The 230,686-nt window shown below is 58.3% G+C and carries 212 protein-coding genes, 3 tRNA genes, 2 pseudogenes, 1 CRISPR repeat array and 1 riboswitch (2 of these 219 cut by a window edge); of the genes and pseudogenes, 86 read left to right on the top strand and 131 right to left on the bottom strand.

What is annotated here, in order from left to right; translation table 11 throughout:
- Together norV and norW are read left to right on the top strand one after the other, a co-directional pair.
- Positions 1–543, top strand: partial view of an anaerobic nitric oxide reductase flavorubredoxin gene (norV, locus tag F8562_RS24780; RefSeq protein ID WP_014839305.1) — the end only. 903 nt of this gene lie to the left of the window's left edge; the window shows 543 of its 1,446 coding nt (coding positions 904–1,446); the start codon falls outside the window, past its left edge; the stop codon is at positions 541–543.
- The gene (gene norW / locus F8562_RS24775; RefSeq protein WP_014839306.1) at positions 540–1,673 is read left to right on the top strand and encodes an NADH:flavorubredoxin reductase NorW; all 1,134 of its coding nucleotides are present in this window, start codon (positions 540–542) and stop codon (positions 1,671–1,673) included. The genes norV and norW overlap by 4 nt, the downstream gene beginning before the upstream one ends.
- A gap of 231 nt (positions 1,674–1,904) precedes the next feature.
- Here the strand turns inward: norW and F8562_RS24770 are convergent, their stop codons facing one another.
- The 4 genes from F8562_RS24770 to F8562_RS24755 all read right to left on the bottom strand — a co-directional run bounded on the left by F8562_RS24770 (position 1,905) and on the right by F8562_RS24755 (position 6,837).
- Positions 1,905–2,918 carry a HoxN/HupN/NixA family nickel/cobalt transporter gene (locus F8562_RS24770; protein ID WP_014839307.1) on the bottom strand — a complete coding sequence of 338 codons (1,014 nt, stop codon included), beginning with the start codon at positions 2,916–2,918 and terminating at the stop codon, positions 1,905–1,907.
- An 11-nt stretch (positions 2,919–2,929) separates the two neighbouring features.
- On the bottom strand, positions 2,930–5,149 hold the full coding sequence (gene hypF / locus F8562_RS24765; protein WP_032720430.1) for a carbamoyltransferase HypF: 2,220 nt from the start codon (positions 5,147–5,149) through the stop codon (positions 2,930–2,932).
- Positions 5,150–5,161: 12 nt separating this feature from the next.
- Entirely contained in the window at positions 5,162–5,689 is a 528-nt protein-coding gene (hydN, locus tag F8562_RS24760) for an electron transport protein HydN (RefSeq protein WP_014226525.1), read from the bottom strand.
- Positions 5,690–5,823: 134 nt separating this feature from the next.
- Complete coding sequence (locus F8562_RS24755) at positions 5,824–6,837, bottom strand: LacI family DNA-binding transcriptional regulator (protein ID WP_014839310.1); 1,014 nt, start codon at positions 6,835–6,837, stop codon at positions 5,824–5,826.
- Positions 6,838–7,093: 256 nt separating this feature from the next.
- On the opposite strand from F8562_RS24755, the pseudogene ascF reads away from it, so the two are divergent.
- Positions 7,094–8,536 (top strand): annotated as a pseudogene (gene ascF, locus F8562_RS24745) (PTS cellobiose/arbutin/salicin transporter subunit IIBC).
- Between the two features lie 26 nt (positions 8,537–8,562).
- A complete protein-coding gene (locus tag F8562_RS24740; RefSeq protein WP_014839312.1) occupies positions 8,563–9,987 on the top strand; it encodes a 6-phospho-beta-glucosidase in 1,425 nt (474 codons plus the stop codon).
- A gap of 394 nt (positions 9,988–10,381) precedes the next feature.
- Here F8562_RS24740 and hycI read toward each other — a convergent pair whose 3' ends face one another.
- From hycI to hycA, 9 genes are all read right to left on the bottom strand, one after another.
- Complete coding sequence (hycI, locus tag F8562_RS24735) at positions 10,382–10,867, bottom strand: hydrogenase maturation peptidase HycI (protein WP_032694626.1); 486 nt, start codon at positions 10,865–10,867, stop codon at positions 10,382–10,384.
- Positions 10,860–11,270 (bottom strand): formate hydrogenlyase maturation HycH family protein, encoded by a 411-nt coding sequence (locus tag F8562_RS24730; protein WP_014839314.1) that lies wholly within the window; start codon positions 11,268–11,270, stop codon positions 10,860–10,862. The genes hycI and F8562_RS24730 overlap by 8 nt, the downstream gene beginning before the upstream one ends.
- Entirely contained in the window at positions 11,267–12,034 is a 768-nt protein-coding gene (locus F8562_RS24725) for an NADH-quinone oxidoreductase subunit B family protein (RefSeq protein WP_032750980.1), read from the bottom strand. The genes F8562_RS24730 and F8562_RS24725 overlap by 4 nt, the downstream gene beginning before the upstream one ends.
- Positions 12,034–12,576, bottom strand: a complete 543-nt coding sequence (locus tag F8562_RS24720) for a formate hydrogenlyase complex iron-sulfur subunit (protein WP_009651597.1) — start codon at positions 12,574–12,576, stop codon at positions 12,034–12,036. The genes F8562_RS24725 and F8562_RS24720 overlap by 1 nt, the downstream gene beginning before the upstream one ends.
- A gap of 9 nt (positions 12,577–12,585) precedes the next feature.
- Positions 12,586–14,295: a formate hydrogenlyase subunit HycE gene (gene hycE / locus F8562_RS24715; protein WP_094909263.1), complete on the bottom strand. Its 1,710-nt coding sequence runs from the start codon at positions 14,293–14,295 to the stop codon at positions 12,586–12,588.
- Between the two features lie 17 nt (positions 14,296–14,312).
- A complete protein-coding gene (locus F8562_RS24710; RefSeq protein WP_004104852.1) occupies positions 14,313–15,236 on the bottom strand; it encodes a respiratory chain complex I subunit 1 family protein in 924 nt (307 codons plus the stop codon).
- A gap of 2 nt (positions 15,237–15,238) precedes the next feature.
- Positions 15,239–17,065 carry a formate hydrogenlyase subunit 3 gene (gene hycC, locus F8562_RS24705; RefSeq protein ID WP_042934150.1) on the bottom strand — a complete coding sequence of 609 codons (1,827 nt, stop codon included), beginning with the start codon at positions 17,063–17,065 and terminating at the stop codon, positions 15,239–15,241.
- Positions 17,062–17,670 carry a 4Fe-4S dicluster domain-containing protein gene (locus tag F8562_RS24700; protein WP_014839318.1) on the bottom strand — a complete coding sequence of 203 codons (609 nt, stop codon included), beginning with the start codon at positions 17,668–17,670 and terminating at the stop codon, positions 17,062–17,064. Before F8562_RS24700 ends, hycC begins: the two co-directional genes overlap by 4 nt.
- An 82-nt stretch (positions 17,671–17,752) precedes the next feature.
- Entirely contained in the window at positions 17,753–18,202 is a 450-nt protein-coding gene (gene hycA / locus F8562_RS24695; RefSeq protein WP_014839319.1) for a formate hydrogenlyase regulator HycA, read from the bottom strand.
- A 208-nt stretch (positions 18,203–18,410) separates the two neighbouring features.
- On the opposite strand from hycA, the gene hypA reads away from it, so the two are divergent.
- From hypA to F8562_RS24660, 7 genes are all read left to right on the top strand, one after another.
- Positions 18,411–18,755, top strand: a complete 345-nt coding sequence (gene hypA / locus F8562_RS24690) for a hydrogenase maturation nickel metallochaperone HypA (RefSeq protein WP_004114752.1) — start codon at positions 18,411–18,413, stop codon at positions 18,753–18,755.
- Between the two features lie 7 nt (positions 18,756–18,762).
- On the top strand, positions 18,763–19,635 hold the full coding sequence (gene hypB / locus F8562_RS24685; RefSeq protein ID WP_014226534.1) for a hydrogenase nickel incorporation protein HypB: 873 nt from the start codon (positions 18,763–18,765) through the stop codon (positions 19,633–19,635).
- On the top strand, positions 19,626–19,898 hold the full coding sequence (locus tag F8562_RS24680; protein WP_014839320.1) for a HypC/HybG/HupF family hydrogenase formation chaperone: 273 nt from the start codon (positions 19,626–19,628) through the stop codon (positions 19,896–19,898). Before hypB ends, F8562_RS24680 begins: the two co-directional genes overlap by 10 nt.
- A complete protein-coding gene (hypD, locus tag F8562_RS24675) occupies positions 19,899–21,020 on the top strand; it encodes a hydrogenase formation protein HypD (protein ID WP_014839321.1) in 1,122 nt (373 codons plus the stop codon).
- Positions 21,017–22,027 carry a hydrogenase expression/formation protein HypE gene (gene hypE, locus F8562_RS24670; RefSeq protein WP_014839322.1) on the top strand — a complete coding sequence of 337 codons (1,011 nt, stop codon included), beginning with the start codon at positions 21,017–21,019 and terminating at the stop codon, positions 22,025–22,027. The genes hypD and hypE overlap by 4 nt, the downstream gene beginning before the upstream one ends.
- Positions 22,028–22,257: 230 nt before the next feature.
- Positions 22,258–24,330 carry a formate hydrogenlyase transcriptional activator FlhA gene (flhA, locus tag F8562_RS24665; protein WP_032720425.1) on the top strand — a complete coding sequence of 691 codons (2,073 nt, stop codon included), beginning with the start codon at positions 22,258–22,260 and terminating at the stop codon, positions 24,328–24,330.
- Between the two features lie 117 nt (positions 24,331–24,447).
- A complete protein-coding gene (locus tag F8562_RS24660) occupies positions 24,448–25,395 on the top strand; it encodes an alpha/beta hydrolase (protein WP_014839324.1) in 948 nt (315 codons plus the stop codon).
- 189 nt (positions 25,396–25,584) lie between these two features.
- On the opposite strand, the gene F8562_RS24655 is transcribed toward F8562_RS24660, so the two are convergent.
- The 4 genes from F8562_RS24655 to F8562_RS24640 form a co-directional block, all read right to left on the bottom strand.
- Positions 25,585–26,985, bottom strand: coding sequence for a glycoside hydrolase family 1 protein (locus tag F8562_RS24655; RefSeq protein ID WP_014839325.1), 1,401 nt, complete (start codon positions 26,983–26,985; stop codon positions 25,585–25,587).
- A gap of 54 nt (positions 26,986–27,039) precedes the next feature.
- Positions 27,040–29,232 (bottom strand): CBM35 domain-containing protein, encoded by a 2,193-nt coding sequence (locus F8562_RS24650; protein WP_162140817.1) that lies wholly within the window; start codon positions 29,230–29,232, stop codon positions 27,040–27,042.
- A gap of 15 nt (positions 29,233–29,247) precedes the next feature.
- Positions 29,248–30,585 (bottom strand): maltoporin, encoded by a 1,338-nt coding sequence (locus tag F8562_RS24645; protein WP_004853540.1) that lies wholly within the window; start codon positions 30,583–30,585, stop codon positions 29,248–29,250.
- A gap of 223 nt (positions 30,586–30,808) precedes the next feature.
- Complete coding sequence (locus F8562_RS24640) at positions 30,809–32,080, bottom strand: PTS sugar transporter subunit IIC (RefSeq protein ID WP_025106460.1); 1,272 nt, start codon at positions 32,078–32,080, stop codon at positions 30,809–30,811.
- Positions 32,081–32,254: 174 nt separating this feature from the next.
- Here F8562_RS24640 and F8562_RS24635 point away from each other — a divergent pair, with 174 nt between their 5' ends.
- From F8562_RS24635 to sitD, 9 genes are all read left to right on the top strand, one after another.
- Positions 32,255–32,569: a PTS sugar transporter subunit IIB gene (locus F8562_RS24635; protein ID WP_004104871.1), complete on the top strand. Its 315-nt coding sequence runs from the start codon at positions 32,255–32,257 to the stop codon at positions 32,567–32,569.
- Positions 32,570–32,578: 9 nt separating this feature from the next.
- The gene (locus tag F8562_RS24630; protein ID WP_004134311.1) at positions 32,579–33,901 is read left to right on the top strand and encodes a PTS cellobiose transporter subunit IIC; all 1,323 of its coding nucleotides are present in this window, start codon (positions 32,579–32,581) and stop codon (positions 33,899–33,901) included.
- Positions 33,902–33,924: 23 nt separating this feature from the next.
- Positions 33,925–34,239 carry a PTS lactose/cellobiose transporter subunit IIA gene (locus tag F8562_RS24625; RefSeq protein WP_014839328.1) on the top strand — a complete coding sequence of 105 codons (315 nt, stop codon included), beginning with the start codon at positions 33,925–33,927 and terminating at the stop codon, positions 34,237–34,239.
- Between the two features lie 188 nt (positions 34,240–34,427).
- Positions 34,428–35,342 (top strand): ROK family protein, encoded by a 915-nt coding sequence (locus F8562_RS24620; protein ID WP_151891950.1) that lies wholly within the window; start codon positions 34,428–34,430, stop codon positions 35,340–35,342.
- A 56-nt stretch (positions 35,343–35,398) separates the two neighbouring features.
- On the top strand, positions 35,399–36,361 hold the full coding sequence (locus F8562_RS24615) for a LacI family DNA-binding transcriptional regulator (RefSeq protein WP_004124158.1): 963 nt from the start codon (positions 35,399–35,401) through the stop codon (positions 36,359–36,361).
- A gap of 178 nt (positions 36,362–36,539) precedes the next feature.
- Entirely contained in the window at positions 36,540–37,457 is a 918-nt protein-coding gene (locus F8562_RS24610) for a metal ABC transporter substrate-binding protein (RefSeq protein WP_014226544.1), read from the top strand.
- On the top strand, positions 37,454–38,275 hold the full coding sequence (locus F8562_RS24605) for a manganese/iron ABC transporter ATP-binding protein (RefSeq protein ID WP_014226545.1): 822 nt from the start codon (positions 37,454–37,456) through the stop codon (positions 38,273–38,275). Before F8562_RS24610 ends, F8562_RS24605 begins: the two co-directional genes overlap by 4 nt.
- Complete coding sequence (sitC, locus tag F8562_RS24600) at positions 38,272–39,120, top strand: iron/manganese ABC transporter permease subunit SitC (RefSeq protein WP_014226546.1); 849 nt, start codon at positions 38,272–38,274, stop codon at positions 39,118–39,120. Before F8562_RS24605 ends, sitC begins: the two co-directional genes overlap by 4 nt.
- The gene (gene sitD / locus F8562_RS24595) at positions 39,114–39,968 is read left to right on the top strand and encodes an iron/manganese ABC transporter permease subunit SitD (RefSeq protein ID WP_014839330.1); all 855 of its coding nucleotides are present in this window, start codon (positions 39,114–39,116) and stop codon (positions 39,966–39,968) included. Before sitC ends, sitD begins: the two co-directional genes overlap by 7 nt.
- A gap of 65 nt (positions 39,969–40,033) precedes the next feature.
- On the opposite strand, the gene F8562_RS24590 is transcribed toward sitD, so the two are convergent.
- Positions 40,034–40,384 carry a nitrous oxide-stimulated promoter family protein gene (locus F8562_RS24590; RefSeq protein ID WP_014226548.1) on the bottom strand — a complete coding sequence of 117 codons (351 nt, stop codon included), beginning with the start codon at positions 40,382–40,384 and terminating at the stop codon, positions 40,034–40,036.
- A gap of 75 nt (positions 40,385–40,459) precedes the next feature.
- Positions 40,460–40,744 (bottom strand): SelT/SelW/SelH family protein, encoded by a 285-nt coding sequence (locus tag F8562_RS24585; protein WP_004853555.1) that lies wholly within the window; start codon positions 40,742–40,744, stop codon positions 40,460–40,462.
- Between the two features lie 215 nt (positions 40,745–40,959).
- Between F8562_RS24585 and F8562_RS24580 the strand changes: the two genes are divergently transcribed.
- The 5 genes from F8562_RS24580 to F8562_RS24560 all read left to right on the top strand — a co-directional run bounded on the left by F8562_RS24580 (position 40,960) and on the right by F8562_RS24560 (position 47,023).
- Entirely contained in the window at positions 40,960–43,329 is a 2,370-nt protein-coding gene (locus F8562_RS24580; RefSeq protein WP_014839332.1) for a TonB-dependent receptor domain-containing protein, read from the top strand.
- Positions 43,330–43,400: 71 nt separating this feature from the next.
- Entirely contained in the window at positions 43,401–44,441 is a 1,041-nt protein-coding gene (locus F8562_RS24575) for a hemin-degrading factor (RefSeq protein WP_014839333.1), read from the top strand.
- Positions 44,438–45,256: a heme/hemin ABC transporter substrate-binding protein gene (locus F8562_RS24570; protein WP_014839334.1), complete on the top strand. Its 819-nt coding sequence runs from the start codon at positions 44,438–44,440 to the stop codon at positions 45,254–45,256. The genes F8562_RS24575 and F8562_RS24570 overlap by 4 nt, the downstream gene beginning before the upstream one ends.
- Positions 45,256–46,251 carry a FecCD family ABC transporter permease gene (locus tag F8562_RS24565; protein ID WP_085520485.1) on the top strand — a complete coding sequence of 332 codons (996 nt, stop codon included), beginning with the start codon at positions 45,256–45,258 and terminating at the stop codon, positions 46,249–46,251. Before F8562_RS24570 ends, F8562_RS24565 begins: the two co-directional genes overlap by 1 nt.
- Positions 46,244–47,023, top strand: a complete 780-nt coding sequence (locus F8562_RS24560; protein WP_014839336.1) for a heme ABC transporter ATP-binding protein — start codon at positions 46,244–46,246, stop codon at positions 47,021–47,023. Before F8562_RS24565 ends, F8562_RS24560 begins: the two co-directional genes overlap by 8 nt.
- Positions 47,024–47,214: 191 nt before the next feature.
- Here the strand turns inward: F8562_RS24560 and F8562_RS24555 are convergent, their stop codons facing one another.
- Positions 47,215–48,468, bottom strand: coding sequence for an enolase C-terminal domain-like protein (locus F8562_RS24555; protein WP_014839337.1), 1,254 nt, complete (start codon positions 48,466–48,468; stop codon positions 47,215–47,217).
- A 338-nt stretch (positions 48,469–48,806) separates the two neighbouring features.
- Here F8562_RS24555 and F8562_RS24550 point away from each other — a divergent pair, with 338 nt between their 5' ends.
- From F8562_RS24550 to F8562_RS24535, 4 genes are all read left to right on the top strand, one after another.
- Positions 48,807–49,574, top strand: coding sequence for an SDR family oxidoreductase (locus F8562_RS24550; RefSeq protein WP_014226555.1), 768 nt, complete (start codon positions 48,807–48,809; stop codon positions 49,572–49,574).
- 92 nt (positions 49,575–49,666) lie between these two features.
- On the top strand, positions 49,667–51,031 hold the full coding sequence (locus F8562_RS24545) for an MFS transporter (RefSeq protein WP_042934152.1): 1,365 nt from the start codon (positions 49,667–49,669) through the stop codon (positions 51,029–51,031).
- Between the two features lie 7 nt (positions 51,032–51,038).
- Positions 51,039–52,088, top strand: a complete 1,050-nt coding sequence (idnD, locus tag F8562_RS24540; RefSeq protein WP_014839339.1) for an L-idonate 5-dehydrogenase — start codon at positions 51,039–51,041, stop codon at positions 52,086–52,088.
- Between the two features lie 88 nt (positions 52,089–52,176).
- On the top strand, positions 52,177–52,893 hold the full coding sequence (locus F8562_RS24535) for a FadR/GntR family transcriptional regulator (protein ID WP_014226558.1): 717 nt from the start codon (positions 52,177–52,179) through the stop codon (positions 52,891–52,893).
- 73 nt (positions 52,894–52,966) lie between these two features.
- On the opposite strand, the gene fucO is transcribed toward F8562_RS24535, so the two are convergent.
- On the bottom strand, positions 52,967–54,118 hold the full coding sequence (gene fucO / locus F8562_RS24530; protein WP_014226559.1) for a lactaldehyde reductase: 1,152 nt from the start codon (positions 54,116–54,118) through the stop codon (positions 52,967–52,969).
- A 439-nt stretch (positions 54,119–54,557) separates the two neighbouring features.
- On the opposite strand from fucO, the gene F8562_RS24525 reads away from it, so the two are divergent.
- Positions 54,558–54,794, top strand: a complete 237-nt coding sequence (locus F8562_RS24525; RefSeq protein WP_124235043.1) for a hypothetical protein — start codon at positions 54,558–54,560, stop codon at positions 54,792–54,794.
- A gap of 291 nt (positions 54,795–55,085) precedes the next feature.
- Here the strand turns inward: F8562_RS24525 and F8562_RS24520 are convergent, their stop codons facing one another.
- The gene (locus F8562_RS24520; RefSeq protein ID WP_014226560.1) at positions 55,086–55,397 is read right to left on the bottom strand and encodes a FaeA/PapI family transcriptional regulator; all 312 of its coding nucleotides are present in this window, start codon (positions 55,395–55,397) and stop codon (positions 55,086–55,088) included.
- A 171-nt stretch (positions 55,398–55,568) separates the two neighbouring features.
- On the opposite strand from F8562_RS24520, the gene F8562_RS24515 reads away from it, so the two are divergent.
- From F8562_RS24515 to F8562_RS24505, 3 genes are read left to right on the top strand one after another with little or no spacing between them, the layout of a single operon-like run.
- Positions 55,569–56,309: a winged helix-turn-helix domain-containing protein gene (locus tag F8562_RS24515; protein WP_014226561.1), complete on the top strand. Its 741-nt coding sequence runs from the start codon at positions 55,569–55,571 to the stop codon at positions 56,307–56,309.
- A complete protein-coding gene (locus tag F8562_RS24510) occupies positions 56,302–56,787 on the top strand; it encodes a hypothetical protein (RefSeq protein WP_014839344.1) in 486 nt (161 codons plus the stop codon). Before F8562_RS24515 ends, F8562_RS24510 begins: the two co-directional genes overlap by 8 nt.
- A gap of 38 nt (positions 56,788–56,825) precedes the next feature.
- Complete coding sequence (locus F8562_RS24505) at positions 56,826–58,022, top strand: HD domain-containing protein (protein ID WP_223239320.1); 1,197 nt, start codon at positions 56,826–56,828, stop codon at positions 58,020–58,022.
- A 25-nt stretch (positions 58,023–58,047) separates the two neighbouring features.
- Here the strand turns inward: F8562_RS24505 and F8562_RS24500 are convergent, their stop codons facing one another.
- From F8562_RS24500 to F8562_RS24410, 19 genes are all read right to left on the bottom strand, one after another.
- On the bottom strand, positions 58,048–58,779 hold the full coding sequence (locus tag F8562_RS24500) for an SDR family NAD(P)-dependent oxidoreductase (protein ID WP_014839345.1): 732 nt from the start codon (positions 58,777–58,779) through the stop codon (positions 58,048–58,050).
- Position 58,780: 1 nt separating this feature from the next.
- Positions 58,781–59,032, bottom strand: a complete 252-nt coding sequence (locus tag F8562_RS24495) for an acyl carrier protein (RefSeq protein ID WP_004853570.1) — start codon at positions 59,030–59,032, stop codon at positions 58,781–58,783.
- A 16-nt stretch (positions 59,033–59,048) separates the two neighbouring features.
- On the bottom strand, positions 59,049–59,843 hold the full coding sequence (locus tag F8562_RS24490) for a MaoC/PaaZ C-terminal domain-containing protein (RefSeq protein ID WP_014226565.1): 795 nt from the start codon (positions 59,841–59,843) through the stop codon (positions 59,049–59,051).
- Entirely contained in the window at positions 59,840–61,093 is a 1,254-nt protein-coding gene (locus F8562_RS24485; protein WP_014839346.1) for a beta-ketoacyl-[acyl-carrier-protein] synthase family protein, read from the bottom strand. Before F8562_RS24485 ends, F8562_RS24490 begins: the two co-directional genes overlap by 4 nt.
- The gene (locus F8562_RS24480) at positions 61,080–62,477 is read right to left on the bottom strand and encodes a TolC family protein (protein ID WP_014839347.1); all 1,398 of its coding nucleotides are present in this window, start codon (positions 62,475–62,477) and stop codon (positions 61,080–61,082) included. Before F8562_RS24480 ends, F8562_RS24485 begins: the two co-directional genes overlap by 14 nt.
- On the bottom strand, positions 62,474–64,417 hold the full coding sequence (locus F8562_RS24475) for an ABC transporter permease (RefSeq protein ID WP_014226568.1): 1,944 nt from the start codon (positions 64,415–64,417) through the stop codon (positions 62,474–62,476). The genes F8562_RS24480 and F8562_RS24475 overlap by 4 nt, the downstream gene beginning before the upstream one ends.
- Positions 64,417–65,577: an efflux RND transporter periplasmic adaptor subunit gene (locus F8562_RS24470; RefSeq protein ID WP_014226569.1), complete on the bottom strand. Its 1,161-nt coding sequence runs from the start codon at positions 65,575–65,577 to the stop codon at positions 64,417–64,419. Before F8562_RS24470 ends, F8562_RS24475 begins: the two co-directional genes overlap by 1 nt.
- Positions 65,574–67,685: a peptidase domain-containing ABC transporter gene (locus F8562_RS24465; protein ID WP_094909265.1), complete on the bottom strand. Its 2,112-nt coding sequence runs from the start codon at positions 67,683–67,685 to the stop codon at positions 65,574–65,576. The genes F8562_RS24470 and F8562_RS24465 overlap by 4 nt, the downstream gene beginning before the upstream one ends.
- Positions 67,686–67,694: 9 nt before the next feature.
- Positions 67,695–68,645 carry an ABC transporter gene (locus F8562_RS24460; RefSeq protein ID WP_014839350.1) on the bottom strand — a complete coding sequence of 317 codons (951 nt, stop codon included), beginning with the start codon at positions 68,643–68,645 and terminating at the stop codon, positions 67,695–67,697.
- Between the two features lie 2 nt (positions 68,646–68,647).
- Entirely contained in the window at positions 68,648–69,316 is a 669-nt protein-coding gene (locus tag F8562_RS24455; protein WP_014839351.1) for a DsbA family protein, read from the bottom strand.
- Between the two features lie 70 nt (positions 69,317–69,386).
- A complete protein-coding gene (locus tag F8562_RS24450; RefSeq protein ID WP_014226573.1) occupies positions 69,387–69,593 on the bottom strand; it encodes a DUF4762 family protein in 207 nt (68 codons plus the stop codon).
- Positions 69,594–69,697: 104 nt separating this feature from the next.
- A complete protein-coding gene (locus F8562_RS24445) occupies positions 69,698–70,369 on the bottom strand; it encodes a transcriptional regulator (RefSeq protein ID WP_014226574.1) in 672 nt (223 codons plus the stop codon).
- A gap of 22 nt (positions 70,370–70,391) precedes the next feature.
- Positions 70,392–70,940, bottom strand: a complete 549-nt coding sequence (locus tag F8562_RS24440) for a fimbrial protein (protein WP_014226575.1) — start codon at positions 70,938–70,940, stop codon at positions 70,392–70,394.
- A 9-nt stretch (positions 70,941–70,949) separates the two neighbouring features.
- Positions 70,950–72,002: a fimbrial protein gene (locus tag F8562_RS24435; RefSeq protein WP_014839354.1), complete on the bottom strand. Its 1,053-nt coding sequence runs from the start codon at positions 72,000–72,002 to the stop codon at positions 70,950–70,952.
- Positions 72,002–72,631, bottom strand: coding sequence for a fimbrial protein (locus tag F8562_RS24430; RefSeq protein WP_049824831.1), 630 nt, complete (start codon positions 72,629–72,631; stop codon positions 72,002–72,004). The genes F8562_RS24435 and F8562_RS24430 overlap by 1 nt, the downstream gene beginning before the upstream one ends.
- Before the next feature lie 18 nt (positions 72,632–72,649).
- Entirely contained in the window at positions 72,650–73,393 is a 744-nt protein-coding gene (locus F8562_RS24425) for a molecular chaperone (protein ID WP_032720410.1), read from the bottom strand.
- A 25-nt stretch (positions 73,394–73,418) separates the two neighbouring features.
- Entirely contained in the window at positions 73,419–75,887 is a 2,469-nt protein-coding gene (locus F8562_RS24420; protein ID WP_014839357.1) for a fimbria/pilus outer membrane usher protein, read from the bottom strand.
- Between the two features lie 75 nt (positions 75,888–75,962).
- Positions 75,963–76,517: a fimbrial protein gene (locus F8562_RS24415; protein WP_014226579.1), complete on the bottom strand. Its 555-nt coding sequence runs from the start codon at positions 76,515–76,517 to the stop codon at positions 75,963–75,965.
- Between the two features lie 79 nt (positions 76,518–76,596).
- Positions 76,597–77,136: a fimbrial protein gene (locus F8562_RS24410; RefSeq protein ID WP_004124241.1), complete on the bottom strand. Its 540-nt coding sequence runs from the start codon at positions 77,134–77,136 to the stop codon at positions 76,597–76,599.
- A 716-nt stretch (positions 77,137–77,852) separates the two neighbouring features.
- On the opposite strand from F8562_RS24410, the gene mutS reads away from it, so the two are divergent.
- The gene (mutS, locus tag F8562_RS24405) at positions 77,853–80,414 is read left to right on the top strand and encodes a DNA mismatch repair protein MutS (RefSeq protein ID WP_042934154.1); all 2,562 of its coding nucleotides are present in this window, start codon (positions 77,853–77,855) and stop codon (positions 80,412–80,414) included.
- 119 nt (positions 80,415–80,533) lie between these two features.
- On the opposite strand, the gene F8562_RS24400 is transcribed toward mutS, so the two are convergent.
- From F8562_RS24400 to F8562_RS24380, 4 genes are all read right to left on the bottom strand, one after another.
- Positions 80,534–80,686 carry a Hok/Gef family protein gene (locus F8562_RS24400; RefSeq protein ID WP_009651623.1) on the bottom strand — a complete coding sequence of 51 codons (153 nt, stop codon included), beginning with the start codon at positions 80,684–80,686 and terminating at the stop codon, positions 80,534–80,536.
- Positions 80,687–81,024: 338 nt separating this feature from the next.
- A complete protein-coding gene (locus tag F8562_RS24390) occupies positions 81,025–81,261 on the bottom strand; it encodes a non-oxidative hydroxyarylic acid decarboxylases subunit D (protein ID WP_004853596.1) in 237 nt (78 codons plus the stop codon).
- A 10-nt stretch (positions 81,262–81,271) separates the two neighbouring features.
- Positions 81,272–82,699, bottom strand: a complete 1,428-nt coding sequence (locus tag F8562_RS24385; RefSeq protein WP_004853598.1) for a non-oxidative hydroxyarylic acid decarboxylases subunit C — start codon at positions 82,697–82,699, stop codon at positions 81,272–81,274.
- Entirely contained in the window at positions 82,699–83,292 is a 594-nt protein-coding gene (locus tag F8562_RS24380; RefSeq protein ID WP_032694662.1) for a non-oxidative hydroxyarylic acid decarboxylases subunit B, read from the bottom strand. Before F8562_RS24380 ends, F8562_RS24385 begins: the two co-directional genes overlap by 1 nt.
- A gap of 169 nt (positions 83,293–83,461) precedes the next feature.
- On the opposite strand from F8562_RS24380, the gene F8562_RS24375 reads away from it, so the two are divergent.
- Complete coding sequence (locus F8562_RS24375) at positions 83,462–83,878, top strand: MarR family winged helix-turn-helix transcriptional regulator (protein ID WP_004853601.1); 417 nt, start codon at positions 83,462–83,464, stop codon at positions 83,876–83,878.
- Here the strand turns inward: F8562_RS24375 and F8562_RS24370 are convergent.
- The gene (locus tag F8562_RS24370) at positions 83,875–84,762 is read right to left on the bottom strand and encodes a LysR family transcriptional regulator (protein WP_014839360.1); all 888 of its coding nucleotides are present in this window, start codon (positions 84,760–84,762) and stop codon (positions 83,875–83,877) included. The genes F8562_RS24375 and F8562_RS24370 overlap by 4 nt on opposite strands.
- Before the next feature lie 107 nt (positions 84,763–84,869).
- On the opposite strand from F8562_RS24370, the gene F8562_RS24365 reads away from it, so the two are divergent.
- Together F8562_RS24365 and F8562_RS24360 are read left to right on the top strand one after the other, a co-directional pair.
- On the top strand, positions 84,870–86,084 hold the full coding sequence (locus F8562_RS24365; protein WP_014226583.1) for an MFS transporter: 1,215 nt from the start codon (positions 84,870–84,872) through the stop codon (positions 86,082–86,084).
- Positions 86,081–86,458, top strand: coding sequence for a hypothetical protein (locus F8562_RS24360; RefSeq protein WP_014839361.1), 378 nt, complete (start codon positions 86,081–86,083; stop codon positions 86,456–86,458). Before F8562_RS24365 ends, F8562_RS24360 begins: the two co-directional genes overlap by 4 nt.
- A 65-nt stretch (positions 86,459–86,523) precedes the next feature.
- Here the strand turns inward: F8562_RS24360 and rpoS are convergent, their stop codons facing one another.
- The 13 genes from rpoS to cysG form a co-directional block, all read right to left on the bottom strand.
- On the bottom strand, positions 86,524–87,516 hold the full coding sequence (rpoS, locus tag F8562_RS24355; protein WP_004104962.1) for an RNA polymerase sigma factor RpoS: 993 nt from the start codon (positions 87,514–87,516) through the stop codon (positions 86,524–86,526).
- Positions 87,517–87,675: 159 nt separating this feature from the next.
- A complete protein-coding gene (nlpD, locus tag F8562_RS24350) occupies positions 87,676–88,734 on the bottom strand; it encodes a murein hydrolase activator NlpD (RefSeq protein WP_223226746.1) in 1,059 nt (352 codons plus the stop codon).
- A gap of 182 nt (positions 88,735–88,916) precedes the next feature.
- Positions 88,917–89,543: a protein-L-isoaspartate(D-aspartate) O-methyltransferase gene (locus F8562_RS24345; RefSeq protein ID WP_009651549.1), complete on the bottom strand. Its 627-nt coding sequence runs from the start codon at positions 89,541–89,543 to the stop codon at positions 88,917–88,919.
- Positions 89,537–90,298: a 5'/3'-nucleotidase SurE gene (surE, locus tag F8562_RS24340; protein ID WP_042934156.1), complete on the bottom strand. Its 762-nt coding sequence runs from the start codon at positions 90,296–90,298 to the stop codon at positions 89,537–89,539. The genes F8562_RS24345 and surE overlap by 7 nt, the downstream gene beginning before the upstream one ends.
- Positions 90,279–91,328: a tRNA pseudouridine(13) synthase TruD gene (gene truD / locus F8562_RS24335; protein WP_014226586.1), complete on the bottom strand. Its 1,050-nt coding sequence runs from the start codon at positions 91,326–91,328 to the stop codon at positions 90,279–90,281. Before truD ends, surE begins: the two co-directional genes overlap by 20 nt.
- Positions 91,325–91,804 (bottom strand): 2-C-methyl-D-erythritol 2,4-cyclodiphosphate synthase, encoded by a 480-nt coding sequence (gene ispF / locus F8562_RS24330; RefSeq protein ID WP_004853615.1) that lies wholly within the window; start codon positions 91,802–91,804, stop codon positions 91,325–91,327. The genes truD and ispF overlap by 4 nt, the downstream gene beginning before the upstream one ends.
- Positions 91,804–92,514 carry a 2-C-methyl-D-erythritol 4-phosphate cytidylyltransferase gene (gene ispD / locus F8562_RS24325; protein ID WP_004853617.1) on the bottom strand — a complete coding sequence of 237 codons (711 nt, stop codon included), beginning with the start codon at positions 92,512–92,514 and terminating at the stop codon, positions 91,804–91,806. Before ispD ends, ispF begins: the two co-directional genes overlap by 1 nt.
- A 19-nt stretch (positions 92,515–92,533) precedes the next feature.
- The gene (gene ftsB / locus F8562_RS24320; RefSeq protein WP_004104977.1) at positions 92,534–92,851 is read right to left on the bottom strand and encodes a cell division protein FtsB; all 318 of its coding nucleotides are present in this window, start codon (positions 92,849–92,851) and stop codon (positions 92,534–92,536) included.
- Between the two features lie 140 nt (positions 92,852–92,991).
- On the bottom strand, positions 92,992–93,318 hold the full coding sequence (locus F8562_RS24315) for a DUF3561 family protein (protein ID WP_014839365.1): 327 nt from the start codon (positions 93,316–93,318) through the stop codon (positions 92,992–92,994).
- 53 nt (positions 93,319–93,371) lie between these two features.
- Complete coding sequence (gene cysC / locus F8562_RS24310) at positions 93,372–93,977, bottom strand: adenylyl-sulfate kinase (RefSeq protein ID WP_004853621.1); 606 nt, start codon at positions 93,975–93,977, stop codon at positions 93,372–93,374.
- Positions 93,977–95,404: a sulfate adenylyltransferase subunit CysN gene (gene cysN, locus F8562_RS24305; RefSeq protein WP_014226587.1), complete on the bottom strand. Its 1,428-nt coding sequence runs from the start codon at positions 95,402–95,404 to the stop codon at positions 93,977–93,979. The genes cysC and cysN overlap by 1 nt, the downstream gene beginning before the upstream one ends.
- Positions 95,405–95,413: 9 nt before the next feature.
- Complete coding sequence (gene cysD, locus F8562_RS24300; RefSeq protein ID WP_004104981.1) at positions 95,414–96,322, bottom strand: sulfate adenylyltransferase subunit CysD; 909 nt, start codon at positions 96,320–96,322, stop codon at positions 95,414–95,416.
- Positions 96,323–96,331: 9 nt separating this feature from the next.
- Positions 96,332–97,738, bottom strand: a complete 1,407-nt coding sequence (cysG, locus tag F8562_RS24295) for a siroheme synthase CysG (RefSeq protein ID WP_014839366.1) — start codon at positions 97,736–97,738, stop codon at positions 96,332–96,334.
- Positions 97,739–97,985: 247 nt separating this feature from the next.
- On the opposite strand from cysG, the gene F8562_RS24290 reads away from it, so the two are divergent.
- Positions 97,986–99,041 (top strand): aminopeptidase, encoded by a 1,056-nt coding sequence (locus F8562_RS24290; RefSeq protein WP_151891949.1) that lies wholly within the window; start codon positions 97,986–97,988, stop codon positions 99,039–99,041.
- Positions 99,042–99,076: 35 nt separating this feature from the next.
- Positions 99,077–99,226: a hypothetical protein gene (locus F8562_RS29375; protein ID WP_014226590.1), complete on the top strand. Its 150-nt coding sequence runs from the start codon at positions 99,077–99,079 to the stop codon at positions 99,224–99,226.
- A gap of 169 nt (positions 99,227–99,395) precedes the next feature.
- Positions 99,396–100,766: direct repeats of the CRISPR family, unit length 29 nt; unit sequence CGGTTTATCCCCGCTGGCGCGGGGAACAC.
- A gap of 94 nt (positions 100,767–100,860) precedes the next feature.
- Here the strand turns inward: F8562_RS29375 and cas2e are convergent.
- From cas2e to cysJ, 11 genes are all read right to left on the bottom strand, one after another.
- Entirely contained in the window at positions 100,861–101,154 is a 294-nt protein-coding gene (gene cas2e, locus F8562_RS24285; protein ID WP_014839372.1) for a type I-E CRISPR-associated endoribonuclease Cas2e, read from the bottom strand.
- Positions 101,154–102,074, bottom strand: coding sequence for a type I-E CRISPR-associated endonuclease Cas1e (cas1e, locus tag F8562_RS24280; RefSeq protein WP_042934158.1), 921 nt, complete (start codon positions 102,072–102,074; stop codon positions 101,154–101,156). The genes cas2e and cas1e overlap by 1 nt, the downstream gene beginning before the upstream one ends.
- A gap of 2 nt (positions 102,075–102,076) precedes the next feature.
- Positions 102,077–102,721, bottom strand: coding sequence for a type I-E CRISPR-associated protein Cas6/Cse3/CasE (gene cas6e, locus F8562_RS24275; protein WP_014839374.1), 645 nt, complete (start codon positions 102,719–102,721; stop codon positions 102,077–102,079).
- Positions 102,703–103,449 carry a type I-E CRISPR-associated protein Cas5/CasD gene (gene cas5e, locus F8562_RS24270; protein WP_014839375.1) on the bottom strand — a complete coding sequence of 249 codons (747 nt, stop codon included), beginning with the start codon at positions 103,447–103,449 and terminating at the stop codon, positions 102,703–102,705. The genes cas6e and cas5e overlap by 19 nt, the downstream gene beginning before the upstream one ends.
- 9 nt (positions 103,450–103,458) lie before the next feature.
- The gene (cas7e, locus tag F8562_RS24265) at positions 103,459–104,517 is read right to left on the bottom strand and encodes a type I-E CRISPR-associated protein Cas7/Cse4/CasC (protein ID WP_014839376.1); all 1,059 of its coding nucleotides are present in this window, start codon (positions 104,515–104,517) and stop codon (positions 103,459–103,461) included.
- Between the two features lie 11 nt (positions 104,518–104,528).
- Positions 104,529–105,083, bottom strand: coding sequence for a type I-E CRISPR-associated protein Cse2/CasB (casB, locus tag F8562_RS24260; RefSeq protein WP_014839377.1), 555 nt, complete (start codon positions 105,081–105,083; stop codon positions 104,529–104,531).
- Complete coding sequence (gene casA, locus F8562_RS24255; protein WP_042934159.1) at positions 105,080–106,636, bottom strand: type I-E CRISPR-associated protein Cse1/CasA; 1,557 nt, start codon at positions 106,634–106,636, stop codon at positions 105,080–105,082. The genes casB and casA overlap by 4 nt, the downstream gene beginning before the upstream one ends.
- Before the next feature lie 11 nt (positions 106,637–106,647).
- A complete protein-coding gene (locus F8562_RS24250) occupies positions 106,648–109,308 on the bottom strand; it encodes a CRISPR-associated helicase/endonuclease Cas3 (RefSeq protein ID WP_014839379.1) in 2,661 nt (886 codons plus the stop codon).
- 195 nt (positions 109,309–109,503) lie between these two features.
- Positions 109,504–110,238 (bottom strand): phosphoadenosine phosphosulfate reductase, encoded by a 735-nt coding sequence (cysH, locus tag F8562_RS24245; RefSeq protein ID WP_014226592.1) that lies wholly within the window; start codon positions 110,236–110,238, stop codon positions 109,504–109,506.
- 98 nt (positions 110,239–110,336) lie between these two features.
- Positions 110,337–112,049, bottom strand: a complete 1,713-nt coding sequence (cysI, locus tag F8562_RS24235; protein ID WP_014226593.1) for an assimilatory sulfite reductase (NADPH) hemoprotein subunit — start codon at positions 112,047–112,049, stop codon at positions 110,337–110,339.
- Positions 112,049–113,848 carry an NADPH-dependent assimilatory sulfite reductase flavoprotein subunit gene (cysJ, locus tag F8562_RS24230; RefSeq protein WP_042934161.1) on the bottom strand — a complete coding sequence of 600 codons (1,800 nt, stop codon included), beginning with the start codon at positions 113,846–113,848 and terminating at the stop codon, positions 112,049–112,051. The genes cysI and cysJ overlap by 1 nt, the downstream gene beginning before the upstream one ends.
- Positions 113,849–114,278: 430 nt before the next feature.
- On the opposite strand from cysJ, the gene queD reads away from it, so the two are divergent.
- The gene (gene queD, locus F8562_RS24225) at positions 114,279–114,641 is read left to right on the top strand and encodes a 6-carboxytetrahydropterin synthase QueD (RefSeq protein WP_004853637.1); all 363 of its coding nucleotides are present in this window, start codon (positions 114,279–114,281) and stop codon (positions 114,639–114,641) included.
- Positions 114,642–114,699: 58 nt separating this feature from the next.
- Here the strand turns inward: queD and queE are convergent, their stop codons facing one another.
- Positions 114,700–115,371 (bottom strand): 7-carboxy-7-deazaguanine synthase QueE, encoded by a 672-nt coding sequence (gene queE, locus F8562_RS24220; protein WP_004124321.1) that lies wholly within the window; start codon positions 115,369–115,371, stop codon positions 114,700–114,702.
- Between the two features lie 460 nt (positions 115,372–115,831).
- Here queE and F8562_RS24215 point away from each other — a divergent pair, with 460 nt between their 5' ends.
- Positions 115,832–116,941: an SDR family oxidoreductase gene (locus F8562_RS24215; protein WP_014839382.1), complete on the top strand. Its 1,110-nt coding sequence runs from the start codon at positions 115,832–115,834 to the stop codon at positions 116,939–116,941.
- Between the two features lie 66 nt (positions 116,942–117,007).
- Here F8562_RS24215 and eno read toward each other — a convergent pair whose 3' ends face one another.
- From eno to rlmD, 5 genes are all read right to left on the bottom strand, one after another.
- Positions 117,008–118,306 carry a phosphopyruvate hydratase gene (gene eno / locus F8562_RS24210; protein ID WP_004105008.1) on the bottom strand — a complete coding sequence of 433 codons (1,299 nt, stop codon included), beginning with the start codon at positions 118,304–118,306 and terminating at the stop codon, positions 117,008–117,010.
- A gap of 80 nt (positions 118,307–118,386) precedes the next feature.
- Positions 118,387–120,024, bottom strand: coding sequence for a glutamine hydrolyzing CTP synthase (gene pyrG, locus F8562_RS24205; protein WP_004105009.1), 1,638 nt, complete (start codon positions 120,022–120,024; stop codon positions 118,387–118,389).
- Positions 120,025–120,251: 227 nt separating this feature from the next.
- Positions 120,252–121,043, bottom strand: a complete 792-nt coding sequence (gene mazG / locus F8562_RS24200; RefSeq protein ID WP_014226596.1) for a nucleoside triphosphate pyrophosphohydrolase — start codon at positions 121,041–121,043, stop codon at positions 120,252–120,254.
- A gap of 68 nt (positions 121,044–121,111) precedes the next feature.
- On the bottom strand, positions 121,112–123,349 hold the full coding sequence (relA, locus tag F8562_RS24195; protein ID WP_004853643.1) for a GTP diphosphokinase: 2,238 nt from the start codon (positions 123,347–123,349) through the stop codon (positions 121,112–121,114).
- Positions 123,350–123,446: 97 nt separating this feature from the next.
- The gene (gene rlmD, locus F8562_RS24190) at positions 123,447–124,790 is read right to left on the bottom strand and encodes a 23S rRNA (uracil(1939)-C(5))-methyltransferase RlmD (RefSeq protein WP_042934162.1); all 1,344 of its coding nucleotides are present in this window, start codon (positions 124,788–124,790) and stop codon (positions 123,447–123,449) included.
- A 122-nt stretch (positions 124,791–124,912) separates the two neighbouring features.
- Between rlmD and barA the strand changes: the two genes are divergently transcribed.
- Positions 124,913–127,666: a two-component sensor histidine kinase BarA gene (barA, locus tag F8562_RS24185; protein ID WP_014226598.1), complete on the top strand. Its 2,754-nt coding sequence runs from the start codon at positions 124,913–124,915 to the stop codon at positions 127,664–127,666.
- 49 nt (positions 127,667–127,715) lie between these two features.
- Here the strand turns inward: barA and F8562_RS24180 are convergent, their stop codons facing one another.
- From F8562_RS24180 to syd, 8 genes are all read right to left on the bottom strand, one after another.
- Positions 127,716–128,855: a glycerate kinase gene (locus F8562_RS24180; RefSeq protein WP_014226599.1), complete on the bottom strand. Its 1,140-nt coding sequence runs from the start codon at positions 128,853–128,855 to the stop codon at positions 127,716–127,718.
- Between the two features lie 71 nt (positions 128,856–128,926).
- The gene (gene gudD / locus F8562_RS24175) at positions 128,927–130,267 is read right to left on the bottom strand and encodes a glucarate dehydratase (RefSeq protein ID WP_014226600.1); all 1,341 of its coding nucleotides are present in this window, start codon (positions 130,265–130,267) and stop codon (positions 128,927–128,929) included.
- A 19-nt stretch (positions 130,268–130,286) separates the two neighbouring features.
- On the bottom strand, positions 130,287–131,627 hold the full coding sequence (locus F8562_RS24170; protein WP_014226601.1) for an enolase C-terminal domain-like protein: 1,341 nt from the start codon (positions 131,625–131,627) through the stop codon (positions 130,287–130,289).
- Positions 131,624–132,982: a galactarate/glucarate/glycerate transporter GudP gene (gene gudP, locus F8562_RS24165; protein ID WP_004124361.1), complete on the bottom strand. Its 1,359-nt coding sequence runs from the start codon at positions 132,980–132,982 to the stop codon at positions 131,624–131,626. The genes F8562_RS24170 and gudP overlap by 4 nt, the downstream gene beginning before the upstream one ends.
- Before the next feature lie 484 nt (positions 132,983–133,466).
- A complete protein-coding gene (locus F8562_RS24155) occupies positions 133,467–133,910 on the bottom strand; it encodes a flavodoxin (protein WP_014226602.1) in 444 nt (147 codons plus the stop codon).
- Positions 133,911–133,912: 2 nt separating this feature from the next.
- The gene (truC, locus tag F8562_RS24150; protein ID WP_014226603.1) at positions 133,913–134,707 is read right to left on the bottom strand and encodes a tRNA pseudouridine(65) synthase TruC; all 795 of its coding nucleotides are present in this window, start codon (positions 134,705–134,707) and stop codon (positions 133,913–133,915) included.
- Positions 134,707–135,036, bottom strand: a complete 330-nt coding sequence (locus tag F8562_RS24145; protein ID WP_014226604.1) for a YqcC family protein — start codon at positions 135,034–135,036, stop codon at positions 134,707–134,709. Before F8562_RS24145 ends, truC begins: the two co-directional genes overlap by 1 nt.
- 633 nt (positions 135,037–135,669) lie before the next feature.
- Positions 135,670–136,227: a SecY-interacting protein gene (syd, locus tag F8562_RS24140; protein ID WP_014839385.1), complete on the bottom strand. Its 558-nt coding sequence runs from the start codon at positions 136,225–136,227 to the stop codon at positions 135,670–135,672.
- Between the two features lie 69 nt (positions 136,228–136,296).
- Between syd and queF the strand changes: the two genes are divergently transcribed.
- From queF to F8562_RS24115, 5 genes are all read left to right on the top strand, one after another.
- Positions 136,297–137,142, top strand: a complete 846-nt coding sequence (gene queF, locus F8562_RS24135; RefSeq protein ID WP_004853651.1) for an NADPH-dependent 7-cyano-7-deazaguanine reductase QueF — start codon at positions 136,297–136,299, stop codon at positions 137,140–137,142.
- Positions 137,143–137,253: 111 nt separating this feature from the next.
- Positions 137,254–138,621 carry a nucleotide 5'-monophosphate nucleosidase PpnN gene (gene ppnN / locus F8562_RS24130; RefSeq protein ID WP_094909266.1) on the top strand — a complete coding sequence of 456 codons (1,368 nt, stop codon included), beginning with the start codon at positions 137,254–137,256 and terminating at the stop codon, positions 138,619–138,621.
- 544 nt (positions 138,622–139,165) lie between these two features.
- Positions 139,166–140,455, top strand: a complete 1,290-nt coding sequence (locus F8562_RS24125) for an HAAAP family serine/threonine permease (RefSeq protein ID WP_004124376.1) — start codon at positions 139,166–139,168, stop codon at positions 140,453–140,455.
- Between the two features lie 50 nt (positions 140,456–140,505).
- Positions 140,506–141,873, top strand: coding sequence for an L-serine ammonia-lyase (locus tag F8562_RS24120; RefSeq protein WP_014226607.1), 1,368 nt, complete (start codon positions 140,506–140,508; stop codon positions 141,871–141,873).
- A 148-nt stretch (positions 141,874–142,021) separates the two neighbouring features.
- Positions 142,022–142,963, top strand: a complete 942-nt coding sequence (locus F8562_RS24115; protein WP_014226608.1) for an aliphatic sulfonate ABC transporter substrate-binding protein — start codon at positions 142,022–142,024, stop codon at positions 142,961–142,963.
- A 165-nt stretch (positions 142,964–143,128) separates the two neighbouring features.
- Here the strand turns inward: F8562_RS24115 and F8562_RS24110 are convergent, their stop codons facing one another.
- The 3 genes from F8562_RS24110 to ssuD form a co-directional block, all read right to left on the bottom strand.
- A complete protein-coding gene (locus F8562_RS24110; protein ID WP_094909267.1) occupies positions 143,129–144,535 on the bottom strand; it encodes an LLM class flavin-dependent oxidoreductase in 1,407 nt (468 codons plus the stop codon).
- Positions 144,536–144,608: 73 nt separating this feature from the next.
- On the bottom strand, positions 144,609–146,006 hold the full coding sequence (locus F8562_RS24105) for an FAD/NAD(P)-binding protein (RefSeq protein ID WP_014839387.1): 1,398 nt from the start codon (positions 146,004–146,006) through the stop codon (positions 144,609–144,611).
- A gap of 41 nt (positions 146,007–146,047) precedes the next feature.
- Positions 146,048–147,220 carry an FMNH2-dependent alkanesulfonate monooxygenase gene (gene ssuD, locus F8562_RS24100; protein WP_014226611.1) on the bottom strand — a complete coding sequence of 391 codons (1,173 nt, stop codon included), beginning with the start codon at positions 147,218–147,220 and terminating at the stop codon, positions 146,048–146,050.
- 270 nt (positions 147,221–147,490) lie between these two features.
- Here ssuD and F8562_RS24095 point away from each other — a divergent pair, with 270 nt between their 5' ends.
- Positions 147,491–149,434 carry a sigma-54-dependent Fis family transcriptional regulator gene (locus F8562_RS24095; protein WP_014226612.1) on the top strand — a complete coding sequence of 648 codons (1,944 nt, stop codon included), beginning with the start codon at positions 147,491–147,493 and terminating at the stop codon, positions 149,432–149,434.
- A gap of 109 nt (positions 149,435–149,543) precedes the next feature.
- The gene (gene xni / locus F8562_RS24090) at positions 149,544–150,299 is read left to right on the top strand and encodes a flap endonuclease Xni (protein ID WP_025108014.1); all 756 of its coding nucleotides are present in this window, start codon (positions 149,544–149,546) and stop codon (positions 150,297–150,299) included.
- 326 nt (positions 150,300–150,625) lie between these two features.
- Here xni and fucA read toward each other — a convergent pair whose 3' ends face one another.
- Positions 150,626–151,273 carry an L-fuculose-phosphate aldolase gene (fucA, locus tag F8562_RS24085; RefSeq protein WP_004853673.1) on the bottom strand — a complete coding sequence of 216 codons (648 nt, stop codon included), beginning with the start codon at positions 151,271–151,273 and terminating at the stop codon, positions 150,626–150,628.
- A gap of 560 nt (positions 151,274–151,833) precedes the next feature.
- Between fucA and fucP the strand changes: the two genes are divergently transcribed.
- From fucP to fucR, 5 genes are all read left to right on the top strand, one after another.
- A complete protein-coding gene (fucP, locus tag F8562_RS24080) occupies positions 151,834–153,144 on the top strand; it encodes an L-fucose:H+ symporter permease (RefSeq protein ID WP_004853675.1) in 1,311 nt (436 codons plus the stop codon).
- A 31-nt stretch (positions 153,145–153,175) separates the two neighbouring features.
- A complete protein-coding gene (gene fucI / locus F8562_RS24075; protein WP_014839389.1) occupies positions 153,176–154,951 on the top strand; it encodes an L-fucose isomerase in 1,776 nt (591 codons plus the stop codon).
- Positions 154,952–155,053: 102 nt separating this feature from the next.
- On the top strand, positions 155,054–156,472 hold the full coding sequence (gene fucK, locus F8562_RS24070) for an L-fuculokinase (protein ID WP_014839390.1): 1,419 nt from the start codon (positions 155,054–155,056) through the stop codon (positions 156,470–156,472).
- A 1-nt stretch (position 156,473) separates the two neighbouring features.
- A complete protein-coding gene (gene fucU, locus F8562_RS24065; RefSeq protein WP_014839391.1) occupies positions 156,474–156,896 on the top strand; it encodes an L-fucose mutarotase in 423 nt (140 codons plus the stop codon).
- Positions 156,897–156,953: 57 nt separating this feature from the next.
- Positions 156,954–157,664, top strand: a complete 711-nt coding sequence (gene fucR, locus F8562_RS24060; protein ID WP_014226618.1) for an L-fucose operon activator — start codon at positions 156,954–156,956, stop codon at positions 157,662–157,664.
- Positions 157,665–157,719: 55 nt separating this feature from the next.
- Here fucR and rlmM read toward each other — a convergent pair whose 3' ends face one another.
- From rlmM to F8562_RS24040, 4 genes are all read right to left on the bottom strand, one after another.
- A complete protein-coding gene (rlmM, locus tag F8562_RS24055; protein ID WP_014226619.1) occupies positions 157,720–158,820 on the bottom strand; it encodes a 23S rRNA (cytidine(2498)-2'-O)-methyltransferase RlmM in 1,101 nt (366 codons plus the stop codon).
- The gene (locus F8562_RS24050) at positions 158,813–159,208 is read right to left on the bottom strand and encodes a DUF423 domain-containing protein (protein ID WP_004853688.1); all 396 of its coding nucleotides are present in this window, start codon (positions 159,206–159,208) and stop codon (positions 158,813–158,815) included. Before F8562_RS24050 ends, rlmM begins: the two co-directional genes overlap by 8 nt.
- Positions 159,209–159,227: 19 nt before the next feature.
- Positions 159,228–160,145: a glycine cleavage system transcriptional regulator GcvA gene (gcvA, locus tag F8562_RS24045; RefSeq protein ID WP_004114967.1), complete on the bottom strand. Its 918-nt coding sequence runs from the start codon at positions 160,143–160,145 to the stop codon at positions 159,228–159,230.
- A 353-nt stretch (positions 160,146–160,498) separates the two neighbouring features.
- Positions 160,499–160,723 carry a YgdI/YgdR family lipoprotein gene (locus F8562_RS24040; protein WP_014226620.1) on the bottom strand — a complete coding sequence of 75 codons (225 nt, stop codon included), beginning with the start codon at positions 160,721–160,723 and terminating at the stop codon, positions 160,499–160,501.
- Positions 160,724–160,921: 198 nt separating this feature from the next.
- Here F8562_RS24040 and csdA point away from each other — a divergent pair, with 198 nt between their 5' ends.
- Positions 160,922–162,127 carry a cysteine desulfurase CsdA gene (gene csdA, locus F8562_RS24035; protein ID WP_014226621.1) on the top strand — a complete coding sequence of 402 codons (1,206 nt, stop codon included), beginning with the start codon at positions 160,922–160,924 and terminating at the stop codon, positions 162,125–162,127.
- Entirely contained in the window at positions 162,127–162,564 is a 438-nt protein-coding gene (gene csdE, locus F8562_RS24030; RefSeq protein WP_014839393.1) for a cysteine desulfurase sulfur acceptor subunit CsdE, read from the top strand. The genes csdA and csdE overlap by 1 nt, the downstream gene beginning before the upstream one ends.
- A 122-nt stretch (positions 162,565–162,686) precedes the next feature.
- Here csdE and tcdA read toward each other — a convergent pair whose 3' ends face one another.
- Positions 162,687–163,496, bottom strand: a complete 810-nt coding sequence (tcdA, locus tag F8562_RS24025) for a tRNA cyclic N6-threonylcarbamoyladenosine(37) synthase TcdA (RefSeq protein ID WP_009651598.1) — start codon at positions 163,494–163,496, stop codon at positions 162,687–162,689.
- Between the two features lie 114 nt (positions 163,497–163,610).
- On the bottom strand, positions 163,611–164,708 hold the full coding sequence (gene mltA / locus F8562_RS24020) for a murein transglycosylase A (RefSeq protein ID WP_004124438.1): 1,098 nt from the start codon (positions 164,706–164,708) through the stop codon (positions 163,611–163,613).
- A gap of 211 nt (positions 164,709–164,919) precedes the next feature.
- Here mltA and F8562_RS24015 point away from each other — a divergent pair.
- From F8562_RS24015 to F8562_RS24005, 3 genes are all read left to right on the top strand, one after another.
- A tRNA-Met gene (locus tag F8562_RS24015) sits at positions 164,920–164,996 on the top strand.
- A 47-nt stretch (positions 164,997–165,043) separates the two neighbouring features.
- Positions 165,044–165,120: transfer RNA gene (locus tag F8562_RS24010), tRNA-Met, on the top strand.
- Positions 165,121–165,164: 44 nt separating this feature from the next.
- Positions 165,165–165,241, top strand: a tRNA-Met gene (locus F8562_RS24005).
- A gap of 99 nt (positions 165,242–165,340) precedes the next feature.
- On the opposite strand, the gene cobT is transcribed toward F8562_RS24005, so the two are convergent.
- From cobT to pduF, 21 genes are all read right to left on the bottom strand, one after another.
- Entirely contained in the window at positions 165,341–166,396 is a 1,056-nt protein-coding gene (cobT, locus tag F8562_RS24000) for a nicotinate-nucleotide--dimethylbenzimidazole phosphoribosyltransferase (protein WP_014839394.1), read from the bottom strand.
- Positions 166,397–166,470: 74 nt separating this feature from the next.
- Positions 166,471–167,016, bottom strand: coding sequence for a bifunctional adenosylcobinamide kinase/adenosylcobinamide-phosphate guanylyltransferase (gene cobU, locus F8562_RS23995; RefSeq protein WP_004853703.1), 546 nt, complete (start codon positions 167,014–167,016; stop codon positions 166,471–166,473).
- Complete coding sequence (locus tag F8562_RS23990; RefSeq protein WP_049103275.1) at positions 167,010–168,533, bottom strand: cobyric acid synthase; 1,524 nt, start codon at positions 168,531–168,533, stop codon at positions 167,010–167,012. Before F8562_RS23990 ends, cobU begins: the two co-directional genes overlap by 7 nt.
- A complete protein-coding gene (locus F8562_RS23985; protein WP_014226625.1) occupies positions 168,530–169,345 on the bottom strand; it encodes an energy-coupling factor ABC transporter ATP-binding protein in 816 nt (271 codons plus the stop codon). Before F8562_RS23985 ends, F8562_RS23990 begins: the two co-directional genes overlap by 4 nt.
- An 8-nt stretch (positions 169,346–169,353) precedes the next feature.
- The gene (locus F8562_RS23980; RefSeq protein ID WP_014839396.1) at positions 169,354–170,031 is read right to left on the bottom strand and encodes an energy-coupling factor ABC transporter transmembrane protein; all 678 of its coding nucleotides are present in this window, start codon (positions 170,029–170,031) and stop codon (positions 169,354–169,356) included.
- Entirely contained in the window at positions 170,018–170,299 is a 282-nt protein-coding gene (locus F8562_RS23975) for an energy-coupling factor ABC transporter substrate-binding protein (protein WP_004133685.1), read from the bottom strand. The genes F8562_RS23980 and F8562_RS23975 overlap by 14 nt, the downstream gene beginning before the upstream one ends.
- A gap of 1 nt (position 170,300) precedes the next feature.
- On the bottom strand, positions 170,301–171,038 hold the full coding sequence (gene cbiM, locus F8562_RS23970; RefSeq protein WP_014839397.1) for a cobalt ECF transporter S component CbiM: 738 nt from the start codon (positions 171,036–171,038) through the stop codon (positions 170,301–170,303).
- Positions 171,035–171,748 carry a cobalt-factor II C(20)-methyltransferase gene (locus tag F8562_RS23965; protein WP_014839398.1) on the bottom strand — a complete coding sequence of 238 codons (714 nt, stop codon included), beginning with the start codon at positions 171,746–171,748 and terminating at the stop codon, positions 171,035–171,037. Before F8562_RS23965 ends, cbiM begins: the two co-directional genes overlap by 4 nt.
- Complete coding sequence (gene cbiK / locus F8562_RS23960) at positions 171,745–172,539, bottom strand: sirohydrochlorin cobaltochelatase (protein WP_014226628.1); 795 nt, start codon at positions 172,537–172,539, stop codon at positions 171,745–171,747. The genes F8562_RS23965 and cbiK overlap by 4 nt, the downstream gene beginning before the upstream one ends.
- Before the next feature lie 10 nt (positions 172,540–172,549).
- Positions 172,550–173,335: a cobalt-precorrin-6A reductase gene (locus F8562_RS23955; protein ID WP_014839399.1), complete on the bottom strand. Its 786-nt coding sequence runs from the start codon at positions 173,333–173,335 to the stop codon at positions 172,550–172,552.
- Complete coding sequence (locus tag F8562_RS23950; protein WP_004105101.1) at positions 173,332–174,057, bottom strand: precorrin-3B C(17)-methyltransferase; 726 nt, start codon at positions 174,055–174,057, stop codon at positions 173,332–173,334. Before F8562_RS23950 ends, F8562_RS23955 begins: the two co-directional genes overlap by 4 nt.
- A complete protein-coding gene (cbiG, locus tag F8562_RS23945) occupies positions 174,057–175,112 on the bottom strand; it encodes a cobalt-precorrin 5A hydrolase (protein ID WP_014226630.1) in 1,056 nt (351 codons plus the stop codon). Before cbiG ends, F8562_RS23950 begins: the two co-directional genes overlap by 1 nt.
- A complete protein-coding gene (locus tag F8562_RS23940; RefSeq protein WP_014226631.1) occupies positions 175,093–175,866 on the bottom strand; it encodes a cobalt-precorrin-4 methyltransferase in 774 nt (257 codons plus the stop codon). The genes cbiG and F8562_RS23940 overlap by 20 nt, the downstream gene beginning before the upstream one ends.
- A complete protein-coding gene (locus tag F8562_RS23935) occupies positions 175,859–176,428 on the bottom strand; it encodes a decarboxylating cobalt-precorrin-6B (C(15))-methyltransferase (RefSeq protein ID WP_014839401.1) in 570 nt (189 codons plus the stop codon). Before F8562_RS23935 ends, F8562_RS23940 begins: the two co-directional genes overlap by 8 nt.
- Positions 176,418–177,023, bottom strand: a complete 606-nt coding sequence (locus F8562_RS23930) for a cobalt-precorrin-7 (C(5))-methyltransferase (protein ID WP_014839402.1) — start codon at positions 177,021–177,023, stop codon at positions 176,418–176,420. Before F8562_RS23930 ends, F8562_RS23935 begins: the two co-directional genes overlap by 11 nt.
- A complete protein-coding gene (gene cbiD, locus F8562_RS23925; RefSeq protein ID WP_014839403.1) occupies positions 177,017–178,156 on the bottom strand; it encodes a cobalt-precorrin-5B (C(1))-methyltransferase CbiD in 1,140 nt (379 codons plus the stop codon). Before cbiD ends, F8562_RS23930 begins: the two co-directional genes overlap by 7 nt.
- Positions 178,153–178,785: a cobalt-precorrin-8 methylmutase gene (locus tag F8562_RS23920; RefSeq protein ID WP_004133657.1), complete on the bottom strand. Its 633-nt coding sequence runs from the start codon at positions 178,783–178,785 to the stop codon at positions 178,153–178,155. The genes cbiD and F8562_RS23920 overlap by 4 nt, the downstream gene beginning before the upstream one ends.
- Before the next feature lie 10 nt (positions 178,786–178,795).
- Positions 178,796–179,755, bottom strand: coding sequence for an adenosylcobinamide-phosphate synthase CbiB (gene cbiB, locus F8562_RS23915; RefSeq protein WP_014839404.1), 960 nt, complete (start codon positions 179,753–179,755; stop codon positions 178,796–178,798).
- Positions 179,752–181,131 (bottom strand): cobyrinate a,c-diamide synthase, encoded by a 1,380-nt coding sequence (locus F8562_RS23910; protein ID WP_014839405.1) that lies wholly within the window; start codon positions 181,129–181,131, stop codon positions 179,752–179,754. The genes cbiB and F8562_RS23910 overlap by 4 nt, the downstream gene beginning before the upstream one ends.
- An 87-nt stretch (positions 181,132–181,218) precedes the next feature.
- A riboswitch (cobalamin riboswitch) is annotated at positions 181,219–181,510 on the bottom strand.
- Between the two features lie 300 nt (positions 181,511–181,810).
- Positions 181,811–182,722 carry a transcriptional regulator PocR gene (gene pocR / locus F8562_RS23905; protein ID WP_014226637.1) on the bottom strand — a complete coding sequence of 304 codons (912 nt, stop codon included), beginning with the start codon at positions 182,720–182,722 and terminating at the stop codon, positions 181,811–181,813.
- 188 nt (positions 182,723–182,910) lie between these two features.
- Positions 182,911–183,711 (bottom strand): propanediol diffusion facilitator PduF, encoded by an 801-nt coding sequence (pduF, locus tag F8562_RS23900; protein ID WP_004105118.1) that lies wholly within the window; start codon positions 183,709–183,711, stop codon positions 182,911–182,913.
- Positions 183,712–184,235: 524 nt separating this feature from the next.
- On the opposite strand from pduF, the gene pduA reads away from it, so the two are divergent.
- From pduA to F8562_RS23795, 21 genes are all read left to right on the top strand, one after another.
- Positions 184,236–184,520, top strand: coding sequence for a propanediol utilization microcompartment protein PduA (gene pduA / locus F8562_RS23895; protein ID WP_001183618.1), 285 nt, complete (start codon positions 184,236–184,238; stop codon positions 184,518–184,520).
- Entirely contained in the window at positions 184,517–185,329 is an 813-nt protein-coding gene (gene pduB, locus F8562_RS23890; RefSeq protein ID WP_004205485.1) for a propanediol utilization microcompartment protein PduB, read from the top strand. The genes pduA and pduB overlap by 4 nt, the downstream gene beginning before the upstream one ends.
- A gap of 18 nt (positions 185,330–185,347) precedes the next feature.
- Positions 185,348–187,012, top strand: a complete 1,665-nt coding sequence (gene pduC / locus F8562_RS23885; protein WP_004105132.1) for a propanediol dehydratase large subunit PduC — start codon at positions 185,348–185,350, stop codon at positions 187,010–187,012.
- A gap of 10 nt (positions 187,013–187,022) precedes the next feature.
- Positions 187,023–187,697, top strand: a complete 675-nt coding sequence (pduD, locus tag F8562_RS23880) for a propanediol dehydratase medium subunit PduD (protein ID WP_004853784.1) — start codon at positions 187,023–187,025, stop codon at positions 187,695–187,697.
- A 14-nt stretch (positions 187,698–187,711) separates the two neighbouring features.
- Complete coding sequence (gene pduE / locus F8562_RS23875; RefSeq protein WP_004133648.1) at positions 187,712–188,233, top strand: propanediol dehydratase small subunit PduE; 522 nt, start codon at positions 187,712–187,714, stop codon at positions 188,231–188,233.
- A gap of 205 nt (positions 188,234–188,438) precedes the next feature.
- Entirely contained in the window at positions 188,439–190,271 is a 1,833-nt protein-coding gene (gene pduG / locus F8562_RS23870) for a propanediol dehydratase reactivase alpha subunit PduG (protein WP_014226638.1), read from the top strand.
- Positions 190,261–190,638, top strand: a complete 378-nt coding sequence (gene pduH / locus F8562_RS23865) for a propanediol dehydratase reactivase beta subunit PduH (RefSeq protein ID WP_014839408.1) — start codon at positions 190,261–190,263, stop codon at positions 190,636–190,638. Before pduG ends, pduH begins: the two co-directional genes overlap by 11 nt.
- Entirely contained in the window at positions 190,631–190,906 is a 276-nt protein-coding gene (gene pduJ, locus F8562_RS23860) for a propanediol utilization microcompartment protein PduJ (RefSeq protein WP_004853788.1), read from the top strand. Before pduH ends, pduJ begins: the two co-directional genes overlap by 8 nt.
- 3 nt (positions 190,907–190,909) lie before the next feature.
- The gene (locus F8562_RS23855) at positions 190,910–191,392 is read left to right on the top strand and encodes a BMC domain-containing protein (RefSeq protein ID WP_088167888.1); all 483 of its coding nucleotides are present in this window, start codon (positions 190,910–190,912) and stop codon (positions 191,390–191,392) included.
- Positions 191,392–192,024, top strand: coding sequence for a phosphate propanoyltransferase (locus F8562_RS23850; protein ID WP_014226641.1), 633 nt, complete (start codon positions 191,392–191,394; stop codon positions 192,022–192,024). The genes F8562_RS23855 and F8562_RS23850 overlap by 1 nt, the downstream gene beginning before the upstream one ends.
- Positions 192,021–192,512, top strand: a complete 492-nt coding sequence (gene pduM, locus F8562_RS23845) for a microcompartment protein PduM (RefSeq protein WP_014839409.1) — start codon at positions 192,021–192,023, stop codon at positions 192,510–192,512. Before F8562_RS23850 ends, pduM begins: the two co-directional genes overlap by 4 nt.
- Positions 192,513–192,515: 3 nt before the next feature.
- Positions 192,516–192,791, top strand: coding sequence for a propanediol utilization microcompartment protein PduN (gene pduN / locus F8562_RS23840; protein WP_014839410.1), 276 nt, complete (start codon positions 192,516–192,518; stop codon positions 192,789–192,791).
- A 9-nt stretch (positions 192,792–192,800) separates the two neighbouring features.
- Entirely contained in the window at positions 192,801–193,811 is a 1,011-nt protein-coding gene (gene pduO, locus F8562_RS23835; protein WP_014839411.1) for a two-domain cob(I)yrinic acid a,c-diamide adenosyltransferase PduO, read from the top strand.
- Positions 193,808–195,199 carry a CoA-acylating propionaldehyde dehydrogenase PduP gene (gene pduP, locus F8562_RS23830; protein WP_014226644.1) on the top strand — a complete coding sequence of 464 codons (1,392 nt, stop codon included), beginning with the start codon at positions 193,808–193,810 and terminating at the stop codon, positions 195,197–195,199. The genes pduO and pduP overlap by 4 nt, the downstream gene beginning before the upstream one ends.
- A gap of 11 nt (positions 195,200–195,210) precedes the next feature.
- Positions 195,211–196,323 carry a 1-propanol dehydrogenase PduQ gene (gene pduQ, locus F8562_RS23825; RefSeq protein ID WP_014839412.1) on the top strand — a complete coding sequence of 371 codons (1,113 nt, stop codon included), beginning with the start codon at positions 195,211–195,213 and terminating at the stop codon, positions 196,321–196,323.
- Complete coding sequence (gene pduS / locus F8562_RS23820) at positions 196,320–197,675, top strand: cobalamin reductase PduS (RefSeq protein WP_014839413.1); 1,356 nt, start codon at positions 196,320–196,322, stop codon at positions 197,673–197,675. The genes pduQ and pduS overlap by 4 nt, the downstream gene beginning before the upstream one ends.
- A gap of 2 nt (positions 197,676–197,677) precedes the next feature.
- Positions 197,678–198,232, top strand: coding sequence for a propanediol utilization microcompartment protein PduT (pduT, locus tag F8562_RS23815; RefSeq protein WP_014839414.1), 555 nt, complete (start codon positions 197,678–197,680; stop codon positions 198,230–198,232).
- Positions 198,232–198,582, top strand: coding sequence for a propanediol utilization microcompartment protein PduU (gene pduU, locus F8562_RS23810; RefSeq protein ID WP_000441103.1), 351 nt, complete (start codon positions 198,232–198,234; stop codon positions 198,580–198,582). Before pduT ends, pduU begins: the two co-directional genes overlap by 1 nt.
- Positions 198,583–198,586: 4 nt before the next feature.
- Positions 198,587–199,039 (top strand): propanediol utilization protein PduV, encoded by a 453-nt coding sequence (gene pduV, locus F8562_RS23805; protein WP_042946004.1) that lies wholly within the window; start codon positions 198,587–198,589, stop codon positions 199,037–199,039.
- Positions 199,024–200,238, top strand: coding sequence for an acetate/propionate family kinase (locus F8562_RS23800; RefSeq protein WP_014839416.1), 1,215 nt, complete (start codon positions 199,024–199,026; stop codon positions 200,236–200,238). The genes pduV and F8562_RS23800 overlap by 16 nt, the downstream gene beginning before the upstream one ends.
- Positions 200,239–200,519: 281 nt before the next feature.
- Positions 200,520–201,386 carry an L-threonine kinase gene (locus tag F8562_RS23795; protein ID WP_014839417.1) on the top strand — a complete coding sequence of 289 codons (867 nt, stop codon included), beginning with the start codon at positions 200,520–200,522 and terminating at the stop codon, positions 201,384–201,386.
- Positions 201,387–201,880: 494 nt separating this feature from the next.
- Here F8562_RS23795 and cobD read toward each other — a convergent pair whose 3' ends face one another.
- The gene (cobD, locus tag F8562_RS23790) at positions 201,881–202,960 is read right to left on the bottom strand and encodes a threonine-phosphate decarboxylase CobD (RefSeq protein WP_014839418.1); all 1,080 of its coding nucleotides are present in this window, start codon (positions 202,958–202,960) and stop codon (positions 201,881–201,883) included.
- 17 nt (positions 202,961–202,977) lie between these two features.
- The gene (gene amiC, locus F8562_RS23785) at positions 202,978–204,231 is read right to left on the bottom strand and encodes an N-acetylmuramoyl-L-alanine amidase AmiC (RefSeq protein ID WP_014226651.1); all 1,254 of its coding nucleotides are present in this window, start codon (positions 204,229–204,231) and stop codon (positions 202,978–202,980) included.
- A gap of 227 nt (positions 204,232–204,458) precedes the next feature.
- Between amiC and argA the strand changes: the two genes are divergently transcribed.
- Positions 204,459–205,790 carry an amino-acid N-acetyltransferase gene (argA, locus tag F8562_RS23780; RefSeq protein WP_004853841.1) on the top strand — a complete coding sequence of 444 codons (1,332 nt, stop codon included), beginning with the start codon at positions 204,459–204,461 and terminating at the stop codon, positions 205,788–205,790.
- Between the two features lie 41 nt (positions 205,791–205,831).
- Here the strand turns inward: argA and recD are convergent, their stop codons facing one another.
- The 12 genes from recD to rppH all read right to left on the bottom strand — a co-directional run bounded on the left by recD (position 205,832) and on the right by rppH (position 224,327).
- Positions 205,832–207,667, bottom strand: a complete 1,836-nt coding sequence (gene recD, locus F8562_RS23775) for an exodeoxyribonuclease V subunit alpha (RefSeq protein ID WP_014839419.1) — start codon at positions 207,665–207,667, stop codon at positions 205,832–205,834.
- Positions 207,664–211,209, bottom strand: coding sequence for an exodeoxyribonuclease V subunit beta (gene recB / locus F8562_RS23770; RefSeq protein WP_089046389.1), 3,546 nt, complete (start codon positions 211,207–211,209; stop codon positions 207,664–207,666). The genes recD and recB overlap by 4 nt, the downstream gene beginning before the upstream one ends.
- The gene (gene ptrA / locus F8562_RS23765; protein WP_014839421.1) at positions 211,206–214,091 is read right to left on the bottom strand and encodes a pitrilysin; all 2,886 of its coding nucleotides are present in this window, start codon (positions 214,089–214,091) and stop codon (positions 211,206–211,208) included. Before ptrA ends, recB begins: the two co-directional genes overlap by 4 nt.
- Positions 214,092–214,218: 127 nt before the next feature.
- Positions 214,219–217,593 (bottom strand): exodeoxyribonuclease V subunit gamma, encoded by a 3,375-nt coding sequence (recC, locus tag F8562_RS23760; RefSeq protein WP_014839422.1) that lies wholly within the window; start codon positions 217,591–217,593, stop codon positions 214,219–214,221.
- Between the two features lie 12 nt (positions 217,594–217,605).
- Positions 217,606–217,929, bottom strand: a complete 324-nt coding sequence (locus F8562_RS23755) for a prepilin-type N-terminal cleavage/methylation domain-containing protein (protein WP_014226656.1) — start codon at positions 217,927–217,929, stop codon at positions 217,606–217,608.
- Positions 217,914–218,327 (bottom strand): DUF2509 family protein, encoded by a 414-nt coding sequence (locus tag F8562_RS23750; RefSeq protein ID WP_014839423.1) that lies wholly within the window; start codon positions 218,325–218,327, stop codon positions 217,914–217,916. Before F8562_RS23750 ends, F8562_RS23755 begins: the two co-directional genes overlap by 16 nt.
- Positions 218,324–218,887, bottom strand: coding sequence for a prepilin peptidase-dependent protein (locus F8562_RS23745; RefSeq protein WP_014839424.1), 564 nt, complete (start codon positions 218,885–218,887; stop codon positions 218,324–218,326). The genes F8562_RS23750 and F8562_RS23745 overlap by 4 nt, the downstream gene beginning before the upstream one ends.
- Positions 218,878–219,345, bottom strand: coding sequence for a prepilin peptidase-dependent protein (locus F8562_RS23740; RefSeq protein ID WP_014839425.1), 468 nt, complete (start codon positions 219,343–219,345; stop codon positions 218,878–218,880). Before F8562_RS23740 ends, F8562_RS23745 begins: the two co-directional genes overlap by 10 nt.
- A gap of 220 nt (positions 219,346–219,565) precedes the next feature.
- Positions 219,566–220,360, bottom strand: a complete 795-nt coding sequence (gene thyA, locus F8562_RS23730) for a thymidylate synthase (protein WP_004124584.1) — start codon at positions 220,358–220,360, stop codon at positions 219,566–219,568.
- A gap of 6 nt (positions 220,361–220,366) precedes the next feature.
- Entirely contained in the window at positions 220,367–221,242 is an 876-nt protein-coding gene (gene lgt, locus F8562_RS23725) for a prolipoprotein diacylglyceryl transferase (RefSeq protein ID WP_014226659.1), read from the bottom strand.
- A 295-nt stretch (positions 221,243–221,537) separates the two neighbouring features.
- Positions 221,538–223,784: a phosphoenolpyruvate--protein phosphotransferase gene (ptsP, locus tag F8562_RS23720; protein WP_014226660.1), complete on the bottom strand. Its 2,247-nt coding sequence runs from the start codon at positions 223,782–223,784 to the stop codon at positions 221,538–221,540.
- A gap of 12 nt (positions 223,785–223,796) precedes the next feature.
- Entirely contained in the window at positions 223,797–224,327 is a 531-nt protein-coding gene (gene rppH, locus F8562_RS23715; protein ID WP_004124593.1) for an RNA pyrophosphohydrolase, read from the bottom strand.
- A gap of 453 nt (positions 224,328–224,780) precedes the next feature.
- Between rppH and F8562_RS29710 the strand changes: the two are divergent.
- The 5 genes and pseudogenes from F8562_RS29710 to F8562_RS23685 form a co-directional block, all read left to right on the top strand.
- Positions 224,781–224,921: pseudogene (locus tag F8562_RS29710) on the top strand (hypothetical protein); the annotation flags it as partial.
- 88 nt (positions 224,922–225,009) lie between these two features.
- Positions 225,010–225,705 (top strand): DNA mismatch repair endonuclease MutH, encoded by a 696-nt coding sequence (gene mutH / locus F8562_RS23700; RefSeq protein WP_014839430.1) that lies wholly within the window; start codon positions 225,010–225,012, stop codon positions 225,703–225,705.
- A gap of 81 nt (positions 225,706–225,786) precedes the next feature.
- On the top strand, positions 225,787–226,500 hold the full coding sequence (locus F8562_RS23695; RefSeq protein WP_004105253.1) for a TerC family protein: 714 nt from the start codon (positions 225,787–225,789) through the stop codon (positions 226,498–226,500).
- Between the two features lie 124 nt (positions 226,501–226,624).
- Positions 226,625–226,843 carry a YgdI/YgdR family lipoprotein gene (locus tag F8562_RS23690; protein ID WP_004105255.1) on the top strand — a complete coding sequence of 73 codons (219 nt, stop codon included), beginning with the start codon at positions 226,625–226,627 and terminating at the stop codon, positions 226,841–226,843.
- Between the two features lie 237 nt (positions 226,844–227,080).
- A complete protein-coding gene (locus tag F8562_RS23685) occupies positions 227,081–228,121 on the top strand; it encodes an NADP(H)-dependent aldo-keto reductase (RefSeq protein WP_014226662.1) in 1,041 nt (346 codons plus the stop codon).
- A 99-nt stretch (positions 228,122–228,220) separates the two neighbouring features.
- Here the strand turns inward: F8562_RS23685 and lplT are convergent, their stop codons facing one another.
- Positions 228,221–229,414: a lysophospholipid transporter LplT gene (lplT, locus tag F8562_RS23680; RefSeq protein WP_042934164.1), complete on the bottom strand. Its 1,194-nt coding sequence runs from the start codon at positions 229,412–229,414 to the stop codon at positions 228,221–228,223.
- Positions 229,407–230,686, bottom strand: the 3' portion of a protein-coding gene (gene aas, locus F8562_RS23675; protein ID WP_014839433.1) for a bifunctional acyl-ACP--phospholipid O-acyltransferase/long-chain-fatty-acid--ACP ligase. Its footprint extends 880 nt past the window's final position; only the last 1,280 of its 2,160 coding nucleotides appear in the window; its start codon lies beyond the right edge, outside the window; its stop codon occupies positions 229,407–229,409. Before aas ends, lplT begins: the two co-directional genes overlap by 8 nt.

The raw sequence follows: 230,686 nt of genomic DNA, 5'->3' as shown, positions 1-230,686 counted from the left end.
GTGTTCCGCTCGAAGGGCGTGCTGGTCGGCACCTCAACCATGAATAACGTGATGATGCCGAAAATCGCCGGGCTGGTGGAGGAGATGACCGGCCTGCGTTTCCGTAACAAGCGCGCCAGCGCCTTCGGCTCCCACGGCTGGAGCGGCGGCGCGGTTGACCGCCTGTCCACGCGTTTACAGGATGCGGGCTTTGAAATGTCCCTGAGCCTGAAGGCCAAATGGCGCCCGGATCTCGACGCGCTGGAAGTGTGCCGCGAGCACGGCCGCGAAATCGCCCGCCAGTGGGCCCTCTCCCCGCTGCCGGCGAGCCAGGCCAAACACGCCGCGCCTGAGGCAACGCCCTGCGCAGCGCCAGCGGCAGCCGATCTCGGCCCGAAAATGCAGTGCAGCGTTTGCCAGTGGATTTACGACCCCGAACAGGGCGAACCGAACCAGGACGTCCAGCCGGGTACGCCGTGGAGCGAAGTCCCGGATAACTTCCTCTGCCCTGAGTGTTCGCTGGGTAAAGATGTGTTTGACGTTCTGGCATCGGAGGCAAAATGAGTGATGGCATCGTCATCATCGGCTCGGGCTTCGCGGCCCGTCAGCTGGTGAAAAATATTCGCAAGCAGGACCCGAATATCCCGCTGACCCTGATCGCCGCCGACAGCATGGATGAGTACAACAAACCGGATCTCAGCCATGTGGTCAGCCGCGGGCAGAACGCCGACGACCTGACCCTGCAAACGGCGGGCGAGTTTGCCGAGCAGTACAATCTGCGCCTGTTTCCGCATACCTGGGTCAGCGATATCGACGCCGAGCAGCACCTGGTGAAGAGCCAGGACCGCGAGTGGCGCTATGACAAACTGGTGCTGGCCACCGGCGCGACGCCGTTTATCCCACCGGTGCCGGGCCGCGAGCTGATGCTGACCCTGAACAGCCAGCGGGAATACGGTGCGGCGCAAAGCCATCTGCGCGATGCAAAAAGGGTGCTGATCGTCGGCGGCGGGCTGATTGGCTGCGAGCTGGCGATGGATTTCTGCCGCGCCGGCAAAGCGGTGACGGTGGTGGATAACTCCGCCAGCGTACTGTCGGCCCTGATGCCGCCCGAGGCCAGCAGCCGACTGCAGCATCGTCTGACCGACATGGGCGTGCATCTAATGCTGAAGTCCCAGCTGGAAAGCCTGACGCAGAGCGCCGACGGGATTCGCGTCACCCTGGACCGCCAGCGTACGGTGACGGTGGATGCGGTGGTGGCCGCCGCCGGTTTACGCCCGGAAACGGCGCTGGCGCGGCATGCGGGGTTGAAAACTCACCGCGGCGTGGTGGTGAACAGCCAGCTGCAAACCAGCCATCCGGCGATTTACGCCCTCGGCGACTGCGCGGAAATCAACGGCATGGTCCTGCCTTTTCTGCAGCCGATTCTGCTAAGCGCCATGTGCCTGAGTAAAAATCTGCTGGCCCAGCAGGGAGAACTGAAGCTGCCGCCGATGCTGGTGAAGGTCAAAACGCCGGATTTACCGCTGCACCTGGCGGGCGATACCCGGCGCGAGGATCTGACGTGGAATATCGTTGCCGCCAAAGACGGCCTGGTCGCGAAAGGCGTTGACGCCGAGAACCAGCTGCGCGCTTTTGTGGTCAGCGAGGATCGCATGAAAGATGCTTTTGCCCTGCTCAAGCAGCTGGTGAGTTAACCTCGATGAAATGAGGTTATTCCCGGGTCGCGGCGTAAACGCCTTACCCGGGCTACCGGATCTCAGACGGCAGTAGCCCGGGCAGGCGCCTTGCGCCGCCCCCGGGAGCAGCGCGCAGAGTGGCATAATTTCCCGGAGGCGATGCTTGCGCATCTGTCCGGGCTACCGCCAGCAGACGGCCATTAACCTGTAGCCCGGCTAAGCGCAGCGCGAGCCGGGGAAATGCCCAACCTACCGCGCCAGATTATCGTACCCGCGCCAGCGGTAGTTGAGCACCGACAGCACCCAGCAGGCCACGAACAGCCCGACCACCACAAAACCGGCGTCGCCGAGATGGTCGTTCATTGCGCCAACCCAGCGCCAGAGGCCGCCGCTCAGAGAGAACTTATCCATCAACAGCCCCAGCGCTTCCAGACCGCCGATAAACAGCGCCACCACCACCGAGGTGCCGGTAATGGTCATATTGTAATAGAGCTTGCGCTGCGGCTTGCTGAACGCCCAGCCGTAGGCGCCGACCATCAGCACGTTATCGAGCGTATCCACCAGCGCCATCCCGCTGGCAAACAGCGCCGGAAAAACCATAATCGACCAAATCGACACCCCGCTCGAGGCGCTGGCGGCGGAGATCCCCAGCACGCCGATTTCCGTCGCCGTATCAAAGCCGAGGCCAAACAGAAAGCCCACCAGATACATCTGCCAGCTGCGGCTAATCAGGCGGAAGGTTTTACCGAACAACCAGCTCATCATGCCGCCGCCGGTCATGACCTCATCGCTTACCTTTTCGCCCTGCTTCCACGCCCGAAAGCTGCGCCAGACGCTGCGCAAAATGACCAGGTTGATAAAGGCCATCACCAGCAGGAACAGCGCCGACACGGCGGTGCCGATAACGCTGCCGGTCTCGTGAAACCAGCTCATCTGCTGGCCAAACGCGGTGGCGGTCGCGGCAATCGCCGCCGAAGCCAGCACCACAATCGACGAATGCCCCAGCGAGAACCACGCGCCAACGGCAAAAGGCCGCTTCCCCTGCTGCATCATTTTGCGGGTCACGTTGTCGATGGCCGCGATATGGTCGGCGTCCACCGCGTGGCGCAGACCATAACCCCAGGCCAGCAGGCTGGCGGCCATCAGCGCGCCGCTGCCGCCGAACGCCGTAAACGCCCAGCCCCAGGTCAGCAAATTGGCGGCAATCAATGCCAGCACCAGCGCCGCTGCGCGCGGCTGCTGACGCAAAATCGTCACTATCATATCGGTGTCCTTTAAGCCTGCAGGCGGGCCGCAGCGATAACCGCCTGGCCGAGGGCAATCGCGCCATCGCCTGCGGGCAGCTGCTGCGGAAAGAGCAGAGTAAAATCGGCCAGATAAAAGGTCAATCGCGCCGTCAGCAGGCGGTTGTGCAGTACCCCGCCGCCGAAGGCCAGCGTGTGAATATTCCGCGCGTTCGCGCAATCGCGCATCATCGCCGCCAGCCCGCGGGCCAGCGCATCATGAAAGGCCCACGCTTTTTGCGCCGGGCTCGCCTGCCAGCTCAGCCACTGCTGCCAGAACGTCGCCAGATCCAGTTTTCCATCGCGCCACGGCAGCGTCGCCGGATGATCAACTCCTTCGCAGGTCGCCGCCAGCGCCTCCAGACGGCACGCCGCTTCCCCCTCATAGCTCAGAGTTAGCGGCGCGCACTCCAGCGCGCAGGCGACGGCGTCAAACAGACGGCCGCACGACGATGCCTGCGGCGCATTAATACCGCGCTCGATTGCCCGCGCCAGCAGCGGCCAGCTTTGCTGGCGCAGCGCGGCGGTGTCGGCATAATTCTGCCACTCGGGGACGAAGGCCAGGCAGTGGGCGAGCAGATTGCGCCACGGCTGACGCGCCGCGAGGTCGCCGCCGGGCAGCGCCACCGCCGGCAGACCGCCGAGATGCTCGCACTCGCGATAGTTGACCCGCAGGCACTCGCCGCCCCACAGCGCGCCGTTTTCCCCCATCCCGATACCGTCGAGGATAAGGGCAATCACGTCGCCGCCCTCCCGCGGCCAGCGGTGCTCGGCCAGGCAGGCGGCGGCGTGGGCATGATGATGCAACACGCGGTCCACCGGCAGCATAAGCGACGCCGCCCACCGCGAAGCGCGGTAGCCGGGATGGGCGTCGGCAATCACCCGCTGCGGGGTAAAAGCGTAAATCTCCTGCATCAGACGCAGCGCCTGCCGCCACTGCGCCTCGACGCCCTCCTCATCGAGATCGCCAAAATGCTGGCTGAGCACCGCTTCATCGCCGCGCAGCAGGCAGAACGTATTTTTCATATCCGCGCCGAGAGCCAGCAGCGGCGGTACGTCGTGGAAACCCGGCGGCAGCGCCAGCGCGTCCGGCACGTAGCCGCGGGCACGGCGCAGCATCTCGCCGCTTTGCCGCACCACGGAATCATCCATCCGCTGCACAATCTCGCGATTATGCAGCAGAAATCCGTCGGCAATTCCGGCTAAATCCGCCAGCGCCTCGGCGTTGGTTAACGCCGGCGGGCGACCGCTAAGGTTGCCGGAGGTCATCACTAATGGGCGCGCCAGCGCCTGCGAAAGTAAATGCTGCAGTGGATTAGACGGCAGCATCCCCCCTACTTCCGCAAGCCCTGGCGCAATCTGGTCGCACAGGCCGGCCACCTGCGTTTTCTCCAGCAGCACGATCGGCGCGGCGGGAGAGGTCAGCAGCGTCAGCGCCGGTTCATCGAGTCCCGCCGTTGTCGCCAGCATCACCGCCAGCGGTTTCGCCGGGCGATGCTTACGCGCCCGCAGCTTCGCCACGGCCTCGCGGTTTCCGGCGTCGCACAGCAGATGGAAACCGCCCAGCCCCTTCACCGCCACAATATCGCCCGCCAGCAGGTGAGCAATCGTCGCATCTAAGGCGGCCTCGCCAAATAAATGCTCCTGCGGGCCGCGCCACTCCAGCTGCGGGCCGCACTCGGCGCAGGCTACCGGCTGCGCGTGAAAGCGGCGATCGGCGGGATCGCCATATTCCGCCGCGCAGGCGGGGCAAAGAGGAAACGGCGACATAGAGGTCAGCGGGCGGTCGTAGGGCATAGCGCGAATAATGGTAAAGCGTGGCCCGCAGTGGGTGCAGTTGATAAACGGATAGCGGTAGCGGCGCTCCCGCGGGTTGTTCATCTCCGCCAGGCATGCCGGGCAGGTAGCGGCATCGGGCACAATCTGCGTGCGCATGCTTCCGGCCCCGCTTTGGCGGATGGTAAAGCCCGGCGGCGGCGCGGCCCAGACAAAAGGCGCCGCTGCCGCGCTGTCGATACGCGCCAGCGGCGGGCAGCGCCGGGTTAACGCGGCGAGAAATGGCGCATCATCGCCGACAAGGCGCACCAGCACGCCGTCGCCGTCGTTGCACACGTCGCCGCGCAGCTCCAGCTGCTGCGCCAGCTGCCAGACGAAGGGGCGGAATCCCACCCCCTGCACTTTACCGCGAATGCGGATTTGCACCCCGTTCATTGCGCGACCGGCTTACCAGGCCAGCGCGGTGCGGCGGCGTTTTTCGATATTCATCTGTTCGAGCTTATTGCGGTCGACGCAAATCAGCGCGTGGGTCGGACAGGCATCCATACAGGCCGGGCCTTCCTCACGGTGGTGGCAAAGGTCGCATTTGTTGGCTTCGGCTTTTTCCGCCATCACGTTCAGCCCCGCGCCGCTGTGGCGGATAACCGGGCGCACCACCACTTCCATGGCGCCGTAGGGACAGGCCACCACGCAGGTTTTGCAGCCGATGCAGCGCTCCTGCATCACGTGGACGAAGCCCCGATCGCGGCTGATCGCGCCGTTCGGACAGACGTTGGCGCACGGGGCGTCCTCGCACTGACGGCAGGCGGTGGCCGTCGACACGTTGACGCCTTTGATCACGTGAATACGCGGTAAAAAGCTTTTTGGCGTCAGCGCGGCGCAGTCCTGATTTTCCTGATGAGAGACCACGCAGGCCACTTCACAGGTGCGGCAGCCGATGCATTTGCTCGCGTCGGCGATAATGAAACGGTTCATCCATTTCTCCAGCTGTAAGAAGGTTACGCGCCGGAGTATGCATAATGCGTTCCAACTTTTATCTAACTGATATTAAAGAAGATAAATACGGGAGATGCTGTCATCGTCAGTTGTGACGATGACAGCTGACGACGTCAGGCGTGCGGGCCGGGAACCATCGAGTCGCGTTCAATCAGCTCGCCGGAAAAGGTTTGCTGAAATTTAAAATCGCCGCCGTCGAGCATAAAGATCAGCCGGTTGATGCTCTCTTTGATCATCTCCGTCACCGGGACTTTGACGCTGGAGAGCGCCGGCACCATAAACGGCGCCAGCGCGATATCGTCAAAGCCCACCACCGAAACCTGCTCCGGGACCTTGACGCCGAGCTGGTGCAGCTGCTTCATCGCGCCAACCGCCATATCGTCGTTGCTCGCCACCAGCGCGCTGTAGCCGACGCGGCGCTGGCGCAGCGTCTCGACTCCCGCCGCGCCGGTTTCCGGCGTCCAGCGGCCTTCGACGACCAGATCGTTATTCAGGGCAATGCCGCCGCGGGCCAGCGCGTCTTTATAGCCCGAGAGGCGCTCTACGCCGGTTGGCGAATCCAGCGAACCGGTAATAAACGCGATTTCCCGATGGCCCAGCGCGATAAGCTTTTCCACCGCCATCATCGCCGAGGCCTTTTGATCGGACCAGACGCAGTGGCTGGCGTTGCGGCGCAGGCGGCGGTTGAGCACCATGATCGGCCGCTCATGATTTTCGATAATCTCATCCATCTCATCAACGCTGAGAAAGCGCGGATAGATAATAATCGCATCGCAGCGCAGATCGAGCAGATACTGAATCGCCTCGCGCTCCTCCTCGGCGCTGTGCTTGCCGTCGGCGAGGATCAGCTGCCGCCCTTTGTCTTCGGTCATCCGCGCCACGTGGTAAAGCAGTTCGCTGAAATAGACGCCGTGATAAAGGGTGTTGGTCACCACCAGCCCGAGGGTCTGGGTCTTTTTCGTCGCCAGGTTGCGCGCCAGCAGATTCGGCCGGTAACCGCTTTCGGCCACCGCCTGGAAGACGCGATCTTTGGTCTCCTGGCTGACATAGCCGTTCCCCGACAGCACCCGCGAAACGGTGGCCTTTGACACCCCCGCGCGCTTCGCTACCTCCAGCATCGTTGCCATGTGGTTATTCCTGTTGCCAATGTTGCCCGCAGTGTACTGCACGCGCAGCGCTTTTTCAGCATTTGCGCGTCGCCCGCGCTGATGCGCACACAGCGATCAAAATCACAAAATCGAGATCTTATTTTTTTATTTCTTGTATGCATTCATGAAACTAATCATGATTTTGTGGAACCGGTTTCCTATGTATGCATGATGCCGCTCCGCTTTCCGGCGCGGCGACAAGCCAGTACCCCATTGATAAACAGGATAAAATCCGATGTCTAAAAATTATGCAGCTCTGGCGCAGCAGATTATCGCGGCAATTGGCGGCGCAGATAACGTTGCCGCCGTCACCCACTGCATGACCCGCCTGCGTTTCGTGGTCAAAGACAACGAGCGGGTCGACAGCGCCACCCTCAAAGGGCTGAAAGGCGTGCTCGGCGTCGTGCGTAGCGATAACCAGTGCCAGGTGATCGTGGGCAATACCGTCTCCCAGGCGTATCGCGAAGTGGTCGCGCTGCTGCCGGGAGATATGCGACCCGCCGAACCGCAGGGGAAACCGCCCATTACCCTGAAACGCATCGGCGCCGGGATCCTCGACGCGCTGATCGGCACCATGTCGCCGCTGATCCCGGCGATTATCGGCGGATCGATGGTTAAGCTGCTGGCGATGATCCTCGAGATGACCGGCGCGCTGCCCAAAGGCGCGCCAACGCTGACTATTTTGACGGTTATCGGCGACGGCGCGTTCTTCTTCCTGCCGCTGATGGTTGCGGCTTCCGCGGCGGTGAAGTTCAAAACCAATATGTCGCTGGCGATTGCGATTGCCGGGGTGCTGGTACACCCGAGCTTTATCGAACTGATGGCCAAAGCCGCCCAGGGCGAGCACGTGGAGTTTGCCTTTATTCCGGTGACGGCGGTGAAATACACCTATACCGTGATCCCGGCGCTGGTGATGACCTAGTGCCTCTCCTATATCGAACGCTGGGTCGACCGTATCACCCCGGCGGTGACAAAAAACTTCCTTAAACCGATGCTGATCGTGCTGATCGCCGCTCCGCTGTCGATTCTGCTGATTGGCCCGCTCGGCATCTGGATCGGTAGCGCCATTTCCGCGCTGGTCTATACGATCCACAGCTATCTCGGCTGGCTGTCGGTGGCGATTATGGGCGCCCTGTGGCCGCTGCTGGTGATGACCGGGATGCACCGGGTCTTTACCCCGACTATCATTCAGACCATCGCCGAAACCGGCAAAGAGGGCATGGTAATGCCGTCGGAAATCGGCGCTAATCTGTCGCTGGGCGGTTCGTCGCTGGCGGTGGCGTGGAAAACCAAAAACCCGGAGCTGCGCCAGACGGCGCTGGCGGCCGCGGCTTCCGCGATTCTGGCGGGGATTTCCGAACCGGCGCTGTACGGCGTGGCGGTGCGGCTGAAGCGACCGCTGATCGCCAGCCTGATCAGCGGCTTTATCTGCGGCGCGGTGGCCGGTATTGCCGGGCTCGCCAGCCACTCAATGGCGGCGCCGGGGTTGTTTACCAGCGTCCAGTTTTTCGACCCGGCTAATCCGATGACCATCGTCTGGGTCTTCGGCGTCATGGCGCTGGCGGTAGTGCTGTCGTTTGTCCTGACGCTAATGCTTGGCTTTGAAGATATTCCGCAAGAAGAAGCCGCCGCCGACGCCAGACAGCGCCAGGCCGGCACCCAGGCTTCTCACGCCTGAACACCATTTTGTTAACGAGGTAACGCATGGCGACTTTTCCACAGGGATTTTTATGGGGCGGCGCACTGGCCGCCAACCAGTCCGAAGGGGCATATCTGGAGGGCGGCAAAGGGCTGACCACCGTCGATATGATTCCCCACGGCGCGCACCGCCTGGCGGTCAAGCTGGGGCAGGAGAAACGCTTCGCGCTGCGCGACGATGAGTTCTACCCGAGCCACGAGGCGATCGATTTTTATCATCGTTATAAAGAAGATATCGCCCTGATGGCGGAGATGGGCTTTAGCGTCTTCCGCACCTCTATCGCCTGGAGCCGTCTGTTTCCTGAGGGCGATGAGCTGGAACCGAACCCGGAAGGGATCGCCTTTTATCGCTCGCTGTTCGAGGAGTGCAAAAAGCACCGCATCGAGCCGCTGGTGACGCTGTGCCATTTCGACGTGCCGATGCACCTGGTCACCGAGTACGGCTCCTGGCGCAATCGAAAAATGGTGGAGTTCTTCACCCGCTACGCCCGCACCTGCTTTGAAGCCTTTGATGGCTTGGTGAAATACTGGCTTACCTTCAATGAAATCAACATCATGCTGCACAGCCCGTTCTCCGGCGCCGGTCTGGTGTTTGAAGAGGGGGAAAATCAGGAGCAGGTGAAATACCAGGCCGCCCATCATGAACTGGTCGCCAGCGCCTTAGCGACCAAAATCGCCCACGAGGTGAATCCGCAAAATCAGGTCGGCTGTATGCTGGCGGGCGGCAACTTCTACCCTTACTCCTGTAAGCCGGAAGACGTGTGGATGGCGCTGGAGAAAGATCGCGAGAACCTGTTCTTTATCGATGTCCAGGCGCGCGGCGCGTATCCGGTCTGGGCGGCGCGGGTATTTCGCGAGAAAGGCGTGACCATCGCCAAAGAAGCGGGCGATGATGAAATCCTGCGCCATACCGTCGATTTCGTCTCCTTCAGCTACTACGCTTCACGCTGCGCGTCGGCGGAGATGAACGCCGGCAACACCAGCGCCGCCAATATCGTTAAATCGCTGAAGAACCCGCATATTCAGGCCAGCGAATGGGGCTGGGGCATCGACCCGCTCGGCCTGCGCATCACCATGAATATGATGTATGACCGCTACCAGAAACCGCTGTTCCTCGTGGAAAACGGTCTCGGCGCGCGGGATGAGATTGACGCTAACGGCGAGATTAACGACGACTACCGCATCAGCTATCTGCGCGAGCATATTAAAGCGATGGGTGACGCCATCGAGGACGGCATTCCGGTGATGGGCTATACCAGCTGGGGCTGTATCGATCTGGTGTCCGCCTCTACCGGCGAGATGAGCAAGCGCTACGGCTTTATCTACGTCGACCGCGACGATGCCGGACACGGCACGCTGGCGCGAAAACGCAAAAAGTCGTTCTGGTGGTATAAGAAGGTGATTGCCAGCAATGGGGAAGATTTGGCGTAGTGTGCCCCGCGGACTGAGGGAGCCTCAGCTTAACAAACACCTGCAACACGGAAATTTTCCCGGCTTGCGCTACGCTTAGCCGGGCTACAGGTTCATCAACGCCCGCGGACCGGTAGCCCGGGTAAGGCGTTTACGCCGCGACCCGGGAAAAAGTACACTTGCTCCCCCTGGCCGAACTTCCGGCTACAGGTTCATCAACGCCCGCGGACCGGTAGCCCGGGTAAGGCGTTTACGCCGCGACCCGGGAAAAAGTCCACTTGCTCCCCCTGACCTAACTTCCGGCTACAGGTTCATCAACGCTCGCGGACCGGTAGCCCGGGTAAGGCGTTTACGCCGCGACCCGGGAAAAAAGTACGCTTGCTCCCCCAGGCCGAACTTCCGGCTCGCGCTGCGCTTAGCCGGGGAACGCCGGCTCCTCTGCGGCTTCAAGTGCCGCAAAACCGCCATTCCCCTGCCAGCCATCAAGCCGCGCGTACACCACCTCGACCGCGTCCTTAATCGGCTGGGTCATCGGGTAATAAAAGCCGACGATATCCGGCTGAATACCCAAGAAAATCACCTCGCCGATATCCTCTTTTAGCTGATCGATCAGATAGTTGAGCGGCATATTGTGGGTGGTCATCATAAACATCTCGGCGATATCGTCCGGATCGACGATGCGGATCTCGCCGGGATTCAGGCCCATATCGGTGGCATCGACGATCAGCAGGCGCTCGGGGCGCAGCTCGCGAATGGCGACGATATCGTTCTCCGGCGCGCTGCCGCCGTCAATCACCACCCATTCGCCGACGGGATTAGCCGCGCACATCTCCGCCAGCAGCGGACCTGCGCCGTCGTCGCCCATCATACTATTGCCGACACAGAGTAAAACGTCAGTCACGGAGTCTCCTCACCATCAGGTAGATGGCGCTTTCCTGGTGAATATCATGCAGCATGCTGAGCAGCGTTTTGCTCCACGCCTGCTGCTCGGGGGTCTGACGGGCCTGCGCTTCATCAAAAGCGTTGGCCAGCATCGTCACATGATTGCTGTCGATAACAATCTCGCCGTACTTCGGCACGCCTTCCATTTTGCGCCGCGCGGTGCTGCCCTCTTCGAGGGTCGCAATCCACGCCAGATACGCCTGCCACGGGCAGCTCAGCGCCGCCTCAAGGCAGTCGATCACGCCGAGGTGGTGGCCAATCGCCAGGCTGTAATAGACCACCTGCTGCGCCTGATCGGGCGTCGCATCGTTCTCATCAATAAATTTACGGCTCAGCTGACTGAACACCACCGTCTCGCTCATCGGATACGCGCTCCCTCGACCACCTGGTTCAGATGGGTGACGATCTCGGTCAGGCGCGGATCTTTTTCCGCCTCCAGCCAGCGCACCACCTGGCTATCGCCCTGCCCCAGCAGGCGCATATAGTCGTCGGCTATCTGGCGACCGTAGCGATAGCCCGCCAGCCGGCGCGCTTCGCGGTCGATGCGCACCCGCAGCGGCTGTACCATATCCGGGTGCAGAAGCTCGGTCGGCCGTTCGTCCTGTTCGCCCGGCAGACGGGCGTGGATTTTCTGTTCCAGCAGGCCCAGCGCCATCGCGAAGCCGTACAGCGTCGCGGCGGGGGTCGGCGGGCAGCCGGGAATATAGACATCCACCGGCACGATTTTATCGGTGCCGCCCCATACGCAGTAGAGGTCGTGGAAGATGCCGCCGCTGTTGCCGCAGGCACCGTAGGAGATACAGATTTTCGGGTCCGGCGCGGACTGCCACGCGCGCAGCGCGGGAGAACGCATCGCCCGGGTTACCGCCCCGGTAAACAGCAGAATATCGGCGTGACGCGGCGACGGCACCACTTTGATCCCAAAGCGCTCGGCGTCGAACAGCGGCGAAAGGGTAGCGAAAATCTCGATCTCGCAGCCGTTGCAGCCGCCGCAGTCCACCCGGTAGACGTAGGCGGAGCGCTTAATTTTCTTCAGCAGCGATGCCTTCATGCTGGCGATGGACTCATCCACCGTCATCGGCACCGGAATGCCGTTTTCATCGCGCGGGCCTAATAAGTTGCTCATCAGCTGGCCTCTCTCATATGGCGAGTCAGTTCAATACGGTCGGACGGCACCAGGCACTTCTGGCGTTTACACTCCGGGCAGGTCTCAAAGCTTTCGCGATGCAGCTCGGCGCGGCTGTCGCCGTTGTGTTTGAGCAGCGCGATGGCGTAGTCGATCTCTTTCTGTACGGCGAACGGCCGTTCGCATACCCGACAGTGGCAGATGGCAAAACGCGACTGCTGGAGGAAATCCTCTTTTTTCCACACCGCCAGCTCGTACTCCTGAGAGAGCCTAATCGCCGCCGTCGGGCAAACCTCTTCGCAGCGTCCGCAGAAAATGCAGCGTCCGAGGTTGAACTGCCACGCCAGCTGGTTGGTGGCCAGATCGGTCTCCACCGTCAGGGCGTTCGACGGACAGGCGTTAACGCAGGCGGCGCAGCCGATGCACTGCTGCGGGTTATGCTCCGGTTTGCCGCGGAAGTTTTTATCCACCGGCATCGGCTCCAGCGGGTATGAGTGCGTCGCGGTGCCGGTTTTGATGACTTTTTTAATAAAGGTAAACATGGCGATTCCTTATTTCAGCGGCGAGTTCTTACGCTCGATGCTGTAGCGCTCCAGCTCTTTGTACGGCACCACTTTGCTTTTCTTCTTGCGCACGTCGACTACGGTCATGCGGTCGGTGCAGGAGTAGCACGGGTCGAGGCTGCCGATAATCAGCGGCGCGTCGGAGACGGTATTGCCGCGCAGCATATAGCGCAGGGTCGGCCAGTTGGCGTAGGTCGCCGCCCGGCAGCGCCAGCGGTACAGCTTCTGGTTGTCGCCGGTCATGCTCCAGTGGATATCATCTCCGCGCGGCGCTTCCGAGAAGCCCAGCGCGAAGCGGTGCGGAATATAGGTGAACTCTTCGACCATCAGCGGGCCGCCCGGCAGGTTATCGAGGCCGAAGTCGATCATGTTCAGCGCGGTGTAGACCTCGTTGATGCGCACCTTCAGGCGCGAGATGACGTCGCAGCCCTGCTCGCTGTGCACTTCCATCGGCAGCAGGCCGTAGCCGACAAACGGGTGATCGGCGCGGGTATCGCGGGCGTGGCCGCTGGCGCGCACCATCGGGCCAACGTTGCTGAAGTCGCGGGCGATTTGCGGGTCGAGACGGCCAATACCCACGGTACGCTGCTCCATATTCGGCGTGCTGAGCAGCATATCTACCAGCTCCTGCACGTCGCGGCGCATCTGCTGCGCCAGCTGGCGGGTCTGGATCATGTCCTCTTTCAGCAGATCGCGACGAATGCCGCCAATCAGGTTCAGACCGTAGGTTTTACGCGCCCCGGTAAGAATTTCCGCCATCTTCATCGAGGTTTCGCGCACGCGGAAGAACTGCATAAACCCGGAGTCGAAGCCGGTAAAGTGGCAGGCGAGGCCGAGGTTCAGCAGGTGCGAGTGCAGGCGCTCCACCTCCAGCAGAATGGCGCGGATCATCTGCGCGCGCTCCGGCACCACGATGCCCATCGCGTTCTCCACCGAAGTGGTGTAGGCGGTGCTGTGGGCGAAACCGCAGATACCGCACACGCGGTCCGACAGGAAGGTGACTTCGTTGTAGCCCATCCGGGTTTCCGCCAGCTTTTCCATCCCGCGATGGACGTAGAACAGGCGGTAGTCGGCGTCGATAATATTCTCGCCGTCAACGAACAGGCGGAAGTGGCCCGGTTCGTCGGAGGTGACGTGCAGCGGGCCAATCGGCACCACGTTGTTTTTCTTGCTGCCCAGCTCGTTGATAAACTCGTAGGTTTCGGCGTCGGTGGTCGGCGCCGGACGCTGGCGGTAGTCCATGCTGTCTTTACGCAGCGGATAGAGTTCATCCGGCCAGTCGTCCGGCAGCACCAGCCGGCGCTCGTCCGGCAGCCCCACCGGCACCAGGCCGTACATGTCGCGCACTTCGCGCTCGCCCCATACCGCCGCCGGCACCCGCGGCGTCACCGACGGATACTCGGGTTTATTGGCGTCCACTTCCACGCGCACGGTGATCCAGCACTTCGTGCCCTGCTCCATCGACAGCACGTAGTAGACGGCGTAGTGGCCGTTCAGCTTGCGTTCATCGTTGCCGAACAGCACCGACAGCCAGCCGCCCTGCTTGTAGTACAGAAACTCGACCACTTCCGGCAGATAGTTGACCTTCACCGTGACCGTCAACTGGTCTTTGGTCTGCCAGGCTTCATCCAGCACCACGCCCGGAAAGGCCTGATGCAGCGCGGCGAGATAGTGTTGACCGATTTTTTCTTCAGACATGCTCAAACTCTCTTAAATCACGCCACCAGCAAGGAGACGAAGGCTAAAAAGGCAAAACCAAACCCGGCCCAGGTGACGCGGGAGGTGGCGCAAAAGCGCAGACGCGCCATGCTGTTTTCGAACAGCGCAATCACCAGCACGCCGAGCACCAGCTTGACGACGGCAACCACCAGCGCCAGCAGCAGACCGCCGACGCTAAAGCTGGTCATCTGTCCCCACGGGATAAATACGCCGACGAACATCTGCAGGACCACCAGCTGCTTGAGGCTGATGCCCCACTTCAGCACGCCGAAGCCGCTGCCGCTGTATTCCGAGAGCGGGCCTTCCTGAAGCTCCTGCTCCGCTTCCGCCAGGTCGAACGGCAGCTTGCCCATTTCGATAAAGGTGGCGAAGGCGCAGGCGCACAGCGCCAGAATCAGCGGAAGAGTGCGGGCGACAGGCCAGTGATAAATGGTGTCGGTGATGCTGCTGATATGGGTGGACCCCGCGACCTGCGCCGCGACCCACAGGCCGAGCAGCAGGATGGGCTCCACCAGCACGCCAAGCATCGCTTCGCGGCTGGCCCCAATAGCGGTAAACGGGCTGCCGGTATCAAGGCCGGAAATAGCAAAGAAGAAGCGGGCGATAGCGAACAGGTAGATCAGGGTGATCAGGTCGCCCAGCCCCGCCATCGGCGAATCAACGGTCACCACCGGCAGCGCGGTGGCGATGGTTAGCATCACGCCGACCATCACGTACGGCGTCAGGCGGAAGACCCAGCCGGAGGCATCCGGGCCAACGCTCTGGCGGCCCAGCAGTTTCAGAATGTCCCGATACTCCTGCAGCACGCCCGGACCGCGGCGATTATGCAGACGCGCGCGGGCGACGCGGGTCACCCCGGACAACAGCGGCGCGACGGCGAACAGCACCAGCGCCTGCAACAATGCAATTAATACGCTCATTCTCAGGCTCCTCGGGAAATAACAATCACCACCAGTACCGCCAGCTCCACCAGCGCCACGCCGCGAAACAGCGCGGGCGCGGAAGCGTTCTGCCAGCCGGGCACCAGGCGCACCGGGTTCAGCCAGTGGCGCAGTTTCAGAATCGGCGCAAAGGCTTCTTTCACCGGCATGGCGAAACCGTGGGCGGTCACCACCATGGATTTTTCATGGTCGTAGCCGCAGACCCAGGCCGCCCCGCGGGAGCGCGCCGGCAGGCGATCGCCCTTGAAGAAGATCATCAGCAGCAGCGGCAGCAGCGGGCAGGCAATCAGCAGAATGGCGATCATCGGCTGGGACACCGCGCTGGAGACCTCCGCCTGCACCGGAAACGCCCCGCTCACCAGCGGCAGCAGCCACGGCGCGGCAACCCCGCCAATCACGCAGCAGACGGCGGCCAGCACCACGCTAAAGGTCATCAGCCCCGGCGCGCAGGTGGCGTTTTCCGCCTCTTTGCTTCGCGGCGCGCCGAGGAAGGTGACGCCGTAGACTTTCGCCATACACATCACCGCCAGCGCGCCGGTAATCGCCAGGCCTACCGCCAGCAGCGGCGCGAGCAGGCGGCCAACAAACGCGTCGCCAGTGCTCAGCTTAAAGAAGGACTGATAGATAACCCACTCCCCGGCGAAGCCGTTCAGCGGCGGCAGCGCGGCCATCGCCATCAGGCCCACCAGCATCGAAAGGGAAATCAGCGGCATTTTCTTACCGATCCCGCCAAGCTTTTCGATATCGCGATGGCCGGTGCGGAACCACACCGCCCCCGCGCCGAGGAACAGGGTGGTTTTAAACAGGCTATGGTTGATCAGGTGATACATGCCGCCAATAAAGCCCAGCACCATCAGGGTCGGGTTATGGGTCGCCACGCCGGTGACGAACGCCCCGAGGCCGAGCAGGATAATGCCGATGTTTTCCAGGGTGTGGTACGCCAGCAGGCGCTGAATATTGTGCTCCATCAGGGCGTACAGCCCGCCGACGAAGGCGGTGATCATCCCCAGCACCAGCAGCATCACGCCCCACCACAGCGGCGGTACGCTGCCGGCCAGCGAGACCGTCAGGATGCCGTAGAGACCGACCTTCATCACCACCGTGGAAAACAGCGCGGCGGCCGGTGCGCTGGCGCCGGCGTGGGCCTGCGGCGCCCAGCCGTGCAGCGGAATAACTCCGGCCAGCAGCGCAAAGCCGACCAGGCCCGGCAGCCACAGCAGCGCGTTCTGCGGCGCCGCCAGCGCCAGCTGGGTAATCTGCGCCAGCTCAAGGGTGCCGTAGGACGACCAGACCAGCCAGCAGCTCCACGCCATCAGCAGCGTACCGAGGCGACCCAGCGCAAACCACAGCTTGCCGGACTGCGCGCAGCCGGTAAGAAACGCGGCGCAAAGGGCCATAATCTCCGCCATCACCACCAGCGCGCCGAAGTTTGTCACCACCACGGCGCAGACGGCGGCGGCCAGCAGCAGATTCACCAGCAGGCCGTTGGCTTTCACCTGCGGATGACGATGCCAGGCAATATTGAACAGCGAAATCGGCAGCGCCGACAGGCCGATCGCCAGCAGCCACAGCGCGTTGACGCCGCCCACGCGCAGGGTCAAATGCAGCATCTGCAGCATGCCGCCGCTAACGCGCTCCGGCATCAGCAGCGCCGTTCCGCCCGCCAGCACCAGCATCGCGCTGGCGACCGCGCCGCCAATCCCGGCGATCGCCCCGCTCAGCGGTTTGCGCAGGGCGAACAGAAACGCCAGCACCGCGCTGGCGGCGTACCAGGCCACCGCCTGATTCACTAAGGAAATCACACTCATTTCACGTCCCCTTGTTGCGCCTGGAACAGCGACAGATCGCCGAGATCGGTATTAAAAGTCAGCTGCCGCTTACGCTTGCTGGCCTGGGCGATATCGCGGATATCCACCAGCAGCAGCGCTTTGGTCGGACAGGTGCGTACGCACGCCGGGCCCTGCTCATCGAAGTGGCACAGGTCGCATTTGACGGCGATGGCGCGCACGCCCGGCACCCAGTCGAGCAGCGAGCTGACGCGGGCCGGCGCCGGCGGCGCGGCGGGGGCCAGGGGCGTATTGGCGTTAGCCGGCATATCCAGCGGACGGCTGCCGGAAAACTCAATGGCGCCGAACGGACAGGCGATGCCGCACAGCTTGCAGCTTACGCACAGGCTCTCATTGAGCTGCACCGCGCCATCGACGCGATTAATGGCGTTAACCGGGCAGACGGCGGCGCAGGGCGCATCTTCACAGTGGTGGCACATCTGCGGCGCGGATTCTTTTTCATTGCGCATTAAATGCAGCCGGGGCATGGCCTGCAGGCCCTGCTGGCGGTGAGTCTCAGCGCAGGCGGCTTCGCAGGTGCGACAGCCGATACAGACGGTGGAGTCAGCAATTACAAAACGGTTCACCGGGTCATCCTCAGGTGAAAGTCATTTTTGACGAAAACAGGTTGCGCAGGTGTCAGCTTCGACACTTGTCGACACCTGACGATTAACGGGCCAGCGTCAGGTGGCTTAAATCCACCGGCTGGTCTTGTTCGATAGCCTCGTAGAGACGGTCGTAAACGCTGGCGATAGTCGCCAGATAGTGCTCCAGAACCTGCTCGCGATCGCGGTTGCTGATCCGGCCATCAATGATGCCGTCTGAACCCAGCGTGGCCTGGGCAATCAGGCGTCTGTCGTCGCTGTTTTTGGTTTCGACGTAGTACTCGATGGTGTGGCTGTTAAAGCCCTCCGCCAGCGCCACGTAGACCTGAAAGTGGCCAAAAAGTACGAAGCACAGCTCTTTATCCGGCGCGCAGCTCATGGCGTGATGCAGACGCGCTTTCGACAGGGTTATTCCCTGTACCAGCGAGTTGCAATAGGTGTGCCACTGCTCCTGATGCTGGCGGTGACGATCGGCGATGTAATCCGCCTTTTCACTTAATTCCCAAATAGTCATCCCGGATCCCCCGTTGTATGAGATGCACCGGTTAAGCACTTTTCATGCCAAAACTTAATTAATTGATTTTAAACAGATTTATAAAATTCCGGGGGGCGGAAAGACATGTCGATGACGACGTCTGCAGCGTGTCATCGACATTTTCGTGACATTACCTATGACCTGGCATCGTTATTGCATTAAAGGGCCATCGCGATACGGAGGCACCATGCACGAAATCACTCTTAGCCAGCGGGCGCTGGAAATTATCGAACAGCAGGCGCTGCAGGCCGGCGCGCGTCGGGTGACCGGCGTGTGGCTGAAGGTCGGGGCGTTTTCCTGCGTGGAGGCCAGCGCGCTGACCTTCTGCTTTGAGCTGGTGTGCCGCGGCACGCTGGCGGAGGGCTGCGAGCTGCATATCGCCGAACAACAGGCTGAATGCTGGTGTGAATCCTGCCAGCAGTACGTGCATCTCATCTCCCAGCACGTGCGCCGCTGCCCGCAGTGTCAGAGCGACCGGCTGCAAATCGTGGCGGATGACGGCTTACAGATTCAGCGACTAGAAGTGGAGTAATAAGATTATGTGTACAACCTGCGGCTGCGGTGAAGGCAACCTTTATATAGAAGGCGACGAGCATAACCCGCATTCGGCGTTTCGCAGCGCCCCCTTCGCGCCCGCCCCGCGCCAGATGATGAACATTACCGGCGTGAAAACCGATAACTTTTCCCCCACCCGCTCGGAGGCTGGCGACCTGCACTACGGTCACGGCGAGGCGGGTACCCATGCGCCGGGCCAGAGCCAGCGGCGGATGCTGGAAGTGGAAATCGACGTGCTGGATAAAAACAACCGTCTGGCCGCCCGCAACCGCGCGCGCTTCGCCGCTAAAAACCAGCTGGTGCTGAATCTGGTCTCCAGCCCCGGCTCCGGCAAAACCACCCTGCTGACGGAAACCCTGCTGCGGCTGAAAGAGAAAACCGCCTGCGCGGTGATTGAAGGCGATCAGCAAACGGTGAACGACGCCGCGCGCATCCGCGCCACCGGCACCCCGGCGATTCAGGTCAACACCGGCAAAGGCTGCCATCTCGACGCGCAGATGATCGCCGACGCCGCGCCGCGCCTGCCGCTGGATGACCACGGCATTCTGTTTATCGAAAACGTCGGTAACCTGGTGTGTCCGGCGAGCTTTGACCTCGGCGAACGTCATAAAGTGGCGGTGCTGTCGGTAACCGAAGGCGAAGACAAGCCGCTGAAGTATCCGCATATGTTCGCCGCCGCCAGCCTGATGCTGCTTAACAAGGTCGACCTGCTGCCGTATCTCAACTTTGACGTGGAGAAGTGTCTGGCCTGCGCCCGCGAGGTGAACCCGGATATTGACATCATCCTGCTTTCCGCCACCAGCGGCGAAGGCATGGACCAGTGGCTTAGCTGGCTGGAGACGCAACAATGTGCATAGGCATTCCCGGACAAATCTGCGCCATTGACGGCAGTCTGGCGAAGGTCGAAGTGTGCGGCATTCAGCGCGAAGTCGACCTGACCCTGGTGGGCGCGGTTGACGATCGCGGCCAGCCGCGTCTCGGCCAGTGGGTGCTGGTCCACGTGGGTTTCGCCATGAGCGTGATTAACGAAGCCGAAGCCCGCGATACCCTCGAGGCGCTGCAAAATATGTTTGAAGTCGAGCCGGACGTCGGCGCGCTGCTGTACGGCGAGGAGCGGTAAATGCGCTATGTCGATGAATACCGCGCCCCGGAACAGGTGATGCAGCTGGTGGAACACCTCCGGCAGCGCGCGCGCCTGCTGCCGCATACCGCCGAACGTCCGCTGCGCATTATGGAAGTGTGCGGCGGTCATACCCACGCCATTTTTAAATTTGGTCTCGACCAGCTGCTGCCGGAAAATATCGAGTTTATTCACGGCCCCGGCTGCCCGGTGTGCGTGCTGCCGATGGGGCGCATCGACGCCTGTATCGATATCGCCAGCCGTCCGGGGGTGATTTTCTGCACCTTTGGCGACGCCATGCGCGTGCCGGGAAAAAACGGCTCGCTGCTGCAGGCTAAATCGCGCGGCGCCGACGTCCGCATCGTCTATTCGCCGATGGACGCCCTGAAGCTGGCGCAGCAGCACCCCGAGCGTGAAGTGGTGTTCTTCGGCCTTGGTTTTGAAACGACGATGCCCGCCACCGCCCTGACCCTGCGCCAGGCCCGCGAGCGCGGCGTCGCCAACTTCTATTTTTTCTGCCAGCACATCACCCTGCTGCCGACCCTGCGCAGCCTGCTCGACCAGCCGGATAACGGTATCGACGCGTTTCTCGCCCCCGGTCACGTCAGCATGGTGATTGGCACCGACGCCTACGGATTTATCGCCAGCGACTATCATCGTCCTTTAGTGGTGGCAGGATTCGAACCGCTTGATCTACTGCAAGGCGCGGTGATGCTGGTTGAGCAGACAATAGCGCGGCACAGCGACGTGGAGAACCAGTATCGCCGGGTGGTGCCCGATGCGGGCAACCCGCTGGCGCAGTCGGCCATCGCCGAGGTGTTTTGCCTTAGCGGCGATAGCGAGTGGCGCGGTCTGGGGGTGATTAACGACTCCGGCGTGCATCTGACGGCCGCGTATCAGCGTTTCGACGCCGAAGCGCATTTCCGCCCGGCGCCGCAGCGGGTCTGCGACGACCCGCGCGCCCGCTGCGGCGAGGTGCTGACCGGCCGCTGCAAACCGCACCAGTGCCCGCTATTCGGCAATACCTGCAACCCGCAGAGCGCGTTCGGCGCGCTGATGGTCTCATCGGAAGGCGCCTGCGCCGCCTGGTATCAATATCGCAGTCAGGAAATCGAAGCATGAAAAGCGTTCAGTTAGCCCACGGTAGCGGCGGTCAGGCGATGCAGCAGCTGATCGGCGACCTGTTTATGCAGGCTTTCGCCAACCCCTGGCTGGCGGAGCAGGAAGATCAGGCGCGTCTCGATCTCGCCCAGCTTAGCGCGCAGGGCGACAGGCTCGCCTTCTCCACCGACAGCTACGTCATCGATCCGCTGTTTTTCCCAGGCGGCAACATCGGCAAGCTGGCGGTCTGCGGCACGGCCAACGATGTGGCGGTGAGCGGCGCGCTGCCGCGCTATCTCTCGTGCGGGTTTATTCTCGAAGAGGGGCTGGAGATGGCCACCCTCGAAGCGGTGGTGAACAGCATGGCGCAGACCGCGCGGGAGGCCGGCATCGCCATTGTCACCGGCGATACCAAAGTGGTGCCGCGCGGGGCGGCGGATAAGCTGTTTATCAATACCGCCGGGATCGGCGTCATCCCTACCGGTATTCGCTGGGGGGCGCAGCAGATTAGCGCGGGAGACGTGCTGCTGGTCAGCGGCACGCTTGGCGATCACGGGGCAACGATCCTCAACCTGCGCGAACAGATGGGGCTTGACGGCGCGCTGTCCAGCGACTGCGCGGTGCTGACGCCCTTGATTCAGACGCTGCGCGACGTTGCTGGCGTGAAAGCCCTGCGCGATGCCACCCGCGGCGGCGTTAACGCGGTGGCCCATGAGTTTGCCGCCGCCAGCGGCTGCGGGATTGAACTGCACGAGAATAAGCTGCCGGTGAACGATACCGTACGCGGCGTGTGCGAGCTGCTGGGACTGGACGCGCTTAATTTCGCCAACGAGGGCAAGCTGCTGATCGCCGTTGCCCGCGAGGCGGCGGAAAGCGTACTTGCGCATTTACGGTCTCATCCATTAGGCCGCGATGCGGCGATAATCGGCGAGGTTGTGCCGCGCGCGGGCGTGCGCTCTGTTGGTCTGTACGGCGTGAAGCGCACGCTGGATCTTCCTCACGCCGAGCCGCTGCCGAGAATTTGTTAACGGTGCGGGCCCCGGATTGCGGCTAACGCCTTATCCGGGCTACAACACTGCGCCCACCTGTAGCCCGGCTAAGCGCAGCGCGAGCCGGGAAAAGCCAGCATGATTACCCAGCCCAAACCAGCGGGCACCCACGGATGGGTTAATGGCGGTCACAACCGCTTTATTAACAGACTATTATTTGTGTCATCACTTTCTTCTGCGCCGCTTTGCGGCGCTTTTGGACTTAAGCAATGTCGTATACACCGATGGGCGATCTTGGGCAGCAGGGTCTGTTTGATATCACCCGCATTTTATTACAGCAGCCGGACCTGGCCGCGCTGAGCGAGACGCTGACCGGCCTGGTGCAGCAGTCCGCGCTCGCCGACCGGGCGGCGATTATTCTGTGGCATTCCGGCAACCATCGCGCGGTCCGGCACGCCTGCGACGACGCGGGGCAGCCGGTGAGCTACGAGGATGAAACCGTCCTCGCCAACGGCCCGGTTCGACGCCTGCTCTCGCGCCCGGATGCGCTGCATTGCGATAGCGCCACCTTTGCCGAAACCTGGCCGCAGCTCGCCGGCAGCGGACTCTATCCCAGCTTTGGCTATTACTGTCTGCTGCCGCTGGCGGCGGAAGGGCGTATTTTCGGCGGCTGCGAATTTATTCGCGACGACAACCGGCCGTGGACCGAAAAAGAGTACCAGCGGCTGCACACCTTTACGCAAATCGTTGCCGTGGTGACCGAACAGATCCAAAGCCGGGTCAGCAACAACGTTGATTACGACCTGCTGTGCCGGGAACGCGATAACTTCCGCATCCTGGTGGCGATCACCAACGCGGTGCTCTCGCGGCTGGATATCGATGAGCTGGTCAGCGAAGTGGCCAAAGAGATCCACCGCTACTTCCGCATCGACGCCATCAGCGTGGTACTGCGCAGCAACCGCAAAGGCAAGCTCAATATCTACTCCACCCACTACCTCGACGCCAGCCATCCGGTGCACGACCAGAGCGAAGTGGACGAAGCCGGTACCCTGACCGAGCGGGTATTCAAAAGCAAAGAGATGCTGCTGCTCAACCTGCATCAGCACGACCCGCTGGCGCCGTACGAAAAAATGCTTTTCGAGATGTGGGATAACAAAATTCAGACCCTGTGCCTGCTGCCGTTGATGTCCGGCAATACCCTGCTTGGGGTGCTGAAGCTGGCGCAGTGCGATGAGAAAGTCTTCACCACCACCAACCTCAAGCTGCTGCGGCAAATCGCCGAGCGCGTCTCGATCGCCATCGACAACGCCCTCGCCTACCGCGAGATTCAGCGGCTGAAAGAGCGGCTGGTCGATGAGAACCTCGCCCTGACCGAACAGCTTAACAACGTCGAGAGCGAGTTTGGCGAAATCATCGGCCGCAGCGAGGCCATGAACAGCGTGCTCAAGCAGGTGGAGATGGTGGCGCAGAGCGACAGCACGGTGCTGATCCTCGGCGAAACCGGCACCGGTAAGGAGCTGATTGCCCGCGCTATTCATAATCTGAGCGGCCGCAATAGCCGCCGGATGGTCAAAATGAACTGCGCGGCGATGCCCGCCGGGCTGCTGGAAAGCGACCTGTTTGGCCACGAGCGCGGCGCCTTCACTGGCGCCAGCGCCCAGCGTATCGGCCGTTTCGAACTGGCGGACAAGAGCTCGCTTTTCCTCGATGAAGTGGGCGATATGCCGGTGGAGCTGCAGCCGAAGCTGCTGCGCGTGTTGCAGGAGCAGGAGTTCGAGCGTCTCGGCAGCAATAAGCTGATTCACACCGACGTGCGCCTGATCGCCGCCACCAACCGCGATCTTAAGCAAATGGTCGCCGATCGCGAGTTTCGCAGCGATCTCTACTATCGGCTGAACGTCTTCCCGATCCACCTGCCTCCCCTGCGCGAGCGGCCGGAGGATATTCCCCTGCTGGTGAAGGCCTTCACCTTTAAAATTGCCCGCCGTCTCGGGCGCAACATTGACAGCATTCCGGCGGAAACGCTGCGCCTGCTCAGCCGCATGGAGTGGCCGGGTAACGTGCGCGAACTGGAGAACGTCATTGAGCGCGCGGTGCTGCTGACCCGCGGCAGCGTACTGCAGCTCTCCTTACCGGAAATGAGTATCGAGACGGAGCCGCTGGCGGCGGAAGTGCTGCCGGAGGAAGGGGAAGACGAATACCAGCTGATTGTCCGGGTGCTGAAAGAGAGCAACGGCGTGGTCGCCGGACCAAAGGGCGCGGCCCAGCGTCTGGGATTAAAGCGCACGACGCTGCTTTCGCGCATGAAACGGTTGGGTATTAATAAAGACCAGCTGCAGTAGGCACATCTTCAGAACGCTGTTTCATTTTGATTTTAATGAAACAGCGTTCTGTGAGACAACTCGCTTTACCCGTTCCTGATGAATGATAAATAAGCCTTTTCCTTAATGGAGATGCTTATGACGCGTTTACCTCTGGCCGCCGCCATCGCTTTGCTTTTGGCTTCTCAGGCTGCATTTTCCTCTCTTCCCACCTTTTCCGTCTGGCCCGGCGGTGAAGCGCCCGGCGCGAAAAACAGCCCGGCGAGCGAATCGCTGGTGGAGCGCAGCAAAGATCCCTCGCTGCCCGATCGCGCGGTCACCGGCGTTCGCGCTCCGACAATTACCGTTTACGCGCCGGAGAAGCCCAACGGTATCGCGCTGCTGGTGACGCCGGGCGGCTCTTACCAGCGAGTGGTATTGGATAAAGAGGGCAGCGATCTCGCCCCGGTATTTAACGCCCGGGGCTATACCCTGTTTGTGATGACCTACCGGATGCCGGCGGACGGTCACGCGGAAGGCAGCGAGGCGCCGTTGGCCGATGCGCAGCGCGCGCTGCGTACCCTGCGGGCGCGGGCCGCCGAGTGGCATATCGACCCGCAAAAAATCGGCATTATGGGCTTTTCCGCCGGGGGACACGTGGCGGCAAGCCTGGAGACCCGCTATAGCGAACCGGCTTACGCCGCCGTGGACGCGGTTGACCAGCAGAGCGCGCGGCCGGACTTCGCGGTGCTCGGCTATCCGGTTATTTCCATGGATCCGGCGATTGCCCATCCCGGATCGCGCAAGGCATTGATTGGCGAAACGCCGACGGCAGAGCGGCAGCACCGCTATTCACCGGAGCAGAACGTCACGCCGCAAACGCCGCCGACCTTTATTTTTCACGCGGTGGACGATCCTTCCGTGCCGGTGGATAACGCGCTGGTGATGTTTAACGCCCTGCGCGCGCAGCAGGTGCCGACCGAGCTGCATCTGTTCGCCGAGGGGAAACACGGATTTGGCATTCGCGGGACCCGGGGCCTGCCCGCCGCCGAGTGGCCGCAGCTGGCGATGAACTGGATAGGCTCGCTGGCGGAAATGAAAAAATAGCGCCGGTAATCCCCGGCTCGCGGCTGACGCCTTAGCCGGGCTACCTGTCCGCAGACGGCGGGGACCTCGAAGCCCCGGTAGGTACGGTTTCCCGGAGGCGATGCTGCGCATCTGTCCGGGCTACAAGTTCGTGCGGTTTGGTAGCCCGGACAGGCGCGTCAAGCGCCGCCTCCGGGGGATTTTGCCGAGCTATTTATCAGAACTGAAGCCGTTGCTGGTCGCCAGTTCGGCAAACCACAGCGCGTTGCGCTTTATCTGCCGCTCTCCGGTTTGCAGGTTGAGCCGCCAGAAACCGTAGCGGCGCTTGAACGAGTTAATCCACGACCAGTTATCGATAAAGGTCCACTGATGCACGCCAAAGCAGTTCGCGCCGTCGGCTATCGCGCGATGCAGCTGCACCAGATGCTCTTCCATCAGGCCGATGCGGAACGAATCGTCAATCACCCCGTCTGCGCCGGGTTCGCCTTCCGACTCAATATCCATCGCAATACCAATTTCCGCGAGGAACCACTTTATATTGCCGTAGTTATCGCGAATATTGGCGGCAATGTCATAAATCGCCTGCGGCAGAATCTCATTATTATCGCGATAAGGATTAAAGCGCCCTTGCGGATTCACGTAGTTTTCGAAATAGACCTCCGGGGTGAAATAGTCCAGCGTATAGTCGCTTTCGCGCGCCTTCACCCGGCGCGGAACGTAATAGTTAACGCCGAGAAAATCGACGCGCGATCCGGTAATCAGCTCCACGTCGGCTTTTGTCACCTCCGGCAGGCAGTCGTGCGCGGCCAGAATTTCGCACAGCGCTTTCGGGAACTGATGCTTCACCAGCGGATCGAGGAAGCTGCGGTTGAAGAACAGATCCGCATACCACGCCGCTTTTTGGTCTTCCGCGCTGTCGTTGCGGGTATAGGACGGCGTCAGATTCAGCACCACGCCAATCTCGCTTTCCAGCGCCAGCGCGCGAAACTCGCGCACCGCTTTGGCGTGGGCCAGCATAATGTTAAACGCCACCTGCGCCGCCAGCCTGCCGTCTTTCTTGCAGGGATAGTGGAAGTCGTACAGGTAGCCGCCCTCAACCGGCACAATCGGCTCGTTGAAGGTAATCCAGTATTTCACCTTGTGACCGAATAGCTCAAAAGCGGTACGGGCAAAACGCGCGAAGAGATCGGTCACGTGCGCCGACTCAAAGCCGCCGTACTGCTTTTGCAGCGCTTCCGGCATGTCAAAATGATAGAGGTTGATCATCGGCTCGATGCCGTTTTCAATCATCTCATCAAGGTAGGCATGATAGAAACGCACCGCGTCCGCATTGGGCGCGCCGGTTTCGAAGTCGTCAATCAGCCGCGACCACTGAATCGACGTGCGGAAGGAGTTGAACCCGGTCCGCTTCATCAACGCCACGTCCTGGGGATACTGATGATAGGTGTCGCAAACGGTTTGCGGCCCAATCTGCTGATAAAAACGTTCCGGCTGTTCGGCAAACCAGCTATCCCAAATAGAACGGTGCGGCTTGTTGCTTATCCCTTCCGTTTGCGGACCGGATGCCGCCGCGCCCCATAAAAAGCCTTCCGGAAACTGATACCGGGTCATAACGCCTCCTGTAAGTTAAAAAAGGCCGCACCCAACGGGCGCAGCCAATAAGCACTACTCTGCAACCACTTCAATCGATTTGATAAACATGTAGCCCCAGTCGCCGGCGAATTTACCGAAGTCGATGCGGTTATCGCCGGCCTTCAGCTCAACCGGCACCAGCAGCTGCTGGCCCTGCTCATCGGTCTGCGGGAATTCAACCGCGATTGGCGCGCCGTCGTTGACGATAAACGAGTTTTTCTTGCCGCCCCATTTGCCGCTGAACGTCACCCGCAGCTGATACTTGCCGGCCCACGGCGCGGAAACCTGCCAGCTGACCTTATCCCCGTCGTTGGCGAACGGCCCGAGGAAGCCGTCGTCGCCAATCGCCAGCGCGTCTTTTTCGCTTTTCGCCGCCGCAATCTTGCCATCGGTCACGTTCAATACCCCGCCGCCAAAACGGCAGTAGTCGGCGGGGACTTTACCGACGGCTTCCGTCACCGTGACCTTAACGGTTTTGCTGCTTTTGAGCAGGCCGTCATCGGCGCTAAAAGTCAGCGCGTATTCACCGGGGGCGCTGAACCAGGCGCGGGTTTCGGCTTTATCCGTCGCGCAGAAGTGGGCCTGCGCGCTGCCGCCGTTGCTCCAGCTCACCGTCACGTTGCGGTCCGGGAGGGCGTCATCGCGCCAGCTCGCGCTGAGCTGCACGCCCTGGTCCTGGCTGGTGGTGAGCGTCTCCGCCAGCGCCACTACTGGCGCCTGATTCGCCTGAGTATGCTTCACGCTAATCACGTTCGAAGGCGATGAACTGCCGCTCTCGTTTTTAGCGATGACGCGGTAATAGTACGTATTCCCCAGCCGCAGACTGCGATAGTCATCGCGGAACAGATCCATCGTCTGCGGGTTCCACTCGTTAACGCCGTCGGAAATGTCGCGCCCCACGACCTTCCACGGCCCGGATGGCGAATCAGCGCGCTCAACATCATAGGCGCGCCCTACCGCCGCCCCCAGCCAGTTGATCGCAAACGGTGAATCCGTCGGCCGCAGCGTCGGCGCGTCAGGTTTCGGCAGCGGCGGCGCTTTCTCCTGCCCGTTCATCTGCGCGGCGGCGGTGCGCACCAGGTCGACCACCTCCATCTCCTGGTTGGCCTTACCTTCGACCGGGAAGCCCGGCAGATGGTAGCTGTAGTGGCCGGTGGACTCTTTGTGCCAGTAGAAGCCGCCATCGTGACGATGACCGCGGAAGCCCCAGATTAAACCGCCCGCCGCCTGCGCGCCGTTGACTTCGCTATGGACGATCGACTGCATAATGGCGTTAAGCTGCTGCGCGTCCAGCAGGCCAAATTCGCCCACCATGTAGACTTTCTTACCCGCTGCCGCCGTCAGGTCTTTTTTCACCTGTTCGGGATGGTTGTTATCGGCATTGGTGTAGTAATGGTTGCTGACGATATCGACATGGGGATCGTTAAGCGCAAACGCATTAATTTTCTTATAGGTGCCATCCACCACCAGCTGGTGCGGCGCCCACTTTTTGATCCACGCCGCGGTCTGCTGAAGGAACGCCGCGTTGGTGTCCTCCAGCTCGTTGCCGGTCTCCCAGGCCATAATCGCTTTTTCGTCGTAATAGGGGCGCCCGGTCACGCTGTTGGTACGGGTGATAACCTGACGAATCACGTCCAGATAGGCCTTGAAGGTTTTACTGTCGGTACGGTAAAAATCCTCCGGCTTTTCGTGGTAGAACGCCGCCAGCTGCTCGCGACCGCCCCACCACCACCAGTGATCGATAAACGGCAGAATCAGGCGCAGTCCCTGTTTGTCCGCCTCGGCGATCATGTTGTCGTACACCCGCATCGCCTTTTCGTTCAGGCGCGGCATGCCGTCGGCGGTTTCCGGGGCCAGAATATGGGTTTCGCGACCGCAGGCCTCGTCAAACGTCTGCTGCACCGAGAGTACGTATACCCGCTGCGCCCTGGCGCCGGTTTGCACGAGCGCTTTAATCCAGTTTTCCTGTTCCTCCGCCGTCGGCCAGCGGAAGTATTGCCCCCAGCCGCGCGAGTCGGCCTTGCAGGTACCGCGCGCATCGTCCTCGATACGGTGTAGTTCCGGCGCATGAATGCCCGCAAAGCGGAACACCTTGTCGCCATCTTTTAACGTTGCGCCGTCGCGGGTAATAAAGTGTTCAAAGTGCGACTGCTCCGCGGCCATCGCGCCTGCGCTTCCCAGCGCCGAAAGCAGCGCGACGAGCATCAGTTTTTTCACCGGCTTAATCATCGTTATCTCTCCTTAGAACCAGACTTCGGCCTGCACGCCGAAGTTCAGCGTATCGGTGTCGCCGCTGCGCGAGTAGCTACCGGCGGAAAGGGTATTGGTGCTCCAGTCGTAGTTGCCGTCCAGCGCGTCGGACACCCCTTTATCCCACTTCGCGTAAGTCACGAAGAAGCGCAGCTGCGGGCGAGTCCAGAAGCCGGAATCAAAGGTCAGGGTCGGCGCGATGGTCACTTTAGTCAGGCCGCCTTTGCCTTTGCCGTCCACGCCTTTGTAGTTTTTATCGTCGAGATATTCGTAGCCCAGCTCGTACTGCATGGCGAAGTTTTTGGTGATCTGCTGGTACGGGCGAATCCCCGCCACCCAGCTGGTGCGCCCCCAGCCTTCGGCGTCTTCCGTCCACCAGCGGTAGTTTTTGTCTTTCTGATAGTAGGCGAACGTGGAGATTTCCCAGTCGCCGAGCGAGGCCATGTTATCCAGCACCACGCGCCAGGACTGGGTATCGTCGAGGTTTGCCCAGCCCCAGCCGTTTTTACCCAGCGAGTCCCCCGCCGCCAGGCCGCGCCCGTACTGGAAGACCACGCGAGAGTAGCCGCCGGTCAGGCCGTAAAAGCCGTCAAAGTTGTAAACGCCGGTCACGCCGTAGCCCTTCTCCGCCGAGGTCGGGTGCTTCTCGTTGCGGTTCATGTGGTGGCCAATCAGCTCAAGATCGAAGCCGGTGCCGCCGATCTTTTTCAGCCACAGGTTGAGCGAGTAGTCATCCGGATAGCCCTGATCGCCTTTATCGACCGGGTAGGCTTTGGTTTCATCCGTCGGCGAGAAGGCGTAAACCCCGGCATCGAAGCGCGCGAAGCCGAGATCCATGTTGTCGAAGCCGCCGCCGGTACCGTTGTACTGAATGTACTCCCAGTCGAACTGGTGGCTGGAGGTGTTGGAGCTGCTGTAGCGCTTACCGGCCCAGAAGGTCATTTCCGGGGCGAAGTCGAGGTTTGACAGTTCGGCAAAACCTTCACGGAACTGCACATCATGCCCGTCGTCATCCTGACAGTTCCAGTCTGAGGTGCATTTCGACTGATGGGTAATGTTGGCCTGGACTTTAGCCACCACGCCGCTGTCCGAGGTTAATGTCACCGTCGGGATCAGTTCGATCTTGGTGTCCTCTTCGTTGCCCAGACGCCACTTGCCGTCCGGCATCAGGCCAACGGAGTCGGCGCGGTTACCGTCGGCGTTGGCGAGGATCCCCGAACGGATATAGCCGTGGAGCATAAAATCGTACTTCGGATCGGCGATGGCGCAGTCGCTCATCACCGCGAGGGCGAGTAAAGACAGAGGTATTGAATGATTTAGCCTGATCATTTTTTATCCTTGGTTATTTTTTTATTAACACTGCCTGAGAACGGGAGGAAATTTACGGATCAAAACTGGAAATGTACATCCGTTAATGGAAAGCGCTTTCCGTAATTGCCGGATGAGTTCACAAATTTAACGATAGCGGGCAAATATTCGTGATTTAGATCACGTCTTTAAGCGGAAATAAAAAAGCCCGCGCGCGGCGGGCTGTGGCAGGCAGGCGAAAAGCTTAGCGTTCGGCATCGGCGAGCTGCCGTTCATAGACCTTGAAGAACGGACGATAGAGCATCCAGGCATTAAAAATGGCGAACAGGCACATGCAGAGGTTTTTCCAGCTGCCGTTGGCTGACCACGCCGCGCCGAGCGGCGCCGGCATCGACCACGGCAGCATCGCCACCGCCCGATCGAGAACCCCAAGATGGGTTAAATACCAGGCGATACAGGCGTTTATCAGCGGTACAAAAAGAAACGGCAGCAGGAAAACCGGGTTCATGATAATCGGAAAGCCGAACAATATCGGCTCATTGATGTTAAACAGCGAGGGCAGCAGGCCAATTTTCCCCACGCTTTTCAGCTGCCGCGAACGGCTGCGCATCGCCATAAAAACCAGCGGCAGCGTCGAGCCGATGCCGCCGATCAGCAGGTAGAAATCCCAGAATCCCTGCAGATAGATATGCGGCAGCGTAGCGGAACCGGCGGCCAGCGCCTGCTGGTTTTCAAACAGATAGGTCATCCAGAACGGGTTCATAATCCCGGTGATAATCAGCGCACCGTGAATGCCGACAAACCAAAGCAGGTTGCAGATAAATAAAGAAATTAATACCGCAGTTAGGGTATCGGACGCCACCACCAGCGGCCGCACCGCTTCGCTAATCAGCTCCGGTAAAATGCGCCCGGTGCTCTGCAGCAGCAGCGCGTTGATGACGCTAATAGAGAGCATCACCACCAGCAGCGGGATCAGCAGCTGAAAGCCGTTGCGGGTCATCACCGGCACCTCTTCCGGCAGGCGGATGCACCAGCCTTTCTTATAGAAAAAGCGCACGATTTCAATAGAGTAAGTGCTTGAAATCAGCGCGGTAAAAATCCCCATTCCGCCGAGGAAAATATTGGTCGCGCCGTTGTCGCGAAAGCCGATAAACAGCAAAAACGCCAGGCAGCCGGTCAGCCCGCAGAGCCGCTCCGGCAGCCGGTACTGCTTGGCAAGGCTGGCGCTGGCGCCGAAGGCCACAATCAGCGCCACCAGCCCGATAGTCAATTCAAAGGTTGGCAGCAGAATGGGCCGCAGCTGGAAATAGAACTGGCCGAAAGCCGATGCGCCGTTAATGGAAACGGGCGGAAACAAAATCGGCACCAGCAAACTTCCCACAATCACAAACGGCATCGCCAGCGCAAAGCTGTCGCGCATCGCCGTAATGTGGTTATTGCGCGTCAGAACGTTGGCCAGCGGCGCCAGCCGCTGCTCGATAATATCGACGGCAACATTCATCAACTGAATGTTCATAATCCTGCCTTTAAGAATAGAGGTGTCGCCAGGATGATCGCGCACTCCCGGGTAAAGTAAAAGCCCGCCATAGGTGATCGTGGTCACAATAAATAAATCCACAAATGGAAAGCGCTTTCCGTTTTATATCCGTTATGACTATAGTCGGCGCATCCATCTCATCAGGAGCGATATATGAAAAAGATAATGTTGTGCTGTTCCGCGGGCATGTCCACCAGCCTGCTGGTGAAAAAAATGATCGCCGAAGCCGAGCAGCGCGGTCTGCCGGTGGAGATCAACGCCTTTGGCGTCGCGGAATTCGATCAACAGGTCGGCCATTACCAGGTGGTCCTGCTGGGGCCGCAGGTGAAATACATGCAGAAAGATCTGCAAAAGCAGGCTGATAAATACGGTATCCGCGTGGAACCCATCAACATGATGGATTACGGCATGCAGAAAGGCGGCGCCGTACTGGATTTCGCGCTTTCCCTTATCGATAACAAAAACTAAGGAAAGATCATGAGCTCTCTGTACGCGAAGCTGATCGCCGTGATTGAACAGAAGATCACGCCTATGGCGGGGGCGATCGGCCAACAAAAATACGTCACCTCCATCCGCGACGGTTTTATTACCGCCCTGCCCTTTATGATCGTCGGCTCGTTTTTGCTGGTCTTTATCTTCCCGCCGTTTTCCCCGGATACGACGTGGGGCTTTGCCCGCGCCTGGCTGCAATTTTCGCTCGATCATCGCGATGCGCTGATGCTGCCGTTTAACTTCAGCATGGGGGTGATGACGCTGTTTATCGCCGTCGGGATCGCCGCCAGCCTGGCGAAGCACCACAATCTGGACTCGCTGACCGCCGGGATGCTGTCCCTGATGTCGTTCCTGCTGGTGGCCGCGCCGCTGAAAGATGGCCAGATCTCCACCGCCTACTTCTCCGGCCAGGGGATCTTCACCGCAATTCTGGTGGCGATTTACTCTACCGAGCTGTACGCCTTCCTCAAGCGCCACAATATTACGATCCGTCTGCCGCCTGAAGTGCCGGCGGGCGTGGCGCGCTCGTTTGAGATCCTGATCCCGGTGCTGGCGATCGTGCTGACGCTGCATCCGCTGAATCTGTTTATCGAAGCGCAGCTGGGCATGATCATCCCGGAAGCGATCATGTCGCTGGTGAAACCGCTAGTGGCGGCGTCCGATACCCTACCGGCGATTCTGCTGTCGGTGCTGGTGTGCCAGGTGCTGTGGTTCGCCGGCATTCACGGGGCGCTGATCGTCACCGGGATTATGAATCCGTTCTGGATGGCGAACCTGTCGATCAACCAGGCGGCGATGGCCGCAGGCACCGCGATCCCGCATATCTATGTCCAGGGCTTCTGGGATCACTATCTGCTGATCGGCGGCGTCGGCTCCACCCTGCCGCTGGCTTTGATGCTGCTGCGCAGTAAGGCGGTGCATCTGCGGACGATTGGCCGGATGGGCGTGGTGCCGGGCGTATTTAACATCAACGAACCGATTCTGTTCGGCGCGCCGATCATTATGAATCCGCTGTTCTTCCTGCCGTTCGTGCTGGTGCCGATGATCAACGCAACCCTGGCCTACTTTGCGCTGAAGCTGGACCTGGTGAGCCGCGTGGTGTCGATGACGCCGTGGACGACGCCGGCCCCTATCGGCGCCTCGTGGGCGGCGAACTGGAGCTTTAGCCCGGTGATCATGTGCCTGATTTGCATGGCGACGGCGATGGTGATGTATCTGCCGTTCCTCAAAGCCTACGAAAAACAGCTGCTGGAGCAGGAGCACGCTAACGCGGCGGCCCAGGCCGAAAGCGCGCCGCAGTCCGCATAATTCATACTATTCAGAGGTTTGTCATGGAATTAGAAGAACAGGTAATGGGTATCATCATCAACGCCGGGCAGTCGCGTAGTCTCTGTTACGAAGCGCTGAGCTGCGCTAAAGCGGGTGATTTCGCCGCCGCCGACGAAAAAATGAAAGAAGCGGCGCATTTTGCCCGCGAGGCGCATTTGGTACAGACCCAGCTGATTGAGGCCGACGAAGGCGAGGGTAAAACCAAAATGACTCTGGTGATGGTTCACGCTCAGGATCATCTGATGACCTCAATTCTGGCGAAAGAGCTGATCGGCGAACTGATCTCCATTTACCGCTCGCGACCGCTGCACGCGTAGAGTTCCCCCTCCCCGGGGGAGAGGAGATGACGTAGCCCGGGTAAGGCGTTGACGCCGCGACCCGGGAAAACGGTAAATGCTCATGTCACCTGGCTGACTGACCTCCCGGCTCGCGCTGCGCTTAGCCGGGCTACCTGGACTGCACGCGTAGCGCCCCGGGAAACCGTCGACCACAATTAAGGACAACCATGCTACATCTGGGTTTAGACATTGGCGGCACCAAAATGGAAGCCGTCCTGCTCAACGCGGCGGGCGAGTGCGTCTATCGCCAGCGCCGTCCGACGCATAAAGAGAGCTATCAGGCGTTTATGCAGCAGCTGCTCGGACTGATTGCGACCGTCCGCGACTGGAGCGAACGGCCGTTTACTCTCGGTATCGGCCTGCCGGGGGCTATCGACCCGCAAAGCGGCCTGATTAAAAACTGTAACTGTCTGGTGCTCAACGGCCACGACCTGCGTCATGACCTGATGCGGGAGCTCGGTCAACCGGTATGGATGGCGAACGATGCCGACTGCTTCACCCTCTCTGAGGCGGTAGACGGCGCGGGCGCGGGGGCAACGACCGTATTCGGCGTTATCATCGGTACCGGCTGCGGCGGCGGCGTCGCGGTGAACCAACGGCTGCTCAGCGGGCCTAACGCCATCGCTGGCGAATGGGGACACAATCCTCTGCCGGGCTATTGCCCCGAGCGCGACGGCCCGGCGCAGCCCTGCTACTGCGGCAAAGAGAACTGCATCGAAAGCTTTATCTCCGGTACCGGCTTTGCCCGCCGCTACGGCGAGCAGGCGCCTGCGGAAGCGATTATCGCCGCCGCGCAAAACGGCGAACCGCAGGCGCTGGCCCACTGGCGGCATTTTATTGACGCTTTCGGCCGTAGCCTGGCGTCGGTAATCAATATCCTCTATCCGCAGGTGATTGTACTGGGCGGCGGGCTCTCCAACGTCGGGCAAATCTATGAGCAGCTGCCGTCGGCGATTGTCCCGTATCTCTTTTCCGACAGCTGCCGAACGCAGATCAAACAGGCCCGCTTCGGCGACGCCAGCGGCGTGCGCGGCGCGGCCTGGCTGCCGGTTCTGGCCGACGCTGAAGCCGGTCGGCGGTAGACACTTTTTTCAGCAGGTATGCTAAGCTAGGCGAAAATATTCAGACAGAAAATGCCATGCCAACCATTGATGATGTTTCAAGATTAGCGAATGTCTCCCGAGCGACGGTATCCCGCGTGCTGACCGGCACGCGGGGCGTGCGCGAAGAGAGCCGGGAAGCGGTGCTGCGCGCGGTAGAGGAACTTAACTACCGCCCGAGCTTTGCCGCGCAAAACCTCGCCAGTCAGACATCCAATCACGTGGGGCTGGTGATCCCGGCGAACGATGATAGCAGCGGCGCGCGCCTGCTGCCGATGCTCTCGCTAGCGCTGAAGGGGCTGAATAAAAACCTGATTGTTCAGTACGTCACGGATGCGGCGGAACAGGCGGCGGTCGTCGACGATTTACAGCGCCAGTGCGTGGCGGTGGTGGTGCTCGGCGCCGTCCCGGCGGATGCGCCGCGCAACGTGATCTCCTTTGACCGCTTCAGCATTGCCGGGGTCAATAATCAGGGCTACGACTACGCTTTTGCCACCGAAAGCGCCTGCCGCTACGTGATCGGCAAGGGCCATCGCAATATCGCGCTGCTCGTTGATAACGACAGCGATGACGCCAGCCGCCAGATGCTCGAAGGCTATCGCAACGTCCTGCAAAACTACTCCATCCCTTTTAACCGGCAGCTGATGCTGGCGGCCAACGATAACGTTGAACAGGCGCTGCTGACGCTGATTAACAGCTTCAGCAAATACTCGGTGATTATCGTGAAACGGGACCGCTACGCCGCCGAAGCGATGCGCCTGCTGCGCGAGTTCAACGTTGCCGTACCGCAGGAGGTCTCGCTGCTGAGCCTGGAAGATTCTCCCCTCGCCTCGCTGCTCAATCCGCCGCTGACCTGTATCTCCTGGCCGCTGGAGCAGCTGATGGAAAACTGCCTGCAGCGTATCCGCAACCTGATAGACGAGCGCCCCACCTTCTCTCCTGAAGGGCGCACGCTGGCGGGCCGCCTGATCCCCCGCCAGTCGGTGGCCGATCTCTCCTGATTTCAGCGTCCGGCCTTCCGCGTGGCCGGGCCTTTTCCTCTCCCGCCGCGGGTTCGCACGCTAATCATTCGCCTCACATCTAAATAAGAATTATTTTCATTTATAAATAGCTTGTGCTATATAACATAGCAATGGCTATAAATGATGATTAATTAACCGCAACGTTGTGAGGGACCTTATGCTGCACCTGCCCCCCCTGAAGCATCTGATGTTTGCCGCCACGCTGGCGCTGCTGGCCGTCGCCCCCGTCCAGGCAAAAGAGAAATTTAAAGTGATTACCACCTTCACGGTGATCGCCGATATGGCGCAAAACGTCGCGGGCGACGCCGCCGACGTCAGCTCCATCACCAAACCGGGGGCCGAGATCCATGAATATCAGCCGACCCCCGGGGATATCAAACGCGCGCAGGGCGCGCAGCTGATCCTCGCCAACGGCCTGAACCTTGAACTGTGGTTCGCCCGCTTTTATCAGCACTTAAACGGCGTACCGGAAGTGGTGGTCAGCAACGGCATTCAGCCGATGGGCATCAGCGAAGGGCCGTATAACGGCAAACCTAACCCGCACGCGTGGATGTCGGCGGACAATGCGCTGATCTACGTCGATAATATTCGCGACGCGCTGGTGAAATACGATCCTGCGAACGCCGATGCCTATCGCCACAACGCCGAAGCCTACAAAGAGAAGATCCGCCAGACCATGGCGCCGCTGAAGGCGGAACTGGCGAAGCTGCCGCAGGATAAGCGCTGGCTGGTGACCAGCGAGGGCGCGTTCTCCTATCTGGCCCGCGATAACGGCCTCCAGGAGCGCTATCTGTGGCCGATAAACGCCGACCAGCAGGGCACCCCGCAGCAGGTGCGCAAAACCATCGACACCATGAAGAAAGAGCGGATCCCGACTATCTTTAGCGAAAGCACCATCTCTGATAAACCGGCGCGTCAGGTGGCCCGGGAGGCCGGCGCCCACTACGGCGGCGTCCTGTACGTCGACTCTCTGAGCGCCGCCGATGGCCCGGTGCCGACCTATCTCGACCTGCTGCGCGTCACCACCCAAACCATCGTCCAGGGCATCAACGACGGACTAAGGAAACAGGCATGAGTCACGAGCTGCCGGGCCTCGCGGTCAACAACGTCAGCGTCACCTACCGCAACGGTCATACCGCGCTGCGCGATGCTTCGTTTAGCGTCCCACGCAGCGCCATCGCGGCGCTGGTCGGGGTGAACGGCTCGGGAAAATCGACGCTGTTTAAAGCGCTGATGGGCTTTGTGCGCGTCGGAAAAGGCGATATTGCGATTCTCGGTCAGCCGGTTAATCGCGCCCTGCGGCAGAACCTCGTCGCCTACGTTCCGCAGGCGGAAGAGGTGGACTGGTCCTTCCCGGTGCTGGTGGAAGATGTGGTGATGATGGGGCGCTATGGCCATATGGGCTGGCTACGGCGGGCCAAACCGCGCGACCATGAGATTGTCGACGCCGCCCTGGCGCGGGTCGGCATGAGCGAGTACCGCCACCGCCAGATCGGCGAACTCTCCGGCGGGCAGAAAAAGCGCGTGTTTCTGGCCCGCGCTATCGCTCAGCAGGGAAAAGTCATTCTGCTGGATGAACCCTTTACCGGCGTCGACGTGCAGACCGAAGCGCGCATCATCGAGCTGCTGCGGGAACTGCGCGACGAAGGCTGCACCATGCTGGTTTCCACCCATAACCTCGGCTCGGTAAGCGAGTTCTGCGACTACACGGTGATGGTCAAAGGCACCGTGCTGGCCAGCGGCCCGACGGAAAGCACCTTTACCGCCGAAAACCTCGAACTGGCGTTTAGCGGCGTGCTGCGCCACGTGGTGCTGAGCGGCGCGGAAGAGCGGATTATCACCGACGATGAGCGGCCGTTTATCAGCCGTCGGGCGGCGGGAGGCGAAAGATGAGCTGGCTACTGGAGCCGTTTGGTTATCACTATATGCTGAACGCGATGTGGGTCTCGGCGCTGGTGGGCGGGGTGTGCGCGTTTCTCTCCTGCTACCTGATGCTTAAAGGCTGGTCGCTGATTGGCGACGCCCTCTCCCACTCCATCGTGCCCGGCGTGGCGGGCGCTTATATGCTCGGTCTGCCCTTCGCGCTGGGGGCGTTTCTTTCCGGCGGCCTGGCGGCGGGCAGCATGCTGTTTCTTAACCAGCGTTCGAAGCTGAAGGAAGACGCGATTATCGGCCTGATCTTCTCCTCTTTTTTCGGTATTGGCCTGTTTATGGTGTCGCTGAACCCCACTTCGGTGAATATCCAGACCATTATTCTCGGCAATATTCTGGCCATCGCCCCGGAGGATATTATCCAGCTGGCGGCGATTGGCTCTATTTCGATGGCGATTCTGCTGCTGAAGTGGAAAGACCTGATGGTGACCTTTTTCGATGAGAACCACGCTCGTTCCATTGGCCTGAATACCACCGCGCTGAAGCTGCTGTTCTTTACCCTGCTGGCGGCCTGTACCGTGGCGGCGCTGCAGACCGTCGGCGCGTTTCTGGTGATTTGCCTGGTGGTGACGCCCGGGGCCACCGCCTGGCTGTTGACCGACCGCTTCCCGCGCCTGCTGGCGATTGCCGTCGCGATTGGCAGCCTGACCAGCTTTTTCGGCGCGTGGCTGAGCTACTATCTGGACGGGGCGACCGGCGGGATTATCGTCGTCGCCCAGACGCTGCTGTTTTTAGCCGCTTTTGTTTTCGCGCCGAAGCACGGCCTGCTCGCCAGCCGTCGCCGCGCCAGGGAGGCCTCATGCTGAGCGCGCTGATTGAACCTTTCCAGTTCTCCTTTATGGTCAACGCCATGCTGGTGGCGGCGATCGTTGCCGTCCCCTGCGCGCTGCTGTCGGTGTTTTTGGTGCTCAAGGGCTGGGCGCTGATGGGCGATGCCATGAGCCACGCGGTTTTTCCGGGCGTGGTGGTGGCGTATATCCTCGGTATCCCCTTCGCCATCGGCGCGTTTATCGCCGGGTTGTTCTGCGCCATCGCCACCGGTTATCTCGACGATAACAGCCGCATTAAGCGCGATACGATCATGGGCATCGTCTTTTCCGGGATGTTTGGCGCGGGCCTGGTGCTGTACGTGTCGATTCAGTCGGAGGTCCATCTCGATCATATTCTGTTTGGCGACATGCTGGGTATTTCCGCCAGCGATATTGCGCAAACGTCGCTGATCGCGCTGGCGATTGCGCTGATAATCGGGCTTAAGTGGCGTGATTTTCTGCTGCACGCCTTTGATCCGCAGCAGGCGAAGGCCAGCGGATTGCGCTGCGGGCTGCTGCATTATGGGCTGCTGTGCATGATTGCGCTGACCATCGTGGCGACGCTGAAAGCGGTGGGGATCATTTTGTCGATTTCGCTGCTGATAGCGCCGGGGGCGATCGCTCTGCTGCTGACGCGACGTTTTGTCAGCGCCCTGCTGCTGGCGGTGGCGATAGCGTTAAGCTGTTCGCTGGGCGGCGTGTGGCTGTCGTTTTATCTCGACAGCGCCCCGGCGCCGACCATTGTGGTGCTGTTTACCGTCCTGTTCGTTATCACGTTTGTCTGGACGTCGGTTCGCGATAGTCAGACCACGGCTCGTTCCGGCGAAGCCCCGGGTCGCGGCTGACGCCTTACCCGGGCTACAGACCGCACGAATTGTAGCCCGGCTAAGCGCAGCGCGAGCCGGGGAGTTTATTGCGGCTTTTTGGGCCGATACTTTTCCGGTAACTCCGGCACCGGGCGTTTGTCATCGATCAGGTGGCGAATCGTCAGGATCGGGTGCCGCCAGAGCATCCGCGGCCCCGCCCAGCGCATAATCTGCTTCATCTCTTCGCGTTTCGCGGGCTGATAGCAGTGCACCGGGCACTGCTTGCAGGCGGGCTTTTCTTCGCCAAATACGCACTTATCCAGCCGCTTGTCGGCATAGCCGTTGAGCGCCTGATAGTGTTCGGCGTCGTCGCGGGCATCCGGGCAGCGGCGCTGGTAGAGCGCAATCATGCTGCTAATGGTCTTTTTTTCCCGCGCAATACGTTTGCCCGCCATCACCTGTTCCCCCGATAAAGATGCATTCATAATACACATTCAGAGAGGACGATGCAGCCCCATACTCCCTGAGGATTATGCCGGTTTATCCACGTGCCCCAGCGGTTTTTCCGGGAAGCACACATCGCGCACCCGGCGCTTGAGCTCCGCCGCGTCGGGGAAACCGCCATCCTGCTTGCGCTCCCAGATTTGCACATCATCAACGGCCACCACGAAGATCCCGCCGGTTCCCGGAACCAGCGTGACCGAAGCGATATCGGTGCTAAAGCTGTGCAGCAGTTCCTGTGCCATCCAGCTGGCGCGCAGCATCCAGTTGCACTGCGAACAGTAGGTGATGGTAATCGCGGCTTTATGGCTCATCGGCTTCTCGCTGTCGGTAAAAGGGCAAATTGTAAACAACTTGCAGATTAATTGAAGAATACATGATTATTTTGTTGCAAACGATAATACCTATCATTACCATTCGCAATCAACAAGCATGGAGAAAAAACGTCCAGTAACGGAATAACGGGACACACCTGCACTCTGGAAGTAACGCGTGAGCCAATACTAATAATGATTAAGGCGTGGCTACTATGTATAACTCCACTCAATCAACAGCATGGTTCAAGAAAAGCCTGCTGGTGACTTCTTTGCTTACAGCAATTTATCAGACTTCCGCCGGGGCGGCTGATACCACCTCGAAAACCACCAGCAGCGCATCGACTGATGACAGCTCGGAACGGATGACCGTTACCGCGCCGGCGCCGTTGCTGAAAGCGGGCAGCGAACATTCGATCGGCGCTCAGGAGCTGCAGGATAAAGGGGCCAACGACTTTGGCTCGATCATGCGCTACGAGCCGCTCATTAGCGCCACCGGCGCCAGCGGCGGTTCCGGCAACGGCAAAAGCGGCTTCGACCGCGGCGGCTATACCGGCTACAACATACGCGGCATGGAGAGCAACCGCGTCGGGATCGATGTCGACGGCATCGCCCAGCCGAACGCCACCGGGCGCAGCTACGCCAGCCGCGCGGGCCTTAATACCTTCGGTATGGGCCGCGACTATATTGACCCCTATATGTACGGCAGCATCGATATTCAGTCCGGGGCGACATCAACGGAAACCGCTAACAGCGCCATCGGCGGCAACGTCTCTTTCCGCCCGAAATCCGCGGATGACTACCTGCATCCGGGCAAAACCAGCGCCTTCGGCTACCGCAGCGGCTACGACTCGTCCGATCGCAGCTGGCACAACGGCGTCACCATTGCCGGCGGCGACGAGACCCTGCGCGGGATCTTCGTCTACAGCCGTCGCGACGGTCAGGAGACGGAAAATAACAGCGGGACCGTTGATTCCTATCCAGCAAACTGGCACTCGGACGCCTTTATGGCCTCCGGGATCTGGCAGCCGAATGACGAACATAAGTTCACCAGCACCTTCGATTATTACCATAAAACGAACCACACGCATTACGACGCCTGGGACTCCAGCGGCAACAGCGTTATCGGTACGTCAAACCAGACCAGCCAGACCCGCCGCTGGGGCCTGAGCCTGAAAGACGACTGGACGCCGATGAACGACTATATCGACAGCGTATCGACCAAAGTCTACTACCAGCATACCGAGGCCCATGACTGGACATATATGCCGGACAGCGTCACCCGCGCGATGCAAACGGTGAGCTCCGACTACGATACCGACACCTGGGGGATTCAGAGCGCGCTGGCGAAATCGATAGGCCGCCACGATCTGAGCGCCGGTTTTAATGCCAGCACGACGAAAACCCAGCGGCCGTTAACCCAGTCGCCAACCCCGAGCGCCTATAGCCAGATTATGCAGCCGGACGCCGACAGCCGCGGCTATATCGTCGCCGGCTTCCTGCAGGACAAAATTAACTTCGACCTCGACGGCCATAACTTTGCGGTTATCCCGGGCATTCGCGTGATGCATCAGTCGACCAAACCGGAAAACGTCTCCGATTTGGCCAACAACAGCAGCGTGCTGACCGGTTCCGACGTGTCAAATCTGTACGGTAAGAACGCTGATACCCAGGCGCTGCCGTCGCTGGTCTTGCAGTACGATATCACCCCGCGCCTGATGACTTATCTGCAGTATCAGCGCGGCGCGCAGTTCCCGAACGCCAGCCAGCTGTACGGTTCGTGGAACCTCGGCTCCAGCTACGCCGGACGCGCCCAGTATGCGCTGATCGGCAACACCGATCTGAAAACCGAAACCAGCGATAACGTTGAGTGGGGGATGAAGGGCGAAGTGGCGGAAGGCATCACCATGCGCACCGCGCTGTTCTACAACACCTATAAGAACTTTATCGCCTATACCCGCTACACCCGCGCCAATAATCCGACGCAGTTCACTAACGTACCGTCGAACATCTACACCATTTACCAGGCGGAAAACCGCGATAAAGCGTACATCTACGGCGGCGAAATCAGCGCTAAATTCAACTTTGGCACCTGGTTTGAAGAGGTTAACGGCCTGAGCGCCACCCTCGCTTACGGCTATAGTGAAGGGCAATCGAAATCCAGCTACAGCGGCGATAAGTACGTCGACCTCGATAGTGTCGCACCAATGAAGGCCATCGTCGGCGTGGCGTGGGACGATCCGGCAAAAGTGTACGGCACCGCGCTGACCGCCACCTTTGTTAAGGGCAAGCGCGCCACCGCCACCAACCGCGAAAGCTATACCAACTCCGGCTCCGCGATTACCGATTCGACCAGCGAATATATGCGCGTTCCGGGCTACGGCATGCTGGACTGGACCGCGTACTGGCAGGTCGCGAAGAATGTGCGCGTGAACGGCGGCGTATACAACATTACCGATCGTAAATACTGGGATTATCTGAGCAGCCGCAATATCGAAACGGCGACGAACCAGGAAGCCAACGACAGAGCGCTGGCGGTGATGCCTGGCCGCACCTGGCAGCTGGGCGTGAACGTCGATTTCTGACCGGCCAATAATAAGAAACCTGCTCCCCGGCCGCGCGCCGGGGAAACTCATCGTAGAGAAGGATGTGAATTATGCAAAACACCCAACCGCAACATACCCCGCTGTGGCAGCGCTATCTGACCACGAAAGCGCAATCCTCCGCGAAATACGCCCGCGATATCGCCGCCGAAATGGGGATTAGCGAAGCCGAGCTGACCGAAGCCCGCCTGGGCTACGATGCCGTACGTCTGCAGGACGACGCCCGCGCCATTCTGACGGCGCTGGAAACCGTGGGGGAAACCAAATGCATCTGCCGCAACGAATACGCGGTGCATGAGCAGGTCGGCGAATTTACCCATCAGCATCTGAGCGGCCACGCCGGGCTGGTGCTTAATCCGCGCGCCCTCGATCTGCGCCTGTTTCTCAGCCAGTGGGCCAGCGCTTTTCGCCTGAACGACAACGGCCGCCAGAGCATCCAGTTCTTCGATCCGCACGGCGACGCGTTGCTCAAGGTTTACACCACCGGCAATACCGACATGGCGGCCTGGGATGCGCTGATTGCCGGGCATACGCAGCAATCGCCTGCCCCGCTGGCGATTCGCCCGGCCGAACCGCTGAAATATGCCGACTCCGCCGACGCGGCGGCGCTGGAAAATGAATGGCGGGCCATGACCGACGTTCACCAGTTCTTCGGCCTGCTGAGAAAATATAGCCTGTCGCGCCAGCAGGCTTTCCGTCTGGTCAGCGACGACCTCGCCTGCCGGATTGACACCCAGACGCTGCCGGGCCTGCTGGAAACCATCCGCCAGGATGGCAACGAGATCATGATTTTTGTCGGCAACCGCGGCTGCGTGCAGATCTTCACCGGCGCGCTGGAGAAGGTCGCCCCGATGCGCGGCTGGCTGAATATCTTCAACCCCACGTTTACCCTGCATCTGCGCGAGGAGAGCGTGGATGAGATCTGGGTGACCCGCAAACCGACCTCTGACGGCCACGTCACCAGCGTCGAGCTGTTTGCCAAAGACGGCACGCAGATCGCACAGCTGTTCGGTCAACGCAGCGAAGGCCACCCGGAGCAGGCGCAGTGGCGTGCGCAGGTCGATCGTTTGACCACCGAAGGTCTACTCGCATGAAGCGCTGGCTGATATTACTTGCGGCGTTTCCGCTGTTGGCCAGCGCCGCCGCCGAGCGGATTGTGTCACTCGGCGGCGACGTCACGGAGGTAGTTTACGCCCTCGATGCCCAGCGGCAGCTGGTGGCAAAAGACAGTACCAGCACCTGGCCTGCCGCCGCGCAGAGCCTGCCGGATGTGGGCTATATCCGCCAGCTGAACGCCGAGGGGATCCTCTCCCTGCGGCCGACGCTGGTGCTGGCCAGCGCCCAGGCGCAGCCCTCGCTGGTGCTGAAAAAGGTTGAAGAGAATAAGGTTAAGGTGATCAACGTCCCGGGCGGCTACGACCTGCCGGCAATCGAGGCAAAAATTGGCGTGATTGCCGACGCCCTTGGTAAGCAGAGCGAAGGTAACGCCCTGCGCCAGAAGATTCATCAGCAGATCGCGCAAATTCCGTCGCAGCCCGTGAACAAGCGGGTGCTGTTTATTCTCAGCCACGGCGGCATGAATACCATGGTGGCCGGGAAACAAACCGCGGCGGATGGCGCAATCAGGGCGGCCGGGCTGCAAAATGCCATGCAGAACTTCGACCATTATCGCAGCATGTCGCAGGAGGGCGTTATCGCCAGTAAACCGGACCTGGTGGTGATCTCCGCCGATGGGCTGAAAGGCATGGGCGGCGAAGCCGGGCTCTGGAAGCTACCGGGGCTGGCGCAGACGCCTGCGGGACGCCATAAGCAGGTACTGGTGATAGATGATATGGCCCTGCTCGGCTTTGGTCCGCGCACCCCGCAGGCGGTGCTCGCGCTGCGGCAAAAAGCGGAGCAGCTGCCCTGATGCGCTCCCACCCTGCCCGTCATCTGTGGTTAATGACGCTGCTGCTGATTGTCCTGACGCTGCTCGCCACGACCCTGGGCGCCATGCGTCTGCCGTTGGCCAGCCTGCTGCCCTCCGGCGATGAGATCCTGAGAAACATCTGGCTGACCATTCGTTTGCCGCGAGTGCTGCTGGCGCTGCTGGTCGGCGCCGCGCTGGCGCTCTCCGGCTGCGTGATGCAGGGGCTGTTTCGCAACCCCCTCGCCGATCCGGGGCTGTTAGGGATCAGCGGCGGCGCGGCGCTGGCGGTCGCCTGCTGGCTGGTGCTGCCTCTGTCGGTGCCGCTGCTCGTGGCGCTGTACGCCCCGATGCTGGCGGCGTTTATCGGCAGCATGGCGGTGATGGTGGTGATTTTTATCCTCAGCCGGGCGGGAGACGCCTCGCTTTCGCGCCTGCTGCTGGTCGGCATCGCCATTAACGCCCTGTGCGGCGCGCTGGTCGGGGTACTGGCGTGGATCAGCAACGATACCCAGCTGCGCCAGCTTTCGCTTTGGGGGATGGGCAGCCTCGGGCAGGCGGAATGGTCGACGCTGCTGGTGGCGGCCACGCTGATGATCCCGGCCTCTCTCGTGGTGTGGGCGATGGCTTCACGGCTTAACCTGCTGCAGCTGGGCGATGAAGAGGCGCACTACCTCGGCGTCAACGTTCGCGCCCTGCAGCGGCTACTGCTGCTGTGCAGCGCATTGCTGGTGGCGTCGGCGGTGGCTATCAGCGGCATTATCGGCTTTATCGGTCTGGTCGTGCCGCATTTGATGCGGATGTGGCTGGGGCCGGACCATCGCGGCCTGGTCCCCGGTTCGCTGCTGTGCGGCGCGATGTTACTGCTGCTGGCCGACACGCTGGCGCGTACCGTTGCCGCCCCCGCCGAGATGCCGGTCGGGCTGTTGACCAGCGTACTCGGCGCGCCGTGGTTTCTGTGGCTGATTTTTCGTCGGGAGAAAGAGCCCCATGGATAACCGCTATAGCGCGCGTTCGCTGTCGCTGCGTCTGGGTAACCGGCAGATTATTCATGATGTTTCGCTCCAGCTCTGCGGCGGTGGGATGACGGCATTGATTGGCCCCAACGGCGCCGGTAAATCAACCCTGCTGCGCCTGTTGACCGGTTATTTAACGCCCGACGGTGGCGAACGGGTGGTGGAAGGCCGTCCGCTGGAGAGCTGGTCGGCAGAAACGCTTTCCCGCCGGCGGGCGGTGATGCTGCAGCGTACCCAGCTTCACGCCGACTGGCCGGTTGAGACGGTTATCGCCATGGGCCGTTCGCCGTGGGGCGGCGTAGCAAATGAGGAGATGATCCGCCGGGTGATGGAAGAGACCGGCTGCGATCATCTGGCCGGGAGACGCTACCCTTCCCTCTCCGGCGGCGAACAGCAGCGGGTGCAGCTGGCCCGCTGTCTGGCACAGCTGTGGCGCGATGGCGCCCCCGAGGGCTGGCTGTTTCTCGATGAGCCCACTTCGGCGCTGGATCTCTATTACCAGCAGCACCTGCTGCGCCTGCTCAAACGCCTGACCCGCAGCAGCCGGCTGCACGTCTGCATAGTGCTGCACGACCTGAACCTCGCGGCGCTGTGGGCCGACCGGATTCTGCTGCTGTATCAGGGGAAGCTGGTAGCCGAGGGCACGCCGCAGGAGGTGATCCAGCAGCCGATTATCAGCCGCTGGTACGGCGCGGAGGTCAGCATGGGTGAACATCCCGATGCGGCCGTTCCACAGGTCTATCTGGCGCCGTGAACTGATAGCAGTGTTGCGCCAGAATAGCCCGATGCCAGCCAATAATCCTTTCCCGGCTCGCGCTGCGCTTAGTCGGGCTATAATTCGTGCGGTATGTAGCCCGGCGAAGGCGTCAGCCGCGCCCGGAGGACTCCATAAGGGCGCACGTTGTCAGTAAGGCATTGACGTCCGTTCCGTTCGTGATTAGCCGGTTACGGTCTTGAAGCCGTGCCATCCGGCGTCCGCGCCATCGTCCATGACGGAATGCCACCTTCGCACGGATACTTCGCCGCTTTGGCCTCATCAAGGTCAATTCCCAGACCCGGTTTATTATTTAGGTAGGCATAACCGTGGTCTATCTCCGGGCATCCCGGGAAGACATCGCGCAAGGCATCATTCATCGGCGTGTACTCCTGAATACCGAAGTTGGGCGAGCTAAGATCAAGGTGCATGTTCGCGCAAACCCCAACCGGTGAGATATCACCAGGCCCATGCCATGCGGTGCGCACACCGTTAAACTCGCTATACACCGCCAGTTTCTTAGCTGGCGTAATCCCGCCGATAGTGCTGACGTGGCAGCGGATATAATCGATCAGCTTATTGTCGATTAAGGGTTTCCACTCATTCACATTCACAAACAGCTCCCCCATAGAGATCGGCGTGGAGGCCTGCTGGCGGAGCATTTTAAGCCAGTCGATATTTTCCGGGGCGACAGGATCTTCAAGGTAGAAGAGCTGATATTGTTCAAGCGTTTTGGCGAGATGAATTGCGGTTACCGGCGTCACGCGCTCATGCACGTCATGAATGAACTCAATACCGAATCCCAGCTTGTTGCGCAGATGGTCAAACAGGCGAGGAACGCTTTTAGCATAAGCGTCCGGGTCAAAATAGATTCCCGGCGTTTTGCTGCGCGGGGAACGCTTCGGTTGGATATTTTTCGCCCGCGCCAGCTGGGTCGCAATAAGCTTAAGATCGTCGGTACCCGCGCCGCCGTACATCCCCATCTGACAGCGTACGTACTGGTATCCCTCTTCCATTCTGGCGCGGATATTGTCCTCGACTTCAACTTCGTCCCCGCCATCGGTATGGCAATACAGCGGAATGCCGTCGCGGCATTTACCACCTAACAAATCATACACCGGCATGCCCGCCAGCTTACCTTTAATATCCCACAGCGCCATATCCACACCGGATAGCGCGTTGTTCATAATCGGTCCGCTGCGCCAGTAGCCGCTGACCGCGCCAGACTGCCAGATATCTTCAATTCGCGTGGGATCTTTGCCAATGAGAAAAGGCGCCATGTATTCATCTATAGCGCTTTTCACGGCGAAGATTCGCTGGGTAAACGTCGCACAGCCCAAGCCATACAGGCCTGGCTCGTTGGTTTCGACCTTCACAACCGCCAGATCAATGCCGCCGGGCGCCGTCAGAATCGTTTTCACGTTGGTGATTTTCAGGTTACTCACTTTAACTCCTCAGTTCACAGAATTAACTGCCTGCCATGCTGTAAGCGAATATCATCGCCACATTTGTAAGTTGTCCTACAACTTTGCGTTGTTATAACACGACGATTAGCGGCTCGTAACCTCAATCTTTATTTCTGTGATCGCGATCATGCCAGCAAACAAAAAAGATTAAAAAAACAATATATACAATAAGTTATATAAAACACCTCATTTAAACAGGAGTTGTGTTTGTGATCTATATTGCAAATTTATTTTTAGCTTATTGCTTTTGCCTCACCAAAAAATCAAGCTTAAATAAGACAGTCGTCATACAAGTAAAATTAAGCGAGGAAATAAAAATGAGCGCATTATTCGATTTAACGGGAAAAACGGCTCTGGTCACCGGTTCGGCGCGCGGTCTGGGGTTTGCCTATGCGGAAGGCCTCGCCGTGGCAGGCGCCAGAGTGATACTGAACGATATTCGCGAAACGCTGCTGGCAGAGTCGGTCGATGTGTTGGCAAGTAAAGGCTACAGCGCGCACGGCGCGGCGTTCGACGTCACCAGCGAAGATGCGATTGAGAAAGCCTTTAGCAAACTGGATGCACAGGGCATTCACGTGGATATTTTGATAAACAACGCTGGGATTCAATACCGCAAGCCGATGGTAGAGCTGGAGCTGGAAAACTGGCAAAAAGTGATTGATACCAACCTGACCAGCGCATTTCTGGTCTCGCGCGCCGCGGCAAAACGAATGATCGCCCGCCGGTCCGGCGGTAAAATTGTCAATATTGGTTCGCTAACCAGCCAGGCTGCACGGCCTACCGTCGCTCCCTACACGGCGGCAAAAGGGGGGATCAAAATGCTCACCTGCTCCATGGCGGCGGAGTGGGCACAGTTCAATATACAGAGCAACGCCATTGGTCCAGGGTATATTTTGACCGATATGAATACCGCCCTTATCGAAGATAAGCAGTTTGATAGCTGGGTGAAAAACAGCAACCCATCGCAGCGCTGGGGCCGCCCGGAAGAATTGATTGGTACTGCGGTTTTCTTGTCCTCGAAAGCCTCAGATTATATCAACGGACAGATTATTTACGTCGACGGCGGCTGGTTGGCGGTTCTGTAATATCGCGGTGCATTCAGCATTTTTGCCTTTAAAATTTTCGGCGTGCCTGAATATTTACTATACGGGTCTGCCGATATCACACAGGTATAATTATGAAGGCTTCAAGATCACGACTCTTTATTCTCACATTGTTATTTATTGTCACCGCTATTAACTATATGGATCGCGCCAATCTTGCAGTCGCAGGCTCAAATATCCAGGATGACTTTAGTTTAACACCGACGCAGCTCGGTTTACTTTTTTCTATGTTCACCTGGGCATATGCAGCTAGCCAGATCCCCGTAGGCTATATTCTTGACAGAATAGGCTCCCGCATTCTGTACGGTGGCGCTATTATTTTATGGAGCGTATTTACTTTTATGATGGGCTTTTCATCCCACCATCTTTTCTCGACAGCGACGGCATCCTTCGTCATGCTATTAGCTTGCCGGGCGTTAATTGGTGTCGCCGAAGCACCGTCATTCCCCTCTAATACAAAAATTATTGCTACCTGGTTTCCGGATCATGAACGAGCAAGAGCTACCGCCATATACTCCAGCGCACAATATATTGGTCTGGCTCTACTGACTCCAGCGTTGTCTTTTATCGTCGCCAATTATGGTTGGGAAATGTCATTCTATTTATCCGGCGGCGCGGGAATACTGTTTGGCATATACTGGCTGATATATTATCGCGACCCGCAGCACAGCACTACGGTGAATCAGGCAGAGCTTGATTACATCAAGGCTGGAGGCGGCTATGGCTCAGAGAACCAATCCGCCGTCAGTACAAAAATTGGCTGGCAGGATATTAAATTCTTCCTCTGCCGGAAGACCGTCTGGGGCCTGTTCATTACGCAGTTTGCCTGTTCCTCAACGCTCTATTTTTTTCTCACCTGGTTTATTGTTTATCTGGAAAAAGGGCTGCACCTTTCCATATCAAAAGCAGGGGTTGGCGCCATGCTACCTTATATTATGGCAATGTTTGGAGTGCTATGCGGTGGCACACTCAGTGATTTACTGCTGAAAAAAGGAAAATCCAGAACTTTTGCCCGTAAATTACCAGTAATGGCTGGTTTATTAGTTACAATGATTATTGCTTTAGTTAACTTTTTTGAAGACCAGCCGATTATTGCTATTGTGATACTTTCCATTGCTTTTTTCGCCAATGCCTTTTCAAATTTAGGCTGGGTAGTGTGGAGCGATGTCATTCCGCGAAATTTCCTCGGAACCATGGGCGGTTTTTTAAATATATGCGGAAATCTTTCCGGGATCGTCAGCCCGATTGTTATCGGGATCATTCTTGAGCGCACTCAAAATTTCCAATATGCCATGTGGTATATCGCCGCCGTCGCCGGACTGGGTCTGCTGGCCTATATCTTTCTGGTAGGTAAAATAGAAGTTATTTTACCCGGAGAGGATAATCCAGATAGCCGCGATAATAACGCATTGCACCCGGCAACAAATAATAAATCCTGAGGTAATTATGAACACTGAGAAAATAACCTGTAACGCCTGTCTGGCACATGCTGAAAAAGACGTGCGGTTTGCAACACGCGATATTGAATACGGCAAGCATGATGTGTTGGTTAAAGTGGCCTACGGCGGGATCTGCGGTTCAGACATTCACTATTATCAACATGGTCGCGCGGGTATGTCGATTTTGAAACACCCCATGGTCATCGGCCATGAATTTGTTGGCGTGGTGGAAAAATGTCCGGCAGAGAGCGGGTTAAAGGTTGGTCAAACCGTTGCTATCAACCCCTCTTGCCCGTGTAACCAATGTGAGATGTGTCTTTCGGGCAAACAAAACATGTGTAGCTCAATGCGCTTTATGGGAAGCGCGCAGTTTAACCCGCACGTGAATGGCGGCTTTTCTGAATACGTAGCGGTTAAGCCGGAACAATGTATTGCATACGATAGTCGGGTGCCGGCCAACGTCATGGCTTTTTCCGAACCTCTGGCCGTTGCCATTCACGCGGTGAAAATGGCAGGCCAGTTGGCTGGAAAACGTGTACTGGTGATTGGGGCAGGCCCTATCGGCTGCCTGATTCTGGCAGCGGCCAAAAGCGCAGGCGCCTCTGATGTGGTGGCCTGCGATTTAAGCCCGCGGTGTCTGGAACTGGCGCATCAGATGGGCGCCACTGCAGTGATGGATCCTCGGGATGAAAAGCGCAGCGCGTATTATCAGCAAAACAGAGGCTACTTCGACATAGTCTTCGAAGCCTCCGGCGCACCTGCGGCGATAGCATCAACGGTGGATTTCACCCGCCCAACCGGAACGATTGTACAAGTGGGTATAGGCGTAAGCCCGATAACCTGGCCGGTCTCTGCCATGCTGGTCAAAGAAATTAATCTGGTAGGCTCGTTCCGGTTTATTGACGAATTTACTACCGCAGTGCGCTGGCTCGAAGATGGCCGCATTAATCCGCGCCCGCTAATTAGCGCCGAATTCTCCCCTGACAGCATTGAACAGGCATTGATAACCGCGGCGGACAAAAATATCTCAGCTAAGGTCCTCATTCGCTTTGAATAACCGCGATAAGCGCCCGGTCGGGCGCTTTGTTCTTAAAAGTGAATGTTATACAATGCTGCAATTCTCAGCACTCTACCGGACAGCGATCTTGAGCATAAAATCCATTCAAAAACAGAACGTTGTAAATGAAATTTATGATCAGATCAGCGCAAAGCTGCTGGATGGGAGCTGGCCGCCGGGTAGCCGCCTTCCGTCTGAAGCGGAGCTGACCGCTTCCTTTAACGTTAGCAGGGTCAGCGTGCGCAGCGCTGTCCAGCGCTTTCGCGATCTCGGCATCGTCGTCACTCGTCAGGGGAGCGGTAGCTACGTAAGCGATCACTTTACGCCGCAGATGCTGAGCAACGATCCTCGTCCCATCATGCATCTTAGCCGCGAAGAGTTTCACGATATGATGATCTTCCGCCAGACCGTGGAGTTCAAATGCGTGGAGCTGGCCGTTACTCATGCCACGGAAGAGGACATTCTTGAGCTCGAACAGGCGCTCAACAATATGCTGATTAACAAAGGCGACTACAAAAAGTATTCGGAGGCAGACTACGCTTTCCATCTGGCTATCGTCAGGGCCTCACACAACAGCGTCTTTTATAACGTAATGAATTCAATAAAAGATATTTATTACTATTATCTTGAGGAGCTGAATCGCGCGCTCGGTATCACCCTTGAGAGCGTAGAAGCCCATATCAAAGTCTACATGTCGATAAAAAATCGCGATGCCAGTACAGCAGTGAAAGTACTTAACGAAGCCATGTCGGAGAACGTTACCGCCATTGATAAAATTAAGTCTTCAACCAGCAGCAACAATTGATTAATCGCCCTCCCCTCTTATTACAACTTTCCGTTGCCGGTATCGCTACCGACAACGGCGGTTTTATAGTGCGTTAGAAAATTGCCCGATACAGCGCTTTAATCTCTTCCAGATTAGTGTCACGCGGGTTGCCGCCGGTGCACACATCCGCCAGAGCCGCCGCCGCAAGGGCATCAATATCCTCTTCTTTCATACCGACATCGCGCAGGCGCGCCGGGATATTGACGTCGCGATTCAGCTGCGCCACCGCCTCAATGGCTGCCTGACGCGCTTCGGCAATCGGCAGAGTTGACGCCTGCTTGTTGCCGAGGGCCACCGCGATGTCGCGATATTTTTCGCCAGTATATTCGGCGTTGTAGGCCATGATATGCGGCAGCAGCACCGCGTTAGCCACGCCGTGCGGCGTACCGTAGAACGCGCCCAGCGGGTGGGCCATACCGTGGACCAGCCCCAGACCAACGTTTGAGAAGCCCATTCCGGCAATATACTGCCCCAGCGCCATCCCTTCCGCGCCCTGCGCCTCGCCCTGAACGGAAGCACGCAGCGAGCGGCCAATCACCTCGATAGCCTTCAGATGCAGCATGTCGGTGAGTTCCCATGCGCCTTTGGTGATGTAGCCTTCAATCGCATGGGTTAGCGCGTCGACGCCGGTCGCCGCCTTCAGGCTGGCCGGCATGCTGCTCATCATGTCGGCATCGATGATCGCCACTACCGGGATATCGTGCGGGTCGTAGCAAACAAATTTGCGCCGATTCTGTACATCGGTAATCACGTAGTTGATGGTGACTTCGGCTGCCGTACCGGCGGTGGTTGGGATGGCAATCATCGGCACGGCGGCGTTTTTCGTCTCCGCCCCGCCTTCAAGACTGCGGACGTCGGCGAACTCAGGGTTATTAATGATGATGCCTATCGCCTTACAGGTATCCTGCGGTGAGCCGCCGCCGATAGCGATCAGGTAGTCGGCGCCCGACTGTTTAAACGTCTCTACGCCCTGCTGCACAACCTCAATCGTGGGATTCGGGACCACTTCATCAAAAATGCTGTAAGGCAGCCCGGCTTCGTCGAGAATAGCAAAAACTTTTGTGGCGACGTTAAAACGAATCAGATCCTTATCCGTGACCACCAACGCTTTTTTGAAGCCGCGTTTTTTAACTTCATCAACGATACAGCGAATCGAACCTGGGCCAAAATACGAGGTTTCGTTTAAAATCATTCTGTAAGCCATTTGTGCTCCCTCAATTCGAGTGTTTGATAACCATAATATTTAGCCCTACAGTAACGTGACTGGCGCGGCCATTTTATTATTTCATATCAAATAACACCCTAATTGCCCGGCACGCTATTGCAGTTAATTAACCCATCGCACATTAGCCATGAGATTTGTCCAGCATACTGGACATCAGCGAGCATCAACTTTAATGACGCCCAGGGACACCAACAGTAATATATACCCGTCATACTTCAAGTTGCTTATGTGCTGGCTACGCTCATTCCCCCCAGTCACATAGTTATCTATGCTCCTGGGGACTAATGAGAGGCTCCTGCCTCTCACCGGAGGCCAGCCTTCGGCTGGTCAAATTCGTTCCCGACGAATTTGTCACTCCCTTGCCGCCTTTAAGCAACTCGAATTATTTTGGGTATAGACCTGAGAAAGATATTATCTCATGATGGATATTATTGAACTGGATCACATTATTTTATCATTTACTGCCGATACGCATTCGTATAGCCAAAAAGATATCTCTGCAGAAGCACAACAGAAACAGGAGGGACTCATGACGCTTAAGCCGGCGCACGTTAGAAACTGCCTTCGATTATTCTCTATACCTCTTTCTTATCCGTCTCCTTATCTCGCCGCCCGCCAACATCAAGTGCATCAGATGGTCATATCGTCGACTTAACACTTTAGAAACAAAAGCATCATTTCCTCAACAAAGCGGCCATCCCAGGCCGTTGGCTATCGATTAAAAACCTCTAATAAGAATTATCTGTCATTATTCATAATTGCTTATCGGCCTGTCGATAGCAAAACATCTTTTTCTTAAGAGTCGCGAGCTCTCATTATTAAGAATATTCTCTATCATTTGCGAGATATTAATTGTTAAAAATCTAAAAACATAAAAAAAACAGTCAAGATCTCTATCTTTATTGCAAACAACATTACCTCTTGTTAATATGGCCCTTGACATATATTATTTATTATAAAAATACCATTTATGATGCTTATTAATTTTTATTCTAATCACCTGACCATACTTCTCCAACGGCAGCAGTAAATGTCTGACTTTATAAATTGACATTTCGCACTTGTCCGCTAACTCACGAGTAAGTAACCCTTCAGGTTCATGTTCTTTTAATACATAAAGAATATACTCCTGCTCTGGTACGATTACCCCGGCGAATTTATTGATGCCCATTGAATTCATCAATACTCGTAAATTCTCAACTGCGGTTACAGAATTTTGATGCGAATGCGGTGTACAGGACGAAAATGAAATCTTCATGAGTCAGCTCCTTCTGTCATTAAGTACACGGCAGTATGGATTGACCCTACGAAAACGGCAACATTAGCTTTAAATTTCAACTTAAACAGTACATTTATCTGAAATTCACTTTTTTTTATGATAAAAACCCTGATATAAAGAGTGAATTTTTAATTCCGTGCGGAGATAAAAATGCGGTTCGATATAGAGGGATTTATTACATTTGATACTGAGGAAGCATCCCTGGTCAATCTGTTGACCGGTGATTGTATTGAACTCTCTGCTACTTCCACTCGCCTCCTGACCAATCTGTTACAATACCGTGGGGATATTATCTCTCGCGTTGACATTTTTCAGTCGGTGTTTGAAAAATATGGCGCCAGACCTTCTAATAGCAACCTGAATCAATACATCTCAACGCTGCGTCGCAGCCTTGCGGATCTGGGCGTTGAGAAAAATGTGATTATTACGGTACCGCGAATTGGCTTTAAAATTTCTGAGGAAGTCATTATCACCAGCGACAATGATTACTCCTCCTCTTTCACTCTCCCGACGCTGGCCCCAGAACTTCCCAGACGTAGTTTGCTGTGGCAACACCGCAAAGTCGCCATTTTATTTATCCCGTTGGTGATAGCTTTGATGCTGCTTTCACAGTTTTTTACCCATCAAAAACAGTCCCCTACAGCGATTTTTACTCAGGATAAATGTATTTTTTATGGCGCAGGAGCGCTACGCGCGGGGGAAATACTCAGAAATAAAAAGCTGTTCCCCTCGGGGCTCGATTGTTCTACACCCAAGAAAATTTATCTTTTCAACCGACAATTAAATCAGGAACAGGACTTAGGTATTTATATGGATATATTCATACTCAAATGCGATATGAAGTACCAGCAGTGCCACAGTTACTACTATAAGGAAATAAAAAATGCGTAAATACGCTTTTATCGCGCTGGCCTGTACGCTAACGCTGGCATTAGCTACCATCCTGTACATTTGTTTCAACAGCCATGACGCTTTCTCCTGTAAATCACAATACGATCTTACAGAGGAAATAAATGAGAATGTTCTCCGCTCCCAGGGCTTGCTATCCGCTGAGTTTTCCAACCATCATCTTATAATCAACCTTGAGGGATTGCTCACCAGCGCGGGAGATAAATACATTGTCTCGCGCACCCTCTCCATCACATTAAAAAAAAGCGCCGCTGCGGGTCATCTTTTTTATATTTCTGATTCGCAAACCACTCGCCACAACGGTGATAATACGCCTGATAACATCGCGCAAAAAATCCTCTTTGGCAACCAAACAAATGATAGAATCATCTATATCAATCGCGTTAATGATGATACTATTTTATTCGGTAACCAAACGTTCCCACAATATGGTTGCCAGCGTCAAAAAAACAATCATTGATTGAGATTCATCTCATTAATTTTAATTATAAAGATATCATGACGATACATTTACTACCGACGTTAGCCAGCATCGCTAATATCATTGATATGATTAACCCACGGCTAAATCTGCACCATGTCAGAACGGCGTTTATCGCATCGCATCTGGCAAATTTAGTCAATTTTTCTGCGGCCCAGCGGCGTAAAACCATTCTCGCCGCTCTTATTCATGATGTCGGCGGATTAAATGAAAAGTCGCGCCTTGAGCCGCTCAACTACATCGATAATGAACATAATAATCACGCGCTAATCGGCAGCGAGTTGCTTAGCCGAATTCCGCTGTTTCGCCCGCTCAACAGAATCGTTCGCTATCATCACACCCGCTGGCGTAACGGTCTGGGGCGTTATATTGAAGGTGAGCGGGTACCCGAAGAGAGCCATCTGCTCTTCTTCGCTGACCGGCTGGATGTACTTTATTGCGAGCACCGTACCGACCATAGCGCCTTTTTAAGCAACAAGCTGGTCGACATCGTTGCTGCCGGAGCTAATATTTTTTATAAACAGGAGTATATTCAGGCCTTCAGAACGCTCTCCGCCGATGACCATTTCTGGTCTGTCATGGCATCCACCGACTATCGCGATTACATTAACGCGATCTCCGGCGTTCATAACGACACCCTCTCTTTACACAACCTCCGCGATATTGCTGAGCTGGTCTCTTTTATTATCGATCAATTCAGTCAGCAGACGCCCTGGCACTCCGCCGCCGTCGGGCACATTGCCGGTTATCTGGCGACAAAAATAGAAATGAGCGCGACGCAAGCGCTGAAAGTAGAAATTGGCGGGTTACTGCATAATATTTCCTGTCTGGATCATAGCCCGCCGTCAAAACGCGTTGGTGCGTCAGACAACGCCCGGCACACGCTTTATCCTATTGAAGGTATTGATGATATTTCTGAGTGGATGGCCATGCAAAATGGCCCCGCGCCGCTTCAATTACCCGAGGAAATCCTTACGCCAGAAGCCGTGCTTATCGCGGTGAGCCGACGGGTGGTCCATGCGCTAAATAGACCGAAAGCGGAAGAGAAGTCGCTGGCGCAGTTAATAAAAAATAACCCGGGAGAGGAAATTCCCCCGTTTATGTTATCCCTGATTGCCCAATATTCCCCACAAATTATCCAGGTCTATCGTGCAACCGCTGGCGAAATACAGGCGTTAATGAATCGCATTGCGCAACTCACGCATTCCCTTTAGAGGCTAACCCGGCCTAATCACAGACTCAGGCGCTCAATCCGCCGTCCAGAACCAGGGTTTGCCCGGTCATATACTGGCTCCCCTCACCGATTAAAAACGCCACCGCCTGCAGCACATCATCCGTTTCGCCCAATCGGCGTAGCGGTATCGCCTGGCGCATCTCTTTTAATTTTTGCGCGGGTATCTCTTCCAGCATCTCCGTACGGATCAGGCCCGGCGCCAGGCAGTTAACCCGAATGCCGAAACGCCCGACCTCCAGCGCCAGCGAGCGCGCAATACCGCTCATCGCCGCTTTACTCGCGGCGTACGCCGTCTGCCCCACGTTGCCCTTTAACGCGCTGACCGACGACATCATCACGATGGAGCCCCGCCGCTGCGTGAGCATCGCCGGCAGCAGCACCCGGTTCCAGTTCATCATCGCGATCACATTGGTGTCCAACACTTCGCGCCAGAGCGCGGCGTCCTGATGAATATGCAGGCCATCGCGAGCTATCCCGGCATTGTGAATAATCGCTTCCGGCGCCCCCCGCTCGGCCAGTAGCGCCTGCGCAAGCTGTTCAACCCGCGACGCGTCGTTGCCGTCGCAGACGTATCCCTGCACCCGGTGGGCGGAGTTTTCGCTCGCCGCCCGGGTGGCGTTAATCGCAGCCTCATCGCGGCCGGTAAAGACCACGTTCCGGCTTTGCGCCAGGCCGGTGACCAGCGCCCGGCCGATACCGCGGCTGCCGCCGGTCACTAATATCCATTGTTGCGTCATATCAGTTACCTGACTCTTTGCTGATGTGCTGACACAGTTCGCCCAGGGTGATCCCCGGATTGTGAATAAACCAGTCCGCCTCCAGGGTGATATTGAATTCACGTTTTGCCAGCACCATGAGCTCGACGTAGTCCAGGCTATCTAATTTCAGTCGAACCAGCGGCGTATTCTCATCAATCTCATCCGGTTCCAGGTCTTTCGCATCGCAAATCATTTCACATACTTTTTGCAGAACTTCATCATAGGCAGTCATAAATTATCCTTAATTATCAATTAGGCACGGGGCCAACTTTTAGCGTGACCACGTTGGTTATTATCAGGTTATCCAGCTGCGCCGCCGCGGCGATGCGCACCAGCGCCCCCTGTTCGACCTGGCCCACCACCAGCGAGGGCAGCAGCCAGAGCGCCAGAGATTCGGGCCAAATCGGCGTCGCTTTGCCCGCGAGACGAGCATCAAACACCACCTCCTGGTGGGTTTGCAGCACCGGATAGCGGGTAAATATTTGCTGCAACGAGGTTTCCCCCGGCCCGAGCAGGGAGGCGATGTTCTCCTGGCGCAGCAGCGCGGGATCGCCAATCAGCTGGCGGAACAGCAAGGCGTCAAGAAACTGCCACTGCGCCAGGTCGGGCCAGGCGGCATGGAAGCACGACTGCAGCTCGCGCAGCGTCTTTGGCGCAATCGTGCAGGGCTGTTTACCCACCAGCGATTCCGGCCCGGCCGCCGTGCTCATCTGGCAGGAGAGGCAGAGTTCGCCATTGTGCGGATTGCTGACCGAAGTGGCGGACAAAAGGCGATTTTTGGCTACCCCGGGCGTTAACAGCCAGTCGGTATCGCACCATATTGGCCTGCGCAGGCGAACCTGGCATTTTACGTAACGCTCAGGGCGGTACAGCCGGGAGTGGGCATCGCGCTTCACGTCGAGCAGCGCGCGCATTCCGTGGACGCTCAGCTGTCCCGCGCCCATCTCGCGCGCTGCCGCGAGGTCGAAGTGAATCGGGTTTTCGTCGCCGGAAAACGCCGCCCACTGCCGCGCGTCGGCAAGGGTGTAGTGCAGCAGCGTCACGCGTGTTTCTCCAGCACCAGCGCGGCGTTCGCGCCGCCGAAACCAAAGCTCAGATTCAGCGCCCGATGTATCTCCCCCTGACGGTGCCCTTCGGCGATATAGTCAAGATCGCACTGCGGGTCAGGCTGGGTTAAATGGGCCGTCGCGGGCAGGATCCCCGCCGCCATCGCCTGCAGGCAAACAATGGTCTCGAAGCTCCCTGCGGCGGCAATCAGATGCCCGGAGTAGGCTTTGGTGCTGGAAATCGGGATGCGGTACGCCTCGTCGCCCAGCGCCTTTTTCAGCGACTGCGTTTCGTTGAGATCGTTGAGCGGCGTGGAGGTGCCGTGGGCGTTGATGTAATCGAGGTCGGCAGGCTGGAGATCTGCGCCGCGCAGCGCCCAACGGATGGTCTGCTCGCGGGCTACGCAGTCCTCCGCCGGGGAGGTAAAATCCACCGCGTCGGAGAAATTAGCATAGCCGGTGACCTCCGCCAGGATCGTCGCCCCGCGCGCGAGGGCGCTCTCGCGCTCCTCCAGGCACAGCACCGCCCCGCCTTCCGAAAGCACGAACCCGCTGCGCTGCAGGCTGAACGGACAGCTGGCCCGCTCCGGCGACTCCGTTTCCCGGCTCAGCGCGCCGAGCACATCGATATTCCAGATCGCGCAAACGCTGTTTAGCGATTCCCCGGCGCCGGCGAGCAGCATGCTGGCGCGGCCAAAGCGAATCGCATCATAGGCCTCGCCAACAGCGATAGTGCCGGTGGCGCAGGCCGCGACCGGGGTATTTTGATAGCCGCGCAAATTCCACAGCTGGCTACAGGCGGCGGTGCTCACGTTGGGCATGGAAAAAAAACAGCTAAAGGGCGAGGAGACGCCGGTTTTCTCAAACTCGGGTACCGCCAGATAGCTTTCATCCAGCCCTGCCCAGCCGGAGCCGATGATGGCGCCGCACATTAGCGGGTCATAAAACGCCGTGGGAGCTTCGCCCGCAAAGGCCATCACCACCGCTTCCCGCGCGGCGGCCAGCGCCAGGCGCGCGTGACGCGGCAGACGCCGACGAATCGCGGCGGGAACCCCCTTAAGGCTGGGTTCATTCGCCACCTGACCGATAAAATGCGTGTGAATACCGTTCGCGGAGAGATCCACATAGCGGTAGCCGCGTCGATAATCCATGATGGCCTGCCAGCTTTCGGCGGCGCTATCGCCGAGGGGAGTCACCGCGCCATAGCCGGTTATCACCACGCGATAAGGGGAGTTACTGTGACTCATTCTGGGAAGTCCTCTGTTGCGGGTTAATGCCTCCCTGCGCCAGCCAAAGCTGCAAAGTGGCATAAAGATAGTCGTACTGGTTCTGCGCCAGGCTGTTCTGCACATCAAGCAGCGCGTCCTGGGCGTTCAGCAGAGTCTGATAATCCACCGCTCCTGAGCGGTAGCGGCTCCCGGTGAGCGCCAGACGCTGCTCGCCCAGCTGTAGCGATTGCAGCAGACGATCGCGCTGCTCGTCGGCGTTAAGCCGCTTCTCCATCGCGTTGTCCACCTCCGACAGCGCGGTATAGGCGGTGCGGCGAAAGTTCACCGCCTCCTGCTGTACCTTCACGCTGGCCTGCTCCACGGTGAGCTGTACCGTGTTCCACTGGATAAAGGGCGCGGAAACGCTGCTGCCCACGGTGCGCAGCGGGTCGTTAAACCACTGGTGAAAGAGCTGGCTTCCGGCGCTCAGCGTTCCCTGCAGCGAGAGCGTGGGATAGAAGCTCAGCCGCGCGGCGTCTGAGCCCGCCAGCGCCGCCCGCAGGCGGGATTCCGCCGCCTGCAGGTCCGGCCGGCTGGCGAGCGCGGCCAGCGGCGTGGCGTTGGCAATGGCGATATGCTGACGCACATCCAGCGCGGAGGACTCATCGGTGTGCTGGGCCGGCGGTCTGTTGAGCAGCAGCGCCAGCGCGTTACGGGAAATCGCCCGCTGCTGCTTCAGGCTCAGCAGCTGATTCTGCCGGCTGATGACCGTCTGTCGCGCCTGCAGCACATCAAGCAGTCCCACTTTCCCCGCTCGCTGCCAGGACTCAATCTGCGCCAGCGTCTGCCTGGCGATATCCAGACTCGCCGCCTGATACATCATTTGCTGGTTCAGCAGAGCGATGTTCCAGTACAGCTGCGCGGTGGTGTCAATCGTCGACAGGATCGTCGCCCGGTAGTCCTGCTCGCTGGCTATCGCCTCCCATTCGCTCTGCTCCCGGATCCGCGCCAGCTTGCCCCACAGATCCAGCTCATAGCTCAGGGACAGTGAGGCGCTGTAGCTCTCCTGCGAACCGCCGCTGTTGAGCGGTTTTGAGTTACTGCCGGAGCCGTTGAGGCTCGCGTCGGGGCTGATATTGGTCCGGGTGAGCCCAGCGGAAATACGCGCCTGCTTAAGGGTTAAGGCGGCAGCGGCGAGATCGTTATTGCTTTCCAGCACCTGCCCCACCACCCGCGACAGACGTTCGTCGCCGAAACGGTCCCACCAGCGCTGCGTTTTCTCCTGCGAGCGCGCGATGCTGTCTCCCTCCGTCCGCTGCCAGTTCTCCGGCACCGACAGCAGCGGGCGCTGATAATCGCTGCGGGTTAAATTCCCGCAGCCCGTCAGCAATACAATTAACGGTAATAAAGTCAGCGGTCTCATTCGCGGGCCAGCGCCTCCGTCGGGTTCAGTCGCGCCGCGCGGCGCGCTGGAAAATAGCCAAACGTCAGGCCAATCAGGGCGGAAAAACCGCAGGCCATCGCTACCGGCAGCCAGGTGAAGACCATGGAAAACTCCTGCGTCAGCAGGGCAAACAGGTTACCGGCGGCCCAGGAGCCCAATACCCCCGTCAGCCCGCCGAGCGCGCAGATCATCACCGCCTCAATTAAGAATTGATGCATGATGTCGCTGGGGCGAGCGCCGACCGAAAGCCGGATGCCAATCTCATGGGTGCGTTCGGTAACGGAAACCAGCATGATATTCATGACGCCAACGCCGCCAACCAGCAGCGAGATGGCGGCAATCGCGGTGATCAGCAGCGACATGGAGTCAGAGGTTTTTTGCAGCGCGTTGGCGAGCTGTTCGTCGGTCTGGACAAAGAAATCTTTTTTGCCATGCTCGCGGATAAGATGCCTTTCCGCCCGTCGCGCCGCGTCCTGCGGCGACAGCGTTTCCTGAAAGCGCAGCGTGAGCGCCTCCAGCGGTTTGTCCCCGGAAATCCGCTGCAACAAAGAGGTATAGGGGATCCAGGCCGACATAAACCCGCTGACCACCTTCGGTCCCGGCTTGCTGGCGATGCCGATCACCCGCCACGGCGCGCCGGCGATTTGCACAATTTTACCCAGCGGATCTTCATTACCGGGAAACAGCGTCTCTTTGCTGGTTTCATCCAGCACCAGCACCGGTTCACGATCGTCGACATCGCGGTGGGTAAAACCGTTGCCGTGAAGAAAACGAATGCCCTGCAGCGAGAAATAGTCGGCGGAAACCCCGGAAAGAATAATCGAGGAATCAAACCCCTGGCGCACCGCGGTCGTCATGCTGGAGACGATCGGCGACACCCCAAGCACCCACGACTGTTTGCCGAGGCTGGCGATATCATCCAGCGACAGCGCCCGCTCCATATCCGGACGCTTGCTGCCCCAGCCGGTGCCGGGGCGGATTTCGAGCGTGGTATTACCCAGCTTGCCAATCTCGTTCATGATGCTCTGCCGGGCGCCTTCTCCCACCGCCATGGAGGAAACCACGGACGAAATGCCGATGATAATCCCCAGCATCGACAAAAAGGCGCGCATACGATGCCCCAGCAGCGACCGCCATGCCATCCGTACCGACTCTCCGATACTGCGCGACAGCGAGGCCCGGCCGTTATCCTGTACCGCGGGCAGCCGCGGAATGCCGCGATTATCACGCGCGCCGTGGGTGCTGTCGGCGACCACCTGCCCATCGCTGATCTCGACGATCCTCTGGGCCTGCTGCGCTACCTCGCGATCGTGGGTCACGATAATCACCGTATGCCCGTCAGCGTTCAGCTGGTGCAGAACATCCATCAGCGCCCGGCCGCTGACGCTATCCAGCGCCCCGGTGGGTTCATCGGCGAGAATAATCTGCGCGCCGTTGATCAGCGCCCGACAGACGCTGACCCGCTGCTGCTGGCCGCCGGAAAGCTGCGCGGGTTTATGCGCCAGGCGCGCGTCAATGCCCAGCTTTTCCGCCAGCAGCGCAATGCGCGCCTGGCGCTCAGCGGCGGGCATCGCGGTATAGAGCGCAGGGATGGCAATATTCTCTTCCGCCGTCAAATAAGGCATCAGGTGATAGCGCTGAAAAATAAATCCCAGCCAGCGGCTGCGCAGCTCCGCCAGCGCCGCGCTGTCGGCCTGATGGGTGGCGATGCCGTTGATATACACTTCACCGCTGCTGGGTTTATCCAGACAACCGATAATATTCATCAGCGTCGATTTACCCGAGCCGGAAGCGCCCATAATCGCCACCATCTCGCCAGGCATAATGGTCAGAGAGATGGATTTCAGCACCGGAATCAGTTGCGTCCCGGCAACAAAATGACGCGTGACGTTGTTTAGCAAAATTAACGGCTCAGCCATCAGACGGACCCCGCATCCTGCGGGATCACCACCCGCTCACCGGGCTGTAATCCTTCAAGAACCTGCGCATACTGGCGGTCGTTAATCCCGATGCGGATGGTGCGCTCCTCGCTGCCGTTCTCCTTTTGCACCACGACCAGGTAGCGCTCATCGCCGAGCGAACGCCCCAGCGCGGCAACCGGCACGCGCAGCGCATCTTTCACCTGCGCGATGCGGATAAACACCTGGGCGGTCATCGAGGTTTTCAGCAATCGCTGGCGATTATCCACCTCGAAGGTGCCGTTATAGTAAATGGCGCTGCTCTGCTGGTTACCGGCAGACGCGCCGGCGTTTTGTTCCTCCAGCGCCTCCTGCGGCGCGGGCTGGACATAGCCAAGCTCCCCTTCATAACGGGTTTGCGGGTCGGCAATGACGTAAAACCATAGCGGCTGTCCCGGATGGATTTTCTGGATATCGGCTTCGGAAATGCGGGTTTGGACCTGGACTTTATCGAGATCGGCGAGCACCAGAATCGTAGGCGCAATTTGCGAGGAGACGATGGTTTGCCCTTCACGGGTCACGATGCCCAGCACTTCGCCATCCATAGGCGCGAGAATGCGGGTATAGCCGAGGTTGGCGTTAGCGGTCTGCACGCTCATTTCCGCCTGCACAATCTGCGCCTCATTCACCGCTATCTGCTGAACCTGCGCGGCATACTGCGCCTGCGCCTGTTCGAGGTCGCTGCTCACGCCGGAGCCGTCGCGGCTCATGGCCTGCTCGCGCGCCAGCGCTTTACGGTACTGCACCAGCGTGGCCTCAGAGGCCTGCTTTTGCGCTCTGGCGCTGGCCAGCTGCGCGGTAGCGTTGCGTAAGTCGGAAAGCTGCAGCGTCGGGTCGATTTCGGCTAACAGCTGCCCTTTGCGCACCCGCTCGCCCTGGCGCACGTACAGCTTACGCAGCTGGCCGCTGACCTGCGCGCCGACGCTCACCTGGACGGCAGGTTTGATAATCCCGCTCGCCAGCACGACCTTTTCGATATCCCCGCGATCGAGCGTAACGGTATCAATCGACTCGGCCTGTGCCGGAAATGAGCGCTGATAATAGACGGCGGCAACAATGGCCAGCATAGCGACCAGCGCAAACAGCCACGTTTTACGGCGGCGTAAAAATGCTCTTCTCATTGCTCCACCTCTCCCTGTGTGATATCGCGCAGCTTGCCTTCCTTCAGGCGATAAAGCCGCGTGAAGTGATGCAGGATCTGCTCGCTGTGGGTCACGACGATCAGCGTCTTGCCCTGTTCGCGGCAGTACTGGCACAGCGCGAGGATCGCCGTTTCCGCGGTTTCATCATCAAGATTGGCGGTCGGTTCGTCGAACAGCAGTATGGGCCGGGTGCTGTAGAGCGCCCGCGCCAGCATCAGCCGCTGACGCTGGCCTAAAGAGAGCGCCGAGTGGCTCTCGCGGATCAGCGCTTCCATTCCTCCCGGCAGCGCCTGAACCACCGGCCCCAGCGCCATTTTTTCGACCAGCGCCTCCACTCGCCCGCGATCGCTGTCGCTGTACCACGGGTCAAACAGGGTGATGTTTTGCAGCACCGAGGCGTTGAACAGGATGTCTTCCTGACTCTGTAGCCATACCTGCGACGCCAGCTGCTGCGCGCTCACCTCGTCGTTGTTCAGCAAAATTCGCCCATGCTGCGCGGAAAAAAGCCCTGCCATCAGCCGCAGCAGGGTGCTTTTTCCGGCGCCGGAATCACCCACGATCGCCAGCCGATCGCCGGGCTCCAGGATGAGATCAACGGCATTGAGTACCGGACGCTGCGGGTTGTAATGAAAGCTCACCTGCTCGAACGTCAGCCGCGGAACCGCTTCACCGCTGAGCGGAGCAAACTGGGGCGCAGCAGGCTCATGGCGGGTGAACAGGCCCTGCGCGCGGGTATCGATCACGTGCAGCTGTGATTTACGGATCACGGCATAAAATATCCGCGTGACGTAGGAGGTAAAAATCTGTCGTAAAAAGCTGTAGGCAAAAAAGTCGCCCAGCGAGATAAGCTTTGCGTGCACCAGCGGCAGCACCACCAGCATAAAAACCACCATCTCAAGGCTGCCGGTCAGCTGGTACAGTCCCTCTTTGACCTGCTGATAAACTTTCTGCCGCTGGAGGCAGGTGAAAAGGTCATGAGACAGACGGGCAAACTGCGCTTTACGCTGCGTTTCCAGCCCGGCGGTCTTGATGGTTAACACGCCCTGAAGCGTTTCCATAAAAAAGTCATTCAGCGTCGCGCTTTTCAGCTGCAGCTGCTGCGTATACCAGCGGTCGCGAAAAATGGCCCAGACGCTAATCAGCCCCATCGCCACAATACCCACGGCGGAAATCAGCGCCAGCACCGGGGAGATCCAGAACATAATGCCGATCGCGATAACGCAGATGATCCAGTCCGAGCGGAGCCCGTTATCCAGTTCGATTTTTTGCAGCATCCCGCCCTGCCAGGCGATAAAACGGCTGAAAACGTCCCCCGGCGCGCGTTTTTCAAAAAAACGCAGCGGATTATTCAGCAGGCGGGAAAAACCGATATCGCTTTTAAGCAGGACAAAGCGGCGAATAAATCGCTCGCTAATCACCCTGACGCCCAGCGCCAGCAGCGTGGATACAACAAAGGCGAGGATGAACCATAAATAAGGAAACTGCGTATTCTGAACGTCAGAGAAGGCCTGGTTGATCGCCCGGCTGACCATCGTCGGCATTAAAAACAGGGTGAGCGACACCAGGAAGGTCAAGAGCATCAGCTTATAAATGCCCGGAACCGCCGCGGTCTCCTTCAGGCTCATCGTCCGCGGCATCTCCTGCTGCGCGCCGGTAATAACCGGGTCCGGGCCGGCAATCGCGCCGGGCGACTCTTCAAGGATCAGCGCATAGCCGCTAATCTCTTTTTTTAATGCCGAGAAAGGCAGCCACTGCTGGCCAATCGCCGGATTCATGACGCAGACGTAATCCCCTTTTCGCCAGGCCAGCAGAACATAGTGGCTGGCGCCGTAGTGCAAAATGGACGGGAACGGCAGCGCATGAAGCTCAGCGTGATCGAACAATACCGGCGCGGTGGCAATGCCGAGCTGCTGCAGAATAACGGATAAATCGCTCAACGATGTCCCATGATCGGATGCCGGGAAAATTTCCCGCAAAGCCGGCAGCGAGCACGGAATATTCTGGGTTTGCGCCAGCATCGCAATACAGGAGAGGCCGCATTCATTGGTCTCTTCCTGGAAAACCATATCAGGAATAATCTTTTTCATGATGATGCATCAGTGATTAATAAAATAGAGCGAATGGCTGTGCCACAAAAGCCAATCCTGCGGATAGTCACGCAGGGTGTTTTCAATCATCGTCGGTAGCTTTGCCGCGACCTCTTTTGGCCTCAGCGGAGAATAGATCTTTATTTTTATCCCGTGCTGATAATAGAGGTGATAAAAAACCACCTGCGCCGATACGATGCGAGAAAACCGCTGTACCCCGCTATGTAATTTCGCCGGGCGGCCAAATATCCGGCAGCTTATTTTCCCGGACTGCGCTTCCGGGGTCTGCACCGTGTAATCGGCAGGAATGTCGGGGAAAATAATCATATTTTCCCGCCCTGCCGATACATTAGTCATTAACGCCATAAGCTCGCTAGCCAGCGATGTATTATCCTGGTGGATTGAGCAATAAGAGAGCGCGACGCCGCCCATTTTACGGCTGGCGACGGTGTAGCTTTCCGCGCTGGAAGAGACCACTACGCTGGCTTTGCCCGGCGTCACGCCAGCCCCGACCATCGCTGCTAAGATATCGGAAACGCAGTGCAGCGGCGCAAGGACGACCGGCGTCTTTTGCGCCGCCAGGGGAGCGACAACGGCGTCAAGCTCTCGTGTGCATGCCTGCATCTGGGCCAGGGTGGCCGGGTGCTGTCCCCAGGTCGCCCCTATCTCCAGCAGCTGGCGACGCATGGCTATCCATCCGGCATCAATTCGGCCCTCGACGCCCGTCAGGCAGCGGTAGTTTTGCGTCGCCACGGCGCTGCGGCCACGGTACTGTCTCCCCAGCAGCCGCAGCCGACACAGCGCGCGAACCGCCAGCAGCAGCAGCGGCATCGGGGTAAAACGCATGACTCTACGCACCGCTTTTTGGCCGTAGCCGGTAAGAGGCCGGTAGCGCCAGCTCAGCTGCGCGGACCATTTTCTTACGCTGAAGACGCTCCAGACGATGAGAAAGCGCGCCACGCTTACTCCTTATCCTGGGTTAACAGCTGGCGCAAATAGTCGGCAAATTCAGGAAACTGACGATCCTTCGCCACTACGTATTTTTTATTGACAATAAACAGCGGCGTCGCGTTAATGTCATAAAGTTCGGTGATTTTCGCCATATATTCCAGACGCTCGGCGACGGCCTGACTTTGGCGTAGCTGATGGTATTTATCGACATCAATACTATTCTTTTTCAGCCAGCCATTAAGCGTTTCCTCATCGGCTAAATTAATCCCACGGGTCATTACCGCGTTAAATGCCTGGTCGCGCGTCTGGCGCTCAATACCCATGACTTCAAGGGTCGCAAAAACCGGCGCAAAGACCGCCAGGCCGTTATTCTCGCCAGTAATATGGATAACTTCAAAGGTGCTATCCGCGGGTAGCGTGGCGGCGAATTTTTCGATCTCTTCCTCGTTCGATGCGCAGTAGTGACAGCCATAGGACATCACTTCAATAATGCTTTTCTCATTTTTTATTGGGCTACTGGCAACGGTTGCGCTGTCAATTTCCCGCAGGGCGGAAGGCTGACTGCTATCCAGTGAAAATGTATTAAACACAAAAATGTGATAGCACAGCACGGTAATTAGTGACGAAGTTATCGCCACCAGAAACGTATAGCCAACGGCGGTAATAGGTTTTATCTTCATTTGATACCAGGCTCGCGAAAATAGCGGAGAAATACATGGAGGGTTCCCCCTCCATGTATCACATCAGTGATTAATAACGGGCGCTATTTGGCACGACGCACATGCTGTCCGGCGCATCTTTCATGCTAACGGTTGAACCGTGCTTATCCGTACAGGTGGTCACTTGTTTACAGGTAGAAACACCGCCAACGACCACTGTCTCGTAAGAGCTTGTGCAAGTTTCCTTGCAGCAGCCGCCAATAATAGTTGACGCTTCAATCATACTTAATTTTTGCATTTGTTAGATCCTTAACTATTTATATTGAAATGTATTTTTCTTACACTTACCTACTGGCTTAGCTATCTGCCAGTAATTCTGTCGATGTTAGACTTTGTATGCTGTTATACGCAGGGGGTGGCGACGATACATTTGAAAATATTAAACAGCTCTACGTTATTTTTAGCGTTTAACTTTTTCATCAGGCCCCGTTTGCAGCGGCTCAGTCGACGAACATCAATTTTTTGCTCAGAGGAAATTTGCGACAATGACTTCCCTTTGAATATTTCTTCCATTAACCACCAGTCATCGCTGGAGATACTGTTATTAAAATCCCGGGCTAACCACTTCTGTCGGGTATAATTAATTAGCGAGCGGCTATAAAATATTTTCTTTGCCACCATCGAATCAGCGCCTTCAATGAATTTGAAAAAATTCTCCAGCGACTCATTTTTTAATAACCAGCTCGCCTCCGGGAGCAGCGAATGCAGCGCAAAAAACAGAGAAATATTATTTTCTCCTAATAAAATCACCAGCTGCTGATTTTCCCGGCAGTAGTACTCTTTAATGGTGTATAGCGCATTAAAGCGTTCGTCCGGCAAACTGTCGACATCGCAGAGCACCCAGCGCAGCTCCTCTTTCTGCTTCGGCAGACGCAGCGTATTAATCAGCTGAGAGAACTGGTCCAGCCTTGAGAAAGCGCAGTCGCCGTCATGCGCGGCAAGATCGTCAACCAAAGAACGTACGCCTTCTGAGAAAAAGATATTTTTATCGTAGAGAAAGAAACGGCGGCTCATTTATCATCATCCTTGATCTATTCTACTGGTAATTAAGGGTGTAATACGCTGTTGCCTGGAAGGCACCGGTCTGCAAGGTTTTGTTACTCAAGGCGTCCGGTTCCCCTTCAACAAAAGCTTTAAAATTTAACTGCATGGTGGCATCGGAAATGGCGACCGCGGTTGTTGGCGTATTGAGTGAAATCGCCGTGCCGTTACTCTCTTCAAAACCAATGCCAATACCGCTGGCGGAATTTGGCGCTACCGGCGTAATCGCCAGACGGTCGCTCATATTGGCATTTTCCGTCCCGCTAAAGGTTACGGTAACGGAATTAAAAACATCGGTACTGCAATCCTTAAGCTCAATCACAAACGCTTTGGGCTGTGATTTGCTCTCCGCATAGAGCGTACGGGTTGAAATCTGGCCAAAATCCACGGCGATATTTTTGGATGAAGGAACGATACTGCAGCCATGGGCCGCGACGGTGCCTTTGAAGGTTAAGTCGCCGCCGATCAGTTCCCCACTGGCGTACGCCGGCGTGGCCGCCGACAGTAAGCCCAGAAGTACCATAGATGCGATAAATTGACGCATGCTGCCCCCTTACTGAAACTCAGCGACCACGGTGGCCGATGCCTGGAAATCCCCTTCGAGAACGTTGGTCCCGGCATTGGCAATCGGCGCGGCGGTGAGATTCCAGGTTCCCTGATTATTATTAAAACCCGGCACGTCATAAAATCTATTCGCGGCCACTAAACTGCCGCCTGAATCTTTCAGAATAATGCCAAGATTGGATCGATCGACGGCGCCGGTGGTCCCTAAATAATCGCTATTAAAACTGGCGGTATTGGCCTGCTGAATACCCAGGCGAATATTTAAATTACCGTTCGCGAAACTTCCCCCTTCGCATTTCACCTGAATAGGCACGGACCGGCTGTAATTATTGCCATTTAGCAGCGAACCCGAACTGGGGATGGTATCAAAATCGACGACGATCGGTGAGCCTGAGTTAACAATACATTTATCCGGAACGGTAATGACCCCGGAATTAATCGAGACAATCGACATTGGAGTGCTGCCCATTCCTGAGCTATAGTTCCCCAGGCGGCCGTAAAGCTTGGCGATTTCTGTACCCAACAGGTTAACGCCGTTGACAATAGGCTTAGTAATCATAAACGTTACCCGCCCCTTGGCGCCGGACTCAAAGTTATTAAATTGGGTGGTTGGCGGAACGCATTTATTCTGAAAAGCGTTATTCGATTCATTATAAAAAGGCACCGCAAAATAATCCATGCGCTTACCACGGATATAAATTTCAATTTTTACATCCATATAATCATTGAGCTTTAAATAGCCCGGCGCGCTTCCCTGCTGCATCAGCGAGGCGGTCGCAGAGTAATAAATCGCCTGATTTTCCATGGGAATGGTACAGCTGGCTATACCAGAATATTGCCCGCCCAATGAAAATTCATAAGGAATCGTTGCCCCTATGCTGTTATTGGTAATATCCTGATTGACCACGTCAATATTATACATTTTAGGTCCGCCGACCGGCGTAATTTCCCCTTCAATCGCCGCGCTGACGTCAAGGGATAATAAGCCGCCGCAGAGTAAAAGCGTGACGCAAGATTTTCGTCCGATAACCATCGTCGTCATCAGAGATACTCCATTTTTAAACGCAGCAGTCCGCTAAAGTTGCCCGCGGTCACGTTTCGTCCGGTTGACTCCAGCACGGCAATAAACGTCAGGCTGCTATCGCCGGTTTTCACAATAAACGGCGGCTGCGTTTGATTAATATCCAGCGCCCGTTCTTTGACATCCAGCAGGCGAATACCGGCTCCTGAGATGCTGCCGGTCAGGCGCAGCAGCTGGCGATTATGTTCATCCGATTCGCCGATAAAAGTGAGCTGAACCGCCTGCTCGCCGGTGGTGTAGAGATGCTTGCTGCTGCCCGTCGTCCGTGAGGCGATGCTGTCGCGCGCCTGCGAGGCGCCTTTCAGGCAATCTTTGAGTTCGACGCGAACCAGCACCGGCTGGCTCCGGTCGCCGGCCTGATGAAAACGGCGGGCGCTGATTTCACCCATCTCAATAATCTGCAGGCGGCTCTGCGGCGCCAGCACGCAAGGCGAGGCATAAACGGAGCCATTGAATATCACGTTACCGCCATCTTCCCCCTGATGATCCCGGTTATAGTGCTGTGGCTGTAGCGGAATATCAGCGTCGGCCAGCGCTGGCATACTGATACCGAATACAAACAGTGCTAATAGCGATAGACGCGTTTTCATCATCAGGTTCCTCTTTAATTACCCTTGCTGCGATGGCGGCAGCGCTTTACAGGTATTTCCTTCACAGCGATATTTCAGCTCCGGATGACCGCCATAATCGTTCACATACATCATGGCGAAATCTCGCACGCCGCCGTCGGTTACGCTGAACTCCATGCTGGACTTCGGCGCAATCATAATCCCCGGAAACTTAGTGATTTTTTCACCCTTAACGCGGGACAAGCTAATAATGGTGATGTAATAGGGCGTCGGGTTTTGCGCGGTCATCTTATTGCCGCTCTTTTGAAAGACGACCTGGTCCTGCCAAATCTCGCTTTTGCTTTTGGGAATAATGGCCGTCGGGCGGTAAAATAATTTAATCCGCGACTGCATGGCTAACTGCAGGACATTCGCTTTATCCGGCTTGGGCGGGATTTCGCGCACGCTTAAATAAAACAGGCTTTCCCGATCCTGCGGCAGCTGGTTAATACCATCAGTTTTGGTGACCCGCGCCACCCCTTTTTGCCCGCCGTTAATCCGCTGTAAAGGCGGCAGCACCACCAGCGGAGAGGTAATCTTGTTGCCCTTGCTGTCCTCAACCCACGATTGCGCGAGGAAAGGAATATCCGGGCTGGTGTTGGTTAAATTCGCGCTCGCCGAGCTGTCTTTACCGGTGATGATAAGACGCGTGCGATCCAGCGAAACCCCTGCCTGAGCGGTACCGCTTACCGCCGCCAGCATCACAACGCCCATCCAGCAGAATTTGTTGCTTGTTATGCTCATTTTTGGCCTTTTATTACTGTCACTGTCATTTACACGGCAATAGCGCGGCTGTCGAACGACGCACGATGGTCGGCGGGATGGCAATCTGGCACTGCTTTTTCCCGCTCCACACTACGCTTAGCAGCTCCTGAGGATTAACCCCCGCCAGCCATCCCTGGCCACCTTCCATAATCATGGAGACGCTCACGCCATCGCCGTTGATAACCTCCGCGCCGAACGGTGGATAGGTACCGTCAGCCAGGCGAATAATCCCCATCATTTTTTCGCCCTTGGCCATGCCAAAGGTCTGATAGCCAATGGCGCCTTCGGTCAGCGTGGCAGTGCTGATGGCCTTTGCCGGTTCGATGGATTCCGACATCGCATCGACATCAACACGGGTATCAAAGCTGTTGTAGCTCACGATGTCCGGAATAACGGCAATACCGAAATTGTTGGTTCTTGATTTACCGTCATTGAGCGGAACGTCGCCGATACCGTTGGTATTCACCATCACGCGCGCCGTGTTAAGCGTCGCGCCGCTGTTGTGGATCGCCGCCCCGTGCCGGGTAGCGGTAAAGCCGCCGCGCAGGGTGCTGCTTAGGGAAACGTAGTGATCCTGCTGATAGCTGGCGTTGCTGTTGATTTCGGCATACTGCGAGCGGCGCTGATAGTAGCCGTCGACGTTGGCATAGCCGCTCTGGCTCGCCCCGGCACGCAGTCGCCACAGGTTGTTGTAGTCGCTGCTGTCGGTGTACGAGAGCATCGGGCTGGTTTTGCCGTTATTGGTCTGTACGTCGAGACCGCTCCATTTGCTATCGCCAACGGGAATGGAAAGCGAGAAAGCAATAGAGTCGTCTTTACGCCCTTCGTAATCGGAACGGTAGGCCGAAATATTGGTGGTGATCCCGCGAATATTACCGACGTTAAACGAGCGCCCTAACGAGATGCCGTAGCGATCCTGGCTGCTTCGATTCCAGTAATTCTGGTGGGTATAGGTCAGAAAGACGGTGGTCGCTTTGCCTGGCTCATCGGCCCAGAACGTTTTATTCCCGGTGATGGTATAGACTTCTTTTTCACGGCCAAGGCTGTCGTAACCCTCGTAACGCTCGTTGAGATATTGCGAGAAAGAGCGGAAATCTTCCTGAGAGAAGCGATAGCCGGCGAAGGTAATTGAACTGTTATATTCGTCGAACGTTTTCGCATAGCTCAGCTTAAACGAGGTGCCTTTAAGCCGCTTCTGGTTTGACTGCTGGCTGTAGGATTCGGTGGCGTCCAGCGAGAGCGCGCCCAGTACGCTGAGATCGCGGCCAATACCGGCGGAGACCGCGGTATATTCCGCCCCTGCGCTTTGTAAACCACCGTACAGCGACCAGGCGTTGGTTATCCCCCAGGAGAAATCACCGGAAGCGAAACCTGGCCCCTGAATTTTATGGTTATAGCGGGACGGCGCGCCGACAGCCACGTTGTAACGCACGTAGCCGGGACGCGTAAGGTAAGGAATGTTGGCGGTGTTAACCTGGAACGTCGAAATGGAACCGTCCTGCTCCTCCACCTGAACATCCAGCGTACCGCGCACCGAGCTGCGTAAATCCTGAATGTTAAACGGCCCGGCGGGAACCGTCGTTTCATAAATAATGCGCCCGCTCTGCTTCACCGTCACTTTGGCGTTGGTCTTGGCCAGGCCGCGAATTTCCGGCGCGTAGCCCTGCAGGTTTGGCGGCAGCTGACGCTCATCGCTGGCGAGATTAAGCCCGGTAAAGCGCACGGTGTCGAAGACCTGAGAATCAAGGTAGATCTCCCCCGCCGTCAGCTTTGCCGCCATCATCGGCAGAGGACGGTAGGCGTAGATCTGATTCATGTCGAAATCAAATTGATGCGTCGCGCTGTAATAGCTGGTCTGATATTCGCCGCGCAAACGCCAGCCGCCGAGGTTAAACCCGGTCTGGCCGTATCCGCTCAGGGTGGTGTAATCTTCATGCATATCAAGCTGGCGGGTATATTGCCCGGTCAGACTGTAGTCGAGCAAAAAACCACCAATGCCCTGGTCCCAGCGCTCCGGCGGCGTCCAGTTCGGATCGTTGTATTTCATCCACGCCTGCGGGACGGTGATGTCCAGCACCCCGGCGTAGTTGCTGAGCGTAGCGCCAGGAAGGCTCAGCAGGTCATAGCAATCGGCAAACGGCTGTGCGACCTTTTTCTGCGCTTCTTCTTTCAACGCCAATCTGGCAAGAATTTCGCCGTTAATGCAGGCCTGGGTATGCTTCTGGTCCTTAGAAGCCAGATAGCGAACCTTTTGCTGCCCCACCGCCTGGCCATTTATTTTAATATCTAATAAGTACTCGCCCGGCGGGACATAGTTGTCGGTGGCGAAACGGGTTAAATCGATATTGTCGCGATCGGCGGCATCCAGTACGTCGGTATTGAATTCCACGTCGGTTGAGGCACAAGCCATAGAAGCACAGCAGAAAAAAAGCATCTGAGAGAGGATTATTTTTATTTTTAGTTCTGCTGACATGACTATTCATCCCGAATCATTCAGTAAAATATCGTGCGCGGTAAACAAGCTACAACAGCAATAGCTGGCTTGCGTCTAGTTGTAATCCATATAAAAACGAGTGACGGCGTAAAAATCCCCAGCCTTAATATGTTGCTGAACAGGAACCAGCGAAGCGGTGAATTTCAGCGTATTATTCTCATCACTTAGCAGATATCCCGAAGAGGGTTCTCCAAAAGTTAAAACTTCCCCACGGCGATCGCGAATCTGTATACCAAACCCCTTTCCTTCCCCATCCGGAATTAATACGGTCGGGTCCTGCGATGACGCATTGCCGGTAAAAGTAATCGTGGCATAAGCACCGGGCGTTGATTGATTTTCGCTGCCGTAAGACGCGCAGCCCACTAAGCGCACCAGAAAAGGCCGGACGAGCTTACCTTCTTGATCCATATTAATATCGCGAGCGGATATGTTGCCGAAATCCACCCATAGCTCCCGCGAGCTGGGATCAATATCGCAGGCGGCAGCAACCAGCTCCCCCGAAAGCGCCAGCTGTCCGGGCGTAAAATTAGTACTCGAAGCATGTCCGGAAAAGAGTAATACCGATACGAATAGCGCCATCAGTCTCTTTTTCTCTGTATCCTTAACCATACTCAGAATTCCATATTATCGGGTACACCATCCAATATCGCGGGGAGGAACCTCCCCGCGAGCGATAATTCAAAATCGATTATTGATAATCGATAGTGAAATTGATCGTTGACTGGAATGCACCCGCGGTTACGGTAGTGGTAGAACCGCTCGCTGCCGCTTCCGCTTTCAGGAAGGCCACGAAAGGAATGGTGTTAGTACCATCGACCAGGGTGACCGGCGTGGTCTGCGCGCCCCAGGTCACAGTCTGGCTAGCGCTATCTTTCAGGCCGATACCTGCACCAGATGCGGTACCAGAAGTAAAGGCAGCCAGAGTAGGATCGTTCGGGTTAACCGAAGTCGGGGTATAGGAAACAACGGCGCTGCTGGCGATGGTGGTATCGCAATACTGCAGCTCGATGTTTTTGGTTTCAGTTGCCTGACCCCCGCCTTGCAGCAGGGAAACTGGAACCTGACCAAAATCAACGGTTACCGGGCTGGACGACGGCGCTAAACCACACGCGGTATTCACCAGCTCACCCTGAAGCTCAATCTGACCATTAGTGGTATCAGCCAGTGCAGACATTGAGCCGAGAGCAGCAGTTAATGCCACAGCCATAGCAACTTTATTCAGTTTCATAGAAAATTCCTGCGTTATAAATTTTTATCCTAAAGAGTAAGGAGCTATAAAATTGCTGAGTTATACTCTCATAACAATTTGCAGCCCTCCGCATCACCGAAAAATCCGTTTCAATAATTAGACTATTAATTAATATTAATAATTTAATTAAAGCCAGATCCCCTGGTCGACAAAAATACTAACAAATCATTTTTTAGGTAAAAAGAGATACATTTACAAAGGAATTAAAAAAAGATTTAACCTCGCGAACAATGCCACCATAGGAAATTAACTCGCAGAATGCTGAGATATATCCTAAAAACAAATTACGAAAGGTAATTAATAGAGGATAAACGAAAGATGTTGATGGTAAGAGAATTGTAACACAGATCACATTTTATTAACAAACCCCCTTTTCTGCTACACGCAACGGTGAAAAGTAGACGGAATAAGGGAAATAACGCGAGGCGTACGACGCCGGTGAAAACGGATGTCTCCCCGTCTATACCATCGACCTGCATTCGCCAGTATAGCCTTTTTCCGCTGCGACCTCCTCCTCCGGCATACCGCCGCTGCTTCTTGTTTTCCTGACCTGAAGACTCCGTTATCATGCGGCTCATGAGTCAATAAACAGAAATGCACAGTTTCACGGGAACCGATGAGCGATAGCGCGACGTCATGAAAACAATAAACTCCGCTAACTCATTAAAACTTCAGAAAATGGACAGCAAAAACTGATGAGTACACTAGAGAATCTTGACGCCCACACCCCGATGATGCAGCAGTATCTCAAGCTGAAAGCCCAGCACCCGGAGATTCTGCTGTTTTACCGGATGGGTGATTTTTACGAACTGTTCTATGACGATGCGAAACGCGCATCGCAGCTGCTGGATATCTCGCTGACGAAGCGCGGCGCTTCCGCGGGCGAACCGATTCCGATGGCCGGGATCCCCCATCACGCGGTTGAGAACTATCTGGCTAAGCTGGTTAATCAGGGCGAGTCGGTGGCCATTTGCGAACAGATTGGCGATCCGGCAACCACCAAAGGGCCGGTTGAACGCAAAGTCGTCCGCATTGTGACCCCGGGTACCATCAGCGATGAAGCGCTGCTGCAGGAACGCCAGGACAATCTGCTGGCCGCCATCTGGCAGGATAGTAAAGGTTTTGGCTACGCCACCCTCGATATCAGCTCCGGACGTTTTCGCCTGAGCGAACCCGCTGACCGCGAAACGATGGCGGCGGAGCTCCAGCGCACCAACCCCGCCGAGCTGCTGTACGCGGAGGATTTTGCCGAGTCGTCGCTGATTGAGGGCCGCCGCGGCCTGCGCCGCCGTCCGCTGTGGGAATTTGAAATCGACACCGCGCGCCAGCAGCTCAATCTCCAGTTCGGTACGCGCGATCTGGTTGGTTTCGGCGTTGAAAACGCCCCGCGCGGCCTGTGCGCCGCCGGCTGCCTGCTGCAGTACGTCAAAGACACCCAGCGCACGTCATTGCCGCATATCCGCTCCATCACGATGGAGCGCCAGCAGGACAGCATCATTATGGATGCGGCCACCCGCCGCAATCTGGAGATCACCCAGAACCTGGCCGGCGGCTTTGATAATACGCTGGCCTCGGTGCTCGACTGCACCGTGACCCCCATGGGCAGCCGTATGCTTAAGCGCTGGCTGCATATGCCGGCGCGCGACACCGCCGTGCTGGTAGAGCGCCAGCAGACCATCGGCGCGCTGCAGGAACATTACACCGAGCTGCAGCCGGTACTGCGCCAGGTCGGCGACCTCGAACGTATTCTGGCGCGCCTGGCGCTTCGCACCGCCCGTCCTCGCGATTTAGCGCGTATGCGTCACGCTTTCCAGCAGCTGCCGGCACTGCGCGCGATGCTGGGGGACGTCGACTGTGCGCCAGTACAGCGGCTCCGGGAAAAGATGGGGGAATTTAGCGAGCTGCGCGAACTGCTGGAACGGGCGATTATCGATGCGCCGCCGGTACTGGTTCGCGACGGCGGCGTTATCGCCCCCGGCTATAACGCGGAACTCGATGAGTGGCGCGGCCTGGCCGATGGCGCGACCGATTACCTCGACAGACTGGAAGTTCGCGAGCGCGAGCGCCTGGGGCTGGACACGCTGAAGGTAGGCTACAATGCCGTCCACGGCTACTACATCCAGATTAGCCGCGGTCAGAGCCAGCATGCGCCGATCCACTACGTCCGTCGCCAGACCCTCAAGAACGCCGAGCGCTATATTATTCCTGAGCTGAAGGAGTATGAAGACAAAGTGCTGACCTCCAAAGGGAAGGCGCTGGCGCTGGAAAAGCAGCTGTACGATGAACTTTTCGATATGCTGCTGCCGCATCTTGGCGATCTGCAGCAGAGCGCCAGCGCGCTGGCGGAGCTCGATGTGCTGGTGAACCTCGCCGAGCGCGCGGAGACCCTCAACTACTGCTGCCCGACTTTTAGCGATAAGCCGGGTATTCGTATCAGCGAAGGCCGCCATCCGGTGGTTGAGCAGGTTCTGAAAGAGCCGTTCATCGCTAACCCGCTGCACCTCGCCCCGCAGCGGAGAATGCTGATTATCACCGGTCCGAATATGGGCGGTAAAAGTACCTATATGCGTCAGACCGCGCTGATCGCCCTGCTGGCGTATATCGGCAGCTACGTTCCGGCGGAAAAAGTCGACATCGGCCCCATCGATCGTATTTTCACCCGCGTCGGCGCGGCGGATGACCTGGCCAGCGGCCGCTCAACCTTTATGGTAGAGATGACCGAAACCGCCAATATTCTGCATAACGCCACCGAGCATAGCCTGGTGCTGATGGATGAAATCGGTCGTGGCACCTCGACCTACGATGGCCTGTCGCTGGCGTGGGCCTGCGCGGAAAATCTGGCGAACAAGATTAAGGCCCTGACCCTGTTTGCCACCCACTACTTCGAGCTGACCCAGCTGCCGGAGAAAATGGCAGGCGTGGCCAACGTCCATCTTGATGCTCTGGAGCACGGCGACACCATCGCCTTCATGCACAGCGTGCAGGATGGTGCGGCAAGTAAGAGCTACGGTCTGGCGGTAGCCGCGCTGGCCGGTGTGCCGAAAGAGGTGATTAAACGCGCGCGGCAGAAGCTGCGCGAGCTGGAAAGCATTGCGCCGAGCGCTGCCGCCACGCAGGTGGACGGTACCCAGATGTCGCTGCTTTCCGCTCCGGAAGAGACCTCGCCCGCGGTTGAAGCGCTGGAGAATCTTGACCCGGATTCGCTGACTCCGCGCCAGGCGCTGGAGTGGATCTATCGCCTGAAGAGCCTGGTGTAGTTCTCGTTTAACGTGAAAAAACGGCAGCGCCCTGCGGTGCTGCCGTTTTAACAAATGCAAACTGGGTGCGAGAGGATGCATCCTGACAACCAATACGCGGGGTTGCCCCCGCGCTGATGCTATTTCTTCGATTCGTAAGCGAGAACAGCTTTAAACTCCATACTACGCTCTTTAATACTGAGTTCGCACAGCGAGCTGCGCACCAAAAGCGTAAATCCCAGTACCGTAATACACAGTACGACGATTGCCACAAGGGCATATTTTGTTAGCATGTCTTGCCTCCCTGCAAAGAAGAGACTAACATCTGAATTGTTCAGGTTCATTCGTCAGCCTCAGTTGATAGAAATATCTCCTGGGGCTTTCGTCTATCTGAATCCTTGTCAATGCTCAAAGCCAGATAGCCTCAAGCACCCGCCGCTATTCTATATTTTCCCGGCCGCGAAGCTTATCGGTAATTTATCAAACCCGTTGATTTTATTATAAACTGGAAGATGGCTCGCAAACGTATCTGCTCTATTAACCTTTTATGCAATTTGAAAATTTAATTAATAAATATTTTGCATTGATTAACTAAATATAAAAAGGCCCGACTAAGCGGACCCCGTTGATTTTAGCGTTTATCTTCCGCCAGCAGCGGCGGAATATGCGGCACCATTGGCGCGTCATCGATATCCTTTTGGGTCATGCGGAACGCTTCCGGATAATGTTCCCGGCTGGTGCGGCGTAGCGGTTCAGTATTCCGCCAGGTGTAGAAACAGTGCTGGCACTGGAATACCGTCCAGACATCTTTTACCGGCGATGTTGCCAGCACTTCAATATGTTCATCGGCGCAGCGTGGACAAATCATCTTCTTCTCCTTATTTACGGTTGGCCAGCATGGCGGTCAGTTTTTCAGCCCAGGCTTTGGTTTCAGGAAGATCCTGTACCGGCTGGCTGTAGTGGCCGCGCAGATCGGGCGCAACCGGCGTGGTGGCGTCGATAATCAGTTTGTCGGTGATCCCCGCCGGGCTGGAGCCTGGATCAAGCTCCAGGACCGACATATTCGGCAGCTGCACCAGGTCACCCGCCGGGTTGACCTTCGACGACAGCGCCCACATCACCTGCGGCAGGTTGAACGGGTCGACGTCTTCATCAACCATGATCACCATCTTCACGTAGCCCAGGCCGTGCGGCGTGGTCATCGCCCGCAGACCCACCGCGCGTGCAAAGCCGCCGTAGCGTTTTTTGGTGGAGATAATCGCCAGCAGGCCGTGGGTGTACATCGCGTTGACGGCCTGCACCTCCGGGAACTCAGCCTTCAGCTGCTGATACAGCGGTACGCAGGTGGCCGGGCCCATCAGGTAGTCGATCTCGGTCCACGGCATACCGAGATAGAGGGACTCGAAAATCGGCTTGCTGCGGTAGGAAACCTTATCGATACGCACCACCGTCATATTACGGCCGCCCGAGTAGTGGCCGGTAAATTCGCCGAACGGGCCTTCAATTTCGCGCTTGCGGCTTTCAATCACCCCTTCGAGGATCACCTCTGACCCCCACGGTACGTCGAAGCCGGTCAGCGGCGCGGTGGCGATTGGGTACGGGCTTTCACGCAGCGCGCCGGCCATCTCATATTCCGACTGATCGTATTTCAGCGGCGTGGCGCCCATCAGGGTGATAATCGGATCGTTACCCAGGGTAATGGCGATCGGCAGGTCTTCACCGCGCTCTTCCGCTTTGTGCAGATGCAGAGCGATATCGTGCATAGGTACCGGCTGCAGGCCGAGTTTACGTTTGCCCTTCACCTCCATACGGTAAATGCCGACGTTTTGCTTACCAAAATTGTCCGGGTCGAGAGGATCGCGAGAAACCACGCAGGCTTTGTCGAGATAAAAGCCGCCGTCGCCGTCATTGAGACGGAACAGGGGCAGAATATCGAACAGATTAATCGCCTCGCCGTCGACGGTATTTTCCGCCCACGCCGGGTTTGCCCGCCGCTCCGGCGTCACCGGAAATTTATCCCAACGACGAATAAATTCGTCGATCTGATTTTTCACCGGCGTATTCGGCGGCAGCCCCAGCGAGATAGCGTGGTTCTGCCAGGAACCGATGGTGTTCATTGCCACGCGCGCATCGGTAAAACCGCGAATATTGTCAAACCACAGCGCGGGAGCGCCATCGCCGATGCGCCCGGTCGCGTTTGCCGCCGCGGCCAGATCCGGCTCCGCGTTCACTTCTTCGCTAATTTTCAGCAGTTGCCCCTGGTCGTCCAGCGCCTGCAAAAAGCTGCGCAAATCATCAAAAGCCATTATTCATTCTCCTGTGATACATTCTCTACCGCCCGCAACCCGCTCCAGCGGCGCGCTTTGTGATACTCCAGACCGAACTGATCCAGCACCCGCGTGACAACGTGGTCAGTGACGTCCTCAATGGTTTTGGGATGGTTGTAATAAGCGGGCATGGGCGGCACCATCGCCACACCCATGCCTGACAGGGCCAGCATGTTTTCCAGATGGATCGTGCTCAACGGCATTTCACGCGGCACCAGCACCAGCTTACGCCCCTCTTTCAGCACCACGTCCGCGGCCCGCCCCACCAGCCCCTCGGCATAACCGGCACGAATACCCGCCAGCGTTTTCATACTGCAGGGGATAACGATCATGCCGTCGGTACGAAACGAACCCGATGAGATGACGGCGGCCTGGTCCGCCGGACTGTGCGAGAAATCGGCCAGCGCAGCCACTTCACGGGCGCTGTAAGGCGTTTCCAGCTCAATGGTGGTTTTGGCCCACTTTGACATCACCAGATGCGTTTCCACTTCCGGCATCTCTCGAAGCGCTTTGAGCAGCGCCACGCCCAGCGGAGCACCCGTCGCTCCGGTCATCCCTACAATTAGCTTCATCATCGCCTCATAATTGTTCGTATACGAACGTTTTTATTAAAACTACGCTTGATGAGCTTTTCGTGCAAGTGCGTTCGTACACGGCCGCATTTTTCATCAAAACAGGAAAAATGCTAAAACGCCTCCCGAACGGCTATCATAGAACCGACGGTTTGATTACGGAGTTGTCATGGAGTTAAAAAACGAGGCGTTTCACCTGCTACGCCAGCTTTTTCAGCAGCACACCGCCCGCTGGCAGCTTGAACTGCCGGACCTCACCAAACCGCAGTATGCGGTGATGCGTTCCATTGCCGAACATCCCGGCATTGAACAGGTGACGCTAACGGAAGCGGCGGTCAGCACGAAAGCGACGCTGGCGGAGATGCTGAGCCGAATGGAGAGCCGCGGTCTGGTTCGTCGCGAACACGATCCGGCGGACAAACGCCGTCGGTTTGTCTATTTAACCGCAGAAGGCGAAGCGCTACTGGCAAGCTCAATGCCGCTGGGTAACGCCGTTGATGAAGAATTTTTAGGTCGGCTGAACGATGAAGAGCGCCAGCAGTTTTCGCAAATCATCCACAAGCTGATAGCGCGAGAACCCAATTAACCCAGGCGCTCGCGGAGAAAATCAATAAACGCCCGGACCCTGACGGGAACGTGCTGCGCGTCTGGGTAAACCGCGTACACCCCCTGGCGCGGAAAGCTAAACGCCGGCATCACCTTCACCAGCGCGCTGTCTGCCAGCGCAGCGGCCACCAGCCATTCGGGCAGCAGCGCGATGCCGCTGCCCGCTAGCGCAAAGGCCATCAGCGCGCTGGCGCTATCTGCCGACAGCCGCGGCGCCTGTTTAATCTCGAAGGCGATGCTCTCCTCATCGGGCCCGGTAAGCGGCCAGCGGAGCGGCGCGGTCAGACGTTCATGAATAATCCACGCCGCGTGGGCCAGCTCCTCAAGCGTCTTTACAGGATGCTGCGCCAGCCATGATGGGGCAGCAACCGGGACGATGGCAAAACGCGATATCAGCGCCGCGCGGTAGCGCGAATCCGCCAGCGTCCCGAGGCGAATCGCCACGTCAAACCGTTCGGAGATTAAATCCGCGTGGTGAGAAGAAGAAACATGGCGCACGCGGAGCGCTGGATGCCGCTGGCTGAACTCCGCCAGCGCCGGGATAATCACCTGCGCGCCATATTCTGGCGTCGTTGTGATCCGCAGTTCACCGCTCAACCCCACGTGGCTGCCCCGGACGTCGTCCTGCAGGTTTTCCGCCGCTTTCAGCAGCGCGACCCCGCGATGATAGAAGAGCGAACCGGCTTCCGTCAGCGTCAGCCGACGGGTCGATCGCAACAGCAGCGTAACACCCAGCTCGCTCTCCAGCTGGCGAATGTTGAAACTCACCACCGCCTTGGTCTGCCCCAGCGCCGTCGCCGCCGCGGTAAAACTTCCGCTATCGACCACCGCTACAAACATGTTCATCCGCTGCAGGTTCAGCATCGCGCCGCCAATTGTCAAAAAATTTCAGACAGTATATCTCCGAATGTCGTGTTTATTCGCCCTGACGCTGAGGTTTACAGTAGCGGCCTTCACGGGGGGTTTAATCAATGACGTATCGCAGCAAGGTCGCAACCGTTTTTCTGCTGGGTTTCTTTCTCGACTTAATCAATATGTTCATCGCCAGCGTCGCCTTTCCGGCGATGGGCCGGACGCTGCACGCGTCGGTGGGCGAACTGGCGTGGGTCAGCAATGGCTATATTGCCGGGCTCACGCTGGTACTGCCGTTTAGCGCCTGGCTCAGCCAGCAGTTTGGTACCCGGCGGGTATTCCTGCTTTCGCTCAGCATATTTAGCTTTGGGGCTCTGGCCGCAGGAATGGCCGACTCGTTGACCAGCCTTGTCATGTGGCGCGCCCTGCAGGGGATGGGCGGCGGACTATTGATTCCGCCAGGCCAGTCGCTAACCTGGCAACAGTTCAGGCCTCACGAGCGGGCGAAACTTTCCGCCGCGGTGATGCTGGTCGGGCTGCTGGCGCCGGCGTGCTCGCCGGCGATCGGCGGGGTGCTGGTGCAGTCGCTCAGCTGGCGCTGGGTTTTCTTTGCCAGCCTGCCGATCGCGCTGCTGACGTTCGGACTGGCAGCGCTGTGGATTAAGGATGAGAGACGCGTCGCGCGGCCGGGGGGACTCCTGCGTCTCTCGCTACTGCGCGATCCGCTGCTGCGCTTTTCAATGCTGGTCTATCTCTGCGTGCCGGGGACTTTTATTGGCATCAATGTCGTCGGGATGTTTTATTTACAAAGCGTGACGGGGATGTCGCCCTCCGCCATCGGCGCCCTGATGCTTCCGTGGTCGCTGGCCTCGTTTGTGGCGATCGCGACGACCGGCCGCTATTTCAATCGTCTCGGCCCTCGCCCGCTTATCGCGGTAGGCTGCCTTCTCCAGGCAGTCGGGATCGTCACCCTGGCTGGCGTCAATGCCCATACCGCCAGCAGTATGTTAATCGCGGCATTTATATTCATGGGCGCAGGCGGCAGCCTGTGCAGCAGTACGGCCCAGAGCAGCGCGTTTCTGAATGTGGCAAACGGCGATATGCCGGACGCCAGCGCGCTGTGGAATCTTAACCGCCAGCTCAGTTTCCTGATGGGATCTGCGCTACTGGCAGCCTTACTGAGCGCCTTTTTGCTTTACTGGCCAACGCCGCAGGCGTGGCGTGGCGTATTTATCGCCGCCGCCGCGTTGACCCTGGCGCCGCTGCTGGGCTGCCTTACCTTCGATAACCGGGCGATAATCATGCGCCTGCACGGTAAAATGGAGAACAAATGAATCGCTATATTGCGGAAGTTATTGCGGCCCACGTGGCTATAGAAAACTGGCTGAATCAGGGTGAAGGGAGCGCCGACGCGCTGATGCGTCGCTTTAGCCCGGACTTTACCATGATCCCGATAAACGGTATGCGCATGGATCATCAGGCGGTCAGCGCCTTTTTTCACGGGGCTCGCGCCAGCCGTCCGGGCTTAAAGATTGTCGTCGATAGTGCCGTCATACTTGCCGAATGGCGCGATGGCGCAGCGGTGAGCTACCGGGAAATACACGCGCTCCCCGGTAAAGCGGAAACCGCGCGCTGGTCGACGGTTCTTTTCCGTCTGCAGGAAGAGAAAATCATCTGGCGGCACCTCCACGAGACGGCGATCGCGTAAGCGACGGAGGCCCAAAAAAGAAAAAGGCCCAATCAAACGATTGAGCCTTTTTTAAGAAAGGTGTCTTACTCGCGGAACAGCGCTTCGATGTTCAGCCCCTGGCTTTGCAGGATCTCCCGCAGACGGCGGAGACCTTCTACCTGGATCTGACGCACGCGTTCGCGGGTCAGGCCAATTTCGCGGCCCACATCCTCAAGCGTCGCGGCTTCATAGCCGAGCAGACCAAAGCGACGAGCCAGCACTTCACGCTGCTTGGCGTTCAGTTCGAACAGCCATTTGACGATGCTTTGTTTCATGTCATCGTCCTGCGTGGTGTCTTCCGGGCCGTTGTCTTTTTCATCGGCCAGAATATCCAGCAGCGCTTTTTCCGAGTCGCCGCCCAGCGGTGTATCCACCGAGGTAATGCGCTCGTTCAGACGCAGCATGCGGCTCACGTCATCAACTGGCTTATCCAGCTGTTCGGCTATCTCTTCCGCGCTTGGCTCGTGGTCCAGCTTATGGGACAACTCGCGTGCGGTACGCAGATAAACGTTCAGCTCTTTGACGATATGGATAGGTAAACGAATGGTACGGGTTTGGTTCATGATCGCCCGTTCAATCGTTTGGCGAATCCACCAGGTCGCGTAAGTCGAAAAACGGAACCCACGTTCCGGGTCAAACTTCTCAACTGCGCGAATCAGCCCCAGGTTACCTTCTTCAATCAGATCCAGCAGAGCCAGACCGCGATTGCCGTAACGGCGGGCTATCTTGACGACCAGACGCAGGTTACTTTCGATCATCCGGCGGCGTGACGCAACGTCACCACGCAGCGCGCGACGCGCAAAATAAACCTCTTCTTCGGCCGTCAGCAGTGGGGAATAACCAATCTCTCCAAGATAAAGCTGCGTCGCATCGAGCACCCGTTGGGTTGCTCCCTGCGAAAGAAGCTCTTCCTCAGCCAGATCGCTATCACTGGGTTCCTCTTCAACTAAGGCTTTCTCATCAAAAACCTCGACTCCGTTCTCATCAAATTCCGCGTCTTCATTTAAATCATGAACTTTCAGCGTATTCTGACTCATAAAGATGGCTCCTACCCGTGATCCCTGAGCAAAGCACCTTCCGCTAAACATCACTTAAAAGACGCCCGGACGAGAACCTTTTCTGCCCCGGTAAAGCAGGCATTCTGGCCGCCCTGGCGCCTCTTTTAGCGATACTGAGCTTATCCGTACTTTGCCAAATTATCGCTGCGGTAAATACTGCAGCGGGTTGACGGATTTCCCCTTGTAACGAATTTCAAAATGCAAACGTGTAGAACTTGTACCTGTGCTACCCATGGTAGCGATTTTCTGCCCCGCCTTGATATCTTGTTGCTCTTTTACCAGCATCGTATCGTTATGTGCGTAGGCGCTCAGGTAATCATCGTTGTGTTTGATGATAATAAGATTACCGTAACCGCGCAGTGCGTTACCGGCATAGACGACGCGCCCATCTGCGGTCGCGACAATAGCCTGTCCTTTACTGCCTGCAATATCAATACCTTTATTGCCACCTTCGGCACCACTAAAGTTCTCGATAACCTTGCCATCAGTCGGCCAGCGCCATGAAGAGATCGGCGAACTGGTTGACGTACTGCTTGCAGTCGATTGGGTTGTGCTGACAGCCGGGGCCGTAACAGGCGCGACGGTTGTTGTCGTCGCAGGCTTGTTATTCGGCAACATCTTATTAGCACTCTGTTCACCTGAAGATTCAGAATACGTAATAGTTGGTTGGGACGCAACCACCGCGGTGGATTTTTGTGCAGAATTTGCGGTTAACATCCCGCCGCTGCTGGCCTTCACGCTGGCCTGGGCGACAGGGTTATCTCCGGTGATTGGCTGACCGGATGCGTTGCCAACCTGCAGCGTCTGACCCACGTTCAGTCCGTACGGCGCCGGGATATTATTACGCTGCGCCAGGTCGCGGAAGTCGTTCCCGGTGACCCACGCAATATAGAATAGCGTGTCGCCGCGTTTAACAGTATAGGTACTGCCGCCGGTATAGCTACCTTTCGGAATATCCCCATACTTACGATTGTAGACAATTTTGCCGTTCACCGTTTGTACCGGCTCCTGAGCCATCGGCTGGACCTGAGCGGGCTGCGTCTGCACCGGCTGCGTTTGTACCGGGCGCGCCTGCGGAACGTTATTGGATGGAGGCGTGATCAGCATTCCGGAATTCGTGCTGGAAGACGAAGTCCCGCCAGCCGAGCTGACCGGCGCAGGCGGATTGTTGGAGCTGCTGCAGCCTGCCAGCCACAGTGACACCAGTGATAAAGCCGCAATGCGGCTTAAGGTAAAATTTGGGCTTCCCGCGCTCATTTATCCCCCAGGAATATGTTAACTACCAATATCTTGCTCACCGGACGGCGCCCGGCCAGGACACGAAAAATGTGTCCACCCTATGCCTAAATGCAGGCAAAAAAACCTGGAATAATCCGGGTTCAGGCTAACTCCCCCTTCACGAGGGGAACAAAGCGCACGGCTTCGACAGTATCAATGACAAACTCGTTGCCGCGCCGACGGATCCGCTTCAGGAACTGATGCTCTTCGCCAACCGGCAGCACCAGTACGCCGCCATCGTCCAGCTGCGCCAGCAGCGCGGCCGGAATTTCCGGCGGCGCGGCGGTAACGATAATCGCGTCGAACGGCGCACGCGCCTGCCAACCCTGCCATCCATCGCCGTGACGGGTTGAAACATTATGTAAATCAAGTTGTTTAAGACGACGGCGCGCGTGCCACTGCAAACTCTTAATTCGCTCAACCGAGCAAACGTGATGCACCAGATGCGCCAGAATCGCCGTCTGATAGCCAGAGCCGGTGCCGATTTCCAGCACCCGGGACTCCGGCGTTAGCGTCAGAAGCTCGGTCATCCGCGCCACCATGTAGGGTTGCGAGATGGTTTGCCCCTGACCAATCGGCAGCGCCGTGTTTTCCCACGCCTTATGTTCAAAGGCTTCATCAACAAACTTTTCTCGCGGCACCATGGCGATCGCGTTCAGCACGCGCTCGTCAATAATGCCCTGCGTGCGGAGCTGATTGAGAAGACTTTCAACACGTTTACTTACCATTGCGTATCAACTCCAACGCGATCCAGCCAGCCGCTAACCACCTCATGCGCGCCGTGGGCGGTTAAATCGACGTGTAGCGGCGTGACCGACACATAGCCTTCATCCACGGCGGCAAAGTCGGTATCCGGCCCGGCGTCGTACTTTTCGCCCGGCGGTCCGATCCAGTACAGCGTATTGCCGCGCGGATCTTTTTGCGGGATCACCTGGTCGGAAGGATGGCGACTGCCGCAGCGGGTCACGCGGATACCTTTGATCTGCTCAAGAGGCAGATCCGGCACGTTGATATTGAGAATGCGCCCGGTGCGCAGCGGCTCGCGGTTTAAAGCGCGCAGAATAGAGCAGGTGACCGCAGCGGCGGTATCGTAATGCTGATAGCCGTTTAGCGAGACGGCCAGCGCCGGAAAGCCCAGATGACGGCCTTCCATCGCGGCGGCAACGGTGCCGGAATAGATGACGTCGTCACCGAGGTTGGGTCCGGCGTTAATGCCGGAAACCACGATATCCGGACGCGGCCGCATCAGGGCGTTGACCCCGAGATAAACACAGTCCGTCGGCGTGCCCATTTGTACGGCGATATCGCCGTTATCAAAAGTGAAAGTGCGAAGCGAAGATTCCAGCGTCAGGGAGTTCGACGCTCCGCTGCGGTTACGATCGGGTGCAACTATCTGAACCTCAGCGAATTCCCGTAAGGCCTTTGCCAGGGTCTGAATGCCCGGCGCATGAATCCCATCATCGTTACTCAGCAATATTCGCATAGTCACCCGTTGTATTGATAAGCTCCCTTACTACGCTGGTGGCGAAGCTGCCCGCGGGCAGCCAGAAACGCAGTTCAACGGTAACGTCATCCCACCAGTTCCAGCTCATCTGCTGGGGATAAAGCAGCATCGCCCGGCGGGCGGCCTCTACTTTTTCACGCACCAGCAGCGCCTGTAGCTGCGTCTCTTCGACCACTGCCGCCTGCTCGGCGGCCAGCGCATCCCGTTGGCTTCCCCAATCGCCGCTGCCCACAAGCGCTGCGGTAATCATCAGCTCGCGGTTATCTACCCGCGCCTGGAGTTCCGTCAGTTCTTCAGAGGCCGCAACGAACCAGCTTCCGCGCCCCGCTAATTGTAGCGCATCGCCATCAACAACCTGATTAAATTCCGGTTTTTTTAATCTAATACCAACCTGTTGATTAAACAATGCGCTGCGGGCCGCCGACAACCAAAAACTGCGTTTATTGCGATCGCGCACCGGCGCGCCGCTCTCGGCCCAGCGCAGCGCCCCCAGCAGGTTACTGCCGCCGATACCGAAGCGCTGGGCGCCAAAATAGTTGGGTACGCCATGCTCAGCAATCGCCTGTAAACGCGTTTCGACATCGTCGCGATCGCTGATTTCGCGCAGCACCAGCGTAAACTGGTTCCCCTTCAGCGCCCCGAGGCGCAGCTTGCGCTTATGGCGCGCGTACTCCAGTACCTGACAGCCTTCAAGCTGAAATTTGCTCAGGTCGGGCATCTCTTTGCCCGGCACTCGGGCGCACAGCCACTGTTCAGTGACCGCGTGTTTGTCCTTCTGCCCGGCAAAGCTCACTTCACGCGCATGAATTTTAAGGAATTTTGCCAGCGCGTCAGCAACAAAACGGGTATTGCAGCCGTTTTTCAGAATACGCACCAGCACATGCTCGCCTTCGCCGTCAGGCGCAAAGCCGAGATCCTCAACCACCACGAAGTCCTCCGGGTTGGCTTTTAGCAGCCCCTGGCTCAGCGGTTTTCCATGCAGATAAGTGAGTTCGTCAAAAGCGATCATTTCTCCGCCTTACGCAGCAGCGCCACCGCTTCACAGGCAATACCTTCGCCGCGACCGGTAAAGCCCAGCTTTTCCGTGGTGGTGGCTTTGACGTTAACATCGTCCATATGGCAACCGAGATCTTCGGCAATAAAGATGCGCATCTGGGGAATATGCGGCAGCATTTTTGGCGCCTGGGCGATAATGGTGACGTCAACGTTGCCAAGGGTATAGCCTTTCGCCTGAATCCGCCGCCACGCTTCGCGCAGCAGTTCGCGGCTGTCGGCGCCCTTAAAGGCCGGGTCGGTATCCGGGAACAGCTTGCCGATGTCGCCCAGCGCCGCCGCGCCGAGCAGCGCATCGGTCAGCGCGTGCAGCGCGACGTCGCCGTCGGAGTGGGCCAGCAGCCCTTTCTCGTAGGGTACGCGCACGCCGCCGATGATGATTGGGCCTTCACCGCCAAAAGCGTGTACGTCAAAACCGTGTCCAATTCGCATTAAGCCTTCTCCTGGTGTCGGGAACGGGTAAGGTAAAATTCGGCCAGCGCCAGGTCTTCCGGGCGCGTCACTTTAATATTATCAGCTCGTCCGGCGACCAGTTCAGGATGAAAGCCGCAGTACTCCAGCGCCGAGGCTTCGTCGGTGATGGTCGCCCCTTCATTAAGCGCCCGCGTCAGGCAATCAACAAGCAGTTCGCGAGGGAAAAATTGCGGCGTCAGCGCGTGCCATAAATCGTTACGTTCAACGGTATGGGCGATGGCTGCCCTGCCCGGCTCCGCGCGCTTCATCGTGTCGCGAACCGGAGCGGCCAGAATGCCGCCCGTACGGCTGGTTTGGCATAGCTGAAGCAGGCGGCTGAGATCGTCCTGGTGCAGGCAGGGGCGCGCGGCATCGTGCACCAGCACCCAGTCGGCTTCGCCAAGAACCTTCAGGCCAGCGAGAACGGAGTCCGCGCGTTCCGTGCCGCCATCAACGACGGTGATTTGGGAGTGGTTCGCCAACGGCAGTTGGCTGAAGCGAACGTCGCCCGGGCTGACGGCAATCACTACCCGCTGTATAAGGGGGTTTGCCAGCAGCGCGGCGACCGCGTGCTCGAGAATCGTTTTGTTACCGATTGAGAGATATTGTTTAGGGCATTCCGTTTGCATGCGGCGGCCAAAACCGGCTGCCGGCACCACGGCGCAAACGCCCGGAAAAGTGGCTGCCATGTTGTAATCCTGGGCCTGTTTATCGATTATTCTGCTGTTGCCCCGCGGCCTGGTTGCGTTTTGACGCATCCGGCACCAGACGATAAAACGTTTCGCCCGGGCGGGTCATACTGAGTTCATTGCGCGCGCGCTCTTCGATAGCTTCCTGACCGCCGTTGAGGTCGTCAATTTCGGCGAACAGCTGATCGTTGCGTGCTTTTAATTTAGCGTTCGTTGCCTGCTGCGCGGAGACATCGTCGTTAACCCGGCTATAGTCGTGCAGACCATTTTTGCCGAACCATAGCGAGTACTGCAGCCAGACCAGCAAAGCCAATAACAGCAGCGTTAGTTTACCCATCCTGCCCCCTGAAAAACGGCATCATCATCCCATAACTCGCCCGAGTTCTCTACTCTGGCGCGCGGACGACGCCGCGTAACGCGGGGACTGTACCACATTTTTACCGTTGATACCCAGGCTAGATTCATTCGTAGAAAGGACTACCCCAGTAGCCAGAGGAACAGCAGACCGAACATCAGTCCGACGGTTAAAATCGTCGCGCAGACGCTGTACTGAAGTTTGCCGTCCATTAGCGAATGCAGCGCGATGCCAACCACGACGGCAACCGGCATTAATGCCAGGAAGAACGGCCAGGTGTAGAGGAAGACAAATAGCGTGTTACTGCCATAGATCAGGAAGGGAATACCCAGCGCCAGCAGCCATGAAATAAAGCCAACGGCAGCGCCCGACAGAGACCAGGTGGTCTCGTCGCTGACTGCCGGCGGCGGTTCTGAACGAATAATACTGATGTTCTGGGTATTGCGCATATCGAATCCTGTTGACCTGGCGATCGGCATCCTGTGATGATGCCGCAGCCGTTTCAGGATCTGATAATATCGCTCTGTCGTAGCAGGTCTAATAATTGGTGCACCAAATTTGTTACCAATTGTTCACCGTCGAGGTGAATTTCGGCGCGCTCCGGGGATTCATACACTGAATCAATTCCGGTAAAGTTGCGCAGCTCCCCGGCCCGTGCCTTCTTGTACAGCCCTTTCGGATCCCGCGCTTCGCAGATCGCCAGCGGCGTATCGACAAAGACTTCAATAAAGCGCCCTTCGCCCAAACGTTCGCGCACCATCTGCCGCTCTGCGCGATGCGGTGATATAAACGCAGTCAATACTACCAGCCCGGCATCCACCATCAGCTTCGCCACTTCACCCACCCGGCGAATGTTTTCTTTGCGGTCGTCGTCGCTGAAGCCAAGATCGCTGCACAGGCCGTGACGCACGTTATCGCCATCCAGTAAATAGGTGCTCACGCCGAGCCGATGCAGCGCCTCTTCCAGCGCGCCGGCAACGGTGGATTTCCCCGAGCCCGAAAGCCCGGTGAACCACAGCACCACGCCGCGATGGCCATGATGCTGCTCGCGCTGCGCCTGCGTGACAGGATGCGCGTGCCAGACGACGTTTTCGTCATGCCGGGCCATTACTTGCCTCCCAGCAGGTCGCGGGCGTCCCAGTGCGGGAAGTGCTTGCGAATAAGCTGGTTCAGCTCAAGCTCAAACGCGCTGTATTGCGAAGCGCCTGCCTGAGCCTGCTCGTTCGGTTCGCGTACCATCCCTGCGCCAACGGTCACGTTAGTCAAACGATCGATAAAAATCAGGCCCCCGGTGACCGGGTTATCCTGGTATTTATCGAGTACCAGCGGCTCGTCGAAAGTCAGATCCACCAGCCCAATGCCGTTGAGCGGCAGCGATTCCACTTCACGCTGGGTCAGGTTGTTAATATCGACCTGGTAGCGTACACCATCCACGCGGGCGCGGGTTTTCTTACCGGCGATTTTAATGTCATAGCTCTGGCCAGGCGTTAGCGCCTGCTCCGCCATCCATACCACATCAACGCTGGCGCTTTGTACCGCAGGCAGAGAGACAGTCGCGTCCACCAGCAGGTCACCGCGGCTGATATCAATTTCATCCTTCAGAACGAGAGTGATCGCTTCCCCGGCCGCCGCTTCCGGCAGATCGCCGTCAAAGGTGACAATGCGCGCCACGGTGGATTCCACCCCCGACGGCAGCACTTTCAGGCGCTGTCCTACGCTCACGCTGCCGGCGGCAACCGTACCGGAGAACCCGCGGAAGTCGAGGTTCGGGCGGTTGACGTACTGCACCGGGAAGCGCAGCGGCTGGCTTTCCACCACGCGCTGAATCTCAACGGTTTCCAGCACTTCCAGCAGCGTCGGGCCGCTGTACCACGGCATTTTATCGCTCTGGCTGGCGACGTTGTCCCCTTCAAGCGCGGAAAGCGGGACAAAGCGAATATCGAGATCGCCTGGCAGCTGTTCAGCAAAGGTCAGATACGCTTCACGGATGGTGTTAAAGGTCTCTTCGCTAAAATCGACGAGGTCCATTTTATTCACCGCCACCACCAGGTGTTTGATCCCCAGCAGCGTGGAGATAAAGCTGTGACGACGGGTTTGATCGAGCACGCCTTTGCGCGCGTCGATCAGCAGGATCGCCAGGTCGCAGGTTGACGCGCCGGTCGCCATGTTGCGGGTATACTGTTCGTGTCCCGGGGTGTCGGCGATAATAAATTTGCGCTTCTCGGTAGAGAAATAACGATAGGCGACGTCAATGGTAATGCCCTGCTCACGCTCGGCCTGCAGACCGTCCACCAGCAGCGCCAGATCGAGTTTTTCGCCCTGGGTACCGTGACGTTTGCTGTCGTTATGCAGCGAAGAGAGCTGATCTTCGTAAATCTGACGGGTATCGTGCAGCAGGCGGCCAATCAGCGTACTTTTGCCATCGTCGACGCTGCCGCAGGTCAAAAAGCGCAGCAGGCTTTTGTGCTGCTGGGCATGCAGGTAGGCTTCAACGCCGCCTTCATTGGCAATTTGTTGTGCAATAGTCGTATTCATGGCGGCTCCTTAGAAATAACCCTGACGTTTCTTCAGCTCCATGGAGCCTGCCTGGTCGCGGTCAATCACGCGCCCCTGTCGTTCGCTGGTGGTCGAGACCAGCATCTCTTCGATGATCTCCGGCAGCGTTTGCGCATTGGACTCCACCGCGCCGGTCAGCGGCCAGCAGCCGAGGGTGCGGAAGCGTACCATCTGTTTTTTGATCATCTCGCCGGGCTGTAAATTGATGCGATCGTCATCGATCATCATCAGCATCCCGTCGCGCTCCAGCACCGGACGCTCCGCCGCCAGGTACAGCGGAACAATTTCAATATTTTCCAGATAGATGTACTGCCAGATGTCCAGCTCGGTCCAGTTGGAGAGCGGGAACACGCGGATACTTTCGCCCTTGTTAATCTGGCCGTTATAGTTGTGCCACAGCTCCGGGCGCTGGTTTTTCGGATCCCAGCGGTGGAAGCGGTCGCGGAAGGAGTAAATACGCTCTTTAGCGCGGGATTTCTCTTCATCGCGACGGGCGCCGCCGAACGCGGCATCGAAGCCGTATTTGTTCAGCGCCTGCTTGAGGCCTTCGGTTTTCATGATATCGGTATGCTTGGCGCTGCCGTGAACGAACGGGTTAATCCCCATCGCTACCCCTTCCGGGTTTTTGTGCACCAGCAGCTCACAGCCGTAGGCTTTAGCTGTACGGTCACGGAACTCGTACATTTCGCGGAATTTCCAGCCGGTATCGACGTGCAGCAGCGGGAACGGCAGGGTGCCTGGATAAAACGCTTTACGCGCCAGATGCAGCATCACGCTGGAGTCTTTGCCGATGGAGTACATCATCACCGGGTTAGAGAATTCGGCGGCCACCTCACGAATGATATGGATGCTTTCCGCCTCCAGTTGCCGCAGGTGAGTAAGTCGTTTTTGGTCCATAACCGTTCCTTAAGCCAGATTTACTACAGAAGCCTTGAAGGCGTCTGAGGATGAGGTGTGTTGAAACCAGGCGAGCTGTTGATGTAATTGCACCACTTCACCCACCACCAGCAGCGCGGGCATCGGGGCGTCTTTCGCCAGGTTTTCAAGCTGTTGTAATGTGCCGGTCTTCGTTTGCTGATCGGCGCGAGTGCCGCGCGAGATTACCGCCACCGGGGTATCGCCTCCGCGGCCGTTGGCGATCAGCTGAGCGCTGATTTCCGCCGCTTTCAGGCTGCCCATATAAATCGCCAGGGTCTGGCCGCTTTGCGCCAGCCGCGCCCAGTCGAGCGGCGAATTTTCAGCGCCAAAGTGCCCGGTAATAAAGGTTACGCTCTGGGCATAATCACGATGCGTCAGCGGAATACCGGCATAGGCCGTTGCGCCCGCCGCCGCCGTGACGCCCGGAACGACCTGAAATGGAATGCCCTCTTCGGCTGCGGCCTGCAGCTCTTCACCGCCGCGGCCAAAAATAAACGGGTCGCCGCCCTTCAGGCGAATCACCGTCTTGCCCGCTTTCGCCGCTTCCAGCAGCAGGCGGTTGATCTCCTGCTGCGGTACAGATACGCCGGCGGCGCTTTTGCCGACGCAGATTGTCTCCGCGTCCCGGCGCACCAGTTCACGTACTTCCGGGGTGACCAGGTTGTCGTAAAACACCACGTCCGCCTGCTGAAGGGCCTGCAGGCCGCGCAGGGTCAGCAATCCGGCATCGCCTGGCCCTGCCCCGACGAGAATAATTTCACCAGGGCGTTTTTCCGGCTGCCGAAGTTCATCTTCCAGCGCTTTTTCCGCTTCATCTTTATTGCCCGCCAGCATCAGGCTGGCAAAGCGACCTGTAAACACGCGCTCCCAAAAGCGGCGGCGTTCGGCGGTGGTTTTCAGATGGGTTTTAATATGGTGACGCCAGTAGCTCGCCGTTTCAGCCAGCCGCCCAAGGTTGGTGGGCAGCAGCGCTTCGATTTTTTCGCGCAAAATCCGCGACAGCACCGGCGCTTTTCCGCTGGAAGAGATAGCCACCAGCAGCGGAGAGCGATCGACAATGGATGGAAAGACAAACGAGCACAGCGCCTGATTATCCACGACGTTGACCAGCCGATAGCGCGCGTTAGCCGCGACATAAACGCGTTGGTTCAGCTCGTCATCTTCCGTGGCGGCAATCACCAGGAATACGTCGTCAAGCTGCTGCTCTTCGAATACGGTTGCCCGCCACTGAATTTCCTCGCGCTCGACCTTTTCGGCAAGTTCCGGCATCAGCATTTCGGCGACAATTTGCACCTTCGCTTCAGCGCGCAGCAAAAACGTAATCTTACGCGCGGCTATCTCGCCGCCGCCGATCACCAGCACGGGTCTGTCTTTCACTTCGGCAAATATCGGCAAGTATTCCACTGCGCAACAACTCTCTTACAATCAGCAATAGAGCGACTATAGGGTGCGGTTTAGAGCAAATGAAATTACGAAATGGAATGAGTTGTTACTCAAAAGAATAACGACCTGGAAAAGCAAATATCAAAAAGTGCTTAACACGCGGTTTTTCCACCATTTAAGAGCGATTGAAATTGTTTAACCCCGGTCACAGTTTCATACTACGCGGGTGAAATTGTTTTAAGTGCTAAAGGACCCCCCTATGTTTTCCGCATTGTGCCGTCGCCTGCTCCCCCTGGCGTTGGGCGCAGGTTTTGTCTTCTCCGCCGCCCCGGCATTCAGCGCCCCGGGCGAAACTGCCAATGCCCAGGCTCGTCATATCGCCACCTTTTATCCCGGAAGAATGACCGGCACGCCGGCCGAGATGCTGTCGGCCGATTATCTCCGCCAGCAGTTCGCCCGGATGGGTTACCAGAGCGATGTGCGCAGCTTCAATACCCGCTACGTCTATACCGATAGCAATCAGCGTAAAAACTGGCATAACGCCACCGGCAGTACGGTGATCGCCGCTCATGAAGGCCAATCTCGCCAGCAGATTATTATCATGGCGCACCTGGATACCTACGCGCCGCAGAGCGATAAAGATGTTAAAAACAACCTCGGCGGCCTGACCCTGCAGGGGATAGACGACAACGCGATGGGTCTCGGCGTCATGCTGGAACTTGCTGAACAGTTAAAGAACGTTCCTACCCGTTACGGTATTCGCTTCGTTGCCACCAGCGGCGAAGAAGAAGGCCGGCTGGGTGCGCAGAATCTGCTTAAGCGCATGAGCGACGCGGAAAAGAAAAACACCCTGCTGGTGATTAATCTCGATAACCTGGTCGTGGGCGATAAGCTGTACTTTAATAGCGGCCGCAGCACGCCAGCATCGGTGCGCAAGCTCACCCGCGACCGGGCGCTGGCTATCGCCCGTAGCCACGGCATCGCGGCCTTCACCAATCCTGGGATGAACCGGGACTTCCCGAAAGGCACCGGCTGCTGCAACGACGCCAGCGTTTTTGATAGCGCCGGGATCCCGGTACTGTCGGTGGAAGCGACCAACTGGTCATTGGGTAAGAAAGACGGTTATCAGCAGCGGAGCAAATCACGCAGCTTCCCACAGGGCACGAGCTGGCATGACGTACAGCTGGATAACCTGCAGTATATTGATAAAGCGCTGCCGGGGCGTATTGAGCATCGCGGACGCGATGTGATGAAAGTGATGCTACCGCTGGTGAAAGAGCTGGCGAAGGCGGAGAAGATACCCGCCTCAAAATAGACTAACGATAAAATCCGGCAACAAGGACTGTCGCCATGATGCGTTTTCATTTTTTAATACCATTGTTGCTACTGGCTGCCAGCACGCGATCCATCGCCGACAGCCAGGTTTATATCTGGCAGCGCGTCTGGCAGGACGGGTTGGATTTGGGCTCGGAACCCAGCATCGGTAAAACGTCTGTATAAGCGCTATGTTAAAAACGGCGCACTGTTCCCATGAGCCCAAAATTTGGCAAGTATTACCTGGAAGCGGACTTTGCCACACTAAAGAATGCTGGAAAAAATAAAGTACAGGATAATAAGGATGGCGGCGCGGGGAACACGTGTATTGAACTGTTGCCACGTTTCCTCCGGGCGGTTTATCCCCGCTGGCGCGGGGAACACCATTCAGACATCAACCAAGCGTTTCGTGAGTCCGGTTTATCCCCGCTAGCGCGGGGAACACGATGATTGCGCTCGGATCACTTGTTACCATTGCGGTTTATCCCCGCTGACGCGGGGAACACGCAGCCTGAACAGCAAGGGTGCGCTCTGAAGACGGCTTATCCCCGCTGGCGCGGGGAACACGTTTTTGGGGGTGAAAAAAGAAATAGAGTGTGCGGTTTATCCCCGCTGGCGCGGGGAACACGCGCCTTCTCCAGCGCCTCTACCAGCTCAGCACGGTTTATCCCCGCTGGCGCGGGGAACACTACTGTCGGCGACCGTATCTGGGTACGAGAGACGGTTTATCCCCGCTGGCGCGGGGAACACTCCTACTGCAGAACGTTCACGAATGGTCTGGCCGGTTTATCCCCGCTGGCGCGGGGAACACCTCTCGTATGCTGACTCGTTGGCCTGGGTGGCCGGTTTATCCCCGCTGGCGCGGGGAACACGTATCGGCTAACTTAAGCACTGTGTCTATTCCCGGTTTATCCCCGCTGGCGCGGGGAACACAAGTAGTCCGAAGAGGAGAACTGGCCATCCACCGGTTTATCCCCGCTGGCGCGGGGAACACCGTTTTGATCAGGCCGCCGAATTCGACGGACGCGGTTTATCCCCGCTGGCGCGGGGAACACGACCTTGTCGCCCATCGCTTCGCCGAGGTCGGCGGTTTATCCCCGCTGGCGCGGGGAACACCAGGCCGGTCGCCAGCCGACACTGTGGGTGCGCGGTTTATCCCCGCTGGCGCGGGGAACACAGTTTGCGTAAGGCTGCCACCTTGTCGCAATGCGGTTTATCCCCGCTGGCGCGGGGAACACGAATCCTCGGTCTTGCACACCGGGGATTTTTTCGGTTTATCCCCGCTGGCGCGGGGAACACCTCGACGCGAACCACCAGCGCGGTGGCCTCGTCGGTTTATCCCCGCTGGCGCGGGGAACACCTGAGAGGTTGACTTATAGATGACCTCGGTTCCGGTTTATCCCCGCTGGCGCGGGGAACACCATATAAGCAGCAAGCCAGTCTCTAACTTTACCGGTTTATCCCCGCTGGCGCGGGGAACACATATCGGCCATTTGGTCGCCTGATACACCAGCCGGTTTATCCCCGCTGGCGCGGGGAACACAGAGCGCCTGAGCATGAGCCAAACGTATAATCCGGTTTATCCCCGCTGGCGCGGGGAACACGAGATAGTTATTTACATCAACGTTAATATAACCGGTTTATCCCCGCTGGCGCGGGGAACACAACTGTGTGCCTGGCTCTTCCGTTCCGCGTTGCGGTTTATCCCCGCTGGCGCGGGGAACACTAAATATATATATTTGTTTTTTATTACAATTTTCAGACAGCAACAATTTACCAACTTATGTTCAACAATTCCTTTTTATTAAAGAACTTATAACCTACTGATTTTTAATGGGAAGAAAAGAAACCAATCTCAGACCATCCAAATCTACCGGAATACGTCGATTTTCACCCCAGGTTTGGAACTCAAAACCTGATTCTGTATTCGTTGCCCAAGCCATCACAACGTTTCCAACGCCTCCTAATTGTGTAACCTGTTGCCAGATCATCTCCCGCACACGTTTTGAGATATCGCCAACATACACACCGGCTCGAATCTCCAGTAACCATATGGCAAGCCGTCCTCGCAGACGCGGCGGCACGTTTTCCGTAACAACCATCACCATACTCATCACCCACCTCCCCGATGCCCGCCGTCGCCAAGTCGCTGCGGTTCTGGTATTGCCGGTGGCAGCATATCCGCCGCTGGCTGAGGTGGCTCAATCTCACCAGCTGCGAGCACTTCTTCAATCAAAGGAATGAGTTTTCCGGTCAGCTTAGTACTGCGAAAAATATCACGACAGGCCAGTCTGACTTCTCGATCGGGCTCAGCGGGTGCGCGAGCAGCGATTTCAAATGCCTTAGGGACGACTGACTCAAATTTGATGATATCCGCGATATCATAAACAAATGAAAGAGGCTTGCCGCTATGGATAAAACCGATAGCGGGGGCGTAACCAGCCGCCAGCACCGCTGCTTCTGAAATTCCGTAAAAACATGAGGTCGCCGCGCTGATGCACTGGTTCACCACATCACCCTTTTCCCAATCTTTAGGATCGTAATTACGACCATGCCACTTCACACCGTACTGTTTAGCTAATAACGAGTAAGTCTGACGGACGCGAGCCCCTTCGATACCCCGCAGTTGCTCAATAGAACGTCGCGCTGGAGGGGGTTCATGAAAACGCAGCTCGTACATTTTTCGCACCACTTTCAGACGTAAATCATCATCCAGCGCCAGCTTCGCCTGATAAAGCAGCTTATCCGCCCGCGCTCCGCCGGGCTGCCCGGCAGAGTACACGCGTACCCCCGCCTCTCCCACCCACACCAGCAAGGTCCCCACCGTAGATGCCAGCCTCACCGCCGCGTGAGAAACTCGCGTTCCCGGCTCCAACATGATGCAGGCCACCGATCCAACCGGAATATGCGTGCGGATCCCGGTCTTATCGATCAGAACAAAAGCGCCATCCAGTACGTCAATCTGCCCGTACTGGAGAAAAATCATCGATGTGCGATCCTTTAGCGGGATTGGACTTAGAGATACAAAAGCCACTTTCAGTCTCCAGGTTTAATCAACATCAACCCACAGCCGAAAGCCCGGCTTTTACCGTATCCCTGAGCCAAACGTTGCAAAAACAACCCGGGTTCGTTAACCACCAGCACGCCAGAATAATCCACGCTGCTGAACTGGATCATCTGGCGCGATTTCGCCCGCACAACCTGCTGCTGGCGATAGGCATCCACATTCACCTCACACAGTGAGAATCCGTTCTGCTCGCCCTGGCGCACCAGCCAGTCCTGCGCCGCCCGCTGCTGATACTGCCAGATATCCGGGCCATTAACCTGCCCTCTCACCTGACGCTTAGCCTCCATCAGCAAGTCGTGACGTTTGCCCGCCTTACAAATTGTTGGGTTAGCACGCAGGTTAAAACGCAGTATCTGCCCCGAACTTAATGCTGGAGCAAACAAACGGTATTCGATATCAAAAATATTACTCTCTACTGGAGGTTGTGTAGAAAGTACAAAGAAGCGAAAGGCTCCCTGCATCTCTTCACGACGATAAAGAAACTGCCGCTCCTGCCCTCCGGGAAATAACTCCCAAAGCCACTGGTGCATCACATATTCTCCGCGATCCACCAGCTGTAATAGCTGTGATGGTAAAAGCTGGCTGGTATACAGCGTTATTTTTGCGAGGTACACGGTTCCTCCTTGTTGAACAGCGATCCTTGATTAACGGTACGCTCGCCAAACGTCCACTGCTGGCGGCTCATCGGCCTGTCGCGACGACGTAAGACTTTATTAGCATTCAGGCCGTCATGCTCACCTTCCCACCAGCACTCAGGTTGCAGTTCCGCTAGTCGAATATTTACCTTGTTGAACTTCTCCCGATACTGGTGATACGCCTCGTTCAGCACATCCGGTGCGGAACCCTCCAGCAACAACGGCGCAAGTGGCAAAGCCAGAGGATGACTTTTTCGCCCCAGATACAAAGGAAATACAGGATGCTGTAGTGCATCCCGCAGTTGCTCCAGCGAACAGGGCGCATCAGGCGTTTGCGCGAGCGCCACCATCCACCAGGCATCGGTGTAATAGTCCCGTCGGGAGATCAGCGCGCTGAGCAGTTCAGGATCGCTCAGCTCTTCACGACGGCTGAAATAACGGGCTTTACGTACCTCCTTCGGCATCTGAACCGTATGGTAGTCTCGCGCCCAGCACGGTTCCTGACTCGCACACAGCAGAAAAGAGTAGTGCTGATTAAACGCGTTCAAGCGCTCTTCTTCATCACGGCGAATGCCAAGTGCGGCCGCCAGTAAACCCAGCAGAGCCGAACGCGAGGGCAGCTCGTGGGTGTGGCGCACTTCGCCGGGCGCATCTACGCCCCAGGAGGCCATCGGCCCGTGAAGCTGAAAAACCAGATATTGGCTCATAGCCGCCCCTTACGCGCAGATAAAGTCCAGTACGTCTTTCATACTTCCCTGCTGTTGCATCACATCAAAACCGATGGACTTCGTTTGCTGCCCATAGACTTTATTCATATTTTCACGCAGTTCGGTGATACGTTTTACGGCAACATCAAGCTGATTGGTTCCGTTGATCGGATTGTAAAACGCCGCTGCCAGGGAACGCGGTTGATCGATACCTTTTTCTGCCAGCGCCCAGGACGCATAGGCGCGGCTGGCGAAACTGTTTTGCTTGCCGGTTGGCGAGACTTTCAGCGCCGCTTCAGTGAAGGCACGCAGCGTTTTATTCGCCAGCTCCTCATCACCGTTGAGATTTTTCACCAGCAGGTCTCTGTCGATGCAGATATAGGTGTAAAACAGCGCGGAGCCGAATCCGGCTTCGCCGAGGTGTCCGGCACCGGCATCTTCTAGCGAAGTCTTACGAAGATCATCAACAGCGGTAAAGAAATCGTCTTCTACAATCGTTTCGCTGACGCCGAAAGCGTGTGCGACCTGACAGGCGGCTTCAACGTTGAATTCCGGCTTATTGGCCAGCATGCGGCCAAACATTGCAATATCGACAGCCATACGGTCGCGACGTAATAAAGCGAGTTCTTCTTCTTTCGGCGCACGTTTTTCTTCCGCCAGACGATGCGCCAGCGCTTTTACCGCCTCGAACTCGACCGGGCTGATATGCACCAGTTGTTCCGTTTCGGCGTTGGTCAGTACATCTTTTGCTTTCTTATCGGCTTTCACTTTACCAAAGCAGTTGGCGATGCTTTCTACCCACTCAACCGCTTTTTTCGGCTCAATACCTTTTTCGATCAGAATATTTGCCGCTTCGCGGGCAATACGTCCGCTACGGATACCAATATTTCCGGCCAGCGCCTGTTCAAAAAGTTCAGAAGTGCGCCAGGAACGCTTCAGGCTTTGCGAAGAAACGCGCAGACGCGTCGCTCCGCCGAGCACGACGGTTTTCGGGGAACCAGTGTCGTCGCGGTTCAGGTTGGCAGCCGGATAAGCTGTGAGTAAATGCAGCTGAATAAATGTAGTCATCTGGTAGTCCCTTATTGATCGTCATTGTTAGCTTCACCGGCCTGGTAATATTCCAGCGCCCAGCGGATACGGATAAATTCAGTCGGCCGCTGGCGGCGGCGGATATGGCTTAGCAGTTCGTCGTTTTCCCGACACCAGATGAAAACGTCTTCCGCCAGTGAGGTAAGGTTCACCACGCCATTGAGCAACTGAACGGCACGCAGTAGCTGGCGCAGCAGTTCGTCAGACGTTTTCACCGCAGACAGCCGGGAAAAACGCCGTTCGGACATGACCGGGTTATTGCCCGTCATCTGGCCTAGCTGGGCAGCAAACTTCTGGCGTTCATCAATAGATTTAACGTGTGCGGCCAACGCTGCCGTTAACGCCAGCGCGGTAAAACGCCACTCCTGCCCATCAATTTTCCATAACGAGTGAGTCTGCATCAGCAGGGAGCGAAATCCCTCCGACAAGCAGGCTTCATTCACCGTCTTGCTGCGCCGCAGGCTGGCACGCAGGCCGCGTTTTTCCTGTAAATCTTGATGCCACCGGCGCAGCGTAGCCCTATGGTCGTCCTTCACGATACTCATTCAGCAGCCTCCTGCTTTTTTGCCCTGGCGGTTTTTGCGCTCTGCTTCTCCGCCGATTTGGTGAAATATTTTTTACGCGCCAGCATAATGCGTTTGAGATCGATACCCTCGTAAGGGTTGGTAAAAACGTGATCATCAAAGTAGCTGCGGGTAAACAGCCAAATATTCGTTTGCCATCGGTTCAGCCTTTCGTCTGCGTTCTGGCCGTTTTCAAGATCGCGCATCAGTTCAAGAAAGCATCCCTGCGTGAGATGCCAGAAGTCGATATCAATAAAGCTGAAGTCGCCGCGGGCGCCTTTGGCATCAGCAAACCAGGCCTCTTTTAACGCACTGCGCAACAGGCTAAGGTTGCGCGACGCCGTTTGTGCGGCCTGGCGCAGTTCAGGAATAATATTTTCGGTTAAGATCAGCGGAAGATGGTGTTCATACCAGCAGCGGGCCTTCATATTCTCAAAATCATAACCAAAGCCCCACAGCCCAACTTTTACGTCCTTGAGGCTGCGCGCGCTGGATGTTGTAACGACTAACGCCGGATATTCGGTGTTATTTTCCGAAGCGCCTTGCTGATTTAAACCCAGCCAGTCGCGCCAGATAAGCCCGCCGGGCTGCGGCTTGACGGAATAGCGTTCACTGCCCTCCTTCAAAGGCAGGCGATAAGGCGTTAGCGGATGTATCCATCCGGCATAGTTAACCCCATAGTTCTTCACGGTCATCCCGCTGAGCAACTCATGACTTTCGCTTTCGCAGAGATCGCAGCGGCCCGAATGAGTCGCGTTAAAATCAAGGCGAATGCGTCGCGGCATTCCCCAATAGGCCTGGAGGGGATTCACCTGCTCCGGCGTGGTGACTGCGCTTGCCTGTTCGCTGGTACGGGTAGGGGCCAGCCAGGGAAAAATGGTTTCATCATACCTTTCAGGCACAGGCATACCGGCGCTATCCTGCGGCATAACGTTGAGCCACAGCTTGCGCCACAGCGGCGTTTGTCGGTTACCCTGGTATTCCTGCAATTCAATCAGCGTGGTCATCGGCCCGCCGCCGCGCAGTCCGGTGCGATAACCTTTTCCGCCTGATGGCGCATTAAGCTGCAACGAAAATAACGCCAGCGCCGCGCAGTGCGGGCAAAAGCGCTCCGTGACGCCGCGCTTAACAAAATGATCTTTATTAAACTTAGTGGTTTGCGCGCCGGGGATTTCCGGTAGCAGAGAGGCGATAGAAACTTTCTCTCCGCTTAGCTGCTCGAAATCCTGCATAAAAGAGGGCGTATCAGCACCAAACTGGAATGCAGGCTTCAGCGGTTCCAGCGCTCGCTGAAGCGCATCTGCGCTCAGCCCTTCGAACCAGACATCTTCCCAGCGAGAATGGTTTTTCGGCGCCATACTGCACTGCAATACCCCCAGCAGAAACTGCCAGGCCGCGCCCTGTAAATCCGCCCGCGCGGCGGCGATATCCACCACGCTTTCATCTGCCAGGTTCACTGGCGCCAGCTTTCCCGTGGACCCGTCTTTCAAATGAACAGGGAGCCAGGGGGTTGTTAAAAGTGAGAAATTATCCATGCGGGTATCTGCTACACCTCCATTTTTCCAATCAATCCTTCAATGGCTGAATAACCGCTGTTTTCAACCTCCGACACCACAATCACAACGGCGAAATCCTGCTTCTGATGCTGTTCAATGCACCACTGCCGAAGCCTTTCACCCTCGAGCCTTTCAAACTCGTCTTTGTGTTTTTTCCACCAGCCCTCACGAACTCGCAGCATGCTCATTTCCCAGGTGTGATCTCCTGGGGCATAAGGCTTAACCGCCCCATCGATAATTTTCGCCAGCCACAGTGAAATCGACTCTTCGGCCAGACGCGTAGAAAGGTTCTCCGGAAGAAAATCGCTGCACTCAGGGCTGTAGCCCGACGCAAAATTGATAGTATTCTGCTTAGCAAATGCACGGTCGCAGTAGTATTTTCCTTCCTGCAACTGTTCCGTCTTCGCAAATCCCGCAGGCATGTCAACGTCTTCACCATAGACCGATTCAATCAACAATCGCGCCGATTGCGGCATGCGAATTTCCCCCTGTTCGCGCAGCACGCGCTGGGTCAGCCACAAGCGGCCATGATCGGGGTAGACGTAGGCGCTGTTACGCATGGCCCCGGAGAACCAATCCTCTCGCGGTACGTCATCCCATTCCGGCGCGCAGATCACTAGCTCGGGCGCAGTACGCTCGTCTTGCCCAGAAGCTTTCAACAAGCCCTTACGATCGCGGATATGCCGCTGTAGACGCCCTGCTCGCTGAATCAATAAATCCACCGGGGCTAAATCGGAGATCATTTCATCCAGATCGATGTCTAAACTTTGTTCAATAACCTGGGTAGCGATCAGTACCTTCCCAGCCCGCTGCACGCTCCCTTTTTTACCAAACTGCGTGAGCGCCTGATTTTCAATGCGCTGACGATCGAAAAAAGCAAAGCGGCTGTGGAATAACAAGAGGTTTTCGGCAGGAATGCTCCCTCTGGCAAGAAGCTGGCGATAAATACGAATCGCGTCATCAACAGAGTTGCGTATCCAGGCAATGCATTTTCCCTGGCTTACGGCTTGCTCAATGCGTTCAATACACTCTTGTTCGCAGTGCATCCAACCAACTTTGACGCTGCGTTCAACCTCCTTGCGGGTTTCCACATGCAGGGAAACCACCGACGTACTCGTCACCTGCGTTAACCAGGGATAATCGCCATAGCCCAATAATGGCGCTTCAACCCGGCTCTTCGCTCCTTTAGCAAAGGCGGTAACCAGCCTGTCTCGCTGCTGTTGTGAGAGCGTGGCGGAAAGTAAAATCGTGGTATTGCCATCGCTGGCCTGTTTTTCAATCAGACTTTCCAGAATCCGCGACATATAGGCGTCATAGGCGTGAATCTCATCCGCCAGCAAGATTTTATTATTCAGCCCTAACATCCGCAGGTTATTGTGTTTAAACGGCATCACCGCCATCATCGCCTGATCGAGCGTGCCAACGCCCACCTCGGCCAACAGCGCTTTTTTATTACTGTCGGCAAACCAGGCGGCGCATCCCTGGCTGGATGGCTGGAGCTCATCGGGTTCTTCTGAACCCGATAAATCTCCCGACCACAAAGACTGATTGAAGCGATCCATTAATCCACGTGCGCTATGCGCCAGCACCAGGCTTGGCCGTGAACCGGGTTGATACAACGCCAGCCAGCTCTCCGACATACGATCGAACATGGCATTCGCCGTCGCCATCGTCGGCAGACCAAAATAGAGCCCCTGCGCCTTTCCCGTAGCCATCAGGCGATGTGTCAAAATAAGCGCAGCCTCTGTTTTTCCAGCACCAGTCACATCTTCAAGAATAAATAATTGCGGACCTTGTTTATCAATATCCAGCTCAAGCGCTTTTTGCTGTAATGGGGTTGGCTGTTGAATAAAGGGAAATAACGCCGTTATTCCACTAAAAGAGGCAACGTCAGGGGAAGGAGGGAAAACGGTCACGGCTACTTTCGCTTTAACCAGCGCATGCTGTTGCCAGTATTCATCGACCTCCATCGATTTTGTAATTCGGGGGAAATATTGGGTTGAAGAACCAACCCAGTCAGCCAGTACTATCGCAGCGGAAATAAACCATGAGAGATGTTTAAAAAGCGCAATACCGTTATCATCATCCCAAAAATCAGGAATCTCAATCAGTGGAAATAATGATTTAACCCTGGTAAGAAAATCACGGGCCGCTTCTTTATCCTGCTGACGAAAATTTTTTAGTTCTGTTACTGAAGAAGGCGGTCGCCCATGATGTCCTGTCGTAAGGGGCATCCAAAGCGCAATGACGCGCTTTAACTTCCGAGCAGAAAGAGGGGATTCGGGGAAAAGTTCCGCGCACTCGCTTAAATAATCTTTCCAGAGCCAATACCCCAGAGTCGCATGCGGGATGGCTTCATAATATTTTATATATTCGTCCTGCGCATTTAACTCTTCATGACGATAAAGCTGCTGAAAAGAGTGGGCAAACTTTCCAATATCATGCCAGCATAATAGCCATGCAAAAAATTGTGCCGCCTGAACTCTATGATGAAGCCCCAGTTTGTTAAGATAATCGTTAATGCCATAGATATTATGCTGCACCATCCAATAGCCAACGGCTGCAACATCCAGAGAATGCCAGCACAGCAAGTGATAATCATCACCGCCATCATCCTCTCCACGGCGGGATTTACCCCAATAATTGAACATTATCTCTATTGTTCCATTTAGCAGGCGTATTTATTCAAGTATGTTCACACTGCAAAATAAGAGAAATGATTTACATCAAAAATATTTTATCTTTGCGATGAAATTGATAACAAATATCAATTATTAATAATTATAAAGACATCAAATCATTAATTAACAATTCAGGAAAAAATCCCGGCAGCGCCGGGACTCATCTTAGCCTTCGTGCAGCCCGCACTCTCTTTTCAGGCCAAAGAAGCGCGTTTCTTCCTCCGCCATCCCCGGCTCCCATTTCCGGGTGGTGTGGGTATCCCCCACCGACAAATAGCCCTGATCCCACAGCGGGTGATACTTCAGGCCGTGCTTTTGCAGATACTGATAGACGGTACGATTATCCCAGTCGATGATCGGCAGCACCTTAAACACGCCGCGCTGGATCGCCAGCACCGGCAGGTGGGCGCGGCTGCCGGACTGCTCGCGGCGCAGGCCCGCAAACCAGGTTTGCGCATTCAGCTCTTCCAGCGCCCGGTTCATCGGCTCGACCTTGTTAATATCATTGTACTTTTCAATACCCTCAACGCCCTGCTCCCACAGCTTACCGTAGCGAGCCTCCTGCCAGGCGGCGCTCTCCTTCGCCCGATAGATCTTCAGGTTCAGATTGAGTTTGTCCGTTAACTCGTCGATAAACTGGTAGGTTTCCGGGAACAGATAGCCGGTATCGGTCAGAATGACCGGAATATCCGGGCGCACCTGATTGACCAGATGCAGGCTCACCGCCGCCTGAATACCAAAGCTCGAAGAGAGCACATATTCGCCCGGCAGGTTTTCCAGCGCCCACGCGACGCGCGCTTCCGCGCTCAGCTTTTCCAGCTGGCTATTGGTTTCCGCCAGCTGCAAAACACGATCGACCTTCGGTAATGCGTTCAGCGCGTTTAGATCGAGTACGGACATAAGAACCTCGCTTGCCTGTTTCGCCGGGCGGTACTGCGTTTGCCCGGCCTACAAAACCCACAGGCCCGGATCGCTGCTCGCCACCGGGCACCTGGATGTTATTCCCAGAAATCACGGGCTGGGTCGAGCACCGGGCGAATGATGCCCGCACGCACCGTAAAGTCGCCGAAGCCTTCACCCGCTTCGCGCTCTTTCGCCCAGCGCCCTACCAGTTCGTCGATCGAATCGAGAATTTCCGACTCGGTAATGTTTTCCCGATACATACGCGGAATACGCGTCCCGCTGCGGTTGCCGCCAAGATGCAGGTTATAGCGGCCCGGCGCTTTACCGACCAGCCCCACTTCCGCCAGCATCGCGCGGCCGCAGCCGTTCGGGCAGCCGGTAACGCGGGTAACGATATGCTCGTCGCCAACGCCATGTTTGCTCATCAGCGCCTCGACTTTATCGATAAACGACGGGAGGAAACGCTCGGCTTCCGCCATCGCCAGCGGGCAGGTCGGGAACGACACGCAGGCCATAGAGTTTTCGCGCTGCGGCGTGACGGCATTCATCAGGCCGTGATCGCGGGCCAGCTTCTCGATCTTCGCCTTCTGATCTTCCGGTACGCTGGCAATAATCAGGTTCTGGTTCGCCGTAATGCGGAATTCGCCTTTGTGGATCTTCGCAATCTTCAGCAGGCCGGTTTTCAGCGGGCGACCCGGATAATCAAGGATACGACCATTTTCAATAAACAGCGTCAGATGCCAGTTATTGTCGATACCCTTCACCCAGCCGATACGATCGCCGCGGCCGGTGAATTCGTACGGACGGATCGGCTCAAACTTGATGCCCGCCCGACGTTCCACTTCCGCCTTAAAGGTCTCAACGCCAACGCGTTCGAGGGTGTATTTGGTTTTCGCATTTTTACGATCGGTACGGTTACCCCAGTCGCGCTGGGTCGTGACCACCGCTTCCGCCACCGCCAGAGTGTGCTCCAGCGGCAGATAGCCAAACTCGCTCGCCGTACGGGCGTAGGTTTTCTTATTCCCGTGCTCAATCGATAAACCGCCGCCGACCAGCAGGTTGAAGCCGACCAGCTTGCCGTTTTCGGCGATGGCCACGAAGTTCATATCGTTCGCGTGCAGATCGATATCGTTCTGCGGCGGGATCACCACGGTCGTTTTGAACTTACGCGGCAGATAGGTCTGACCGAGGATCGGCTCTTCATCGGTGGTGGCGACTTTCTTCTGATCCAGCCAGATCTCGGCGTAGGCGCGCGTGCGCGGCAGCAGGTGCTCGGAGATCTTCTTCGCCCATTCGTAGGCTTCAGTATGCAGCTGGGACTCGTACGGGTTAGAGGTACACAGCACGTTACGGTTCATATCGTTGGCGGTAGCCAACGCGTCCAGCCCGACCGAATGCAGCATCTGGTGCACCGGCTTGACGTTCTTCTTCAGAATGCCGTGGAACTGGAAGGTCTGACGGTTGGTCAGACGGATACTGCCGTAGATGGTGTTATCGGCGGCGAATTTATCGATCGCCTGCCACTGTTTGGTGGTGATCACCCCGCCCGGCAGGCGGCAGCGCAGCAGCATCGCGTGACGCGGCTCCAGCTTCTGCGCCGCGCGCTCGGCGCGGATATCGCGGTCATCCTGCTGGTACATACCGTGAAAACGGATCAGCAGAAAGTTATCGCCTTTAAAACCGCCGGTCAGGCCGTCGTTCAAATCTTCCGCAATGGTGCCGCGCAGGTAGTTGCTTTCGAGCTTCATGCGCTCGGCGTCAGTCAGTTTACCTTCGACCACCAGCGGGCCTGGATGTTTTTCGCTCATTAGTAGACATCTCGCTGATAACGGCGCTCAACGCGCAGCTCACTTAAAAATTCGTCCGCCGCTTCGGCGTCCATCGCGCCGTATTCGGCAATCACTTCCAGCAACGTCTGCTCAACGTCTTTTGCCATACGATTGGCATCGCCGCAGACATAAATATGGGCGCCGTCGTTAATCCAGCGCCACAGTTCGGCCCCCTGCTCGCGCAGCTTGTCCTGAACGTAGACTTTTTGTTGTTGATCGCGGGACCAGGCCAGGTCGATGCGGCTCAGCACGCCTTCTTTGACGTAGCTTTGCCACTCCACCTGATAAAGGAAATCTTCGGTAAAGTGCGGGTTGCCGAAGAACAGCCAGTTCTTCCCTTCCGCGCCTTCCGCCGCGCGCTGCTGCATAAAAGCGCGGAACGGCGCGATGCCGGTGCCGGGGCCAATCATGATCACCGGCGTCTGCGGGTTGGCAGGAAGACGGAAGTTATCGTTATGCTCGATAAAGATGCGCACTTCGCCATCTTCTTCGACGCGGTCAGCCAGGAAGCTGGAAGCGCCGCCGGCCCGAGCGCGGCCTTCGATGTCATAACGCACCACGCCAACGGTGACGTGGACTTCGCTTTCCACTTCCGCCTGCGAAGAAGCGATCGAGTACAGTCGCGGCGTCAGCGGGCGCAGCAGCTCGACCAGCGCCTGGGCATCCAGCTGCGCCGGGGAGAAACGCACCATATCGACAATCGGCGTGGTCGCGGCGTAATGCTGGAGCTGTGCCTTATCGCCCACCAGCGGCAGCAGGGATTCGCTGCGGGTTAAGGTGGCATAATTTTCCACGATGTTACCGGTGTTGACCGTCAGCTCAAAGTGCCACTCCAGCGCTTCGGCGAGCGGCAGCGTTTTGCCGTCAACCGTGACCGGCTCCTCGCCCGTCAGCCACAGCAGCTCTACCAGCTCTTTCACCAGAGCCGGATCGTTCTGGTACCAGACGCCCAGCGCATCGCCCGGCTGATAGCGCAGGCCGGAGTCGCCGAGGTCGATTTCAATATGGCGCACATCTTTTTCAGAATCGCGACCGGTAATTTTTTGATTCACCGCCAGCGTCGCGGTCAGCGGCGCTTCTTTGGTATACGGGCTGGTGTGGATCTCGTTCACCGCCCCGCTGGTTATCAGCTGAGACGGGGCGGCGGCAGGGGCGCGCGCTTTCAGCACCTCAACCACCCGAGCGCGCCATTCGGCGGCGGCGGCCTGATACTCTACATCAGCATCAACCCGGTCGAGCAGGCGTTCGCCGCCCAGCTCGGCCAGCTTATTATCAAAATCTTTGCCGGACTGGCAGAAGAATTCATAGGAGGTATCGCCGAGGCCAAACACGGCAAATGCGGTATCGGTCAGCTTCGGCGCCTTCTTCGAGAACAGGAACTTATGCAGCGCGACGGCTTCTTCCGGCGGCTCACCTTCACCCTGCGTTGACGTCACCACGACCAGCAGCTTTTCGGAGGCAATTTGTTTGAATTTATAGTCGCCTGCGTTGACCAGCTTCACGTTCAGCTGCGCGGCCTGCAGATCGTCGCGCAGCGCTTCAGCGACGCGGCGGGCGTTGCCGGTTTGCGATGCCGAAATCAGGGTAATAGACGGTACTTCAGCCGCCTGGGCTGGTGCAACAACCGCCGCGCCGGGCTGCTGGTTCAGCACCCCCCAAAAATAGCCGGAAACCCAGGCCAGCTGGGTGGGCGTGAAGTCAGTCGTGGCCGCCTGAAGGCGCGCCATTTGCTCCGGACTCAGCGGTAGCAAATTGGAAGGTGGGGCCTGTGTCGTCATGCGTTGTTATGTTCCAGTAAGCAAAGCTGTGATTCACGCCCTGTCAGCGTGATAAACAGAAGATAATGTATTTACTCTAAATAATTCGAGTTGCAGGCAGCGACACAGCGCCCATCAGGGCAAAGCCCAAGGCTGGGCCGAGTTATTGCCAACGCACATGCGGCTCGAAGTATGACGAGTGAGTAGGTTAACGGTGCAAATAGTAACAACTAAATAAAGGATGGAAATAACAAATAACCAAATGGACTAACCTGTTTTAGTTATAGTTATTAACAACAAAATCGATTAAATAAGCCCATGAAATATAGGCAATTAATTTGAACAGGCTGGATGAATGTGGCTATTTTCCGCTCAGGGCCGTTTTAGTTAATGCGAAAAAATGTGCTTTCCGGTACCCTACGGCGGTTTTTTGCCATATTGAGAAGAAAAGATGTCCACCACGCTGTTTAAAGATTTCACCTTCGAAGCCGCTCACCACCTGCCGCACGTGCCGGAAGGTCATAAGTGCGGTCGCCTGCACGGCCACTCTTTTATGGTGCGCCTGGAGATTACCGGTGAAGTCGATCCCCATACCGGGTGGATCATGGACTTTGCCGAGCTGAAGGCCGCGTTTAAACCCATCTACGATCGCCTCGACCATTACTATCTGAACGATATTCCCGGGCTGTCCAATCCGACCAGCGAAGTGCTGGCAAAATGGATCTGGGAGCAGATGAAACCGCGAGTACCGCTGCTGAGCGCGGTGATGATCAAAGAAACCTGCACCGCGGGCTGCGTTTATCGCGGCGAGTGATAGTGCCTTTAGCTGAATAAGCCCCTGATAGCCCTGCGCTATCAGGTTTTTTTTTATATCACGCGATATTGAGGTACTTGTGCGTCTGCATCGATAAGCGCCAGTTGCGGGCGATACAGGTTTCGATGCACAGGCGCGTCGCGTCATCTTTCTGGCTAATCGGCTGAAGCGCGATGATACGCGGCTTTTCATCGGCCAGCGTTGCCAGCAGCTCATCCAGCGCTTCGATATCGCGCACGCGTCCAACCGGATGTTTAATTTCATCAGCCCGCTGTAGCGCCTGAGAGAGTACGTCATAGCCGCCGCGCATGTTTACCTTTGGCGACACCGTCACCCAGGTATGCGGTGTGCAGCGCACTTCATGGGTGCCGCTGGTTTCAATCTGGCAGCTAAATCCGTTTTGCTCCAGTAAAGAGGTTAACGGCGTTAAATCATGAATGCAGGGCTCGCCGCCGGTAATGACCACGTGGCGGGCCGTCCAGCCCTGACGCCCGATGATAGCCAGCAGATCTTCGCTGCTCGCCGGGCCCCATTTATCGCTCTCTTTGGTTTTTGCCAGAATGCTGAACAGCGACACTTCCCGATCGGCAAGCTTATCCCAGGTATGTTTGGTATCGCACCAGGCGCAACCAACCGGGCATCCCTGTAAACGAATAAAAATGGCGGGAACGCCGGTGAAGTAACCTTCGCCTTGCAAGGTCTGGAACATCTCGTTAATCGGGTACTGCATAATCATCTCTGCTTAGGGTTGTGAGCGCGCATTATCGCAGATTTGCCCGCGCAGATCTTGTCCCGCGCTGCGCCGCGTGGTGGGTAGAACCTAAACCTTAATGATAAACCTCCGGCAGCTGGCCGATTCCATTATCCCGCACCGGCTGATTTAATTAGTCTGATAATCATCAGGCGACTATTAAGCGGCACGGCTAAAATTTTTGGTGTAACAAAACATGTATAATCTTGAAAGCAAAAAATAAAATAACAAACTTAAAAATAATAAATTTCAACGATGTACAAATGGATACACGAAATAATGAATTTATTGTCATAGCTTAGGGTCAAATTCGATCCACGACGCTAAATTATCTTAAAATAACCTTAATAAACCGCACCTTATGTTCATTTCCCATTTAATATCCGTTTAATTTTCCGCGCCTAGAATCCAGTCAACCAACCATAATGAGACTGCATTCATGAATACATTATTAATTACTGGCGCGACCGGTTTTCTCGGTGGAGCAGTGTTAGAAAGCATTCTGAATAAAAAGAATGCGCCTAATCTATTACTGCTAGTTCGTGCAGATAATAGTGTAGCTGCCGTAGAACGGGTAAAGGAAAACCTGCGAAAATTCAATATTAGCGAAGAGAGATTAACGGTCCTGACGCCCGGCAACATTCTGCTGGGGGATCTGGCCAATCCGCAGCCCTTTCTCGACGACCCGCGCCTGAATCAGGTTACCCACGTGCTCAACTGCGCCGCCGTCGCCTCATTTGGTAATAATCCGCTTATCTGGAAGGTCAACGTCGAAGGCACGCTGCAGTTTGCCCGGCGGATGGCTCAGGTCGGCGGCCTTGAGCGCTTTCTGCACGTGGGCACCGCGATGTCCTGCTCGCCAGACCCCGATTCGCTGGTAGCGGAAAGCACGGCGTTTCGTGAACGCGCCGAGCATCTGGTCGAATACACCCACTCTAAATCAACAATTGAGCGTCTCATGCGGCAGGAGTGCCCAACGCTACCGCTGGCGATCGCCCGTCCCTCTATTGTTGTTGGCCACACTCATCACGGCTGTCAGCCCTCCAGCAGCATCTTCTGGGTGTTCAGCATGGGGCTGATGCTGCAAAAATTTATGTGTTCGATGGAAGACCGCATCGATGTAATCCCCGTCGATTACTGCGCCGATGCGCTGCTGATGCTGCTTACCAGCCCGCTGGCGCGCGGAGAGGTGGTGCATATTTCCGCGGGAGAGGAAAACAGCGTAAGGTTTGCGGATATCGATAACGCGATGGCCTCCGCCCTCGAGCAGGCGCCGGTCGGCGATAAATACGCGCAGGTCAGCTATGAAACGCTGGTCAAAATGCGCCGTGAGCTGAAGGCTATTTTTGGCCCCTGCAACGAACGGCTGATGCTTAAAGCCATGCGCCTGTACGGCGCCTTCGCCACGCTTAACGTACGATTCAGCAACGACAAGCTGCTCAGCATGGGTATGCCAAAACCGCCGCGCTTTACCGATTACATTGACCGCTGCGTACAGACCACACGCGGGCTTTCTATCCCGCAGCAAATGGCGGTAGATTTTAAGTAGCCGCTTTTGCAGGTATAAAAAAAGCCAGCCCGAAGGCTGGCTTTTTCATATCAGATAAAGACAGGCTTATGCCTGACCTTTGATCTCTTTACGACCGTTGTACGGTGCTTTTTCGCCCAGCGCTTCTTCGATACGAATCAGCTGGTTGTATTTAGCAACGCGGTCAGAACGGCTCATAGAACCAGTTTTGATCTGGCCTGCAGCGGTACCCACAGCCAGGTCAGCGATGGTCGCGTCTTCAGTTTCGCCAGAACGGTGAGAGATAACGGCAGTGTAGCCAGCGTCTTTCGCCATTTTGATCGCAGCCAGAGTTTCGGTCAGAGAACCGATCTGGTTGAATTTGATCAGGATGGAGTTAACGATGCCTTTCTCGATGCCTTCTTTCAGGATCTTGGTGTTGGTTACGAACAGATCGTCACCAACCAGCTGGATTTTGTCGCCCAGTACTTTAGTCTGGTATGCGAAACCGTCCCAGTCAGATTCGTCCAGGCCATCTTCGATGGAGACGATCGGGTACTGTTTGGTCAGCTCTTCCAGGAAGTGGGTGAATTCTTCAGAGGTGAACGCTTTGTTGCCTTCGCCGGCCAGAACGTATTTACCGTCTTTGTAGAATTCAGAAGCCGCGCAGTCCATCGCCAGAGTGATGTCTTTGCCCAGCTCGTAGCCAGCAGCTTTAACCGCTTCAGCGATAACAGCCAGCGCTTCAGCGTTGGAGCCCAGGTTCGGCGCGTAGCCGCCTTCGTCACCAACAGCGGTGTTCATACCTTTAGCTTTCAGAACTTTAGCCAGGTTGTGGAACACTTCAGAACCCATACGTACGGCTTCTTTCAGGGATTTAGCGCCAACCGGCTGAATCATAAATTCCTGGATGTCGACGTTGTTGTCAGCGTGCTCGCCGCCGTTGATGATGTTCATCATCGGAACCGGCATGGAGTATTTGCCCGGGGTGCCGTTCAGCTCAGCGATGTGCTCGTACAGCGGCTGACCTTTAGAAGCAGCGGCAGCTTTGGCGTTAGCCAGAGAGACGGCCAGGATAGCGTTCGCACCGAAGTTAGATTTGTTTTCAGTACCGTCCAGGTCGATCATGATTTTGTCGATGCCAGCCTGATCTTTGGCATCTTTGCCAAGGATTGCCTGAGCGATCGGGCCGTTTACCGCAGCAACAGCTTTCAGTACGCCTTTACCCATGAAACGGGATTTGTCGCCATCGCGCAGTTCCAGCGCTTCGCGGGAGCCAGTAGAAGCACCTGACGGAGCAGCTGCCATACCGACGAAACCACCTTCCAGGTGTACTTCGGCTTCAACAGTCGGGTTACCACGGGAGTCGATGATTTCACGACCGATGACTTTAACGATTTTGGACATTAGGTTTTCCTCAGTACAAGTTAAACTAAAACTCCAGACAAACAATGCACCCGGATGGGTGCATTGCCGTTCTAACTCTTTTACTTCGCCTGACGCTTCTGGTACTCGCCTGCGGCTTTCACAAAGCCAGCAAACAGCGGATGGCCATCACGCGGCGTCGAAGTAAACTCCGGATGGAACTGACAGGCGACGAACCACGGATGGTTAGGCACCTCGATGATCTCGACCAACTGATCATCCCCGGAACGGCCCGCAATACGCAGGCCCGCATTTTCAATCGGCTTCAGCAACATATTGTTGACTTCGTAGCGGTGACGATGGCGTTCGGTAATGGTTGGCTCGCCGTACAGCTGGCGCACCAGGCTATCTTCAGCCAGCTGGCACTGCTGTGCGCCGAGGCGCATCGTGCCGCCGAGATCGCTCTTATCAGAGCGGACTTCGACATTACCGTCTTCATCACGCCATTCGGTAATCAGGGCCACGACCGGGTACTTACAGTCTGGCACAAATTCCGTTGAGTTGGCGTTTTCCATCCCCGCTACGTTGCGCGCGAACTCAATCAGCGCAACCTGCATCCCCAGGCAAATGCCCAGGTATGGAATGTTGTTTTCACGCGCGTAGCGCGCGGTGGCAATCTTACCTTCAACCCCGCGATAGCCGAAGCCGCCAGGAATCAGGATAGCGTCTAAATTCTTCAGAATTTCGACGCCGCGCGTTTCCACATCCTGCGAATCAATCAGCTTGATGTTGACGGTGACGCGATTTTTCAGACCGCCGTGTTTCAGCGCTTCAATCACCGATTTGTAGGCGTCCGGCAGTTCAATGTACTTGCCGACCATACCAATGGTGACTTCACCTGCCGGGTTCGCTTCTTCGTAGATAACCTGTTCCCATTCGGCCAGGTTCGCTTCCGGACAGTTTAAGCTGAATCGTTTACAAATATAATCGTCCAGCCCCTGAGATTTCAACAGGCCCGGGATTTTATAAATGGAATCGACATCTTTCATCGAAATAACGGCTTTTTCCGGCACATTGCAGAACAATGCAATTTTGGCACGTTCGTTCGCCGGAATAGCGCGATCGGAGCGGCAGACCAGAATGTCAGGCTGAATACCGATGGAGAGCAGTTCTTTAACGGAGTGCTGGGTCGGCTTGGTTTTGACTTCACCCGCGGCGGCCATGTACGGCACCAGGGTCAGGTGCATAAACAGCGCGTTTTCACGACCGATATCCACCGCCAGCTGGCGAATCGCTTCAAGGAACGGCAGCGATTCAATATCACCAACGGTGCCGCCGATTTCAACCAGCACCACATCATGGCCTTCACCGCCGGCCAGCACGCGCTCTTTGATCGCGTTGGTGATATGCGGAATAACCTGAACGGTGGCACCCAGATAGTCGCCGCGACGCTCTTTGCGCAGGACGTCAGAGTAAATACGACCCGTGGTGAAGTTGTTGCGACGGGTCATCTTGGTGCGAATGAAACGCTCGTAGTGACCCAGGTCCAGATCGGTTTCAGCGCCGTCTTCAGTAACGAACACTTCCCCGTGTTGGATTGGGCTCATGGTGCCCGGATCGACGTTGATGTACGGATCCAGTTTCATCATGGTCACGTTAAGCCCGCGGGCTTCGAGAATGGCTGCGAGGGAAGCTGCGGCAATGCCTTTACCCAGAGAGGATACGACCCCGCCGGTCACAAAAATATAGTTCGTTGTCATGCTGAACCTGAGAAGTTAGGTTTAAAAGACGATGGAATAACCAGGACGGGAAAGCAGTATACCCGATCATGACTGACGCCACAAACTTTCATTATCCCTCCTTTTCATCAGGCCCACACAAACGCAGGGAGTGAGAAAATAGCCGCTTTTGGCGAAATGTTTTTGACGTAAATCAAGCGCTTGTTATTTAAAAAATCACACAAATAGCGCTTGATCACGAAAACTCTTTAGAGATCAGTTTCCTGGCGTTTTACTTCCTGCCACACCCGCTCCATGGTATCGAGGTCAACGCCGGTCATTTCCAGGCCGCGCGCGGCGACAATCCGCTCAACTTCGCGGAACCTGCGCTCAAACTTCAGGTTGGCTTTTTGCAGCGCAACTTCGGCTTTTACCCCTAAATGGCGGGATAAATTGACCGTCGCAAACAGCAGGTCGCCCACTTCCTCCTCCAGTTTAGCTTCATCCACCACGGCCTGCTGCGCTTCGTGCATCACTTCATCTATTTCTTCGTGCACTTTATCCAGCACCGGCCCCAGAGAGGTCCAGTCAAAGCCTACCGCCGAGCAGCGTTTCTGGATTTTATGCGCGCGCATCAGCGCCGGAAGGCTATGCGGGATGTCGTCCAGCGCGGAGTGCTGGGACTTTTCCGCTCGCTCAGCGCTTTTGATCTGCTCCCAGCGGGCCAGCACTTCGCTGCTGCTACCGGCGCTCGCCTCGCCGAAAATATGCGGATGACGGCGCTCCAGCTTGTCGCTGATGGCGGCGCAGATATCGTTAAAGTCAAAGCGCCCCTCTTCCTGCGCCATCTGAGCATAGAAGACGACCTGGAACAACAGGTCACCCAGCTCACCGCGCAGATCGTCAAAATCTTCGCGGGCGATAGCGTCGAGCACTTCATAGGTTTCTTCAAGGGTATACGGCGCGATGGTGGCAAAGGTCTGCTCTTTGTCCCACGGGCAGCCGTTTTCCGGATCGCGCAGACGCCGCATAATGCCGAGCAGGCGTTCGATTTGAGTCATAAGTCTGTCCTGATAAAAAAATGCCGGGTGGCGGTAGCGCCTGACCCGGCTGACATAAGCGTGGGAGTTTATCCGCCGTGCAGACGACGGGCGTCGATGACGTCAGGTACCTGATTCAGCTTCGCCAGTACGCGCCCCAGCACCTGCAGGTTGTAGATCTCAATGGTCATATCGATCGTCGCCATCTGCTGTTTAGTATCGCTGCGGCTGGCAACGCCCAGCACGTTGACCTTCTCATTGGCGAGAATGGTGGTGATGTCGCGCAGCAGGCCGCTACGATCGTTGGCCTGGACGCGCACCACCAGCGAGTAGCCCGCCGAGTAGCTCTCTCCCCACACCGCGTCAACGATGCGCTCGGGAGCATGAGACTGTAGCTCCGCGAGCTGATCGCAATCCGCGCGGTGCACCGAGATCCCGCGGCCCTGGGTGATAAAGCCCACGATCTCGTCGCCGGGAATCGGCTGGCAGCAGCGCGCAATGTGGTGCATCAGATTGCCGACGCCCTCCACCACCACGCGACCATTGTCTTTGCTGCGATTCTGCGGAGCGTGGGTTTTCTGCTGCAGCTGCTTTAACGCCGCCGCATCCTGCTCCGCCGCGCTGGGTTTATTAAACTGCGCCTGCAGGAAATTAACCATCTGGTTGAGGCGAATATCGCCCCCGCCAATCGCCGCCAGCAGTTCGTCCTGCTCGTTAAAGTTGTAGCGCGGCAGCAGATGCTTTTCCGCGTCCTTCAGGCTGATGCCCAGATGCTCGAGCTCATCATCAAGGATCTGTCGCCCGGCAAGAATATTCTTGTCGCGATCCTGCTTGCGGAACCAGGCGTGAATTTTGGAACGCCCGCGGCTGGTGGTGACGTAGCCAAGGTTCGGGTTCAGCCAGTCGCGGCTGGGGTTGGGCTGCTTCTGGGTGATGATTTCAATCTGGTCGCCCATCTGCAGCTGATAGGTGAACGGCACAATACGCCCGCCGATTTTCGCCCCGATGCAGCGGTGGCCGACATCGCTGTGTATATGGTAGGCAAAATCGAGCGGCGTCGAACCCGAAGGCAAATCCACCACGTCGCCCTTCGGCGTAAAGACATAAACCCGGTCATCAAAGACCTGGCTACGCACCTCATCCAGCATCTCGCCGGAATCGGCCATCTCTTCCTGCCAGGCGATCAGTTTACGCAGCCAGGCAATGCGATCTTCATAGCCGCGCCCGCCGCTGGCCGCCGCGCTGGCGCCCTCTTTATACTTCCAGTGCGCGGCCACGCCCAGCTCGGCATCTTCATGCATCTGGCGGGTACGGATCTGAATTTCAATGGTTTTTCCGCCGGGGCCAAGCACGACGGTATGAATTGACTGGTAGCCATTAGGCTTGGGATTGGCGACGTAATCATCGAACTCATCCGGCAGATGGCGGTAATGAGTATGCACGATCCCCAGCGCGGCATAGCAGTCCTGCAGGCGCTCGGCGACAATACGCACCGCCCGCACGTCAAACAGCTCGTCGAAGGCGAGATGTTTTTTCTGCATTTTGCGCCAGATGCTGTAGATATGCTTGGGACGCCCGTAGACCTCAGCCTTGACGCCCTCGGTTTTCATTTCCGTGCGTAAATGGCTGACGAATTCATCAATATAATGTTCACGATCGATGCGCCGCTCGTGTAACAGCTTAGCGATTCGCTTATATTCCGCCGGATGCAGATAGCGGAAGCAGTAATCTTCGAGCTCCCACTTCAGCTGGCCGATCCCCAGGCGGTTGGCCAGCGGCGCGTAAATATTGGTACACTCTTTTGCCGCCAGTACGCGCTCATCTTCCGGCGCATCTTTCACTTCACGCAGATGGGCTATGCGCTCGGCGATTTTAATTACCACGCAGCGGAAGTCATCGACCATCGCCAGCAGCATGCGGCGAATGTTGTCCACCTGTTCAGAGGAGACCGAATCCGTATGGGTGGCTTTAAGCTGGCGTATCGCGGCCATGTCCCGCACGCCGTGGATCAGGGTGACGACCGATTTCCCGACGCTCTCCTGCATGATCTCTTCGCTGACGACGTTGCCGTCCGCCAGCGGGAAAAGCATCGCCGCGCGCAGTGTATCGATATCCATGCTCAACATGGAGAGAATTTCCACCATCTCCACGCCGCGCCATAGCAGGAGATCGGCCTGCGGATGCCCCTGCGTTTTCTCTCGACAATAATCCCAGGTTTCGGCTAAGCGTTCACACGACTGCTGGCTGGAAATTCCCAGACTCGCGATCCATTTCTTCGGGTCAAATTCACCAGCTTTATTTAAATGTGCACTTCTTACCGCAACCATTGTCCTCTCCTTAAGGGACCGCCTGCCGAAGTCGGCAAGCCTCAACTTTTACACTTCATCCTTCAAACCGCGCCAACGCTGGCGTTCGTCTTTTATCTCAGTCACCTGCTTCTGAGGATGCCGCTTCACTGCGATTTGAATGATTCTTGTGCTCAAACAACACCATTGATTCCAGATGTCCGGTATGCGGGAACATATCGAGCATCGCCAGGCGTTGAATGGTATATCCCGCCTGCAATAAAACGTCGCTATCGCGCGCCAGGGTCGCCGGGTTACATGAAACATACACCACCCGACGCGGCGCTAATTTTATAATATGTAACATAACGCCCGCCGCGCCGGCGCGCGCCGGGTCGAGCAAGACCTTATCAAAACCGTGCTTCGCCCACACCTGGCGGGTGACGTCCTCTTCCAGGTTCTCATGGAAGAAAGTCACATTATGCAACCCGTTCAACGCCGCGTTCTCCTGGCCCTTCGCCACCAGCGCGGGAACCCCTTCAACGCCAACCACCTGCGCCGCACGCTTCGCCAGCGGCAGGGTAAAGTTGCCCATGCCGCAAAAGAGGTCCAGCACGCGATCCTGAGGCTGGATATCCAGCCATTCCAGCGCCGTGCGCACCATCAGCTGGTTTACGCCATCGTTCACCTGGATAAAATCGCGCGGACTGAACACTAAGCGTAGACCGTCCGAGGTATACCAGGGGGCTTCCCCGCGAATATGTTCCAGTATCTCGCTTTGCGGGGCGAGGTACAGGGAAAGACCGTGAGATTGCGAAAAACGTTCCAGCTTTTCTTTATCTGCCGCGGGAAGCGCCGCCGTATGGCGCAATACCATCAGCGGGCCGTTATCCGCCTGCACCAGCTCAACGTGGCCAAGCTGACGCACCGATTTCAATTCGCTAAGACATTCACGTACCGCAGGCAATAACGCACCAAGAGTGGGCACCAAAACGGGGCACTGCACCACATCGACGATCTCGCTGGCGTTAGCCTTGCGGAAGCCCATCTGTAATTGTTGGGACTTTGGCTGATAATTCAAGCTCAGACGCGCCCGGCGGCGATAGCCCCACGGCGAAGCGGCTATAATGTCATCAACGTCGCGCTTCATCAGCCTCGCGAGCGCGGCGCGTTTGCTCTGCTGCTGCAGCTCAATGCTGGCGTGCTGCTGCTGGCACCCGCCGCAGATGCCAAAATGCGGGCAGCGCGGCGCCTGCCGCTGCGGGCTATCGCTAAGACGGCGTTTAACCTGGGCGCGGGCGTACTGCTTTTTATCTTCGACCACAACAACGTCAGCCTGCTCCTGTGGCAATAAACCGCTGATAAACAGCGCCTTACCCTGATGACGCGCAACGCCCTGGCCGAAGGGGTCAAGGTCATTTACTGTAACGGTTATGATCTGGCGCGTCGTCACACGCCGTTTTGCAGAGTAGAATTGCGCCATCGTAGAGATTTGTCTCAATTAAATATACTGACTCTGGATAAGAGTTCGGTCAGGATGAGCCAGAGTAACAACGCACTAGCCTCCTGAAAGATGATGTGTATATTCTCCCATAATGGAACCGCATGACCAACTACAGCCTTCGTGCCCGCATGATGATTCTTATTCTGGCGCCTACCGTTCTGATCGGTCTGCTGCTCAGTATTTTCTTCGTCGCACACCGCTATAACGACCTACAGCGCCAGCTGGAGGATGCTGGCGCCAGTATTATCGAACCGCTGGCGGTCTCCAGTGAATATGGCATGAATTTGCAAAACCGCGAGTCAATCGGGCAGCTCATCAGCGTGCTGCACCGCCGCCACTCCGATATTGTGCGCGCCATTTCCATCTACGACTCGCACAACAGGCTGTTTGTCACCTCTAACTTTCAGCTCGATCCCGGCGAACTTCAGCTGCCAAAAGGGGAACCCTTTCCCCGCCGCCTGAGCGTGGTGCGCCACGGCGATTTGATGATTTTGCGTACCCCTATTATCTCGGAAAGCTATTCACCGGATGAATCGCCGGGAAGCGATGCCAAGATGCCGGACAATATGCTGGGCTACGTGGCGCTTGAGATGGATCTCAAATCGGTGCGGCTACAGCAGTACAAAGAGATCTTTATCTCCAGCGTGATGATGCTGTTCTGTATCGGTATTGCGCTGATCTTCGGCTGGCGGCTGATGCGCGACGTGACCGGGCCGATCCGCAATATGGTGAATACCGTTGACCGCATCCGCCGGGGCCAGCTTGATAGCCGCGTCGAAGGCTTTATGCTCGGCGAGCTGGATATGCTGAAAAACGGTATCAACTCCATGGCCATGTCGCTGGCGGCCTACCACGAAGAGATGCAGCATAACGTCGATCAGGCGACATCGGATCTGCGGGAAACGCTTGAACAGATGGAAATCCAGAACGTCGAGCTGGACCTGGCGAAAAAACGCGCGCAGGAAGCGGCGCGAATCAAATCCGAATTCCTCGCCAATATGTCTCATGAACTGCGCACCCCGCTCAACGGCGTCATTGGCTTTACCCGCCTGACGCTGAAGACCGACTTAAACACCACCCAGCGCGATCACCTGACGACCATTGAGCGTTCCGCGAATAATCTGCTGGCCATCATTAACGATGTTCTGGACTTCTCTAAGCTCGAAGCCGGGAAGCTTATTCTGGAGAGTATTCCGTTCCTGCTGCGCACTTCGCTGGACGAGGTGGTCACGCTGCTGGCGCACTCGGCGCACGATAAGGGGCTGGAGCTGACGCTGAATATCAAAAACGATGTGCCGGATAACGTCATTGGCGACCCGCTGCGCCTGCAGCAAATTATTACCAACCTGATGGGCAACGCCATTAAGTTTACCGAACACGGCAATATCGACGTGCTGGTGGAACAGCGCGCCATCAGCAACTCAAGGGTACAAATTGAAGTCCAGATCCACGATACCGGTATCGGGATTCCTGAACGCGATCAGTCGCGTCTGTTCCAGGCGTTCCGCCAGGCCGACGCCAGCATCTCCCGTCGCCACGGCGGAACCGGACTTGGGCTGGTCATCACCCAGCGGCTGGTGAAAGAGATGGGCGGCGATATCTCCTTCCATAGCCAGCCTAATCGCGGCTCGACGTTCTGGTTCCATATCAGCCTTGACCTCAACCCCAACGCGGTTCCCGACAGCGTGCCAACCCAGTGCCTGGCGGGTAAAAAGCTGGCCTATATCGAGGCCAACGCGGCGGCGGCGCAGTGTACGATGGAGCTACTGGCGACAACGCCGCTGGAGGTGGTTTACAGTCCGACGATGACCGCCCTACCGGATGCTCACTACGATATCCTGCTGGCCGGCATTCCCGTATCAATACGTGACCTGAGCCAGCATCGCGATAAGCTGGAAAGAGCCAGCAAGCTTGCCGATCACCTGGTGCTGGCCCTGCCGTGCCACGCCCAGGTCAGCGCCGAAACGCTGCGTCAGGACGGCATTGCCGCCTGTTTGCTTAAGCCACTGACCTCAACGCGCTTACTGCCGGCGCTGACGGCCTCCTGCCAGACGCAGCCGACGGTTCTGCCGCCGCGTTCCGATAGTAAGAAGCTTCCGATGACGGTCATGGCCGTTGATGACAATCCGGCGAATCTCAAGCTTATCGGCGCCCTGCTGGAGGATTTAGTCCAGCACGTTATCCTCTGCGACAGCGGCCAGCACGCCGTCGAGCGGGCCAGAGAAACGCAGCAGGATCTGATTCTGATGGATATTCAGATGCCGGAGATGGATGGGATCCGCGCCTGCGAACTGATTCACCAGCTCCCTCATCAGCAGCAAACGCCGGTGATCGCCGTGACCGCCCACGCCCTGGAAGGGCAGCGAGAGAAATTACTCAGCGCGGGGATGAACGACTATCTGGCGAAACCCATTGAGGAGGATAAGCTCTACAGCCTGCTGCTGCGCTACAAGCCGGGAAAGACGCTACCGCCGCAGGTCGCCGCGGAGCCTGTTGAGCCGCCCGTTAACCATGACATCACCCTCGACTGGCAGCTGGCGCTGCGTCAGGCGGCGATGAAACCAGATCTGGCGCGGGAAATGCTGCAGATGCTGCTCGCCTTTATGCCGGAGGTGCGTAACAAGGTAGAAGAACAGCTGGTGGGAGAGCAGCCGGAAGGCCTGCTGGATCTCATTCATAAGCTTCACGGCAGCTGTAGCTATAGCGGCGTGCCGCGGCTGAAAAAACTGTGTCACACCCTTGAGAGCCAGCTACGCGCGGGCACCGCCGCCGAGGAGATGGAGCCGGAGTTTCTGGAGCTGCTGGATGAAATGGACAACGTCGCGCGCGAAGCCTGTAAGCTGTTGGGGATTTAGAGGATGTAAAACGCGAGCCCCGGTCTGCGCTTCGCGACCGGGGAAAAACCTATAATAGCCGGCCCATTTTCAGCACGGCGGCGACGTTTCTCGCCGTCATACGTACGTTTTCGGCGGCATTTTCCAGTGCTTGCTCCAGGGTGCAAACGGAATAAATCACGCTGAATACCGCATCCAGGCCGTGCTGATGCACGACGCCGACGTCAGCCGTCAGGCTCCCGGCAATGCCGATGACCGGCAGGTTGTAGCGTTTTGCCACCCTCGCCACGCCAACCGGCACTTTGCCGTGAACCGTCTGGCTATCGATACGCCCTTCGCCGGTGATCACCAGGTCCGCATCCGCCACGATATCGGCAAGATGGAGCGCATCGGTCACAATCTCAATGCCCGGCCGCAGCTTTGCGCCGCAAAAGGCGTACAGGCCCGCGCCCATTCCCCCCGCCGCGCCGCCGCCTTCAAGATGCAGCACATCAAGTTCTAAATCGCGATGGATAATATCGGCAAAATGGGCCAGCGCGTTGTCAAGGCAGGGGATCATCTCCGCCGTCGCCCCTTTCTGCGGCCCAAATACCGCCGTCGCGCCCTGTGGTCCCGTCAGCGGGTTGGTAACATCGCAAGCGACGTCAATACGACAGCCGGCCAGGCGTTTATCAAGTTCGCTAACGTCGATGCGCGCGAGGCTCTCCAGCGCGCGTCCGCCGGCGGCAATCTGCTGGTTATCTTTGGTCAGCAGTTTCGCCCCCAGCGCCTGCACCATCCCGGCGCCGCCGTCGTTCGTCGCGCTGCCGCCGATGCCGATAATAATTTGCCTCACTCCGGCATCCAGCGCATGGCGAATCAGCTCGCCGGTCCCCCATGAAGTGGTCAGCAAAGGATTTCGCCGCGCCGGCGGTACGCTCTCCAGGCCGCTTGCCGCCGCCATTTCAATAAACGCGCACTGCCTATCGCCCGACAGGCCATAGAAGGCCTCCACGGGTTCACCGAGCGGACCGGTGACGGTGACCGCAATCCGGCATCCCTGGGTCGCGGCAACCATGGCTTCAACGGTTCCTTCGCCACCGTCGGCAACCGGCAGCTTGACGTACTCCGCATCGGCGTAAATTTCCCGAAAACCTTGTTCTATCGCGGTTGCGACATCCAGCGCACTCAGGCTCTCCTTGTATGAATCCGGTGCGATCACTATCTTCATATGCTGTCCTTAAAATGAACGATTACCCGACGCCGTGCAGGAAACCGGTCCCCGAAGGGACCGGTATTTCTTTAGCGCACCATGCACGGACGCTTGTTATCAAACGTCCAGTTCGGGATCAAATACTGCATGCCCATCGCGTCATCGCGCGCGCCCAGGCCGTGTTTCTGGTACAGCTCATGAGCTTTCATCACCCTATCCATATCGAGCTCCACGCCCAGACCCGGTTTCGCCGGTACCTGTACCATCCCGCCTTTAATTTCAAAGGGCTCTTTGGTCAGACGCTGGTTACCCTCCTGCCAGATCCAGTGGGTGTCGATGGCGGTAATTTTACCCGGCGCTGCCGCTGCCACGTGGGTAAACATCGCCAGCGAGATATCAAAGTGGTTGTTAGAGTGCGAGCCCCAGGTCAGGCCAAACTCGTGGCACATCTGCGCCACGCGGACGGAACCCTGCATGGTCCAGAAGTGCGGATCCGCCAGCGGGATATCGACGGACTGCAGCGACAGCGTGTGGCCCATCTGACGCCAGTCGGTCGCGATCATATTGGTCGCCGTCGGCAGGCCGGTGGCGCGGCGGAACTCCGCCATCACTTCGCGTCCGGAGAAGCCCTGTTCTGCGCCGCACGGATCTTCCGCATAGGCCAGAGAGCCTTTCAGGTATTTGCCAATTTTGATCGCTTCATCCAGCGACCACGCGCCGTTCGGATCGAGGGTCACGCGCGCCTGCGGGAAGCGCTTCGCCAGCGCAACGATGGACTCCGCTTCCTCTTCCCCGGCCAGTACGCCGCCTTTCAGTTTAAAGTCATTAAAGCCATATTTCTCATACGCCGCTTCCGCCAGGCGCACCACCGCATCCGGGGTCATCGCTTCATCATGACGCAGGCGATACCAGTCGCATTTGTCATCGGGCTGGCTCTGATACGGCAGCGGCGTGGCTTTACGGTTGCCGACGAAGAACAGGTAGCCGAGCATTTCCACTTCGCTGCGCTGTTGGCCATCGCCCAGCAGAGACGCCACGTTCACGCCCAGATGCTGGCCCAGCAGGTCAAGCATCGCCGCTTCGATCCCGGTCACTACGTGAATTGTGGTACGCAGATCGAAGGTCTGCAAACCGCGTCCACCGGCGTCGCGGTCGGCGAAAGTATTGCGCACGGCGGTCAGCACGTTTTTATATTCACCCAGCGTCTTACCGACCACCAGCGGGATCGCGTCCTCCAGGGTGGTGCGGATTTTCTCTCCGCCGGGGATTTCACCGACGCCGGTATGGCCGGAATTATCTTTGATCACCACAATATTGCGCGTGAAGAACGGGGCGTGTGCGCCGCTCAGGTTCATCAGCATGCTGTCGTGGCCCGCGACCGGAATGACCTGCATAGAAGAAACAACGGGGGTCGAAAATTGTGCGCTCATAATTTAGTCCTTATTCAAATCAGTGACGGCCGAAAACGGGGCGTTTACGGTCAAAAGTCCATCCGGGGATCAGGTACTGCATTGGGCCTGCGTCATTACGCGCGCCGCCGGGCAGCTTTTTATACGCCTCATGCGCTTTCTGTACCTGCTCCCAGTCCAGCTCAACGCCAAGTCCTGGCGCGTCCGGAACAGCAATTTTTCCGTGCTTAATCTCCAGCGGATTTTTGGTCAGGCGGCAATCTCCCTCCTGCCAAATCCAGTGGGTATCGATGGCCGTGGGGTTACCCGGCGCCGCCGCACCGACGTGGGTGAACATGGCCAGTGAAATATCAAAGTGGTTATTGGAATGGCAGCCCCAGGTCAGGCCCCAGTCATCGCACAGCTGCGCCACGCGCACCGCGCCGGACAGGGTCCAGAAGTGCGGATCGGCCAGCGGAATATCCACGGCGTTCAGCATCACCGCATGGCCCATTTCGCGCCAGTTGGTGGCGATCATGTTAGTTGCCACCGGCAAACCGGTGGCGCGGCGGAATTCCGCCATCACTTCGCGGCCGGAAAAGCCCTGCTCGGCGCCGCAGGGGTCTTCGGCGTAGGTCAGCACATCGTTCAGCCCTTTGCACAGGGCGATGGCTTCATCCAGCAGCCAGGCGCCGTTTGGGTCGACCGTAATGCGCGCATCCGGGAAACGCTTCTTCAGCGCGCGGGCGGTTTCGATCTCCTGCTCGCCGGGCAGCACGCCGCCCTTGAGTTTGAAATCTTTAAAGCCGTAGCGATCCTGCGCGGCTTCCGCCAGCCGCACCACCGCCTCGCTGTTCAGCGCTTCCTGATGACGCAGGCGATACCACGCGTGGCTGCCCGGCGTGCTTTCCAGATAGGGCAGATCGGTCTTCGTACGATCGCCCACGTAGAACAGGTAGCCCAGCACGGTCACCGCATCGCGCTGCTTGCCCGGCCCCAGCAGTTCGCAAACCGGCACGTTGAGCGCCTTGCCCAGCAGATCCAGCAGCGCAGCCTCCAGCGCCGCCACCGCGTTCACCCGCAGTTCGAACGTCCAGGCGCCTTTACCAAAGGTGTCAAAATCCGCGGCCTGGTTGCCTTTATGCACCTGCTGAACCACTTTATTCAAGCGGGCGATTTCCTGCCCCAAAACCATCGGGATCGCCTCCACCAGCGTCTGATAAATCACCTCGCCGCCGGGCGCTTCGCCGACGCCGGTATTGCCGGCGCTGTCGGTCAGCACCACGATATTACGGGTAAAGTACGCGTTATGGGCACCGCCGATATTGAGCAGCATACTGTCCTGCCCGGCCACCGGGATAACCTTCATGTCCGTGATAACGGGGCTCGATTGCGTTGTCATGATGATTGTCCTGCCACAGGTTTCAGTTCAATACGCTTAATATCGCCGACCAGAACCAGATAGCTCAGCACCGCCACCAGCGCATGGACGCCCACATAAATCAGCGCGCCGTTAAACGAACCGGTGGTGCCAACGATGTAGCCAATCGCAATCGGCGTCACGATGCCGGAGATATTGCCGAACATGTTGAACAGACCGCCGCTCAGCCCGCTGATCTCTTTCGGTGCCGTATCCGCCATGACCGCCCAGCCCAGCGCGCCGATGCCTTTACCGAAGAAGGCCAGCGCCATAAAGCCGATGATCATCCACTCCACGTTGACGTAGTTACAGAACACCATCACCATCGACAGCAGCATCCCCATCACGATCGGCGTTTTACGCGCGATGTTCAGCGAGCCGGTACGACGCATCAGCCAGTCGGAAATAATCCCGCCGAGCACGCCGCCCGCGAAGCCGCAGATAGCCGGCACCGAAGCGACAAAACCGGCTTTCAGAATGGACATGCCGCGCGCCTGCACCAGATAAACCGGGAACCAGGTGATAAAGAAATAGGTTAAAGCGTTAATGCAGTACTGTCCGATATAGACGCCAATCATCATGCGGGAGCCCAGCAGCTGCTTAATTTGCCCCCATTTTACGCTAAACGGCACCTTGGCTTTGGCCGCCGCCTGATCCATATTGATCAGCGCGCCGCCTGCGGCGATGTAATCCAGCTCTTTTTGGTTCACGCCCGGATGCTGGTTGGGTTCATGAATGACCTTCAGCCAGACAAAGCTGATGATAATCCCGAGGCCGCCCATAAAGAAGAACACGTGCGACCAGCCCACCTCATGGGTCAGCCAACCCATGATTGGCGCAAAAATAACGGTGGCAAAGTATTGCGCGGAGTTAAAGATAGCCACCGCGGTGCCCCTCTCCTGCGCCGGGAACCATGCCGCGACGATACGGCTGTTTCCGGGGAAAGATGGCGCTTCGGCCAGGCCGACAAGGAAACGCAGGGTAAACAGCGCGACGATAATGCCGAAGCCGCTGAAGATATCGACGAAGCCCTGCAGCAGGGTAAACATGGACCAGATAAAAATGGACCAGAAGTAGACGCGTTTTGAACCGAAGCGGTCAAGCAGCCAACCGCCCGGGATTTGGCCGATCACATAGGCCCATGAAAACGCGGAGAAAACATACCCCATGCCAACGGCGTCAAGACCAATATCTTTGGCCATCTCCGATCCGGCAATGGATAAGGTGGCGCGGTCGCCGTAGTTGAAGGATGTGACGATAAACAGCATCACCACTATCCAGTAGCGAGCATTGGTGCGCTTTTCAGCGCCGCTCGCCGCCTGACTTAATGAACTCATTGTTGCACTCCTGAATCATAGCGTTAGCTACGTTCATTCTGAACAGCACAACCTGTAGGGTACTCAGAATGACGTGTTAGTGTTTTTCATTGTTTTCGTTATATCTGGCACTGCATTGGGAACTGGCAGGGAAAGTATAAAAAGAGGGGCTGGCGGGCTCACCGTGCAAATACACAGCTTTCACCGGCTGAGTAAATGTGATTTATGGCGTATGCCTAATGAGATGGGGGATGGTTCACGGAAATGAAAAACCGCGCGCGTTCAGAGGCGGAAACGACGGTGCAAAAGGCAGGAGTGTGAATCAACTCTCTTGACCCCGTGAAATAGCCCGGTAAAGGCCCTGGCATTACACAGGTTTTAAGGCAAATGCCCGAAGCCAGCCACGTGGAGAATTGGTACGATCTTTTTGACCGTTAATCTGGCTCTGGCATTGAACATCAGTAAAAAAGGAGCGCCCTCTAGTGTAGGGAGAGGGCGAAACTTTTTAATCGAGCAGCGACGCCCACTGCGTGACCCACGGGTTAGAGACGCTTTCGGGTTCCGGATCTTCGCTGGCGTCAATCATCAGCATCTCGCCAACGCGCGTGCCGCCCTGTTCTTGCAATAACGCATCAAACTTTAGGCCGCCGCCGCAGAAGTTAGCGTAGGTGCTATCGCCCAGGGCGATAATCCCATAGCGTAAATGCGGCTGATACATATCTTTGATGCCTTCGTACAAGGGCACGATACTGTCCGGTAAATCGCCCTGTCCGGTGGTCGATGTCACCACCAGCACATATCTACCGCTATACGACTCCCAGTCTTTGACCTCGGGATCCTCAAAGACTTTCGCCTGATGCCCCAGCCCGCTCAAAATAGCCTGCGCCTCTTCGGCGACCAGGAGCGAATTTCCATACATCGTGCCGACAAAAATTCCGACTTCTGCCATGACTATCTCCCTGAATTGACCTGTATCTCTTCATCCTGACCGCAGTCGTCGGCAAACTCAACCCTTTCATTTAGCGGGAGAAGGCCGCGCCAGCCAAACTGCGACAGCGCGCGCATCCAGACGTCGTCAAGACCGGCGCGAATAACCAACGGTTCGCCGGTAAAGGGATGCGTTAACGAGAGCTGGCTGGCGTGCAGCATCAGCCGATCGCAGCCAAAGTGCGCCGCCGCGCTGCGATTCTGCCGCAAATCGCCGTGTTTGCTATCGCCGATAATCGGATGGCGAAGATGGGCAAGATGGCGACGTAGCTGGTGTTTACGTCCGGTTTTCGGTTCCAGCTCCACCAGGCTATAGCGGGTCGTGGGGTAACGGCCGGTCGCCACCGGCATCTCTACCGTCGCCAGGCCGCGATAATGCGTCACCGCCGGCTGCGGGTCTTTATTTTCGCGGGCAAACTTATCGGCGATTTTATCCAGTTCCTCAACCAGCGGGTAATCAAGCACCGCTTCGTCGTTCAGCCAGCCGCGAGCGATCGCATGATAGCGTTTCTGCATTTGATGCTGCTCGAACTGCTGCGACAGCAATCTTCCCGCTTCGCTCGACAGCCCCATCAGCAGCACGCCGGACGTCGGCCTGTCGAGGCGATGGGCGGTGAACACGTGCTGGCCTATCTGGTCGCGCACGGTCTGCATCACCACCACTTTTTCATCACGATCCAGCCAGCTGCGGTGCACCAGCCAGCCCGATGGCTTGTTCACCGCGACCAGCCACTGGTCCTGATATAAAATCTCCAGCATCAGGCTTCGCCGCCGGCAAACAGCGCATCCAGCAGGACCAGTTCGGCCAGCACCCGCTCGCGCACGGGGTGAGCATTATCCAGAGCCATCTCATAATAGGGCGCAACGGCGAAGTTCTGCGGCAGCGGCGTTCCGCTTTCCAGAAGCTGGTGCATACGCGGAATCAATACCCACTGCAGCCATTCAAGCGGCTCCATGGTGTCGAGGCAAAACGGCTGTTCGCTGGCAAACGCGCGGCTATCGGGGGCACTATCCTGCCAGTGTTCCGTTTCGCGCAGCAGCGCTTCAATGGCGAGCAGGCGCTCGCGCACGCGATGGTCAAGAGTCATGGGAAACCTCGGTGAGTTAAAAACCGGCGCAGAATAGCAAATTCAGACGAGAAATAAAAAAAGGGAGCACTGTATAAAACAGTGCTCCCGGTTCGTTTTGCAGCAATCCAGCTACATTGGTGCTCCCTGCTCGTCCTTGAAAACTTTTCCTGAGGTCTCCTGACCATGTTCATCCATAAACAGTTGCATCCTGCTTTCACACCACCCCGATGCGAAATAACTCATCCTTAAGTCTGTCCTGATCTTCCTGATCCACCGAACGTCCCGCTCGGCTCTCGTTCTCCTTCCTGGAGGTGTCCTTTTACGCAATCCTGCGTTATCCTGTGCTTCATCCTGAAGCCTGTCCTTGCAACGCCATCCTGGCGGGTCCTGCAGAAGCGTCATCATCCTGATGTTCACTTCGTTTATCAACTCCCTGTCGATGTGTATAGAATCCCTGATTCCGCCCTGTCTTACAACCCTTGTTAAGACAATATCTTAAGATTAATCGTCAGTATCCTTAATGAGAAAATCATTAATCACTTGAAAAATATTATATTTCTTAAAATACGACCCCTGGAGGATCGGCTTAAATGATGACGATCTCTTACAGGTCTTGTAAGAGATCTCTCACAAAAGTTTGGGTAGTGTGGATTACAGAACTGGCTTAAGGGAATTAAGGAAATTCGCAAGCGAGGGAGAAAGGGTCGTCCGTTTTCGGGTGCCGAGGGTCTCTTTGATCACTTCACCGCTCATATTACAGACCGAAATGACCTCCAGTTCGCTGTCCAGCGTGGCGATAAACAGCGTGGGCGACAGCTTCAAACGCTTTTGCACCAGCAGATGACCAATCAGATTCTCCTGCACCCGCTGGAAATCATCCGGGCTCCAGGTTTGCAGCAGCGTCATGGTTTCATCGGCGGTTTCATCGGCAAAACGCGCCTGCATATCACCGGCAAACTGAGTGGTATAATAAGCATGAAGCGGTTGTTGTACCACAATCTCCAGCGCCCGTTCAACCGCGTCAATATTTTGTGCTAATGAAAACGGCTGCGGCTGCCAGAAAACGCCGTCATCATCCGTGCCGTTGACGCACGGCGACGGGATACCGTAAAGCTCTTCGCTGCGCGGCAGGCTGGAGCGCTGCTGCTGCCACGCCTCACAATAACGTTGGGTAAATGCTTGTAGCGCTTCTGCGGTTTGCTGGTCCACCGGTTTCTCTCTTCACGTTAGACAGGATACACTTGGCATATAGTGTAACCGCTTTAACTATGGTGAAACATGTCTTCTTACGATAATCATCAGGCGCTGGCCGGCCTGACGCTCGGAAAATCAACCGATTACCGCGATACCTACGACGCCAGCCTGCTTCAGGGCGTCCCGCGCAGCCTGAACCGCGACCCGCTGGATCTGCACGCCGATAACCTGCCGTTTCACGGTGCCGATATCTGGACGCTGTATGAGCTCTCCTGGCTGAACGCCAAAGGCCTGCCGCAGGTCGCCGTGGGCCACGTGGAGCTCAGCGATACCACCGTAAACCTGGTGGAATCAAAAAGCTTTAAGCTCTATCTCAACAGCTTCAACCAGACGCGCTTTGCCGACTGGCAGGCGGTCGAGGCGACGCTGGCGCGCGATCTCAGCGCCTGTGCGCAAGGAGAAGTGAAGGTAGCGCTGTATCGCCTCGATGAGCTCGAAGGCCAGCCGGTCGCTCATCTGCACGGCACCTGCATCGACGACCAGGATATTGAAATCGATAATTACCAGTTCAGCGCCGATTACCTGCAGGACGCCGCGGCCGGCAAAGTGGTCGAAGAGACCCTGGTCAGCCATCTGCTGAAGTCCAACTGCCTGATTACCCACCAGCCAGACTGGGGGTCGGTGCAAATCCAGTATCGCGGGGCGAAAATCGATCGCGAAAAGCTGCTGCGCTATCTGGTGTCATTCCGCCATCACAACGAGTTCCACGAGCAGTGCGTAGAGCGCATCTTCAATGACATTCAGCGTTTCTGCCAGCCGGAAGCCCTTTCCGTTTATGCGCGCTACACGCGACGAGGCGGTCTCGATATCAACCCGTGGCGCAGCAATACCGATTTTGTGCCGGCCACCGGTCGCCTCGCCCGTCAATAGTAAACATTTTCACAATTTGCGTGCGTTAACCCGCGCGCAAGGTTGTGAAAACGCCATCAGCAGGGCTATTGTAATCACAGGAAGACGATAATCGTCCTGTAAGGAGTTCACTTGATTACACATGTTAGCCCGCTTGGTTCAATGGATATGCTGTCGCAGCTGGAAGTGGATATGCTTAAACGCACCGCCAGCAGTGACCTGTATCAACTCTTTCGCAACTGCTCGCTTGCTGTGCTCAACTCGGGGAGCCTGACCGATAACAGCAAGGAGCTTCTGTCTCGTTTTGAGAACTTCGATATTAACGTGCTGCGTCGCGAACGCGGCGTGAAGCTGGAACTGATCAACCCGCCGGAAGACGCTTTCGTTGACGGGCGTATTATCCGTTCCCTGCAGGCCAACCTGTTTGCCGTACTGCGCGATATCCTGTTCGTCTACGGCCAGATCCACAACACCGTTCGCTTCCCGAATCTCGATCTTGAAAGCTCGGTACATATCACCAACCTGGTATTCTCCATTTTGCGTAACGCCCGCGCCCTGCACGTCGGCGAAGCGCCAAACATGATTGTCTGCTGGGGCGGCCACTCGATTAACGAAAACGAATATCTGTACGCCCGCCGCGTCGGCACCCAGCTGGGCCTGCGCGAACTGAATATCTGTACCGGCTGTGGACCGGGCGCGATGGAAGCACCGATGAAAGGCGCCGCCGTCGGCCACGCGCAGCAGCGTTACAGAGACAGCCGCTTTATCGGTATGACCGAGCCGTCGATTATCGCCGCCGAGCCGCCGAACCCGCTGGTGAACGAACTGATCATCATGCCGGATATCGAAAAACGCCTGGAGGCGTTCGTGCGCATCGCCCACGGCATCATCATCTTCCCGGGCGGCGTGGGCACGGCGGAAGAGCTGCTCTATCTGCTGGGCATTTTGATGCACCCGTCGAACAAGTCGCAGGTTCTGCCGCTGATTCTCACCGGGCCAAAAGAGAGCGCCGATTATTTCCGCGTGCTGGATGAGTTTATCGTCCATACGCTGGGTGAAGCCGCCCGTCGTCACTATCGCATTATCGTTGACGACGCCGCGGAAGTGGCCCGGCAGATGAAAAAAGCGATGCCGATGGTGAAAGAGAATCGCCGCGAGACCGGCGACGCCTACAGCTTCAACTGGTCGATGCGCATTGAGCCGGACCTGCAGATGCCGTTCGATCCGACCCATGAGAATATGGCCAATCTTAAGCTCTATCCGGACCAGCCGGTGGAAGTGCTGGCAGCGGACCTCCGCCGCGCCTTCTCCGGTATCGTCGCCGGTAACGTTAAAGAGGTGGGTATCCAGGCTATCGAGAAATTCGGCCCGTATAAGATTCACGGCGACCCGGCAATGATGCGCCGCATGGACGATCTGCTGCAGGGCTTTGTGGCGCAGCATCGTATGAAGCTGCCGGGCGGCACCGCTTACATCCCCTGCTACGAAATCTGTTCCTGAGTTCTCTTCTGCTCTTCTCCCGGGCGGCGGCTTACGCCCCCGGGCTATTTCTCCCCGCCCGGGCCGCACTCTTTCTCCGCTTTTTCGCTTCTCCATTCGCCCGTATGCTTTCCAGATAAATCATTCCTTTTATGAATTTTTAGCATCGTCTTTACAAAAGCCAATCGTTTGCGTTTCCAAAAACTGCAATAAATATCACCAGGAAAAACGCCTTTTAACGTAAAAACGTCGAGAACTTCGCATTTTTACAGTAAAAACCTCGTTATTACGTCGCGCCACTATTCTCTCATATGCTGAAAATGATAGCCTCCGCGCCACAAATCTCTGGCTGATCACCAGAAACAGGCTGTTGGACTAAAATTGCTTACATTTAAAGTGGATTATTGCATTTGAGATCGCGATCACTGATGCATTCACCATATAAATGTATCTTCCCGCACCAATTGTTACGGAGAAAATGCCTAAAAAACCGTAAACAAACGAATTTCATATTATTTGGTCTTTTTTATTCAATAGATTTTGTTGCTTCCTCCAGGAGATACAGATGGAAACCACTCAAACCAGCACCATCGTTTCGGATGCTACCCGTAGCGGTTGGCGTAAGACGGACACCATGTGGATGCTGGGCCTGTACGGCACGGCTATCGGCGCGGGCGTCCTGTTTCTGCCGATCAACGCCGGCGTCGGCGGTATGATCCCGCTGATCATCATGGCGATTCTGGCCTTCCCGATGACCTTCTTCGCCCACCGCGGGATGACCCGTTTCGTGCTGTCCGGTAAGAATCCGGGCGAAGACATCACTGAAGTGGTCGAAGAGCATTTCGGCGTTGGCGCAGGTAAGCTGATTACCCTGCTCTACTTCTTCGCCATCTACCCGATTCTGCTGGTCTACAGCGTGGCGATCACCAACACCGTGGAAAGCTTTATGCTGCACCAGCTGCACATAACGCCGCCGCCTCGCGCCATTCTTTCCCTGATTCTGATTGTCGGCATGATGACCATCGTGCGCTTCGGCGAGCAGATGATTGTGAAAGCGATGAGCGTGCTGGTGTTCCCGTTCGTGGTCGCGCTGATGATTCTGGCCTTTTATCTGATCCCGCAGTGGAACGGCGCGGCGCTGGAAACCCTCTCCCTGAGCAGCGCGACCGCGACCGGCAACGGCCTATGGATGACCCTGTGGCTGGCGATTCCGGTGATGGTGTTTTCTTTTAACCACTCGCCGATCATCTCCTCCTTCGCCGTCGCGAAACGCGAAGAGTACGGCCAGGGCGCAGAGAAAAAATGCTCCAGCATTCTGGCCCGCGCGCACATCATGATGGTGCTGACCGTCATGTTCTTCGTCTTCAGCTGCGTACTGAGCCTCTCCCCGGCGGATCTGGCGGCGGCGAAAGATCAGAACATCTCGATTCTGTCTTACCTGGCGAACCACTTTAACGCGCCGATCATCGCCTGGATGGCGCCGATCATTGCGATGATCGCCATCACTAAATCCTTCCTTGGCCACTACCTGGGCGCTCGCGAAGGCTTTAACGGCATGGTGATTAAATCCCTGCGCGGTAAAGGCAAGTCCATCGAAATCAATAAACTGAACAAAATCACCGCCCTGTTCATGCTGGTCACCACCTGGATTGTGGCGACGCTGAACCCCAGCATCCTCGGGATGATCGAAACCCTGGGCGGCCCGATTATCGCGATGATTCTGTTCCTGATGCCGATGTACGCGATTCAGAAAGTCCCGGCGATGCGTAAATACAGCGGCCACGTCAGCAACGTTTTCGTGGTGATTATGGGCCTGATTGCTATCTCCGCGATTTTCTACTCTCTGTTTAGTTAATATCCCCCGCGCCGCCTGACGGCGGCGCTCCCGACAGCACTGGATGCATCATGATCAGCGTATTCGATATTTTTAAAATCGGCATTGGCCCTTCCAGCTCCCACACCGTTGGACCGATGAAAGCGGGCAAACAATTCACGGACGATCTTATTGAGCGCGGGCTGCTTTCCGAGGTAACCAAAGTCGTCGTCGATGTCTACGGCTCCCTTTCCCTGACGGGAAAAGGCCACCATACCGATATCGCGATTATTATGGGCCTGGCGGGCAACCTGCCGGATACCGTCGACATCGACGCGATTCCCGGCTTTATCCAGGACGTCAACACCCATGGCCGCCTGATGCTGGCAAACGGCCAGCAGGAAGTGGCGTTCCCGGTCGATCGGTGCATGAATTTCCACGCCGACAACCTGTCGCGGCATGAAAACGGCATGCGTATTACCGCCCTCGGCGGCGAGAAGGTTCTCTACAGCCAGACGTATTACTCCATCGGCGGCGGGTTTATCGTCGATGAAGACCATTTCGGCGTGACCCGCGAAGCGCCGGTCGCCGTACCTTATCCGTATAAAAACGCCGCCGATCTGCAGCGCCACTGCCGCGAAAGCGGGCTATCGCTCTCCGGTCTGATGATGCAAAACGAGCTGGCGCTGCACAGTAAAGAAGCGCTGGAGCAGCATTTTGCCGCGGTCTGGGAAGTGATGAGCAGCGGAATTGAGCGCGGCATCACCACCGAGGGGGTTCTGCCGGGCAAGCTGCGGGTGCCGCGTCGCGCCGCCGCGCTGCGCCGGATGCTGGTAAGCCAGGACAACACCAACAGTGACCCGATGGCGGTCGTTGACTGGATTAACATGTTCGCCCTGGCGGTTAACGAAGAGAACGCCGCCGGCGGGCGCGTCGTGACCGCACCGACCAACGGCGCCTGCGGTATCGTACCTGCGGTGCTGGCCTACTACGACAAGTTCATCCGCAAAGTGAACGCCAACTCGCTGGCGCGCTATATGCTGGTCACCAGCGCCATTGGCTCGCTCTATAAGATGAACGCCTCGATTTCCGGCGCCGAAGTGGGCTGCCAGGGTGAAGTCGGCGTAGCCTGTTCAATGGCGGCGGCCGGTCTGGCTGAACTGCTTGGCGGCAGTCCGGGTCAGGTATGCATCGCGGCGGAAATTGGTATGGAGCACAACCTCGGTCTCACCTGCGATCCGGTTGCCGGCCAGGTGCAGGTGCCGTGCATCGAGCGTAACGCTATCGCAGCGGTCAAGGCGGTCAACGCCGCGCGTATGGCCCTGCGCCGCACCAGCGAGCCGCGGGTGTGCCTCGATAAAGTCATCGAGACCATGTACGAAACGGGCAAAGATATGAACGCCAAATATCGTGAAACCTCGCGCGGCGGCCTGGCAATGAAGATTGTCGCCTGCGATTAACGCCCCCCTCCCGGTATGCTGCGGCATGCCGGGCTTCTTTTCCCTGCCCTCCTCCTTCATTTATGTTATATAAATGATAATTTAGTTATTTATTAGTTATAAAGACGATTTGTTACCTTACGGAAAAACCGCTCAAGGAGAACAAATCATGCTCAGATTATCCCGCCCGGCGCTGCTGCTACTGCTGGCAGGCTTATCCGCTTCCGCGCTGGCGAAAGCGCCGGAAACCGTGAATATCGGTTATCAGAAAGCCAATATCTTCGCGCTGCTTAAATATCGCGGCACCCTCGATGAAAGCTTCAAAAAGCAGGGTATCGCCGTCCGCTGGATTGAATTTCCCGCCGGGCCGCAGATGCTGGAAGGGCTGAACGTCGGCAGCATCGACCTCGCCGCCACCGGCGATGCGCCGCCGGCCTTTGCTCAGGCGGCGCAGGCGGATCTGGTCTATTTAGCCCACTCCCCGGCGAACCCAAAAACCGAGGCCATCGTGGTGGCGGAAAACTCGGCAATTAAGAGCGTGGCCGATCTTAAGGGCAAGCGCGTGGGGCTCAATAAAGGCTCCGACGTAAACTACCTGCTGGTGACCGCGCTGGAGAAAGCCGGGCTGAGCTATAAAGATATCACGCCGGTCTATCTGCCGCCTGCTGACGCCCGCGCCGCCTTCCAGCGCGGCGCTATTGACGCCTGGGTTATCTGGGATCCGTTCCTCGCCGAAGTGGAAACGAACGCCAAAGCGCGACAGATTGGCAATGCCGAAGGGCTGGTGCCGCACTACACCTTCTACCTGGCCAGCCGCAAATTTGCCGACACCTATCCGGATACCGCAAAGCAGGTGGTGGATGAGCTGGGTAAACTGAGCGAATGGGCCAACAGTCATCAGGACGATGCCGCCGGGATCCTCTCCACCTCAACCGGGCTGGATAAGGCTATCTGGCTGAAGACGCTGGCGCGTCTGCCTTATGGTGCCGAGCGTATGACGCCTGCGGTCTATAACGAACAGCAGGCGCTGGCGGATACCTTCACCCGTATCGGCCTGCTGCCGGTGAAAGTCGATGTTCGCAGCGCGACCTGGTCGCTGGATAAGCAGTAAGTCTTCCCTTCCCGGGTCGCGGCGCAGGCGCCTTACCCGGGCTACCGGCCCGCAGACGGCGGTGGATCCGTAGCCCGGACAGGCGCGTCAAGCGCCGCCTCCGGGAAAAACCTCCCGCCCCACAGTTCAGCCCCTCACCCTTCGAGGAGAGGGGGACCGGCAAAATTAACTCACCTTCTCTTCACTTCCGACCGCGACCTGCGCGCCGTAGCGATAGCCTGCGCCCGGATGCGGCGCAGCCAGCCGCGGGCCGGCGCCAAACAGCTTCTCGCGCAGGGTTCCCTCGCGATACTCCTGCTTAAACACGCCGCGCTTTTGCAGCTCCGGAACCAGCAAATCCACCACGTCGCGGAAGGTTTCGTGGGTCACCGCATAGGCGAGGTTAAACCCATCGACGTCGGTCTCTTCGACCCAGGACTGCAGCTCATCGGCGACCGTCTGCGGGCTGCCGACCACCAGCGGCCCGAAGCCGCCGATCCCCGCCCAGTCCGCCAGCTTCTGCACGGTCCACTGGCTGTTCGGATCGGCGGTGGAAAACGCCTCTACCATCGACTGAATCGCGTTGGTATGCAGATACTCCAGCACCTGATCCGGCTGATACTGACCAAGGTCGATGCCGGTCCAGCCGGAGAGCAGCGCCAGCGCCCCTTCGTAGCTGACGTACGGTTTATACTCCTGCCATTTAGCCTGAGCTTCACGGTCGGTTTCGCCGACGATGACCGTCTGCATATTGAAGATCAGGATGCTGCGCGGATCGCGCCCGGCCTCCTCGGCGCGACGGCGAATATCCGCCACCGTCTTTTTCAGCAGCACTTTCGACGGCGCGCCGACAAATACGCACTCCGCGTGGCCGGCGGCGAACTGCTTGCCGCGGCTGGAGGCGCCCGCCTGATAGAGCACCGGCGTACGCTGCGGCGACGGCTCGCAGAGGTGGATCCCCGGCACCGAGAAGAAGTTGCCCTGATGGTTAATCGGGTGAATTTTTCGCGGATCGCTGAAGATCCTACGTTCCCTGTCGCGCAGCACCGCGCCATCCTCCCAGCTCCCCTCCAGCAGCTTATAGACCACCTCCAGATATTCATCGGCGTAGTCGTAGCGGGCGTCGTGGTCGGTCTGCGCTTTCTGGCCAATATTACGCGCCCCGCTCTCAAGATAGGAGGTCACGATATTCCAGCCCACTCGCCCCTTGGTCAGATGGTCGAGGGTTGAAAGACGGCGGGCGAACGGATAGGGATGCTCAAAAGAGAGCGAAGCGGTCAGGCCGAATCCCAGATGCTCCGTCACCAGCGCCATCGGCGTAATCAGCGCCAGCGGATCGTTGACCGGCACCTGCGCCGCCTGGCGGATCGCCGCATCGCCGTTGCCGTTCAGCACGTCGTAGACGCCCAGCACATCGGCGATAAATAGCCCGTCAAACTTGCCCCGCTCCAGCAGACGCGCCAGGTCGACCCAATACTCGAGGTCTTTATACTGCCAGGAGCGGTCGCGCGGATGGGCCCACAGCCCCGGCGACTGATGGCCGACGCAGTTCATATCAAAAGCGTTCAGACGAATTTCACGTTGTGATGACATAGCACTCTCCACGGCGCGCCCCGCTGTCGGGACGCGCGCATAATCATTAAAGGAATCAGGGGATAAAAGGCGTTCAGAACGCCGGACATCGGGCGGATTGTTTGACGCCCAGGGTCCGCAGCGCTTCGTCGGCCACGGCGGCGGCATGGTCGGCCACCTGCGGCAGCCCCATTAATTCTCCGAAATACGCCCGCGCGGCGGGTCCGGAAACCAGCAGATTGGGCGTAATCCGCCCTTCCCGGCCTATCGCCCGCGAGCGGGGATCGACGTCCAGGCCAAGGCCGAACGCATCGGCGCGAATCAGCCCACGCTGGCTCAGCTGACGCAGCAGCGGCTGGCTGTCGGTCAACCCGCCGTGCGCCGGGCCGGTGGTTAAAATAAAGTGGTCAGCGCTCACCCGCAGCGTTTCACCGCGCCGGGGCGTCAGGGTTAGCGCCAGCTTTTGCGCGTCGCCTTCCAGCGCCGTCAGCCTGGCCGCCAGCACCCGCAGGCTGCCGTCGCGCTGGCGCTGCTCAAGGACCCCGGCGACCTGCGGAGCGATACGGTAGCGGTGAACGTCCCAGTAGCTGCGCAAATGACGCAGGAAGCGCTGGCGATCGCCCACCGTCAGCCCCTGCCAGATGCTCTGCCCCTGATTACGCACCGCGTCCAGCACCACCTGCCAGGCCTGTCCCTGCTCCGCCGCGCGCTCGATATCCAGACGGATTTGCCGCAGCCGCTGGCGCAGCGTTCCGCGATCGTATTCGCCAGGCCAGGGTTCACTACTGCCGCTGAGGTTGCTGCGGGACAGCAGCCCGCGGCGTGAAAATGCCGCGATCGGCCCCCGATGGCCCAGACGCGTCAGGGTCGCGACGGTGTCCGCCATCGTCAGGCCGGTGCCCATGACCGCGACGCTCGCTTCCGGGGTGATAGTTGCCAGCGCGCCCGCTCGCCAGGGGTTAGCGATGAGCGCCGGATGCGTTGCGAACGGCGTCGCCAGCGACGGCAGCGAAGGCGGCGGATGGCTGATGGCCAGCACCAGCAGATCGGCCTGCAGCCGACGCCCGCCGTCTGTGACAACTTCACCATGATTAACGCTCAGCGCCTGCTCGCGCAGATGCGTCAGCCGCCCGCCGCTGGCGCGCGCCTCCTCGGCGAAACGCTGGGCGACATAGCGGCCAAACTGACCGCGCTGCGGATAGACCGCGCCGTCTGCCAGCAGGGCATGCGGGTCATCCGCAAAGGCAGGCTGGCTGCGGTACCAGCGATCGAACGCGCCCTCCTCTTCACCGGCAAGCTGCATCCGCGCGGCAGGAACGTTAATCCGATGGCTCGGTTCGGTCGTGGAGTAGGCCACGCCCGCGCCGGGCACCTCGCGCGGCTCCAGCAGCGTGACCCGCACGCCAACCGGCGCCAGGCGCAGGAGATGAATCGCCACCGCCGCACCGCTAAATCCGCCGCCGACAATCACCACGTGCGGTTCAGTTTGCATAGCCCACCGCCTTCACAAATCGGTGTAACATACGCGCCTCCTCAGCTTGCGCTGACCTGTTTCACCGGACGCTTATCGCCGCCGATGGTTTCGCCAAACGGGCCGGTATTGACGCTACGCGCCTTCGGCTGATCGTGGCCTGCCAGCGGCAATAGCGGCATGACCAGGTCAGCGAAACGATGGGCTTCTTCCAGATGCGGGTAGCCGGAGAAGATAAAGTTGGTGATACCGAGCGCCTGATATTCACGAATGCGTTCTGCCACCTGCTGCGGATTGCCGACCAGCGCCGTCCCGGCCCCGCCGCGCACCAGTCCCACGCCCGCCCACAGGTTCGGCGCAATACGCAGATTGTCGCGCGATCCTTTATGCAGCGAACTCATTCGCGCCTGGCCGGTGGAGTCCATACGGGCAAAAATTTTCTGCGCCTGGGCGATAGTTTCGTCATCAAGGTGTGAAATCAGCCGATCGGCGGCGGCCCACGCCTCCTCTTCGGTTTCGCGAACAATCACATGCAGACGAATCCCGTACTGCAACGTGCGGCCCCGGGCGGCGGCGCGCTCGCGCACTATCGCCAGCTTTTCGGCCACCAGCGCCGGCGGCTCCCCCCAGGTCAGGTAGGTATCGATTTGATCGGCGGCGACGTCGATGGCTTCCTCAGAGGAGCCGCCAAAAAACAGCGGCGGGCCGTTTTCCTGTACCGGCGGAAACAGCACTTCCGCGCCTTCCACGTGGATATGCTCGCCGTGATAATCCACCTTTTCACCTTTCAGCAGGCGCGAGTAGACGTCGAGAAATTCGCGGGTGACCTGATAGCGTTCGCCGTGGCTGAGGAAAATACCGTCGCCTTTGTTCTCCACCGGATCGCCGCCGGTCACCACGTTAATCAGCAGCCGACCGCCCGACAGGCGGTCGAGCGTCGTCGCCATCCTCGCCGCCAGCGTCGGCGGCTGCAGGCCCGGACGAACGGCCACCAGATAGCGCAGGCGGCGGGTCAGCGGCGCCAGCGCCGAGGCCACCAGCCAGGAGTCTTCGCAGCTTTTCCCCGTTGGGATCAGCACGCCGTAGTAGCCGAGGCTGTCGGCCGCCAGCGCCACCTGCTGCAGGTAAGGCAAATCAACCGGGCGTCCGCCCTCCGAGGTGCCAAGGTAGCGGCCATCGCCGTGGGTGGGCAGAAACCAGAACACGTTGATTTTATCGTCGGTTTTTTGCGTCATTATCCATTTCCTATATAACCATATCCGATATTTATCGAAGAGTTGTTTTAATTTGGTTATATGAGTGTTAGCGATAATCGTGCCAATGGTGAATAAAAAATTAACAATATAAATTCAGTGAGTTACAAAAAACCGAACCTTACGCCGCTGTTGCAAATGCCGCAGCCAATGCGTCCGGACTGCGGCATTTGCAACAGACCGGCGAGTTAGCCCTCTGGTTTCCGTCCCCGGCACAGGATAACTTCAGGGCATCAAATACCGGAGGTCACCATGCTGAATCCTGAATTTCCATCCTCTACGCCCGCGCTGATCGACCCGGCGTCAAAAGCGTTTCAGAGCCTGCTGGATAAACTGGCCCCCACCGAGGCGACCGTGCTGATTGTCGGCGAAACCGGCACCGGTAAGGAGGTCGTCGCCCGCTACCTGCATCACCATAGCCCGCGCCGCCACCGGCCGTTTCTGGCCGTCAACTGCGGCGCGCTCAGCGAAAGCCTGGCGGAAGCGGAGCTGTTCGGCCATGAAAAAGGGGCGTTTACCGGCGCGGTACAAGGCCATCCCGGCTGGTTCGAGGCGGCGGAGGGCGGCACCCTGCTGCTCGATGAAATCGGCGAGCTTAGCCTGCCGCTTCAGGTCAAACTGCTGCGCGTTCTGCAGGAGCGCGAAATCACCCGCGTCGGCTCGCGCAAGGCCATTAAGGTGGACGTGCGGGTGATCGCCGCCACCCACGTGGACCTGATGCAGGCCATCCGCGAGCGTCGTTTCCGCGAAGACCTCTACTATCGCCTGAATATCGCTCTCGTCCCGCTGCCGCCGCTGCGCCAGCGTCGCCAGGATATTCCCGTACTGGCGGACCATTTTCTCTCGCTCTACGCCCGCCGCCTGGGCCGCCCGGCTCGTCGTCTGGCCCCGGAGACGCTGGCAAGGCTGATGGAGTACCCCTGGCCGGGCAATATTCGCGAGCTGGAAAACACTCTGCATAACGCGGTATTGCTGAGTAAAGAAGAGGAGATCGGCCCCGCCCAGCTGCGGCTGACGACGCTGAACAATGAGCCCTCGGCGGCGGGCGATAATGAGCTCGACGATTTTATTCGTCGTCAGCTTTCCCTGCCGGGCGAGCCGCTGTGGGAGAGGGTCACCGGGGCGTTGATACGCGGCGCGATGGCCCACAGTGACGATAATCAAAGCCAGGCCGCGGCGCTGCTCGGTATTAGCCGCCACACGCTGCGCACGCAGCTGGCCAATTTTGGCATCATTAAAAGCCGCCGCCGTCAGGAGCCCCTCTTCGGCCCGGCGGTCAACAGCGTCTCTCGCGACCGGGAACTGCGCATCGGCTTCCAGCGCTTCGGCAATCTTGGCATCCTGAAAGCGCGGCAAAGTCTCGAGCAAGCCTTTGCCAGCCGCGGCGTCAGCGTGCTGTGGAGCGAATTCCCCGCCGGGCCGCAGCTGCTGCACGCTCTCGCCTGCGATGAGATCGATTTTGGCACCACCGGCGAAGCGCCGCCGGTTTTCGCTCAGGCGAGTAACGGCGAGCTGGTCTACGTCGCCTGGGAACCGCCCGCTCCGCAAAGCGTGGCGATGGTCGTCCCGCAGCACAGCGACATTCGCACCATTGCCGACCTGCGCGGCAAGCGTATCGCGCTGAATAAGGGCTCTAACGTGCACTGGCTGCTGCTGCATATCCTGGAAGAGGCCGGGCTGGCATTAAACGACGTCAAAGTGGTCTATATTCCGCCGAAATATCCGCTGACCGCCAGCGATTACCTGGCGGTGGACGCCTGGATGATGTGGGATCCGCTGCTCAGCGACGCGGAATATAGCGGCGAATTACGGGTTGTTGCCAGCGGCGAGGGGCGCGTCAATAACCACCAGTTCTACCTGTCGCGCCGCGACTACGCCAGCCGCAATAGCGATATCATGCAGCGCCTGTTAGCCGAGCTGGCGCAGACCGGCCAGTTTATTGACCAGCACCGGGAGCAAGCCGCCGGACTGCTCTCCGCCGAGCTGGGGCTTAACGCCGCCTCTCTGACGCGCGCCTTATCGCGCCGCAGCCATCGTCCGCGGCCGATGGATCTCAACGTGATTCGCGCCCAACAAAGTATCGCCGATCGCTTTTACGCCCTTGGGCTTATCCACAAACCGGTTTCGGTGCGCGAGGCGGTCTGGTACGGCGAAGCCACCAATAGCGATCTCGGCCTGCTGATGCACGTTGATTAGCCGGAAACTGCGAGTCATCTTCCTGATTTCCCTGGCGGCAATAGCCTCATACGCGCGGCGATGTTACCCTGAAAGGCACTGCAATAAGAGCCTATTTATGAGGATATCCGTGGCCGTTCATCTGTTAATCGTCGACGCACTTAATCTGATTCGCCGCATCCACGCGGTGCAGGGGTCACCCTGCGTCGACACCTGCCTGCATGCGCTTGAACAGCTGGTGGTCCATAGCCAGCCAACCCACGTGGTGGCGGTATTTGATGATGAAGACCGCGGCCACGGCTGGCGACATCAGCGTCTGCCCGATTATAAAGCCGGGCGCGCGCCGATGCCGGAGACCCTCGAAGCGGAAATGCCGGCGCTGCGGGCGGCGTTTGAGCAACGCGGGTTTCGCTGCTGGGCGCTCAGCGGTAGCGAAGCCGACGATCTTGCCGCGACCCTGGCGGTCAAAGTGGCGCAGGCCGGCCATCAGGCAACCATCGTTTCAACCGACAAAGGCTACTGCCAGCTGCTGTCGCCGACGATCCGCATCCGCGACTATTTTCAGAAGCGCTGGCTTGATGCGCCGTTTATCGCCAAAGAGTTTGGCGTGACGCCGGAACAGCTGCCTGACTACTGGGGGCTGGCGGGCATCAGCAGCTCCAAGGTTCCCGGCGTGGCGGGCATTGGGCCGAAAAGCGCCGCCCAGCTGTTAACCGATTTTCAGGATCTGGAAGGGATCTACGCGCGGCTGGCGGACGTGCCGGAGAAGTGGCGCAAGAAGCTGGAAGAACAGAAAGAGATGGCCTTCACCTGCCGGGACATCGCGCGCCTGCAAACCGATTTACAGCTGGACGGCAACCTCCAGCAGCTGCGGCTGTCCCGGTAGCGCCGGGCTGCGGTGCGCGCGGCTTCCCGGAGGCGCCGGGCTGCGGTGCGCGCGGCTTCCCGGAGGCGATGCTGCGCATCTGTCCGGGCTACCGGCCCGCAGACGGTGAGCGCATTCCCCGGGTCGCGGCTTATGCCTTACCCGGGCTACCGCAGACGGCGGTGAGCCCGTAGCCCGGGCAGGCGCTTGCACCGTCCCAGGGTGCAAAGCACAGAGGGGCAGCCCGTAGCCCGGCTAAGCACAGCGCAAGCCGGGGAATAACAGCGCCGGGGTATCAGCCCAGCACATCTCCCGGAAGCAGCCGGCAGAAGCCTTCGCTTACGGCATCACTCTTCGATACGCAATCCGTAGGTTTTGAATTTCTCCAGCACGATAGCAATGGCCTCGTCGCCAAGAACCGGCACCGGGTCGGTGATGGCCAGAGTGCTGAGATAAAGCTGCGCCAGCACCTCAACTTCATGCGCCAGCCACAGGGCCTTCTCCAGATTCTCTTCACAAGCGATCAGGCCATGGTGCTGCAGCAGCGTCGCTTTGCGGTTTTTCAGCGCCACGGCCACATGCTCAGACAGCTCGCGGGTACCAAACGTGGCGTAGGGCGCACAGGGGATAGAGTTACCGCCCGCCGCCGCAATCATATAGTGAATGGCGGGAATGGGACGATTGAGGATCGACACCGCCGTAGAGTGAACCGCATGATTATGTACCACCGCGTGAGCATCAGGCCGCGTCTGATAAGCCGCCATATGAAAACGCCACTCGCTGGACGGCAGTTTGCCCTGTTCATGCTGACCTTCGGCATCGATATACACAATGTGCGCTTCCGTCAGCTTTTCGTAAGGAATACCCGTTGGCGTGATCAGCATCCCCCCTTGATAACGCACGCTCACGTTACCGGCGGTTCCCTGATTTAACCCCAGGCGGGTCATTTCCAGGCAGGTATCAATAATCTGCCGGGCCAGTCTATTTCGTTCCATTCTTTACCTCTCTTTATGATGCGCAATGCGACAACAGACGGCTCGCCGGAGATGACGCTCCGACGCTGTTGAATAGCTCAAATAATTACTCACCATCATCATCCCGAATAAGCAGAAAGGAATTTACATCCGCCGGTTCTGTGATTCCTCTCACTTATTTCAGTATAAAAACAACCGTTCATTGATTTTTGCTTTCTGAAAAATGCCCGTTCTTACTAATAGATTTAAAAACGGGCATTTTACTGATAGTTTTAACAACTGCCCGTTTTCCACATAATAAAATAAATCGGTCATCGACCCTGTGGGTTTTACAATTAACTTTCTCAAACGGTCATGTTTTTCTGATTATTAAGGTGATGATAATCACATAAAACCACCGAGTGGATACGAAGTGTGACCGCTATCATATTAAAAGGCTTTTTTAATTTGAAAATGAATTCATGAGTTCACTCCGTGATGTTTATTTCACTGTTGATGTCGTCACAAGAGCTCGCCTGATTTTTGCGGTCTGGTGGGCATAAGCCGGCTGCTGAACACGCTTCTGAACCAATGAGGATGCTATGGGAAACACAACAATACAAACGCAGAGTTTTCGTGCGGTAGAGACAGGGCAAAGCAAGCGCTACATTATTCCCTTCGCCCTGCTGTGCTCGCTGTTTTTTCTTTGGGCGGTCGCAAATAATCTCAACGATATTTTATTACCACAATTTCAACAAGCCTTTACCTTAACCAACTTCCAGGCTGGACTGATTCAATCCGCCTTTTATTTCGGCTATTTCGTCATTCCCATTCCGGCCGGAATTTTGATGAAAAAGTTAAGTTATAAAGCCGGTATTATTACCGGACTGTTCTTATATGCTTTTGGCGCCGCGCTATTCTGGCCCGCCGCTGAAGTTATGAATTACACCTTATTCCTGATTGGCCTGTTTATTATTGCTGCAGGCTTAGGGTGTTTAGAAACCGCGGCAAACCCGTTTGTTACCGTCTTAGGTCCAGAAAGCGGCGGTCACTTCCGGCTTAATCTTGCCCAAACGTTTAACTCGTTTGGCGCCATTATTGCGGTGGTTTTTGGGCAAAGTCTCATTTTGTCTAATGTGCCGCATCAATCGCAGGATGTGCTCGATAAAATGGCTCCGGAGCAGCTTAGCGCCTATAAACACAGCCTGGTGCTCTCGGTGCAAACCCCGTATATGATCATCGTCGCGGTTGTCTTACTGGTCGCTCTGTTGATTATGTTGACCAAATTCCCGGCCCTGCAGAGCGACGACCATAGTGACGCCAACCAGAGTTCCTTCTCCGCTTCCCTTGCTCGCCTGGTCCGCGTTCGCCACTGGCGCTGGGCGGTGCTGGCGCAGTTCTGCTACGTCGGCGCGCAAACCGCCTGCTGGAGCTATCTGATTCGCTACGCTATCGAAGAGATCCCCGGCATGACGCCCGGTTTCGCCGCCAACTATCTGACCGGCACGATGGTGTGCTTCTTTATCGGCCGCTTCTCCGGTACCTGGCTCATCAGCCGCTTCGCGCCGCATAAAGTGCTGGCAGCCTATGCCCTGCTCTCGATGATCCTGTGCCTGATTTCCGCTTTCACCGGCGGCCACGTGGGTCTGCTGGCCCTGACGCTGTGCAGCGCCTTTATGTCGATTCAGTATCCAACCATCTTCTCGCTGGGCATCAAAAACCTGGGGCAGGACACCAAATACGGCTCCTCTTTTATCGTCATGACCATTATTGGCGGCGGGATTGTCACCCCGGTGATGGGCTTTGTCAGCGACGCCGCTGGCAACATCCCCACCGCGGAGCTGGTCCCGGCGCTGTGCTTTGCCGTCATCTTCATCTTTGCCCGTTTCCGTTCGCAAACGGCAGCTAACTAAACATTTATCCGAATAACGTGAGGAATCTGGAATGAAAAAAATCAGCTTACCGAAAATTGGCATCCGCCCGGTGATTGATGGGCGCCGCATGGGAGTGCGCGAGTCGCTGGAAGAGCAAACCATGAATATGGCGAAAGCCACCGCCGCGCTGATCGCGGAAAAACTGCGTCACGCCTGCGGCGCGCAGATTGAGTGCGTCATCGCCGACAGCTGCATTGCGGGCATGGCGGAATCCGCCGCCTGCGAGGAGAAATTCAGCAGCCAGAACGTCGGCGTCACCATTACCGTGACTCCGTGCTGGTGCTACGGCAGCGAAACTATCGATATGGACCCACTGCGGCCAAAAGCCATCTGGGGCTTTAACGGCACCGAGCGCCCCGGCGCGGTTTACCTCGCGGCAGCGCTGGCGGCCCACAGTCAGAAGGGTATTCCGGCGTTCTCCATTTATGGTCACGACGTGCAGGACGCCGACGACACCTCCATTCCGCCGGATGTCGAAGAAAAACTGCTGCGCTTTGCCCGCGCCGGCTTAGCGGTGGCCAGCATGAAGGGCAAAAGCTATCTTTCCGTCGGCGGCGTGTCGATGGGGATCGCCGGTTCTATCGTCGATCACAACTTCTTCGAGTCCTGGCTCGGTATGAAAGTGCAGGCGGTGGACATGACCGAACTGCGCCGCCGCATCGACCAGAAAATCTATGATGAAAGCGAGCTGGAAATGGCGCTGGCGTGGGCGGATAAAAACTTCCGCTACGGCGAAGACCAGAACGCGCAGCAGTATAAGCGCAACGCCGAACAGAACCGCGCGGTGCTGAAAGAGAGCCTGCTGATGGCGATGTGCATCCGCGACATGATGCAGGGCAACAAGAAGCTGGCGGAAAAAGGGCTGGTCGAAGAGTCGCTGGGCTACAACGCCATCGCTGCGGGCTTCCAGGGCCAGCGCCACTGGACCGATCAATACCCTAACGGCGATACCGCCGAGGCGCTGCTCAATAGCTCGTTCGACTGGAACGGCGTACGCGAACCCTTCGTCGTCGCCACGGAAAACGACAGCCTCAACGGCGTGGCGATGCTGATGGGCCACCAGCTGACCGGCACCGCCCAGGTGTTTGCCGACGTGCGCACCTACTGGTCGCCGGACGCGGTTAAACGCGTCACCGGCCAACCGCTCACCGGACTGGCGGAACACGGCATTATCCACTTGATCAACTCCGGTTCAGCGGCGCTGGACGGCGCCTGCAAACAGCTCGATGCGGAAGGCAAGCCAACCATGAAGCCGCACTGGGAAATCAGCCAGCAGGAGGCCGACGCCTGCCTCGCGGCCACCGAATGGTGCCCGGCGATTCATGAATATTTCCGCGGTGGCGGCTTCTCCTCCCGCTTCCTGACCGAAGGCGGCGTACCGTTCACCATGACCCGCGTAAATATCATCAAAGGCCTCGGCCCGGTACTGCAGATTGCCGAAGGCTGGAGCGTAGAGCTACCGAAAGCGATGCATGACCAGCTGGATGCCCGCACCAACTCCACCTGGCCCACCACCTGGTTTGCGCCGCGCCTGACCGGTAAAGGCCCGTTCTCCGACGTCTACTCGGTGATGGCGAACTGGGGCGCTAACCACGGCGTGCTGACCATCGGCCACGTTGGCGCCGACTTTATCACCCTGGCGTCGATGCTGCGGATCCCGGTGTGCATGCATAACGTAGAAGAGGCGAAAATCTACCGCCCCTCCAGCTGGTCTGCGCACGGGATGGATAGCGAAGGCCAGGATTACCGCGCCTGCCAGAACTACGGCCCGCTGTATAAACGTTAAAAATGCCTGATGGCGCTGCGCTTATCCGGCCTACGGATGATACCGTCCCGTAGGCCGGATAAGGCGTTTACGCCGCCATCCGGCAACGTCTCGGGAGAGATTATGAAGAATGAAGTCATCCTGGTCCTCGACTGCGGCGCCACTAACGTACGGGCGATTGCCGTTGACCGCCAGGGGAACATTATCGCCCGCGCCGCAACGGCCAACGCCAGCGATATCGCCGTGGAGAACAGCGCCTGGCACCAGTGGTCGCTGGAGGCGATCCTGCAACGCTTCGCCGAATGCTGTCGGCAAATTGCCGACCCGCTCTCATCCTGCACGGTTCGCGGCATCACGGTCACCACCTTCGGCGTCGACGGCGCGCTGGTGGATGAACAGGGCAAGCTGCTCTATCCGGTCATCAGCTGGAAATGTCCGCGTACCGCGTCGGTGATGGACAATATCGGCCGCTTTATGCCCGCGCAGCAGCTCCAGCAGATCTCCGGCGTCGGCGCATTTGGTTTCAACACCCTGTATAAGCTGATATGGCTGAAAGAGAACCACCCGCAGCTGCTGGAGCAAGCCCACGCCTGGCTGTTCATCTCCTCGCTTCTCAACCAGCGTCTGACCGGGGAATTCACGACCGATATCACCATGGCGGGCACCAGCCAGATGCTGGATATCCACCAGCGGGATTTCAGCGCGCAGATTCTGCAGGCCACGGGGCTGCCGCGCCGCCTGTTTCCCCGGCTCGTTGAAGCGGGCCAGCAGATTGGCACGCTGCGGAGCGATGCCGCGAAAATGCTGGGTTTAGCCGTCGGCATTCCGGTTATCTCCGCCGGGCACGACACCCAGTTCGCGCTGTTTGGCGCGGGCGCGGAGCAGGATGAACCGGTGCTGTCGTCCGGCACCTGGGAAATTCTGATGGTGCGCAGCGCCCAGGTAGACACGTCGCTGCTCAGCCACTATGCGGGCTCCACCTGCGAGCTGGATTGTCAGCCGGGACGCTATAACCCCGGCATGCAGTGGCTGGCCTCCGGCGTGCTGGAATGGATACGCCAGCTGCTGTGGACACCTGAAACGCCGTGGCAAACGTTGATTGAAGAGGCCCGGGCCCTCCCCCGCGGCGCTCAGAAGGTGAAGATGCAGTGCGACCTGCTATCCAGCCCAACCGCAGGCTGGCAGGGCATAACGCTGAATACCACCCGCGGTCATTTCTACCTCGCCGCGCTGGAAGGATTAGCCGAACAGCTGGCGCACAATCTGCAAACGCTGCAGCAAATCGGCCACTTCAAAGCCCGCGAGCTGCTGCTGGTCGGCGGCGGCAGCCGCAACGCGCTGTGGAATCAGATCAAAGCCAACAGGCTGGAGATCCCCATTAAAGTACTCGATGACGCCGAAACCACCGTCGCCGGCGCCGCCATGTTTGGCTGGTATGGCGTCGGTGAATTCAGCAGCCCGGAGCAGGCCAGAGCGCAGGTGAGCTACCGGTATCGTTACTTTTACCCGCAAACCGAACCCGAACTGATTGAGGGAGTATGAGATGCTAAAAACGATTTCCCCGTTGATTTCCCCGGACCTCCTCAAAGTGCTGGCGGAAATGGGGCATGGCGATGAGATTATTTTTTCCGATGCCCACTTCCCGGCCCACAGCATGGGCCCACAGGTCATTCGCGCCGACGGCCTGCGGGTGAGCGACCTGCTGCAGGCGATTATTCCGCTGTTTGAGTTAGACAGCTACGCTCCGCCGCTGGTGATGATGGCCGCCGTGGAAGGCGACGTCCTCGACCCTCAGGTAGAAACGCGCTATCGCGAGGCGCTTTCCGGCCCCGCGCCCTGCCCGGAGATCGCCCGCATCGACCGCTTTGCTTTCTACGAGCGGGCGCAAAAAGCCTTTGCGATCGTTATCACAGGTGAGCGCGCTAAGTACGGGAATATTCTTTTAAAAAAAGGAGTAACGCCGTAATCTCATGCCGGAGCGCCCGTCTGATGCGGGCGCTCAGCGAACGCCAGGGTGAGAAAAATGAAAGCGGCACGACAGCAAGCGATACTAGACCTGCTCATTAACCATAACAGCCTGACCACCGAAGCCTTATCGCTACAGCTTAACGTCAGCAGAGAAACCATTCGCCGCGATCTCAGCGAGCTCCAGTCCCAGGGGAAAGTGCTGCGTAACCACGGTCGGGCAAAAGTCATTCACCGGCAAAGCCGTGACAGCGGCGACCCTTTTCATATCCGTCTGAAAAGCCACTACGCGCACAAAGCGGACATCGCCCGCGAGGCGCTTGCGTGGATAGAAGAGGGGATGGTTATCGCCCTTGATGCCAGTTCCACCTGCTGGTATCTGGCCCGCCAGCTGCCGGATATCGACCTTCACGTCTTTACCAACAGCCAGCCGATTTGCCAGGAGCTCAGCAAGCGAGAGAACATTCAGCTTACCTGCTCCGGCGGTACGCTCCAGCGAAAATACGGCTGCTACGTCAGCGCGTCGCTTATCTCACAGCTCAAAGCGCTGGAGATCGACCTGTTCATTTTTTCCTGCGAGGGCATCGACAGCGACGGCGCGCTCTGGGACTCAAATACGGTGAACGCCGAGTTCAAATCGCTGCTGCTTAAGCGAGCGTCGCAATCGTTATTGTTGATTGATAAGAGCAAATTTAATCGTTCAGGGGAGGCGCGGATCGGCCATCTGGATGATGTGACGCATATTGTTTCGGACGTGTCGCAGTCGTAACGGCTATGGCAGCGCCGGATAGCGGCTTAACACCCTATCCGGCCTACAGATCAAACTAGCGTTCGTCGCGGCGACCGCCGACGGCAGCCCACAGGCGGCGAACGTGAACCGTCACCTCTTCGCGATCGTGATACAGCTGGCGCGCCTGGATTTGCGCGTTGATGCCGTGCTCGTCCAGCTGTTCCTGAATATAGGCCAGGTTGCGCGACAGCTCTTCGTAGCGTTTTTTCATCGGCAGCTTCAGGTTAAAGATGGTTTCCCGGCACCAGCCGTTCACCAGCCACTGGGCCATCAGCGCCGCCACTTTCGCCGGTTTCTCCACCATATCGCACACCATCCACGAAATGTTGTTGCGCGTTGGGCGGTACTTGAAGCCATCTTCGCGCAGCCAGGTCACCTGGCCGGTATCCATCAGGCTTTGCGCCATCGGGCCGTTATCCACCGAGGAGACCCACATATTGCGTTTCACCAGCTGATAGGTCCAGCCGCCGGGGCAGGCACCAAGATCCACCGCGTACATACCGTTCGCCAGGCGCTCGTCCCACTCATCCGCCGGAATAAAGACGTGAAACGCCTCTTCCAGCTTGAGGGTCGAACGGCTCGGCGCATCGGACGGGAACTTGAGCCGCGGAATGCCCATATAGAACGGCGAGTTGTTGTTAGACAACGAGTAACCGGTATAGCAGCAGCCGGGGGCGATAAAGAACACGTGGACCACCGGACGCTTTGGCGTTTCATAGTTGGTCAGCACGCCCGCTTCGCGCAGCGCCGCGCGCAGCGGTACCGTAAACTTGCGGCAGAACTTCATCAGCTCTTTGCTTTCGTTGGTATCGGCAACCTCTACGCGCAGCTCGCCGCCCTTCTCCACCACGCCCTGCAGCATACCGACGATCGGGGAAATCCGGTCTTCCGGCGGCAGGTCGCGCAGCAGTTCGCCAACCACAAACATCTGGCGGGCAAACACCAGCGAGCTGAACGGCAGTTCGCGCACCAGCTTTTCGCCATCTTCGGCCTGGTAGCACTCAAAAATCACATAGCCGGAGTCGTCTTTGACCCGGGCAAAACCAAACACCTCAAGGCGCGAGGCCTTATCGGTAATTTCTGCTGCGCACTCTTTCTCAAACCCAGGGCGACAATAGAGGACAACTTTATTCATGAACAACGCCCTTACGTTTCAGACGAATTGCACCAATTAACATTAATATCCAACCGGCGAGGAAGCAGACGCCCCCAACCGGCGTAACGAACGCCCACAGGCGTAAATGCGAGAGCGCCAGACAGTAGAGGCTGCCGCTAAAAAGAACGGTACCGAGCGCCATAAAGACGCTGCTCCAGTAAAACCAGATGCTGATGCGGCGCTGCATCGCCACCGCCAGGCCAAAAATAGCCAGCGTATGGAATGCCTGATACTGCAGGCCGGTGTGGATCCAGCCCATTTCCGCAACGCCCATCGTTTTACTCAAAACGTGCGCGCCAAAAGCGCCCAAAGCCACAAAGATAAAACCGCTTATCGCGGCGAAAATCAGCATAAAACGGCTGGTCATGTGTTTACCCTACGATGATTTATTGTTCATAACGAAAGCGAAATTTTTCTTGTTCATTAGCCGCTTTTGCCAGAATCCACTGGCGGAAGGCGGCTATTTTACCCAGTTCTGCCTGACTGTCATGACAAACGAGATAAAACGCATTCTTACTGACCAGAACATCATTAAACGGGCAGACCAAACGGCCCGCCTCAATCTCGGACTGCGCCATTACATTGTTGGCCAGCGCGACCCCCTGTCCATGGATTGCCGCCTGCAGCACCATTGCGCTGTGGCTAAATATCGGTCCCTGTTGAACATTAATATGGTTTAGACCTAACTGGCGGGTATAAGTTTGCCAGTCGCGGCGGGAAGCATCGTGCAACAGGGTATGTTGCGCCAGATCGGCAGGCGTTTTCAACGCTTTATCGCCGGTGAGCAACAGCGGTGAGCACACCGGGAGCAGATATTCGGCGTACAGCTTTTCCACCCGCAGCCCCGGCCAGTTGCCGCGGCCGTAAAAAATCGCCACGTCGACATCGTCGGCCAGCTTATCCTCCTGACGGTCCACGGCCTGGATCCTGACGTCGATTCCCGGATAAGCTGAGTTAAAGCTTGTGAGCCTTGGCACCAGCCACTGAATGGCAAAACTGGGGAGCATACTGACGGTTAAGGCCCCTTTTGCGCTTCGGGCCTGGAGCTTGCGGGTCGCTTCGGTGAGCTGCGAAAAAATCTCTTTGATATCCTGAAAATAGCTCTGCCCCTCCTCCGTCAAAAGAAGAGAACGATTGCGTCGACGGAACAGCTTGAGGCCGAGGAAATCCTCCAGGGACTTGATTTGGTGGCTGACTGCGGCCTGCGTCACAAAAAGCTCATCGGCGGCGCGAGTGAAGCTAAGATGGCGGGCGGCTGCATCAAAAACACGTAATGCATTCAGAGGTGGCAAACGCTTGGACATAGTTATTCTGGCTTAGATGTTAAGGCAATTTAACAAACAGGAAACAATAGTTAACCTATTAGTTTTTTTTATCTGAGCTATTATAATTTGTCCGTTGAGCTTCTACCAGCAAATACCTATAGTGGCGGCACTTCCTGAGCCGGAACGAAGAGCTTTTTTTGGAATGCGTGTTCCAACAAGCTTTTGGCTTACGGTTGTGATGTTGTGTTGTTGTGTTTGCAATTGGTCCGGGTTTGCGGACCATGGTAGCTCAGCTACCCCTTTTCACTTCCTGTACATTTACCCTGTCTGTCCATAGTGATTTAATGTAGCACCGCACTGCGCGGTGCTTTTTTTTGCCTGCTATACCGAAATCACTTATCCAGTTCGCCCAGCTGTTTTACGTCAGAACGGTTAATCTGCTGCTTGTTACCCCAGGCATCTTTGTACGAAATCATGCCAGTATCATTATCCGTTTGCGGTTTGCCGTCGGTCACGATGGTGCGCCCATCGTTGGTATGCATCACGTAGTTGGAGGAGCAGGCGCTCAGGCCAAAGGTCAGCACACAGGCAGAAATAATTGCGGCAGTCTTATTCATTTTCATCTTTCTCTCCTTTCGACTATTTATACTGTTTATGATTCGTTCTGTACCAGGTTAAAACGCAAACCCAACACTATTCAGCATAACTATCTTTTACCCACCCGAAGCCATATTCAGAAAATTCCAGTCGTTAGCAGAAACCTTGTATCACCCGCCGATTTGCGCGACGATCCTGATATCGATACGAGGAATCTCATGAACGCATTCAACCCCGTCCAATTTCGCGCCCAGTTCCCGGCGCTGGCCGACGCCGGCGTCTATCTTGATAGCGCCGCGACAACCCTCAAACCGCTGGCGGTCATTGAGGCCAGCGACCAGTTCTATCGCCTTAGCGCCGGTAACGTCCACCGCAGCCAGTTCGCCACCGCCCGTCAGCTAACCGAACGCTATGAAAACGCGCGCGAACGGGTGGCGACGCTGCTCAACGCCCCTTCCGGCCAGGATATCGTCTGGACGCGCGGCACCACCGAAGCCATTAATATGGTGGCGCAGAGCTACGTGCGCCCGCGCCTGAAACCCGGCGATGAGATTATCGTCAGCGAAGCAGAGCATCACGCCAACCTGGTGCCGTGGTTAATGGTTGCCGGGCAAACCGGCGCGCGGGTGGTGAAGCTGCCGCTGGCGGGCAACCGCCTGCCGGACGTGGCGGCGCTTGGCGCGCTTATCACGCCGCGCAGCCGGGTGCTGGCGATTGGCCAGATGTCCAACGTCACCGGCGGCTGTCCGGATCTGACGCTGGCAATACGCCAGGCCCGCGCTGCCGGGATGGTGGTGATGGTCGACGGCGCGCAGGGAGCGGTACATTTCCCGGCGGACGTCCAGGCGCTGGATATCGACTTTTATGCTTTTTCAGGCCATAAGCTCTACGGGCCGACCGGCATCGGCGCGCTGTATGGCAAAAGCGAACGGCTGGCGGAGATGTCGCCGTGGCTCGGCGGCGGAAAAATGATTACCGAAGTCACCTTCGATGGCTTCAAAACCCAGCCCGCCCCCTGGCGCTTCGAGGCGGGAACGCCCAATATCGCCGGGGTGATCGGCCTGAGCGCGGCGCTGGAGTGGCTGGAGGAAACGGACATCGCGCAGGCGGAAAACTGGAGCCGCGGCCTGGCGACGCTGGCGGAAGACGAGCTGGCGAAACGTCCGGGTTTCCGCTCCTTCCGCTGCCAGGACGCCAGCCTGCTGGCGTTTGATTTTGACGGCGTTCACCATAGCGATATGGTGACGCTGCTGGCGGAGTCGGGGATCGCGCTGCGCGCCGGTCAGCACTGCGCCCAGCCGCTGCTGGCGGCGCTTGGCGTCAGCGGCACGCTACGGGCCTCCTTCGCGCCTTATAACACGCAAGACGATGTTTACGCGCTGGTGCACGCCGTGGACCGCGCTCTGGAAATACTGGTGGATTAATGACGACTTCTCACCCTTTTGGTACCCGCATCACCGAGGCATCTCTACGGCAGACCTTTACCCCGCTCAGCCAGTGGGAAGATAAATACCGCCAGCTGATTTTACTGGGTAAGCAGCTTCCCGCGCTGCCGGACAACCTGAAAGCGCGAGCCAAAGAGATTGCCGGTTGTGAAAACCGCGTCTGGCTGGGGCACGTCGTTGACGCCGAGGGCAAGCTGCATTTCTTCGGCGATAGCGAAGGCCGCATCGTGCGCGGCATGCTGGCGGTGCTGTTGACCGCCATAGAAGGCAAAAGCGCCGCTGAGCTGCTGGCGCAGGATCCGCTGGCGCTATTTGATGCGCTGGGGCTGCGCGGCCAGCTGAGCGCCTCGCGCAGTCAGGGGCTCAGCGCCCTGAGCGAAGCGGTGCTCGCCGCCGCCCGCGAGGTTGAGGTTTAAGCTTATCCCGGGGGCGGCGCTTGACGCGCCTTGCCCGGGCTACAGGTTCATGCGGTTTTGTCGCCCGGACAGGTGCGCAGTTTTGTAGCCCGGGTAAGGCGCCTGCGCCGCGACCCGGGAATTTACGCCGTCTGCCGCTCCGCCTTCGCCAGCATTTTCTTCAGCGCGTGGGAGACGGCGACAAAACCAAAGGTCGCGGTCACCATCGTCGCGGCGCCAAAGCCGGATGCGCAGTCCATTCGCTTCGGCCCCTCAGCGGTGCTTTTCATCGCACAAACGCTGCCGTCCGCCTGCGGATAAACCAGCGCTTCGGTGGAAAACACGCAATCCACGCCGAGCTTACCTTTGCTGTTCTTGACCACCCCAAACTGGCTCTTCAAACGCTCACGCAGCTTTGCCGCCAGCGGATCCTGGATGGTTTTCGCCAGATCGGCGACCTGAATTTGCGTCGGATCGATTTGCCCGCCCGCGCCGCCGGTGGTCACCAGCGGAACCTTATGGCGACGACAGTATGCGATTAGCGCCGCTTTCGGGCGCACGCTGTCGATGGCGTCAATCACGTAGCTAAAACCAACGCCAAGATACTCGGCGACGTTTTCCGGGGTGACAAAATCGTCCACCACCGTGACCCGGCACTCGGGGTTGATCAGGCGAATACGCTCCGCCATCACCTCGGCCTTCGCCAGGCCAACGTTGCCGCCAAGGGCGTGGATCTGGCGATTGGTGTTGGTCACGCAGACATCATCCATATCGATCAGGGTAATCGCGCCAATTCCGGTTCTCGCCAGCGCTTCCGCCGCCCATGAGCCTACGCCGCCGATGCCGACCACGCAGACGTGCGCGTCGGCAAAACATTGCAGCGCCTTTTCACCATATAAACGCGCCGTGCCGCCAAAACGCTGGCGCCAGGCATCGCTGATTACAACAGACATAAAACCTCAGAATTAGTGGACATTCCCGGGTCGCGGCGCAAGCGCCTTACCCGGGTGACAAAATCAGCCGTAGCCCCGGTAAGCGCAGCGCGACCGGGGAAAAGAACCGGCGCACTAGCCGCTAAAGACGTTGCCCGCGCCCGGGGCGTTTTTCAGCACCCATACGCGGCCGTAGTGGTTATACCAGCCGGCACGATGCCCGGCATCCGGGCCAATGCCCTGGTAAATATCGAAGTGCTGGCCTTTAATCGCCCCGCCAACATCGAGAGCCACCATTAAACGCAGCTCGTACTGGCCGTTAAACTTGCCGTTATTATCCAGCAGCGGCACCTCCGCCAGCAGCGTGGTGCCGGCAGGAACAATGGAACGGTCGGAAGCCACCGATGCCCGGCCGATCAACGGCACCGCGCTGGCGCCTTTCACCGGCGCAAAAGACTGCGGTTTAAAGAAGACGAACGACGGGTTCTGCTCCAGCAGCTCACGGACTTCCGCCTCGCTGTGTTTTTCGCCCCATTCGCGGATCGCCTGCATCGACATATCTTCGCGCTTCACTTCCCCGCGGTCGATCAGCACTTTACCGATGCTGTAGTACGGCCAGCCGTTTTTCCCGGCATAGCTGAAGAAGTTCAGCGGCGAGCCGTCGCCAAAGTCAATGTAGCCGCTGCCCTGCACGTCCATGATGAAGTTATCCATCAGCGAGTTGCTGTAGGCCAGGATGTAGTTGTCGCTCAGAGCGCCGGCGTAGATGCTGGCGCGGGACGGCAGCTTGCCGCGCTTCGGCGGCATCCGGTAAATCGGGTACTGGAACTCGCCCTGGCGAGTATGGCGCGCCTGCACCACCGGCGTGTAGTAGCCGGTAAACTGGACGTTACCGTAGTTATCCGTCCCCTGCATCTGCCAGGCGTCGATACCAAACTGGCTCAGCGTGCGGGTGTCGCCGCCGGAACGCAGCCACTCCTGAATCGCATTGTAGACGTTGCTCTGGCTGGTGTAGAGGCGCGGAGAGGCGCTACGAATCTGTCTCACCTGCTCGGAGAAATCGCCGGCGTTGATCGGCGAGCCGACCGCATCAGGCTGGTTAACCAGTGAAAACGGCTGGGTGAGTTTACCTTCATTATACTGCTGACCGCGATCGGTCGGTTTTGAGGAACAGGCGGCCAGCATTGCCAGCATTGCGCCTGTTACTGCGTATTTTGCCCAACGTCCTTTCATGGTATCTCTTCTTTATGCTGCTAAGCCCGGGTGCGTGATGAAGATAACAAACCCCCAGGGCTAATGAAATGCGCTTCGGCACCGCAAAGGCAGTTTTGCGCAAAAAATAGGCTGGAAGTGATTCTATATGCACCATTTTTTACAAAATTGATGATTTCTGCCAAAAAGGGTTGCATCAAAACGTTAGCGGAGTATAGTGCGCTTCCACGGACGCGGGGTGGAGCAGCCTGGTAGCTCGTCGGGCTCATAACCCGAAGGTCGTCAGTTCAAATCTGGCCCCCGCAACCAATTAAAATCAGAGAAGTAACGTTACTCGATGGAAGAGTAATGACGGACGCGGGGTGGAGCAGCCTGGTAGCTCGTCGGGCTCATAACCCGAAGGTCGTCGGTTCAAATCCGGCCCCCGCAACCAATTAAAATCTGATGCAAGTTTACTCGATGAAGAGTAAAGACGGACGCGGGGTGGAGCAGCCTGGTAGCTCGTCGGGCTCATAACCCGAAGGTCGTCGGTTCAAATCCGGCCCCCGCAACCAACATCATAAACACCCTCAAGGGTGTTTTTTTGTTTCTGCGCTCCGCAAAATCTTATGCCTGATTCAGGGAACGGCGCAGCGCCGCTCCCCGGCCCTTTCTCAGCCCTTTGGCAACACAATATTGCTCGCCGCCAGCATGCCCATCTCGTGATACATCGCGCAGGCCGCTTCCACGATCGGCATCGCCAGCGCCGCGCCGCTGCCTTCGCCCAGACGCATCCCCATATTCAGGTAGGGCTCCAGTTCGAGATGCATCAGCGCCGTACGCGCGCCCTTCTCCGCCGAATAGTGGGACGGGATCAGATAGGGCTTCACTTCCGGCGCAATTCGGCACGCCGCCAGCGCCGCCGCGTAGGAGAGAAAGCCATCGAGCACCACCGGCAGGCCGCAGGAGGCCGCGCCCAGCATCACGCCCGTCATCCCCAATAAATCAAAACCGCCCACTTTTGCCAGCACGTCGAGACCATCGTTCGGGTCAGGCCGGTTGACGGCGATAGCCCGGCGCACCACTTCCACTTTATTAGCGACCTTCGCCAACGGCAGATTAGCGCCAATCCCGACCACCTCCTGGGCATCGCTGCCGGTCAGAACGCTGACAATCGCCGCCGCCGGGGTGGTATTGGCCATTCCGAGCTCCCCGACGCCAAACAGGGTGACGCCATCCTGCGCCAGCCCTCGGGTATAGCGCATCACCTCCAGCAGCAGCTCTTCCGCCTGGCCGCGGCGCATTGCCGGACCGACGGCGATATTGCCGCAGCCGCGCGCCACGCGCATGTTGATAACGCCCGGTATCAGCTCAGCATCGATCCCGACATCAATCACGTGCATTTTCGCGCCCGCCTGCGCCGCCAGCACGCAAACGCCGGTTTTCCCCAGCGTCATATTCGCCGCCTGGATGGCGGTCACCGCTTTCGGCGAGATGGCGACCCCTTCGTCCCACACGCCGTGGTCGGCGCACATCACCAGCAGCGCCTTCTTTTTCACCTGCGGCACGCCGTCAAGACCGGGCATGCCCGCCAGCTGTACGGCAAGATCTTCAAGGCGTCCAAGGCTTCCGGGCGGCTTCAGCAGGCCGTCGATATGAAGCCGGGCGCGCGCCATCGCGCTTTCATCAGGCGCCGGGATCGCGCCCAGTAGAGAGGTTAAGCTTTGCATAGAGGTTCTCGTCTTGTTGGCTGGCTCATGGCAGAGCCAGCAGGAAGAATAACGCCCGGTACGGCGCGCCTGGCCTATTTGATTTTTACGCCAATGCCCGACACCACCAGCCACACCTCGTCCGCCGCCGCCGCCAGGCGCTGGTTAACGCGCCCGGCGATGTCGCGGAAATGGCGGGCCAGACGGTTTTCCGGCACAATCCCCATCCCCACCTCGTTGGTCACCAGCACCACGCGGGCCGGGCAGCGCTGGCAGGCGGCAATCAGTACCGCGATTTCGGCGTCGATCGCCCGCTCCATCGCCGCATAATCCCAGTCGTCCGGCGCGCTGTCGCCCCCCAGCGCAAACAGCAGGTTGGTTACCATGGTGGTAATGCATTCCAGCAAAATCGCCTCCTCCGGGGCGATATCCGGGGTGATCAGTTCATCAAGCTGCTGCCAGCGCTCGGCGGTGCGCCAGTGCGCGGGCCTGCCGTCGCGGTGGTGCTGGATCCTCGCCGCCATCTCGTCATCAAAGATCTGCGAGGTGGCGATATAGAGTACCTGCGGCGCATGGGCGATCAGCGCTTCGGCATGGCGGCTTTTACCGCTGCGCGCCCCGCCGGTCACTAAAGTCAGCATACGGGCTCCTGATGTTGGCGCATGATGGCGTAGATTTTTTCGATATCAATATGCTGACGCATCGCGTCCGCCAGCAGATCGAACTGGCGAGATTTATACTGCGCATACTCGAAATCGCTATCCAGCGCCGCCAGCCCTTTACGCTGGCGCAGGCCGTTAACCAGCGCGCGGGTAAATGCATCGCTATCGAACAGGCCGTGCAGATAGGTGCCAAACGCCAGGCCGTCATCGCTGACCGCGCCGTCCGCCACATTCTGGCCGCCTTTATGTAATTGCATCAGAGAACGGCAGCCGTCGCGCAGCTCGGTTTCGCCCATATGAATTTCGTAGCCGCTTACCGCCAGCCCCGCCGTTGCCGCCAGCCACGCCGGCAGCGCCGGAGCCAGAGTCGCCGTTACCTGGGTGGTCGTTTTGCTGTGCGCAAAGTGGGTGACGGTATTGAGCAACCCCAGCCCCGGCTGGGTGCCAAGCCCCGACTCCACCTCATCGATTATGGTTTCGCCGAGCATCTGGTAGCCGCCGCAGATCCCCAGCACCGGTACGCCCTGACGCCGGGCCTGCAGTATCGCGTGCGCCATGCCGCTCTCGCGCAGCCAGCCCAGGTCGCCGAGCGTATTTTTACTGCCCGGCAGGATAATCATATCCACGCCCGCCAGCTCCTGGGGCTGGCGAACATAGCGGACGCGGACGTCCGGCTGCGCCGCCAGCGCGTTGAAATCGGTAAAATTGGCGATGTGCGGCACCTGAATCACGGCAATCTCAATATCACGCCTGTCGGTACGCAGATATTTCCCTTTTTGCAGCGCGACGCCGTCCTCATCTTCAAGATCGACGTCCAGCCACGGCATGACGCCGAGCACCGGGACGCCGGTGAGCGCTTCTATCTGCTCGATCCCGGAGTAGAGCAGCGCCACGTCGCCGCGAAATTTATTGATAATCACCCCTTTGACCCGCGCGCGCTCGCGATCGTGCAGCAGCGCGAGCGTGCCGTAGATGGAGGCGAATACGCCGCCGCGATCGATATCCGCCACGAGGATCACCGGGCACTGGGCCATCTCGGCCATGCCCATATTGACGATGTCGCGATCGCGCAGGTTGATCTCCGCCGGACTGCCCGCCCCTTCCAGCACCAGCACATCATGTTCGGCGGCCAGGCTGTTATAAACCGCGAGGATCTGTTCGCGCAGGCGCGGCTTGTATTCGTGATAGCTCACCGCGTCCATATCGGTCGCCACTTTGCCCATCAGCACCACCTGCGCTTTACGGTCGCTGGTTGGCTTAAGCAGCACCGGGTTCATGCGCACATCCGGGGTAATGCCCGCCGCTTCGGCCTGGAAAATCTGCGCGCGGCCCATCTCTTTGCCATCCGGCGTGATACCGGAATTAAGCGCCATATTCTGCGATTTAAACGGCGCGGTGCGCTGCCCGTCCTGATAAAAGATGCGGCACAGCCCCGCGACCAGCACGCTTTTGCCGACGTCGGAAGCGGTGCCCTGTAACATAATTGCCAGCGTCATGACGCCTCCTTCATCGCGTTGTTTCGCATCCGCGTAAAAAATTCTTCTTCGGTTTTACACAGCGGCAGCCCGAGCTGCGCGTGCAGTTTCACCAGCCACGGCTGGGTGAGCCCGGCCTGGGCCATCAGTTCGCTGCGGGCAAACACCTCCCCGGGTTCGCCATGCGCCAGCACTTCGCCGCGGCGTAACACGTAAACCGCATCGCTGATTTCATAGATCAGATCGATATCGTGGCTGGAGATCGCCACGTGGTTGCCCCGATCGGCAATGCGCTTAATGATGTCGATCATCTGCGCGCGCCCCGAGGGATCGAGCCCCGCCGTAGGCTCGTCGAGCAGTAAATAGCGCGCCTGGAGCACCAGCGCGCCGGCTATCGCCACGCGCTTTTTCTGCCCGTGGCTCAGGCACTGAATCGGCTGGTGACGAAACCCCTGGGCATCGACGAGAGTCAGGGCATCGTCCACCCGGCGGGCAATTTCCTCTTCCGCAACCCCCAGGTTACGCAGGCTAAAGGCGATATCGCTGTCGATATCGGTATAGAAAATCTGCTGGTCCGGGTCCTGGAAAACGGTCGCCACCTGCTGACGCAGCGCCAGCAGGCCGCGTTTGCTGTAATCCAGCGGTTTTCCCTGCCACAGCACCGCCCCGCTCTGCGGGCGCAGCAGACCGCTCAGGTTCATAAACAGCGTGGATTTTCCGCAGCCGTTCGCCCCCACCAGTCCGGTCACCGCGTGACGGGAAAAATCCAGCGTCAGCCCCTTCAGCACCGGCTCGTCCTGATAGCGAAACCAGAGATCGGTCGTGGCAAGCATACTTATCCTTAGAGGTGAAAGTCACCCTGATACAGTTTGATATCCAGCGTGGTGCTCATCTGCTGGTAGCGGATCATCACCCGGGTAAACAGCAGCCCTACCAGCATCGCCAGCGAACGATAGCCCTTCGGCACGCTACGGTAGCCAAAACGTAATGTTTGCGCACGATGAATCGCCAGCGCTTCGTCTAACAGAATAAAAATAAAGCGCCAGGTTAGCAGAATTTGCTCGGTCAGCAGCCGCGGCACCCGCCCGCGCTTGAGCAGCACAATAAGCTGCGGGAACGGCAGATTCAGCACCAGCCAGAAGGTAGAGGCCAGCGCCGCCAGGCTGCGCCAGAAGGTCTGATTGGCGGTCGTTAGCCCCTCCGACGTAATGCCCAGCCAGACGCTGCCCAGCGGCAGGCTCACCAGCAGATCCTGCGGATTGCGGCTGACGCTAAACAGAATGGTCAGCACGCCGATCAGCAGGAAGCCAAACGGCAGCGCCATCCAGCGGCACCAGCGCCACGGCGAGACCCGCAGCAGCCAGCAGGTTAAGGCGGCAATCAGCGCCATTTCGATACCCTGCCCCAGCGGAGGCAGGGTAAAGGCCAGCACCATCAGCAGCAGCCAGAACAGGAACTTGCGCTCCGGCGCGACGTGAAACCAGCGGCTCTGATAGCTGAGTCGGTCAAACCCGGTCATCACGGCGCTGTCTGCCTTTGCTGTAGCCCAGAATATAGAAAATCACCGCCGCGCCGAGGGAGCCCTGGAGCGTAAACAGCAGGCTCTCAATTTCTCCACTCGCCGGTTCGTACAGCGGCTGGAACCACGGCTCATAGTGCGGCGCGACCACCTGAATCTGGCTCTCCGCCTCGCCGTCCGAACCGCCAAACTCGCCGCCGTGATCGACAAAGAACGGCAGGATCACCAGCGCCACCACCATGGCTAACAATATCAGCGTCTTTTTCATGTTAATGCCCCTGTGCGGTAATCAGCTGACGTTTGGTCAACTGGTCGTAGATCATGACGGTTAACAGTCCTTCAGCAATGGCGATCGGGATCTGGGTCAGGCAGAAGATCCCCATAAACTTGACGATCGATCCGGTCGCGCCGGCGGTCGGATCCGGGAAGGCCACGCCGAGCTGTACGGAGGTGACAAAGTAGGTCACCAGATCCGCCAGCATCGCGCAGAGAAACACCCCGACATCGCGGCGAATGCCCGCGCGGCAGGCCATTTTCCACACCATATAGCCGACCACCGGCCCGATTACCGCCATCGACATCCCGTTCGCGCCGAGCGTCGTCAGCCCGCCGTGCGCCAGCAGCAGCGCCTGGAACAGCAGCACGATGGCGCCAAGGATCGCCACCACGCCAGGCCCGAAGAGAATCACCGCCAGGCCGACGCCGGTCGGGTGCGAACAGCTGCCGGTCACGGAAGGAATTTTCAGCGCCGAGAGGACAAAAATAAACGCCCCGCACAGCGCCAGCAGCACCTTCTGGTTGTTATCTTCCTGCACGATGCGGCGCAGGCGCACCAGCCCGTACCACAGGCAGGGTAAAAACAGCAGCCACCATGTCAGGGCCCACATCGGCGGTAAAAACCCCTCCATAATGTGCATCGCGAAAGCCTTTTCGGGTACCACTATCAGCAATAGCGCCGCAGCTAACCCGCTGAAAGACAGCTGTTTTAGCTGTTGTTCAAGTTTCATTCTGCATACTCCCACTGTTTATTGACCAGAATGGTCGAGAAATAGGGCAGCGGCTGGTCGTCGCTGACGTCACGGAGATGGCGCCAGCACTGCTCGCCCGGCAGCGTGGCTTCGGACATCATCAGCGCGGCATCCAGCAGACCGTTTTTCGCCAGCAGCGCTTTGATGCGGGGAAACCGCCCGTACACTTTCATCAGCACCAGGCTTTCATGCTGGCGCAGCGCCTGCTCGATTTCCGTTTCCGGCGCGGTGCAGGAGATCACCGCCAGCGACTGCTGCTCCATAGCCAGCGGCGTTTGCGAACGCGCGGCAATGGCGGCGAAAGAGGTGACGCCGGGAACAATCTCCAGCCACTCCGGGCTGCCGATACGCTGGAGTAAGAACACCCAGGTGCTGAACAGCATGGCGTCGCCGAGGGTAATAAACCCGACCTGCTTGCCCGCCTCCACTTCCTGCACCAGCGCGGCGGCGACCTCATCCCATACCGCCTCTTTTTCCGCGCTGTCGGCGCTCATCGGGAAATGGCAGCAGCGCACTTCGGTCCGTTCGCCGATATACTCCCGCACGATGGAGAGCGCGAGGCTGTCGCCGCCTTTACGTCCGGCGGGGGCGTAGAGAATGTCCAGCTTGCCCAGCACCCGCGCCGCGCGCACGGTGATCAGGTCGGCGGCGCCAGGGCCGGTACTCAGGGCATACAGCTTGCCGCTCATGCCGCCTCCTCCATCGCCAGGCTCAGCGCCTGCTGCAGGTGAGCGACGAACATTGCGCGCACCGCCGGATTCTCTCCCAGCCCGTTCAGCCACGGCGTCGCCGTGATACCGGCGGCGTTGAACAGCGTTTTCCAGGAGTCCTCTTCGTCCGAGGCCATATCGTTAATGGCGTGATCGCCGGCCACCAGCATCAGCGGCATCAGGTGCACGCCCTTCACCCCCTGCCGGCGCAGGCTGTCGATAAGAATATCGACTTCCGGATAGCTCTCGACCGCGCCGACCCGCGCCGGAAACCCCTTCGCCGTCATCATATGGTCCAGACAGGCGTAGGCGGCGAAAGCGTGATGGCTGGCGCCGTGGCCCATAAAGACCACCGTTTCATCGGCGGCAAGCGGCGGCATCTGCTGGCGCAGCGCCTGCATCAGCTGGACATAATCGTGATGGCTGCTCAGCAGCGGCGCCCCCAGCGTCAGGCGGAGGAACAGCGGGCGCAGGCTTTGCACTTCGCGGACGATCTTTTCATATTCATCGCCGTTGATAATGTGCAGCGACTGAATCGCCACATCCTGGTAGCCCTGCTCGGCCAGCTTCTGCAACGCCTGCAGCGGCGTATCAATCTCGATACCGTCGCGCTGCTTGAGCTTGCGGATAATCATCCCGGAGGTGAAGGCGCGAAAGGTGTCGCGGTCCGGGCAGCTGGCCGCCAGCTCGCGCTCGCAGGCGACGATATTCTTTTCACAGGTGTCGGGATAGCTGGTGCCAAAACTGACCACCAGAAGCGCTTTTTTCATTTCGGACTCCTTAAGCAGCGGCCAGCCAGCGCGCTAAGCGCCGGGCAAAGGCAGCCTGACTTTCCAGTAATTCTTCACCGGTCACCAGCGGTGCCGGGCGCGTAATCACGATGCAGGGGATACCGGCATCCAGACAGGGTTGTACTTTTTCCTGATAGCCGCCTTCGGCGCCGGAGGCCTTGGTGATCACCACATCGGCCCGGCACTGGCGGTAGAAAGCGGCGTTGAACTCGGCGCTGAACGGCCCGCACAGGGCGAAGATCTCGCCAACGCCGAACCCCAGTCCGGCGCACTGGGCAATGACATCGGCGACCGGCAACACCCGGGCCAGCAGCGTTTTTTCGCCTAATCCCGCCCGCCAGCGCGCCAGATCTTTGCTTCCGGTGGTGAGCAGCACGCGAGGACCGAAGCGCCGGGCGACCTCGCAGGCCTGTTCAATGCTCTCCACGGTATAGAGCAGCGGATGCCTCAGGCCGCTCAGCTGTTCAGGGCGCTGATAGCGGCTCAGCAGCACGCCGGCGGTTTCGCAGGCCCGGACGATATTGCGGCTCACCGCTTCGGCGTAGGGGTGCGAAGCATCGATCACCCAGCGGGTCCGGTTAGCCTTCAGCCAGGCGATCATCTCCTCCAGCTCGAGGCGCCCGCAGCGCACCTGGCCGCGAATGTCTCCCGCCAGCTGCTGGCCGGTGGGCGTCGCCACCGACAGGGTGTATTTAACCTGCGCCGCGTCAAGCTGCTGGCACAGCGCCCGCGCGTCGCTGGTTCCGCCCATCACCAGCACCTCGCCGTGGCTCACAGCACGTAGCCTCGCGGGGTGATCATCAGGCCATCCTGGATATACGTCGCTTTGTTGCCAACGATCACCAGGCTGGTCATATCGACCGGTGCAAAATCCATCTCCCCCAGGGTGGTCAGCCATTTCTCCTGTTTTTTACGTCCGGCGGACTTCACGACCCCCACCGGAGTCTGCGCGCTTTTGCTGGCCGACAGCAGCTCAAAGGCGCGCGCCAGATGGCCCTCGCGGCCGCGGCTGCGCGGGTTGTAAAAACAGATCACGAAGTCGGCTTCCCCGGCGGCGACAATACGTTTTTCAATCACCGGCCACGGTGTCAGCAGGTCGCTGAGGCTGATATGGCAGAAGTCGTGCATCAGCGGCGCGCCCAGCAGCGAGGCGGCGGCTATGCTGGCGGTCATCCCCGGGATCAGGCGGACTTCCACATCCAGCTTCTGCTTGCTGACCAGCTCAAGCACCAGTCCGGCCATGCCGTAAATACCGGCGTCGCCGCTGCTGATCAGCGCCACGTTATGCCCGGCCTGCGCCAGCTCAATCGCCGCCTGGCAGCGCTCAATCTCTTTGCACATCCCGGTTTTGATCACCTGCTTATCGCCGGTAAAGGCTTTCACCAGGTGCGTGTAGGTTTTATAGCCAACGACGATTTCCGCCGCCTGCAGCGCTTCAATGGCTTCCATGGTCATCATGGACTGCGAGCCAGGGCCGATTCCGATTACGCTTAACATCAGTGTGAAACTCCCAAAGTGATAGTGACGCCCTGTTCGCGCAGGGTTTCGCCCAACAGTTGCCCATGGCTCAGCAGCCAGGCCGCCGGGCCGGATACGCTCCCCACGCCGACGGTTTTTCTGACGAACGATGAGGCGGGAAAATGGTGCTCATGCTCGCGCAGCGCATCAGCGGGAAAGGTTTCGAACGGTACGCGACAGCAGGAGGCCAGCTGAATCAGCCCCTGCTCGTGCTTCTTCAGCGTGACGCTGCCGATGGCTTTCAGCGCCAGCGGATCCAGACGCTGCGCCTCAAGCTGGCGCGCCAGCAGCGCTGCTAACAGCGGGAATGGCGTATCGCGACGGCAGCCAATTCCGGCGACCACCCGCTGCGGCACCAGCTTCCAGTGCGGCACGGCGATGGCCGGCAGCTCGTTGCGCAGCGTGACGCAGACCAGCGCGTCCAGCTCGGGAAGCTGGTGCAGATCGGTCACGGTGATAAATCCCCGCCGGTCGCAGCGGCTGACGTCTTCATCCAGCTCGTCGTCCCACCACAGGCCGACGCGCTGCTGGCTGACCAGCATCTGGTTGACGGTTTTCACCGCCGCGCGGAAATCGCTCATCCGGGCATTAAGCTGGAATGCCAGGGTATCCAGCGCCGCCATCTCGTTGACGTCGGTGGCGGTGGTGATCACCGGGTCGGCGCCGAGCATCCCGGCCAGATAGCGGCTGAGGGCATTCGCGCCCCCCGCGTGGCCGGAAAGCAGGCTAATAACGTGCTGGCCGCGCTCGTCAATCACCACTACCGCCGGGTCGCTGAACTTGTCATTCACCAGCGGGGCCAGCACGCGTACCGCGATCCCGGTGGCGCCGATGAAAATCAGCGCCGAATAGCTGCTGAAGGCCTCGCGCGCGGCGCTGGCAAAACCGTTTTCAAAGGGGAGAAACCCCTCTTCCAGCAGCTTCTCGCTGGTAAAGCAGGTTAACGGCAGCATCGCCGCCAGCCGTTTCGCCAGCCGCACGCCGCCAGGGGTCAGGCAGAAAAGCGCGATTGATTCAGGCTTTACGGTATTCATGGCTAAAGTCCGCCGCGTAGAGTTTTGAGTAGTGATACTCAGAGCCCAGGAAATTCCCGACCAGAATGAGCGCCGTTTTGCGGATCCCCGCCTCGCGCACCTTGTCGCCGATATCCGCCAGGGTACCGCGTACGGTCTGGCTTTCCGGCCAGGTCGCTTTGTAGATCACCGCCACCGGCGTGGTTGCCGGGTAGCCGCCTTCCATCAGGCGCTCCGCCACCCGGTGAATACGCTGTACGGAAAGGTAAATCGCCATCGAGGTCTGGTGGCTGGCAAACGACTCAAGCTGCTCGCGCTCCGGCACCGGCGTGCGCCCTTCGAGGCGGGTAATAATCAGGCTCTGGGAGACTTCCGGGACGGTGTATTCGACGCCCAGCTCCGCCGCGGCGCCCAGAAACGCGCTGACGCCCGGCACCACCTGCCAGTCGATGCCGCGTTTGGTCAGCTCTTCGCCCTGCTCGCGGACCGAGCCGTACAGCGACACGTCCCCGGTCTGTAAACGCACCACCGTTTTCCCGGCTTTAACGCCGGCTTCCATCAGGTCGAGAATTTGCGCCAGATGCAGTTCGGCGCTGTCGTGACACTCGGCGCCGGGCGGACAGTACTCCAGCAGCGCGGTGTTTATCAGCGACCCGGCGTAGATCACCACCTGGGCCTGCTGGAGCAAGCGGTAGCCCTTGAGGGTAATCAGCTCACGGTCGCCCGGCCCTGCGCCAACGAACCACACACAACGGGGGTCAAATGTCTCAGCCATGGTTTTCTTCCTTCTGACAGGCGATAACAAAAACGGGATTATTCGGTTTGAAATAGTGGCCGCTGCCCAGCGCGGTCAGCGATGAAACGTTCAGCTGCAGGCAATCAACCTGTTCGATTCCCTTCAGCCGCAGATAGTCGAGAGCGGCGTTCAGGTTCTCCTGCAGGATAAAGGTCATCACCAGGCGACCGCCGGGGTAGAGCTGCTGCCACGACCAGTCAATGAGCTCGTCGAGGCGGCCGCCGCTGCCGCCCATAAAAATGGCGTCGGCCCGCTCGGTGATCACCATCGGCGCTTCGCCGGGCAGGATCTCAATGTTGCCGCAGGCGAAATGCTGGCGGTTTTCGTCCAGCAGCTGCAGGGCCGCGGGATTGCGTTCGACCGCCGTTACCTGCAGCGAGGGGTACTGCAGCGCCGCCTCAATCGACACGCTGCCGGTACCGGCGCCGATATCAATCAGGTGGCTTGCCCGGTGTAGCTCAAGTTTGGCCAGCGCCAGCGCGCGAACCGCCTCTTTGGTCATCGGCACCTTCTCGCCGCGCAGAAAAAGCTCATCTTTCATCGAGGATCACCACCGCGTTCATCTCATATTCGCCGTCGACCTCACTGACCGGTAGCCAGCGGATCCGCTCGTTATCCATCGCCAGATTTTCGCCAATCACCATCCAGCGATACCCTTTACCCCGCGCCGCCAGCTGGGCGGCGATTTCCCGCGGCCCGCAGCGCCCGTCGGTCACCATCGCCACCTTGCGCTGGCGAGCCAGCTCATCAAAACAGACGTCCCGCCCGTGGCTGCTGGTCAGCCAGATATCGTTCATATCGATACCGGCCTTCGCGCAGAGATACTGCACCGCGCTGATGCCGGGGATAATGCGCACGCGCTCGATGCCAAAGTGGGCTATCAGCCGCGTACCGATGCCGTAAAACAGCGGGTCGCCGGAGGCCAGCACCACCACCTTCTGCGCGTCGCGTTCGCCGAGCCATACCAGCAGTTCGGCAATATTGGCGCCCAGCGCAAACCGTTCGCCGTCAAACTCAGGGAACTGCTGTAAATGCCGCTTGCCGCCCACCAGCGCGTCCGCGCTGGCGACCGCGTCCCGCGCCGCCGGCGTCATCAGATGCAGGCCTGACGGGCCCATGCCGACCACCGTTAACATGACATCTCCCGCGCAATCTCGGCGATCGGGCGATTGCTGCCGAGGACCTTGTTATCAAAGGAGAACATGATGGCGTCGCAGACGGGCGGCGTTTTGGTAAAGCGCAGCATCTGCATCACCCGCAGGCAGATGCGTTCGGCAAGATGATGATAGATATGCTGAAAACCGTACGCGTCGATGTGCTCCATCGCCGCTTCGGTGGTATCGCATTCGCTCACCAGCTGCAGCAGCGCCAGCGGCGCGCCCAGCAGCGCCAGATGCGCGACCAGGGTTTCCATCCGCGCATCGGCGATATGGCTGTGGGTGTGGAAGATCCCGGCGGCGACTTTAATCAGCTTGCCGGGATGGCCAATCAGCACGATCTGGCGGAACCCCAGGCGCACGGCCTCTTCAATCATGTAGCCGACAAAGTTGCTCATGGTGACCACCACCTGCGCATCAATGCCCATCTGCTCGCGTACGAAGCGCTCGCCGTGGTTGCCCGGCACCAGCACCACCCGCTCCAGCCCCGCCGCGCGCTTAATTTCCAGCTCCAGCGACAGCGAACGCTTCCAGCTCTCCTCCGACATCGGCGTCACGATACCGGTGGTGCCGATAATCGAGATGCCGCCCAGGATCCCCAGCCGCGAGTTATAGGTTTTCTGCGCCCGCGCCTCGCCTTCCGGGGCGAAAATCTCTACCGTCGCCCCGCGCGACGGGCCAATCGCCTCGCGCACCGCCGACTCGATGGTGTGGCGCGGGGTGCGATTAATCGCCGGGCTGCCGATGGGCAGGCCGATCCCTTTGCGGGTGACCGTGCCGACGCCTTCGCCGCCGCGCAGGGTAATCTCGCCGGAATCGTCGAGCGTCACGCGGGCGAAAATCAGCATCCCGTGGGTGGCGTCAACGTCATCGCCGCCGTCTTTACGGATGGCGGCGATCGCCTGCTGCCCTTCAACGTGCGGCGACTCGACGTTAAGGCACAGGGTGATGCCGGAAGGGGTGACAATGGAGACCTGATGAATCAGATGCTGACGCATCACCATCAGCGCCGCGACCTTTGCTGCCGCCGTGGCGCAGGATCCGGTGGTATAGCCTTTGCGCAGCGCCTTGCCGTTGTGCCATACCGGGGCGTCAAAGGATTGCTCGCTCATCGCGCCCCCTGTAAGTGGTACAAAATGGCGTTGACGATGGCGGCGGCGACGTTGCTGCCGCCTTTACGACCCAGCGCGGCGATGCCCGGCAGGCCGCTCTGCGTCAGGGCCTCTTTCGACTCCGCCGCGCCGACGAAACCGACCGGCACGCCAATCACGCCGTTGACCGCGACGTCATGCTCCAGCAGACGAAACAGCGCGGTGGGCGCATTGCCGAAAACAAACACCTTCTCGCCCTCTTCGGCGACCGCGATATCAACCGCCGCCATCGAGCGGGTCATCCCCTGCGCTTTGGCCTCCGCCACCACCCGCGGATCGCTGATATAGCAGCGGCACTCGCCGCCGAATTTCGCCAGCAGGGTTTTATTGATCCCGGACAGGGCCATGGTGGTATCGGTATAAAGCGTGCAGGGCTGGCTCAGGGCGGCGCTCAAGCGCGGAAGCACGTCGGGCGAAAACCACAGGATATCCAGCCAGTCAAAATCAGCGGTGGTGTGGATTACCCGCTTGATAATGGCTTCGTGCAGCGGACTGGCAAAGCGGTAGTCCGGGCGGGTCTGCGCAATAATATCGCCAATAATGTCGAAGCTTTTCGCCTCAATCGCCTGCGGTTGCTGGATATAGTGCATTCATTTGTCCTCAGGCAGCGCCGACCAGCCAGTACCGGACCGCCATAAATAGCGCCAGCGCCAGGGTCGAAGACACCCACATCAGTCGAATCGTTCGGGAAATATCGTCTACGGAAATATCGCGCGTCGCGTCGCCGATCCACGGCTTCTCCACGCGCTGTCCAAAGTAATCGTTAGGGCCGCCAAGCCGGATGCCGAGCGCCCCGGCGACCGCCGCTTCCGACCAGCCGCAGTTCGGGCTGCTGTGGTTGTAGCGGTCGCGCCAGCCGATGCGCAGCGCGCGGCCGCCCGCTTCACCGCAGAGGAGAGCCGCGAGGCTGATAAGCAGCCAGCTCAGGCGGGCGGGGATAAAGTTGGCGACATCATCGAGGCGGGCGCTGACCATGCCGATGGCCCGATATTTTTCATGCTTATAGCCGACCATCGAATCCAGGGTGTTGACCGCTTTATAGGCCATCGCCAGCGGCGCGCCTCCCAGCAGCAGGAAGAAGAGCGGCGCGATAATGCCGTCGACGGTGTTCTCCGCGACGGTTTCCACCACCGCGCGATTAATCTGCTGCGGCGCAAGCTGCGACGTGTCGCGCCCAACGATCCACGACAGCTTGATACGGCTCTCCGCCAGATCCCCCGCGCGCAGCGGGCGCTCGACGTCCCGCGCCGACTGCGCCAGGCAGCGTCCGGCCAGCACGGTGAAAATCATCCATACCTCAACCAGCCAGCCAAGCCACGGATGAATCGTCCGAGCCAGCGCCAGCACGCCCCAGCAGACGCTCCACGTTAGCCCGACCACCACCAGCCACATCACGGCGCCGCCGACGCGCAGGGCGACATCGCTGCGGCAATAGCGGCGCACGCCGCGCTGAACGGCGGCGATCAGGTTGCCAATCCAGCGCACCGGATGCGGCCAGCTCTGCGGATCGCCGATGATAAAATCGAGGAGCCAGGCAACGCCCCATGCCAGCAGCGTCATAGCGCGCTCCTTGCCGCAGCCAGCCAGTGGCTGAGCATGATGGGACGCTGCGCAAAGTGCAGGTGCAGATAGCTGGCGAACGTGTTGCCCACCTGCCAGCCGCCCGACCACTGCTGAAGGGTCATACCGTCGCGGACTTTGCGGCAGGCCAGGACCGCCGGGATCTCAGGGGTAAAATCCGAGTAGTGAAACTCATGCCCGCGCAGGGTTTCGCCGGGCGCCGCCAGCAGCGTTTGCCGCATCGCCCGCGCCTCGCAGTAGCCAAAGCGGGTAAGCCGTTTGCCCATCTTGCTGTGGCCGGGAATCAGATTGGCCATTGGATAGATGTCGCCGCTGGCGTCTTCAAGGGTGCTGCCGAGATACATCAAACCGCCGCACTCGGCGTAAATCGCCACCCCGCGCCGGTGCGCCTCCCGCAGCTGCGCCAGCATCGACGTATTGGCCGCCAGCCCGGCGGCATGAATTTCCGGATAGCCGCCGCCGAGCCAAATCATCTGGCACGGCGGAAGCTCGCTATCGCGCAGCGGGCTGAAGCGCACGATATTCACCCCGCAGCGTTCAAGCAGCGTAAGGTTATCCGGGTAGTAAAAGTTGAAGGCTTCGTCGTCGGCCAGCGCCAGCGTCAGGCCCGCGCCGGCGTCGGGCGACGGCAGCGGGGGCCACTCCCCGGCGGGTAGGGCGGTGAGCTGGCTAAGAGCCAGGAGCCGTTCAATATCCAGCGTTTGCGCCAGCGTTTGGGCAAAATCGCGCCACGGCTGCTGATTGACCAGCGACTCGCGGGCGGTGACCAGCCCCAGATGGCGTTCAGGTAACGCCACCCCTTCTACTCGCGGTACGTAGCCGAGCACCGGCAGCCCGCAATAGCGTTTAATGGCGCCTTTGAGAAGCTGATAATGGGATTCGCTGTTGACGCGATTAACGATAACGCCGGCGATATTCAGGCTGGGGTCGAAGTGTTGAAATCCCATCACCGTGGCGGCGATGGAGGTGGAAACCGCTTTGCCATCTACCAGCAAAATAACCGGACAGCCGAGCTGTTTAGCCATCGCGGCGGTGCTGCAGTAGTCAGGGTCGGTACCGAAGCCGTCATACAGCCCCATCACGCCCTCAATGACCGCGATATCCGCCCGCTGCATCCGTTCGCAAAACAGCGCATTGAGCACCGGTTCCGGGAGCATAAAGCTGTCGAGGTTGCGGGAAGCGACGCCGCTGACGGCGGTGTGCCAGCCGGTATCGAGGTAGTCCGGGCCGACTTTGCAGGGCTGAACCCGCATACCGCGCTGCTTCAACAGGCTGAGCAGACCAAGCGTAACGGTGGTTTTACCACAACCGCTGCCGGTACCTGCGAGAATAAATGCGTGCTGCCTGGCTGCCATACCCCGATCCTGTGCCGGGTGGTAGGGCTGCGTGCATTCCCAGTCTTTCGACTGTACGCATCTGAGCAACCCACTTCCCACCGAAGTTGTTGATTATTACCGACAGGCAGGTCTTCTGGCTTAGCGTCGTCCTCTCCCATCCTTCCCAATCCGCTAAGCAGATCAGTGGTCATACCCGTCATACTTCACGTTGTATGTGCGTTGGCTTTACTTGTTCACCCCAGTCACTTACCTGTGTAAGCTCCTGGGGATTCACTCGCTTGCCGCCTTCCTACAACGCGAATTATTTAGCGTATATATGGGTTCGTCAGCATCACAGCAGCGGGGGCTGCGGGGGATTCACACCCCCTTCCCTGGCGCCTGTCGGTTTAGTCCGTCATGATTCGAGCGGGACTGCCCGGCTCGCATGATTTCCGGAATATCTTACGGAAGCTGGATGGCTCCCGTCGTGTTTAATTTTTAATTACCAAGGCCGTTTCATTACGCCGATGGCGCGCTGAAAGCCATTTCGGATATCACTCTACCCCATCAAATAAATAAAAACTGGTGCAGCTTATCGTTCTCTCATTATTATTTTGTTGCGCTATGACAATTTATTGCTCTGAATGAGATATTTTCATTTTAGAATGAGCCAGATACAAGGGCATATCAAAAATCGGCAATAACAAAATATTGTCATTTAAAATGACTCAGTTTGTGATCTGGCGTTAATTTGCTGGCGATAGGCCTGCGGAGTGACCTGATAAGCCTGGCGAAAAACTTTGCAAAAATAGCTGGTTTGCGAAAATCCTAAATTCCGCGCAATGCTGGCGATGCTCCAGTCGCTGTGGCAAAGCAGCTCTTTGGCGCTCACCATCCGCTGATGGTTCACCCACGCGTTAAAACCGATACCCTGATATTTTTTAAATAGCTTACTGAAGTAATAGGGGCTGAGATAAACGTGGGCGGCGACGTCTTCCAGGCGAAGCTCGTCGGATAAATGGGCGTCAATGTAGCGCAGCGCTTTCTTCATTTTGCTGTCGTGAGGGCTGGCGACCCGGCTGGCGCGCGCGGGTTCCGGCTGCTGGGGATTATCTTTAATCACCACAAAGTTGAGCTGCTTTTTCAGGCAGTTCTCGACGATCAGCTTCAGTAAATCCGCGGAGGCAATCACTCTGGAGTAGTCCATCTCCGGCACGTCGCGGAACGCGTTGAGCAGCTCGGGGTCCGCCTGCCAGCCGTCGTCCACGTTGAGGATATCCACCAGTTCTACATCGTTGCTTAAGCGCACCTGCCCGCATAGCACGAAGCCCACAAGGTGCCCGGCGATAACCAGAGGAATGGAAAAATCGGTTAACCCGGCGTGGCAGCGGTAGATACAGAGCTGATCGGTTTTTGACGCCTCGAGGCCGCCGCAGCGGTCGCTCATCCGGCAGCGGGTGCTGTGCTGAGGGTGCTGGCGCATCAGCTGGCAGAAAGGAGTGAAGTTAAACAGTTCAGATATTTCATCACCGTGAATATTGACAACCACAACCGCCAGACTGGTGGCCTGCGCAAAATCCTGTGCGATTTTATTAATGAGTTCTGAGTTCAGTGTGCTCGCAGAAATCATGATAAAACCTCTCAGTTAATTTTTTGTTATAAATAAAACATTTCTTTAATATTCACTTCCTTTCATCATCATTTACCGCCAACGATAAAAGAATATTACAATAGCAAAAGTCTCCCATCCGTGGGAGACGTTTTTGGCCAGTTCGTGATACCGGTTCATGAAAATTTTTCGCTATTTCAGCGGATGCATTAATCCTCTAATTTACAGGTATTACACGGTAAGTTATTTCCTATCAGATAACGATAGATGGCCGCGCCGAGGCAGGCGCCGATCAGCGGCGCAATAATCGGCACAATAAAGTACGGAATATCCCTTCCGCCGGTCATCGCGATATCGCCCCAGCCCGCCATCCACGTAAACAGCTTCGGCCCAAAATCACGCGCCGGATTCATCGCAAAGCCGGTCAGCGGCCCGGTTGACGCGCCAATCACCGCCACCAGCAGGCCAATCAGCAGCGGGGCCAGCGGCCCTTTCGGCACGCCGTTGCCGTCGTCGGTCAGCGCCATAATCATCCCCATCAGCATGGAGGTGATCACCACTTCGACCAGCGCCGCGTGCCAGATGCTCAGCGAGGCCGCCGGGTAGGTGCTGAAAATACTCGCCAGCTGCAGGCTCTCAACGCTGCCGCGAGCGATATGGTGGGCGGATTCAAACTCGGTAAACATAGTGCTGTACAGCACATAGGCCAGCACCGCGCCGCCGAAGGCGCCCGCGACCTGGGAGACAATATAGGGGAAGACTTTTCGCCCGGGAAAACAGGCAAATAGCCATAACGCAACGGTCACCGCCGGGTTGAGATGGCCGCCGGATATTCCCGACGTCAGATAGACGGCAAGCGAGATCCCCAGACCCCAGATAATGCATATCTCCCACAGTCCGAGGCTGGCTCCCGCCACCTTTAACGCGCTCAGGCAGCCGATGCCGAAAAACAAAAACAGCCCGGTGCCCAGAAACTCGGCGGTACATTGCGCTTTTAACGAATCATTCATGGTGACACCTTCTTAGCAGAGTTCGTGTCCTGACCAGCCAACCTCCTGCTGGCAGTAGAGTACAACGGGCACCACTATATGAACTCCGCTCCGCAAATTGTTGGCAACCTGCTGACGGCGGCCCCGGAAAATTCGGGCATCAATAACAAATTATTGTCATTGAATAACTCAGAATAGCATTGCTCACGCGCGGATTTCGCAATTACGCCATCGCCATGACATGCAAAAATATTGCTAAAACCAACTCATCGTTTTCCAACAAACATCACAAATCAATTTTTCTCGCATAGCAGATAAAATTAAATTCGTCATGAATAAATTTGTAAATATGGAATATACAAAACAAGATAATCACATAACTATAAATAAAAATAACAATTAAAATCAATAAATTAAATTTACATGTGGCAATTTTATATTATTCAATACCCACTATTTTTTCACCATCAAATTCAAGTCAGCCATTCTTTTTCCTCGCATCTTCTTATAGTCCCAACTATCGGAACACTCCATGCGAGGTCTTTATGCAACAAGAAGCACTAGGAATGGTAGAAACCAAAGGCTTAACCGCAGCCATAGAGGCCGCTGATGCAATGGTTAAGTCAGCCAATGTGATGTTAGTGGGCTATGAAAAGATTGGCTCCGGACTGGTGACCGTCATCGTACGCGGCGACGTTGGCGCGGTAAAAGCGGCCACCGATGCGGGGGCCGCCGCCGCACGTAATGTGGGTGAAGTGAAAGCCGTACACGTCATCCCACGCCCCCACACCGATGTAGAAAAAATCTTACCGAAGGGAATTAGCCAATGAGCAGCAATGAGCTGGTGGAACAGATCATGGCTCAGGTGATTGCCCGCGTGGCAACGCCGGAACAGCAGGCCATCCCTACTGAAAACCATCCAATACGAGAGACGGCTATGGCAGAAAAAAGCTGCAGTTTAACGGAATTTGTCGGGACCGCCATTGGCGACACCCTGGGTCTGGTTATCGCCAACGTCGATACCGCCCTGCTGGACGCGATGAAGCTTGAAAAGCGCTATCGCTCCATCGGCATTCTCGGCGCCCGCACCGGCGCAGGCCCGCACATTATGGCGGCGGACGAAGCGGTGAAAGCCACCAATACCGAAGTGGTCAGCATTGAGCTGCCGCGCGATACCAAAGGCGGAGCGGGCCACGGTTCGCTGATTATTTTGGGCGGTAACGACGTTTCCGACGTTAAGCGCGGTATCGAAGTCGCGCTGAAAGAGCTCGACCGCACCTTTGGCGATGTTTACGGCAACGAAGCCGGGCATATCGAGCTGCAGTACACCGCTCGCGCCAGCTACGCGCTGGAAAAAGCCTTCGGCGCGCCGATTGGCCGGGCCTGCGGCATCATCGTCGGCGCACCGGCCTCCGTGGGCGTGCTGATGGCCGATACCGCCCTGAAGTCAGCCAACGTGGAAGTCGTGGCCTATAGCTCTCCGGCGCACGGCACCAGCTTCAGTAACGAAGCCATTCTGGTGATTTCCGGCGACTCCGGCGCGGTCCGCCAGGCGGTCACCTCCGCGCGCGAAATCGGCAAAACCGTCCTTGCGACCCTCGGTGCTGAACCGAAAAACGATCGCCCGTCCTACATCTGATACCCACGAGGCTGATTCATGAGATCGAAAAGATTTGAAGCACTGGCGAAACGCCCTGTGAATCAGGACGGCTTCGTTAAGGAGTGGATCGAAGAAGGCTTTATCGCGATGGAAAGCCCGAACGATCCGAAACCGTCGATTAAAATCGTTAACGGCGCGGTGACCGAGCTGGACGGGAAACCGGTAAGCGATTTTGACCTGATCGACCACTTTATCGCCCGCTACGGTATCAACCTGAACCGCGCCGAAGAAGTGATGGCGATGGATTCGGTCAAGCTGGCCAACATGCTGTGCGATCCTAACGTTAAACGCAGCGAAATCGTCCCGCTGACCACCGCGATGACGCCGGCGAAAATTGTCGAAGTGGTTTCGCATATGAACGTCGTCGAGATGATGATGGCGATGCAGAAAATGCGCGCCCGCCGCACCCCGTCCCAGCAGGCGCACGTCACCAACGTCAAAGATAACCCGGTACAGATTGCCGCCGACGCCGCCGAAGGGGCATGGCGCGGGTTTGACGAACAGGAAACCACCGTTGCGGTAGCGCGCTATGCGCCGTTCAACGCCATCGCGCTGCTGGTGGGCTCGCAGGTAGGCCGTCCGGGCGTGCTGACGCAGTGCTCGCTGGAAGAAGCCACCGAGCTGAAGCTCGGCATGCTGGGCCACACCTGCTACGCCGAAACCATCTCCGTCTACGGCACCGAGCCGGTCTTTACCGACGGCGACGACACGCCGTGGTCGAAGGGCTTCCTCGCCTCGTCCTACGCCTCTCGCGGGCTGAAAATGCGCTTTACCTCCGGCTCCGGCTCGGAAGTGCAGATGGGCTACGCCGAAGGCAAATCCATGCTTTATCTGGAAGCGCGCTGCATCTACATCACCAAAGCCGCGGGCGTACAGGGTCTGCAAAACGGTTCCGTAAGCTGCATCGGCGTGCCGTCTGCGGTGCCTTCCGGCATTCGCGCGGTGCTGGCGGAAAACCTGATCTGTTCGTCGCTGGATCTGGAGTGCGCCTCCAGTAACGACCAGACCTTCACCCACTCCGATATGCGTCGTACCGCGCGCCTGCTGATGCAGTTCCTGCCGGGCACCGACTTTATCTCCTCCGGTTATTCCGCGGTGCCGAACTACGACAACATGTTCGCCGGCTCCAACGAAGATGCCGAAGACTTTGACGACTACAACGTCATCCAGCGCGACCTGAAGGTGGACGGCGGTTTGCGTCCGGTTCGCGAAGAGGACGTCATCGCCATCCGTAACAAAGCCGCCCGCGCGCTGCAGGCCGTGTTTGCCGGAATGGGGCTGCCGCCGATTACCGATGAAGAAGTTGAAGCCGCGACCTACGCCCACGGTTCGAAAGATATGCCGGAGCGCAACATCGTCGAAGACATCAAGTTCGCCCAGGAAATCATCAATAAAAACCGCAACGGTCTGGAAGTGGTGAAAGCGCTGGCGCAGGGCGGATTCACCGACGTGGCCCAGGACATGCTCAACATCCAGAAAGCCAAGCTGACCGGGGACTACCTGCATACCTCCGCGATTATCGTCGGCGACGGGCAGGTACTGTCGGCCGTCAACGATGTCAACGACTATGCCGGTCCGGCAACGGGCTATCGCCTGCAGGGCGAACGCTGGGAAGAGATTAAAAACATCCCTGGCGCTCTTGATCCCAACGAGATTGATTAAGGGGTGAGAAATGGAAATTAATGAAAAATTGCTGCGCCAGATAATTGAAGACGTGCTCAGCGAGATGAAGGGCAGCGATAAACCGGTCTCGTTTAATGCGCCGGCGGCCTCCGCGGCGCCCCAGGCCACGCCGCCCGCCGGCGACGGCTTCCTGACGGAAGTGGGCGAAGCGCGTCAGGGAACCCAGCAGGACGAAGTGATTATCGCCGTCGGCCCGGCTTTCGGCCTGGCGCAGACCGTCAATATCGTCGGCATCCCGCATAAGAGCATTTTGCGCGAAGTCATTGCCGGTATTGAAGAAGAAGGCATTAAGGCGCGCGTGATTCGCTGCTTTAAATCCTCCGACGTGGCCTTCGTCGCCGTTGAAGGCAATCGCCTGAGCGGCTCCGGCATCTCTATCGGCATCCAGTCGAAAGGCACCACGGTGATCCACCAGCAGGGGCTGCCGCCGCTCTCTAACCTGGAGCTGTTCCCGCAGGCGCCGCTGCTGACCCTGGAAACCTATCGCCAGATCGGCAAAAACGCCGCCCGCTATGCGAAACGCGAATCGCCGCAGCCGGTCCCGACGCTGAATGACCAGATGGCGCGGCCGAAGTACCAGGCGAAATCGGCCATTTTGCACATTAAAGAGACCAAGTACGTGGTGACGGGCAAAAACCCGCAGGAACTGCGCGTGGCGCTTTGATAAAGGATAACTCCATGAATACCGACGCAATTGAATCGATGGTACGCGACGTATTGAGCCGCATGAACAGCCTGCAGGGCGAGGCGCCTGCGGCGGCTCCGGCGGCTGGCGGCGCGTCCCGTAGCGCCAGGGTCAGCGACTACCCGCTGGCGAACAAGCACCCGGAATGGGTGAAAACCGCCACCAATAAAACGCTGGACGACTTTACGCTGGAAAACGTGCTGAGCAATAAAGTCACCGCCCAGGATATGCGTATTACCCCGGAAACCCTGCGCTTACAGGCCTCTATTGCCAAAGACGCGGGCCGCGACCGGCTGGCGATGAACTTCGAGCGCGCCGCCGAGCTGACCGCGGTACCGGACGATCGCATTCTTGAAATCTACAACGCCCTCCGCCCCTATCGCTCGACGAAAGAGGAGCTGCTGGCGATCGCCGACGATCTCGAAAGCCGCTATCAGGCGAAGATTTGCGCCGCTTTCGTTCGCGAAGCGGCCACGCTGTACGTCGAGCGTAAAAAACTCAAAGGCGACGATTAACTTCTCTAAGTAATTCGAGATGCATTGAGGCGGCAAGTGAGTGACAAATTCGTCTGGAACGAATTTGAACAGCCATAGGCTGGCTTTAGTGAGGGACAGGGATGTCCCTCATAACCCCGATGAGCTTACTGTAGTAAGTGATTCGGGTGAAAGAACGCAGCCAACAAAAAGGCAGTTTGAAGTACGACGAGAAAAGGGGTATGTGATGCGATATATAGCTGGCATTGATATCGGCAACTCATCGACGGAAGTCGCCCTGGCGACCCTGGATGAGGCTGGCGCGCTGACGATAACCCACAGCGCGCTGGCGGAAACCACCGGAATCAAAGGCACGTTGCGTAACGTGTTCGGGATTCAGGAGGCGCTCGCCCTCGTCGCCAGAGGCGCCGGGATCGCCGTCAGCGATATTTCGCTCATCCGCATCAACGAAGCGACGCCGGTGATTGGCGATGTGGCGATGGAAACCATTACCGAAACCATCATCACCGAATCGACCATGATCGGCCATAACCCGAAAACGCCCGGCGGCGCGGGGCTTGGCACAGGCATCACCATTACGCCGCAGGAGCTGCTAACCCGCCCGGCGGACGCGCCCTATATCCTGGTGGTGTCGTCGGCGTTCGATTTTGCCGATATCGCCAGCGTGATTAACGCTTCCCTGCGCGCCGGGTATCAGATTACCGGCGTCATTTTACAGCGCGACGATGGCGTGCTGGTCAGCAACCGGCTGGAAAAACCGCTGCCGATCGTTGACGAAGTGCTGTACATCGACCGCATTCCGCTGGGGATGCTGGCGGCGATTGAGGTCGCCGTTCCGGGGAAGGTCATCGAAACCCTCTCTAACCCTTACGGCATCGCCACCGTCTTTAACCTCAGCCCCGAGGAGACGAAGAACATCGTCCCGATGGCCCGGGCGCTGATTGGCAACCGTTCCGCCGTGGTGGTCAAAACGCCATCCGGCGACGTCAAAGCGCGGGCGATACCCGCCGGTAATCTTGAGCTGCTGGCCCAGGGCCGTAGCGTGCGCGTGGATGTGGCCGCCGGCGCCGAAGCCATCATGAAAGCGGTCGACGGCTGCGGCAGGCTCGATAACGTCACCGGCGAATCCGGCACCAATATCGGCGGCATGCTGGAACACGTGCGCCAGACCATGGCCGAGCTGACCAACAAGCCGAGCAGCGAAATATTTATTCAGGACCTGCTGGCCGTTGATACCTCGGTACCGGTGAGCGTCACCGGCGGTCTCGCCGGGGAGTTCTCGCTGGAGCAGGCCGTGGGCATCGCCTCGATGGTGAAATCGGATCGCCTGCAGATGGCAATGATCGCCCGCGAAATCGAGCAGAAGCTCAATATCGACGTGCAGATCGGCGGCGCAGAGGCCGAAGCCGCCATCCTGGGGGCGCTGACCACGCCGGGCACCACCCGACCGCTGGCGATCCTCGACCTCGGCGCGGGCTCCACCGATGCCTCCATCATCAACCCCAAAGGCGACATCATCGCCACCCATCTCGCCGGCGCAGGCGACATGGTGACGATGATTATTGCCCGCGAGCTGGGGCTGGAAGACCGCTATCTGGCGGAAGAGATCAAGAAGTACCCGCTGGCTAAGGTGGAAAGCCTGTTCCATTTACGCCACGAGGACGGCAGCGTGCAGTTCTTCTCCACGCCGCTGCCGCCCGCCGTGTTCGCCCGCGTCTGCGTGGTGAAAGCGGACGAACTGGTGCCGCTGCCCGGCGATTTAGCGCTGGAAAAAGTGCGCGCCATTCGCCGCAGCGCCAAAGAGCGGGTCTTTGTCACCAACGCCCTGCGCGCGCTGCGTCAGGTCAGCCCCACCGGCAACATTCGCGATATTCCGTTCGTGGTGCTGGTCGGCGGTTCGTCGCTGGATTTCGAAGTCCCGCAGCTGGTCACCGATGCGCTGGCTCACTACCGCCTGGTTGCCGGACGGGGAAATATTCGCGGCAGCGAGGGCCCCCGAAACGCGGTGGCCACCGGCCTGATTCTCTCCTGGCATAAGGAGTTTGCGCATGAACGGTAATCACAGCGCCCCGGCCATCGCGATCGCCGTCATCGACGGCTGCGACGGCCTGTGGCGCGAAGTGCTGCTGGGTATCGAAGAGGAAGGTATCCCTTTCCGGCTCCAGCATCACCCGGCCGGAGAGGTCGTGGACAGCGCCTGGCAGGCGGCGCGCAGCTCGCCGCTGCTGGTGGGCATCGCCTGCGACCGCCATACGCTGGTCGTGCACTACAAGAATTTACCCGCATCGGCGCCGCTTTTTACGCTGATGCATCATCAGGACAGTCAGGCCCATCGCAACACCGGTAATAACGCGGCACGGCTGGTCAAAGGGATCCCTTTCCGGGATCTGAATAGCGAAGCAACAGGAGAACAGCAGGATGAATAACGCACTGGGACTGGTTGAAACAAAAGGGTTAGTGGGCGCCATTGAGGCCGCCGATGCGATGGTGAAATCCGCCAACGTGCAGCTGGTCGGCTACGAAAAAATTGGCTCGGGCCTCGTCACCGTAATGGTGCGCGGCGACGTCGGCGCGGTCAAAGCGGCGGTAGACGCGGGCAGCGCGGCGGCGAGCGCGGTGGGCGAAGTGAAATCCTGCCACGTGATCCCGCGTCCGCACAGCGACGTTGAGGCCATTTTACCGAAATCAGCCTGATTGATGGCGAATAAGGAGCACCGCGTGAAGCAATCACTGGGATTACTTGAAGTTTGTGGTCTGGCACTGGCTATCAGCTGCGCCGATATCATGGCGAAATCCGCTTCTATCACGCTGGTCGCCCTCGAAAAGACCAATGGTTCAGGCTGGACGGTGATTAAAATTACCGGTGATGTGGCCTCCGTGCAGGCGGCCATCACCACCGGCGCACAGTTTGCCGGGCAGCGAAACGGCCTGGTGGCCCACAAAGTCATCGCCAGGCCCGGAGAAGGGATCCTGCGCGCGGAGGCTCCCCCGCCCTCCGTCATGCAACCTGAACCTGAAGCGTCAGGGACGGCTGATGTCGTTTCGCCAGCGCCAGCAGAAGAGCTTCCCCAGCAACACGGCGTGGTCAGCTGCAACCTGTGCCTCGATCCAAAATGTCCACGCCAGAAGGGTGAGCCGCGCTCGCTTTGCATTCATCCCGGCAAGCGAGGTGAAGCGTAATGGATAAACAGCTTCTGGAATCAACGGTCAGCAAAGTTCTCGACGAGATGCGGCTACGCCCCATCCCGCTGGGGGTTTCAAATCGTCATATCCACCTGTCGGCGGCGGATTACGAACGCCTGTTCCCCGGCCATCCCATCAGCGAGAAAAAGGCGCTGCTGCAGCCGGGACAGTACGCCGCGGAGCAAACCGTCACCCTGGTGGGGCCGAAGGGGCAGCTTAAAAATGTGCGCCTGCTCGGTCCGCTGCGCTCGGTAAGCCAGGTGGAAATCTCGCGTACCGATGCCCGAACCCTGGGGGTTGCGGCACCGCTGAGGATGTCCGGCGATCTGAAAGGGACACCGGGCATCCGCCTGGTCAGCCCTTTTGGCGAGCTGGAGCTGGCGTCAGGGGTTATCGTCGCGCAGCGGCATATTCATATGTCGCCGCTCGATGCGCTGATCCTGCGGGTCGCCCACGGCGACAGAGTTTCGGTGGCCATTGAAGGCGACGCGCGCGGGCTGATCTTCAACAACGTAGCGGTTCGCGTTTCGCCGGATATGCGCCTCGAAATGCACATCGATACCGATGAAGCCAACGCCGCCGGCGCCGATAACCCGCAGGTCTTTGCCCGGCTGGTAGGCCCGCGATGAACGGCGAAGTTCTGCAGCGCATCGTGGAGGAGATTGTCTCCCGGCTGCAGCGTCGCGCCCATAGCACGGCGACGCTGAGCGTGGCGCAATTGCGCGATGCCGACTGCCGGAGCCTGTTCTGCCAGCACGCGTCGCTGCGCATTCTGCTCGTCGACCTGCCCCTGCTGGGCCAGCTGACGGAGGCGGAAACCGACGATCCCGCGGCCCGCAACATTCACGACGCGCTGGCTTTTGGCCTCCGCGTACAGCTCACCCTGCACCGCCAGCTGCTGCCGGTTATCCCGGTTAAAAAACTGGCCCGCCTGCCGGTGAACTTCACCGACGAGCGCGGAGTGCCGCTGATCCTGCACGCGGGTTCGGTGCTGAGCTATCGCGACGTCGCGCCGCTGGGCCAGGGGCGCCTGGTTATCCACCGCAAATGCCTCGTGACCGCGCTGGCGCGCGACGCGGCGCAGGTGCGGAATATTGAACTCATTAAGCAGGAGTAAATCATGCATCTGGCACGAGTCACGGGCGCGGTTGTCTCCACGCAAAAATCGCCTTCCCTGGTCGGCAAAAAGCTGCTGCTGGTGCGGCGGGTCAGCGCCGATGGCGAGCTCCCCACCTCGCCGACCTCCGGCGATGAAGTCGCCGTGGATTCCGTCGGCGCGGGGGTTGGCGAGCTGGTGCTGCTCAGCGGCGGCTCCAGCGCCAGGCACGTTTTTTCCGGGCCAAACGAGGCCATCGACCTCGCCGTTGTCGGCATTGTCGATACGCTTTCACGTTAAGGAGCGACTATGGCGATTTATACCCGAACGGGCGACGCTGGCACCACCTCACTCTTTACCGGCCAGCGGGTGAGCAAAACCCACCCGCGGGTTGAAGCCTACGGCACGCTGGATGAGCTCAACGCCGCGCTGAGCCTGTGCGCCTGCGCCGCCGCGGATAAACACCACCGCGCCCTGCTCGAAGCTATCCAGCAGCAAATTTTCTGGTTTAGCGCAGAACTGGCCAGCGACAGCGAACGGCCGTCGCCGAAACAGCGCTACATCAGCAGCGAAGATATTTCCGCTCTGGAAGCCGCTATCGATCGGGCCATGGCCCGCGTCGAACCGCTGCACAGCTTTATTTTACCCGGCCGCTGCGAAGCCGCGAGCCGCCTGCATTTTGCCCGCACGCTGGCCCGCCGGGCCGAACGCCGGCTGGTTGAGCTGGCGGCGGAAGTCACCGTGCGCCAGGTGCTGATGCGCTACATCAATCGCTTGTCAGACTGCCTGTACGCCCTGGCGCGCGCGGAAGATAGCGATGCGCACCAGAACAACATCATCCGCGAAGTAAGCCGGCGCTATCTGGCCGCCAGCCAGCCGAGCCGCAGCAAAGAGGCGACGCCCGTGGCCCTCTCATTCCACGATCTGCACCAGCTCACCCGCGCCGCCGTTGAGCGCGCGCAGCAGCTAAAGGTGCCGGTGGTGATCAGCATCGTTGACGCGCACGGCACCGAAACCGTGACCTGGCGGATGCCGGACGCTCTGCTGGTCAGCAGCGAGCTGGCGCCGAAAAAGGCCTGGACCGCGGTGGCGATGAAAACGGCGACCCATGAGCTGAGCGACGCCGTTCAGCCGGGCGCCGCGCTTTATGGCCTCGAAACGCATTTACAGGGAAAAGTGGTCACCTTTGGCGGCGGTTACGCCCTGTGGCGCGACGGCTTATTAATCGGGGGTCTTGGCATCAGCGGCGGCAGCGTTGAGCAGGACATGGACATAGCACTGGCCGCCATCGCGGCCATTAACGTGGGAACTCATCAATGAATACTTCCGAACTCGAAACCCTTATTCGCACCATTCTTAGCGAACAGTTAACCCCGGGGCAAACGCCGGTCCAGCCGCAGGGCAAAGGGATTTTTCAGTCCGTCAGCGAGGCTATCGACGCCGCGCACCAGGCGTTCTTACGTTATCAGCAGTGCCCGCTGAAAACCCGCAGCGCCATCATCAGCGCAATCCGTCAGGAGCTGACGCCGCACCTGGCCGCGCTGGCGGAAGAGAGCGCCAATGAAACGGGGATGGGCAACAAAGAAGATAAACTCCTGAAAAACAAGGCTGCGCTGGACAACACGCCGGGCGTGGAAGATCTCACCACCACCGCGCTGACCGGCGACGGCGGCATGGTGCTGTTTGAGTATTCGCCGTTTGGCGTTATCGGGTCGGTCGCGCCGAGCACCAACCCGACGGAAACCATCATCAACAACAGCATCAGCATGCTGGCGGCGGGCAACAGCGTCTATTTCAGCCCGCATCCGGGAGCAAAAAAGGTCTCTCTGAAGCTGATTAGCATGATTGAAGAGATTGCCTTCCGCTGCTGCGGCATCCGCAATCTGGTGGTCACCGTGGCGGAACCGACGTTTGAAGCCACCCAGCAGATGATGGCCCATCCGCGCATTGCGGTCCTCGCTATCACCGGCGGCCCCGGCATTGTGGCGATGGGCATGAAGAGCGGTAAAAAAGTGATCGGCGCCGGCGCGGGCAACCCGCCCTGCATCGTCGATGAAACGGCGGATCTGGTCAAAGCGGCGGAAGATATCATCAACGGCGCCTCGTTCGATTACAACCTGCCCTGCATTGCCGAGAAGAGCCTGATTGTGGTGGAGAGCGTCGCCGAACGTCTGGTGCAGCAAATGCAAACCTTCGGCGCGCTGCTGCTGAGCCCTGCCGACACCGACAAACTCCGCGCCGCCTGCCTGCCAGAGGGCCAGGCGAATAAGAAACTGGTCGGCAAAAGCCCATCGGCCATGCTGGAAGCGGCCGGGATCGCCGTTCCGGCGAAAGCGCCGCGTCTGCTGATAGCGCTGGTTAACGCCGACGATCCGTGGGTCACCAGCGAGCAGCTGATGCCGATGCTGCCGGTGGTGAAAGTCAGCGATTTCGATAGCGCGCTGGCGCTGGCGCTGAAGGTTGAAGAGGGGCTGCATCATACCGCCATTATGCACTCGCAAAATGTCTCGCGCCTGAACCTCGCGGCCCGCACTCTGCAAACCTCGATATTCGTTAAGAACGGCCCCTCTTATGCCGGGATTGGCGTCGGCGGCGAAGGCTTTACCACCTTTACTATCGCCACGCCGACCGGTGAAGGGACAACCTCGGCGCGCACCTTTGCCCGCTCCCGTCGCTGCGTGCTGACCAACGGCTTTTCCATTCGCTAACCGAGGTCGCGATGAAGACTTTCTCACTACAAACGCGGTTGTACAGCGGTCAGGGTAGCCTGGCGGTGCTCAGGCGCTTTACCCACAAGCATATCTGGATCATCTGCGATGGCTTTCTTGCGCGCTCGCCGCTGCTGGAAACCCTGCGTCAGGCGTTGCCCGCAGATAACCGCATCAGCGTCTTTAGCGAGATAACCCCGGACCCCACTATCCATACCGTGGTGCAGGGCATTGCGCAAATGCAGGCCCTGCAGCCGCAGGTGGTCATCGGCTTCGGCGGCGGATCGGCGATGGACGCGGCGAAAGCCATCGTCTGGTTCAGCCAGCAGAGCGGCATCAATATCGAAACCTGCGTGGCGATACCAACCACCAGCGGTACCGGTTCGGAAGTGACCAGCGCCTGCGTGATTAGCGACCCGGATAAAGGCATCAAGTATCCGCTGTTCGACAATGCGCTCTATCCCGATATGGCGATCCTTGACCCGGATCTGGTGGTCAGCGTGCCGCCGCAGATTACGGCCAACACCGGCATGGACGTGCTGACCCACGCGCTGGAGGCGTGGGTCTCTCCGCACGCCAGCGACTTTACCGACGCGCTGGCGGAAAAAGCCGCCAGGCTGGTGTTTCAGTATCTGTCCACGGCGGTGGAAAAAGGCGACTGCGTGGCGACGCGCGGGAAAATGCACAATGCCTCAACGCTTGCCGGGATGGCGTTCAGCCAGGCGGGGCTGGGGCTTAACCACGCCATCGCCCACCAGCTCGGCGGGCAGTTTCATCTGCCGCACGGGCTGGCCAACGCGCTGCTGTTAACCGCGGTTATCCGCTTTAACGCCGGTCATCCGCGCGCCGCAAAACGCTACGCCCGGCTGGCCAAAGCCTGCGGCTTTTGTCCGGCAGATGCCAGCGATAGTACGGCGATCAATGCGCTGATCCAGCAAATCGAACGGCTCAAGCAGCGCTGCGCGCTGCCGTCACTGGCGGTCGCGCTGAAAGAGGGACGATCCCAGTACTCAGCGCGTATTTCGGCAATGGTGCAGGCCGCGCTGGCTGACGTGACGCTACGCACCAATCCTCGCCCGGCCAGCGCCGGGGAGATTCAGGAACTGCTGGAGGATCTGCTATGAGTACCGCCGTCAACGCTGCTGAAATGGCCTGGAGCGCCGAGGAGATCCGCGAGCGCGTGCGCGCGGCGGGCGTGGTCGGCGCGGGGGGCGCGGGGTTTCCCGCCCACGTGAAGCTGCAGGCGCAGGTAGAGATTTTTCTGGTGAACGCCGCCGAGTGCGAACCGATGCTCAAGGTCGACCAGCAGCTGATGTGGCAGCAGGCTGCACGTCTTGTCCGCGGCGTGCAGTACGCGATGACGGCAACCGGCGCGCGCGAAGGGGTGATAGCCCTGAAAGAGAAGTACCGCCGGGCTATCGATGCGCTCACCCCGCTGCTGCCTGCCGGTATTCGCCTGCATATTCTGCCGGATGTCTATCCCGCAGGCGATGAGGTGCTGACTATCTGGCTGGCTACCGGTCGCCGGGTCGCGCCCGCCGCGCTGCCGGCCAGCGTCGGGGTCGTGGTGAATAACGTGCAAACGGTCCTCAACATGGCCCGCGCGGTTGAGCAGCAGTTTGCGGTGACCCGCCGCACGCTGACCGTTAACGGCGCGGTCGCCCGGCCGCTGACCGTCACCGTCCCCATCGGCATGTCGCTGCGCGAAGTGCTGGCGCTGGCGGGCGGCGCGACGGTCGACGACCCCGGTTTTATTAACGGCGGCCCGATGATGGGCGGCCTGATTACCTCTCTCGATAGCCCGGTGACCAAAACCACCGGCGGCCTGCTGGTGCTGCCGAAAAGCCATCCGCTTATCCAGCGGCGGATGCAGGACGAGCGCACGGTGCTTTCCGTGGCCCGTACCGTCTGCGAACAGTGCCGACTGTGTACCGATCTCTGCCCGCGGCATCTGATCGGCCACGAACTCTCTCCGCACCTGCTGGTGCGGGCGGTGAACTTTCATCAGGCCGCCACGCCGCAGCTGCTGCTGAGCGCCCTCACCTGCTCGGAGTGCAACGTCTGCGAAAGCGTGGCCTGCCCGGTGGGGATCTCGCCGATGCGCATCAACCGCATGCTCAAACGCGAGCTGCGGGCGCAAAACCAGCGCTATGAAGGGCCGCTCTATCCGGCCGACGAAATGGCGAAATATCGCCTCGTGCCGGTGAAGCGGCTGATCGCCAAACTGGGGCTGAGCCCCTGGTATCAGGAGGCGCCGCTGGTGGAGGACGAACCGGCAGTAGAAACCGTGACGTTGCCGCTGCGCCAGCATATCGGCGCCAGCGCGGTAGCGAACGTTGCGGTGGGAGAGCGCGTTACGCGCGGGCAATGCGTTGCCGATATCCCGGCAGGCGCACTAGGCGCGCCGATTCACGCCAGCATCGACGGCGTGGTTGCGGCCATCAGCGAACAGGCCATCACGGTGGTAAGAGGTTAACCATGTCTCAGGCTATAGGAATTTTAGAACTCACCAGCATTGCCAAAGGAATGGAACTCGGCGATGCAATGCTGAAAAGCGCCAACGTCAATCTGCTGGTCAGCAAGACTATCTGCCCGGGTAAGTTTTTACTGATGCTCGGCGGGGATATCGGCGCTATCCAGCAGGCTATTGAAACCGGTGCCTCGCAGGCCGGCGAAATGCTCGTCGACAGCCTGGTGCTGGCGAATATTCACCCCAGCGTCCTTCCGGCCATCAGCGGCCTGAACAGCGTGGACAAGCGCCAGGCGGTCGGCATCGTTGAAACCTGGAGCGTTGCGGCCTGCATCAGCGCCGCCGATCGGGCGGTGAAAGCCTCCAACGTCACGCTGGTGCGGGTGCATATGGCCTTCGGCATCGGCGGTAAATGCTACATGGTGGTGGCGGGCGACGTTTCCGACGTCAACAACGCGGTTACGGTAGCCAGCGAAAGCGCGGGCGAAAAAGGGCTGCTGGTCTACCGTTCGGTGATCCCGCGCCCGCATGAAGCCATGTGGCGACAGATGGTGGAGGGATAATGGAAAGACAGCCGACCACGGATCGCATGATTCAGGAATACGTTCCCGGGAAACAGGTGACCCTCGCGCACCTGATTGCCAACCCCGGGAAAGATCTCTTTAAGAAGCTCGGCCTGCAGGATGCGGTTTCCGCCATCGGCATCCTCACCATTACGCCCAGCGAGGCGTCGATTATCGCCTGCGATATCGCCACCAAATCCGGCGCGGTGGAGATCGGTTTTCTTGACCGCTTTACCGGCGCCGTGGTGCTGACCGGCGACGTTTCCGCCGTCGAGTACGCCCTCAAGCAGGTGACGCGCACCCTGGGCGAGATGATGCAGTTTACTACCTGCTCAATAACCCGGACGTAGCGCGATGAAACGTCTGATGTTTATCGGCCCCAGCCAGTGCGGCAAAACCTCGCTGACCCAGGGCCTGCGCGGCGAAGCGCTCCATTACAAGAAAACCCAGACGATTGAATGGTCGCCGATGGCCATCGACACGCCGGGCGAATATCTGGAGAACCGCTGCCTTTATAGCGCTCTGTTGACCAGCGCCTGCGAGGCCGACGTTATCGCTCTGGTGCTGAACGCCGACGCCCAGTGGTCGCCGTTTTCTCCGGGTTTTACCGCCCCGATGAACCGCCCGACGATTGGCCTGGTCACCAAAGCCGACCTGGCCGACCCGCAGCGGTTATCGCTCATCGAGGAGTGGCTCAGGCAGGCTGGGGCGCAGCAGATTTTTGTCACCAGCGCGCTGAATAATCTGGGTCTTGATGCCGTGCTGGATTTTCTGAATTCGAAGGAACCTCTATGTCTTACAAAATAATGGCCATTAATGCCGGCAGCTCATCGTTAAAATTCCAGCTGCTGGAGATGCCTCAGGGCGATATGCTCTGCCAGGGATTGATTGAACGTATCGGCATGGCAAACGCCCAGGTGACCCTCAAAACGCCGGCGCAGAAATGGCAGGAGACGGCGCCGATTGCCGATCACCGTGAAGCGGTCACCCTGCTGCTGGAAAAGCTCCTCGACCACCGGATTATCCAGAGTTTGCAGGATATTGACGGCGTCGGCCACCGCGTGGCGCACGGCGGAGAGCGCTTTAAAGATTCGACGCCGGTCACCGATGATACCTTAGCGGAAATCGAGCGCCTGGCGGAGCTGGCCCCGCTGCACAACCCGGTCAACGCGCTGGGCATTAACGTTTTCCGCCAGCTGCTGCCCGAAACGCCGTCGGTGGCGGTATTTGATACCGCTTTTCACCAGACGCTGGACGAGCGCGCCTTTATCTATCCGCTGCCGTGGCGCTACTACAGCGAGCTGGGCATTCGCCGCTACGGCTTCCACGGCACCAGCCATAAGTACGTCAGCGCGACGCTGGCGGAAAAGCTGGGCGTGCCGCTGAGCGCCCTGCGCGTGGTGAGCTGCCATCTCGGCAACGGCAGCAGCGTATGCGCAATCAAAGGCGGGCGCTCGGTTAACACCTCAATGGGCTTTACGCCGCAGTCCGGCGTGATGATGGGCACCCGCAGCGGCGATATCGATCCGTCGATTCTACCGTGGCTGGCGCTGCATAAGGGGCAAACGCCGGAGCAGCTTAATCAGCTGCTGAATAACGAGTCCGGCCTGCTGGGCGTTTCCGGCGTGTCGCACGATTATCGCGATGTCGAGCAGGCGGCGGACAGCGGCAATCGTCGGGCGGCCCTGGCGCTCTCGCTGTTTGCCGAGCGCATCCGCGCCACCATCGGCAGCTATATTATGCAGATGGGCGGCCTGGACGCGCTGATCTTTACCGGCGGCATCGGCGAAAACTCCGCCCGCGCCAGGAGCGCCATCTGCCATAACCTGAATTTCCTCGGGCTGTCGGTCGATGAAGAGAAAAACCAGCACAACGCCACCTTTATCCAGGCCGAGAATGCGATGGTCAAAGTGGCGGTCATTAATACCAATGAAGAGCTGATGATTGCCCGCGATGTGATGCGCCTGGCGCTTCCCGAAGCGCAGACATTAACCGTTTCAGCCTGAGCTCGCCGCCCGGCAAGTTGCGGTGAATCATGGTAATAGCCGGATCGGCATGACACTATGCGCTTAAAATTCTGAAACTTTACCCTAAATAATTCAAGTTACAGGACAAAGCACTTGTGCTTTGAACAGCGCTTGCGCTGGCCCCGTAGGGGCGAGGCCGCAGGCCGAGTAACGCGGCAAACGAGTGAGTCCCCAGGAGCTTACATAAGTAAGTGACTGGGGTGAATGAGAGCAGCCAACGCCCCTGTAGCTTGAAGTATAACGGGTAAAAAGGTGAATACGTGGCCGTAGCACAATGCCCCGCCTCCTGCGGTGAACTCATCCAGGGCTGGATCCTCGGCAGCGAGAAGCTGGTCTCCTGCCCCGTTGACTGGTACAGCACCGTCGAGGTGGACTACGGTTCGCCTCGCGCGGATGAACGTCCGCTGGCGCGGGCGATGGTCGACCGGCTGCTGAGCTACTGGCGTTATCCGCCGGCGCTCAGCAAGGAGATTCGGATCGATATTTGCTCCACGATTCCGGTCGCCAAGGGGATGGCCAGCAGCACCGCGGATATCGCCGCGACGGCGGTGGCCACCGCGCATCATCTCGGCCATCCGCTGGATGAAACCACCCTCGCCCGGCTCTGCGTCTCCCTGGAGCCCACCGACAGCACCCTGTTCCGCCAGCTGACCCTGTTCGACCACAACACCGCCGCCACGCAGATTGCCTGCGGCAGCCAGCCGCAGCTCGATCTGCTGGTGCTGGAAAGCCCCGCCACTCTGCTGACCACCGATTACCACCGACTTCCCCGGCTTGAAAAACTGCACGCCCACTCCGCGTCTCTGCAACTAGCCTGGGAGAAAGTTCAGCTGGCCTGCGAGACGGATAATCCGCGGCGGATGGGAGAGGCCGCGACGCTCAGCGCCGTCGCCAGCCAGCATCTGCTGCCGAAGCCGGGGTTTGATACGCTGCGGGGGCTGGTGGAAGAGTGCGATTTATACGGTATTAACGTGGCGCACAGCGGCAGCGTGGTCGGCCTGATGCTCGACCGCCAGCGTCACGATATTGAGTATTTGCAGCGACGGCTGGGAGAGACGCGGCTTAGCGAGCTCTGGCCCCGGCAGCACCTGCTGCGCATGGTGCAGGGCGGCGTCGAGCTGCGCTAACGCTTCCGCAGCCATGCCCCGGGTTGCGGCGCTGCGCGCCTTACCCGGGCTACCGGCCCGCAGACGGCTATGAACCCGTAGCCCGGCTAAGCGCAGCGCGAGCCGGGGAGAAGCCGCATCGATGCATTCATTCCGGCGCATTCCCCGGGTTGCGGCGCTGCGCGCCTTACCCGGGCTACCGACCCGCAGACGGCTGTAACCCCGTAGCCCGGCTAAGCGCAGCGCGAGCCGGGGAGAAGACCGCAACAAAACCTCATGCTGTGCACCTTCCCCGGAGGCGGCGCTGCGCGCCTGTCCGGGCTACCGGCCCGCAGACGGCTATGAACCCGTAGCCCGGCTAAGCGTAGCGCGAGCCGGGAAGAAGACCGCAACAAAACCTCATGCTGTGCACCTTCCCCGGAGGCGGGCTACCGGCCCGCAGACGGCTGTAAACCCGTAGCCCGGTCAGCGCAGCGCCACCGGGAGAACCGCAGAAGAACAATGGCGGCAGACATCTACTCGTTAAATATCCGCCTGAAGGCCGCCAGCAGCCGGGTATTTTCCTGCTGGCTGCGGATCGCGACGCGGAAGTAGCGCCCGTCGAGCCCCGGGTAGTTGGCGCAGCTGCGGATCAGGATGTGCTGCTGCAGCATCGCGTATTGCAGATCCAGATCCGCCACGTCGCAGCGCAGAAACAGATAGTTTGCCCGCCCGGGATAGACCGTCAGGCCGGGAATATGGCGCAGCTGATGGTAAAAGCGCTGCCCCTCCTCCGCCAGCCACTGCCAGGTTTGCTGCTGGTAGGCGCTATCCTGGAGAATGATCTCCCCCGCCAGGGCGGCAAACGCGTTTATCGACCACGGCATCTGGCGCTCGCGCATTCTCGCCACCGCCCGCGCATCGCCATTGACCAGATACCCCAGACGCAGGCCGGGAATGGCATAAAATTTGGTCAGCGAACGCAGCACCCACACGTGCGGGTTGTGGCTCAGCAGCGGAATAAATCCCGGCTCGTCGGGGATAAAATCGATAAACGCTTCATCGAGAATCAGGGCGATGCCCAGCGACTGACAGCGTTCAGCAATCATCTCCAGCAGACGGCGCTCGGGCAGCAGGCCGGTAGGATTGTTCGGCGAGCAGAGAAATAAGCAGTCCAGATCCGGCGTCAGGGCGTCAAGAATCGCCCCGGTGAGCTGCCAGCCATCCGCCTCGCGCAGCAGAAATTCCCGCACCGCGCAGTCCACCGACTGCAGCGCCCGGCGGTATTCGGCAAAGCCCGGGGTGACGATCATCGCCTGGCGCGGCTTCAGCCCCTGAACCAGCGTAAAGATCGCTTCGGTTTCGCCGTTTCCGGCGAGGATCCACGAGGCGGGGATCTGATGGTGTTCCGCCAGCGCAAGGTGCAGCTGCTGATACTCAACGTCAGGGTAGCGTTCGGCGCAGGCCATATTGTCGAGGATGGCGCGCTTTAAACTTTCCGGCATCCCCAGCGGGTTGATGTTGGCGCTAAAATCCAGCAGCTGCGCCGCAGAGATGCCCATAAGCGCGGCGGCCTCGCGGATATTGCCGCCGTGCGCGCTCTTTAATAGAGCCATTTCACTTTCCTGTTGCGTTACCCTCGCCTTGCCAGCGTCGCGCCGTCGGCGAAGTAGGCTTTAATCCCTGCCAGAATCGACTCTGCAACTTCCTGCTGGAATTTCGCCGTTTTCAATTTACGCTCTTCTTCGACGTTACTGATAAACGCGGTTTCCACCAGAATCGATGGAATATCCGGCGCCTTCAGCACCGCGAAGCCCGCCTGCTCAACCCGGTTCTTGTGCAGGTTATTAATGTTGCCCATCTTTTCCAGCACCGCCTTGCCGAACTTCAGGCTGTCGGCGATGGTCAGCGACTGCACCATGTCGAACATCGTGTGGTCGACGTAGCGATCGCCGCTTTTGCTGACGCCGCCGATCAGGTCAGAGGCGTTCTGGGTCTGCGCCAGATATTTAGCCGCGGTACTGGTGGCCCCTTTGGTTGACAGGGCAAACACCGACGATCCGCTGGGCTGGCGGCTGGTAAACGCGTCGGCATGAATAGAGACAAACAGGTCGGCGCGCTGCTTCTGCGCTTTGGCGACGCGGACCTTCAGCGGGATAAAGACATCCTCGTTGCGGGTCATATAGACCTTCATATTGCCCTCTTTCTCGATCAGCGCGCGCAGCCGTCGGGCAATCTGCAGCACCACGTCTTTCTCGCGGGTGCGGTATTTTCCCACCGCGCCGGAGTCTTCGCCGCCGTGGCCGGGATCGAGCATGATAACAATGGGTCGATCGCGCCCGGCTTTACCCGGTTTAGGCCCGCTCTCCGCAGGCGGAACCTGCCGCTGAAGATCGCCTTTGTTGTAATCTTCGAGCAGCGCCAGCAGCGGATCCTGCACGTCGGTGGCGTTAGCGGGATAGAGGTCCATGACCAGACGCTCTTTAAACCCGGCTACCGGAGCCAGCGCAAACAGCTGCGGTTTCACGTTCTGTTTCAGCTCAAACACCATGCGCACGGTTTGCGGATCGAACTGCCCCACACGAGCGGATTGAATATAGGGATCGTCACCGCGAATCTGACTCCCCATACCTTTCAGTACGGAGTTGAGATTAACCCCTTCCAGATCCACCACCACACGTTCAGGATTGCTGAGCGCAAACTGCCGATATTTCAGGATATGGTTGGACTCCACGGTGACGCGCGTGTAGGTCGATGATGGCCAGACGCGTACGGCAACCACCTGCGCCGCGGCAGCCAACCCAACCGGACTCACACTCATTAACCACATGGCGCCCGCCCCCTGTAAAAATCGGCGGCGGCTTAATCCTGACTTGTATCCCGACATGCCACTCCCAAGCAGTAAGAAATCATTCGTATTTAAAACAAACAGATTGACCGGAAACTTTAACGAAAGGCGCATAACCTGTCATCTATAAAAGGGTAAACAATCTTTGACACCCTGATTTGGCTCACACTGTTTTCCCGGCTCAGCCAAAAATTGGGGCTTGCGTTTGCCGGCAAAACAGAATAAAAATACAGTAATTACGAATAATCATGCATTGAGGTTGTGTCATGGTGAAGGAACGTCGCACCGAACTGGTAGAGGGATTCCGCCATTCTGTCCCCTATATTAATGCCCATCGGGGTAAAACGTTTGTCATCATGCTGGGCGGGGAAGCCATCGAGCATGATAATTTCTCTAGTATAGTCAATGACATTGGCCTGCTTCACAGCCTGGGAATTCGTCTGGTGGTGGTCTATGGCGCCCGCCCGCAGATCGATGCCAACCTGGCGGAGCATCGTCACGAGCCGGTTTATCATAAACAAACCCGAGTGACTGACGCCAAAACGCTCGAGCTGGTTAAGCAGGCGGCGGGCATGCTGCAGCTGGAAATTACCGCTCGCCTGTCGATGAGCCTCAACAACACGCCGCTGCAGGGCGCCCATATCAACGTGGTCAGCGGCAACTTCATTATCGCGCAGCCGTTAGGCGTGGATGACGGCGTGGATTACTGCCACAGCGGGCGCATCCGGCGCATCGATGAAGAAGCCATTCACCGCCAGCTGGATAACGGCGCAATCGTGCTGATGGGCCCGGTTGCGGTGTCGGTCACCGGCGAAAGTTTTAACCTGACCTCCGAAGAGATTGCGACCCAGCTGGCGATTAAGCTGAAAGCCGAAAAGATGATCGGCTTCTGCTCATCGCAGGGGGTTCACAATCAGGATGGCGAGATCGTCCCCGAGCTGTTCCCCAACGAAGCCCAGGCGCGGGTGGAAGAGATGGAAGCGGACGAAGACTACAGCTCCGGCACCGTGCGCTTTCTGCGCGGCGCGGTAAAAGCCTGCCGCAGCGGCGTGCGCCGCTGCCACCTGATCAGCTATCAGGAAAACGGCACCCTGCTGCAGGAGCTGTTCTCACGCGACGGTATCGGTACCCAGATAGTGATGGAGAGCGCCGAGCAGATCCGCCGCGCCACCATTAATGATATCGGCGGCATCCTCGAGCTGATTAGCCCGCTGGAGCAGCAGGGCATTCTGGTCAGGCGTTCGCGCGAACAGCTGGAGATGGAAATCGATAAATTCACCATTATTCAGCGCGACAACACCACCATCGCCTGCGCCGCGCTCTATCCTTTCCCGGAAGAGAAGATCGGCGAAATGGCCTGCGTGGCGGTTCATCCGGATTACCGCAGCTCATCGCGCGGCGAAGTGCTGCTCGAACGCATAGCCGCGCAGGCGAAGCAAATGGGCCTCAGCAAGCTGTTTGTTCTTACGACCCGCAGCATTCACTGGTTCCAGGAGCGCGGATTTACGCCGGTCGACGTCGACCTGCTGCCGGAGAGCAAAAAAGAGATGTACAACTATCAGCGCCGCTCCAAGGTGCTGATGGCAGACCTGGCCTGATCCCTTCTCCCCGGAAGGCGCGCGGCCGACCGGGGAAAACCTTACTGGGCGGAAAAGATATCCGTCAGGCCGCTGCGTCGTTCGGTACGCGCAGCCACCGCCTGAGTCAGCACCTGCTCATCGGCATAGATCGACAGCTGCCGTTTCGCACGCGTAATGGCGGTATAAACCAGCTCGCGGGTTACCAGCGGCACGCTGCGCGAAGGCAGGATCAGCGCCGCGTGATCGAACTCCGACCCCTGCGATTTATGCACCGTCATCGCCCAGGCGGTATCGTGCTCCGGCAGACGACTTGGCTGTACCGACTTGATGCTGCCGTCGGGCATCGGGAACCAGACGCGCAGGCCATCGCCTCTTTCCAGCGCGATGCCGATATCGCCGTTAAACAGCCCCAGCGCGCTGTCGTTGCGGGATATCATCACCGGCCGTCCTTCATACCAGCGCGAATGCCGCGGTAACGCGATCGCCCGCTTGCGGTTCAGCATCTGCTCCAGCTGTTCGTTCACGCCGCTGACCCCATATGGCCCCTCGCGCAGCGCGCACAGCAGCTGGAATTCGCCAAAGGCGGCGATCATCTCTTCGGGCTCAGCCCGCGCGCGCAGCAGCTGCAGGAAGCGGCCGTAGCCCGCCTGCGCCTGATTCAGCATCGCTTCATACTCTTCGGTGGCGCTCAGCGGATACAGGGCGATATCGTCGAACGACTGACGCAGCGTTGCGCGTACCGCGCTGCGCTCGCCGCTGTTCACCGCCCACGCCAGATGGCCGATCCCGGAATGGCGACCAAAACGGTAGCTTTTTTGCAGCAGGCACAGGCTGTCGCGCAGCGCACCGGCAACGTTGCCCTCGCCCGCCGGCACCGGCTGGCCGGTCAACCGGGCGAGCTGTGCCGCCCGCGCCGGGGTATAGCCTGCATTAACCCAGGCGCAAATATCCCCCAGCACCGCTCCGGCCTCTACCGACGCCAGCTGATCGCGGTCGCCAAGGAAAATCACCCTTCCGTGCTCAGGCAGCGCGTCGATCAGGCGCGACATCATCGGCAGGTCAATCATAGAGGCTTCATCCACCACCAGCACGTCAAGATGCAGCGGGTTGTCGGCGTGATAGCGCATCCGCTGGCTGCCGGGCTGCGCGCCCAGCAGGCGATGGAGGGTGCTGGCTTCGGTGGGCACCAGCGCCTTTTGTTGGTCGCTGAGAGGGAGGCGGCGCAGCGCAGCGCCGAGGGACTCGGTCAGGCGCGCCGCGGCTTTACCGGTCGGCGCCGCCAGGCGAATCCGGCAGCGCGGGCTGGAGAATGTCTGGATCAGCGCGGCCAGCAGTTTAGCGACGGTCGTGGTTTTACCGGTACCCGGACCGCCGGAAATCACCGAAATCCGTCGGGTCAGGGCGACCGCAGCCGCCACTTTTTGCCAGTCCGTTTCCTCGGCGGGCGGAAACAGCGCATCGAGCGTCGAAGCCAGCCGGGCTTCATCCACCTCCAGCACCTGATTGGCCTCATTGAAAAAGCGCGCGACGGTTAATTCGTTGCGCCACATGCGGTTGAGGTAAAGCCGTTCGCCGCAGAGGATCATCGGCGTCGGGCGCTCACCGCCGCTGACCGCCTCAGCATCGTTAAGCAGCGGCAGCCAGCCGTCCGGGGCGCCGGTCAGCTCAAGGATCTGCTCACTCAGGCCTGCCGCTTTTGCGCTCAGCAGCTCATCCTCGGCGAGACGGGAAATCGGCAGGCAGACGTGGCCTTCACCGGCATCGCGGCTGAGAATGGCGGCGGTGAGCTTCACCGCCGGATGCGCCTCCTGCGCCACCATGAGCGCAAACTGGACGTCCAGCGGGCGCAGCAGGCGCTGTTCAACCGCCTGCAGTAACAGTTCATCCATGGTCATAGCACAACCTCCTGGGTTTCCCCGGCAAACAGCGCATCGAGGCCGTTAATCAGCGGCAGCGCCGGCCGGGTGGCGAAGATACCCTGCCCGCCGTCCTGCCCGTCCATGCCGCGTAAAAAGAGATAAATAACGCCGCCGAAGTGGCGTTCGTAATCATAATCGGCAATGCGGTGGCGTAAATATCGGTGCAGCGCCAGGCTATAGAGCTGATACTGCAAATCGTAACGGTGCGAACGCATTGCCTGCCGCATCGCGTCCTGGGTATAGGCCTCGCGATTTTCCCCCAGCCAGTTGGATTTGTAATCCAGCAGGTAATAGCGGCCGTTGTGGCGAAACACCAGGTCGATAAAGCCTTTCAGCATCCCACGCACCTGGCGGAAATCGAGCGTTGGGGTATCCACGGAGAGCGGATCGTACTGACGAATCAGCGCATCCAGACGCAGGGGATCCAGCGGCTGTTCGATGGGCAGATAAAACGCCATCTCCACCTGTTTATCGCCTTCGCTCAGCTGATTAAGGGCGATGCCCGCGCCGGGCAGAGGGGTACGCAGCACGCCGTCGAGCCATGCGGTCAGTACCGGGGTCCACTTTTCCTCGAAGCCGCTCAGCTGGAGCCTGGCCGCCATCCAGTCGGCGGGAACCGGCTGGGTAAAATCGAGATCTTCGAACAAACTGTGCAGAAACGTCCCCGGCGACGCGCCGCGGGGGAACTGGTGCGGCGTAAGCTGCGGCTCTTCCGCGACCTCACCGACGCCAGCGGCATCGACATCCAGACGCGGCAGAAGATCCTGCGCCGCGCTGTGTCCATTCTGCTGCAGGCCGGAGTAGCTGGTGACCCGCCAGTCATCGGTCACCGAACGCGCGAGCAAACGGGCTGAAAGCGGCGGTAGCGCCGCCTGCGGAGCCTGCCACGGCGTTGGCGCAGCCGTATCCGGGAGCTGCAGGGCGATCTCTCCGCTGCAGAACGCCTGCAGACGGGCCATCAGCCCTGCGGCATCCATCGCTTCCCCGCCCTGCAGCAGGCGGCCCAGCGCGCTGTGGTGAAAATCGCTGGCGCCGGGCTTGTCGCTGCGCCGGGTGCTGAGCGGCGCAACGCCAAGGCTGCAGTGCCAGACCGCACGGGTAAGCGCGACGTAAAGCAGGCGCAGATCTTCGGCCAGGCGTTCGGCCTCCGCCAGCTCCATGCTGCCCTCCGCCTGCCCCAGGTCGAGAACGGCGGCAAAGGAGGTTCTGTCGTGATAAAACGCCTGATCCTGTTTACGGAAACGCGCAATAAACGGCAGCCAGACCAGCGGATACTCCAGCCCTTTCGATTTATGGATAGTGACGATCTGCACCAGGTGCTTATCGCTCTCCAGGCGCATCTGCTGGCTGGAGGCGTTGCTATCCGGCTCGGCGATATGCTGCGCCAGCCAGCGCACCAGCGCATGTTCGCTCTCCAGCTGGTTCGCCGCCTCCTGTAGCAGCTCGCTGATATGCAGGATATCGGTCAGGCGCCGCTCGCCGCCGCTGGTCGCCAGCAGGTTTTCGGCAATGCGCCGCGCGGTCATCAGCGCGCGCAGCATCGGCATCACGCCGCGCTGCCGCCAGACTTGCCGGTAGCCGCTAAACTCTTCTACCAGCTCATCCCAGGCCCGTTCGCTCTGGTTGAGGTTTTCAATGTCCTGCGCGTTGAGGCCGAACATTGCGGTCGCCAGCGCGCTGCGCAGGGTATTTTCCCGCTCGGGGGCCAGCACCGCCTGCAGCACCCACAGCAGCTCCTGCGCCTCGGGGGTTTCAAACACGCTATCGCGATTGGAGAGATAAACGGAGGGAATCGACAGCAGCTGAAGGGCATCGCGAATTAACGACGCCTCCTGACGATTGCGCACCAGCACCGTGATGTCCGAAGCCCGCACGGGTTCAGCTTTTTCACCGCGCCACAGCAGCGCCTTGCCCTGCTGGCCCGCGCTGAGCCAGTCGCGAATTTGCGCCGCGCACAGCTGGGCCATAAACGCCTGGTAATCCCCCGCCCCGACGGCCTCGCCCGACATCAGCCAGATATTCATCGCCGGTACCGCAGCATCATCGACGGTAAAGCGCAGCCCCTGGTTTTTATCGGCCGACTTCACCGGCATAAACGGGATTTCGCGGAACATAAAGGGGTTATCGCTGAGGCTAAACAGGCGATTGACGCTATCAACCATCCCCGGCGCGGAGCGCCAGTTGGTATCGAGCGTATAGTGGGCGGTGACGTCCCCACGCGCTTTCATGTAGGTAAAGATATCCGCGCCGCGGAAGGCGTAAATGGCCTGTTTGGGGTCACCAATCAGCAGCAGCGCGGTGTCAGCCTGGCGCCGCCAGATGCGGCGAAAGATTCGGTACTGCTGGGGGTCGGTATCCTGAAATTCGTCGATCATCGCCACCGGAAAGCGCTGGCGAATCGCGCTGGCCAGCGCTTCGCCGCTCTCCCCGCGCAGGGCGTCATCCAGGCGGCTAAGCATATCGTCAAAGCCCAGCTCGCCGCGGCGGCGTTTCTCCCGCGCGACCGCTTCGCGGATTTCAACCATCGCCCTGGCAATCACCAGATCGGTCAAGGTTAACGGTGTCGCCAGCAGCGCTTCTACCGCGCTGAACAGCGGGTGTACCGGCGGCGCGCCGTCCGCTTTGGTGCGCTCAAGCAAGAAGGCCTGGGAGAACTTCTCCAGCGCATCCGGAAGCTGGTAGCTCAGGGTCTCTTCCTGGGCCCAGGCGGTCACTTTCTCCAGCCATTTCCCCTGATTGCCGCGATTAAACTTGCGCCGGTCGAGGGCCGAGTTTTCCAGCACCGCCTCAACCTCGCCCACCTGTGCCAGCCACTGCTGCTTCAGCGCGTTGATGCGTTCGATAATTTGCTGATGGCGTTCGGCCAGCGTTTCGTCAGCCGGCGGCGGCGATTTGAGCTGCGGCGCCTCTCCCTGTAGCCAGCGGTCGATGGATTTCAGCAGATCGCGCGGCCCTTTCCACGCTTCGTGGATAACCGCCGCGATGTCACGCGGCAGTGGGTAACAGTGGCGACGCCAGAAGTCGGCGCAGGCCTGATAGCGCAGGCGGGATTCATCTTCAATCAGCTGCTGTTCGAACAGCATGCCGGATTCAAAGGCGTTAAGGCTCAGCATCCGCTGGCAGAAGCCGTGAATGGTAAATACCGCCGCTTCGTCCATCTGCCGTTCGGCCAGCAGCAGCGTTTGCGCCGCCTGGGTTTTATCGGCGATTTCCGCCAGCAGCCCGGCGTAGAGAGGATTGTCGGTACTTTCGCGCAGGCAGGCGATACGCAGCTCGTGGATATTGCTGCGAATACGCCCGCGCAGCTCTTCGGTCGCCGCTTCGGTAAAGGTCACTACCAGCAGCTCTTCCACGCTGACCTGGCGGGGAAAGGCGGATTCCCCGCCCAGCCCCAGCAGCAGCCGCAGATAGAGGGCGGCAATGGTAAAGGTTTTTCCTGTGCCCGCAGAGGCTTCTATCAGGCGCTCGCCCGTCAGGGGCAAGCGCAGTGGGTCAAGAGACTCGGCGGTGTCGGTCATTCATTCTCTCGCATCAGGGGTAAGGATTTCTGCAATGCGCTGACGTTCTCCCAGACTTTGCCATCCTGCGGATGCGCGTATTCCGCCTTGCCATTCTGGCTACCGGAAACCTGGGAGAGAATTGCCATGCCCTGCGGATCCACCACCGTCTGATGGAAGAAGTCGGCAAGCTTTTGCGGCGTCAGCAGTTTAATCTGAGCCACTACTTTATCACGTGAATCGAAGCGCATATTACCGCGATCGAAATCTTTGCTCAGCTTCGACGCTTCATCGCCCAGCGTTTGCGGCGCTTCCAGCATCTGACCGATCACCGCCTGCTGAATCTGCGCAAACTCTTCCGGCTTCATTGCCCGCAGTTTGGCTTCCGCCGTGGGGAAGAAGGCCTGGAAACGCTGCCAGAGGTAAGCCGGCTGCTTATCGCTGCTTTGCAGCAGGAAGCCCATTCCCCACTGGCGGCCAACGTTCATCGAGAAGGCGAAGACCGCGTAGCCCAGCTGCTCTTCCGTACGTAGCTGGTTATAGAACCACGGCTGTACGATTTGCCCGAGGAGCGAGCTGGCGGCAGAGCTGGCGTATTCGTCCACGTTCGGCGGCGCGAAGACGGCGGCCAGCGCGGAATCGGTACTGTTGCCCGCTTTTTCAAAAATCGCCAGCTGTTTACGATCGACCAGAACGTCTTTGTTGCGGCACCACTCGTTGCCGTCGGCGCCCAGCTGTTTTTGAATCTGCCGCGCCATGGCGGTGGATTGATCGGCGGTAAGATTACCGATGACCATCAGCTCCGGTCGCCCTTTCGCCTTGAGATTATCGCGGTATTCCAGCACCTCTTTCAGGGTGATCGATGGCAGCAGCGCCCGACGCTCTTCGCGCTGGAAGTACGGCACCTGAGAAACCATCTGAATCGGCATGATCGCCTGATCGTAGGCTTTGCCTTTATCCGCCGAATCCATCATCTGGGCGTACCAGGATTTAGCCTGCTCCAGCTGCTCTTCGGTTGGCGTATAGCTGAAGTAACCATCGAGCAGGGCGTTAAACAGCTCAGGCAGATGCTGCGTATAGCCGTTGGCGTTAACCATCAGGCCGTTATTCGCGCCGGTAGAGAAGCTAATCCCCCCGACCGCCGCCTGGTTGCTGAGCTGGTCGAGCGCAATGCCCGCCAGATAATCATTGAGCGCAAACATCACCTGCCGGCGGGCGCTGTCCATTGCCTGCGGGTTACGCAGAACCAGCGAAATATCCGCTTTCGGTTCGCTGGCGAAGTACTGGCTCGGCGCGTAAATCACCCGCAGCGTCGGTTCATCTACAATCAGCTGCGGATGCGGGTAAGCCTTGTCGCTTTTGATTAAGCTGAAATCATCCGGAATATAGGGGTTCAGCACCGGCAGCTTGAGGTCGATGGCGCTGGACTTCTGCTGCCAGTCGGCAAAGGTCTGCTCGCTGATCTTATCCACCTGATAGGGCGCATTGACGAAGTAGGCGGTCTTGTTATGCGGCTCTTTCGGGCTGATGTACCAGATGCGGGCGTTTTGCGGCGTCATCATCGCCAGGCGGTCTTCGATCGCCTGCGGATCGTAGCGATCGGCAATGTTGACAACGTCCAGCGTATGCTCCACCGGCACGCGGATCATGGTGTCCGCCAGCCATTCGACGTAATCCATATTGCGGTTGATGGACGGGTAGCGGAAGTCGAGCGCCAGCACGTGGGCCAGCTCATCAAAATAGCGCTTATCGATTCCCTGGCTGCGCAGCAGATTGAGGTAGCTGAAGATGGCCGCGGTCACTTCATCGCGGTGCGCCAGACCTTTGTCCGTCAGGGTCGCGGATATAGCCAGCACCCCGCTGTTGCCGTTCACCACCGGGTCGGAGTCCGCGCGAATCCCTTCAACCAGCCCCTGCTTTTGCAGCCAGTCTGAGAGCGTACCGGGACTGCGATTACCGATCATATAGGTCACCAGCTCGTCGGTTTTGCTGCGGAACTGGTCGCTATTGTTATCAATGCGGAACTCCACGCGCAGCACTTTACGCGGCATCGCCGGGACGTAGTGAATGATGATGCCCTTTTGCGCATCGGTCACCACCGGGACGGTAATCTCCGGTTTGCTGATATCGTGGTTCGGCACGCGACCGTAGGTGGCCGCCGCGATGCTCGCCAGCTCCGGCAGAGGCTTGTTGCTGTAGATCACCGCTTTCATCAGGTTGGCGGAATACCAGCTATCGCGAAAGGCGTGCAGGGCATCAAGCACCGGTTTGCCGGGCTTGTCGCTCAGCGTTTCAAGGTTACCGCCGGAAAACTGCGAGCCGGGGTGCGCCGGGTTAATGGTTTCCGCGCTAACCTGCGCCATTCGCATCCCGTCCCGGGTACGCGCCATCGTGAGCTCGGCGTTAACCGCATTACGCTCGCGGTCGGCATATTTTTTATCCAGCAGCGGCGCGGCGATGGCGTCGGCCAGGCGATCGACCGCGCCGTCCAGGGCATCGTTTTCCACTTCAAGATAGAAGGCGGTGCGATACGGCGCGGTGCTGGCGTTGTGGCTGCCGCCGTGCATTTTGAGATACTCGGCGAGGCTGTCAGGATGGGGATACTTTTTCGAGCCCATCAGCGTCATATGCTCCAGGAAGTGGGCCAGCCCCTGATGCTCGGCGGGATCCTGCAGCGATCCCACGGGAACGACCAGCGCCGACAGCGATTTTACCGCCTGGGGATCGGAAACCAGCAGCACTACCATGCCGTTATCGAGGCGGATTGCCTGATATTGACGGGTATCTTTTTCGCTTTTACGGATGGTTTCCTGGATCGGTTGCCATCCGGTGTCTGCCTGACTTAACGGCGCCCAGAGGGCGGCCAGTAAAACAATAACCTTGAACCATAAACTGCGGGGCATTCACGGACCTCATCATTAACAAACCTGGCGCTGCATAATTGACAGCCTTTATAAACATCAGTCCGTGATTCGTTGCGCATCATAAATGAACTGCCATCCAGTGCGCAATTTTTATACTATTACAATGTTATTCGGACTGATGGAAACGAAACACCGGTAGCAAATAACGCTGCGTTTGCGTCAGGATCTCTTCATAGTATTCCGCTTCCAGCGTGCGCCACAGGCGCTGATACCAGACGTCGGCACCTTCGCCGCTGACCACCATGTTCCCTTCATAAGCCTGAAGAAATTTACTGCGCGCTTTTTGCTGCGTCTCTTCGTCCATTAACATGACATCCTTTTCGGCGTCATAACAGACTTTTAGCCATGCGCCGCCGCTTTCCGGCAGCAGCAGCAGCGGTTTGGACATTCCCTGCAGGTAACCGTCAACCAGATCGTTGAGGTAGCCCTGGGCCTGCTCCTGCGCCAGCGGTGGAAAACGCCACTCGCCCTCTTTGCGCACAAACAGCCGACTTTCGCCGGTACCGCCGCTAGCACAATAGACAAGATGCTCCAGCCAAAGTTGCATCCCCTGCGCCACGCTTAATAGCGAAGGCCGCCAGCGCAGCAAACCGTCGGATTGTACCTGCTGCAGCCAGCCGGTGATGTTGACTCCGCTGCATTGCAGATCGATTTCCATGCTCTGCCCCGGCTGGCGGCAGGCGATCACCCGTTCGGCCAGATTTTGCATCTCCTGACGCTGGGTCTCCCAGGCCAGTTCGCCGAACGCGCCATAGGGTAGCTCCCCGGCGGCACGGAAGCGGCGATACATTGCCGAGGCGTCCTGCTGCTCAATCAGCGTATTGAGCAGCTGCTGGTTCAGCTGATAGCGACTCAGCCCTTCGAGGGTAAAAGGTTCATCGTCGGGGATCTCGCTCTCCTCCGAGCGGAAATTCACCCGCAGCCGCTGCTGAAAGAACGCGCGAACAGGATGCTGCCAGAAGCGCAGCAGCTGTTCGAACGGTAAGTGATCGATGTCCGGTACCGGTAGCGGCTGGATGAACGCGCCGTGCGCTTCCCCCTGCTGGCTGGCGGCCGCCAGCCATTCCCGGGCATAGCTTTGATCTTCATTAGCCAGAAAATTTGCGGCATCGAAAGGCATGCGGGTATGCAGATGCGTGATGTGCTCTTTGACCCGCCGTTCGCTGGCATCGCAGTCCAGCTCTTCGTCCCCTTCCAGACAGTGGCTCTGGCCGATGTAGTCCGCCAGCTCCTGAACCAGAACGGAGGGATAGCGCTCGCTATTGTCCTGAATGGAACGGCCGATATAGCTGATATAGAGCTTCTGCTCGGCCGACATCAGGGCTTCAAGGAACAGATAGCGGTCATCGTCGCGACGGCTACGGTCTCCGCGCTGCGGCTTCTGGCTCATTAAATCGAAGCCCAGCGGCGCCAGGGTGCGCGGATAAACGCCGTCGTTCATCCCCAGCAGGCAGACCACCTTGAAAGGAATCGAACGCATCGGCATCAGGGTACAAATGTTAACCGGGCCGGCGAGAAAGCGCTGGCTGATGCGCTGCTGATCGAGCCTCTGGGACAGCTCATCGCGCAGCAAAGAGAGCGGTACCGTTTCGCCATACTGCGCGTCGACGCCGCCGTCAATCACCGCCTGCCACTGCTGTTCTATCAGCGCCAGGGCGGCTTCCGTTTCGCTGTCCGGAAGGAAGAAGTCGTTCAGCAGGTCGCGGCATACCGGCAGCCACTCGGCTAATGGGCGATCCTGGGCCAGCCCGCGGCGCCAGAGATTAAGCTGCATCAGCAGCGATGCCAGGTTGCCCACCAGCTCGGCGATAAGCCCGCTCGACTCATCATAAGGCAGCACCGAGCGCCACTCCCCTTCGCTGCTGTCCATGGCGTAGCCCAACAGCATACGCGTCAGGCCAAAGCGCCAGGTATGCTGGCCGGTAGCCGGGAGATCGAGTTCACGCACGTTGTCGTCATCCATTCCCCAGCGTACGCCGGATTCGTTAACCCACTGGCGCAGGTAGCGTAGCCCCTCTTCGTTAATGTTAAAGCGCGCGGCCAGCACCGGCACATCCAGCAGCGCCAGCACGTCTTCGCTGGCAAAGCGGCTGTCGGGCAGCGAAAGCAGGGTGATAAACGCCTGCAGCGCCGGATGCGATTCGCGGGCCCGCCGGTCGGATATCGCCCACGGCAGCCAGCGCTCGCCGCTGGCGCTGCCGAAGACCGCCTGAATATAGGGGCTGTAGCTATCGATATCCGCCACCATGACGATAATATCGCGCGGCGTGAGCTCGGGATTCTCTTCGAGCATCGCCAGCAGCCGGTCGTGCAGCACCTCAACCTCGCGCTGCGGGCTATGGCAGACATGAATCGTCAGGCTGCGGTCGTCCGCCGCCAGCAACCGCTTGCTGCGGCTGTTGGCAAACTCCTCGGCGCTGCGCCCGGCCACCGCCGCATTACGCAGTTCGAGAATATCCGCCTGAAGATTATGCAGCAGGTTATCCGGCGCGATATCGACAAAGGCGTCCAGCTCTTCATAGCGCTCAAGACCCGCCAGCAGGTAAATATAGTCGCGCCCCAGCTTGCCCCAGGAGGCCAGCAGCGGATTGCCGACATCCTGTTCCCCGGCATCGTTGAATAATCCCGGAGCCTGTTGCGTATCGCGAAACAGGGGCAGCTCTCGCGTCGTTTCGCGGTGGTGGCGGCGCTGGCGGGAGAGCAGCTTTGCCAGAAATGCCGGATCTTTAATGTCGCCCCAGTAGTAGCGGCACGGGTTAGTGAAGAGAACATATACATCGACATGCTTACCCAGCGCCTGGAGCGCCTGCAGGTATACCGGCGGCAGCGCCGAAATCCCGCAGATAAACACCCGCGACGGTAGCCCGACGGGCGGCTGTTCGGCGGCCTCAAGCGCGCTGATAAAGCGTTGGTATAAATTGGCGCGATGCCACAGCGGCTGGCCCAGTTCAGCGGTATATTCCACCAGCGCTTTCCACAGCGGCGCCTGCCACTCCTGCGCGTCTCCAAGCCCGTCAACGCGCTGGTCGGCCTCCCAGCGCATCAGCCACTCGGGGCGATAAACCAGATACTGGTCATAGAGATCCGCCACTCTGGCGGCCAGCTGAAACAGCTTGCGCTTGTCGCTATCGTCGTGCAGATAGTGGAGCAGTAGCGTAAAGGCTTCATCGTTCAGCCGCTGCGGTAGCAGGGTCATGAGTTTCCAGCTCATACTTTGCTTGCTGAACGCGCTTTCTCCGGGAATATCTTTTAACACCCGCACGAACATGTCCCAGATAAAACTGGCGGGTAGCGGGAACTCAATGTTGGCCGCAATCCCGAAGCGCTGCGCCAGCGTCATCTGCAGCCACTGCGCCATCCCGGTACTCTGTACCAGCACCATTTCCGGCATAAAAGGGTCATCCAGCCGCTGGCGCTCGACGATAAACTCCATCAAGGCTTCAAGCACATCCAGACGGTTTGAGTGGTACACCCTTAACATATTCGCTCCTGGCTACTGACTGACCGGGCAGTGCAGCCGGGTCATCTGCGCCCGCCTGGCTGCGGGCATCGTGATCGTTACCGTGATGCTGACACATCTTTGCACCGATGTCTGCATGCGGGATACCTGGCGATTCGCGGGAATCACCGGTGGGCTAAGCTGACTGAATCGCCACGCATCGCGCCACAGCTGACGGTACTGGTTGAGCTGCATAAAGCCGTTGGCCAGCCCACGCTGATAGCCCGCCAGCGCGGTCACGGTTGCGATAAGCAAGACTAAAGCCAGCAGCGTTTCGGGCAGGCTAAACCCTCTCTGCCGCCTCAGGGCATCTGGCATAGGCTTGCCTCCTTTAACGGGCAAAAATCGCTCCAGCCGTGAGGCGAAAAGCGGACGCGGTTTTGTTCGATTGCGCCTGACTGCCACAGCAGCATGCCGCCGCCACCGCTGCCGCCAATCAGCAATACCGAGGCGTCGCTAAAGACTCGCAGGCAGGCGCGCCAGCCGAGCGCCGCGCTCTGCTGGCAGCTAACCGTTTCCTGAAGCGGCCAGACGAGCCCCTTTCCCCACTGCAGCGCGGAATGCGCGTCAGCGGCATCGCCAAGCGCCCGCGTTTCGCTGGCCGTCTGCGCTAACAGCGAACGCTGCTGCTGGTGCAGCCCCTGGAGTAATAGCGTGCCGAGCGCTAACAGCAGCAGCACCATCAGCAGCGAAGAGAGCCCGCGCTGGCGATTCACAGGTTATATCCCGTTACGCCGTATTCCGCCCGGGCGCGGATTTGCGGGTCGGCGACCGAGTGCGCCGCAAGGGTAATCGATAATTCAGGCGCGAAGCCCGCCCTCTCCAGGCGCGTAACCTGAAACGCGGTGATCTGAATCGCCGCCGGGTTGGTCATTTTCTCCCAGCCTTTGCCGCTGCAGGCGCTTGCGCCGCGCAGGGTTTCCAGCGCGCCATCGCGCAGGCGAAACCCGGTGGTATCCGATTCCGATGACGGCGCATTATTCCAGACGCCATCGCTGTTGCTATCCCAGCTCACCAGCAGGCAATCACCGCCCTCTGCGATATACAGCGCCTGCCCATAACAGCGGCCGCGGCAGTATCCGGCGCGCTGCAGATGCTTCGCGACGGTGTAGATTCGCTGCCAGAGCTCATTTTCCAGCGACTGCTGCCGGGTCTGGCGAAGCGCGGCCCACTGCAGCGCCGGAAGAAAACGCGCGCTGCCGAGCAGCAGCACGGAGCTGATGGCCATCGCGATCAGCGTTTCCGGCAGGGAAAAGCCGCGCTGTTTTACAGACACGATGCCGTCTCCTCGCCGCGACACAGGCGGATACGCCCCCAATGAGAAACGATAATGTTCCAGCCGCCCGCGGCGCTTTGCAGGCGGATATGCCCTGCCCAGGCAGTATTACGCAGGCCATAAAACCCCAGCCCCGGCGTCATCGCGCTGAGCGAGACCTCCGGCCATAGCGGTTGCAGCGTGAAAGCGTCCCTGAGGCGACAGTCGGCCATCGCCCCGCTGGCGCTCAGGCACCAGCCCTCCGCGCTTTGGCCGACGCTTAATACCCTGTCGCGGTTGTGCCAGTTGGCGTCATCGCGTAGCAGCACCAGGTAGTCGCGGACCTGGCAGGCGGTTTGCCACAGGCGCTGCTGCCGTTGCCAGCTCTGCCAGCCGTACAGCCCGCTGGCGCCGAGAATGACGACCACGACCATGGTGAGCAGGGTTTCAATCAGGGTATAGCCATGTTCTCTGTTCATGGGCCGAGTATGCGGAGCATTGAGGCTTTATTCGAACGGTAAAATGCGGGTTTGCGGCGCGCGCCGGAGAGTATTAAAGGCGTTGCAGCGGGTTTCAACAGTGCAGGAAATCTGCTCGCAAAGAAGCGTTCCGTCGGGGGAATAAAGCTGGCCGTCGGCCCGGCTGAGGCATAAAAAAACCGGCGCTCGCAGGCGCCGGTTTTTCGTCGTCACTTCCGGGTTAAATCGCCACCGGCGCTTTAATCCCCGGATGCGGGTCGTAGCCTTCGATTTCGAAGTCTTCAAAACGGTAGTCGAAAATCGATGCCGGCTTACGTTTGATCACCAGCTTCGGCAGCGCCCGCGGTTCGCGGCTCAGCTGCAGATGCGTCTGCTCCATGTGGTTGCTGTACAGGTGCGTATCGCCGCCGGTCCAGACAAAATCGCCCACTTCGAGGTCGCACTGCTGCGCCACCATATGCACCAGCAGCGCGTAGCTGGCAATATTGAACGGCAGGCCGAGGAATACGTCGCACGAGCGCTGATAGAGCTGGCAGGAGAGCTTGCCGTCGGCGACGTAGAACTGGAAGAACGCGTGGCACGGGGCCAGCGCCATTTTGTTCAGCTCGCCGACGTTCCATGCCGAGACGATAATCCGGCGAGAATCCGGGTCGTTTTTCAGCTGTTCCATCACCGTGCTGATCTGGTCGATATGACGGCCGTCCGGCGCGGGCCAGGAGCGCCACTGCTTGCCGTAAACCGGCCCCAGATCGCCGTTTTCATCCGCCCATTCGTCCCAGATAGTGACGTTGTTTTCGTGCAGATACGCCACGTTGGTGTCACCCTGCAGGAACCACAGCAGTTCATGGATGATGGAGCGTAAATGACAGCGCTTGGTCGTCACCAACGGGAATCCTTCCTGCAGGTTAAAACGCATCTGGTGACCGAAGATGGAGACGGTACCGGTACCGGTGCGGTCATTTTTTTGCGTGCCCTCATCGAGCACTTTCTGCATCAAATCAAGATACTGTTTCATGGTTCCTCAAGAATTTTGTTGCTGCGGACGACAACGGTACGCCCAGACCATCATGATGATACCCGCAAGCACCATCGGAATCGAAAGAATCTGCCCCATGCTGATGTACTGTACCCAGCCGCCGGTAAACTGGGCATCGGGCTGACGGAAGAACTCCACGATGATGCGGAACAGACCGTAGCCAATGAGGAACAGGCCGGAAACCGAACCGGCCGGACGCGGCTTGCGGATAAACAGGTTCAGGATCAGGAACAGCACGACGCCTTCCAGCGCCAGCTCATAGAGCTGCGAAGCATGACGCGGCAGCGCGCCGTAGGTATCGAACAGCGATTGCCACTCAGGATGCGACGGCAGCAGCGCCAGGTCTTCCGCCCGAGAGCCGGGGAAAATCATGGTGTAGTGGAAGTTCGGATCGACGCGGCCCCACAGTTCGCCGTTGATAAAGTTGCCCAGACGCCCGGCGCCGAGGCCAAACGGAATCAGCGGCGCAATGAAGTCGGAAACCTGGAAGAAGGTACGCTTCGTGCGTTTGGCGAAAATGATCATCACCAGAATCACGCCGATCAGGCCGCCGTGGAAGGACATACCGCCGTCCCAGACGCGGAACAGATAGAGCGGATCGTCGAGGAACACCGGCAGGTTGTAGAAGAAGACATAGCCAAGACGCCCGCCGAGGAAAACCCCGAGGAAGCCGGCGTACAGCAGGTTTTCAACTTCGTTTTTTGTCCAACCGCTGCCCGGACGATTGGCCCGACGGGTGGCCAACCACATCGCAAAAACAAACCCAACCAGGTACATCAGACCGTACCAGTGGAGGGAGACCGGTCCAATGGAAAAAATTACCGGATCAAACTCCGGAAAATGCAGGTAGCCACTATTCATCTGTCACCATAAACACTTGTTATTCCGCCGAAAGTGGACAGCGGGGATCGTTCGCGCGCGTCAGAAACGGGCGCTCCAAAGGCTGCGAATGATAGCATAAGCGCGAAGGGCGATCCGCGCCGGACATGTAAAAGATATGTATACGAATGCGAATTCGCGGCTGAGCATTCCCGGAGGCGGCGCGCTGCGCCTGTCCGGGCTACCCAACCCTCAGGCCGCCCGAACCTCGTCAGCGTTGTCCCGGATCACGGCTAACGCCTTACCCGGGCTACAAATTCATGAACCGTAGCCCGCGCTAGCGGCCGCCGCGAATCAGGCCGCCGAGTCCGCGTCGCTCCATAAAAGCCGCGACCTGATGGCGCACTTCGGCGGTCATCTGCGCTTCCAGGCTACGCTGGGAAAGCTCCTGGGCTTCATTGATATCGATGCGCCGCAGCAAATACTTCACTCTCGCCACCGAACGACCGTTCATCGACAGATGACGATAGCCCATGCCAATCAGGATCGTCACGCACATCGGATCGCCCGCCATTTCGCCACACAGGCGCAGGTCGATACCAAAACGCTCGGCGTCGCGGGCAATCATCGCCAGCGCCCGCAGTACCCCCGGATGCAGGCTGTCATACATACTGGCGACCCGGGTGTTGTTGCGATCCACCGCCAGAATGTACTGGGTCAGATCGTTGGTGCCAACGGAGATAAAATCAACGCGATTCGCCAGCTGCGGCAGCATAAAGACCATCGACGGCACTTCCAGCATCACGCCAAGACGCGGGCGGGGAATGGCGTAGCCGATCATCTCTTCCACTTCGCGGCTGGCGCGATCGATCAGGCGACGAGCCTCATCCACTTCATCCAGGCTGGTGACCATCGGTAGCAGGATGCTGAGGTTTCCGGTTGCCGCGTTGGCCCGCAGCATCGCGCGGACCTGTACCAGAAAGATCTCCGGCTGATCGAGCGTGATCCGAATACCGCGCCAGCCAAGGCACGGATTCTCTTCGCTGATCGGCATATACGGCAGCTGTTTATCCGCGCCGATGTCCAGCGTGCGCAGCGTCACCGATTTCTCGTTGAACATCTGCAGCATGCCCTGATACTGGGCAACCTGCTCCTCTTCGGAAGGGAAGCCGCTTTGCAGCATAAAGGGGATTTCGGTACGGTAAAGGCCAATACCGTCGACGAAATTGCCGAGTTTTTCTTCATGCTCGGGGCTCAGGCCCGCGTTGAGCATGACTTTTACCCGCTCGCCGCTTTTCAGTTCGGAAGCGCGTTCAAGATCGTCCTCGGCCAGGCGGCTAAGCTCGTTCTCTTCGCTGATCAGGCGCTGATACTCTTGCAGCAGCACCGGCTCGGGATCGACCAGCAGCTCGCCGCGATAGCCGTCGACAATCAGCGTATGGCCGTGCAGCAGCGAAGGCTGAATATCCGCCCCCATCACCGTCGGAATGCCCAGCGCGCGCACCATAATCGCGGCGTGGGAGTTCGCCGCGCCATCGCGCACCACCACGCCGGCTAAACGATCCTGAGGAACCTCCGCTAAGGTGGTGGCCGACAGTTCATCCGCCACCAGCACGATGCGCTCCGGCCAGGTATTGGGCCCCTGGATACTGTCATCGAGATGGAAAAGCAGCCGCTGGCCCAGCGTGCGCAGATCGCCCGCGCGCTCTTTCAGATAGCCGTCGCTGAGCGCGGCAAACTGTTCGGCGAATTTCTCGATGATCTTCTTCACCGCCCATTCGGCCACCGCGCCTTTATCCACTTCAGCGAACAGCTCGCGGCGCAGGCGCGCGTCGGAAAGCAGGTGCGAATAGAGGTCAAAGATGGCCGCCGTCTCTTTCTGCGCGCCGGCAGCGTAGCGTTTGCTGTAGCGGCGAAACTCATTCGCCGCCTCTTCCAGCGCGCCGGTCAGCCGCTCGCGCTCGGAAGCGGTATCGAGCGTCGAGGCTTCATAAACCTGCTCCATCAGCGGCAGGCTGACGTCCATCCAGCCTTCGGCAATCGCCACGCCTGACGAGGCGGGCAGCGCGCGGATGCGGGTCTGACGATATTGACCAAACAGCGCGTTCAGCTGGGATTGAGAGAGAATGCCGGCGATTTGCGTGGCCAGGGTGACCAGGAAGGACTCTTCGCTTTCGTCAAACTGGCGCAGTTCGCGCTGCTGCACAACCAGCACGCCGAGCAGCTGACGCCGCTGGATAATCGGCACGCCGAGGAAGGCGCGAAAGCGGCCCTCTTTGACCGCGGGAATATATTTAAAGCTGGGGTGCTTTTGCGCGTCGGCGAGGTTAATGGGTTCGGCCAGGCGGCCAACCAGGCCCACCAGACCTTCGTCAAAAGCGAGCGCAACGATGCGCCCGCGCGGCTTTTTCAACCCGCGCGTCGCCATCAGGTAATAACAGCGTCGGTCATTGTCAGCCAGATAAACCGAACAGACTTCCGTCTCCATCGCGGCGCAGATATCGGTGACCAGGATATCCAGCGCCTCGTTTAAACGCGGCGCACTCGCGACCTTCTCGACTATTTCTCGCAACCGAGTGAGCATAATGTGCGTGGCTTAACCTCTTTTACGTCGATATGCAGGCGCGCTCTGCGGCTTAGGCGTGCTTTCCGCCAGCGCCATGGTGACGCTGGCAAACTCTTTCATCACCCTGCGGTATACGTCGCGCTTAAACGACACCACCTGACGCACCGGGTACCAGTAGCTTACCCATCGCCAGCCATCAAACTCAGGTGTACTGCTGGTTTGCATATTGACATCCGCATCGCTGCCGATCAATTGCAGGAGAAACCACTTCTGTTTCTGGCCGATACATACCGGCTTTGTGTCCCAACGCACCAAACGTTTAGGCAATTTGTAACGCAACCAGTTACGGGTTGAAGCAAGGATCCGCACATCTTTACGGCTTAGCCCAACTTCTTCGAACAATTCCCGATACATCGCCTGCTCTGCTGATTCCCCTGGATTTATGCCCCCTTGCGGGAACTGCCACGAGTGCTGACCATAGCGCCTGGCCCACATAACCTGGCCCTGGCGATTACAGATTACAATACCGACATTTGGGCGGTAGCCATCGTCATCAATCACCGGACTACCTCAAAATAAGCTTCAATGTGAATGATTGTTTCACACTCGTTGGAAACGGTAAACCACTCTGTGAGGGGGATGAGATCGAATAACATTTGAATAACTCACAGTAATACCCGGAGTTATAAACAGCGAAAGCCATACCCGGACGATTTTATTCACTTTTTCTGTGGATAGAGTTGTGAAGAAGTACGGAATTAACCAGGGAAAACCCGGAATCATCCGAACAGAGTAGCGATAGCACCTGGTTATAATGACCTAATTTTCATAAAGTTAGCATGTTAAAATTTCATAATTCACAGTATAACGTGACGATCATCACATAAGAGATCCTGGAACTGATGAAAGATCGAGCAATGTTGGTTTTATCCACAGATTACGCATGTGCTCTGGGCATATTTTGTCTAAAAACTCGATTTTCATCTCACGTCAAGGCTGTAAATGGAAACAGTAGTGGGGCTTTTCCCCAGTTATCCCATTTTTCTGTGGATAACAGGGTGTAAGATCCTGTTCATTGTCGGTGACCAGTTCTGGAAAACCCGGTTTCACCATTTTCACCGCGGCAAAAAATCGCAAAAAAAACCATATGAATCATCAAATTGTCATACTTACTCAAGAAAAGGTAAACTCTATCCACAACGGATGAAATTACTGCTCACTTTTTAGTCAGAGGTTTTACGCTATGCCGACCATCGCGCCGCTCTTATCCCCCCCGCAAAGCCAGGAGCAGCTTCTGGCCCAGGCGCAGCAGCTGGCAGGATATTCGCTGGGGGAGCTGGCCCAGCTTGCCGGGATTCCGATTCCGCGCGATTTAAAGCGTGATAAAGGCTGGATCGGCATCCTGCTGGAGATATGGCTTGGCGCCAGCGCAGGCAGCAAGCCGGAGCAGGATTTCGCCGCCCTCGGCGTCGAGCTGAAAACCATCCCCATCGATTCATCAGGTCGCCCGCTGGAAACCACCTTCGTCTGCGTCGCGCCGCTGACCGGCAACAGCGGCGTCACCTGGGAGAGCAGCCACGTGCGTCATAAGCTCAATCGGGTACTGTGGGTACCGGTAGAGGGCGATCGCGCGATTCCTTTGGCCGAACGCCGCGTCGGCGCACCGCTGCTGTGGAGCCCCAGCGAAGAAGAAGATCGCCAGCTGCGTATGGATTGGGAAGAGCTGATGGATTTGATCGTCCTCGGCCAGGTCGAGCGCATCACCGCCCGCCACGGCGAAGTGCTGCAGCTGCGCCCGAAAGCGGCAAACAGCAAAGCGCTGACCGAGGCGGTAGGCGCCCGCGGCGAACCGATCCTCACCCTACCGCGCGGTTTCTATCTGAAGAAAAACTTTACCGCCGCCCTGCTCGCCCGCCATTTCCTTCTCTCCTCGAAATAACGGCCTGGAGATGATTAATTTTTTGTTCTGCCGTGGCGGTTGCATATAATCGCATCTTTCTATTTTGCAGGACTTTGAACGATGTTATTTGCATGGGTAACCGATCCTAACGCCTGGCTGGCGCTTGGTACGCTGACGCTGCTGGAGATAGTGCTCGGGATCGATAATATTATTTTCCTCTCTCTGGTGGTGGCAAAACTGCCCACAGCGCAACGGGCCCACGCCCGCCGTATTGGGCTGATGGGGGCGATGATCATGCGTCTGGCGCTGCTGGCGTCAATCGCGTGGGTCGTCAAGCTCACTAATCCTCTCTTTACCGTGCTAGGCCAGGAGATCTCGTTTCGCGATCTGATCCTCCTGCTGGGCGGGCTGTTCCTGATCTGGAAGGCGAGTAAAGAAATTCACGAATCCATTGAAGGCGAAGAAGAAGGGCTGAAAACCAACGTCCATTCATTTATGGGCGCCATCGTGCAGATTATGCTGCTGGATATTATTTTCAGCCTCGATTCGGTGATCACCGCCGTCGGGCTGTCGGACCATCTGTTTATTATGATGGCGGCAGTGGTTATCGCGGTGCTGGTGATGATGGTTGCCGCCCGTTCGATAGGCGATTTTGTTGACCGCCATCCTTCGGTGAAAATGCTGGCGCTGTCGTTTTTGATCCTCGTCGGCTTTACGCTGATGCTCGAAAGTTTCGACGTGCACGTGCCGAAAGGCTACATCTATTTCGCGATGTTCTTTTCGATTGCGGTTGAAAGTCTCAACCTGCTGCGCAATAAAAAAAATCCGCTGTAGCCCGCTAAAATGCAGCCCTGAAACGGGCTGCAATTCTTTTTTAAGACTTAACTGCTTTTTATGTCTCACAAATCAGGCTATTAATATACTGGTACGAGGTGCGGCTATAATAGGGGTGATAGCGATGAAAAAATGGGCAGTATTGATTTCCGCCGTAGGACTGGCGTTCTCGGTTTCCGGTTGCAGCAGCGATTACGTCATGGCAACCAAAGATGGTCGCATGATTCTGACTGACGGCAAACCCGCCATAGACGACGACACCGGCCTTATCAGCTACGAAGATCAGCAGGGTAATAAAATGCAGATCAATCGTGACGACGTTTCGCAGATTATTAAACGTTAAGTCCCGCCGTCAGGTCGCGATTTAGCGTTTTATCGCACCGTTGAGCAGCGTTCTTTATTCTTCAGCATTCAGAGAAAAGTCGGGATACACCTGATCTGTCCGCGAGGATTCATCAGGCCGGATTCCGTCAGCCCGGCTTTTTTGATTTTTTTACTTCCCCTTTTTCTCCCCCTCTGCCATTTTTATATTCCTTTGTCGGGGAACGCCTGACCTTGTTGATAAAAAAGGAAGCCGGCTATGCAGTATCACCGTATCCCACACAGTTCTCTTGAAATCAGCACGCTGGGGCTGGGCACAATGACGTTTGGTGAGCAGAATAGCGAGGCAGACGCGCACGAGCAGCTCGATTACGCGGTGAGTCAGGGCATTAACCTGATTGACGTCGCGGAAATGTATCCCGTCCCGCCGCGCCCGGAAACCCAGGGCCTGACGGAAACCTACGTCGGTAACTGGCTGGCGAAGCGCGGCAATCGCGAAAAGCTGATTATCGCCTCTAAAGTGAGCGGCCCTGCCCGCAATAACGACAGCAGCATTCGTCCTGACCACAAGCTGGATCGTAAAAATATCCGCGAGGCGCTGCACGACAGCCTGAAGCGCCTGCAGACCGATTATCTCGACCTCTATCAGGTACACTGGCCGCAGCGCCCGACCAACTGTTTCGGCAAGCTGGGCTACACCTGGGCCGATTCCGCCCCGGTCGTCACCCTGCTGGATACGCTGGACGCGCTGGCCGAATTCCAGCGCGCCGGCAAGATTCGCTATATCGGGGTCTCTAACGAAACGGCGTTTGGCGTGATGCGCTATCTTCATCTGGCGGACAAGCACGACCTGCCGCGCATCGTGACGATCCAGAACCCGTACAGCCTGGTGAACCGCAGCTTTGAAGTGGGCCTGGCGGAAGTCAGCCAGTATGAAGGCGTGGAGCTGCTGGCCTATTCCTGCCTGGCGTTCGGCACGCTGACCGGGAAATACCTCAACGGCGCAAAACCGGCAGGCGCGCGCAATACGCTGTTCAGCCGTTTTACGCGCTACAGCGGCGAGCAGACGCAAAAAGCGGTGGCGGCCTATGTCGATATCGCGAAGCGGCACAACCTTGACCCGGCGCAGATGGCGCTGGCCTTCGTACGTCGTCAGCCGTTTGTCGCCAGCACCCTGCTGGGCGCGACGACCATGGAGCAGCTGAAAACCAACGTCGAAAGCCTGCATCTGGAGCTGAGCGCAGAGGTTTTAGCCGAGATTGAAGCGGTGCATCAGGTTTATACCTACCCGGCACCGTAAGGCCGTAAAAGCCCCCGGAGGCGATGCTACGCATCTGTCCGGGCTACAAGTTTGTGCGGTTTGTAGCCCGGACAGGCGCGACGCGCCGCCTCCGGGAGATTATTTACGCCGTCCCCAAATCCACAGGGCTGTAATCGCCAGGGCGAACACCACGCCAAAGCCAATCCCTACGCCGACGACAGGAATACCGATGCTCACCGCCAGCGAATAGAGGCCCAGCATCAGCAGCATCGCCACGTTTTCGCCGAGGTTCTGCACCGCGATAGCGTTGCCCGCGCCGACCGTATGTTTCCCTCGCTCCTGCAGCAGGGCGTTAAGCGGCACGATAAAGAAGCCGCCGAACGCGCCGAGCAGCAGCAGCAGGGCAAACGCCGGCAGCAGCGCCTGCTGGATGGCGAAAAAGATGACCGCCACGCCAATCAATATCCCGGCGGGCATGCAGCGCGACACCGTTTCCAGCGTCACCAGCTTCGCCGCCGCGCCGGCCCCCAGCACAATCCCCACCGCCACCATCGCGTTAAGGTAGGTCGGCATGGCGTTGCTGGTAATGCCCAGCGCAACCGGCACCCACAGCACCAGCAGGAAGCGCAGCGTCACGCCCGCTCCCCAGAACAGGCTGGTGCCGACTAACGAAAAGCGGGTCTCACCGTTGCGCCATAGCGTCGTACAGGCGCTAAAGAAGCTGTGGGTCATCGGCCTGAAGCGCCACGATTGCCCGGGACGCGCCGCCGGCAGCTTCGGGATCCACAGGTTGGCGACCACCGCGCCGGCGTACACCACCGCGCAGACGCCGAGCGCCGCCATGATATGCCAGTCCGCCAGGATACCGCCCGCCATCGAGCCGAGCAGGATCGCTGCAATGGTCGAGGACTCCATCAGGCCGTTCGCTTTCACTAACTTATCGCCGGTGGTCAGCTCGCCGAGAATGCCGTATTTAGCCGGAGAATAGGCGGCAGCGCCGATGCCCACCAGCGTATAGCCAATAAACGGATTCACGCCAAAGCAGATGCACCCCGCGCCGATCAGCTTCAGGCCGTTCGCCACCATCATCACCCGTCCTTTGGCAAAGCTATCGGCAAACTGTCCGACAAACGGCGCGAAGAGAATGTAAGCGCCCACAAACAACATCTGTAATACCGGTTGGCTCCACTCCGGGTAGAACAGCTGCTTCATCAGCGCCAGGGTGGCGAACAACAGCGCGTTATCGCCAAACGCCGAAAGAAACTGGGCGCAGATAACCGCCATCATCCCTTTCGAATACAGCGACGTGTTAGTGTGTACTGACTCACTCATCCGAACCTTCCGCCTGTTCAACCATGCCTTTAAGGGTGACAAAGTCCGGCTTGCCGCTGCCCAGTACCGGGAGCTGCTTCAGCCAGCGAATGTCGCGCGGTACTGCCAGCTCCGGTACGCCGTGTTCACGGGCATAGCGCAGCAGTTTTTCACGATTCAGTTCATTATCGGTGGTAAACAGCACCAGCGCCTCGCCTTTGCTGGCATCCTGTTTAATCGCCGTGGCGTGCATTTTGTCCGGCGAAACCGCCAGCGCCACCTGCTCGACCATCTCCAGCGACACCATCTCACCGGCGATTTTGGCGAAGCGCTTCGCGCGGCCCTGAATCCGCACATAGCCCTGTTCGTCAAAGCTGACGATATCCCCGGTGTCATACCAGCCGGCCTCGACTACGCCGTGCTGATTTTCCGCCGCGGGCGCTTCCAGCACGCCGGGATTCTCCACCCGCAGATAGCCGTTCATGATGTTCGGCCCTTTAAGCTGTAAACGGCCCCCCTCTTCAATACCGGGCATGGCCAGCAGACGCGCGTCCATCCCCGGCAGAATGCGGCCAACGGTGCCCACTTTCGCCGCCATCGGCACGTTAATCGATACCACCGGCGCGCATTCAGTGACGCCGTAGCCTTCAAGAATGCGCAGGCCAAACTTGTCCTGCCAGATCTGCTTTGTGCTCTCCTGCAGCTTCTCCGCCCCGGCGACAACGTAACGCAGGCGATAAAAATCATACGGATTCGCAAAGCGGGCGTAGTTGCCAAGGAAGGTGGAGGTGCCGAACAGCACGGTACAGTTGCGGTCATATACCAGCTCCGGCACCACGCGGTAGTGCAGCGGGCTGGGATAGAGGAAGACCTCCGCGCCGGTAAACAGCGGGGTCAGCAGACCGACCGTCAGGCCAAAGGAGTGAAACAGCGGCAGCGCCGACATAAAGCGGTCGTTGGCGGTAAAGTCGGCAATGGTTTTAATCTGCTCGACGTTGGCCAGCAGGCTTTTGTGGCTATGCACGACCCCTTTCGGATTGCCTTCCGAGCCGGAGGTAAACAGAATCATTGCCGCGTCTTCCGGCTGCTGCGTAACCTGAGCCAGCTTCGGCATCAGCAGATGGCCAAAAATCCACAGCTTATCGACGGCGGTAACCTCGCCTTTTAAATCTTCGAGAAATACCCAGCGTACCTGCGTCAACTGCTCCGGCAGGTGCCAGAGCTTGCCTTTATCGAGGAAGGTGCGGGAGGTAAAGATGGTTTTGATTTCCGCCGCGGTAAAGGCGCTGCTCA

The sequence above is a fragment of the Klebsiella sp. RCJ4 genome, from assembly GCF_009025755.1.
Lineage (GTDB): Bacteria > Pseudomonadota > Gammaproteobacteria > Enterobacterales > Enterobacteriaceae > Klebsiella > Klebsiella michiganensis.
This window is presented reverse-complemented; position numbering and strand designations above follow the sequence as displayed.

Coding starts and splice junctions, on each gene's coding strand:
- norW (WP_014839306.1), top strand. CDS start 540: ATGAGTGATGGCATCGTCATCATCGGCTCGGGCTTCGCGGCCCGTCAG.
- F8562_RS24770 (WP_014839307.1), bottom strand. CDS start 2,918: ATGATAGTGACGATTTTGCGTCAGCAGCCGCGCGCAGCGGCGCTGGTG.
- hypF (WP_032720430.1), bottom strand. CDS start 5,149: ATGAACGGGGTGCAAATCCGCATTCGCGGTAAAGTGCAGGGGGTGGGA.
- hydN (WP_014226525.1), bottom strand. CDS start 5,689: ATGAACCGTTTCATTATCGCCGACGCGAGCAAATGCATCGGCTGCCGC.
- F8562_RS24755 (WP_014839310.1), bottom strand. CDS start 6,837: ATGGCAACGATGCTGGAGGTAGCGAAGCGCGCGGGGGTGTCAAAGGCC.
- F8562_RS24740 (WP_014839312.1), top strand. CDS start 8,563: ATGGCGACTTTTCCACAGGGATTTTTATGGGGCGGCGCACTGGCCGCC.
- F8562_RS24730 (WP_014839314.1), bottom strand. CDS start 11,270: ATGAGCGAGACGGTGGTGTTCAGTCAGCTGAGCCGTAAATTTATTGAT.
- F8562_RS24725 (WP_032750980.1), bottom strand. CDS start 12,034: ATGAGCAACTTATTAGGCCCGCGCGATGAAAACGGCATTCCGGTGCCG.
- F8562_RS24720 (WP_009651597.1), bottom strand. CDS start 12,576: ATGTTTACCTTTATTAAAAAAGTCATCAAAACCGGCACCGCGACGCAC.
- hycE (WP_094909263.1), bottom strand. CDS start 14,295: ATGTCTGAAGAAAAAATCGGTCAACACTATCTCGCCGCGCTGCATCAG.
- F8562_RS24710 (WP_004104852.1), bottom strand. CDS start 15,236: ATGAGCGTATTAATTGCATTGTTGCAGGCGCTGGTGCTGTTCGCCGTC.
- hycC (WP_042934150.1), bottom strand. CDS start 17,065: ATGAGTGTGATTTCCTTAGTGAATCAGGCGGTGGCCTGGTACGCCGCC.
- hycA (WP_014839319.1), bottom strand. CDS start 18,202: ATGACTATTTGGGAATTAAGTGAAAAGGCGGATTACATCGCCGATCGT.
- hypA (WP_004114752.1), top strand. CDS start 18,411: ATGCACGAAATCACTCTTAGCCAGCGGGCGCTGGAAATTATCGAACAG.
- hypB (WP_014226534.1), top strand. CDS start 18,763: ATGTGTACAACCTGCGGCTGCGGTGAAGGCAACCTTTATATAGAAGGC.
- F8562_RS24680 (WP_014839320.1), top strand. CDS start 19,626: ATGTGCATAGGCATTCCCGGACAAATCTGCGCCATTGACGGCAGTCTG.
- hypD (WP_014839321.1), top strand. CDS start 19,899: ATGCGCTATGTCGATGAATACCGCGCCCCGGAACAGGTGATGCAGCTG.
- hypE (WP_014839322.1), top strand. CDS start 21,017: ATGAAAAGCGTTCAGTTAGCCCACGGTAGCGGCGGTCAGGCGATGCAG.
- flhA (WP_032720425.1), top strand. CDS start 22,258: ATGTCGTATACACCGATGGGCGATCTTGGGCAGCAGGGTCTGTTTGAT.
- F8562_RS24660 (WP_014839324.1), top strand. CDS start 24,448: ATGACGCGTTTACCTCTGGCCGCCGCCATCGCTTTGCTTTTGGCTTCT.
- F8562_RS24655 (WP_014839325.1), bottom strand. CDS start 26,985: ATGACCCGGTATCAGTTTCCGGAAGGCTTTTTATGGGGCGCGGCGGCA.
- F8562_RS24645 (WP_004853540.1), bottom strand. CDS start 30,585: ATGATCAGGCTAAATCATTCAATACCTCTGTCTTTACTCGCCCTCGCG.
- F8562_RS24640 (WP_025106460.1), bottom strand. CDS start 32,080: ATGAACATTCAGTTGATGAATGTTGCCGTCGATATTATCGAGCAGCGG.
- F8562_RS24635 (WP_004104871.1), top strand. CDS start 32,255: ATGAAAAAGATAATGTTGTGCTGTTCCGCGGGCATGTCCACCAGCCTG.
- F8562_RS24630 (WP_004134311.1), top strand. CDS start 32,579: ATGAGCTCTCTGTACGCGAAGCTGATCGCCGTGATTGAACAGAAGATC.
- F8562_RS24625 (WP_014839328.1), top strand. CDS start 33,925: ATGGAATTAGAAGAACAGGTAATGGGTATCATCATCAACGCCGGGCAG.
- F8562_RS24620 (WP_151891950.1), top strand. CDS start 34,428: ATGCTACATCTGGGTTTAGACATTGGCGGCACCAAAATGGAAGCCGTC.
- F8562_RS24615 (WP_004124158.1), top strand. CDS start 35,399: ATGCCAACCATTGATGATGTTTCAAGATTAGCGAATGTCTCCCGAGCG.
- F8562_RS24610 (WP_014226544.1), top strand. CDS start 36,540: ATGCTGCACCTGCCCCCCCTGAAGCATCTGATGTTTGCCGCCACGCTG.
- F8562_RS24605 (WP_014226545.1), top strand. CDS start 37,454: ATGAGTCACGAGCTGCCGGGCCTCGCGGTCAACAACGTCAGCGTCACC.
- sitC (WP_014226546.1), top strand. CDS start 38,272: ATGAGCTGGCTACTGGAGCCGTTTGGTTATCACTATATGCTGAACGCG.
- sitD (WP_014839330.1), top strand. CDS start 39,114: ATGCTGAGCGCGCTGATTGAACCTTTCCAGTTCTCCTTTATGGTCAAC.
- F8562_RS24590 (WP_014226548.1), bottom strand. CDS start 40,384: ATGGCGGGCAAACGTATTGCGCGGGAAAAAAAGACCATTAGCAGCATG.
- F8562_RS24585 (WP_004853555.1), bottom strand. CDS start 40,744: ATGAGCCATAAAGCCGCGATTACCATCACCTACTGTTCGCAGTGCAAC.
- F8562_RS24580 (WP_014839332.1), top strand. CDS start 40,960: ATGTATAACTCCACTCAATCAACAGCATGGTTCAAGAAAAGCCTGCTG.
- F8562_RS24575 (WP_014839333.1), top strand. CDS start 43,401: ATGCAAAACACCCAACCGCAACATACCCCGCTGTGGCAGCGCTATCTG.
- F8562_RS24570 (WP_014839334.1), top strand. CDS start 44,438: ATGAAGCGCTGGCTGATATTACTTGCGGCGTTTCCGCTGTTGGCCAGC.
- F8562_RS24565 (WP_085520485.1), top strand. CDS start 45,256: ATGCGCTCCCACCCTGCCCGTCATCTGTGGTTAATGACGCTGCTGCTG.
- F8562_RS24560 (WP_014839336.1), top strand. CDS start 46,244: ATGGATAACCGCTATAGCGCGCGTTCGCTGTCGCTGCGTCTGGGTAAC.
- F8562_RS24550 (WP_014226555.1), top strand. CDS start 48,807: ATGAGCGCATTATTCGATTTAACGGGAAAAACGGCTCTGGTCACCGGT.
- F8562_RS24545 (WP_042934152.1), top strand. CDS start 49,667: ATGAAGGCTTCAAGATCACGACTCTTTATTCTCACATTGTTATTTATT.
- idnD (WP_014839339.1), top strand. CDS start 51,039: ATGAACACTGAGAAAATAACCTGTAACGCCTGTCTGGCACATGCTGAA.
- fucO (WP_014226559.1), bottom strand. CDS start 54,118: ATGGCTTACAGAATGATTTTAAACGAAACCTCGTATTTTGGCCCAGGT.
- F8562_RS24525 (WP_124235043.1), top strand. CDS start 54,558: ATGATGGATATTATTGAACTGGATCACATTATTTTATCATTTACTGCC.
- F8562_RS24520 (WP_014226560.1), bottom strand. CDS start 55,397: ATGAAGATTTCATTTTCGTCCTGTACACCGCATTCGCATCAAAATTCT.
- F8562_RS24515 (WP_014226561.1), top strand. CDS start 55,569: ATGCGGTTCGATATAGAGGGATTTATTACATTTGATACTGAGGAAGCA.
- F8562_RS24510 (WP_014839344.1), top strand. CDS start 56,302: ATGCGTAAATACGCTTTTATCGCGCTGGCCTGTACGCTAACGCTGGCA.
- F8562_RS24505 (WP_223239320.1), top strand. CDS start 56,826: ATGACGATACATTTACTACCGACGTTAGCCAGCATCGCTAATATCATT.
- F8562_RS24500 (WP_014839345.1), bottom strand. CDS start 58,779: ATGACGCAACAATGGATATTAGTGACCGGCGGCAGCCGCGGTATCGGC.
- F8562_RS24495 (WP_004853570.1), bottom strand. CDS start 59,032: ATGACTGCCTATGATGAAGTTCTGCAAAAAGTATGTGAAATGATTTGC.
- F8562_RS24485 (WP_014839346.1), bottom strand. CDS start 61,093: ATGAGTCACAGTAACTCCCCTTATCGCGTGGTGATAACCGGCTATGGC.
- F8562_RS24480 (WP_014839347.1), bottom strand. CDS start 62,477: ATGAGACCGCTGACTTTATTACCGTTAATTGTATTGCTGACGGGCTGC.
- F8562_RS24475 (WP_014226568.1), bottom strand. CDS start 64,417: ATGGCTGAGCCGTTAATTTTGCTAAACAACGTCACGCGTCATTTTGTT.
- F8562_RS24470 (WP_014226569.1), bottom strand. CDS start 65,577: ATGAGAAGAGCATTTTTACGCCGCCGTAAAACGTGGCTGTTTGCGCTG.
- F8562_RS24465 (WP_094909265.1), bottom strand. CDS start 67,685: ATGAAAAAGATTATTCCTGATATGGTTTTCCAGGAAGAGACCAATGAA.
- F8562_RS24455 (WP_014839351.1), bottom strand. CDS start 69,316: ATGAAGATAAAACCTATTACCGCCGTTGGCTATACGTTTCTGGTGGCG.
- F8562_RS24450 (WP_014226573.1), bottom strand. CDS start 69,593: ATGCAAAAATTAAGTATGATTGAAGCGTCAACTATTATTGGCGGCTGC.
- F8562_RS24445 (WP_014226574.1), bottom strand. CDS start 70,369: ATGAGCCGCCGTTTCTTTCTCTACGATAAAAATATCTTTTTCTCAGAA.
- F8562_RS24440 (WP_014226575.1), bottom strand. CDS start 70,940: ATGCGTCAATTTATCGCATCTATGGTACTTCTGGGCTTACTGTCGGCG.
- F8562_RS24435 (WP_014839354.1), bottom strand. CDS start 72,002: ATGACGACGATGGTTATCGGACGAAAATCTTGCGTCACGCTTTTACTC.
- F8562_RS24430 (WP_049824831.1), bottom strand. CDS start 72,631: ATGAAAACGCGTCTATCGCTATTAGCACTGTTTGTATTCGGTATCAGT.
- F8562_RS24425 (WP_032720410.1), bottom strand. CDS start 73,393: ATGAGCATAACAAGCAACAAATTCTGCTGGATGGGCGTTGTGATGCTG.
- F8562_RS24420 (WP_014839357.1), bottom strand. CDS start 75,887: ATGTCAGCAGAACTAAAAATAAAAATAATCCTCTCTCAGATGCTTTTT.
- F8562_RS24415 (WP_014226579.1), bottom strand. CDS start 76,517: ATGGTTAAGGATACAGAGAAAAAGAGACTGATGGCGCTATTCGTATCG.
- F8562_RS24410 (WP_004124241.1), bottom strand. CDS start 77,136: ATGAAACTGAATAAAGTTGCTATGGCTGTGGCATTAACTGCTGCTCTC.
- mutS (WP_042934154.1), top strand. CDS start 77,853: ATGAGTACACTAGAGAATCTTGACGCCCACACCCCGATGATGCAGCAG.
- F8562_RS24400 (WP_009651623.1), bottom strand. CDS start 80,686: ATGCTAACAAAATATGCCCTTGTGGCAATCGTCGTACTGTGTATTACG.
- F8562_RS24390 (WP_004853596.1), bottom strand. CDS start 81,261: ATGATTTGTCCACGCTGCGCCGATGAACATATTGAAGTGCTGGCAACA.
- F8562_RS24385 (WP_004853598.1), bottom strand. CDS start 82,699: ATGGCTTTTGATGATTTGCGCAGCTTTTTGCAGGCGCTGGACGACCAG.
- F8562_RS24380 (WP_032694662.1), bottom strand. CDS start 83,292: ATGAAGCTAATTGTAGGGATGACCGGAGCGACGGGTGCTCCGCTGGGC.
- F8562_RS24375 (WP_004853601.1), top strand. CDS start 83,462: ATGGAGTTAAAAAACGAGGCGTTTCACCTGCTACGCCAGCTTTTTCAG.
- F8562_RS24370 (WP_014839360.1), bottom strand. CDS start 84,762: ATGCTGAACCTGCAGCGGATGAACATGTTTGTAGCGGTGGTCGATAGC.
- F8562_RS24365 (WP_014226583.1), top strand. CDS start 84,870: ATGACGTATCGCAGCAAGGTCGCAACCGTTTTTCTGCTGGGTTTCTTT.
- F8562_RS24360 (WP_014839361.1), top strand. CDS start 86,081: ATGAATCGCTATATTGCGGAAGTTATTGCGGCCCACGTGGCTATAGAA.
- rpoS (WP_004104962.1), bottom strand. CDS start 87,516: ATGAGTCAGAATACGCTGAAAGTTCATGATTTAAATGAAGACGCGGAA.
- F8562_RS24345 (WP_009651549.1), bottom strand. CDS start 89,543: ATGGTAAGTAAACGTGTTGAAAGTCTTCTCAATCAGCTCCGCACGCAG.
- surE (WP_042934156.1), bottom strand. CDS start 90,298: ATGCGAATATTGCTGAGTAACGATGATGGGATTCATGCGCCGGGCATT.
- truD (WP_014226586.1), bottom strand. CDS start 91,328: ATGATCGCTTTTGACGAACTCACTTATCTGCATGGAAAACCGCTGAGC.
- ispF (WP_004853615.1), bottom strand. CDS start 91,804: ATGCGAATTGGACACGGTTTTGACGTACACGCTTTTGGCGGTGAAGGC.
- ispD (WP_004853617.1), bottom strand. CDS start 92,514: ATGGCAGCCACTTTTCCGGGCGTTTGCGCCGTGGTGCCGGCAGCCGGT.
- ftsB (WP_004104977.1), bottom strand. CDS start 92,851: ATGGGTAAACTAACGCTGCTGTTATTGGCTTTGCTGGTCTGGCTGCAG.
- F8562_RS24315 (WP_014839365.1), bottom strand. CDS start 93,318: ATGCGCAATACCCAGAACATCAGTATTATTCGTTCAGAACCGCCGCCG.
- cysC (WP_004853621.1), bottom strand. CDS start 93,977: ATGGCCCGGCATGACGAAAACGTCGTCTGGCACGCGCATCCTGTCACG.
- cysN (WP_014226587.1), bottom strand. CDS start 95,404: ATGAATACGACTATTGCACAACAAATTGCCAATGAAGGCGGCGTTGAA.
- cysD (WP_004104981.1), bottom strand. CDS start 96,322: ATGGACCAAAAACGACTTACTCACCTGCGGCAACTGGAGGCGGAAAGC.
- F8562_RS24290 (WP_151891949.1), top strand. CDS start 97,986: ATGTTTTCCGCATTGTGCCGTCGCCTGCTCCCCCTGGCGTTGGGCGCA.
- F8562_RS29375 (WP_014226590.1), top strand. CDS start 99,077: ATGATGCGTTTTCATTTTTTAATACCATTGTTGCTACTGGCTGCCAGC.
- cas2e (WP_014839372.1), bottom strand. CDS start 101,154: ATGAGTATGGTGATGGTTGTTACGGAAAACGTGCCGCCGCGTCTGCGA.
- cas5e (WP_014839375.1), bottom strand. CDS start 103,449: ATGAGCCAATATCTGGTTTTTCAGCTTCACGGGCCGATGGCCTCCTGG.
- cas7e (WP_014839376.1), bottom strand. CDS start 104,517: ATGACTACATTTATTCAGCTGCATTTACTCACAGCTTATCCGGCTGCC.
- casB (WP_014839377.1), bottom strand. CDS start 105,083: ATGAGTATCGTGAAGGACGACCATAGGGCTACGCTGCGCCGGTGGCAT.
- casA (WP_042934159.1), bottom strand. CDS start 106,636: ATGGATAATTTCTCACTTTTAACAACCCCCTGGCTCCCTGTTCATTTG.
- F8562_RS24250 (WP_014839379.1), bottom strand. CDS start 109,308: ATGTTCAATTATTGGGGTAAATCCCGCCGTGGAGAGGATGATGGCGGT.
- cysH (WP_014226592.1), bottom strand. CDS start 110,238: ATGTCCGTACTCGATCTAAACGCGCTGAACGCATTACCGAAGGTCGAT.
- cysI (WP_014226593.1), bottom strand. CDS start 112,049: ATGAGCGAAAAACATCCAGGCCCGCTGGTGGTCGAAGGTAAACTGACT.
- cysJ (WP_042934161.1), bottom strand. CDS start 113,848: ATGACGACACAGGCCCCACCTTCCAATTTGCTACCGCTGAGTCCGGAG.
- queD (WP_004853637.1), top strand. CDS start 114,279: ATGTCCACCACGCTGTTTAAAGATTTCACCTTCGAAGCCGCTCACCAC.
- queE (WP_004124321.1), bottom strand. CDS start 115,371: ATGCAGTACCCGATTAACGAGATGTTCCAGACCTTGCAAGGCGAAGGT.
- F8562_RS24215 (WP_014839382.1), top strand. CDS start 115,832: ATGAATACATTATTAATTACTGGCGCGACCGGTTTTCTCGGTGGAGCA.
- eno (WP_004105008.1), bottom strand. CDS start 118,306: ATGTCCAAAATCGTTAAAGTCATCGGTCGTGAAATCATCGACTCCCGT.
- pyrG (WP_004105009.1), bottom strand. CDS start 120,024: ATGACAACGAACTATATTTTTGTGACCGGCGGGGTCGTATCCTCTCTG.
- mazG (WP_014226596.1), bottom strand. CDS start 121,043: ATGACTCAAATCGAACGCCTGCTCGGCATTATGCGGCGTCTGCGCGAT.
- relA (WP_004853643.1), bottom strand. CDS start 123,349: ATGGTTGCGGTAAGAAGTGCACATTTAAATAAAGCTGGTGAATTTGAC.
- rlmD (WP_042934162.1), bottom strand. CDS start 124,790: ATGGCGCAATTCTACTCTGCAAAACGGCGTGTGACGACGCGCCAGATC.
- barA (WP_014226598.1), top strand. CDS start 124,913: ATGACCAACTACAGCCTTCGTGCCCGCATGATGATTCTTATTCTGGCG.
- F8562_RS24180 (WP_014226599.1), bottom strand. CDS start 128,855: ATGAAGATAGTGATCGCACCGGATTCATACAAGGAGAGCCTGAGTGCG.
- gudD (WP_014226600.1), bottom strand. CDS start 130,267: ATGAGCGCACAATTTTCGACCCCCGTTGTTTCTTCTATGCAGGTCATT.
- F8562_RS24170 (WP_014226601.1), bottom strand. CDS start 131,627: ATGACAACGCAATCGAGCCCCGTTATCACGGACATGAAGGTTATCCCG.
- gudP (WP_004124361.1), bottom strand. CDS start 132,982: ATGAGTTCATTAAGTCAGGCGGCGAGCGGCGCTGAAAAGCGCACCAAT.
- F8562_RS24155 (WP_014226602.1), bottom strand. CDS start 133,910: ATGGCAGAAGTCGGAATTTTTGTCGGCACGATGTATGGAAATTCGCTC.
- truC (WP_014226603.1), bottom strand. CDS start 134,707: ATGCTGGAGATTTTATATCAGGACCAGTGGCTGGTCGCGGTGAACAAG.
- F8562_RS24145 (WP_014226604.1), bottom strand. CDS start 135,036: ATGACTCTTGACCATCGCGTGCGCGAGCGCCTGCTCGCCATTGAAGCG.
- queF (WP_004853651.1), top strand. CDS start 136,297: ATGTCTTCTTACGATAATCATCAGGCGCTGGCCGGCCTGACGCTCGGA.
- F8562_RS24125 (WP_004124376.1), top strand. CDS start 139,166: ATGGAAACCACTCAAACCAGCACCATCGTTTCGGATGCTACCCGTAGC.
- F8562_RS24120 (WP_014226607.1), top strand. CDS start 140,506: ATGATCAGCGTATTCGATATTTTTAAAATCGGCATTGGCCCTTCCAGC.
- F8562_RS24115 (WP_014226608.1), top strand. CDS start 142,022: ATGCTCAGATTATCCCGCCCGGCGCTGCTGCTACTGCTGGCAGGCTTA.
- F8562_RS24110 (WP_094909267.1), bottom strand. CDS start 144,535: ATGTCATCACAACGTGAAATTCGTCTGAACGCTTTTGATATGAACTGC.
- F8562_RS24105 (WP_014839387.1), bottom strand. CDS start 146,006: ATGCAAACTGAACCGCACGTGGTGATTGTCGGCGGCGGATTTAGCGGT.
- ssuD (WP_014226611.1), bottom strand. CDS start 147,220: ATGACGCAAAAAACCGACGATAAAATCAACGTGTTCTGGTTTCTGCCC.
- F8562_RS24095 (WP_014226612.1), top strand. CDS start 147,491: ATGCTGAATCCTGAATTTCCATCCTCTACGCCCGCGCTGATCGACCCG.
- fucA (WP_004853673.1), bottom strand. CDS start 151,273: ATGGAACGAAATAGACTGGCCCGGCAGATTATTGATACCTGCCTGGAA.
- fucP (WP_004853675.1), top strand. CDS start 151,834: ATGGGAAACACAACAATACAAACGCAGAGTTTTCGTGCGGTAGAGACA.
- fucI (WP_014839389.1), top strand. CDS start 153,176: ATGAAAAAAATCAGCTTACCGAAAATTGGCATCCGCCCGGTGATTGAT.
- fucK (WP_014839390.1), top strand. CDS start 155,054: ATGAAGAATGAAGTCATCCTGGTCCTCGACTGCGGCGCCACTAACGTA.
- fucU (WP_014839391.1), top strand. CDS start 156,474: ATGCTAAAAACGATTTCCCCGTTGATTTCCCCGGACCTCCTCAAAGTG.
- fucR (WP_014226618.1), top strand. CDS start 156,954: ATGAAAGCGGCACGACAGCAAGCGATACTAGACCTGCTCATTAACCAT.
- rlmM (WP_014226619.1), bottom strand. CDS start 158,820: ATGAATAAAGTTGTCCTCTATTGTCGCCCTGGGTTTGAGAAAGAGTGC.
- F8562_RS24050 (WP_004853688.1), bottom strand. CDS start 159,208: ATGACCAGCCGTTTTATGCTGATTTTCGCCGCGATAAGCGGTTTTATC.
- gcvA (WP_004114967.1), bottom strand. CDS start 160,145: ATGTCCAAGCGTTTGCCACCTCTGAATGCATTACGTGTTTTTGATGCA.
- F8562_RS24040 (WP_014226620.1), bottom strand. CDS start 160,723: ATGAATAAGACTGCCGCAATTATTTCTGCCTGTGTGCTGACCTTTGGC.
- csdA (WP_014226621.1), top strand. CDS start 160,922: ATGAACGCATTCAACCCCGTCCAATTTCGCGCCCAGTTCCCGGCGCTG.
- csdE (WP_014839393.1), top strand. CDS start 162,127: ATGACGACTTCTCACCCTTTTGGTACCCGCATCACCGAGGCATCTCTA.
- tcdA (WP_009651598.1), bottom strand. CDS start 163,496: ATGTCTGTTGTAATCAGCGATGCCTGGCGCCAGCGTTTTGGCGGCACG.
- mltA (WP_004124438.1), bottom strand. CDS start 164,708: ATGAAAGGACGTTGGGCAAAATACGCAGTAACAGGCGCAATGCTGGCA.
- cobT (WP_014839394.1), bottom strand. CDS start 166,396: ATGCAAAGCTTAACCTCTCTACTGGGCGCGATCCCGGCGCCTGATGAA.
- cobU (WP_004853703.1), bottom strand. CDS start 167,016: ATGCTGACTTTAGTGACCGGCGGGGCGCGCAGCGGTAAAAGCCGCCAT.
- F8562_RS23990 (WP_049103275.1), bottom strand. CDS start 168,533: ATGACGCTGGCAATTATGTTACAGGGCACCGCTTCCGACGTCGGCAAA.
- F8562_RS23985 (WP_014226625.1), bottom strand. CDS start 169,345: ATGCTTGCCACGACCGATCTCTGGTTTCGCTATCAGGACGAGCCGGTG.
- F8562_RS23980 (WP_014839396.1), bottom strand. CDS start 170,031: ATGACCGGGTTTGACCGACTCAGCTATCAGAGCCGCTGGTTTCACGTC.
- F8562_RS23975 (WP_004133685.1), bottom strand. CDS start 170,299: ATGAAAAAGACGCTGATATTGTTAGCCATGGTGGTGGCGCTGGTGATC.
- cbiM (WP_014839397.1), bottom strand. CDS start 171,038: ATGAAACTTGAACAACAGCTAAAACAGCTGTCTTTCAGCGGGTTAGCT.
- F8562_RS23965 (WP_014839398.1), bottom strand. CDS start 171,748: ATGAGCGGCAAGCTGTATGCCCTGAGTACCGGCCCTGGCGCCGCCGAC.
- cbiK (WP_014226628.1), bottom strand. CDS start 172,539: ATGAAAAAAGCGCTTCTGGTGGTCAGTTTTGGCACCAGCTATCCCGAC.
- F8562_RS23950 (WP_004105101.1), bottom strand. CDS start 174,057: ATGTTAAGCGTAATCGGAATCGGCCCTGGCTCGCAGTCCATGATGACC.
- cbiG (WP_014226630.1), bottom strand. CDS start 175,112: ATGAATACCGTAAAGCCTGAATCAATCGCGCTTTTCTGCCTGACCCCT.
- F8562_RS23940 (WP_014226631.1), bottom strand. CDS start 175,866: ATGGCTGAGACATTTGACCCCCGTTGTGTGTGGTTCGTTGGCGCAGGG.
- F8562_RS23935 (WP_014839401.1), bottom strand. CDS start 176,428: ATGAAAGATGAGCTTTTTCTGCGCGGCGAGAAGGTGCCGATGACCAAA.
- F8562_RS23930 (WP_014839402.1), bottom strand. CDS start 177,023: ATGTTAACGGTGGTCGGCATGGGCCCGTCAGGCCTGCATCTGATGACG.
- cbiD (WP_014839403.1), bottom strand. CDS start 178,156: ATGAGCGAGCAATCCTTTGACGCCCCGGTATGGCACAACGGCAAGGCG.
- F8562_RS23920 (WP_004133657.1), bottom strand. CDS start 178,785: ATGCACTATATCCAGCAACCGCAGGCGATTGAGGCGAAAAGCTTCGAC.
- cbiB (WP_014839404.1), bottom strand. CDS start 179,755: ATGACGCTGCTGGCATGGGGCGTTGCCTGGCTCCTCGATTTTATCATC.
- F8562_RS23910 (WP_014839405.1), bottom strand. CDS start 181,131: ATGGCAGCCAGGCAGCACGCATTTATTCTCGCAGGTACCGGCAGCGGT.
- pocR (WP_014226637.1), bottom strand. CDS start 182,722: ATGATTTCTGCGAGCACACTGAACTCAGAACTCATTAATAAAATCGCA.
- pduF (WP_004105118.1), bottom strand. CDS start 183,711: ATGAATGATTCGTTAAAAGCGCAATGTACCGCCGAGTTTCTGGGCACC.
- pduA (WP_001183618.1), top strand. CDS start 184,236: ATGCAACAAGAAGCACTAGGAATGGTAGAAACCAAAGGCTTAACCGCA.
- pduB (WP_004205485.1), top strand. CDS start 184,517: ATGAGCAGCAATGAGCTGGTGGAACAGATCATGGCTCAGGTGATTGCC.
- pduC (WP_004105132.1), top strand. CDS start 185,348: ATGAGATCGAAAAGATTTGAAGCACTGGCGAAACGCCCTGTGAATCAG.
- pduD (WP_004853784.1), top strand. CDS start 187,023: ATGGAAATTAATGAAAAATTGCTGCGCCAGATAATTGAAGACGTGCTC.
- pduE (WP_004133648.1), top strand. CDS start 187,712: ATGAATACCGACGCAATTGAATCGATGGTACGCGACGTATTGAGCCGC.
- pduG (WP_014226638.1), top strand. CDS start 188,439: ATGCGATATATAGCTGGCATTGATATCGGCAACTCATCGACGGAAGTC.
- pduH (WP_014839408.1), top strand. CDS start 190,261: ATGAACGGTAATCACAGCGCCCCGGCCATCGCGATCGCCGTCATCGAC.
- pduJ (WP_004853788.1), top strand. CDS start 190,631: ATGAATAACGCACTGGGACTGGTTGAAACAAAAGGGTTAGTGGGCGCC.
- F8562_RS23855 (WP_088167888.1), top strand. CDS start 190,910: ATGGCGAATAAGGAGCACCGCGTGAAGCAATCACTGGGATTACTTGAA.
- F8562_RS23850 (WP_014226641.1), top strand. CDS start 191,392: ATGGATAAACAGCTTCTGGAATCAACGGTCAGCAAAGTTCTCGACGAG.
- pduM (WP_014839409.1), top strand. CDS start 192,021: ATGAACGGCGAAGTTCTGCAGCGCATCGTGGAGGAGATTGTCTCCCGG.
- pduN (WP_014839410.1), top strand. CDS start 192,516: ATGCATCTGGCACGAGTCACGGGCGCGGTTGTCTCCACGCAAAAATCG.
- pduO (WP_014839411.1), top strand. CDS start 192,801: ATGGCGATTTATACCCGAACGGGCGACGCTGGCACCACCTCACTCTTT.
- pduP (WP_014226644.1), top strand. CDS start 193,808: ATGAATACTTCCGAACTCGAAACCCTTATTCGCACCATTCTTAGCGAA.
- pduQ (WP_014839412.1), top strand. CDS start 195,211: ATGAAGACTTTCTCACTACAAACGCGGTTGTACAGCGGTCAGGGTAGC.
- pduS (WP_014839413.1), top strand. CDS start 196,320: ATGAGTACCGCCGTCAACGCTGCTGAAATGGCCTGGAGCGCCGAGGAG.
- pduT (WP_014839414.1), top strand. CDS start 197,678: ATGTCTCAGGCTATAGGAATTTTAGAACTCACCAGCATTGCCAAAGGA.
- pduU (WP_000441103.1), top strand. CDS start 198,232: ATGGAAAGACAGCCGACCACGGATCGCATGATTCAGGAATACGTTCCC.
- pduV (WP_042946004.1), top strand. CDS start 198,587: ATGAAACGTCTGATGTTTATCGGCCCCAGCCAGTGCGGCAAAACCTCG.
- F8562_RS23800 (WP_014839416.1), top strand. CDS start 199,024: ATGTCTTACAAAATAATGGCCATTAATGCCGGCAGCTCATCGTTAAAA.
- cobD (WP_014839418.1), bottom strand. CDS start 202,960: ATGGCTCTATTAAAGAGCGCGCACGGCGGCAATATCCGCGAGGCCGCC.
- amiC (WP_014226651.1), bottom strand. CDS start 204,231: ATGTCGGGATACAAGTCAGGATTAAGCCGCCGCCGATTTTTACAGGGG.
- argA (WP_004853841.1), top strand. CDS start 204,459: ATGGTGAAGGAACGTCGCACCGAACTGGTAGAGGGATTCCGCCATTCT.
- recD (WP_014839419.1), bottom strand. CDS start 207,667: ATGACCATGGATGAACTGTTACTGCAGGCGGTTGAACAGCGCCTGCTG.
- recB (WP_089046389.1), bottom strand. CDS start 211,209: ATGACCGACACCGCCGAGTCTCTTGACCCACTGCGCTTGCCCCTGACG.
- ptrA (WP_014839421.1), bottom strand. CDS start 214,091: ATGCCCCGCAGTTTATGGTTCAAGGTTATTGTTTTACTGGCCGCCCTC.
- recC (WP_014839422.1), bottom strand. CDS start 217,593: ATGTTAAGGGTGTACCACTCAAACCGTCTGGATGTGCTTGAAGCCTTG.
- F8562_RS23755 (WP_014226656.1), bottom strand. CDS start 217,929: ATGCCAGATGCCCTGAGGCGGCAGAGAGGGTTTAGCCTGCCCGAAACG.
- F8562_RS23740 (WP_014839425.1), bottom strand. CDS start 219,345: ATGAACAGAGAACATGGCTATACCCTGATTGAAACCCTGCTCACCATG.
- thyA (WP_004124584.1), bottom strand. CDS start 220,360: ATGAAACAGTATCTTGATTTGATGCAGAAAGTGCTCGATGAGGGCACG.
- lgt (WP_014226659.1), bottom strand. CDS start 221,242: ATGAATAGTGGCTACCTGCATTTTCCGGAGTTTGATCCGGTAATTTTT.
- ptsP (WP_014226660.1), bottom strand. CDS start 223,784: ATGCTCACTCGGTTGCGAGAAATAGTCGAGAAGGTCGCGAGTGCGCCG.
- mutH (WP_014839430.1), top strand. CDS start 225,010: ATGCCGACCATCGCGCCGCTCTTATCCCCCCCGCAAAGCCAGGAGCAG.
- F8562_RS23695 (WP_004105253.1), top strand. CDS start 225,787: ATGTTATTTGCATGGGTAACCGATCCTAACGCCTGGCTGGCGCTTGGT.
- F8562_RS23690 (WP_004105255.1), top strand. CDS start 226,625: ATGAAAAAATGGGCAGTATTGATTTCCGCCGTAGGACTGGCGTTCTCG.
- F8562_RS23685 (WP_014226662.1), top strand. CDS start 227,081: ATGCAGTATCACCGTATCCCACACAGTTCTCTTGAAATCAGCACGCTG.
- lplT (WP_042934164.1), bottom strand. CDS start 229,414: ATGAGTGAGTCAGTACACACTAACACGTCGCTGTATTCGAAAGGGATG.